The sequence below is a fragment of the Halomonas sp. hl-4 genome, assembly GCF_900215475.1.
In the GTDB taxonomy this organism is placed as follows: Bacteria; Pseudomonadota; Gammaproteobacteria; order Pseudomonadales; family Halomonadaceae; genus Vreelandella.
The window spans coordinates 3,611,618-3,842,303 of sequence record NZ_LT907845.1; the positions used below are offsets into that span (position 1 = coordinate 3,611,618).

Below are 230,686 nucleotides of genomic sequence, written 5' to 3' on the forward strand. Positions count from 1 at the left end.
GCGGTGCTTATATGTTCATCTTTTACGAGGGCTTGTCGGATCGCCCCGGATCACCGCTGCTGATCGACGTTGTTGTCGGTATCGCGGGAATTGTATTGCTGCTGGAGGCCACACGGCGTGCACTTGGGCCGCCGTTGATGATCGTGGCAAGTGTGTTTTTAGTGTATTCCTTGGCGGGACCATGGATGCCGGGCATATTAGCCCACGGCGGAGTAAGTTTTAACGGGCTGGTCAATCATCAGTGGCTAACCACCCAGGGCGTATTCGGTATTGCGCTAGGGGTTTCTACCAGCTTTGTGTTTCTGTTTGTTTTGTTTGGCGCGCTGTTGGATAAAGCAGGCGCGGGAAACTATTTCATTAAAGTCGCATTTTCGATGCTGGGACATTACCGCGGTGGCCCTGCCAAGGCAGCAGTGGTGGCGTCGGGCATGACCGGTTTGATTTCGGGTTCTTCGATTGCCAATACGGTGACCACGGGCACCTTTACTATCCCGATGATGAAGCGCGTCGGTTTTTCATCCGAAAAAGCCGGTGCGGTAGAGGTGGCGGCTTCGGTCAATGGGCAAATTATGCCGCCGGTGATGGGGGCCGCCGCGTTTTTGATGGTCGAGTACGTGGGTATTTCTTACGTCGAGGTTATCAAGCACGCGTTCCTACCGGCAGTGATTTCCTACATCGCACTGATATATATCGTTCACCTTGAGGCCATGAAGGCCAATATGCAGGGGCTTCAAAGCAGCAACCCGCCTAAGCCGTTAGTGCGCAAGCTGGTTGGCTTTTTAAGCGGTTTGTTGCTGATGATGGTCACCGCACTGGTGGTGTATTACGGCCTTGGCTGGATGCAGCCAGCGCTGGGCGTGGCTGCACCTTGGGTGATTGGTGCCGGGCTGGTGGCGGTTTATGTGGGGCTTCTGAAGGTGGCTTCTGGTTATCCCGAGCTTGAATTGGATGACCCCAACGAGCCGGTGGTGACACTGCCGCAAACCCGGCCCACAGTGATGGTCGGCCTGCAGTATATCCTTCCCGTTATCGTGCTGGTGTGGTGCCTGATGGTTGAGCGCTTATCGCCTGGGTTGTCAGCGTTTTGGGCGACAGTGTTCATGATCTTTATCATGCTCACCCAACGCCCGATCACGGCGCTCTTCCGCGGTCGAAGTAACCTATCGGCTGACCTACGCGAAGGTGCTATGGACCTGTGGGACGGGCTGGTCACCGGTGCCCGAAACATGATCGGCATCGGCATCGCGACGGCAACGGCGGGTATTATTGTGGGCGCGGTTTCCCAGACAGGTGTTGGCCTGGTATTGGCGGAAGTAGTGGAAACCCTGGCGATGGGAAATCTGCTACTAATTTTGCTGTTTACCGCCATTCTCAGCCTGATTCTGGGTATGGGGCTTCCGACCACTGCCAACTACATCGTGGTTTCTGCTCTGCTGGCGCCGGTGATCATTCAGCTCGGCGAGCAAAACGGGCTGCTGGTGCCGCTAATTGCCGTGCACCTGTTTGTGTTTTACTTCGGTATTATGGCTGACGTGACCCCACCTGTGGGGCTGGCTTCGTTTGCAGCGGCGGCGATTTCAGGGGGCGACCCTATCCGCACCGGTTTTCAGGCGTTTTATTACAGCCTGCGTACTGCCGCGCTGCCGTTTTTGTTCATCTTTAACACCGACCTGCTGCTGATTGACGTCACCCCGCTGCAGGGGGTGTTGATCTTTATCGTCGCTACCGTGGCAATGCTTATTTTTGCCGCCGCCACCCAAGGGTATATGCTCACCCGTAACCGCTGGTATGAGTCGATTCTGTTGCTGGTGGTAGCTTTTGCGCTGTTCCGCCCCGGCTTCTTTATGGACATGATTCACGATCCCTACCGTTCCACGCAGCCTGCGGAGTTCGCGGACACATTGGGCGAGATGGATGAAGACTCTTCACTACGGGTGCAAATCAGCGGCTTGGATGATTATGGTGACCCTATGACGACCTATATTCGAGTACCAGTACCCGAAGGCGATAGCGGTCAAGAGCGGTTGGATAATCTCGGTCTGATGCTGATGACCGAAGACGATGAAACCATTGTTGATACCGTGACCTACGGTAGTGACGCGGCAGATTTAGGCTTTGATTTTGACCAGGAAATCGTGGAAGTCCTGGCCCCTGTCGATCGCTGGACGAAGGAGTGGATTTGGATACCGGCACTTGGCGTATTCGGCCTTATTGTCATGCTGCAGCGCCGTCGACGGGACGCCGATGGGCGTAATATCAAGGCCAATACTGTTTAAAGGGGGCTGCCATGTACCACAAAATCTTATTGCCCGTTGATCTCAACGAAGAGAGTTCATGGACAAAAGCGCTACCCACGGCCATCACGCTGTGTCAGACGTTTGATGCCTCGCTGCATGTGGTGACGGTGCTGCCGGAATTTAAGATGCCCATGGTGGGTGCTTACTTTCCGAAAGACTTCTCTAAAAAGGCACACGAGGCTGTTAAGGAAGCCCAGCACACCTTTATTCAACAACACGTACCGGAGACAATTAACACCCAGAGCGTGATTGTCGACGGCTCGCCGTGGGAGGCGATCATCAAAGTCGGAAAACAGCTGGATATCGACCTGATCGTTATGGCCTCTCATACTAAGCGTAAGTTTGTTGATTACGTGTTGGGGCCTAATGCCGAGCATGTGGTACACCACGCCAAAATGTCGGTCATGATTGTTCGCTAACGCGATGACCGTGAAACGCAAAGCTCCAAGCCTGGCTTGGAGCTTTTTTATTTTTCAAGCGTTGGTTGGGTTTGCTGAGTAACCCAGCGGGTGGCCAGCGAAAAAACTCGTATATGAACTGACCTTACCTATGAGATGGCGTAACCTTATAGGGTCTATTAACGTTTACCCGCGGATAACGCGGCAAGAGGAAATCGCAGTGAAATCGTTGTTAATGGGGTGCATCATGCTGGCGTTCAGCATTCCCCTGGCGGGGCTGGCGGCTACTTCAGATGACGGCCGCGCACCGACAGGACCGGTGATTCTTAAAGTAGTGGGCGAGATTACCAACGCCAATGTCGCTGATGAGGCGCATTTTGATCGCCAGATGCTGCAGCAATTGCCGCAGCATGATTTCGACACGACCACGCCATGGACCGATAGCCGGAATCATTATGAAGGCCCCTTGATGCGAGACTTGCTGGCTCACTTGGGCGTAGAGGACGGCAGCATCAATGTATTGGCGCTCAACGGCTACGAAGCCGAAATTCCGGTGAGTGATTTTTATGACTACGATGTGATTCTCGCGCTCAAACGAGACGGTGAAGCGATTCCTATCCGAGAGTATGGTCCGCTTTGGGTACTCTATCCGTTTGATCAAGATGACGCCTTGCTGAGCGAAAAAATGCGCTTTCGCGCTGTCTGGCAGGTGATGCAAATTAATGTCCGTTAGCGCTCCTTTGACGCATTACCCCCGTTTGCTGCGCTATCCTCGGCGCTTCAAGCTGGTCGCCATGACGGCCGTGGTGCTATTTGCCGCGGCGTTGGTCGTGGCGACAATCGCCGCATGGCGCCAGGATAATCTTACCCAGTCCCTGCGGGAAGACACCTCCTGGGTGATTTACAAGCTGGATCGTGATGCGGTCCAACTGCTCAATCAGCTACTCAACGTGACTCGCGGGCCAATAGCGCCTGACGCCCAAGATGAGTTGGATCTAAGTTTTGAACTGCTTTATAGCCGAGTTACTTTGCTCAATGAAGGGGAGGTCAGCACGCTACTGGACCGTATTGAGCCAGCACGACAATTGCTAGAGGACATTCAGCAGCAGTTAGATGTCCTCGACCCGATGTTTGAGCCCCATGAAGACCTTGATCAGATGCCGATCACCGCGCTGGAAACCGAACTGCAAGCCTTAACACGCCTCACCGAACGGCTGGTTATCACGATCAATGGCTACTTGGCTGAATCCGCCACTGAGGAGCGCGCGCAGCTCAGTCTGCTATATAAGCTGTTGATGAGCCTTATAGTGGCGATGAGTTTGGCCGCGCTGCTAGTCGTCGTTTTCCTGGTACGGGAAATGCGCGAGAGCGCGGCTGCGCGGCGAGATCAAGAACAGCTTAGCCGTCAACTGGAAGTCACCGCCAAGCAGGCCCAGGCGGCTAATCTTGCGAAGTCCGACTTTCTCGCGATGGTCAGTCATGAGATCCGAACGCCTCTGAATGGCGTCATTGGCATGAGCGAATTGCTGCGCGAGCCTGCTAATCGAGTTCAAGTAGAAGATTACGCCAACACGATTTACGAAAGCGCCAACCAGCTATTAGCAATGATCAATGAGATTCTGGATTTTTCCAAAATTGAAGCAGGTCATTTAAGCCTGGAAACGGCCCCAACGGCGGTTAAACCACTGGTAGATAGCGTTGTTGCTTTGTTTAAGCCCCGGGCCGAGGCTAAAGGCCTGGCACTCACTCTGCAGGTGGATGAATTGGTACCCGCTTGGGTGATGGTCGATGCTGGTCGGCTAAGGCAGATTTTGCTTAATTTAATTGCCAATGCCATCAAGTTTACAGATGACGGTAGCGTTTCTGTGCGTGTTTCCAGCACGGTTGAGCGGTTACAGTTTGACGTGTCAGACACCGGCTGCGGCGTAAGCGACGCGCAACAGCAGCATTTGTTTGAGCCTTTCCAGCAGGCGGATGCATCGGTTGCCCGGCGTTTCGGCGGGACCGGCCTGGGGCTGGCCATTTCCAAACGGCTAAGTGAGGCGATGCATGGGCAGCTAAGCGTTGACAGCCAACTTGGCGAGGGCAGCACCTTCAGCTGTCAACTACCGCTAATAGAGGCAGAGCCTTACCATCGTTCACCGCTGCCCTCACTGCCCGCCCAGCAGCATTTCCCTAGGACCTCGTTACTACTGGTGGAAGACAATGCCATCAACCGTAAAGTCGCCATTGAATTGTTGTCGCGTTTAGGCTGTGACATCGTCTGCGCAGAAAATGGCCACGATGCGCTGGCGATGACCGCGGCTCAGCGCTTCCACCTGATTTTTATGGATATTCAACTGCCTGACATAGATGGGCTGGAGGTTACCCGAAAACTACGCGCTCAAGGCGGCTGGCTGGCCGAGGTGCCCATTGTCGCGATGACTGCAGGCGGTGTAGAAGATGACCGTCAGCGCTGCTTGCAGGCGGGGATGAATGATTATATTACCAAGCCGTTATCCACTGCCGCGTTGAGCAATGTTCTAGCGCTTCAACTAGGTGATGCCGAAACCGAGATGGTTTCTTGGCCCACTGGGCCTACAAACGGCGAAAATCTGCTGAATGACGACACGTTAAGCAGTCTTTACCAAACCCTCGGTGAGGATCACTTGCGTCAGCTCATAGCCCTGTATCACCGACAAGTTGAAGATTATCTTGCCCAATTGGCGACGTACCTCGGGCTTGAGGCGGAAATGACGGCTGAACAGACCCAACAAATCGTCCGTTTAGCCCACCAACTGCGTGGAGAAGCGCTGAGTATTGGCGCGCAGCAGGTGGCGCAGCATGCCAAGCAGTTAGAGGTCTTGGCAAGGCAGGAAACGCCTTGTATCAGCGAACTGAGCAACGCCTTTAGCGCGCTGCGCCAAACCTCCGCGCGCACCTACCCGGTGTTAGAGCGATGGCAACGTGATCACTTACCCCGCTAATCACGGCACCGTTGTGGTGGCCAGCCGGTCGGCAAACGCCAAGCAGGCAGTGCAAGCGCTGGCTGAGGGCCTCAGCCATGACCACCTTGGCGGTATTATTTTTTTCTGTAGCGCCGAGTATGATTTAGAGGGCCTAGCGGCCGCGCTGGTTAGCGCTTTCCCGACGGTACCTGTCAGTGGTTGTACCACAGCAGGCGAGATTACTCCCCAGGGGTATGATCGCGGCAGTATTGTGGCGATTGGCTTTGATCGGCGGGTATTCGCTCTGGAAACGGCGCTTGTCGATGACCTGGACCGGTTCGCGCTGAGCGATGCTCAGCCGTTAGTCGATGGTTTGATTGAGCGCTGCCGTCGTCAGGCGCTGGCCCCGGTTAACGAGCATAGCTTTGCACTGACGTTACTGGATGGGCTTTCAAGCCGCGAAGAGCAGGTACTGGCAACGCTGGACGCTGCCCTGGGGCGCATACCCAGCTTCGGCGGTTCCGCCGGGGACGACAATCACTTGGCTCACACCCACGTCTATGCCCGAGGGCGTTTTCATAGCCGTGCCGCCGTGGTGGTGATGATCAACACGTGCCTGCCGTTTGAAGTGTTTTCAACTCACCACCTCATGCCGCTTAGCCATAAACTGGTGGTCACCGAAGCGGATCGCGAGCGTCGCCGTGTGGTGGAATTAAACGGACTGCCTGCGGCCAGGGTTTACGCCGACTTGGTGGGGGTTGAGCCTTACACCTTAGGTCCTAGCGTATTTGCACGCCATCCGCTTGCGGTTCAACTGGGTGGGCAGCATTACGTGCGCTCCATTCAACGCGCCAATGCCGATGGTAGCCTAAGCTTTTACTGTGCGGTGGAAAACGGCATCGTGCTGACTGCCATGCAGCCTGCGCCCTTGCTGGACGATCTCAACAACATGCTGCAAGGCGTCACAGCGCGGTTGGGACAACCCTCGCTAATGATTGGCTGTGACTGTTTCTTACGCCGCATGGAGCTTGAGGCCGTCCAACATGTCGAGCAGGCGTCGACACTGCTGCGCCAGTCGCGGGTGGTGGGTTTTAACACCTACGGTGAGCAGCACCACGGCATGCATGTGAATCAAACGTTTACAGGGGTGGCCCTTGGCACTCTTCCAACTCTCGGCAAGTGACGACGCATCGCTTAGCAGCGCTGCCTTACGCGAAGAAAATCGCCGCCTACGCAAAGTGTGTCAGGCGCTGATGAGCCGTGTTGAATCAGGTAGCGGTGCGGATGGCGCACCTTATGCCGCTTTCGAGCGCTCTGTATTGCTAGCCGAACAGGTTAGGGAGCGCACTGATGCGCTGCACCGTGCCTTGGACGAGTTGGGTCAGGCCAACATCCATTTGCAGGCGGCGAAAGCCGAAGCCGAAGCAGCCAACCTGTCGAAAACCAAATTTCTCGCCGCCGTCAGCCACGATCTGCTTCAGCCACTCAACGCGGCTCGGTTGTTTGTCAGTGCCTTGGAAACGCATCCCTTACCCGAAGCCTCGCAAACACTGGTTGGCCATGTGGGACGCTCGCTAAAAGATGTCGAAGGGCTTTTAGGCACGTTGGTGGATATTTCGCGTCTGGATGCTGGAGTGCTGCATGCCGATAAAGCACCGTTCGCGGTGAGCACCTTATTGGACGCACTGGCGGAAGAATACCGCCAGGTTGCTGCTGTGCGCGGCTTGAGTCTGCATTACGTGCCGTCGCGTGTGGTGGTGGAATCTGATTTGGCGCTGCTGGCGCGGGTGATCCGTAATTTTTTGAGTAACGCGGTGCGTTATACCGAGCACGGCCACGTGCTACTGGGCTGTCGTCGTCGTGCCGAGGGCGTCGAAATTATGGTGGGTGATACCGGCCCAGGGATTGCCGAGCAGCAGCGTGAGGCGATTTTTCTAGAGTTTCAGCGCGCTCATGATACTCAGCGTCAGCATAGTCGCGGGTTAGGGCTTGGTCTGGCGATCGTTGATCGTATTAGTGCCATGCTCGAACAGCCTGTCATGCTGGCCTCAAAGCCTGGGCGCGGAGCGTTATTTTCTATCACCGTGCCCTATGCCTCTTCCCATGCTGCCGTAGCCCAGGGGAGTGTACCGGCGGCGACCGCCGTTCAGCCATATGATAACCCTGCGTCCCCACTTGCTGAATGCGTGGTGTGGGTGATTGATGACGACGCAGCGATTATCGACGGGATGCAAGCGCTTCTGGGTAGCTGGGGGTGTCGGGTGCGGGCTGCGGCGACAGCAAGTGCCCTAGAGGCGGCCAGTGATGGCGAGACGCCTGACGTGTTATTGGTTGACTATCATTTGGGTGAGCACCGCGAAACAGGGCTGGCACTGGCGGCGCGACTGCGCCGTCGCTATCCAGGGCTCGCGGCGGTGGTCATTACCGCCAATCATGATGCAACCCTCAGCCGTGCCGCCCGTGAAGCGGGCATGCACTGTTTATTGAAGCCATTAAAGCCGATGCGCTTGCGTATGCTGCTGGTCAGCCTTTTAACCCCGCATAGCGATAGAGATTAACGCACCGTTCGGCTGGCCATATAAAGCGGCAGGTTAGCTTCGCCCGCCACCACAATGGCATGTACGCGGCTGGTGGCCCCCAGCTTGCGCAAGATCGCCGAGACATGGGTTTTAACCGTGGTTTCGGCAATGCCTAGTTCGCGGGCAATTTGCTTATTCGACATGCCTTGGGTCATGCAATGCAATACCGACAGTTGTTTGTCGGTTAACTGAGCGAGCTGTTCTCCCGCTAAGCGCTCGGCGGCTTCAGGTGTATGGGCCTGAGGCGAAGGGGAGGTCGTCGGTGGACGACGCATGACCTCGGCGGGAAGGTATAGTTGCCCTTCAAGCATCTGGGTGAGCGCGTTGAGCAGTGCTTCTCTAGGCGTTGATTTGGGAATATAGCCTACGGCACCCAAGCTAATGGCATCCAACACTAACTGGCGCTCCTGATGCGCTGAAATAATGGCCACCGGCAGCCAGGGGTAGGTCTCGCGCACGCGGGTTAAACCGTCGAGGCCTTCCGCATCTGGCAGGCTCAAGTCCAGCAGCAATAAATCCAGGCCGTCGTGCTCGGTGATCAGGGGAATCGCGGCGGCGAGACTATCGGCTTCCAACAGCTGGCTGTTCGGCAAGCCGCTGCTGACCACGACCTGCAGCGCGTCGCGAAATAGCGGATGATCGTCTGCCACCAATAACGAATACATGGCGTCTCCTACCAAGGGATGAGGGCGCATCCTGCCAACGGGGTATATCGCGTTGCGCCCATCTGACCAACACTGCATGAGCACCTTTTAATAATCATAATACGCAGGAGCTCAATAATGATATACGCCAATCCTGGTGACACTGGTTCACTGGTGTCATTTGAAAAACGCTACGGCAATTACATCGGCGGCGAATTTGTTGCCCCGGTGAAGGGCCAATACTTCGATAACGTTAGCCCGGTGAACGGTCAGGTGTTTTGCGAAATCCCCCGCTCAAGCGCGGAAGATATCGACAAAGCGCTGGACGCGGCTCACGCTGCCGCCCCTGCCTGGGGCAAAACATCGGCGCAAGAGCGCAGCAATATTTTGCTGAAAATCGCCGACCGCATTGAACAAAACCTGGAAATGCTTGCCGTTGCCGAAACCTGGGACAACGGCAAAGCCGTGCGTGAAACGCTGAACGCCGATCTGCCGCTGGCGGTTGACCACTTCCGCTACTTTGCCGGCTGCATACGCTCGCAGGAAGGCACGGCGGCGGATATCGATGCCAACACGGTTTCTTATCACTTCCACGAGCCGCTGGGCGTAGTGGGCCAGATTATCCCCTGGAACTTCCCGATTCTAATGGCGGTTTGGAAGCTGGCGCCTGCACTGGCGGCGGGTAACTGCGTGGTGCTCAAGCCCGCCGAACAGACGCCGGCTTCGATTTTGAAAGTGGCTGAACTGGTCGGTGATTTGCTACCGCCAGGCGTGTTGAACATCGTCAACGGCTTTGGTGCCGAGGCGGGCCAGGCGCTGGCCAGCAGCAAACGCATCGCCAAAATCGCCTTCACAGGCTCAACCCCGGTGGGGTCGCATATTTTGAAATGTGCGGCGGAAAACATTATTCCTTCCACCGTGGAGCTTGGCGGAAAGTCGCCCAACATCTACTTCGCCGACATCATGAACGCCGAACCGACGTTTATTGATAAAGCGGTAGAGGGCTTGGTACTGGCGTTCTTTAACCAGGGCGAGGTGTGTACCTGCCCGTCTCGCGCGCTGATTCAAGAGAGCATGTACGACGAGTTCATGGCCAAGGTCATCGAGCGCACCAAAACCATCAAGCGCGGTAATCCGCTGGATACCGATGTGCAAGTAGGCGCGCAGGCTTCCCAGGAGCAGTTCGACAAGATCATGTCATACATGGATATTGCCCGCGACGAAGGTGCTGAATTCCTCACCGGTGGCAATAAAGAGACCATGGACGACAGCATCAATAGCGGGTACTACATTCAGCCCACGCTGCTGAAGGGTAATAACCAGATGCGCGTTTTCCAGGAGGAGATCTTTGGCCCGGTCGTGGCGGTGACTACCTTCAAAGACGAAGAGGAAGCGCTGGCAATCGCCAACGACACCGAGTTTGGCCTGGGCGCGGGCGTGTGGAGTCGCGATATCAACGTCGCCTTCCGTATGGGGCGCGGCATTCAAGCCGGGCGCGTATGGACCAACTGCTACCATCAGTACCCCGCCCACGCGGCCTTCGGTGGCTACAAGAAATCCGGCGTTGGCCGCGAAACCCATAAAGTCGCCCTTGAGCACTATCAGCAAACTAAAAACCTGCTGGTCAGCTACGACATCAACCCGCTGGGCTTCTTCTAAGCCGTCAGCTTTTTTCTACTATAGCAAGCCACACCGTCCGGCATTAGCCGGGCGGTCGTGTCAGTTCCCTGGACGCTGACTCTATCAATATGAGTCGTTGTTAAACGGCTATATCGGAAACTATTAGGAGTTGTATCATGGATAGCACAATGCGCGCGGCGGTCGTTCGTAAGTTTGGCCAGCCGCTGGTCATTGAAGAAGTTGACGTACCTCGCCCTAAGCAGGGCGAAGTGTTGATGCAAGTGGCGGCCTCTGGCGTTTGCCATACCGATTTACACGCTGCTCACGGCGATTGGCCGGTAAAACCCTCACCGCCGTTTATTCCAGGGCACGAAGGCGTTGGGCATATAGTGGCGGTGGGGGAAGGTGTCTCCCACGTCAAAGAGGGCGATCGTATCGGCGTACCCTGGCTCTATTCGGCCTGCGGCTACTGCGAGCACTGCTTGGGCGGTTGGGAGACACTTTGCGAGTCCCAGCAAAATACCGGTTACAGCGTTAACGGCGGGTTTGCCGACTACACCTTGGCGGATGCGGGCTATGTAGGGCGATTACCCGATGCCGTCGATTTTATCGAAATAGCTCCGGTACTGTGTGCGGGAGTGACGGTTTATAAAGGCTTGAAGATGACCGATACCCGCCCCGGCCAGTGGGTGGTGATTTCGGGCATTGGTGGCCTGGGCCATATGGCGGTGCAGTACGCCAAAGCCATGGGGTTGAATGTTGCTGCGGTGGATATCGATGACGGCAAGCTAGCCCTGGCCGAGCGGTTGGGCGCCACGGTAACCGTCAACGCCATGAAAACTGACCCAGCGGCCTACCTGAAGAAAACCATCGGTGGTGCTCACGGTGCCTTGGTGACAGCGGTGTCGCCGAAGGCGTTTGATCAAGCGCAAAACATGCTGCGCCGTGGCGGTACACTGGTGCTTAATGGCCTGCCACCCGGTGATTTCCCGCTGCCGATTTTCAGCACGGTGCTTAACGGTATTACCATTCGCGGCTCTATCGTCGGCACGCGCAGCGACCTGCAGGAAGCCCTGGATTTCGCCGCCGAAGGTAAGGTTAAGGCCACGGTGGCAACCGACACGCTGGATAATATCAACGACGTTTTCCAGCGCATGATCGACGGCAAAATAGAAGGCCGTATTGTGCTCGATATGGCGAGTTGATCGCTGTTTAGTGGGTGCGACACAAGGGGAAGGACACTTCCCCTTTTTATTTGCAAGCTTGCCATTTCCTATCTGCTACTCAGCACTCACAGTAGCTCTATCACCCAGCCAGCGACGTGTCATGCGCTCGGCGTGGGCTAGATTGCTGACGACCGCTAACTTACCTGCTTCGCGCTTAATGCCCGCGCGTTTAATTTTTAGCGCCATACGCGGCGGCAGCCCAGCAAAAATAACGCCTACGTCTTGCTCTCCTAGTTCCCGGCGCAGGCTGTCCAGCGCCACCATGGCGGTGGTATCCAGGCTTGGCACATCGCGCATATCCAAAATGACAACCCGAACGCCGTGATCAATTACCCGCAGCGTGGCAATGGCCTTTTCGGCCGCGCCAAAAAACAGCGGTCCGCTGATTTTGTAGAGCGCTACTTCCGGAGGGAAGTGCTGGTCAGAATCGGGCGGATCTAAACGCTGGGTATGGGTCAGCTGTGCCATACGGCGGATAAATAGTGCTGCCGCTAGGCCAATACCCACGGCCACCGCGATGACCATGTCGAAAACCACCGTCAGCGCAAAGCAGATTACCAGCACTGATACATCGCTGGCGGGGGCACTTTTTAGCGTATGCAAAAAGTGGCGCGCCTCGCTCATGTTCCAGGCAATAATAAATAGCAGGGCGGCGAGTGCAGCCATGGGTACATATCCCAACACCCCCGCCAGGGCGACTACAGCGAGTAATACCACCACTGAGTGCACCAAGGCGGCGATAGGTGAGAAAGCCCCGCTTTTGATATTAGTTGCCGTGCGGGCAAGTGCCGCCGTGGCGGTAATGCCGCCAAAAAAGGGCACGACTAAATTGCCCAGCCCCTGGCCAATTAGCTCAGCGTTAGGGTCATGGCGTGTGCGGGTTAGTCCATCCGCCACCACGGCACACAGCAGCGATTCAATCGCTGCCAGTAGTGCAATCGCCAGTGCCGGGCCAAGCAGTGCCTGAATCAGAGCAAAGTTGATCTCAAGTGGAGCACCATCTGCGCCTGGAAAATGCCAAGGTGCGTTAAAACTAGGCGCAAAGGGTGGAATGCCGCTGCCGGTTTGACCTTCGAACTCCCAGCTAAACCGCGAGGCGATAGTATCGACCTCAACGCCACCCATCAGCAGCAGCGCTGCGGCCAGGGTACCCAGCGCCAAGCCAACCAGTGGGGCAGGGATTGGCGTGTTCAGGCGGGGCCAGATCAGCAGCGTTGCTAAGGTAACAAGCCCGACGCTGACCTCTGCTAGCGACAGGCTGGGCAGCGCTTGACCAATCAGCATTAGGTTGTGCAGGGTGCTATCGCCTAGCTCCACGCCAGCTAAGCCAAGAAAGTCAGGCAGTTGCAGCAGCGCAATGACCACGCCGATGCCCGCAGTAAAGCCCAGGATAACCGGGTAGGGAACGTACTGAATCAGGCTGCCCAGCCGCGACAGCCCCAGCGCCACCAAAATGGCGCCTGCCATTAGTGTGGCAATCAGCAGTCCACCCAGACCGTGGTTGGCCACAATGGGAAATAGAATGACCACAAAGGCGGCCGTGGGACCGGAGATGTTAAACCGCGAACCACCGGTTAAGGCAATCACTGCCCCCGCGACGATGGCGGTGTAAAGCCCATGCTGGGGCGGCACGCCCGTGGCAATTGCCAGTGCCATCGATAGGGGGACCGCTACCACGCCAATCGTCAGCCCCGCCATTACATCGCGCTTTAATGTGGCCAGCGTATACCCTTCACGCCAGGCGCTGACGAGCGCGCTGCCGGGCATGGGAAAGACGTATTCCTTGGTGTGATGGCGGCGGGACATGGGTGCAGTCTCTTGGGCGTTACGGAAATCAGACCTTTACGCTACTCTTACCGTTTAGTTCGCACAACAGGATGTTGTTTACAGAACTTATGCCCTATCAGGAAGGCTGAGTAGTTTCCTCCGGCGGTTCGCCAGTAAAGTCGGTGCTGTGAAAAAAGAGTTAGGTAGGCTCTCTCCGGAAGATACCGAACTCGCCAGCCATTTCGGCCAGCTTGTTATGCATCGCTACCAGCAGTTCCGATTTGGCCGATCCAGCCCGGTGAATCACGCCAATCTGGCGAAAAACCTGAGGATCGCCGAATGGCAGTGTCAGCATGTCACGCCCGTTCTCACGCACGGCGATATCTGGCACGATCCCCGCACCAAGCCCAGCTGCTACGCACTCTACAATGGCCGGTATAGTATCAATTTCGGCTATTTCCTCTATTTCGACCCCCAAGCGGGCTAATTCGTTGTTGATCAGAGCGGCTAACGGCACGTCGCTTCCGAACCGGACGAAGGGAAGTTCCTCCAGCAGTTGTTTGACAGGCATTTCCGGGGTGCCGGGCGGTGCAATAACCACCAGTGGTTCTCGGATGAACGGCGACCAGAGCATGTTGCGCGATACACTGGAATGTTCCGCTACTACCGCGAGATCCAGCCTGTCGGCATTAACGTCGCTAATCAGCGACGAAGACATGCCAACGCGCAGATTTACATTGAGTTCTGGATATTCTTTACGTAGTGCGACGATGGCACGCGGCAGTAAGCCGATGGTACTGGTTCGTACTGAGCCGATGTTGAGCGTGCTGGTCATACGGCGTTCAGAAAGCACACCTCGTGTTTCATCCACCAAGCTCAGTACTTTCTTTGCGGTTTCTAGCATCTGCAACCCCCGCAGGTTCAAGCTTGGTGGGCGTGAAGCTCGATTGAAAAGAGGGGTGTCCAACTCCTGTTCTAGTGCATGAATCTGTTGACTGACGGCTGAGGGAGTTAGATTTACTGCCTGGGCTGCCCGCGCAAAGGTGCCGTGTTCAGAAATCGCGATGAAAGTACGTAGTTGGCGTGTATCCATGTATCCGCCCCTTTGTGAAGTAAATCTTAATATTATGGAAAGTTTTATTCGCTTTAATAAATAAAATCTTCCTGTATTTTGATGATAGCACTTAAGGCAATCTGTTTTGGGGACATCTTATGGCCCGCTGGTTGATTGCTTCTACTAACAAAGGAGGATTCAGGCTTGGCGACGCAAAAGTCGATTCTGGTGACAGGCCCTTACTTAGCCCATAAGGCTCGGCAAATGGCCGAGTCTGCAGGTTACACCGTCATACACACTCCAGCTTATCCTTCTGAGGGGACGCTGGAAGAGTATATCGAACGTCACGATCCTGTAGGCGTCGTTTCCCGGATGGGGCAGTTTACTGCCAAGGCAGCGGCAGCGGGGAAATCATTGAGGGTGATCTCCAAGCACGGTGCGGGGGTTGACAATATTGATGTCAGCGCTGCAACGGCCCAGGGCGTACAGGTGTTGCGTGCTGCCGGGGCGAATGCCGTCTCGGTTGCCGAGCATACCGCTGCGCTGATTTTTGCCACCGTCAAGCAGATCGTTCCGCTTGATAAGGGCATGCGTGCCGGTCGCTGGGAGAAGCCTGATTTCGAGGGGCGGGAACTGGCGGGTATGCGGCTGGGGCTGATCGGGGCTGGTGCCATAGCCCAAGCCACCGCTCGGGTCGTTGATGGACTGGGATTCGAGTTAACGGTTTTCGATCCCTTTGCCTCGTCCGATTGCATTGCCGCCATGGGAGGCCGGCGGGCGGAGCATCTGGAAGATCTGCTGCGAGAGTCGGATATTGTCAGCCTGCATTGCCCTTTGACCGAACAGACTCATCATTTATTGAACGCCGAAACTTTGCGTCTCATACCCCGTGGCGGCTATGTCATTAACACGGCGCGTGGTGGCCTGATCGATGAGGAGGTGTTGCTTGAAGCGCTGGAGAATGGCCATCTCGCGGGGGCGGGCCTGGATACCTTTGCAGAAGAGCCACCCAGTAAAGTCAGTCCGCTGATGTGCTCCGAGCGCGTGGTGCTGAGCCCGCACATTGGCGGTGTTACCGAGGAAGCCGGTGCCCGCGTCGGTATGCTCGCCGTTGGCGGAATCATCGAACTGCTCGCAGGCCGCTCGCTGCCACCAGACCGTTTGGTCAATGACGTTTCCGGATTGCGCAACCTGTCGACCACTGCAGAGCAGTGACGGCCGCAAACGCTGCCGCAGTGTGGCCGCGCATACTCGCTGCAACCCATAACAAGACTTTAGGAGAGCCAGATGACCACCGGTAACAGAATCTTCAAACGTGTGCGTCGAGTCAATGCGCCGACCGTCCTCGACTATTCGGCACTGCCGGTCGCCAATGTCAGCGACTGCATGTCGCGCATCTTCGCCGGAGGGCCAGCGTTGCGGCCGATGCATCGCGAAGGTGTGCTAGCCGGGCCGGCGCTGACCGTGCGTACGCGGCCTGGCGATAACCTGATGCTGCACAAGGCAATCGATATGGCAGAGCCGGGTGACGTGATCGTCTGCGATGCCGGTGGGGATATGACCAATGCGCTGATGGGTGAACTGATGCTGGCCCAGGCCATCAAGCGGGGCGTGGCCGGTTTTGTGCTGAATGGTGCATTACGTGATCTTGACGCCTTCCGCGAGCTCAATCTGCCGACTTATGCAGTGGGTGTGACGCATCGCGGTCCCTACAAGAACGGACCGGGGGAGATCAATACCCCGATCAACCTCGGCGGCATGGTGATCGAACCCGGCGACCTAATCCTTGGAGACTCCGATGGCGTGTTGTCAGTTCCCTTCGTCGACCTCGAGGCGGTATTGGCGGCGGCCAAGGCCAAAGGCGCGGCGGAGGAGAAACAAATGGCCGCAATTGAGGCGGGTACCATTGACCGCACCTGGGTGAATCGGGCGCTGGAAGCCTCGGGTTGTGCATTTGTTGGAGACTGAATACCTTGCGCCTGCCTCGGGCTGCCTCTCCGTTGGCCCATGCTCCACTCCGTGCTTACCTCGCCGGCAATTTTGCGTCGGTAGTGGGCACGTGGGGGCAGCGCGTGGTATTGCTCTGGCTCGCGTGGGACATCACGCAGTCGACTTTCATGCTGGGACTGATGGCAATGGCCGACCTTTTGCCCTCGGTGATCGTGGCGCCCTTTGCTGGTTCTCTGGTGGATCGAAAGGACCGCCTGCGCTTGGCCAGGCAGTTGCAGGTCATGTCATTGGCACCGCCCTGCATGATGTTAGTAGCGACCCTGACCGGACTGCTCAATCCGGCGATGCTGCTGGCTGTGGCGACTCTCACCGGGGTAGTGAATGGCTTTGATCATCCCGTGCGTATGGTGGTTGTAGGCGGTATTGTGCCTCAGCCCGACGTTCCGGGTGCTGTGGCAATGAACTCGGTTGTCTTCAATCTGGCACGGATGCTGGGGCCCGCAGTGGGTGGCGTCACGATCGCACTGCATGCTATGTGGGCAATCTTTATTTTTAATGCAGTCAGCTACTTGATCTTTGCGTTGATCCTTTCGCGGTTGTCCAGGCGTAGGGCGGACTCAAGAAGCCTCTCTCCTGAGGAAACTGGCGTTGCCTCTGCAAGGCCGGAGACGGCCAGGACAAGAGCCCCATCAAGGGGCGAGGGCGAGGAAGACGGCTGGTCGACGGTATGGCGAGGTCTGACCAGACGGCACAAAGTTCTCCTGGTGCTTTTCGCGTTTCTGGCGCTGTGCTTTCGGCCTATCTTCGAGTTGTTGCCTACCTTTGCTGAGAGTTTGGCCCTGAGCGACGCCATGGCGGCACGAGCCTTCTCGCTGATGACCTCGGCGCAGGGAGCGGGGGCCATGATCGGGGCAGTGGTGGCCTCGGTGCTGCTCTCTCGTGGCCGTCACTTGACGCTCGCACTTGGCTTCGCGGTGGCCGGAGTGCTGGGTTGCGGGGGCTTTCTGCTCAGTAACTTTCTGTGGGTGGCCTTGGTGGCGCTGACATTTCTATCGGGGGTGATCCTTGCGAATGGAATCTGCACCCAGGTTGTCTTGCAGACGGAGGTGCCCGATCAAATTCGGGGTAAGGTGCTGTCGCTCTATACGATGATCTTCCGTGGCTTGCCTGCCCTCGGCGCGATGTCGATCGGCATGATTGCCGATACGGTATCCGAGCGTAAGGTCTTCGCAATTGCCTGCCTGCTTGTATTGGCGATCGTGCTAGTGCTGAGTCCGGTCTTGCGTCATGAGGCGAGTAAGTAATCAGCAGATAGCAATGTGGCGCCGACTCCATGATCTACCAACCCGCGTATTCGTTCGGCACCGTGCGAGTAGGTGACTTCCGTGGCAGTGGCATTATCCTTTGGTCGTATCTCAGGGACGCTGACTTATGAGCGTATATAAGAGCGGGTTGCCGCAACCCCAGAACTGACGGGCTTCGAGACGATCTGTGGCATCGATAATAATAGATTTAAAAATTTTAAATCTTCCGTGAAGAAGTATTCGCTTTAATTTAGCAGGGCTGTATTTTTTACTGGGTGCTTGAGGCTATAGCTTCCTCGAAATCACTTTCAACGTTAATGGGAGTAATAAAAATATGACAATCAAGATTCCGAGTATCGCCGCCGCTCTCCTAGTAGCTGCTGCAACCTCGACACAGGCATTTGCCGAATACCCCGAGGATAGAATCGAGGTGATCGTCGGTTTTGCGGCCGGTGGTGGTACCGATGTAATGGCCCGTACTATTGGGCCGTTCCTGGAAGAGTATCTGGGTAATGATGCTTCTGTTGTGGTCAAGAATAAGCCGGGGGCCAGTGGTCAGATTGGTATTACCGCTGTGGCCGAGGCCGATCCGGATGGCTATACGATCGGCACCTACAACCTGCCTGGTGTGATGGCTCGCACGCAGGATCGCGATGCTGATTACGACACGGAAAGCTTCACGTACTTGGCCAATATCGTGAACGATCCTAATGTGATCGTGACTCCCAAGGATAGCGACATCGATACCATGGATAAGCTCGTCGAAGCCGCACAGGAAAAGCCTGGCGCGGTCACTGTGGGCATGTCTAGCCTCGGTGGTGATGATCACTTCTTCCTGATCCGACTCACCGAGGAGACCGATGCCGAATATACCATCGTACCCTTTGAAGGCTCAGCTCCGGCACGAAGTGCCTTGATGGGCGGGCATGTCACCATGGGTATTATTAATCTTTCCGAGGTGGTCAATTTCCGTGATGAACTGAACGTAGTTGGCATTGCTACTAAAGAGCGTAATGAGCTGGCGGAAGATGTTCCGACCTTTTCCGAGCAGGGATATGACCTCTTTCATGGTGCTTTAAGGGGGTTTGTGGCCCCTGATGGTCTTCCTGCCGATGTCGAGGAAAAGCTGCTCTCCGCTTTTGAAAAGACCTTCGAAGACCCCGAGTTCAAGGAGGCTATGGAGAAGTCAGGCAATCCAGTGGAACTGACCCTGGGAGAGGATTTCCGTGAACTCAATGCCGAGCAGTTCGAGCTGGCAAAACGCGTCTGGGAAGACTCTCCCTGGAAGTGATGAGACTTTACATAAAACGCAATCAACCCGCGAGTTTAGGTCTATTACCCATCTCTTAGCGGAGATGTCGGCCGATAAGTTGTTCCAAGCGTGGTCTGTGGCGCCTTTGGTGGCGCTGCAGCCTAAGTCTCATGCCAGCAAGAATAGAGGAGACGTCATGAGCAGACCAGATAATGCCAACAGTGAAGACGTGAGAGATACTGATTATCGTGACGCTGACTCAAAAGATCAGGGTTCGTTATCGGGAGCAAATTTGAATGAATATTCAGGCGAAAAGAGCGTGCGCGGCCTACATCATGACTTGATTGTCGGGCTTGTTGTCATTGTAGGGGCATCCTACTTGCTGACTTTTGCCTTGGATATGCCGCCGATGAGCTCTGTGTTGCCGATCGCCATGCTGGGAGCGCTGATTGTGCTTTCGTTACTCATGGTGCTTCGTACGCTCATTAATATCAGGAATGGGCGCTCTATGGCGCATCGCTATCAAGTCTTTGTGAATAAGCGGCGATTTTTCGGCATTACTTTTGCCATCCTTGCTTATTCTCTAGGCGTGTCGCTAATAGGCTTTTATACGACCACGGCAATGATGATTCCGGCGGTTGCTTGGTGCTTTGGCTATCGACATATCAAGCGATTGCTATTGGCCGACCTGATTTTTACAGGCGGATTGGCAATCATCTTTGTGCTTCTCATGGGGCAAGACTTGCCCCCCGAATTCTTTATCCGCTAAGGGGGCTATATGTACGGAAGTCTTATCGATGCGCTCCCGGCGGTATTGTCCTTTGGGAATATAGCCGCTGTCGTAATCGGCGTGATTGCTGGCATCTGCGTTGGTGCCCTTCCGGGACTCAGTGCCACCATGGCGATCTCTGTCCTGATTCCCTTCACTTTTGGAATGGATCCGCTGGTGGCACTCGGAATGATGGCCGGGATCTATAACGGTGCCATGTATGGCGGCTCGATCCCTGCTGTGCTGCTTCGTATACCGGGTACACCTGCCGCCGTGGCGACGACTTTCGATGGTTATCCCATGGCGCAGAAGGGCGAGGGGGGGTATGCACTTCAAGTTGCGGTGGTGTCTTCAGCAATTGGAGGTATCGCTTCGGCACTGGTTTTGATGCTGTTGGCTCCCCCCTTGGCAAAGGTCACCTTGCTGTTCGGCCCTGCGGAAGTCTTCTGGGTGGCAGTCTTTGGCATGTCGGCGATAGTTTTCCTACTCGGAGGAGATGTTCTTAAGGGCCTGATAAGCGCTTGTTTCGGTATCTTTGTTTCCTTGATTGGTTCTGATTCCATAACGGGATATGACCGATATACCTTCGGTCATCTGGAATTGCTAGATGGTATCAATATCGTTGTGTTGTTAGTGGGGCTTTATGCCTTACCTCCGGCAATTGGTTTGTTGGAAGAGATTAAGGATATCGATGCTTCCAATGCCGGCCGTCTCAATACGATCAGCATATGGAAAGCGATTCCTGGCATGCTCAAATACTGGAAAACCTGGGTGAGGTCTTCGGTGATCGGTGTCTTCATCGGTATCCTGCCGGGTGCGGGAGGCTCGATGGCGGCCTTTCTGAGCTACAACGAGGCGCGTCGTGCCTCCCATAATCCCGATGAGTGGGGCTCGGGAGAGCCCGAAGGTGTCGCGGCATCAGAGACGTCCAATAATGCGGATACCGCCTCGGCCCTCATCCCTGCTCTGACGCTCGGGATACCGGGGACGGCCGTTGCGGCGGTAATGCTTGGTGGACTACTGATTCATGGCATGCAGCCTGGACCGATGCTATTCCGTGAAAACCCGGAAATCGTATTTGGTTTTATGTGGCAGTTCCTGTTCGCTGCCATCCTGTTGATTTTCCTTGGTGGTGCACTTGCCACGAACAGTTTCGCACAGGTGTTGCGTCTGCCTCGGCCACTGCTCGGCGCCATCATCATCGCCTTGGTCGTGGTAGGGGTCTATTCGATTAATGGGCGAATGTTCGATGTCTACCTTATGCTGGGCTTTGGTTTAATCGGATATTTCATGGAGAAGCTAAAGTTCCCGCTGCCACCGGTAGTACTGGGCTTAATTCTGGGAGGCTTCGCCGAACAGAATCTCCGACTGGCCCTTCGCATCGGAGGAGGCGATCTCTCGGTGCTGGCGATGAGTCCTACCTCCAAGGTTATCATCGCGATGACGCTGTTCGTCGTCCTGGTCCCGCTGATCATGCGGCTTATCCGGGGCAAGCAACAGATGAAGGTTGTTTGAATAAGTCCACTGATCTTTCCACTCAGGACGAGTCACTTCCATCCGGCTGAGGATAAAGTGGCGGCTAGACTGGTAGAAATAGCACGACGGGGGCGCTTCTTGGCTCCCCCGTCGTTGCATCCTGAGTATCTAGCTCAGCCCAAGTTAGCTGCTTCCGGCGGTTCGCCGATGGTGCCGGGCATTGCCTGCTGATGACCGGCCAGCGTCAAGAAGTGCAGATGGCGTTCGTACTCGCTTACCAAGTCACCAATTACCTGACCTCGGGTATAGCCGTTAAGGTCCTTGTCCTGCCCACCTTCAGCAAGATAGACATCCAATCGCACGTAGAAATCGTCATCTGCCGGAATAAAGCTAGGCGTACGCATGCGGTGGGGACATACCTGATAGACAAAGCTGGTGGCGGCGCCAAAGTCGACTTGCAGCGTCAGGTTGGGCAGTGATTCACCCTCAATGTTCTCTTCGGTGACGTTAGCGGTTTGTCCGCGGCTTTCAAGCTCCTGGGCAAACTGCGTCATTGCCGGGCGAATGGAGTGTTCAATTGTCGCGGCGGCACCCGCACGGTTAGACGTATCCAGGGCGCGATCCAAGCGCTCCTTCCAGTCGCCACCTGGGGCGCCACCGGCAATCATACGCCGCGCATCGGCTTTGCTGCCTTCAAGTTTGAGGGCTTTGACCATGCCGACCATGATGGCGAAAATCACCAGCGAGAAGGGCAGGGCGGTAATCACCACGGCACTTTGCAGGGCTTCCAAGCCGCCCGCCATCAGCAGGGCAATGGTGATAAGGCCGATAATCGCCGACCAGAAAATACGCAGTTTGACCGGCGCATCGTGGTTAACGTCACTGAGAATAGACGTAAAGTTGGCCAGTACCAGCGCGCCGGAGTCCGCTGACGTGATAAAGAACACAATCCCCAGCACCGTGACAACAGCAGCGCTGATGCCCACGTACGGGTAGTGCTCAAGTAGCGTGTAAAGGGTGGTTTGTGGTGTGTTAAGTGCCTGTTCACCAAGTTCGGCAACGCCCTGGTTGGCGACTAATTCAATGCCGCTGTTACCGAACACCGACATCCACACCATCATAAAGGCCAGGGGAATAAACAGCGCCCCGGCAACAAATTCACGAATCGTGCGGCCGCGCGAGATACGCGCTAGGAAAAGGCCAACGAAGGGTGTCCAGGCGATCCACCAGCCCCAGAAGAAGATTGTCCACCACATTTTCCACTCTTGGGCGTCGTCACCGGCAAAGGCGTAGGTGTCGAAGCTGGCCGCCACAAAGCCCGAGAAGTAGTCGCCTGCGTTGTTGACCACTTTATCGAGTAGCACCAAGGTGTCGCCGGAAAACAGTACAAACAGCATCAGGCCAAGGGCCAGCAGCATGTTGAACTCGGACAGGCGGCGGATACCTTTTTCCACCCCGGTGACCACCGAAATGGTGGCGAGGATTACTACCAGCACAATCAGCAACACCTGCACGGTCAGGTTTTCCGGCACGTCGAACATATAGTTCAGGCCGTAGTTGAGCTGCATCACGCCGATGCCCAAGCTGGTCGCAATGCCAAATACCGTTGATATCACGGCGGTAATATCCACTGCGTTGCCAATCGGGCCGTGGATCCGTTTACCCAGCAGCGGATAAAGGGCACTACGAATGGCCAGTGGTAAGCGGTGACGGTAGCTAAAGTAAGCCAGCGCCATACCCATCAACACGTACAGCCCCCAACCGGAGAGCCCCCAGTGCAGATAGGTTTGAACGACGGCGTTACGCATCGCGGCTTGGCTTTCGGGTTCCAGGTCGGGCGGTGCCAGGTAGTGGGCCACCGGTTCGGCGACGCTGAAGAATAAAAGGTCAATCCCGATACCCGCGGCAAACAGCATGGCCGACCAGGAGAGCAGCGAAAACTCTGGTCGTGAGTGGTCAGGCCCCAGCCGAATACTGCCGTAGCGCGACATGCCAATCAGCGCGACAAATACCAAATACGCGACGATCGCCAGCATGTAGTACCAGCCAAAAGTGGTGCTCACCCAGGCAAGGCCAGCATCAAAAAAGGCGCCTGCCTGCTCGGTGAAGAGCATGGTAAGTACCAGAAAGATCACGATACCCGCCACACTGCCGTGGAATACCACGGGGTTAAGGCGGTCCCGGGAGGGAAGGGTTGGGTTGTCTTTCGCCATGTAGGCGGACTCCTATTGTTAGACAAAATGAAGCGAGCGATTCAGGCAATTTTTTATTTTGAATGAACGTTCAAATAAAATACGCGCTTTAACACCCGTCTTCAAGTCTGTGTGTCAGCCCTATGTCGACTCTATGCTAGATATACGCACGATATTGAGGGTGTAAATCGAGTTATTTACCCAGTTTAGAAACAAAAAATGCCCGGCAGAGCCGGGCATTAGCAGTGTGGTAAACGCTAAATAAACATGTTTATTCGGCGTCTTGTTCCTCCCCATGATGATGCTTACCGTGACCTTCACGGTATTCTTTACGGGCTTCGTGCATGGCGTTGCGTAGCGCTTCCTGCTCTTCTTCGGTGAGAATTTCGGCCATCCGGTCTTGGTGGGCTTCGCGGACGTCTTTCATTTCATCACGAAAGGTTGCGTGAGCCTCGTCCAGCGCTTGCTGCTTATCGTCACTAAGTTCCGCGCGCTGGTAGATGTCCTGACGGTGTTCTTGCATGCGTTCTCGTTCTGGCCCATGTTTCTCGCCGCCGTGTTGGTTCGCCTGAGCGGTCATGGCTAAGGGCAGCATGGCAGTGGCGAACAGTGCCGATGCAACAAATTGACGAAGTGACAACGTCATAGCGTATCTCCTGGTGAGTTGACGATGTCAGTATTGCCCGAGCGGGTGCAAACCCTTTGCAGGGAGTGTGCAACAATCATGATCTTAGTAAGCTTGCTGGGGGGCGGGGGCTCATCAGAGGAGAAAGCCCATGAGGCGAATGGCTATGCGGAATAAATCGCTGTTGAAGTACTTGCAGTGCTTCGGTGGGGTTAGTGTCTTGACGTTGCTGCTGAGCGGTTGTGGGGTTACTCATCTTGCCAGCCAGGGTGAGGCCGCCAACGAGGTTGACGCTGCTGCCCAGCAGGCGACGCCTTATACGCGTCTCCCGCCCATGCCGTATACCCCCGATGCGTGGCCCGAGACCCTCAACGCCGAGGTCTATCTGCCCGATACGCCAACCCAGGCGCGTCGCCCGGCAGCGTTGATTGTTCACGGTGGCGGCTGGCGTAATCGCAGCCCCGAGGATATGCAGGGCATTGCCGAGGAATTGGCGGCGCAGGGCTATGTGGCGGTGAATATCGAGCACCGCTTTGTGCCGACCTATCGCTTTCCTGCCCAGTTACACGATCTACAGCAGGCGATGGCCTGGATTCATGCCAACGCTGATGCCTGGGCAGTCGATACTCAGCGCATCGTGGGCGTGGGCTTTTCGTCGGGGGCTCACTTGGTCAGCCTGCTGGCGTTGGCCGGGGTGGAAGGACCGCTGGCAAGCCCCCATGGCGGTGAACACGCTCGCTTGGCCGCAGTGTTGGTCGGTGGTCTACCCAGCGATTTGCTCAAATTTGATGACGGGCGCTTGGTGGTCGATTTTATCGGTGGTACCCGCGCTGAGAAAAATGAGGCTTACCGACTCGCTTCCCCCGAGCGTCAGGTAACGTCCAATGCGCCACCGTTTTTTATCTTTCATGGCACCTGGGACAGGTTAGTACCCGTCGACCATGGCGAGGACTTTTATCAAACGCTGATCGACAACGGTATTGAGAGCGAGCTTTATCTGCTGCACGGACGCGGTCACTTCGCGAGCTTTCTACTACGCGGCGGCGCGATAGAGGCGGGGATTGCGTTTCTCAACCAGCAGGTCGCGCCCTGACCTGAATCGCCGTGGGGCCTAGCCTTCGGGCTGGTACTTATAGCCGACCCCATAAACTGAGCGAATAATTTCCTGCTCGGGGAGTGCTTCGTGGATTTTTTTGCGCAGCTTTTTGATGTGGCTGTCCACGGTGCGCTCCGAGACGATGCGGTTGTCGCGATACATGTGGTCCATCAGCTGCTCGCGGCTGAAAATTCGCCCAGGGGCCTGCATCATCACCCGCAGCAGCTGGAATTCGACGGCGGTCAGTCCCAGATCCTGTCCTTGGGCGAGGGCTTGCCAGCCGTCTTCGTCTAGCGTTACCAGCGCGTTGCTCACCGCTTGTGGGGCGTTCTCCGCCGCGGCTTGGCTACGTCGCAGTACTGCCTTGACGCGGGCGACAACCTCGCGGGGGCTAAAAGGTTTGCAGATGTAGTCATCGGCCCCTAACTCAAGCCCTAGCAGGCGATCCACTTCTTCAACCTTGGCAGTCACCATAATAACGGCGATATGCGGCCATTGCTGTCGAATCTCGCGGCATAGCGTCAAGCCGTCTTTGCCGGGCAGCATAAGGTCTAACAGAATTAGGCTTGGGGTCTGCTTGGTAAGCCACGGGAGGACATGGTCACCGTGGTCGAGTGTTGTGACTTCGAAGCCGTGGGTGGTCAGGTAATCCGCCATTAGGCGGGCAATTTTGGGTTCATCTTCCACGACCAGTAAAGAGGTGTTATCCATTATGGCAAGCTCGCTTGAAGAAAGTGACCGGCGTTATTGATCGTTTAGCAGTGGAAAACGTAGTGTCCAGCATAACCCGCCCAGCGTCGAGTGGGAGGCGATTAGGCTACCGTCATGAGCATGCATCAGCGCGCTGGCAATCGATAGCCCTAAGCCGCTACCGCCGCTGGCGCGGTTGCGCGAGCCTTCCACCCGGTACAGCCGTTCGGTGAGGCGCACAAGCTCGCTGTCGGGCACCCCAGGGGCGCTATCCTGCCAGGTAACCACGACCTCGTCGCCCTCGCGGGTCAAAGTGATCGCAAGCCTTCCCGGGGCGTCGGTGTAGGCGCAGCTGTTGTCCAGCAGGTTATCCCATAGCTGGCGCAAACGTTGAGCGTCGCCGCGGATCATCACATCCGGGGCGATCTGCTGGGTCAGGCTCAGGTCGCTGTCGTTAAGCCATCGTTCAGCGTCTTCCAGGCGACCGGCGAGGCTGTCGCTGAGGTTCAGCGGCGCCAGTTGAATATCCAGTGCCCCGGCATCGCTTTGCGAGAGCAGGCGCAGGTCGGTGACCAGGCGTTCCAGTTGATCGACTTCCTGGCCAAGGGACGTCAGGCTTTCGTGGTTCAGCGGTCGAATACCGTCCTGCATGGCTTCGATTTCACCACGCAGTACCGCCAGTGGGGTGCGCAGTTCGTGAGCGGTGTCGGATACCCAACGAGCGCGGGCGTTACGGCTGGCTTCCAAGGTGGCGGCCAGCACGTTGAAGTCCCGGGCTAGCCGCGAAAGCTCGTCGCGGCCGCGCTCAGAGAGGCGGCTATGATAATCGCCCTCGGTTAAGCGCCGTGTTGCCATGGCTAAAGCGCGGGTACGCCGACCCAGCCACCACGAAAGGCCTCCGGCCAATAGCAACGAGGCGATACCCAATGAAACGACGATAATCAGCAAGTTACGCTGCTGACGTTCGAGAAAGCGGTTCTCCATGCGCTCCATAACTTGCACGGGTGGGCGAAACCCCAGTTCACCGATGATCTCGTCGTCGCTACGCAGCGTGAGCCAGTGCCAATTACTCTCACCTTCATTATGCGGCGGCACTACAAAACGTTCATCGCGATCGCGCAGCACGAAGTCCTGAGCTTCGCCTAACGGGCTTGGGCGGTCGCGGTGCTCTCGACCCAAGGCGTGGCGCACCACCATCGGCCAGCGTTCTGGTGAGCGCTCAAGCCATTCCCAGCTCTCCCTGGGCTGCCAGCGAGTGACCAGACTGTCTGCGAGCAGGGTGGCTCGACGCTCCTGGGCCTGGTTGAGGTATTCAAGAAACCCCCGGTCGATACTGAACGAGACCGCCAGAAAGACCCCGGCGGAAATGGCCACGTTGACGCTCAGGATGATCATGAACAGCTTCAGCCCCAGCCGCGAGAAGCGCCAGTTGAAACGGCCCAGTGTCGAGCGTGACAGGGGAGGCGGCATTAGCGAACTCCTGGTGAATAGGGCTGGGGCGGGGTGCGAAACCGCTCGCGCAGATGCTCGAGGATTAGGTAGAGGCAAGGTACCAGAATCAGTAGGATCAGCGTTGCGAAGAGCATGCCAAAGCCCAGCGAGATGGCCATGGGGATCATGAAGCGTGCCTGACGGGAGGTCTCTAGAATCATCGGTGCGAGCCCCAGAAAGGTGGTCAAGGTGGTCATCATGATCGGCCGCAGACGACGGGTGGCCGCCGCCACAATCGCTTCGCGGGCGGCCATGCCCTCACGGCGCTTGCGGTTGGCGTAATCGATCAGTACCAGCGCATCGTTGATCACCACCCCCGAAAGCGCCAGCATGCCCAGCAGGCTGATAATCGACAGGCCAAAGCCCATCAGCATATGCCCGCCAATTGCCCCGACGATACCAAAGGGGATGGCGGCCATCACCAGCAAGGGTTGCAAGTAGCTTCTAAACGGAATCGCCAGCAGGGCATAAAGTGCGGCGATCATTAGCCACATGGCCGTGCGCAGCGTGGCGAGATTGTCGGCGGTATCCTGCTGACGCCCGCCCATGGTGACATCGAGCCCTGACCAGTTGCTTTCCAGGTCGGGAAAAACGTCAGTTTGTAAGGTGGCAAGCACCTGGTTGATCGGCAGGTCATCTTCAGCATCGGCAGTGACGGTGATCACCCGCCGGCCGTTAATCCGCTCAATGCCGCTGGAAGCCTGGCTAAGCGATATGTCCGCGACTCTGGAAAGCGGCACGCTGAGCCCGTCGGGCGTGCGCACCGGCAGCCGGTAGAGCTCGTTCAAGCTATTGCGGCTATCGCTGGGCAGTTTTACTTCGACGCTGACTTCGCTGCGGCCGACAAACTGCTCCAGCGCGGTGGCGCCTTGAAGAGGCCCACGTAAGGCTTGGGCCAGGTCGCTGCCGGTGAGGCCCAATGAGCGCCCTTCAGATGAAAGGCGCATTTCCAACTGGGGTTTGCCATCGCCAAGCCCACTGTCGATGTCGGTTAATCCGTAGTTGCCTAACGAGTCAGCTAGCTCACTGGCCGCCCCTTCAAGGACTTGGGTGTCGGGGTGTGAGAGGCGCAGGCTCAGTGCCGCTCCACTGCCTGGACCGCCCACATCTGATTCAAAGCGAACCGACTGCGCGCCCAGCAGGTCACCGGAGAGCGTGCGCCACTCTCGAGCGATACGCGACGGCGGCCACTCAGCCAAGCTGTCGCGGGCGATATCCAGTCGAACCTCAAGGCTCTCGCCGTCAAGGCGGCTGCGTGAGCTGGAAAATTCAAGCGACGGTTCCCGCTCGCTTAAGGCCTCGGCTGCTTCAAGCAACTGATCGCTCAGTTCGCGGCTGACGCTGACATGGGTGCCAATCGGCAGCGTGACCGTGGCCTGGACTTGGTCGGACTCGACCCGTGGCATCAGCGAGAAGCCAAGACGTCCGCTCATGCTCCAGGAAAGCGTCACCAGCAATATGACGATACCCAGCGCGACGGTCAGCCAGCGTACGTTGAGCGCCCGCTGCAAAAAGGGTTCGAACTGGTGATAGGTAAAATGATGCAGCCCGCCCTGCATGCGTTGGCGTAGGGCTTCCAGCGGGCGTTGCCAAAGGGGAGTCTTGCGGGGTTTACGGCTGTGGGACAGGTGCGCAGGCAGAATAAATAGTGCTTCGGCCCAGGAAATTAAAAATACCGTAATCACGACAACGGGCACGGTGGCAAAAATCAGTCCTAGAAAGCCGGGTAAAAACAACAGCGGTAAAAAGGCGACGATGTTGGAAAGTATTGCAAACGTCAGCGGCGTGGCGATTTCTCGGGCACCTTTGACGGCCGCATCGCGTAGTGAATAGCCTTCTTCGCGATAGCTGTAGATATTTTCACCAACGATAATCGCATCGTCGACGACAATGCCCAGTGCGATAATAAACGCGAACATCGACATCATATTCAGCGACACGCCGATCCAGGGCAGAAACAGCATCGCGCCTAAAAATGCCGTGGGAATGCCCAATGTGACCCAGAAGGCCAGTCGGGCTTCCAGAAACAGCGCCATCAGCACCAGCACCAGAGCCAGTCCCATCCAGGCATTTTTCAGCAGCAGGCTCAGCCGGTCTTCGTAAACTTCTGAGCTGTCGCGGGAAATATCCAGACTAACGCCTTCCGGCAAGCCAGCGCGCAGGCGTTCAAGCTCGCCGTTAACCGCCTCTGAAATACTGGTCGGTGTTTGATCGCCGATCTGGTAAACGTCCACCGACAGGCCAGGCTGACCATTATAGAATTCCTCACGGTCGGTTTCGGCAAAGCCCTCGCGCACGTTGGCGATATCGCCCAGTTTAATCGGGGCGCCCTGGGTGCTGGTAAGAACAGGCAATTCGGCGAAGGCATCGGCGCTGTTGCGGCGCCCCTGGTAGCGGATCAGCCATTCGCCTTCGTCGGTGGTCAACTGGCCGCTGGCTAAGTCTAAGGCTTCCTCGCCAATGATGCTGGCAAGTGCCTGATGATCCAGGCCGTAACGTTCAATGGCTTCATCATCCAGTAGCACTTGGATTTCCCGGTCGCGGTTACCGGAAAGCTCCGCACGGGAAAGGCCATCGGTGGCCTGTAGCTCCGCCCGGACATTTTCTGCGACATCGTGCAGCGTCCCCAGGTCGGTCTGGCCGTAAACCTGCAGGCTCAACACGCTGCGTGTACGCCCAGCCAGAGTGAAGCGGGGTGGGTCAGCAGCGCTGGGCAAGGTGGTGATCGCGTTAACCGACTGTTGGATATCCTGGTACGCGCGCATTACGTCGATGCCATCCACCAGCGTGGCGCTCAGGTTGGCGCTGCCTTCGCTGGCGCTGGCTGTCAGTTCATCAATGCCCTCGACGTCGGAAATAGTCGCTTCAACGGGCAGCAGCAGGCTTTGCTCAATATCTTCCGGTGTGGCGCCCGGGTAGTTAATGGTGACCTGGACAACTTCGGTTTCAAATTCCGGGAATATTTCTTTTTTGATGGCAAGCGAAGCCATGAGTCCGCCAACAATAAACAGGATCATCAACAGATTCGGGGCAACGCCGTGGTCGACCATCCACGCCAGGGGGCCTCTACGCAGCATCAGGTGTCACCTTCGCTGTCGCTTGAGGGTGTGTCGTCGCGTTGCCGTATGCGTACTTGCTGGCCTTCGCTTGGCTGTGCCAACCCCGCCGTCACGACGCGTCGGCCATCGGCCAGGCCGCTGCTGACCAGCGCATGTTCCTGGCCTCGATAGGCTAGCGTGACCTGGCTGCGCTGCAGGCGGTTATCGTCGTCGACCCACCACACCTGCTCGCCAGGCCGTAGCGCGGCGGAGGGCAGGGCGATGAGATTAGGCTTAGAGGTGGTTTCATATGAGGCACGTACAACATCGCCCAGGCGCAGGGCGGGCCCTTCTGTGTTCAGCGCGAGTGGGTCATCAACGGCAATCAAAAGCTGCGCCTGCAGGCCGTTTTCTTCAAGCGCAGGAAGCATGGACACCAGCGCGCCTTCGCGCTGTTCATCATCAGGCCAGCCACTACTGGTCAAGGTTACACGGCTGCCTTCTTTCAACCAGTAAAGCCATTCTCCAGGCAGCGATGCGCGCACCCAAAACTGCTCGACGCCTACTAAATGCAACACCTCAGTCCCCAGGCTCAACAGGCTGCCAGCGCCCACCAGACGCTCCTGCACCATGGCTCGCCAGGGCGCGCGCAGGGTGGCCCGCTCCAGATTCAGTGCGGCTTGGTCGCGGGCGACGCGTGCCTGGGACACCAGCGCTTGGGCCTGACGCAGCTGTGGCTCACGCAGCACCAAGGCCCTGCGTTCCGCCGAGAGTTGACGCCCAAACGACTCGTACTCACTGCGAGCGCGTTGCTGCTCGGCCTGCTCTAAGGCGAGCTGCGCCTCGGCATCCGCTAACTGCGCCTCAGCGTCTTCAAGGGCTAACTGTAAGTCGGCTTGGTCGATATAGGCGACGGGGGCATCTTGTTCCACCACTTGGCCGGGCAGCACACCGTCGGCGAATCGTTCTAGCTGGCCGGCGACCCGGCTGGCGAGCATGGCTTCCTGCTCCGCTTCAACGCGTCCATAGCCTTGCAAATCGGGTGACCGAGCGGATGATGATACGCTGACCACATCGACCAGCGGTGGCGTCGGCTCAGGTGGCGATTGCCGCTCTATACGTGGGGGTCGGGTCACGATCCACCATGCTAACGTAACCCCTGCAATCAGAACGAGCAGCGCGGCCACGGCGCTCAGCCGGATGCGACCATGCTGCGAAGTTGAGAAAGAGCGGCGGTATGTCATGGTCGCGGGTCATCCATTGGCGGAAAGCGAAACTTAGAGCGATAGGGGCGTATCATGCTAGCATCACCTATCGTCACGCAGCGATTAGGTAAGCAATGTGTAAATTGCGTGCAACTCGCTTTGCAAAGCGTCGATATTGTTGCAACGTGGCGTGAGGGGCTTTTGGGCTGACGCTTCACTTGATAATAATAGACTGACTGGTCTACTTTTAATGTTATGAAAAACACCGCTACGCGCGACAAACTTATTGAGACCGGTGCCGAATTGTTCGGCCAGCACGGTTATAATGCCACAGGTATCAATGCCGTATTGAAAACCTGCGGCGTACCGAAAGGCTCGTTTTACCACTACTTCTCTAGCAAAGAGGAGTTTGGCCTGGCGGTGATTGACCAATTTGCGGCTGCCTACGACGCACAGCTTGCCGAGCTTCTGGAAGATTCCACGACGCCACCGCTTGAGCGGCTTAGGCGCTATTTTGCTGCCGGACGTGAGCACATGTGCAACTGTGATCACGCCACCGGCTGCTTGATCGGTAACCTTGGCCAGGAACTTTCCGGGCAAAGCGATACCTTTCGCGATGCCTTGGACCGCGTTTTTCAGCACTGGGAGCAGCATTTGGTAGGCTGCTTGCAGGGCGCTCAGGGAGCTGGCGAACTAAGCGCAGCTGTGCCTGCTGACGCTCTCGCCAGCTTTATTCTCTCCGGCTGGGAAGGGGCGATTCTGCGAGCCAAGACGCTTAAGTCGGTGGTGCCGATGGAGCAATTTGAAGCGATTTTATTCCAGCAGGTGCTGGTGCCTCCCGCTTAGCGCTTGTCAGTCCACTTGCGCTTTTAGTTAGTGGCGAGCACGAAAGTGATGCTCATGAGTGGCTACATCGTTTTGAACTGCGGCTATCAGGGCGTCATCAAGTGAAGGGTCATCCAGCGTTATTAAACCGCACTGTGCCAGCGCTTCACGTAGGCTGATCTGCTCATCCAAGCGTTGATACACTACCCGAACACAGCAGGGCATGCGCTCGCTGTTATCCGCTACGCCTATTTTTAAGCCGGTTAAACGCGTCACTTGGCTCTGAAAGCTCGGAAATAGAATCGTCTGGGTGATTTCGTGGCCGTTAAGGGTTTCGTGGTCGACCAAAAACAGCCGATCCGCAAGCTTAACCGCGGTGCCCACATAGCGATTGTGGCACGGGCGGGCGTCGGGGGCGGTCTGCATCCGCTCGGTGCGCTGATAAACGACGCCACCCTCCCGCTTTTCCAGGCAAACCAGGGTACGCATTAACTGCCCCGGTCGGGACATCGAATGATACAGCTCAAAGTAGCGGCCTATATAGCGCTCCATCCCTTCACTGCCGCGCTGCACCAGCGCGTTAGGCCAAGGCAGTGTTGCTGGGGATGCTTCTGACTTTAGTTGGCCGGTTTGTACCAGGGCACGAAAATCGTGATGGGCAAGAACAATGTCCTCAGTGGTCACACCAAAAAAGTGACAAATGCGCTGAAGTGCCGCGTGGCTGGGACGATAGCGCCCACTCAGGTAGCGGTTAAACTGAGCGCGGTTGATCGTTAAACGCCGACAAACCTCAGCAATGGACGGGTAGTAGCTGCATAGCAGGCGCAGGTTGGCCACAAAATCGTCATGCATGGGGTGACTCGATTCTCTTAGTATCGTGGCTGCCTAATGTGATGGTTCACGCCCCAGAGTGCAACGCTTTCCCGTTTGCCGGGCAACCCTTGCCATCGAGGCTCAAAGCGTAAAAAGCTATGCTATAAGGGAGCCTGTTATATCACCAACAAGCACAGCAAAAGGCTTTTGCAGTAAGCCAGGAGCACGCCATGTTTCAAGGGTTTGAAAAAAATAAACGCCAGGTTAACGGCGTCGAGATCGCGTTTCGACAGGGCGGCAATGGCCCTGCGCTACTGCTGCTCCACGGCCACCCGCAAACCCATGTGATTTGGCATAAAATTGCGGAAACGCTTGCCCAGCACTTCACGGTAATCACCGCGGATCTGCGCGGCTATGGCGACAGCAGTAAACCCGACGACGACCCCGAGCACGTTAATTATTCCAAACGCACCATGGCGGCCGATATGGCCGAGCTTATGAGCGCGCTCGGTTTTGAGCATTTCAAAGTGCTTGCCCATGACCGAGGCGCGCGGGTCGCCCACCGATTAGGGATTGACCACGCTGGGCGTGTCGAGCGTATGGTGCTGTTGGATATTGCCCCTACGCTTGCCATGTATCGGGGCACCACCGAGGCCTTTGCGCGTAGCTACTGGCACTGGTTTTTCCTGATTCGCCCTCAGCCACTGCCGGAAATGTTGATTCAGAGTGACCCCGCTCAATACCTGAAAAGCGTGATGGGCGCCCGCAGCGCGGGCATGGCGCCTTTCTCATCTGAAGCGCTAGCGGAATACGAGCGCTGCCTATCACTCCCTGGTACCGCCACCGGTATTTGCGGCGACTATCGCGCCAGCGCCACGATTGATTTGGAACATGATCAGGCAGATATCGACGCGGGTGTAAAACTCACCTGCCCGCTAAAAGTGATGTGGGGCGCCGAAGGGGCCATTGAAGCCTGCTTTGATGCCTTAGCAGAGTGGCGCAAGGTAGCCACTCAAGTCGACGGCAAAGCGCTCCCTTGCGGCCACTATATCGCCGAGGAGATCCCCGAACTATTGCTTGAGGAAGCGCTGCCGTTTTTGTCAGGAAATAATATATAGATGAATATTCGTCCTGAGTGCAAAGAAGTGAAACAAAATAAAGCGCAACCCCGTGCATTTATTAAAGCACTGATTTTAACACCGTTGGTTACTACATTGCCGCTGCTTCCGATCGTGCCTTTCGGTACCATGGTGGCCGTTGGTGCTTGGGTTTTAGGGCTTCCTCCTTTCATTATTTTAGCTTTGCCAATACTTATACGTATAGTTAGGAAACCGAATTTTAGTATCTGGATAGGCATTCCAATAGGTTTTGGTTTGCATCTTGTTGCTGCATGCGTTGGAGCTCTAGGGATGTATTTCTTAGATTTTATGCAGGCCATTGATGGTTTTGTAATGATGGCGATGATCTTTGGTTTTATCTTCGCGCCGTTGTGGTGCGTGCTCTTTTTGCTGTTCTACCATACAAATTTACGGACATGATGCTGTAAAGCCAACCAGCGAGCGATAAGCATAGTTCTCTATGCTTTCTGAGTTTCCCGTGTCAGAAGCCAAGACGAACCGGGTAAAAAACTGGATAATGGCCGCCATCAGCCTATGGCCCCAAGGCCCTTAGCACATTTATCTATCCGGACGCCCGCTCATGGAAATCAAAGTCAACTATCTCGACAACCTCCGCCTGGAGGCCAAGTTCGACGATTTTACGGTCACCTCCGACCAGCCAATTCGCTATAAGGGCGATGGCTCGGCGCCCGGGCCGTTTGACTACTTCCTGGCCTCATCGGCCATGTGCGCGGCCTACTTCGTCAAGGTGTACTGCAACGCGCGCAATATTCCTACCGAGAACATCCGCCTGTCGCAGAACAACATCGTCGATCCGGAAAACCGCTACAAGCAGATTTTCAAGATCCAGGTCGAGCTGCCCGAGGATATCTCCGAGAAGGATCGAGAAGGCATGCTGCGCTCCATCGATCGCTGCACGGTGAAGAAGGTCGTCCAGACCGGCCCTGAGTTCCAGATCGAAGTGGTCGAGAATATCGACGAAGACGCCCAGGCTTTGCTGATGGGCGCGCCGGAAGGCAGCCATACCTATATCGAGGGTAAAGACCTGCCGCTGGAGCAGACCATTGCCAACATGAGCGGGATTCTGGCCGACCTCGGCATGAAAATCGAGATCGCCTCCTGGCGCAATATCGTGCCCCACGTCTGGTCGCTGCATATTCGCGACGCGGCCTCGCCGATGTGCTTTACCAACGGCAAAGGCGCCACCAAAGAGAGCGCACTCTGTTCAGCCCTGGGCGAGTTTATCGAACGTCTGAGCTGCAACTTCTTCTATAACGACCAGTACTTCGGTGAAGAGATCGCGGGTAGCGACTTTGTTCACTACCCCAATGAGAAGTGGTTCAAGCCGGGCCCGAATGATGAACTGCCTGCGGAGATTCTCGACGAGCACTGTCTGGCGATCTACAACCCGGAAGGCGAGCTGTGCGGTTCAAACCTAATCGATACCAACTCGGGCCGTGAAGATCGGGGCATTGTTTCGCTGCCCTTTGTGCGCCAATCCGATGGTGAAACGATCTACTTCCCCTCCAACCTGATCGAAAACCTGTTCCTCAGTAACGGCATGAGCGCGGGCAATACCCTGGTGGAAGCCCAGGTACAGTGCCTCTCAGAAATCTTCGAGCGGGCGGTAAAACGAGAAATCCTCGAGCAGGAGCTCGCCCTTCCGGACGTGCCGCAGGAAGTGTTAGCCAAGTACCCAAGCATAGTTGAGGGCATTAACGCCCTGGAAGCCCAGGGCTTCCCGGTGCTGGTCAAAGATGCCTCTATGGGCGGGCAGTTCCCGGTCATGTGCGTGACCTTGATGAACCCGCGCACCGGCGGCGTGTTTGCTTCCTTTGGCGCCCACCCAAGCTTTGAAGTAGCGCTGGAGCGCAGCTTGACCGAGCTGCTCCAGGGCCGCAGCTTCGAGGGCTTGAATGATCTGCCGCTGCCCACCTTTAATTCGCAAACGGTTGCCGAGCCGAACAACTTTGTTGAGCACTTTATCGACTCGGTGGGCGTAGTCTCCTGGCGCTTCTTTAGCGCCAAGCCTGACTTTGAGTTCAGCGAGTGGGATTTCTCCGGCAGCAACGAAGAAGAGGCTGAAACGCTATTTGGTATCTTTGAGGAACTGGGCGCCGAAGTGTATATGGCGGTGCACGAGGATTTGGGTGCGCCGGTGTGCCGTATTCTGGTGCCGGGTTACTCGGAGGTGTATCCCATCGAAGACTTGATCTGGGATAATACCAATAAAGCGCTGGATTACCGCGAAGATATTCTCAACCTGCACCGCCTGGATGACGATCAACTCACCGATCTGGTCGAGCGCCTGGAAGACAGCCAGATGGACGACCACACCGATATCATCACGCTGATCGGTATCGAGTTTGATGAAAACACCGAGTGGGGCCAGTTGACCATTCTGGAGCTGAAACTGCTGGTCTACATGGCGTTGCAGCGTCATGAAGAGGCGCTGGACTGCGTGCAGATGTTCCTGCAGTACAACGACAATACCGTCGAGCGTGGCCTGTTCTATCAGGCCGTGAATGCAGTGCTGGAAATTGTCCTGGATGATGAACTGGAATTGAGTGATTACCTGCATAACTTCCAGCGCATGTTCGGGGAAGCCACCATGGCGGCGGTAGTGGGTTCGGTAAGCGGTGAGGTGCGTTTCCATGGTCTAACGCCGACCAACATGCAGCTCGAAGGCCTTGAGCGCCACCAGCGCTTGATCGAAAGCTATAAGAAGCTCCACGCGGCACGGGCGGCAACTGCCGATATGTAAACTACCCAGCTATTAACAGATCGCGAATCAAACGGCGCGCCTCTTTAACGGAGGCGCGCCGTTTTTTTATGGGTGATGCACTTTGATGCACCCGGTGATGCAGTGAGTGCACACAACTGCACCGCTGCGCCAAATTCAATCCTGCCCCAGGCTTGTTAAAACACTCCCCGCGGCGCGAATTCATAACGCGCGATAGCAAACGACGCCAATTCCAACATAACGCTAATACAAAAACGCGGAGAGAATCACATGCTTGATATGCTCAATGACCTCCTATGGGGGAAGGTTCTGCTAGTGCTGCTGGTGGGGGTTGGCATCGGTTTTACCGTTGCGTCCCGCTTTGTGCAGTTTCGCTATTTCGGTGAGATGTTTCGCATCCTGGGTTCCGGTCAAGCCTTTAAGCGCAACAAGCATGGCCATCTAAGCTCGTTCCAGGCACTGGTGCTGTCGGTGGCCGGTCGCGTAGGCGGCGGCAACATCGCAGGCGTGGCGGTGGCGATTACGCTGGGCGGCCCAGGGGCGATTTTCTGGATGTGGCTGGTGGGTTTGATGGGTATGGCCACCAGCTTTTTGGAGTGCACCCTGGCGCAGACCTATAAAGAGGCCGTCGGTGACGGCACCTATCGCGGCGGGCCTGCTTACTACATCGTTAAAGGGCTGGGTAAACAGTGGCGCTGGCTGGCAGCGTTCTACTCGGTACTGCTGCTGTTGACCTTCGGTTTTGCCTTTACCGCGCTGCAATCCTACGCGGTGGCAACCTCCTTCGGTGACGCCTTCGGCGTGCCGGTGCTGTATAGCGGTATTGCCCTGGCGATGCTGGTCGGGCTGATTATCTTCGGTGGTATCAAGCGTATTGCGCGTATTTCCGAGATTTTAGTGCCCTTTATGGCCATCGGTTATATTGCTGTCGCACTGCTGGTCATCGCCATGAATATTACCGAAATACCTGGCGTGATTGCGCTGATTGTGAAAAGTGCCTTCGGCCTTGAACCACTGATTGGCGGCGGTATTGGCGCGGCGATCATGATGGGTCTGAAGCGCGGCCTTTTCTCCAACGAAGCGGGCCTGGGCAGTGCGCCCAATGTGGCGGCGGTTGCTTACGTGCCGCACCCTGCCAACCAGGGCATCGTGCAGGCGTTTTCGGTATTTATCGATACGGTGATTATCTGTTCCGCTACGGCGTTTTTGATCCTGCTCAGCGGTGCGTATGACCCCGCTGCGGGCGCAGGTGTTGAGGGCATTGCGCTAACTCAAGCCGCATTGGCCGACCATGTGGGCGAATGGGGTCGCACCTTTGTCAGCCTGGCGCTGCTGCTGTTTGCTTTCAGCACCATTCTGTACAACTACTATCTGGGCGAGAACAGCCTCAACTTCTTCAGCCGCGATAACCAGAACCTGTTTAACGCCTTCCGCGTGGCCATCGTGCTGCTGGTGTGCTGGGGCGCAACCACCGATTTGGGCACCGTGTTCGGCTTTGCCGATGTCACCATGGGGCTTCTGGCCGTGGTTAACCTGATTGCGCTGATCATGCTGTTCATGCACGGCCTGCGCATTTTGAAAGACTTCGATGGGCAGCGTCGTCAGGGGATCAAGCAGCCGATTTTTGATGCCAACCAGCACCCGGATCTCGACCTGGATCCCAAAGCCTGGGAGCTGGACCCTGAAGAGGCTGATGCATTAAAGAAGCGCCTGGAAGGCGCGCCTGCGAAGTAAGCAATCATCCAGGTTGTAACGATAAGGCAAGGAGAGTCCATGCCCCGCGTACTGATGCTGTATACCGGCGGGACGGTGGGTATGCAGCCATCGCCACAAGGCTACGTGCCCTGCGCGGGGCTGGCCGAACGCCTGGCCGCGCACTTGGCCCTGGGCGATCCTTATCGGCTGCCGGCGTTTGATGTGATTGAAATGCAGCCGCTGATGGATAGCGCTGAGCTAATGCCCGAGGCCTGGAACCGCCTAGTGGCGCTACTGGAAAGCCATTGGCAGCACTACGATGCGTTTGTGGTGCTCCACGGCACCGATACCATGGTGTACAGCGCCGCGGCGCTGTCGTTTATGCTCGGTGCGCTGAACAAGCCGGTGATCTTCACCGGCTCCCAAATTCCACTGGGTGAGCCCCGCAGTGACGCGCTGAATAATGTCGTCAGCGCGCTGCAGCTGGCGGCGCATGCCGCGACACCTTGCGAAGTAAGCCTGGCCTTTCACGACCGGCTGCTGCGCGGTAACCGAGCGCGCAAGGTGCGCACTCAAGGCCTGGATGCCTTCGACTCACCCAACTTCCCTTGGCTAGCGGAGCTAGGCATCAGCGTAAGGTTTCCCCAGCCCTCAGCGTTGCTGAGCGGTATACCGAACTTCGCCCCTATCACGGTGGACGACGAGGCGGTCGCGGTACTGCCGCTGCATCCGGGGATGTCGCTGCGCCGTGCCAAGGCGTTGCTGGCTGATGAGAGTCTTAAAGGCCTGGTGCTTTACAGCTACGGCGTTGGCAACCCGCCCAGCTTTGCAGGCGAGCTGCTTGACGCCCTGAAAGCGGCCAACGAGCGTGGCGTCGCGCTGCTAAACGTGACGCAGTGTGCCCAGGGTGAGGTGGTGCAGGGCGCCTACGCCACCGGTGCCGCGCTCAATCAGGCCGGTGTTATCGCGGGCGGCGATATTACGCTGGAAGCCGCCCTGGCAAAGCTCACCGTTCTACTTGGCCGCGGGCTATCGGGTCTTGCACTGCGACATTGTCTGAAAAGCGCGGTAAGGGGGGAGTGCTGTCATACTGATCAATGATTGTCGGGTATGGCTAACCCGACAGCGACAGAAAAAACAGAATCAACGGCGGGGATAGTAACGAGAGAATAAACCCGCTGACCACGGCGATGGGCACGCAGGCCACGCCGCCGTGCTGTTGAATCACGGGCAGGGTGAAGTCCATTGAAGTGGCACCGCCATAGCCAATCGCCAATGCCGTGTGGCGATGAATGACCAGCGGTATCAGGATGAATGCCAGCAGCTCGCGGGTCAGGTCGTTGAAAAACGCCACACCGCCCATTAGCGGGCCTAGCTGGTCGCCGATCAGAATGGCCGAAAGCGAGTACCAGCCAAAGCCTGCGGCCATGGCGAGGCCTTCATTCCAGCTTAGCGAGAGTAGCGGGGCGGCCAGTAGACCTGCCAGCAGGGAGCTGAGCGCCAGCGTGACGGCAATCGCCAGCCCCAGGCGGTTGAGCAGAATCTGCTTGAGCGGCATGCCCGAGTTGCGCAGCTGGCAGCCGATCAGCGCCAAGAGGCAATACAGTACCCATTCAGCCAACAAGTCCGCCGTCGTGAACAGCGCTTCACCCAGGTGAGGGCCAGCCAGCAGTCCGAACATAACGCCGCCGGCTACCACGGCGACCAACAGCAGCGAGCCTTGCATCGCGGCGAGCTTGCTAGTAGGGGCATCTTTTACCACCGGTGAATTACCCGCCTTAAGAGCCACGCGGCGCGATAGCCACCACAGCGCTGTTAAGTTAAACAGCGTGGTAATGCTAAATAGCAGCAGGGCGTTGCCGCCCAACTTGGAAAGTTGGCTAGTAAGATTCTCAAGTCCAGCAAGGCTGATGCCCATCAGCAGTAGGATGATGTAAACGGCACTATTAACGGCATGGTTGATACGTTGCTGCCAGCGTAACGAGGGAACCCGCACCAAGTAACCCACCAGCAGCGGGAGCAGGACAATCAGTAATCCAGAAAGCATTTAAGGCGTTGCGCCCCCGTCTGGGTTGAATTCGGTCAAGGCAATCTGCGTTTCACGCTCGCCATTTTTGATGTATTGAGCCGATAGCACAAGCCCAGGCCAGTCTGGATGAAAGCTTAAGTGAAGCTCGCGATTACTTTTTTCTGTATTCAGCATGACCACATTCAGTGCGTCAAACTCACCGGCAGGAACACTGATCGGTGCTTGGCTATCCACATAATACTGGTAGTGTTCCTCTTCCCCTTCGTGGTCGAGGAAGCGAAGATCGCAAGGCGCCTCTTCGCTGCAGTTTTCCTTGCCCGCGCGGCGGGAAAGATCGAATAGGGCGGTTTGCCGGTCAAGTGTTGTAAGCTCGCTTTCCCTTAGCTGGTAGTCGTTGCCGATGCCAAACAACGAGTAGCGGCTGTTATAGAGCAGCGCGCGGGTGCTGTCGTCCGCGACGCTGAAACGGCTGCGCTCCTCGCCACTAACGACCGCAATTGAGAAGCGCATATCGCTACGCCAGTGGCTATCCGCCTTACTTAAGTGGTGGGTAATAGTGGCACTTGGCCAACCACTCACGCTCAAGCGGTACTTGGCCTCGAAGGGTTGCGGCGCGGTGAGTGCCGTACTGGACGCACTGGCATCGGATACGATGAGTCCTGTAAGGCAAAGTGTTGTCGCAGCGACAACGCATCGCGGGTAGTGACGATATTGAGATAGGGCGCATCGCATAGTGAGTCTCCCTGACAAGCGGTGGTCCAGCCAATTGAATAGCGTAGCGCTATCATACCGTGGACGATAGGTGTTTCAGGGCGTCACTCAGCTTCACTGGATAATCGCTTTCGCCTTTCTCTATTGCTGTCACTGAGGCAGGGAAGCGAGGTAATGCATCCGCAACGCGAGAAGTCGCCTGTTGTGTTTGCGCCATCGCATCGGGGACGACGACACCGTGTTGAACCACCGGACGTAGCAGGGCTTCTCCGGGGATGCCGGTTTCATCGCGCTGAGCAATCGTGTCGCCGATATACTGCCCAGCAGCATCCTGGTGACGGTATACCTGCTTGCGTGTCGGCAGGTTAAGCTTGCCGGGAGAGTGTTTAGCCCGCGGCTTTCCAGCGTATTCGACCAGTTTATACGAGAGGTCGATCACCGGCGCATCTGCCGACACGCCCATTTGGGTGCCGACACCAAAGGCATCGATCGGCGCGTCCTGGGCAATAAGCTCGGCAATGCCATGTTCATCCAAGCCGCTACTGGCAATAATCTTGATGGTGGTGAAACCGGCGTCGTCAAGTAACGCGCGGGCACTCTTGGCAAGAGTACCGAGATCGCCGGAATCGAGGCGAACGGCGCCAACCGATAAGTTTGGTGTTTCGCGCAGCATATCAATCACATGCCTGACGCCCTGTAGCGTATCGTAGGTGTCGACCAGTAACGTGGTGTTGGGATAGTGACCAGCGAATGCACGAAATGCCGATGGCTCATCGTCATGGGCAAGAATATAGCTGTGCGCCATGGTGCCATTTAGAGGTAAGTCATGACGCAGCCCGCCGAGCACATTACTGGTGCCGCTTAGTCCGGCGGTTTTGTAGGCACGGACGCCACGCACGGCGGCGTCAATACCGTGTACGCGCCGCATACCAAAATCCACTACCGGCCGACCTCCTGCCGCCCACACGATACGAGCGGCCTTGGAAGCGAGCACCGTTTCCACTTGCACCAGGTTCATGACCAGACTCTCAAGCAGCTGTGCCTCGGCGATGGGGGCGTCTACTTCAAGCAGCGGCTGATGCGGGAAAAGCGGCGTTCCTTCGGGTACGGCCCAGATGTCCCCCGAAAAGCGCCAGTTCGACAGCCAGCTCAGAAAATCGTCCTCAAAGCGCCCGGTCGAGGCGAGTTTTTTAATCGCCGTATCGTTAAAGCGCAGTTGGCTAAGCGTAGCCGCCGCGTGCTGCTGGCCGCAGGCGAGGATAAACCGACGCGATGAGGGGAGCTTGCGGAAAAACAGGCTGAAGGTGGCGGGCGTCTCATGCACCCCTTCTTTCCAGTACGCCTGAGTCATGGTTAGTTGATAAAGGTCGGTTAATAGCGCCAACTCGTCGTCTGCAACGCTCAACGATAACGGTTCATTCATGCGCGTACCCCGGCCCCAGCGTCCTGCATCTCATTGCAACAACGCTCGATCGCGTCAGGGTCGACTGCGGCGGATAACGTTGCTAATAGCAGGGTGGTAAAGCCTTCTCTGCAGGCTTCAAGTACTGTGGCGTGGACACATACATCCAGCGCCAGGCCGCAAACCACAACACGCTTGATGCCTTTTTCGCGTAAATAATCGCCAAGCCCAGTGCCATCGAACGCCGAGTAGGCATCGGCATTAAACGCCGTGGCTTTGCTGACGCGAATGACCTCGTCAGGCAGCGTGAGGTCGGGGTGAAATGCAGCCCCCGGGGTATCCTGAACGCAGTGGACCGGCCAGGGCCCGCCTCGGTGGGTAAAGCTGATATGGTCCACTGGATGCCAGTCGCGGGAAGCTACTACGCTGGCACCAGCGTTTAGGGCTGTGGCGATTTCGGCGTTGATGCCGGGCACCAGGGCGCTACCGCCGTTAATCGCAAGGGCGCCCCCTTCGCAAAAATCGCGTTGCATATCGACCACCAACAGCGCGTCATGGCGTTGATAATGGAGGGAGGACGTCATGAAGCGTTTCTCCTTCGTTTCCAATAGGTTAATAATCCCTTATCGGTATGAACAAGATGCCAATCCGAGTGTTTCAGCGCTCAGTACCCCGCCTCGGGGTCGATGGTCGTCACGGAATCCCCTGCTTCAAAGGCATGCACGTAAGCAATGACTTGGTCGATGGCGGCGCCGAGTGGCGTGGGGGCTGCCATATGCGGCGTGATAATAACTTTGGGGTGCTGCCACAACGGATGATCACCGGGTAGCGGCTCTTCTTCGAAGACGTCAAGCAATGCACCGCGGATATGGCTCAATTGGTTGCCTTTACCTAGCGCTTCTAGCAGTGCCTGCTCATCAATTAAGCTTCCCCGGCCAGGGTTAATAACGCTGGCACCCGGCGGTAATTGGGCAAGTCGTTCGGCGTTTAAAATATGCTGGGTTTCTGAAGTATCGGGCAGAATCGTCACGATCGTTTGCACTTGGCCAAGTAACTCGCTAAGCCCGTCATCACCATGGTAACACTGCACACCAGCGATATGTTTAGGCGAACGGCTCCAGCCGAGGACCGGGAATCCTGCCTGGTTAAGTGCATTGGCCACATAGCGGCCAATCGAACCCAAACCGAGTATCCCCACCGGCCACTGGGATTTTTCGACCACCGCCTGGGGTTGCCAAGTGGCGCTTTGCTGCTGTTGCGCATAGCGGTCCATGCTGCGGTAAAAATGCAGTACCCCGTACAGCACATAATCCGCCATTAGCTCGCCCATCCCTGCATCGCGCAGCTTTACGATGGGCACGTCAGTTGGCAGGCCAGGGGTTTTAAGCAGGTAGTCGACCCCCGCACCGAGGTTGATAATGCCTTTTAGCTGAGTTTGTTCCTTGATCAAGTGCGCAGGGGCTTTCCAGACGGCGAGGTAATCGGCGTTCTGTCGCTCCTCGGCTGGCGCGCTACTGGTCAGCACCTGGGCCTCGGGGAAGGCATCAGCCAACGCCTTTTGCCACTGCTCGGCTTCATCAATATGCACAACAATCTTCATGACGGCTTCTCTCGCTAGCGGATCTTTCTCTCAGGCTATCATGATAAGCGATGAACGCCGTGGTCGACTTGCTTAGTGCAAATTATGCTGCCGTATGCACATTTTGTCATAAAGGCTTTGACCGGCAACCAAGGGTGAGTGCTAGTATCGGCTCAAGACGACATTGGCGGGCCTACTGTGGCGGTGGCCAGGTCGATCCTGCGGCCCAGCGCCGCTTAATGATAAAAGCAGCGCTGGTTCTTAGTGATCTTTAATGGCGAATTGCCCGATGACTCAGGTTTCCCTGCCCTTCACCCGTGAAGAGTATGCTAACCGCCTCTGGAAGGTGCGTGCTGAAATGGCCGGTCGGGGCATTGACGTATTGATCGTCAGTGATCCCTCAAATATGGCGTGGCTTACCGGTTACGACGGTTGGTCGTTTTATGTGCACCAGTGCGTTTTGGTGGGCTTAGAGGGTGAGCCGGTGTGGTTTGGCCGCCGTATGGACGCCAATGGCGCGCTGCGCACCTGCTGGATCGACCCTGATAACATCACCTACTATCCGGATTATTATGTGCAGAATCCGGACATGCACCCGATGGAGTATCTGGCCCAGTCGATCATGCCCGACCGCGGCTGGCATACAGGCGTTGTCGGCATGGAAATGGATAACTATTATTTTTCCGCCAAAGCCTACCAGAGTCTGCTGCACGAGCTGCCCCATGCGCGTTTTATGGATGCCAACGCTCTGGTGAACTGGTGCCGGTCGATTAAATCACCGCAAGAAATCAGCTATATGCGCACGGCCGCCAAAATTGTGGAAGGCATGCATACACGTATTCTGGAAGTCATTGAGCCCGGCCTACCCAAAAGCAAGCTGGTGTCAGAGATATACCGCGTGGGCATTGAAGGCTTTGTCGATGAAAACGGCAAAGTGTTTGGGGGGGATTACCCTGCCATTGTGCCCATGTTGCCCACCGGCAAAGACGCCGCTGCGCCGCACTTAACCTGGGACGATACCCCGTTTCGTGAAGGCGAAGGCACGTTTTTTGAGATTGCCGGGGTATTTAAGCGCTATCACGCGCCAATGTCGCGTACGGTATTTCTGGGTAAGCCGCCAATGGATTTTATCCGTGCAGAGTCGGCGCTGCTCGAAGGCATTGATAACGGGTTGGCGGTGGCCAAGCCGGGCAACCGCACGGCGGATATTGCCATGGCGCTGGGTGCTGCCATGGATAAATATGGTTTTGACCGTGGTGGCGCCCGTTGTGGCTATTCGATCGGGCTTTCCTATCCCCCCGATTGGGGTGAGCGCACCATGAGCCTGCGCCCCTCGGATGACACCGTTCTGCGGCCCGGCATGACATTTCATTTTATGCCCGGCTTATGGGTGGAGGACTGGGGCCTGGAAATTACCGAAAGCATCTTAATCACCGAGAGCGGCTGCGAAACGCTGGCCAACTTTCCACGCCAGCTGTTTGTTAAGTAAAAGGAAGACACCATGACGATTCCCTCCAGCCAACAAAGGCCCAGTCCGATTTCGGCCACCGTGGACTTAGACGCTGATGGCGTGCAGCACGGCTTTTTAAAGTTACCTATCTCCACTGATGAATCCGCCTGGGGTGCGGTGATGATCCCGGTCACCGTGGTCAAAAACGGTGAAGGCCCCACGGCACTGCTCACGGGTGGCAACCATGGCGACGAGTACGAGGGCATTACCTCACTGTTGAAGCTATCTTCGACGCTTAAAGCGCAAGACGTCACAGGACGGGTGATTATTGTGCCCTGTATGAATACGCCAGCGGTGATGGCCGGTAAACGCACCTCGCCATTGGATAAAGGCAACCTCAATCGGAGCTTCCCCGGCGACCCTAACGGCAGCGTTACCTCGCAAATTGCCGACTACTTTACCCGCGTGTTGGTGCCGATGAGCGATGTGGTGCTCGACCTGCACTCCGGTGGCCGCACGTTGGATATTCTGCCGTTTGGTGCGTCCCACGTGCTGGATGACAAAGCCCAGCAGCAAGCCGCTTTGGAAGGCGCGAAAGCCTTTGGCGCCCCCTACGCCATGGTGATGTTTGAATTGGATGCCGAAAAACTCTTCGATACCGCCTGCGAACGGCAGGGTAAGGTGTTTGTGGCCACTGAGCTTGGCGGAGGTGGCACCTCCACGCCCCAAAGCATCGCCATCACAGAGCGAGGCGTGCGCAACTTTTTAGTCCATTACGGCCTAGTGGAAGGCGAGGTGGAAATGCCCGCAGGCGGTCAGGTATACCTCGATATGCCCGACGCCAGCTGTTACGTACAGAGCCAGCATTCTGGCGTGCTCGAACTGCTGGTGGCGCTGGGTGACGAAGTCAAGAAAGGCCAGACCATTGCCTATGTATACGACATGACCCGCAGCGGTACGGCGCCTGTGGCCTATAAAGCGGAGCGAGATGGCGTCTTGATGGCTCGCCGCGCGCCCTCGTTAATCAATATGGGGGACACCCTGGCGGTGGTTGCCGATGTTGTTGAACGCCTGGAGGCGTGACATTTGGCATGATGAAACTTGACCGTTATGACCTGAAAATCCTCGACATTCTCTCCCGCGATGGGCGGATCACCAAGTCGAAACTGGCTGAGGCAATTAACCTCTCGGTCAGCCCTTGCTGGGAGCGGGTAAAACGGCTGGAAAAAGCCGGGGTCATCCAGGGTTACAGTGCACGCATCGACGCCGAGGTGCTGGTGCCACGCAACCCCGTCTGGGTGCAGATTGAGCTTAAACAGCACAACGCCTACAGCTTCACCCGCTTTGAAGCGCTGGTCATGCAAACCCCAGAAGTTACTGAGTGTGTTGCGGTAGGCGGCGGTGTGGATTACCTGGTGAAGTTCGAAACCCGCACCATCGATAGCTACCAGCGACTGATGGATAAATGGCTGGTCTCTGATGCGGGTATCGAACGCTACTTTACCTATATTGTCACCAAAACCGTTAAGCGTGTGTCCATTGGCATTGATACTGACGATTTTGCGTAAATTTAGCGATTGATCTTGCCTAACGTTTTTTTGTCTTCCAGGTATCAAGCCATGCTTGAAAGCGGTTACGTTTCCTGGAAAAGGCATCGCCTGCGGCATTTAAATTATCGCCAACCTCTTCAAAAACGGGCGATAGACGTTCGCGACGAAAGCGTCGCCAGCGGTAATAACCGTACCCTGAGGCGGTCCCAAGTGTAATCAGAAATAATGTTGTGAACCAGTTGAAGGGCTTTTCCTCAGGTCCGTCGACGGGCGTAATTGAAATGGCGTTGGGGAAAATGGAAAAGAAGATACTCCTCCAACCAAAATACTTGATGGCGACCCACTGAGGGTCTGCTTTTGTGGAGACCAGGTCGCTGGCCTCGGTATAAAGATTGGCGGTATCGAATTTGAAATAGGGGGGCCAGCCCCAGCCGGTATCCTCATTGCGATAAACAATGGTGCGACCATTGCCACGGATACCCTGGATGAATTGCACGTCACGGTTCATCAATCGCTTCGATTGGGCGGTTGGGTCAGACCAGAAGATACGTGTCCAGTCATCCAGATCGATACGTTCCTCGTGAGTATTAACAATACGCACGACATCGTACTTGGGTAAGCTGTAGTGTAAAAACGCCCCGAACAGCGTCCAGAAAAAAATCAATAAAAACCATTTCACATAGACCATTGGGGTCGCCTCACATGTAATTGGTGACGTAGAGGATAAGCAAGACGGCACTCGGCGGCGTAACGTAGACCAAGTGAATCAACTTGCGCCGCAGTGAGCGGTCATATTGCTGCAAACCTTGTCGTATAAAAGCGTTTCGGCTAAGCAGCGGAGCTTCACGCTTCCAGCGCTTTTGTAACGCCAAGCGTTGACTGCAACGCATATAGGCTGCGAGCGAGTTGTATAGAATGAAAAGCGTCACAACGAACGTCAGAACGAGTCGCATGAAGGGAAGCAATGGGGGCTCCTCCGCTGAGCTTTTGGGTGGTGTTATTGGCTGCCAATCACACAACGGCTCACACCGATTCTGCGCCGAACAGGTAAGCGCGTGCGCCTGCTTTATCAGTCGCATACTCGCGTGAAAGAAAGTCACTGCAGTAGGCTTTTTTCGCCTCTGGCCACGTACGGTATCGGCGATAGAATTCGTTTTTATGGCAGATAAATAACTGGCGGGTATCGAGAGGCGATAGCTCCGCCAATAGCATATTGACTAGATCTCGGTTAGCCGTATTTGTGGCACGCAGCAGGTAGAAATAGCTGGGATGCTCCATCTCGATTCTGGGTTTGGCGCCGCGTGTCTCTGCCCATCGCAGCATGGCCGCTAGTCCGTCGTACTCATCGGGCAGTTCGTTTGCATACCGTGAGGCGCGACGTCGCATGTCGCTATAGGAGAGGCCGGTTACGTCCACCCCTTTATCCGTCAAGGTATCAGCCAGTATGAACGTCGTTTTCTGACGAAGAATATCGACTTCTTGATCGCTCCGCCCTTTGATAATCGGTTCGGCGAGTTTATTTTCTTGTAAAAACAGGCCTATCTTTTTACGTTCATCTAGGCTGAGTGTCTGTTTGACAGGGAACTTTCCTAGCGGCTTTTCGTTGCTGGCGATCAATGCCGAGCTGCCTATATCCTGAAAGAGGTAGAGGCCACCAAAATGCGACGTCCAGAAGTTCTTTTGCTCAAATACCTCATGTGCCAGGCGTACTGGATTGCGCGAAATATCGCCGGTGCGTTTGACGGTCTCGACCATGTCATCGATTAAATGACTATCAAACCAGCTATCTTCTTCCTCCATGAAGCGCTCGATAAGCGTCTCTAAGCGTGCCGCTTCTGCGATGGTCCCCGTAGTCGTGTCGGCTTCGACAATAATGCGGCGAATATCAAACAGCTGCTCAGGCACATCGACGCCCAATACCGAGTTTTCCAGCTCTCCCGCCACAGCATCGGTGGCCGTGAGAGCAAAAAGTTGCTGTTCATTGGCATCAATAAACCGCCGCAAGATGTCCCGGTTAGTGGAAAATTGGGCGTTTAGCAAAGGGCAATACTTTTGTTCAACCGTGAGAAGAATGAACTGTCGATTAACGCCGCCATGGTTCAAGTAGTAGTGATCCTCAAGCTCATCACCAATCTCCGGTGAGTAGCCGGAGATGTCGATATGAAACTCGCGCAGGGAGGTGGATTTCCCCGTTAGGTGCAGCAACGCACGGCCATAGCGCTCGACCAGTGCCTGAGAGCCGACATGAAAGAGGTTGCCAAACATCAGCCCCTTTTCAATCAAGCGTTTCATGTTTTCTGCCCCTCCAGGTAACGCTTACGCGCGGCTTCCTGAAGGCCTAAATCGCGAACCATGCTTTCGATGGCGGCGGCATCGGATTTACCCGCATAGCGGAACTCACTGTCGGCGTAGCGGTTAATCTCCTGTAGCACCATATCTGTGGTGATGGGCACTTTCAGTTCGTCAATCATGTTGGATTTAGTAACGTAATCCTTAAACAGAAATAGCTCTGGGTTTTCCATCCACTCATCTGGTAGCTCGAAGTCCATCGAGCGCACCTTGACTGCATCGGTGATGTTTTTAATAGCACGCCCGGTGAACCGTTCGTCGGCCTGCTGAATTGCTTTCAAGTAAGTGCCGAGCTTGGCGACGGTATCAAGTTCACCTATTTGAGAGTGGACGCGATCAAACACCGCCAGTAAGGTCTCCTCCTGGGGACGGCTATGTGATTGAAAAGATTGAGCTACCGCCTTCTGGATTTCCTGAGCGGCGTAAAGGTCATGCTCGCCCAAAGGAATCTGGTGGTTTTTACCTAGCAGCAGGTGGAGAACGTCAATGTAATCTTCTCGTGTTTGCGGCCCATCGACCAAAAAACGTGCGCCCGAACGCTGCCGCAAGGCATCATCGACGTTTTCGGGATAGTTGGAGAACATACCGAAAGTACAGTTGCCGCGGACAACCGTATTGGCACCCGCGAAGGCATCCATCAGCACGGCGGTAACCTCCTGCTGCCCCGCCGAAGACTGGCGGTCCCCCCGCTTGCCTGCAATCTGATCGATATCATCAACGGTGCCGAAGCCGATAACGCCTGGGTCCATCAGGTTGCTGATAAACGCTTTGGCGTTTTGACCAGACTTGCCCTGGTAGCTATCTATGTTGTCGATGCCGAAGTTCTGATAACGAAATGGATAGCCGGCCACTTGGCAGTAGTCGTGCAGGAGGCCCGCCATCATTTGAATCAAGGTGGTTTTACCCGTTCCTGGCTTGCCGTCGCCCATAAACGTGAAGATGAAACCGCCCATTTCCGCGAAAGGATTTAAGCGTCGCTCGAAATCGTAAGCCATCAGCATTTTGGCGAGCCGCAGAGACTGATACTTGGCTATGTGGTTGCCCACTACCTCATGCGGTTTTTTGAAGGCCATGGTCAGCGTTGGGGACTTTGCTTTGGTGGCCGGCTCGAATCCCCGCAGTGTCAGATCGTCAGCCTCTATGCGCCAAACGGCGTCGCTAAAGGGTGAAAGCCTTGGAGCGCTTTGCGCGCGCAGCGCGACTTTTTCCATGCATTGTTCGGCGAAGGCGCTAAGCGTTGCTGTTAATTGGCTCTCATTGCTGGCATGGCACGCAAGCTTTTGGTCGATTTCCCATAGCACGCCATTCAGAGCAAGCGACGCATTATCGGTCAATAGCTCGGCTACCTCGCCAATTTCGACGGTGGCGTCGCTAGTATGAGGCGCTATCAGGAAAGCGGTAGCATTGGCAAAGACATGCACGACGGTGAGCGCTTCACCTGCCAGTAGCTGGGTGAATTCAGCTTTGCGCTCCGTATTCAACGTACCTGCTAAATTAGCCCGTTTCAGCTCGGCAAGCCCGGATGAGGTTGCATAAACTTCGCCAACCGCCAATGCAATGGCCAATGCCCGTCGGAGTTGGTGAAGCGCTGTGGCTTGGAGTGGCGAGACAAGCGGGTCGTCTGTTTCAAACGCTTCAATACGGGCGCGCAAATGGACGCCTTCAGGTCGAGCGGTTGAACGGGTCACCAAACCCGGAGTGGTAGAGCGTAAACGGCGTGTCTGACTGATGCCGGGTGAGCGCTCTGGCGCGGTTGGTTGTCCTGAAGCTTCAGGTTTGGCTAGCCGTGGCGTATGGTCAATGCCTTCCAGCATGGCGGTGGCAGTGCCGTAATGCTTGCGAATATCCTCTTCGCGCAGTTCCATCTGGTCGCTAGTAAAACTCATGACATCCTCGTATGTAGGGCTATCCAGCCCCAATGACATTGCTCCGCTACCTTTGGTGCTCATTGATGCTGCTTAAGCGGTGAGCATTTATCAGGTAAATTTGGTGTACTGAACTGGACCTTAGAAACTCAATACTTGGCCCTTGGGGCTGACCACAAATTTGCGCACATCCAAAAAGCCGGGGGGATCAAGTTCAGTAAGCACTTGAAAGGGGTGCTGTGGCAGTATGATGGCGCGTTGTGTGTGCGAGGCGCCGGTATCTGCCCCGCGGCTGCCAAAAGGATCCAGCGCGAAGACCTCTCGTTCCACTTTGCTGAACCATCCAGCGCGCTCTTCACGTACTTGTTCGCTGGTTAATTGCTCGCATGTCCAGGCGAGCGCCCAATCCTGACCCTCTTGGCTTGCTGCTTGCTCAAGCACTTGGCGTAGCGGACCCGACTGCTCGGTATAAGCCGATGAGTACATTGGGCCAATGTGGTAGCGAGACAGCTGTTTGGGGTGTAGGTCGCGAAAATCCTTATCGAAGCCTTGTGCAATGGTCAGTAGCTTCAACCCCACAAGTGATTGCGACATTAGGTGTGCCTGTACCTGTGGCCAGCGGCTCTGATCCTCAAGCAAAGGGGTTCTGCCACTATCTTCTAATTCTACCAAGTAGATGACGGGCAGGTTGATTTGAGAGTCGTAAACCGCCCAGTGGATCAGAAACTGGCGGCGTCCGGTCTCGCTCGTGCCCTGCTCGATGAGAGTTGGATCGTTTTGTGCCCAAAACAAGTCGCCTTTTATCAGCGCCTCGTAATATAAGCGTTGCGATAGCGCAAACTGTAGTTTGCTTGGTGTTTGTCGCTCAGTGAGGATGGTGTGAAGCATCTGCTTCTTTAAAGCCTTCGCGGAAGGTGAGTTGGCAAGATGCAGGGCTGCTTGATGAACGTCGTTGCTCATGGTTAACAGCTCTGAGGCTACAGGAAATCCACTATCCCGTTTGTCCATAGTTAAACTGCCCAGCAGAGGGCTTTGCTCGTTGCCGACGAGCAGGTATTTCATGCTCAATGCTTTAAAGGTATGGTTCAGTCGAACAAGATACTCTGTCAGGACCTTGGCACTGGATTTGGTAAGTTTGCCTTCTGAGTGCAGTGTGACTGCCGTTCTAGACAGATAATGGATAATATCTTCGAACTTACGAAAATAGCGGCGTGAGGCAAAGGGGTCTGCCAAGTCAGTATGGTCGCGGCTAAGCTCAGTCATTGGGTGTCCCTGCCGAGAGCTGGGCTGCTCTCGATCGTCCTTTTATTGACCACGAGCGCCAATCAACACAGTGGATGAGTAAAGCATCTGATGTGTTAATTGATCGCTATTTAGCAACCGGAAAAGGGGTAGCGAGGTCAGCCGCCATAAAGGTTTTTATCGTGTTTTTCTACGATGGTTGAGAAACGCCGAGCAAAGCGCTCATCAGCCTTGGCTTTTTTCTCAATAATGTCGCGCGCAAATACCATGCTGTCTTCATGTGCTTCCATCATGTCGGCCATGCGTTTGTTCGTAGCCGCACCAATGCCTGCCATCGCGGTTTGGGCTTCCTTATCAGTTTCGACCCCGATTTCGTTGATGCGGTGAGCAACTTCCTGCTGCTGGGCGGTTTTGAGTGACTTTGTCAAAGCATCGTAAAGCACGACGCGCTGCTGGGTATCTGTCTGCAGCTTGTTGATCAATACCATTTGGGTAGCAGCCTGATTCTGCAAGCTATCAACCCAGGTTTTGCCCTTTTCAACATACCGTTCAAGGGTCTGAGATTTTGCGATCTTGACCTGCTCTAATTGCACCAGCGAATTGTATTTTTCATTCATGGCCGCCAATTCAGTTTCGAGGCGCGTCCTGGCAGTCGCATCCTGTTCCACGGAGATTTTATTCTCCAGCTCAACAATACCTGGATCGAGTTCCAGTAGTTCAGCGCGTACCGCTTCCAGCTCTTGTACCGTTGCTTCTCGATCATCCAGCGTTGCCGATAGGTTTTGTTGAACCTTGTCTTGCTGCTCTTTCAGTGTTTCCAACTGGTCCTGAAGAAGTGTAACGATAATGTCTGATTTTGAAATCAGATCTTGGAGTTTATCGTCGATATTAGCGCTACGAATTCGCTCTTGACGTAGCGACTCAGATTTTCCTTTGCTGAAAAAACCAACGAAGCTCTCCCAGCCCGACTTAGAGCGCATTTCATCGAAGTCTTTTGAGAAAGTCGCCGTCGTATCGTCCAAGCCCATGATAAGCTCGGCAATATTCGCGTTCATTAGCTCTGAATGGGCTTGAACGTCGTCAAGGGTGGCATTCTCGATGTCGAAACCTAGCTCATCGCCTGTCTCGATTTTTTCTCGCGCTGCTTCCATCGTCGAAGTAATCGAAGATATCTTCTCTTTAGAAGCGTTAACTTTTTCTTGCGAGTCTTGGATCATCTTATCGAACTGGGCAGTGCTCATAACTTTATCCTTAATGAATTATGATGAAGACCCTTAAAGAGTTAGCTTTATAGGTGATTTTTATTTCGATTTCAAATTTATAAGCACACCGTTTTTAATAGGCAAGTTATTGCTCGGGAGGGGCAATAACTTGCTTGCACTAGGCAATAGTTTGCCCGCTGGCGTAGGTGTTATTGTTTTTTAATGATGGTTAAATCATAAGAAAAAAATGGCCTTTTAAGCCTGCTTTCCCAAAAAAAATGCACGTTATGACCTCGCTTTCAAAAACACTTCGTGAGCGATCTCCCCTAGGCTAGACACATCGAATCACGAAGGCCGAGGCCGTCGTTTTCAATGTTAAACGAACAACGGTTTGTCACCCTCAGTGGGCGTCAGCCAGGGGAGGTTCCTATGACCACACTATCGACCACGCTCGCCAAACGCCTGGAAGACCCGCGCCTGTTCCGCCAGTACGCCTACGTGAACGGCAAATGGACCCACGGTGAAGGTGGCCGTGAAGAGGCAGTGCATGATCCCGCGACCAACGAAGCCATTGGTCATATTCCGCTGCTGGAAGCCGAACAGATTACCGCTGCGGTGGATGCCGCTGAAGCCGCTTTCGTAAACTGGCGGGCGCTGCGCGCTGACGAACGCTGCGAGCGACTGTTGGCTTGGTATGATCTGATTCAAGCCAACCGGGAAGATCTCGCTACCATCATGACGCTGGAGCAGGGCAAGCCGCTTCCCGACGCCCGTGGTGAGGTAGAGTACGGCGCCAGCTTCGTGCGCTGGTTTGCCGAAGAGGGCAAGCGCACCTACGGCGAAACTATTCCCAGCCATATCCCCAACGCGTCGCTTGGCACGATCAAAGAGCCGGTGGGGATTGCAGCGATGATTACCCCGTGGAACTTTCCGCTGGCAATGATTACCCGCAAAGCCGCTGCGGCATTGGCGGCGGGCTGTCCGGTGATTGTTAAACCGGCCAATGAAACGCCGTTCTCGGCGCTGGCACTGGCGGAACTTGCCGAGCGGGCGGGTATTCCTGAAGGCATTTTTAACGTGGTGCTGGGTGACCCGGCAGAGGTCTCCAAGATCCTGTGTGCTGAGCCGCGTATTCGGGCGCTGTCGTTCACCGGTTCTACCCGCGTGGGCCGGATTTTAATCGAGCAAAGCGCCAACACGGTCAAGCGGCTCTCTCTGGAACTGGGTGGCAATGCGCCGTTTATCGTTGGGCCGGATATGGATCCCAAAGAAGCCGCCTATGCAGCAGTGGCCGCCAAGTTCCAAACCGCCGGGCAGGACTGCCTGGCCGCCAATCGCATTCTGGTGCACGAATCCATTCACGATGAATTCGTCGAACAGTTCACTGAGCGCATGGCCGCACTCACTGTGGGTAACGGCCTGCATGGCGAAATTGATCTTGGCCCGCTGATCCATCGCCAGGCGGTGGAAAAAGCCGCCGCGATTGTCGATGACGCGGTGTCACGTGGTGCCACCATGATCGCAGGTGATCAAAGCCAGGCGCCCGGCGAGAACTTCTTTATGCCGGTGCTGCTGACCGGTGTGACGCCGCAAATGAAAGTGTGGCGAGAAGAAAACTTCGCCCCTGTGGCCGGTATTACGGCCTACAGCACCGATGATGAAGTAATCGAAATGGCCAACGATACCGAGTACGGCCTGGCTGCATATATCTACACCCACGATATCCGCCGCATCTGGAAGCTGATGCGCGCACTGGAATACGGCATGGTCAGTGTCAACTCAGTAAAAATGACCGGTCCGCCGGTGCCGTTTGGTGGCGTGAAACAGTCTGGCCTTGGCCGCGAAGGCGGCGCCACGGGTATCGATGAATACCTGGAAACGAAGTATTACTGCCTGGGTGCCTTGGGTTCGGTGTCCGGAAGCTAACCTCGACGTTATCACCCAGTGTACAAGGTGATAAACAGCATCGAACACGTCAATTGCCCAATGAGTTGGGCTCCTACAATGGCTTTGAAGCATGGGGGTTGTAGGAGTCCGACTTGTCGGGCGATATGTCCTTAATTGATAAGAGAGAACGCTATGAGCTTGCATCAGGATTTGATCGAACGCGACCGTAAAGTCACTTTCCACGCCTCTACCCACCTGCGTGACTTCGCCCACGGCGATTCGCCGGGCCGGGTGATCACCGGCGGTAAAGGCATTAACATCGTGGATAAGGACGGGCGCGAATTTATCGATGGCTTCGCCGGGCTTTACTGCGTCAACATCGGCTACGGTCGCACCGAAGTCGCAGAAGCGATCTACAAGCAAGCGCTAGAGCTCTCTTACTACCATACCTACGTGGGCCATTCTAACGAGCCGCAAATTGCGCTATCCGAGCGTATTCTGAAAATCGCCGGTATGAACATGTCCAAGGTGTACTACGGCATGTCCGGCTCGGACGCCAACGAAACCCAGCTCAAGATTGTGCGTTATTACAACAACGTGCTGGGCCGCCCGCAGAAGAAAAAAGTCATCTCGCGCATGCGCGGCTACCACGGTTCCGGCATCGCCTCTGGCTCGTTAACTGGCTTGAAAGCGTTTCACGACCACTTCGATCTGCCGATTGATACCATTCGCCATACCGAAGCGCCGCACTATTACCTGCGGGCGGCCGAGCAGCACGGTATGACCGAGCTTGAGTTCTCCGCTTTTTGTGCCGACAAGCTGGAAGCGATGATTCTGGAAGAAGGTCCAGATACCGTGGCCGCCTTTATCGGCGAGCCGGTGCTCGGCACTGGCGGTATCGTCCCGCCGCCGGAAGGCTACTGGGAGGCTATCCAAGCGGTGTTGGCCAAATACGATGTGTTGCTGATTGCCGATGAAGTGGTGTGTGGCTTTGGCCGTACTGGCTCCGAATTTGGCAGCCACCACTACAATATGAAGCCTGATCTGGTCACCATCGCCAAGGGCCTCACCAGCGCCTATCAGCCGCTGTCCGGCGTGATCGTTGGTGAGAAGGTCTGGCAGGTGCTCGAGCAGGGCACCGGCGAATACGGCCCCATCGGCCACGGCTGGACCTACTCCGGCCACGCGCTTGGCTGTGCCGCCGGGCTTGCCAACCTGGCGATCATCGAGCGTGAAAACCTGGTGGGCAACGCGGCGGAAACTGGCGGCTACTTCCAGCAGCAGCTCAAGGCCACCTTTGAAGGCCACCCGCTGCTGGGCGACGTGCGCGGCGTTGGCCTGATGGCGGCACTCGAGTTCTCGCCAGACGCCAAGCAGCGCCTGCACTTCGACCCGGCGCTCAAGGTCGGCCCACGAGTCGCCGCGGCGGCCATGGAAGAAAACCTGATTGCCCGCGCCATGCCCCAGGGCGATATTCTTGGCTTCGCGCCGCCGCTGACCATCAATCGTCGCGAAGTAGATGACATGATTGGCCGTGCCAAGCGCGCCATCGACCGCGTGACCGATGAACTTACTCGCTCGGGTGATCTGAAAACCGGCCAGCAAGAAGCCGCGTTTACGGTTTAAGTCGTACTTTCCTGCTTGAACGGCAGCGCCCGCCATTTTTAGGCGGGCGCTGTGCGTTTCACGGTAGGCTTAAAACCGAAGACTCACGCCCAGGCGAATATCACGACCGGGTTCGGCAAGTCCGACAATGCCTTCATAGCCCGGGATATGTTGGTAATCGGCATTGCTGGCATGGTCAAGATACTGCTTATCAAACAGGTTGTTGGCGGTAAGCGTAATGGCCAAATCCTCATCGCGTGTGGGAAGCCAGCGAACATAGGCATCGTGTACGCCGTAGCCGGGTTTGTCGATAGTGCCCACCGATGTTTCAAGATCGTCAATGCCTTCCACAAACTGGCTCCGCCAGCCTACTTGCCAATGGGGATTCACCTGGTAGTCCACGTTAGCGGTCCAGGTATCGCCCATGGTATTGCCCAGCCCGTTATATTCATAAACGGTAAGTGGCTGCCCATTGAGGTCGACATCATTGCGGTGGAAGCTGAGCCCTGCTGATAACGCCTGCCATTGATAATTGGCGCTTAGGATGAAGCCGTCAGAGGCCAGGTCGCCGACGTTTTCGTAGCGTATGGGCCCGCCGAGCGGGTCGGAAATCACGTCGTCAATCGTGGAACGGTAAACTTCGGCGTTGAGCTCCCATGGGCCTTGGGTAAACTGCACGCCCACTTCGCTATTGCGCGCCTGCTCGCCTCGCAGATCCATGGCATTGCTTGCGCCTTCCAGCTTGAAGGCATCGTGGGCTTTGGGGCCACGGAAGGCGCGGGCGTGGGAGGCGTTGACCATCACGTTATCGGTGATATCCCACTCTACCCCCAGGTTGGGGCTTATATCATCTTCGCGATAGGACAGGCCGCTGTTATCGGTTAGCCGGTAGCGGTCGTAACGCGCCCCCGCGCTCAAGCGTAAACGGTCGGTCAGCGTGATGTCATCCTGGACAAATACGCCCGCCACTTCGCCGCTTTCGTGCTCCTGCTCAGGATTGTCCGCGTAGCCGGCGGTGACGTCGTCGTCGCGGTAATCAACGCCGTAAGTCACCTGATGCCTGCCCACCCGCGAGGTGTTGGCAACACTGGCACCGGTGGACTCGGACTCTCCTAAATAGCGCCCCCAGCGGTCGGCAACATTCTGTTCGACATCAGCCGTGGTGTGGTAGAGCGAGGCTTCCAGGTCGAGCCACGCCTGGCCCTCGGGGCGAAGCTGGTAATTCAGCGTGCTGGTCTGGCGTTCCCCATCCAAGGCGTAAAGCGGGTTGAAGCCGCTTACTACCCACTGGGGGCGCTGGGTACGTTCGCCTTCGTCCTGGCGGATTTCGTGACTCAGCGTAAAGCGCTGGGCAGCGAAGTCACCGAGTAATTTAAACTGTCCCAGTTGCTGTTGGGCGTCGGTCCCGGCTTGTTTATTTCCATCGCCGTCTTCAAAACGCTGATGGTCGCGGTCTACAAGTGTCCCCATGGCGCTCCACTGGTCGTTGAAACGGCCAAACAGTGTGGTGCTGACCCGGTGACCTTCCGGATTGGTGCCGGTTCCCGCCGAGATTAGCCCGCCAAAACGCTCGCCGTCGCGCAGCAGGTCATCCGGGTCTTTGGTGACAAAGCGCACGCTGCCGCCCAATGCACCCGGCCCATCGGTGGCGCGGCCAGCCCCCGCGCTGACCTCAACGCGCTTTAGCAAAGCGGGGTCGACACCGATCCGCCCAGTGTGATGGAACAGGCTGCCACTTTGCGAGGCACCGTCGATGGTCACGTTAAGCAAGGGGTCTTCAATACCGCGCAGATACAGCTTCTGGGCAATGCCTAGCGCACCGCCGACATTAACCTGCGGATCCTGATCAAAAATGTCGCCCAAGTCGTCGGCTTGATAACGCTCCAGGGTGCCCTCTTCAACGACGCTATCACTGCTGTTGAGGGACTCAGCGACTACCTGGAGAGGATCAAGCGATGTATCCGGTTGAGCCAGTGCGGTGCCACTCATAAGGGCCGCAATACTCAAGCTAAGCGGGTGGCGCAAAAATCGGGCGGAGTGGTGCATAGTGACAAAGTGCTCCCAAAGACATTTTTATAGATGATTATTATTCTCGTTTGAGTCGCAATCGCTGGCTAGCATTTTTACAACTGTTACAAATGACGCTATTCAGCGCCGTTGATGGGTAGCGAGATGGTGTGCTGAAGCCCGCCGTGGGGATGATTCTGGGTGGTGATATGGCCACCTACCGCATTGATTTGCCGACGGGCCAGTGCCAACCCCAGCCCCGTGCCTTCGGGGCGGGCCTGGCGGGCTTCTGCGGTACGGAAAAAGGGCGTAAACAAATGCGCGAGTTGCTCTTCCGCGACCCCGGGTCCGCTATCGCGCAGGGTGAGCGCGTAGCGAGGGCCGCATTGGCAAAGCGAAAGCGTTAGCGTGCCGTGTTCGCCGCAATAGTGACAGGCATTGCGTAGCAGGTTTTCAAGCGCCTGGCCCAGCGCCCGCTGGCTTGAGTGGTGAAGGGGTGCGCTGTCGGGCAGGTCGACATGCCATTGATGATGGGGATACTCAAAGCGCACATCGTCGATCAGCGCATCGAGTAAATCGACCAGGTCAAAATGATCATGTTGCAGCCTGGGCGCTTCATGGCTTAGCCACGCCAGTGTCAGTGCATCATTGACCAGTTCGCGCATCTGCCGACTGTCTTGTTCCAGGCGTTTGATGTGCGCAACTGGGATGGGCAGCGCTTGCATTTGATCAATGGTCAGGCTTAGCCGCGTGAGCGGGGCGCGGATCTCATGGGAAAGATCGGCCAACAGCTGGCGTTGCTGGGTAATGGTCCCCTGGGTTTTCTGCGCCATGCCGTCAAAGCGCTTCACCAGCTCGCCTAGCTCATCGTCCCGTTGGGTAGCGTGGGTGGTGGGGTGGGGGTTGCCATCGGTTAGCGCCTGGGTGGCGTCTCGCAGGTAGTGCAAAGGACCCATGATATGCCGGTATAGCAGCCAGCCAATCGCCACCAGCGTCAATAGTGGAATGAGCCCGTTGACGCACCAGATGACGAGGCCAAGGTGGCTCCCCGGGCGCATGCGCTGGGGTAGGGTGATTAAAAAGTGGCGATGGCCCCCCTCAAAAGTGATATCCATGATCGGATTGTCGGGAAAATACAGGTGAATAGGCCATTCAATCAGCCGCCCCAGGCGGTAGCCTTCCTTAAACTGTGCGGACAGCGTTCCCCCTGCGACCGGTGTGACATCGGAGGTGACCACCGCGGCCCAGGTGTCCTCCTGCGCTTGTAGGGCATCTAGCCACTCGCCCAGTGCCTGCATATCGCCTGCGGTGTACAACGCCTCTGCCTTTGTTCCCCAGTCGGCAAGGGTGCGTTGATGATGGGGGGCTATGACGCTCATTTGACGCTCGGCCCACTTTTCCAGCAGCGATGTACTAAGCACCAGCGCGATACCGCCCAGTGCTACGACACCGCACAGCTTCCACAGCAGGCGCTGTTTCATTGCAGGCAATAGCCTTTGCCGTGCTGGGTTTGCAGGCGCCGAGCGTCAAAACCGGCGCTATTCAGCTTGCGACGGATACGGCTAATGTGCATATCCAGGCTGCGATCATAGGGGCTGTGCTCGCGTTGGAATAGACGCTGGTATAGATAGGATTTACTCAGTGTTTGTCCTTTATGGTCGGCCAGTAACCAAAGCAGGCGAAATTGGAGTGGCGTTAGTTCAACGCTATGCCCTGCAACGTGAAGGGACGCTGCGTTGCCATCTAGCCAAAGCGAGTCGATGGCCAGGTGCCTGGCGTTAGACGCAGGTGGCATATGGGTGATGCGTCGCAGCAGGGCCTCAATGCGTAGCGTCAACTCCAGCGGGTGGAAGGGCTTCGCCAGATAATCGTCGGCACCATTCTGTAATCCTTGAATACGTTCTTCTTCGGCACCGCAGGCACTTAGCATGAGGACCGGCATGGAAGCGTGCTGGCGAAGCTCGGCCAACAGTTCGTGGCCGCTCATACCGGGTAAACGTACGTCCAGTAGCAGCAGGTGTATATCACCCACTTGAACACGCATTAAGCCTTCCTCTGCGTTCAGGCACTGCGTGACCCGATAACCTCTTTGGCTAAGCAGGCTCCTCAGTTGTTCGCCTAATACGGGATCGTCATCAATGAGTAATAAATGTGTGCTGGGCGTCGTCATGTATCAAGAGAGTATTTTATTCGTTAATGATAATCATGATTGTTTGTTTTGTGGTTGGCAAGTTTAACCCACCGAAAGCCGTTGATAAGGGGGTGTGGAGGTTTCTCGCGAGCCCGCTACGCTTAGTCTCAGACAATGCAATCGCAGCAAGTGGAGGCGCTAACGATGACACCGGTATTGGCTTTTGATGTATACGGCACGCTAATTGATACCCAAGGGGTCAAGATGGAACTGGAAAAGCGCCTGGCAACGCCGGATAAAGCGGCCGAATTTGCGCGTCGCTGGCGCGACAAGCAACTGGAATACAGCTTCCGGCACGGCTTGATGGGTGCCTATGTTGCGTTTTCAGAGTGTACCCGCGAAGCCCTGGTATTCACCGACCGCGCACTACAAACCGGGCTTTCAGAGAATGACTATGATCATCTGATGGCGGTGTATGCAGAATTGCCCGCGTTTCCAGATGTGGCACCCGCTCTCGACCAGCTTCGCGATGCCGGTATGCGCTGCGTGGCGTTTTCCAATGGCACGGCCGACGCCGTATCGGCGCTATTGAAACGCGCAGGCGTGGACCAGCACATGGATGACGTCATTAGCGTCGATGAGGTGAAGCGCTTTAAACCCGACCCGGCGGTTTACGCGTTTTTACGTACGCGCTTGGAAACACGCCCGGAACAAACGTGGCTGATTTCCAGCAATCCCTTCGATGTCATCGGGGCAACCCATGCAGGCCTGCGCAGCGCCTGGGTGCGGCGCAGCTCTGATGCCCCCTTCGATCCCTGGGGGATCGAACCCGATATGACGGTTACCGACCTGGAAACATTGGCGGAACGCTTGAACAAATAAATCACCCGCCCAATTAAACAAGGATAAGGAGAGGTTATGCGTATTTCAGCTTTGATCGGCATGGCAGCAGTAGGTGGTGTGTTGAGCCAGCCGCTATTCGCGGCAGGTGATAAGGGAATCGAGCATTTAATGAGCGATACTGACTTCGACACAGTGATTGAGCAGCTCAATGACGCCTTGGATGATAAAGGACTTAACGTCATGGCCACGGTGGACCATGCTGAAAACGCTGCCAATAATGACCTCGAACTGCCTCCAACCACGACCTTTATTTTTGGTAATCCCCAAGCCGGTACGCCGATGATGCAATGCCAGGGCAGTGTTGCGTTGGATCTTCCGCAAAAAATGGTAGTGCGTGAAACCGACGATGGTGTGCGTCTGGAGTGGAACGATCCTCATTACTTGGCTGAACGTCACGGCTTGACGGAGTGCGACCTGCCTCTTGACAACGTGGCGGGCGTGCTACGCGAGGTGGCGGAAAGCGCCGCTCAGTAAAATGGCTAAACATTGTCCAGGAAGCGTGACCAAGCGCATAATAGCCAAGCGTTCAATGACCTAGGATAAAAGCATGTCAGAAAAAATCTACTGTGTTGCTGGTTTTAAACCCAAACCGGGCAAAGAAGAAGCGGTATTCAAAGCGCTTCAGTCGTTAGAGCCGAATGCTCATCGGGAAGATGCCTGCATCCACTACACTGTGACGCGGCAGATTGATAACCCCTTCGCCCAAGGCACCAGTTACCCAATTGTTTTTCATGAGATATGGGCCAGTCGTGAAGAGTTCGAAGCCCACTGTCAGCGCAAGGAAATCCAAGACTTCTTTGCTCTGCACGTTGAATCGCCCGATGGCGATATCGAAGATGCCAACGTATGTGTTTACACGGACGAGCCTTGGAATTTCGACGCACCCAAGGTGTAGCGTAAAGGTGTACAATAAGCCGTAGTGAACATGCAAAACGGAGAGGTGCCAACATGGCCGAGCAAAAAATGAACGTCGAAAGCTTTAACCTGGACCATACCAAGGTAAAAGCGCCCTACATCCGTTTAGCTGATGTCAAAGAAGGCCAGAACGGTGATCGTATTCATAAGTACGACCTGCGTATTTGCCAGCCTAATAAAGGCCATATGGACATGCCAGCGCTGCATTCGTTGGAGCACCTGTTGGCCGAGAAGTCGCGCAACCACTCCGACAAAGTGGTGGACATCAGCCCGATGGGCTGCCAGACAGGCTTCTACATCGCGATGATCAACCACGATGACTACGATGATGTGGTTTCCATTGTTGAGAAAACGCTCAACGATGTGTTGGAAGCCACCGAAGTACCCGCCTGCAACGAAATGCAGTGCGGCTGGGCGGCAAGCCACAGCCTAGAAGGCGCGCAGGAACTTGCGAAAGGCCTGCTGGCCAAACGCAGTGAGTGGACTCAAGTGTTTGCATAATACTTTTCAAGTAAAGCATTAAAGAACGCCGAGCCTTTTTAATAGGCTCGGCGTTTTTATTTAAGTGTAATTTTTCATTAATTAATATGTAGGATAGTTGTGTTAATGGCTTTTTTTGGTGTTTTTTAATTTTTATATAAATGTAATTTTAGGGAAATGCTTCGTTCATTTTTAACCTTCAATATGTTCCTCGAACTCGCTGGGTTCAATACCTTTAAATGAAGAAGTTTTGACTTCTGCGGTCGATATTCTGGGGAACTTATGAAATATCTTTTTTCCAAGCTCGCACTTGTAGCGGCTGTTGCGGCTGCCACCACCACTGCCCAAGCGGAAACCTTTGAAGTGAGTGATAAGACAACACTCTCACTCTTTGGTGCCATCGAATTAAAGTACAACACCGCCGATGAAATATCCGATACCGATGGTTCTACTGAAAGCTCATCGGGCTATGAAGATAATGGCTCCAGTATCGGTTTTGGTGCCGTGCATCGTTTTGACAATGGAATGTCGGGTTACGCAGAAATTGAATTCGAACATGATGCCAATGAATCCGGTGGCGAAGTATTAACCGATAAAGCCTTTGCTGGGCTAATTGGCGACTTCGGTGAAGTACGCGCCGGGCGCTTCGACAGTATTTACACTAACGCCTTCTACGATTTGGTCGACCCCTTTGAAACGGCCAGCTTGAGTGAAGAGTCGGTGATGGAGGAGGACAACCTGATTGCCTACTTCAGTCCCGATTTTAACGGCTTCACGTTCGAGTTACAGGCACGTGTACGCGGCGACCGTGAAAGTGACTCAGGCGAAGATGAAACGGGGTTGGCAGGCGTCGTCAAATACAGTGCTGATAACTGGGCGGTACATGCCGGTGTTGATGATCGTGGTGCCGAGGAGCAGGAAGTTAACGGTGAGTGGGTCACTGAAGAGCCGGTATATGGCCTTGGGGCTTCCGTTGCGCTAACCGAAACCCTGGATGCCGCCGCGCGCATGAGCGTTCAAGAGAACCTGGAAGGCTCTTCTGAGGGTGACGACACCACCTTCTACGGCGCTTCGCTTAACTATAACTACGGTCAGGGTAGTGTCTACGGTGCCATGCAGCAGGTCGATCCGGACGAAGGTGATGATCGTACCGAGTTTGCCGCCGGTGTTAATTACGACGTGGTTGAGAACCTGGTCGTCTACAGCGAATACGGTAGCTACGATCCGGCTGACGATGCCGTTGGCGATATCGACACGCAGTTTGAAGTCGGCGCGATCTACGAATTTTAATTGCCTATCAACCAGGAGATAGTTCCATGCGACAAACGTTAATTGCCCTGGCAACCACTGCTGCGGCCTCGATGCTGGCAACGACGTCGGTTCAAGCCAATGACGATCTCAGCAACGTATGCCCCAATCCTATTCGCATGGCGGATACCGGGATTGAAGGCATGGGACCTTTGGAAGAGGCATTCGGCCCCTTTGCAGAAACATTTGAAGAAACCACTGGGCTTGAGTTGGAAATGTTTAGTCTCAGTAACCGCACGGCAGCAGGCAACGCGCTGCAGTATGACGACGTAGATCTCGTTTTTGGCGGCCCGTCCGAGTTCGTGCTGTTCGAGCGTGAAGGCGACATCGAAATTCTTTTTGCCATTGAGCGCCCTCACTACGGCAGCAGCTTTTTTGTACCCGCTGATAGCGACATCAAGTCGCTTGAAGATCTGGAAGGCAAGCGGGTTGCGCTTAAAGATACCGGCTCAACCAGCGGCCACATCTTCCCCAGCAAAATGTTGGTGGATGCTGGACTAGACCTTGAGCGTGATATGGAAATCATCATGGCAGGCGATGCCCGCATTGCCGCGTTGGTAAATGGTGATGTTGATGCCATGGGTGGCGGCAACCGTGATATTGAAGAAATCGAGGCCATGGACCCGGAAGGTGAATACCGCGTTATTGCCGAAAGTGATGTGTTGCCCGGTGACCCGGTCATCATGCGCGGCTCCCTTGCAGAGGAATGCAAAACGGCGCTTCGCGACACGCTCGAAGCTAACGCCGACGAGCTCTGGGACGCACTGATTTCTACCGAGCGTAATGAAGATAAGTTCCTTAATCGTGATTCTTCAATGGGTTTTGGACGCACTTCTGAAGACTACGAAGTGATTCGCGAAGCTTATGAAGCGGCGGGTATTGACCTCTAATCGGTATTGATCCGTATCTGTAAAAGTAGTTTCTCGCTTACTGTTTCTTTATGGCACATGGAAGTGCCATTTTTAATTTTAGGTGGTAGAGAAGCGATCGCTTAATAGTATTGTAGTATGCAAAGAGGTACCGCAATGAGCGTCATCAATGTGAGTGGATTGCAAAAGCACTATGGCACTACCCATGTATTAAGGGGTGTTGATTTTTCAATAGAGGAAGGCGAATGCGTTATTTTATTAGGTGCTAACGGCTGCGGTAAGTCAACATTGATACGCTGTTTGAATGGCTTGACTAAACCCGATGAAGGTGAGATTAAAGTTAATGAAACGTCACTTGAGGGTTTGTCTAAAAAAGAGTTGCGAAATGTGCGCCGTCGTGTGGGTGTTGTGTTTCAACAGTTTAATTTGGTTCAAAACGTGAGTGTTTTTCAAAATGTATTAAACGGCGCGATGGGCGAAAAGCGGTTTGGATTACTGCAAACGTTATCACCCCTGGCCAGTGATGATATGCGCACTCGAGCAATGAGCTGTTTAGCCCGTGTTGGGCTTGAAGATAAAGCGGGCTCAAACTGTCGGCAGCTTTCCGGTGGGCAGCAACAGCGAGTCGCCATTGCCCGTACCCTCATGCAAAACGCCGACATTGTTATTGCCGACGAACCGGTTGCCAGCTTGGATCCAAAAGCCGGCGGCGAAATCATGGATCTTTTAATAGAAGTCGTTCAAGAGCACAAGCTCACCGTTCTGTGCTCTCTTCACCAGCTAGAGCTTGCCAGTGCTTATGGTGACAGAATCTTAGGGATGAAGGCTGGCCGCATTGAGCTTGACGAGCCGCGCACCTCCATCAATATCGAAACCATGCGGCAACTTTACCAAGGCGACGTAAGAGTCGACAGCCAGACACAACAATCGTCCGTTGAGCAAGCTGTCACAGCGGCCTGAGAGGAATTTTTCCATGCAATCTAAGCGTTTTATGGCAAATATGCCGCCACGTTTTCGAGCGCCTTCCCCCTTTGCGTGGGGATTGGCGATTATTTTCATCGCGTTATTCGTTCAGGGAGTAATGGCGACAGAGATCACCCTGGAAAGGCTATTGAAGGGGGCAGTGAACCTCGCTCACTTTATTGGCCGTGCGTTCCCGCCTAACCCTAAAGACTTGGATACCATTGCTTGGGCGATGTTTGAAACGCTCAATATTGCGATCGTGGGAGTGGTTGTAGGCGTCATTCTGAGCTTACCGTTTGCCCTGTTGGCGGCGCGCAATACCACGCCATCGCCATGGGTACGTAATGTGGTCAAGCTAATGATTGCCACCATGAGGACTATTCCAGACCTTATCTGGGCGCTGATTTTTGTTGTTGCCGTAGGTCTGGGGCCAATGGCTGGGGTATTGGCGATTATGATCGATACCATTGGTTTTGCCGCTCGTTTTTTCTCTGAGCGGATCGAGGAAGTTCACCCAGGCCCCTCAGATGCGCTAACCGCCACGGGGGCAGGGCGTCTTTCTGTTATTGGTGGCGCGATTTTGCCCGAAACCTTTGCTTCGATGACGGCGACAAGTCTTTATAGCGTTGAAAAAGCGCTGCGTTCTGCCGTGACGCTGGGGTTGGTAGGGGCGGGTGGCATCGGCGTGGAACTTGCTGCTGCCATGCGGTTGTTCAATTATGATGAGGCGCTCACCATTATCCTGGTGATTTTGGTGATGGTAATAGCCTTTGAACAGCTTTCAGCGATGATACGTAAGCGGGTGATCTAATGAGCAGCGACGCTAAACGCTTCCAGCACCGGTAAAGCCCAAAGCAGAGCGTTGGAACGGTTAATTTTCCTTGATCACAATGCGATTGCGCCCGGTCTCTTTGGCTTCGTAAAGGCCGGTATCGGCACGTTTAAGTGCCGCCTTAAGCGTGGTTTCCTGAGGCGAGATATGGGTCACCCCGAAAGAAGCAGTAATGTGCAGCGTCTGCTTACCGCCTTCATGCTCGATCGGCACGTGCGTGTTCTCAATAGTGGCTCGTATGCGTTCCGCGATTTGCGATGCTTGGGCAATCGCGGTGTTGGGCAACAGAATGGCGAATTCTTCGCCGCCTACTCGGCATAGCAAATCTTCCTGGCGTAATAGCCCCATCATCACGTGGGTAAAGTGCTTTAGTACTTCATCGCCGGCATCGTGTCCGTATTCGTCATTGATAAGTTTGAAGTGGTCGATATCAATGGCGATAAGGGAGAGTGGTGTGTTGTGTCTAAGCCCGCGAGACATTTCAATCGCAGCTTGGGCCTGCAAGTAGCGGCGGTTGAAAACCCCGGTCAACGGGTCAGTCATCGCTTGGGCACGCAACTTTTCTTCCAGTTGCTTGCGCTCGGTAAGATCGAACACGGTAGCCCTTGAGTGGATAAAGCGCCCCTTGTGCCGATAACCCGACGCATGGATCACCACGTGGCGGCAGCCTCCGTCGCGGGTGGTGAGGGTGCATTCTGCTTCGTCTTGTTTGCCGTTTTTGACGTTAGCAAAGGCCGTATCAAAAGCGTCACGCGTATCAGGGGAGATTACCTCCCGATAGTGAAGCCGGTCGATGACGTCATTAGCTGAGTAACCGAGCCAGTTCAGCTCGGTCTGGTTCATTTTGATGACGATGCAGTCTTCATTAAGCGAATGGTAGCCACAGGGTGCGTTTTCGTATAAATCGCGCACTTCAGCGGCCTGTCGTTGGGTATTATTACGAAGCTTGCGTTGTTGATGGCTGCTAAACGCCCAATAAACGCCGAAGGCCACAGCCGTGGCGTAAATAAGCCCCAAAAACCACAGCACGGTGGTTTCTTGCTTGAATAATGATTTCCAACTGGGCGTCGGAAGGCTCACGCCAAGCACCCAAGGCAAGTTATCGCTGTCGCTAAATATACGCCCGGCCAAGCCCGAGTAGCGTTGTGTGCGTATATCTTCTGTTTGAAAGCCCAGCAAGTGGTTATCGAAGGTCACATAGCCTTCATCTTGGCGTCTGATTAACGGCCATGACTCGCCGGCAGCGCTTGCGAAATTATCACCAAACGAAATATGTGGGAATTGCTGGGTGTCCTGGGTCAGTAACCATCGTCCCTGGGCGTCTGCCAGTAGCACGCTAGCCTTGGGATCAATCTGCATGGACTGATAGAGCGAGCGGGTAAGGTGCTGCCAATTAAGGCTGAGCAGCACGACCCCTTGACGTTCACCCGCTGCATCGAAAATGGGGGTGGCGACATTAACCACGGGGATCATTTCCCCGCTTAACAGCTCATACTGCAGGTTGCGCCCTGGTGGCGATATATATATGTCTCGTTGAAATAGTTCATTGGCTCCTTTGAAGTAATCGGTGTGGGCGTGGTTGTGGTAGCCAAAGCGCGGGTCGGTTTTAGCTCCTTGGGGGGCGCGCAATACTTCGTTGCCCTGGTTATCGATCAGTACAAGCTTGCTGTAGCGGGGGGAATGGCTGATTAATGTGCTTAAAAACGTGGCCAACTGAGATGGGTCTCTATGCGACAACAAGTGATCAATACTTGGTGGTTGAGAGGATAACTGTTGCTGGAGGGTCGGCATTTCTGAGATGGCCAGCGCGTAGTTAAGTGTTTCATTGATGTCGCGGACTAAGGCATCTTCTCCAACCCTTAAAACAGCCTTTGCCTCCGCCTGAATACCGTTCAGGCGCGTCTCCATGTGCATATGCAGCACAGGTAATAAAGTGGACGTTACCAGGATAAGTGGAAGGGTCACGGCCAATAACAAGCGAAGGTAGAGGCGAGGCAAAGTCAATCGCAAGTTGTCCTGTGTCTGGGGAGGCCCTACGTACGATGGCAAGGCTGCTAGTATAGGCGTCAAAGGTCAGGGGAAATATAGATGTGGCATCGTCTTTGAGGGGTTGAACCAACGCAGCGTCAACTGTCCTTACGCCGATGCGCTAGATCGCCATTGACATTGATATACCGTGCCCCTATAAACTCCTGACCACCCATTATCTTAGGCTCTCATGGCTCTTCTCATTACAATTGCCGTACTTTCTATCGGGATTTCTTTTCTGTGTTCTATTTTGGAGGCGGCGTTACTGTCTGTTACGCCTAGCTTCATTGCCAAGCAGAAAGAAGAACAGCCCAAGCTGCACGCATCGTTAACCAAACTGAAAGACAACATCGACCGTCCGTTGGCGGCCATTCTGACGCTTAATACCATTGCGCATACCGTGGGCGCGACCGCTGTGGGTGCCCAGGCAGCCGTTGTATTTGGCGAGTCTTCCATCGGCGTTGTGTCAGCGGTTATGACCATGCTGATTTTGGTACTCTCCGAGATTATTCCCAAAACGCTGGGCGCCACCTACTGGCGAGGCATCTCTCCGATGTTGCCGCGCTTGTTGAATATTATGATCATTATATTGCTGCCGTTTATCTGGATGTCAGAAATGATCACGCGCCGGTTGGGTAAGTCGGAACACGACGTGGATCTGCGCGACGAAATTAAGGTGCTTGCGCGGGTGGGGCTGGAAGAAAAGGTGCTGGACGCCGATGAGGCGCGCACCATCACCAATATGCTTAACCTGCACGATATTCCCGTTAATGATGCAATGACACCACGTACCGTCTGCCAAACGGTATTGCCGCACCTCACCGTGGCAGAATTTGATGAAACCTACGGCGATGCGCCCTTTACCCGCTTCCCGGTGATGGATAACGGCGAACAAGCCTTTGGCTATGTGCATAAGGCGGATATGTACCATGCAGACGAAACCAAAACGATGAAGGAGCTGATGCATCCCATCGCCAGCGTGGATGTTTCACACAATGTTGAGCAAGTGTTTGCCTCAATGCTGCACGACCGGCTGCACATGCGTGTAATTTACGATGAACATGGCACCTTTGTTGGGTTGATCACCCTGGAAGATATTATCGAAACGATACTCGGTCAGGATATTGTTGATGAAACCGATAATGTCGATAACCTGCGAAGCTACGCCAAGCAGGTGTGGTTGAAACGGGTCAAACGAGAAAGAAAGGAAGAGGCCAAGCCGAATACGCCCGATAACGCTTAAGCATAACGGTACTTACCACCATCGACGGCCCTTGGTTTGATAGCCGGGCGTTTTGGTATGATGTTAGTGAGAGCGATTTCCCTGTTGGCTTGCTTAGTACTTTATGTTCTATAGTGAAGGGTCTGAAAGACACATAAAGCATTAGGGCTTTGGCCCAACAGGAGGAAAGCATGTCACTACGTATCAATGCAGTGGTTCCCGATTTCGAAGCCGAGACCAGCCAGGGACCGATTCGCTTCCATGAGTGGATTGGCGATAGCTGGGCGATCCTGTTTTCTCATCCCAAAGACTTTACTCCCGTTTGCACCACCGAGTTTGGTGCCGTTGCCACGCTAAGCGATGAGTGGAAGAAGCGCGATACCAAGGTGCTCGGGGTGTCAGTGGATGGCGTGGAAGACCACAAACGCTGGGGCGACGACATTAAAACCGTCAGCGGCAGCGATGTGGATTTCCCGATCATTGCCGACGACGGGCTGGCCGTCTCTAAGCTTTACGACATGTTGCCGGAAGACGCCTACCTGCCGGATGGCCGAACCCCCGCCGACAGCGCCACAGTGCGTTCAGTATTTATCATCGGGCCGGATAAGCAACTCAAACTGTCGATGACCTATCCGATGACCGTCGGGCGTAACTTTGCTGAAATTCTGCGTGCCTTGGACGCATTACAAGCCACGGCCAAGCACGGCGTCGCAACACCGGCTGACTGGACCGTCGGTCAGGACGTGATTATTCCGCCCAGCGTGTCCGATGAAGACGCCAAGCAAAAATTTGGCGAATACGAGACGATTCTGCCGTATTTGCGCAAAACCACTTTGCGCTAAATGCTGCCAAGAGGTAAATCAAGCCCGCTTTTACGCGGGCTTTTTGCGCTTAGGCTGAGCGGCTAACTTGAGGTCTCAAGGGCAAGCTGCTCAATGGACTGGGAGACATTGCGCGAGCCGCTGAGTATCTCGTTAACAATCTTTTCTATTTCGGTAACGCTGGTTTGGCTGGACTTGCCCTGTTCGATCACCCGCTGCATGGTTTGCGTGGTACGGGCTACCAGATCGGTATTGTCTTTCAGCACGCGGGTAATTTCCTCCACCGCATTGCTGGAACCCTTGGCCAAAAGGCGGACTTCATTGGCCACTACCGCAAACCCCTTGCCCTGTTCACCCGCTCTGGCGGCTTCCACGGCGGCGTTGAGTGAAAGCAAGTTGGTTTGGTTGGCGATATTGGCAATGGCCTCGGTAATGGTGTTGATACTCTTGCCTGTTCGGTAAGCGCAGATACCAACTGCTGAGCCTCAGCAAGCGCCTGAGCGGACTGTTGGGCGTCGTCTATCACTTTTTGCAAATGATTGAGTCCGCTTTGGGCAATCTGTTCGGTTTGAGTGGACGTGCTTTGCGCCGAGACCACGGCGCGTTTGGCACCTTCTGCCTCTGCCACTGAGCGGGTAATGTCGGTGGCAAACTTCACCACTGTTACTACGCGGCCATTGGCGTCTTGAATCGGATTATAGGTGGCCTCTAGCCAAACGCGTTGGCCCTGGGCGTTGCGACGTTCAAATTTGCCTTGCTTATAATCGCCTGCTGCCAGCTCGTCCCAGAAATGTGGGTGAGCCTGATAAAACGTGGGCGGACAAAACATTTCATGATGCGCGCCCACAATCTCCGCTTCACGGTACCCCATGGCCGCCTCAAAGTTAGCGTTCGCCCGGCGTATAACGCCTTCAGGGGAAAATTCGATAACCGCCATAGAGCTGTTAAGTGCCTGAAGTACAGCGTCTTTATGCGCGGCTTGTTGGTGTTTGGCGGTGATGTCATTGGCTACTTTGAACACGCCGATCACACGACCTCGGCGGTTATGAATGGGAAAGTAAGTGGCTTCCAGCCAGATTTCCTCGCCCTGGGAATTGATTCGCTTGAACGTCCCTTGACGGCTTTCTCCCTCGCCCAGCGCCTGCCAAAAAGCGCTGTACGCCCTGGTATTGGCGTCTTCTTCAGCGCAAAAAATGCGATGGTGCTGGCCTTTGATGTCATCAAATGTGTAGCCCACCGCCGCCAAGAAACGCTCGCTAGCGTCGGTAATCGTGCCGTTAGGGGTAAAAGCAATGCAGGCAGTGTGGTGCATCAAGGCACGTCGATGAGCGTTATTACTGTTATTGAATATCATCATTGTCAATCCCGGTATGTGCTGATTCGCCTGGAGGAAGTGGGCGTTATAAGTTTATTTCTTGTATAGATCCTATACAAGAAATAATCAACAGGTATTTTTTGTATGCTTATTTTCTGTTGATGCGACCAATAGCGCATACCTGCCAATAGGCAGACGTTACGAAAGCGAGATTGGGGGGAGACTCAATAGACAGTTTCTAGGGGCAGTGGGGTGTTTTGTTATCTGCTGAGAACCCCATCTGGCTGAACCAGGCTGTGGCGTTGCTGCCTGAGTTGTCGCCGTCGCTCATCAAGGCGACGCCGTCGATGGTTGTCACCGACGCATCAAACAGGGCGGCAAAATCGGCACGGACATCGCGTACCTCGGCGACCCATTCGCCCACCTTCGAGGTCCCGCCTTGCAGGGCCATCAGTTCGGCGCGGTCGGTAAATGCATTGGTCCAGGTGCTGCCTGCGTCCTGCGTCGATGACCAGACATAGTTGACGGATTGAACTTGCCAGGGCAACAGGCCTGTCTTGCGCGCCACATAGACGCGAGCAGGGTAGTCGTCGCCCGCCTTGGTGGTCTCGTTGAGCCCTTGATAGGTGGTGTCAACCTGCCAGCACCAATGCAGGTAGGGTGTTTCATCGAGGTTGATTTCGCGCTCCAGATAGCGGGCAGATGCCTGGCCCTGCGACTGGGCTTCAAGCACCTCGGTGCCGTCTTTCTCGACAATCCTGTAGCGCGTCTCACCGTCAAAGCTGCGGGTGGGCCAGGACATGATTTGATTGGGTGTTAACGAGATATCCGCCATTGCCAAACTGCTGAAGATCAGTGAGCCAACGATAACCACAGCGCCTTTAAGTGGACGCATAGCGTGACTCCTAGTCATCGGTTGTCGGTGGCGTTTTCAACGCAGCAGGATGGTGTTCACCAATGGTGTGCAGCAGATCGAACTGACGCGCGCAAGCCCGGCAGGGACCACACATGGAAAGATGAAAACGTAGCGCTGTTCTTTCCCGAAAGGTGAGCGCTCTGTCTTGCTTTAGTGACATCAAGCGTGTGGCTTCACGGCACATCATCATGGCAGACTCCTCAACGGCTTAACCAGTCGCGTCCCAGACACTCCCGCAAGCGTAACCGTGCACGGTGTAAGATAACCCAACAATTTGTTTCCGTAATGCCGATTTCCTTACAGATGTCATCAGTCGAAAGCCCCATTAATTCACGCAATGCAAATACCCGCGCGATGGTATCCGGTAAGGCGAGTAAACAGGCATCAAATACCTGCCAGAAGCGTTCATTTTCTAATACATGTTCTGGCTCACCCCAGGCGCTAGGCCGAGCGGCGGGCTGCCAATGGCCATTGTGCTGAAATAATCGATCAAGCGTGTCGTCGTCCATATCCTGATCGATAGGATGCCAAGTTCCCTGGCGACGCTGCTGACGAAGTTGATCAAGAAGCTTGAATTTTAAAATGCCAAACACCCAGGTTTCGAATTCAGAGCGACCCTCAAAAGAGGCGCGCTTTTCAAACGCTGTCAGCATGGCGTCTTGAACGATGTCTTCCGCAAGAGAAGCGTCGCGCAGTTGCAAACGCGCAAAGGCAACGAGTCGGGGGCGTAGTGCCGTGAAGTGCGTGGCCGCTTGATCAGCAGTGAAAGACACATTCTTCCCTTACGTTTTGCGATCTCCCCAAGTGGGGCCTGGGGAGACTGGTTGGTTAAACGGACGCTTCCCACGGGCTTAGGCGGGTTTTGGCATAAATGCTATCCAGTGTCAGATAGGCTTCGAGTAGGATGGGTGGCTCCGCCATTATGGCAAATATATTGGGTAGAAAACCCATCTTCTTTTCTGCTGCTTGAAGTTTTTCCTGTGCGGCTTTCGGCGCGCTATTGACGGTATGTAACTGAAAATCGGTCATTCCAACTTCCTTCGGGTTGAGCAAAGTGTGATACGCCTTTGGCTGCATTGCGACTCAATAATTATGGAACAAATAGTTCAAAAATAACACTATCGATTTTCCAACGCCGGTACCAACAAGCTGGAGTGGCTTTTAGTCGACTGATGGCATCTGCTCCACAATGCCCCTCGCAGCATGTTAAATTATCCACATATAGTGATTCCCCCCATCCGCGGGTGGGATATATGGCCCAAGAGTGGTGTAAATGACCATCGGCAGACCCTTACAGCATCAGCCAGAGGTAGCGCTAAAGGCCGCCATTCAAACGTTTTGGCGCTCTGGCTACTATCACACCTCAATGCGGGATTTGCTTGACGCCATGGCGTTGTCCCGCAGCAGTTTGTATCAAGCGTTCGGTAATAAAGAGGCGCTATTTTTGCTGGCGCTTAAAAATTATCGTGAAGAACTGCTGGCGAACCTGACCGAACAGTTGAATGCCTCGCCAGATGCGTGGTCATTTGTTGAACAGCTGTTGACGTCAGCCGCCGATACTCAGAGCGAACAGGCATCGCTTGGCTGTTTGTTATTCAATTCCGCCACCGAGCTTGGCGGTGAGGATTCACTGCCCGCGCAAACCGCTCGCGATAGCGTGGCGAGCATTACGGCTTTCTTTCATGACGTGATCAAGCGTGCTCAGCGTGAGGGTAGTATTGCTGAGGCACGTGATACACAAAGCGCTGCACAGTTTTTGACATTGTCCATGTCGGGGTTGCGACTCTTAATGAAGAGCGGGGCCTCAACACAGCAAGCGCAAGACACCGTCGACTATATCCTGCGGGGGTTACGCTAGCGTTGACCCTGCAAGCGTATGACGTCTTTTCTGATACAAGGCCATCTTGACGCATGGAAAATACATTTTTATTAGGCTTCTTGGGTAGCCTGATTGCGGGGTCATTGACCGCTGTTGGCGCGCTGCCGGTATTGCTGGGCAAAACCCCTGACCGCGGGTTTCGTGACCTCGCGCTGGGTTTTGCCGCCGGTGTAATGCTGGCGGCGTCGTTCTTCTCGCTGATCATTCCAGCGCTGGACGCCGCCGAAATCTATTACGCGGGTGGGCCGGTGCCTGCCGCCATCGTATGCGCGGCGATTCTGTTGGGCATGGGCGCGATTGCGCTGCTTAATGAACGCCTGCCCCACGAGCATTTCCAGCAGGGCCGCGAAGGCCCCGAAGCCGCTTCGCTGCGTCGGGTATGGCTGTTCGTGTTTGCCATTGCCATTCACAACCTGCCCGAAGGCATGGCGGTGGGCGTGGGGTTCGGCGCCAACGGCCTGGAGGGCGGCATGCCGCTGGCCATGGGGATTGGGCTGCAAAACATGCCGGAAGGGCTGGCCGTGGCGATTGCGTTAATGGGCGAGGGGTATTCGCGGGTTCGCTCGTGGACGATCGCCGCGCTCACCGGGTTGATCGAGCCCATCGGTGGCCTGTTCGGTGCCAGCATCATCAGCGTATCGCAGATATTGCTGCCCTGGGGCATGGCCTTTGCCGCCGGGGCGATGCTCTATGTGATCAGCCATGAAATCATTCCCGAGACGCACCGCTGCGGGCACCAGAAGAAGGCTACGTTTGGTCTGGCCATTGGCCTTGTGATCATGCTGTTCCTCGACGTGTGGCTGGGGGCGTAACGCGCCGCCGCCTTAACGTAGCGCCTCCGCGCCGCCATGGGCGGCATCGTGGCTGCACAGCCGGTGGTCGCTCAACACCTCGATAATCCGGCACTGGGCGACACTGTCGCCGTCGCACTGGGCAACCGTGCGCTTCAGTTCGTCGCGCAGAACCATCAACCGCTGAATGCGCGACTCCACCTCCGCCAGGTGTCGGCGTGCCAGTTGATCGACCTGGTCGCACGGCTGGCTGGGGTGGTCGGCCATGTCGAGTAACTCCCGCACGGCCTCCACCGAGAAGCCGAAATCCCGCGCGTGGCGAATAAACATCAGCCGCTGCACCGTTGCCTCGCTGTAACGCCGCTGGTTGCCTTCATTGCGCAAGGCGTCGGGCAGCAATCCAATTTGCTCGTAATAGCGCACGGTTTCAGGCTTGCAGTGGGTTCGGCTGGCGAGTTCACCGATGCCAATCGTGTCGGTCTTGGGCGTGTGGGTCATGGCTTGAACCTCTAGTGACTACAGGTATTACGCTAAACACACGATAGCCGACCGGGAAGGACGATGCCATGACCACTCGCCAGCAAAACACCCGCGATACCGCCCGTCTCAACGTTCAGGGAATGGACTGTGGCGGCTGCGAGCGCAAGGTGGAATCTGCACTTGAAGGGCTGTCCCAGGTCGAGCAGGTCAGCGCCTCGAGCATGAGCGGCACGGTAAGTGTGACCGGTTATGTCGGTCAAGCGCTGGACCACGACGCCCTGTCGCGAACGCTTGCAAAAATCGGCTACCCCGTGGTGGACACCTCGCCCACAGCGTCATCGACGCCGCCCTGGTGGGGCTCGGCAAAAGGGCGGCTGGTATTGGTCAGCGGCGCTTTGCTGGTGATTGCGTGGCTGTTGGCCTGGCGCTTGCCAGAAGTAGGTGCCTGGCCATTCATATTGGCCACGCTGGTCGGTTGGGTGCCGATCGGGCAAGCCGCCTGGCGCTCGCTGCGAATGGGCAATCCGCTGACCATTGAAATGCTGATGACCATCGCGGCACTGGGAGCATTAGCCATTGGGGCCGCAGCAGAGGCCGCGGTGGTGGTGTTTTTGTTTGCCGTTGGTGAGCTGCTTGAAGGCGTAGCCGCCGGGCAGGCGCGTCGTCGCATTGCGGCCCTTGCCAACCTCGCCCCCTCAACGGCTCGCTTACTTGAGGGCGACGCCATCCGCGATGTACCGGCGGACGCGTTAACGCCTGGTCAGCGGGTCCTGGTGCGGCCGGGGGACCGCGTGCCCTGCGACGGGCGAATTGTAACGGGGGCGTCGCACCTCGACGAATCGCCCATCAACGGCGAGTCTGTTCCCCGGCAACGGGCAGTCGGCGAGGATATCTGGGCGGGCACGGTCAACCTCGACGCGGCGTTAGAGGTAGAGGTAACCCGTGGCGCCGCCGACAATACCATTGCCCGGATTATTCATCTGGTAGAAGAGGCGCAGGCCGCTAAAGCGCCCGTGGCCCGCTTTATCGACCGGTTTGCCCGTTGGTACATGCCGTTGGTGGTGGGGGTGGCACTACTTGTGGCAGTGGTGCCGCCCTGGCTGACCGGGCTTGCCTGGTCAGAGTCGGTCTATCGGGCATTGGCGCTGTTGTTAATCGCCTGCCCGTGCGCGCTAGTGATCTCGACGCCGGCGGCCATTGCTGCGGGGCTTTCAACCGCAGCACGACGTGGGTTGTTGATCAAAGGCGGCGCCGTACTTGAACAGCTGGGTAAGCTCCAGCGCGTGGCGGTGGATAAAACCGGCACCCTGACCGCAGGTGCCCCCAGCGTGACCGACGTGGAAGGCTGGGACGAGCCGAGTGAGCAAGAAATTGTACGATTGGCCGCCGCGCTGGAGCAGGACTCCAATCACCCGGTGGCGAAGGCCATTGTGCAGCATGCCCAAAAGCTGGGCTTGTCGCTGGGTAGGGCGTCTGAAAGCCAAGCCCAGGCCGGGCAGGGCGTCAGCGGTCGGTTTGAAGGTCGCGCGTTAACCCTGGTGAGTCCGCGCCACTGGCGAGGCACTCAATCCCAGCAGGCATGCATTGCTGCGCTTGAGGCGCAGGGCAAAACGGTGGTCCTGCTGCTGGATGGCGAGTGTGCTTTGGGCGTTGTGGCGTTGCGCGACGAGCCTCGTGAGGATACGCCCGCGGCAATTGCAGCACTTAACCGCTTGGGGGTTAGCGTGGTGATGCTCAGTGGTGATAACGCGCGTACGGTGGCAGCGATGGGTGAGCAGCTTGGTATTGACGCCGAGGGCGAACTGATGCCCGAGGGCAAAGCCCAGCGCGTACGCGACTGGCAGGCGCAAGGGCTTGGCCCAGTGGGTAAAGTCGGTGACGGCATCAATGATGCTCCCGCCTTGGCCGCAGCGGATGTGGGGATTGCCATGGGCGGCGGTACTGACGTGGCCCTGGAAACCGCGGATGCAGCATTGCTGAAAAATCGCGTGATGGGGGTTGCCGAACTAATAGCGCTGTCGCGGGCGACGTTGCGTAACGTCAAGACCAACGTAGCGTTGGCGCTGGGTTTCAAGGCGTTGTTTTTGGTGTCTACCGTGCTGGGCATCACCGGCATGTGGGTCGCGGTAATGGCCGATACTGGTGCTACCGTGCTGGTGACGCTTAACGCGATGCGTCTGTTGGGCTATCGATTCCGCTCACCGGCCGTTACCGAGGACCGGTGAGCGGAAGCTGACTTACCGGCCGACGTAATCTACCAGTGCTTCAGCAAATGTATCGGTGGTGCCGGTGCCGCCCATATCGGGGGTGACCATATCGCGACGATTTTCCAGCACGTCACGAATCCCCTTGCGGATGGCGGTGGCTTTCTCGTCCATGTTCAGGTGGTCGAGCATTTGCGCAGCGGCTAACAGCAGCGCGCAGGGGTTGGCAATCTTTTTGCCTTCGATATCCGGTGCTGAGCCGTGCACGGCTTCGAAAATGGCCGCTTTTTCGCCAATGTTGGCGCCCGGTGCCAGACCTAACCCGCCGACCAGACCCGCACACAGGTCAGACATGATGTCGCCAAACAGGTTGGTGGTCACTACCACATCGAACTGGTGTGGGTTCATGACCAGTTGCATGCAAGCGTTATCGACGATCATTTCCTGGAATTCGATATCGGGATATTCCTCGGCGATTTCCCGGGCAACATCCAGGAAGAGCCCTGAACTGGTCTTAATAATGTTGGCTTTGTGCACCGCCGTGACTTTCTTGCGGCCATTGTTTTTGGCCAATTCGAAGGCGTAACGCACAATGCGCTCGGAGCCTTTGCGGGTCACCTTGATGACCGACAGCGCGGTGTCGCCATCATCGGTATATTCCTGACCATCGGCGAGGTAAGCACCTTCGGTGTTTTCCCGAACGGTGATCATGTCGATATCGTCGTAGCGCGAACGCGTGCCGGGAAAACTGATGGCGGGGCGCACATTGGCGTAAAGGTCAAAATGACGGCGAAGCTGAACGTTGATGGAAGAGAAGCCTTTGCCAATCGGCGTGGTCAGCGGACCTTTGAGCGCAATGCCATGTTTCTCAATGGTATCCAGTGATTCCTGGGGAATCAGCGTGCCGTGTTTTTCCAATGCGCCCAGCCCAGCGTCGATAAATTCGTACTCCAAGCCACAATCCAGGGCGTCTAGCACGCGTAGCGTGGCGTCCATGATTTCGGGGCCGATACCGTCGCCTTTGATCACTGCTATGGAATGGCTCATTTACTGCTCCTCTGCTCGGCGGATTGCCGCTTCAACGTGGAAAGTTGGGACTCGATCAGTCGATATTCTCGCTGTAATGGTACGCCAAAGCGGTCAGGTTGGGCACCCTGCGGTGGTCGAACATGCTGCTTTACTGATGGTTGTCAAAGCTCGCTGTGAGTGAACGACGGGTGCAGCGTCGTAAAATTACTGTTAGAATCCTGCGCCTTCTGCCATGGCCTTTGACGTGCCGATGGCGAGCCTATTGATTAATATGCGTGTCAACACAGTGACTCTTATTATGATGTTACCGGCATTTGCCACCTCAGGGCTGATGACTCCACCCTAGGTTTCCCTTCCTATCTCTTACGTATGGCACCTTCACTCGGCTGTCATCGCCCGACGGTATCCTTGCATACCGCCTTTGCTATGTCCTGGCGTCAGCGTACGTCGATCTCTCAAGCAGTATCTTGTATGACCCAAGCGCTTCACGTGCCGCTGTCGGGCGTTTTACGCCCAACGCGTGCGGCCTGTCGTTAACCTTCAACTATGGACCCCCGCATGTACGAAAAATTTAAACAGTCTTGGCTCTCGAACCTGAAGGGCGACACCCTGGCGGGTATCGTGGTGGCGCTCGCCCTGATTCCCGAGGCGATCGCCTTCTCCATCATTGCGGGGGTCGACCCCAAGGTCGGCCTTTACGCCTCCTTTGCGATCTGTGTGATTATCGCCTTCACCGGCGGGCGCTCGGGCATGATCTCGGCCGCCACGGGGGCCATGGCGCTTTTGATGATTACGCTGGTCAAAGAGCATGGCCTTGAATACTTGCTGGCCGCCACGCTGTTGACCGGCGTACTACAGATTATTGCGGGATATCTAAAACTTGCCGACCTGATGCGCTTTGTTTCGCGCTCGGTGGTCACGGGGTTCGTGAACGCCCTGGCGATTCTCATCTTCATGGCCCAGCTGCCGGAACTGACCGATGTGACCTGGCACGTTTACGCCATGACGGCGGCGGGTCTGGCGATTATCTACGGCTTCCCCTATGTGCCGGTAATCGGTAAAACGATTCCTTCGCCGTTGGTATGTATCGTGGTACTTACCGTTGTGTATCTCATCACTGGTATGGAAATCCGCAGCGTCGGCGATATGGGTGAACTGCCCGATAGCCTGCCTGTGTTCCTATGGCCGCAGGTGCCGCTGAACGTCGAAACGCTCATGATTATTCTACCTTATTCATTAATGCTGACGATCGTTGGGCTATTAGAGTCAATGATGACCGCGACGATCATTGATGATTTGACCGATACCAAGAGCGATAAAAACCGTGAGTGCAAAGGCCAGGGCATTGCCAATATCGGCTCTGGTTTGATCGGTGGCATGGCGGGCTGTGCGATGATCGGCCAGTCGGTGATCAACGTTAAATCCGGCGGCCGTCGGCGTACCTCGACCCTGATTGCCGGTGTGGCGCTATTGCTGATGGTCGTGTTCCTTGCCGACTGGGTCTCGCAGATCCCTATGGCAGCGCTGGTCGCGGTGATGATCATGGTGTCGGTGGGTACCTTTAGCTGGGAGTCGATTCGCGACCTCAAGAAACATCCGATGAGCACCAATATTGTGATGGTGGCGACCGTGGCGGTCACCGTGGGCACCCACAACCTGGCCATTGGCGTCTTCGTAGGCGTGCTGCTGGCGGCGATGTTCTTCGCCAACAAGGTCGGCAACATCATGTACATCGGCTCGACGGAAGTCACCCCGGGTAGTGAGCGCGAATACCAGGTCGTGGGTCAGGTGTTCTTTGCGTCCTCCGAGCGCTTTATCGAAGCGTTTGATTTCAAGGAAAGCATCGACAAGGTCACCATCAATCTCTCCCGGGCACACTTCTGGGATATTACCGCTGTTCAGGCGCTGGACCGCGTGGTGATCAAGTTCCGGCGTGAGGGTGCCGAGGTTGAATTGATTGGCCTCAACGAAGCCAGTGCCACTGTGGTCGACCGCTACGCCGTGCATGACGACCCCGTCGCGGTGGAAAAACTCATGGGCGGCCACTAACCAGCAAGGAGTGCACAATGTCTGATCAATTTTCAATGTCCGGTCAAGTGCTAGCCGCTATCGACGGCTCTCAGTTTTCAGAAAGTGTCTGCGATTACGCGGCCTGGGCCAGCCAAGCACTGGGTGCACCGCTGGTGTTTGTTCACGTGGTGGACAACCATTCGCAACCCCCCGAAGACGCCAATTTATCCGGTAGCTTGCGCCTTGGCGCGCGGGAAAAGCTCATGGAAGAGCTTTCTGACCTTGACGAGCAGCGCGCAAAGATAAATCGCGAGCAAGGTAAGTTGATGCTCGAAGCGGCCAAGGCGCGCGCCATTGAAGACGGCACCGACGAACCCACGACGCGTCAACGTAATGGCACCTTGGTTGAAACCTTGGTAGAGCTTGAAAGCGACGTGCGGTTGCTGGTGATGGGCAAGCGCGGCGAAACTGCCGACCAGGCCAGCGGCCATCTGGGTTCAAACCTTGAGCGCGTGGTGCGCGAAATGCACCGGCCGATTCTAATGGTGCCGCGCGGCGGCTTTAAAACCCCGGAAAAGGTCATGATGGCGTTCGACGGCAGCAAGACAGCGCGGAAGGGTATTGAAATGCTCGCCAAGAGCCCGCTGTTCAGCGGCATTGCCTGTCATGTGGTCATCGTCGGTGCCGATACCGCCGAGAACAGCTCGCAACTCGAGTGGGCGTTATCCACGCTGCGCGAGGCCGGCCACGAGGCCGAAGGGGCGATTCGCGCCGGCGAAGTGGAAGCCACGCTGCATGCCTACGCCAAAGACAATGACATCGACATGATGATCATGGGGGCCTACGGCCATTCGCGCATACGCCACTTGCTGGTTGGCAGTACAACCACTGACATGCTGCGCAAGAGCACTATTCCGGTGCTCATATTGCGCTAAGCGCCGCTCAGGCCGGCCCGTTTCTCGACGGGCCGGCTTTTTTTTGTCCGGCTATAAAGAAGGTCATCGATTTCACCAAACGGCGAAGTTGGTTCTATGCTTAGTGGACGGGTGTTACCAATTCACTCACGGGCATAGGCGGGGTGTTACCTTGAATTTATCAACGCTCGACACGCAACGTACCGTCTTTGACGAACGCTTATCGTCCCATCGCTTCGTCGCGGATTTACTGAAACAGGCGGATATTGCGATCAACGGCCACCGGCCGTGGGATATTCAACTGAAGGCGCCAGGCGTTATCGATAGCGCCCTTTCGCGAGGCAACCTGGGGCTTGGCGAAAGTTATATGAATGGCGACTGGGACGCCAAGGCGCTGGACCAGTTCTTTTATCGTCTGATGCGCGCCCAGCTCCACCAGCGGATCCGGCCGACGCAGCTTGTCTATCATTCATTGCGCTCCCGGCTGCTCAACCGGCAAAACGCAAAACGCGCCTGGGAAGTGGGCGAAAAACACTACGATCTGGGCAATGAATTCTACGCGGCCATGCTCGACAAGCGTATGACCTATACTTGCGGCTACTGGAAAGACGCTGCCAGTCTTGATGATGCCCAGGAAGCCAAGCTCGACCTCATCTGTCGTAAATTGGGCTTGCAGCCCGGCATGCAGGTGCTCGATATCGGCTGTGGCTGGGGCAGCTTTATGGCCTATGCCGCTGAGCATTACGGGGTGGAATGCGTGGGGTTAACCATCTCCAAAGAGCAGGCGGACTTTGGCAAACGGCTAATGAAAAGTGGCTTACCGGTCGAGTTTCGCCTGCAAGATTACCGCGACGAAATCGAGCAGTTTGACCGCATCGTCAGTATTGGCATGTTCGAACACGTGGGGCATAAAAACTATCGCGAGTACATGGAAGTAGCGAGCCGTTGTTTGAAAGATGGTGGCCTTTTTCTACTCCACACCATCGGTAAAAACCTATCCATTACGCCTTCTGACCCCTGGATTGATAAGTACATCTTCCCTAATGGGGAATTGCCGACGCTGGGACAAATTATTAACGCCTCAGAATCGCTGTTCGTCGTTGAAGATATGCATAACTTCGGTAGTGACTACGATAAAACGCTAATGGCCTGGCATGCTAACTTCGAAGCCAACTGGCCGGCGTTTCTAGACCGTTTCGACGAGACCTTCTTCCGCATGTGGCGTTACTACCTGCTTAGCTGCGCCGGGGCCTTCCGTGCCCGCGAGCTTCAGCTTTGGCAATTCGTGCTCAGCAAACAAGGGGTGGTAGGGGGTTACGAGCGCATTAGCTAGCGGTAAATGTAAAAAGCATAAAGGTTTCCGTGTTACCGTCACCCGCATTTATGCTGACAGTGAGATATACGACGTGTTGATGCGTGAAACACTGGAAAAGTATCAAGTTTGGCTATATCTCATAGCGATTTCTGCCGGTATTGGCATAGGGGGGCGTTGGCAGGCGCTTCAGGCGTGGGAGGTGGCACTTTGGCCGCTTCTTGGTTTGCTGCTTTATGCCACTTTTACTCAAATCCCACTTTTGCATATCTCCATGGCGTTTCGAGACCGGCGCTTTATGAGTGCGCTGGCGCTGGGCAACTTTATTATCATGCCGCTGGTCGTCTGGGGGCTGGCTACCCTGTTTGAGTTAGAGGGTGCGGTGCTGCTCGGCGTACTGCTGGTGTTGTTGGTGCCCTGCACCGATTGGTTTATCAGTTTTACGCATCTTGGGCGAGGAGACAGTGCCAGGGCGATCGCTGCCACCCCCGTATTGCTGTTGCTTCAGATCGTATTGTTACCGCTTTATGTTACCGCCGTAATGGGCGAACAGGTCGTCGGTGCTCATCTGCTGCGCGAATTACTGCCAGCCTTTGCCGGCCTCATTCTCACCCCGCTTTTGCTAGCCTGGCTGACCGAAAAGGGGGCCGAGCGCTCCGTCTTGCTCCAACGAAGCGTCAATGTGATGGGCTGGCTACCCGTGCCCTTGCTGGCAGCGGTGGTATTTTTAATTGCTGCTTCGCAGGTTCATCTGATTGTCGAGACACGCGAAACGCTGTGGCAGGTGGCAGCGATTTTTGTGCTGTATCTACTCGCAGCGGCCCTTGTCGGCAAGATACTCCACACGCTGTTTCGACTTCCCATTGCCTCCGGCCGAACGCTGGTGTTTAGTTTCGGCACGCGTAATTCCTTTGTGGTGCTGCCGCTGGCGATTGCGCTGCCTGATATCTGGGCAGCAGCAGTTGTAGTCATCGTTATGCAGTCGCTTATTGAGCTGTTGGGTATGGTGGCGTACCTAACGTGGGTGCCGCGGCTAATAAAGCAGACACGGCCCTAAACGGGTGACCGTTAAGTAAGGATCAGGATAGGTTTGCTTAACGTCTGGAGGCGAAGCGTTGCCCAAGCCAAACCGCTCCAAGCCATAGCGGTAAGCTGCCGACGGTATACACCAAAGCGACGGTTAAGTGGGTTTGGGCGAGGGTGACAACTTCTAAGCTAAACAGAGAAAAAGTGGTGAACCCACCGCAAAAGCCGGCCACCCAGAAAGGCTGCCAACGTGCCATGCGTGTATGAGGGGCACGGGCAAAACGGGCGGCGAGCCAGCCAATCAGCCAAGCGCCTACAAGGTTGACCAATAGCGTGCCCCAAGGGAAGGCGCTGCCGAATGCGCCCATTGTCGATACAGAGATGACATAGCGCAATGCACTGCCCAGGCCGCTGCCGAGGCCTACCGCGGCATAGGTGGTAAGCGTCTTCATAGGCCTCCACCCGCCAACCACGCCCCTAATCCGAACGCCGCAACGCCGAGGGTCAGCGTGCCGATGATATTGGCGATAGCCTTGCCACCCATGCCGTTTTCCCATAAACCCAGGGTTTGCAGGCTAAAGGACGATACCGTGGTAAAACCGCCCAGTAGCCCGATGGCGATAATTAGCCAGGGAGCGCTTGGCGTCGTAGTGCTACCTTCATTAAGTGATACCGCCAGCCAACCAAGGGCAAATGTACCTAACAGGTTAACGGCCAGAGTACCCCACGGGAATGTGCTGCCTACCCATTTGGCGAATAGGTTGGAGACGCAAACGCGGGCCATACCGCCAATTGCCCCGCCCACCGCCACCAGCGCAATGCTGCCCAAGCCAATACCCACGAACGCTCCCCTTCCAACAATGCAATCGAATGGTCGACAAGCTTACCATGCGGGCTAGCGGGTGCGATGGCGTTAAACATTGCTGCGAACGGATAGTCGCTGTCACCGGTCAATGACTTCGTGTAGAAAGGCATTTGAATAACAACAACCACCCCGACCCGCCGTACAAGGAGACGCACGCCATGACTGACCAAGTATTAGCGGCCATTGATAGCTCACAGTTTTCCGCAGGTGTTTGTGACTATGCGGTATGGGCTGCCAAGCGACTCGAAGCCCCGCTGGCGTTTATGCATGTCATTGATAACCACCCGCAAACGTCGGAGCCTGATCTGACTGGCAATCTTGGGCTAGGTACGCGAGAGCACTTGCTGGAAAAGCTATCTGATATCGAAGAGCAGCGCGCCAAGTTGGCCCGTGAGCAAGGCAGACTTCTGCTGGATGACGCCAAACAGCGTGCCCTTAGTGGGGGGATTGGAGCGCCCGAAACCATGCAGCGCAACGGCACGCTGGTAGAAACCCTGGTCGAGCAGGAAAATAACGTACGCCTGCTTGTGGTGGGTAAACGTGGCGAAACGGCTCATCAAGCCAGCGGGCATTTAGGCTCCAACCTGGAGCGCGTGGTGCGTGAAATGCATCGGCCCATCCTGATGGTACCTAAAGCATTTACCCATCCTGAGAAGGTCATGATGGCCTTTGATGGCAGTAAAACGGCGCGCAAAGGCATCGAACTGCTGGCCAAGAGCCCGTTGTTTAATGGTGTGACCTGCCATGTGGTGATTGTCGGTGCAGAAACTGCCGAACATCGTTCGCAGTTGGATTGGGCCCTGACCACGTTAGATAGCGCGGGGCATGTTGCCGAGGGCGCGATTCGGGCGGGATACGTTGAAGAAACGCTGCGCGCTTATAAAGAAGAGCATGGCATCGATATGCTGGTGATGGGGGCCTACGGCCATTCGCGCATTCGCCACCTGCTGGTGGGAAGCACCACGACCTCGATGTTGAGGAAAGCCCAGATGCCGGTGCTGATCTTGCGCTAGACGCGCGCCGTTTGGCTAGCTATCTGCAGTACGCGCTGTGCAAGGCACCAAGCGGCGACAATAAACGCAAGCATCGTACTCAAAATAACGGTAAACGACAGACCAGCACTGAGTGCTAACCCAATGGCAGCCGGGGCGATGCCGGTGGAAAAAACCATGGCGGCGCTCAGTGCTGAGCGCACGCGGCCCAAGTGTTCAATACCCCAAAGCTTGATAAGCAAGCCTGAGGCAATCAGCTCTTGGGCACCCATGGCCAAGCCGCCGCCTACCATCAACGCCCAAACGCTTGCATTCCCGCCAGCCAAAACGGCAAACAGCATTGCTGCTGCATAGGGGAGCAAGTAAACGCGGGCTAAACGCACCGGGCCAATCTTATCGATCCAGCGGCCCCCCAACAGCGCGCCGGGCAACTTGGCGACGCCCATGCCGGTGAGGGCCAGTGCATAGATGCTCAGCGAGCTATCCAGCGCATCGGTCAGCTGCGCTTGGTATATAAACAGCCCCGTCATGGTGATTGGAAGCGACATGAGCAACGGCAACAATGCCCAGAAGCGAGGTTCGCGAAATGGTCTCGGCCCGGTGGCGTCGCGTTTTTGGGGTTTTTTGCCCGGCGCGTTGGACCAGGGCACACGCTGCAGTAACCATAGCCACGGCAAGGCCAGTAGGGCACACAGCAACCACCAGAAGGACTGCCAGCTTAGCCACAGTAATGTCGCCGCTACGAGTGGTGGAAGCAGTGCTTCACCGAGTGGAATCCCCAAGCTTGCCAGGCCCATGGCGCGGCCCCGCTGGGTGGTGAACTCACGGGCGGCGAGGGTGTTGCCGAGATGCGTGAGCATGCCCTGCCCACATAATCGCACCAGGCCCAAGCCCAGAACGCCCAGCCACCACCAGGGCGAAAGCGTCAGCAGCGCGACTCCCCCTAATAGAACGAGCAGCACGGTGATCGCAAACCGGCGGGGGGATATCCAGTCGATGGAGGGGCCGTAATACAGCATCACAAACCCCGCGACGAGCGTCACGGCGGTATAGGCCGTGCCAAACTGGCCAGCGCTGAGTTGCCAATGTTCGGCCAGCGGTGCCTGAAAGAGCCCAACAAAAAAGCTTTGTCCCAGGCTTGAGCTGAACATCGCCAAAAAGGCGATACTCAACACGCTACGGTGGTCACGCAGCAGGGTACGATAGCCCATGATGCAGTATCCTTTGCGAAAAAAGCTGCGGAGGGGAGCGCTCGTAAGGTATTAATCCCCTTAGTGTAACAGCAGATTATAAGGAGACGGTGATGAACCATCCCGGCATAGATGTGGAAGCCATGAAAAGGCGTTTAATCACCCTGCGCGAAACGCTGATCGACGAAAGCGCAAGCAGCGCCGGAGCCCGGGATACGGTAACGTTGGACCAAACCTCGGTCGGGCGCCTATCACGCATGGATGCACTGCAAGGCCAAGCGATGGCCAAAGCTGAAGAGCAGCGTCGCCAGCTAAACGTGACCCGTATTGCCGGGGCATTACAGCGCCTTGAGCGAGGCACCTTCGGCGAATGTATCGAGTGTGGCGAGTGGATTAACATCAAGCGCCTGGAAAGCGATCCGCTAGCGCTCAAGTGCATCGACTGTGCCGAATAGTGCTTATCCAGCGGGCATGGTACTTTTGCCGCCTGATGACGAGTTGATTCAACGATAACGAGGAAGCCAATGACGATTAAACGCCACGATACCAAAGCACGCATGAGCCGTGCGGTCATACATCAGGGCGTGGCCCATCTGTGTGGTCAGGTCGCCGGGCCAGAGGCGCGTTACGCCGATATCACGGCGCAAACTGAAAGCATGCTGGCGCGGGTAGACGCTTTATTGAACGATATAGGTGCGTCGCGTGAACAGCTGCTCACCGCCACGATTTACCTCAAAGACGGCAGCGATTTCGCGGCAATGAACGCTGTTTGGGACGCATGGGTACCCGAAGGTCACGCCCCAGCACGTACCTGTGTATGCGCACCGATGCCGGCCGACGAACTAAAGGTCGAGATTACCGTCTCCGTCGCTATGAACGATTAAACGCCCCTGTTATCTTTAGCTTAATTGCCTTTGTTAACGGGGAAGCGCGTGTCCCTTAGGCTATCTTTGATTTTTTTAAGGTGTGGCAGAAAGTCTTCGCCGCGTCTTAGCGTCACACCGGTGGCCAGGGCGTCAATCAGCGTCAGTTGAATGACGCGTGAGGTCATCGGCATGTAATGGTCGGTGTCTTCCGGGGTGGCGACTTCAAGGGTCGCAGTACATTCCTGGGCCAGCGGCGATTGAGGCGCGGTAATCCCGAGCACGACGGCGCCTGATTCGCGGGCGACGCGGGCAATGTCGACCAGTTCACGGGTGCGCCCGGTGTAGGAAATAATTACCACCACATCACCGGTGTGGCAGGCAGCGGCAATCATGCGCTGCATCAACACATCGATGTGCACCATTACCGGCAGATTAAAACGAAAGAACTTGTGCTGGGCATCCTGCGCCACGGCGCCGGACGCGCCCAGGCCAAAAAAGTGGATCTGTTTGGCCTGGGTCAGGTAGTCCACCATGCGTTCAACGGCGCCCATGTCGACTTCACGCTGGGCTTCATCCAGCGCCGCAATGGTGGCTCCAAAGATTTTTTGGGTGTATTGGGTGGCGGAATCGCCAGGCTCAACCGCGCGGGTCACGTAGGGCGTACCGCCGGCTAAGCTCTGAGCTAGTTTGATTTTGAAATCAGGATAGCCTTTGGCGCCAAAGTTACGGCAAAAACGGTTCACCGTGGGCTCGCTGACGCTCGCCGCTTGGGCTAGGCTTGCGATGCTAAGGCTGGTTGCCGCCGCCGGGTCGTCGATAATCACATTGGCGACTTTACGCTCCGAGCGGTTAAGGTCTTCCAAGCGTTCGCGTATCCGGTTAAGCAAGTCGTGAGCCATTAAACGGTCTCCGTGGCAGTAGGTGGCAAGTGCGACTGCCAATGATCGCACCAATCAATAAAGTCGTCGGCCGGTAGCGGGCGTGAGTAATAGTAGCCCTGGGCGATTTCACAGCCAATACGGCGTAAGTACTGGGCCTGGGCCCAGGTTTCAATGCCTTCCGCCACTACATCACAGCCTACACTATGCGCAAGCTGAGTAATGGTACGTGCCAGTTGGCGGTCCACATCGCTTTCTTCCAGGTCCATCACGAAGGCGCGATCGATCTTCAGCGTCGAAAACGGCAGCGTCTTAATATACGCCAACGAGGAATGGCCGGTGCCAAAATCGTCGATGGCGACGGCGATATTCGCCTGGCTGAGCCGCGCCAGCTGCTGGCGGGCGTTCTGCATGTCGCCCATCAGGCCGGATTCGGTGATTTCAATAGCGAAAAAGTGGGTGGGAATCTGCCGCGCTGCCAACTGGCGTAACAGACCGTCGGCGAAATCCCGACGTGCCAGCTGGCGAGCCGCCACGTTGACCGCCACGTGGAAGTTGTTGCCCAGCACCTGCTGTTCGCGCCACTGGGTGATGGTGCGCATGGCTTCTTCCATCACCCACTCGCCAATCGCGAAAATATCCCCACTGGCTTCGGCCAGCGGAATAAACATGCCCGGCGAGATCTGCCCAAGCTCGGGGTGATGCCAGCGCAGCAGTGCTTCAGCGCCGACGATGCGCTGATCCATCAGCGATAGTTTGGGCTGGAAGGCGAGAGACATTTCACCCCGCTCGGTCGCGCCGCGCAGGGCCTGCTGGACGTGCAGCCGATGGCGTTGCTGGGCCTCGAGATTTTCACTGTAGCACTGCACCGCAAAGCTTTGAGGGGCTGGCAGCGCCAGGGCGGCCATGTGGACCAGGCGTTCGGTATCAAACGCGCCCTGCGAACGGCTGATGCCGATCCGTGCCGCCAGCGGTAGCAGCAGGTCATCCAGTTGCTGGTCGTGTTCGAATACGGCCATCAGCTGGTGGGCCAGCGCCAGTAACTCATCGTCGTCATTGCTCTCGCTGATCACCAGCAGTTCGCTGCCGCCCCAAAGGCCCAGAGTTTCGGCGTCACTCAGGCATTCGTCCAGGCGCTGCGCAATGTGCCCGAGGAGTCGCTCGGCGATCCGGTAGCCATGCAGCCGAATGACATCGTCCAGCCGGTCCAGGGCGATAAACAGCAGCCCTGTGGGCCTGCGCAATGCGGCCGCCTCGCTGAGGGTCTGGCTGAGTCCGCGACGGTTGGGCAGTTGGGTGATCGGGTCGGTACGCGATTGACGATTGAGTTCCCGGGTGCGCTTGTTCACCATGCGCTCGAGGGAATCGGCCTGCTGGTCGCGAATGCGGAAGCGGTGCTCGACGCTCAGCACGTTGTGAATGCGCTGTAATACCTCGGCGTGCTGAAACGGCTTGGTGATAAAATCGCGTACGCCCAGGGCCAGCGAACGTTGCTTGGTATCGTTGTCGATTTGCGCGGTCAGCACGATAATCGGTGGTGTCTGGCGCCCAAAGGCGTGATTGAGCTGCTCGATGACTGCGTAGCCATCCAGGTGGGGCATGCGAATATCTAGCAGCAACAGGTCGGGTAACTGCTGCTGGCAGTATCCCAACACGTCGCGAGGGTCGCTAATGCCGTGGCTGTTTTCAAAGCCTTGGTCATCGAGCAGGTCGAGCATCAGCTCGATGTTGACCGGATTGTCGTCAACAACCAATACATGTTTGTAGTGGAATTTCATGGCTCCTGCCTGGTGGGTGCTCCCAGCAAATGGTGAAGGGTGTCGGAAAGCTGTGCAATGTCGATCGGTTTGGTCAGATAGCCATCGAAGCCGGCGTTGAGGCCCTTTCTGATGTCGCGGGGCAGGGCATTAGCCGAGAGGGCGATCACTTTAAGCGTCTGATAGCGAGGGTCCCGGCGCAGACGGGTCAGCGCCTCAAAGCCGCTCATGCCCGGCAGGTGCAGGTCCATCAGCACCACGGCGGGTATCTCGGCCTGCAGCATGTCCAGGCCAAGCTCGGCGCTCGGCGCGATACGCAGGGTCATGCCCTCCATCGCGTCGACGATGTCTTCCATCAGACGCTGATTGGCGGGGTTGTCCTCAATATACAGCAGCGTGCGCGATGACGCCGTCGCTGCCGGGGTGTCGGGCTGAAGTTCGCGTGGCGATGGCGCGGCGGCCGGCGTCGCCACCGGCAGCGTGAACCAGAAGGTGGCGCCCTGGCCCGGCTGGCTGTCGACCCCGATCTGGCCGTGCATCTGTGTGACCAGCTCGCGGGTGATGGACAGGCCGATACCCGTCCCTTCCACGCGGCTGTGCTCGGCGTCGAGCCGATTAAACGGCTCGAACAGCTCCTCCAGGCGGGCGGGATCGATGCCGGGCCCCGTATCCCGCACACGAATTAAGATATGTTCCTGCTGGTGCTCGGCGCTGACCTCGATACGGCCATGGGCGACGTTATATTTGATAGCGTTGGACAGCAGGTTAAGCAGGACCTGCTTGGTCCGCGTGTAGTCGGCATGCACCTGCCAGCGGGCATCGGGGGGTGTACAGGTCAGGGTAATGCCCGCGGCATCGGCGTTGGCTTCCAGGGTGCTGCAGGCATCGTCGAACACGCCGGCAAGCGAAATGGATTCAATGGAAAGCGACAGCTGACGGGCCTCGATCCTGGCCAGATCCAGCACGTCGTTGATCAGGCTGAGCAAGTGCTGGCCGCCTTTTTCGATCTGGCTGACCTGTCGCTGCTGCTTGGCGTTGAGCGGCGTGCGAGTGTTGCTGGCAAGCAGCTGGGCAAAGCCCAGGATGGCATTCAGCGGGGTGCGCAGCTCGTGGCTCATCGACGACAGGAAGTCGCTTTTCGCCTGGTTGGCGTGTTCCGCCTGATCACGCGCCGCCGACAGGTCCTTGAGGACCTGCTCGCGCTCGGCCATCTGGCGGTACAGGTTGATCAGCAGCACGCAGGTGTCGGTGAACGGCTGTAGCCAGTCCAGCAGCGCCTGATTCAGCGGCTGGCGGCTGTTGGCGATGGCGAACATGCCAATAAGTTGACCGCTACTGAAAATGGGCACGCCCATATAGTTATCAAACTGTACCTGTCCCAGCGGGAACTCGCTGCGCTGGGTATGCTCATTAACATCGTTGTCGATCACCACCTCACCGCGGGCAAAGACCCGCCCTAACAGCGAGTTTGGGTTTTTGAGCACTATTTCGCCGCTGAGCAGTTGCTCGATGTGATAACGCGATTCGGGACTCCACAAAGGGCCTTTAACGGCATTAAGCTTCAGCGCATTGCTGGTGTCGCCGGGAAGCACTTCGCCAATCAAGGAATATTCGCTGTCGGTGAGCTCGCTCAGGGCTTCCGTCAAAAATATCCACAGCTGCTTGCCCGACATCAGTGCTGGATAGTCGGTAATCCCCTGGTGCAATACCTTGAGCAGGCTCTGTTCTTTTTGGATGCGCTGGTTGGCGGCGTGCACATGGCTCAGGTCGGTCAGGATGCCGATAAACTCCGCCACCTGGTGATGCTCATCGTCGATGGCGTTAACCGCGAGGTGGACGGGCACGCGGTGGCCGGCCTTGTGTTGCGCCTCGACTTCGCGGCCGCGACCGATCACCTGGGGGCGCCCGCCGGCTAAAAACCGGGCAATAAAGGTATCGTGCTGGTCGTGCAGGTCAGAGGGTGTCAGCATCCCTACGTTACGGCCGAGTACTTCTTCCTGGGTGTAGCCCAGGAGGGCCAGTGCGAAAGGGTTGATGCCGAGCACCGTGCCGTCGCGATTGATCCGCACGATACCGGTGGCGCTTTCGTTGAACAGCGCTTCGTAGCGGCGGGTGGTTTGCGCCAGGGTATAGCGCATCCTGTGCTGGCGAAGCAGCTCTTCCACCTGGCCTGCGAGGCTTTCCAAAAGCCTCAGGTCGCGCTCGCTGAACGCGCGGGGCTGGTGGCCGAGCAGGCACAGGGTGCCCACGGCCAACTGGTCATGGGGGCGCAGCGGATAGCCCGCATAAAAGCGGATATGCGGCACTTCATCGACCAGCGGATTGTCCTTGAAGCGTTCGTCAAGACGCGTGTCGGGAACCACCAGCGGCCCGTCGGCGGCAATTGTATGGCCGCAGAACGCGATGTCGCGCTGGGTTTGACGGGCGCTGAAGCCAAGGTTCGACTTGAACCATTGGCGCTTTTCATCAAGCAGGGTAATCAGCGCAATGGGCACGTCAAACAGCTCCCGGGCGAGCTGCGCCAGCCGGTCAAAGGCTTCCTCGGCAGGCGTGTCCAGCACATACAAGGCATGCACCGCGGCAAGTCGCTGCGGCTCGTTATTGGGGGGTACTGGCGCTGGCATGGCCGCTCCGCGATAAAACATCTGATTTATCTATATCGGCCAAACGCAGGATTGCTTAACCCAGACGCAGCAGTTTCAACAGCCAGCGCCGATAAGGCGGGTAGAGCTGAGTGGCTGGCGAATGCGTTGGCTGATAAAACACGCCACGTAAATGGCTGAAACGGTTAAAGCCGTGCCGACCATGGTAGGCGCCGTGGCCGCTGGCGCCAACGCCGCCAAACGGTAGTCCCGGCACAGCGTGGTGCAAAAGTGTGGTGTTGAATACCAGCGCACCGGACTGGCTGGCATTCAGCCATTGCCGCTGTTGCTCGCGCTGGTGGGTAAATACATAGATCGCCAGGGGATGCGGCCGCTCGGCGACATACCCAATGGCATGGTCGCTATCTTTGACGCTGATAACCGGCAGGCAACGGCCGAAGATTTCCTCGCGCATCACCGCAAGCCCCTGGTTAGGGTCGATGATCAGCGCGGGCGCGTGGCTGCCATGATCAATAATTCGACATCCGTGGTTGCGTGCCTCGGCGAGCATCGCTTCACTGCGTTCGTGGTGGGCCTCGTTGAGTGGGTGGGTGGCATCCCTGGTCGACGGGCGCTGTTTCAAAATGGCCCGGCTCAGGGCGCTGGTGAAGGCATCGATATGGCGGCTTTCCACCAGCACATAGTCGGGCGCAATGCAGGTTTGCCCGCCGTTCATGCCCTTGCCGAAGATGATCGCCTCGGCGGCGCGGGCGAAGTCGGCGTCGCCGGCCACGAACGCCGGGCTCTTGCCGCCCAGCTCCAGGGTGGTGGGCGTCAGATTCTGGGCGGCGGCCAGCGCGACCTGTCGGCCCACGGCGGTGGAGCCGGTAAACAGCAAATGATCGAAGGGCAGAGCGCTGAAGGCCTGGCCCGTGGCAGCGTCCCCCTCAATCACGCAAAGCGTCCGCAGGCTAAAATATTGGGTTACCAATCGGCTAAGCAAGGCGCTGGTGTTCGGTGTCAGCTCGCTGGGTTTGAGCATCACGCGGTTGCCGGCTGCGAGGGCGTCGATAACCGGCATCAAGGCCAGGCTCCATGGATAGTTCCAGGGGGCAATAACACCCACCACGCCAAGTGGCTGGGGAGCTATGCGCGCTCGTGCAGGCAACAGACGCCAAGGCATACTGACCCGCCAGGGGCGCATCCAATGCCAGAGATGCCGTCGCGCGTATCGCACGGCATCCAGCACTGGCTGGATATCGGCCAATTGAATCTCAATGTCACTGCGCTTGCCAAAATCGGTTTGGATGGCCTGAATGATGGCGTGTCGGTGACGTTTGGTCATTAGCGCGAGCCGAGCCAACTGATCGCGACGCTCCGTCAAGGAGGGGGAAGGCGACAGGCGACAAGCGCGACGCTGGGTCTCCAGGCAGGCGTTCAAGTGGCGGGTCATGGCGTCTCCTTGGTGGGCCTGGCGTTGGGCGCGAGGCCGATCATGGCGTTAAATAACGCGCCTTTATCCTAGCAGGGTAACGGGTCAGCATAGTGTAGAGTAGCTTAATTAATGCCAACCCTATGTTTGGGAGATGCCATGCCAGCGTCGTTATCAGTGGCGGTGTTATCCGCCATGGAGGCCGTGTCGGCCCGCGAGTGGGATGCGCTGGTGGATGCCGACCAGCCGTTTTTACGTCATGCATTTTTACATGCGCTGGAGGCCAGCGGTTCGGTTTGTCCGGCGACCGGCTGGCAGCCTTGCCATTTAACGGTGTGGCAGGGCGCGCAGCTGGTAGGTGCCATGCCGCTCTATGAGAAACATCATTCCTATGGCGAGTATGTATTTGACTGGGGCTGGGCCGATGCCTTTGAGCGGGCCGGCGGCCACTATTATCCCAAAGCGCTGAGTGCGGTGCCGTTTACGCCGGTGCCTGGGTCGCGCGCGTTGATCGCGCAGGATAGCAATCCTCAGGCGGTTTATGCCGCGCTGGCTCAGGGCTGGCAAGCGCAGTGCCAGCGCCAGGCATTGTCGAGCTGGCATTTATTGTTTGCCGATACCCAGGAAGTCGAGGCGTGGCAGGCACAGTGCCCGGAACTGATTAGCCGCGAGGGTGTGCAGTTTCAGTGGCGTGATCGAGATTTCGGGGACTTCGATGGGTTTCTCACCTCGCTGACCTCCAAACGCCGCAAGATGATCAAGCGCGAGCGCCGCCTGGTCGCCGAACAGGGCCTAGAGATGGTGCGTTTGTCCGGCGAACAGATCACCCCTGCTGCACTGAAACATTTCTACCGTTGTTACGCGATCACCTATCAGGAGCGCGGTCGGCCGCCTTATCTGACACAAGAGTTCTTCAACCGCGTTTATCGTGATATGCCTGAGTCGCTGCTGCTCGTACAGGCGCACCTTGACGGGCGAGCCGTGGCGGCGGCGCTTTACTTCCAGGGCACCCAGACGCTTTATGGGCGCTACTGGGGTAGCGAGGTGATGGCCGACTGCCTGCATTTCGAAGCCTGCTACTACCAGGGCATCGAATACTGCCTTGAGCAAGGGCTTATGCTGTTTGATCCGGGAACGCAGGGCGAGCATAAGCTACTGCGTGGATTTGCACCGCAGCGTGTTCGTTCGTTGCATTACCTTGCCCATCCTGGCCTAGCTAACGCGGTGGCAACCTTTTGCCGTGATGAAGGGCGGCAGGTGGCGGCCTACCGTGACGCGGCATTCACCGCGCTACCGTATAAATGAAAGCAACTCGCTGGCGGGTCGGCTTAATGGCATAATGCGCGCCAATTTATCCGCATAACGTACCTGCATAACTTATTTAAATAACCCTGGGTAATCGTCACACAAAGGAGAGCGGTCATGCGCAGATGGCTATTATTCGCGCTGCTGCTGGTGTTGGGGGTGCTGCAATATCAGCTGTGGCTCGGCGATGGTGGCTGGCGCGACTTACAGCAGCTTGAGCAGCGCGTCGCCGTGCAAGAGGCAGAAAATGTGCCCCTTCGCGAGCGCAACGCCAGGATGGCAGCAGAAGTCACCGATCTTAAAAATGGCCTGGATGCGGTGGAAGAACGCGCGCGTAGTGATATGGGCATGGTGCGTACTGACGAGCAGTTCTTTTGGGTGCCGGGCGTTGCCATTGAGGAAGAGTTGATTGGCATTAACGCCAGTACAGTGGTTAGCCCGGAGCAGCCCGATGAGTAGCCCTTTGTGGTTGGTGGTACCTGCTGCCGGGCAAGGACGTCGTATGGCGGCGGATCGACCCAAACAATATCTCCCACTGCTGGGCCGCCCGATTCTCGCGCATACGTTAGAGCGTCTACACAGCGCGTTTCCTGAGGCCAGGTTGGTGCTTTGCCTGGACGACGATGACCGCTGGTTTGCAGAACAGTGGGTGCCGTTTGCCGATTGGCAGCGTGTCACCGGCGGCGCAGAGCGCATGGATAGCGTGCTCAATGCGCTCAATGCCATCGGCGCGGGGGATGATGATCTGGTGCTTATCCATGATGTTGCCCGCCCCTGTGTGACCCGCGACGACCTGCTAGCGCTCCATCAAGCCGTGCAAAGCCACGCGGCAGGCGCGCTGCTGGCGATGCCGGTAGCAGATACCATGAAACGCGCCAGCTCAACCGGGACCAGCCTGCGTAGCGAGCCCCGGGACGCATTGTGGCACGCGCTCACACCGCAAGGGTTTCGCTATCGTCAGCTTTGCCGAGCACTAGGCGAGGCCCGTAAGCGCAATACGCTGGTCACCGATGAAGCCTCCGCCGTGGAGGCGTTGGGCGATGCCCCGCAGTTAGTGCCCGGACGCCGGGATAACCTTAAAGTGACGCACCCTGACGACCTGGCCCTGGCGGCCGCGATTCTTACTTCACAACGCGAGACGTCCCAGAGGAGTCTTTAATGCGAATTGGTCACGGATTTGATGTCCATCGGTTCGGCCCTGGCGATCACCTGATGCTGGGTGGTGTGAAGGTGGCGTTTGATCACGGCTTTATTGCCCACTCCGACGGCGATGTGCTGCTGCACGCGGTAAGCGATGCGCTGCTGGGTGCCTGTGCGCTGGGCGATATTGGTCATCACTTTCCAGATACCGACCCAGCATGGGAAGGCGCGGATAGCCGTGACCTCTTGCGTCAGGTTATGGCGCTGGTGCGTGCCAAGGGGTATAACGTCGTCAATATTGATGCCACGGTGATGGCCCAGGCACCCAAATTGGCGCCCTTTGTGGGTGACATGCGCGAGGCAATCGCGGCAGACCTTGGTGTGGCCATGGGCCAAGTGAACGTTAAGGCAACCACCACCGAGCGGCTGGGGTTTACCGGTCGCGGAGAGGGTATTGCCGCCGAGGCGGTGGTGTTGCTTAGCCCGCTTGAGACGCCTCATGCTTGAACTACCCCGCTGGCAGCGCAGCCTGGATGCGACGTTAGGCCCGCCAAAACCGGGCCGGTTTCGCCTGGCGCCCGACGACTTCTTGGTCGACGAGGTGCTGGATTTCGCCCCGGAAGGCCACGGCGAACACCTTTGGCTAAATATTGAAAAGCGCAATCAGACGACCCTGGAGGTCGTCAAGTTGCTCAGTCAGCGCTGCGGTGTTGGGACCCGTGACGTTGGCTATTCGGGAATGAAAGACCGCGTTGCCGTCACCCGTCAATGGTTGAGCGTGCATTTGCCAGGTAAAGAGGCTCCGCCAGATTTAGTCCAGGCCCTCACCGATAGCGGTGTGAGCGTTTTGCAGTGCGTCCGCCATCCGCGCAAGTTAAAGCGCGGTGTGCATCGCTATAACCGCTTTCAGCTGCGGCTTAGCGGTGAGGCGGTGGAGGCGGATGACTTTAGCCAGCGTTGGCAGACACTGTGCCAGCAGGGCGCGCCCAACTATTTTGGTGCGCAGCGTTTCGGGCCAGCGGGTCGCAATCTGCAACGCGCGGAAGCCTTGTTAGCGCGCGGGTGGCGTAAGCGCGATGACCGACATGGCATCTTGCTATCCACCGCGCGCAGCTTTTTATTTAATGAATTGCTTAGCGATAGGGTAGATAAAAATCAATGGCAACAGCCAGTTAACGGCGATACCCTAATGCTTGAGGGCACCCAAAGCGTGTTCAATGTTGACCAGGTGGACGCCACACTATGCTCGCGTGCCGACGCGCTTGATCTGCATCCCACAGGGCCCTTATGGGGGGTGGGCAATATCAGCCAGCAGGCGGCGGGCGAGTATGAGGCCGCGTTACTCGAACGATATCCAACACTGTGCGATGGCTTGCTGCGCAGCGGCGTCAAGCGCGGGCAGCGGGCGCTGCGAATGTGTTTGAGCGAGCCGCGTCTAAACCGAGAAGCGCAGAGCGTGGTACTCTCATTCGGGCTGCCCCGCGGCAGTTTCGCCACTGCGGTGGTCAGCGAACTGATCGCGTCGCCTGATTAAAGAGGCGGGCAGGGCAGGTGTCATCAATTAAGGAGATTCCCATGCGGCGCTTGCTGCTATCCAACGACGATGGTGTTCATGCGCCTGGGCTTAAGGCGCTTTACGATGCGCTGACCAAACACGCTAATTTGCGTGTGGTTGCCCCGGATCGTGACCGTAGCGGGGCAAGCAATTCGTTAACGCTGTCGCGCCCGTTGGCGATGACCGCCTTGGACAGCGGGTTCTATAGCGTCGATGGTACTCCCGCTGACTGTGTTTACCTGGGGGTTAACGGCATCTGGGATGAAAAACCTGATCTGGTGATTTCCGGGATAAACCACGGCGGCAACCTGGGTGACGATGTGCTGTATTCAGGCACTGTCGCCGCCGCGATGGAAGGGCGTAATTTGGGGATGTCGGCAATTGCCATGTCACTGTGCGGTCAAACGCACTTTGCCACGGCCGGCCATTTGGCTGCGAGCCTCGTAGGGGCGGTTGATCAGTTGTCGCTGCCGCCGCGTACGTTGCTCAATGTCAACGTGCCCGATGTGCCTTGGAGCGAGGTGAAAGGCGTCAAAGTGACGCGGCTCGGCTATCGCGGCCCGGCGGAACAGCCGTTGGCCGTTCAAGACCCGCGTGGACGCACGCGTTACTGGATTGCCCCGGTGGCGGCCAATGCCGACGACGGTGAAGATACTGACTTTGCAGCCGTAGAGGCGGGTTTTGTGTCGATCACACCGCTACAAACGGATTTAACGCGCCATCAGGCGCTCAACGACGTTCGAGACTGGCTGGATGCATTCGCCTAAACTGTCACCGGAAGAGCTGCGCGGTACGGGAATGACCTCGCAGCGCACCCGTGACCGCATGGTTCAACGCCTGATGCGCCAAGGGATTGGTGATGCACGGGTGCTGGAGGTCATGGCCAACGAGCCGCGCCACCTGTTTGTGGATGAGGCGCTGGCCCACCGCGCGTATGAGGATACCGCGCTGCCGATCGGGTTTGGCCAGACTTTGTCTCAGCCGCTCATTGTCGCCCGGATGACCGAACTGGTCTTGCGTGCCGAGCCGAGTCGCGTATTGGAACTAGGCACTGGTTCTGGCTATCAGACACTTATTCTGGCTCGGCTGGTCGATAAGCTGTTTTCCATTGAGCGCATTGAAGCGTTGCACCGGCGTGCCGCCTTTCGGCTCAGCCGATTGGGGGCCCGGGCGTCACTTGCAGTTGCTGACGGTGGCGAAGGATGGCCCGCCGCCGCGCCGTTTGACGTTATTTTGTTGACCGCCTGTGCGCAGACGTTGCCCGAGCCGCTTCTGGAGCAACTAAGTCCAGACGGTGTATTGATTGCGCCTCTAGAGGCGTCCGACGGCAGCCAATGGCTGACCCAGATAAAACGCGTCGGCAGCGCGTTTGAAAAACGCCGCCTTGAGCCGGTACGTTTTGTTCCATTATTGCAAGGAGTGGTCGATTGAAGCGTCAACCCGTAAGATTGTTATTAACCGGCGCCGGAATGGGCGCCGCGGATGCGGTACCGGGCGTGTCGGGCGGGACTATTGCGTTTATTAGCGGCATTTATGAAGAATTGTTATTAACCATCAAACAGTTTGGCCCAAGCGCCTTTGGCGCCTTGCGTCGAGGCGGTTTGCGTGGGCTTGGACAGCACTTGAATTTAGCCTTTTTACTGCCGCTGCTCACCGGCATTGCGGTAAGTTTGTTAAGCGTAGCGCATTTGGCGTTATGGCTGATGGAGGTGTATCCACTGTTATTGGATGGCTTCTTTTTTGGCCTGGTCGCCGCGTCGGCCATCGTTGTAGGTGACACGGGTACACGTTTCAAGCTGCGCTACATGGTGCCCCTGGGCGCCGGGCTATTGCTGGCGCAATGGTTGCCAAGCCTGATGCCGTTGGTGTCAACGTTAGGTAACGAATCGTTGGTATTAGTGGTAGCCGGGAGTATCGCCATAAGCGCGATGCTGCTGCCGGGGGTGTCAGGCAGTTTTTTGCTGCTGACGATGGGGCTTTACAGCACGGTGATGGAAGCGATACGCAGCTTTGATATGGCCATCATTTTGCTGTTCGGTAGCGGCTGCCTGATTGGCCTTGGGCTTTTTTCACGGGTGCTTACCTGGCTGCTAAGCCGTTATCGTGGTTCAACGCTTCAGTTATTGTTAGGTTTTATTGTCGGTTCGCTCCCCGTGCTCTGGCCGTGGCGTGAACTGGTGCGTTATCAACTGGGTGGTGATGGTGAGATGATCCCGTTGGAACATCGCTACTTATTGCCTGGCGATTATGCGCAGCTAACAGGTGAATCCGCGCAATTAGTCGGTGTAATAGCGTTGATGGCGTTTGGTGCACTACTCGTTGTACTGTTGCATCGGCGTGCCCTTAGGCGCACGCCGCCCATGTCTCCCCAGACCGCCTCCGCTGCTGAAAAGGAGTAGGCTTTGCATGCGTAAGATAGTAATGATGTCCGCACTGGCGTTAGCTGTTGCCGGCTGTGCCAATCAGCAGGGAGGCGGGCCGCAGGTGCGCGATTTGAGCGATGCCCGCGAAGCGGTGGAGCGCACCCCTGAATACCAGGTAAAAGAAGGCGATACGCTTTACGGCATCGCCTGGCAGCATAACCTTGATTATCGTGAAGTTGCCGCGCTAAACAACATTGAGCCTCCTTACCGTATTCAACCTGGTCAGACGCTGGCGCTACGAGAGGGTGCCGAGTCATCACCATCGTCTTCGAGTGACACAGCGTCATCTTCGGATGGGTCTTCAGGCGGTGCAGTCGCCCGTGGGCTGGCACCCGATGCGTCATCTTCAGGTGGCGGCGATCAGGAGATGGACTGGTTGCTGCCCGATGAAACGGCCATTGAGCGAAATCAGCGCACCGCTGAGCGTGACGCCGTGGAAGCGTCGCAGGAAGTGGCCGAGGCTGCACCTGATGATAGCCGTGAAAAAGTTGCTACGGCCGAAACCGCCTCGGACGTGGAATCGGCGCCCGAAGCTGACCCAGAGCCAAGCCAAACCGAGCAGACCGAAGCGGAGCCGACACCCGAATCGGAACCCGAGCAGGAACCTGAAGAAGCCCCCGAACAGGATACGGCCGAAAGCGATGAATCGGCACCTGACCGCGACGGACGCACTTACACACCGGCCGAAACCATTGATTGGCAGTGGCCGAGTGAGGGCAAGGTCGTGGGTGAATTCGGTCAAGGCGATAGCGTTACCGCCGGGATTGATATCGCAGGAGAAAAGGGGCAACCTGTGAGAGCCGCTGGACCTGGCATTGTGGTATATGCAGGCAGTGGTGTGCGCGGTTACGGTAACCTCATTCTGCTCAAGCACAACGATGAATTTCTCAGCGCTTATGCGCACAACGACAGCCTAAATGTCAGCGAGAATGATGTTGTGGAAGCCGGCGAGGTCATTGCCTCCATGGGCGATAGTGACGCGGAAGATGCGAGGCTGCATTTCGAGGTTCGCCGCGAAGGCCAGCCTCAAGATCCCCTGGAGTTTCTGCCGTCACGCTAACCGATATCAGCTATGAACACGTGTGTTGCCAAGACCATCACGACAGGTAACGACGTTAACGCTTTATATAACAATAACGATGGGAGTCGCAGCATTGACCCCATTTGGTTTTTTTAAGGGCGGATAGGCGATATAACGGGGGTAAGACGGATGAGTATGCTGGAAAAAGATCTACAGGAAGTAGACCTGAACGCTGTGGAAGAAGCACTTGACGATGGTGATGAAGTAGCCGCCGCCGAAGATGCCTTTGAAAAAGCGTTAGGGCGCGAGGACCGTCAGCAGCATCAAAGCCTTGATGCCACGCAGATCTACCTCAATGAAATTGGCTTTTCGCCACTATTAACGCCCGAAGAGGAAGTGTACTACGGGCGTCTGGCACGCAAGGGTGACCCGTTGGGTCGCTCGCGGATGATTGAGTCCAACTTGCGGTTGGTGGTGAAAATAGCCCGCCGCTATCTGAATCGTGGGCTAACCCTGCTGGACTTAATTGAAGAAGGTAATTTAGGTCTCATCCGGGCCGTCGAGAAATTCGACCCCGAGCGCGGTTTCCGCTTCTCAACGTATGCCACTTGGTGGATCCGGCAAACCATTGAGCGGGCGCTGATGAATCAAACCCGCACCATTCGGTTGCCGATCCACGTGGTTAAAGAGCTTAATATCTATTTGCGTGCTGCCCGCGAATTGACGCAAAAGCTTGACCACGAGGCCACGGCGGAGGAAATCGCTGAGCATCTCGACAAGCCGGTGGGGACGGTCAAAAAAATGCTGGGGCTTAACGAGCGTGTCTCCTCGGTTGATTACCCCATGGGTGGCGAAAGCGACAAACCGCTAATTGATACGCTGACCGACGAGGAAGACCACGGGCCCGAGGCCTCTCTGGTTGACGGCGATGTTAAAGAGCACGTTGATCATTGGCTCGACGAGCTCAATGAGAAGCAGCGCGAAGTGGTCGTGCGGCGTTTTGGTTTGCGCGGCCACGAAGCGGCCACCCTGGAAGAAGTTGGCGCTGAAATTGGCTTAACCCGCGAGCGTGTTCGCCAAATCCAGGTCGAAGCGCTTAAAAAGCTGCGCCGGTCACTGGAGAAACAGGGCCTGTCGTTATCGTCGATTTTTGAAAGCTAGCGATCTTGTGTTTTGGCATCGCTAATTCCCCAGCACCGGGCCATGTGCCCGGTGACTTTATTTAGCAATAATGATTAACCCCGATTGGTAAGCAACAAGCGAGAAATGACATGCGCCCGCTGGTGGCTCATATTGATTTAGACGCACTGCGTCACAACTATCAGTTGGCGTGTCAATGCGCGCCTCACAGTCGCTCGGTGGCGGTCATCAAAGCCAACGCCTACGGCCATGGGGCACTTGACTGCGCGCGCGCTCTGGCGGCCGATGCACCGGCGTTTGCCGTGGCATGTTTGGAAGAGGCGCTGGCGCTGCGCGAAGGCGGTATCACCACGCCGATTATCCTGTTGGAAGGCATCTTTAGCGCCGACGAATTGGCGTTGGTAGATCGCCACCGGCTGTGGATGGCGGTGCACAGCGCCTGGCAGGTGGAAGCATTGCTAACCTTTTCGCCCCGCGAGCCGATTCCGGTCTGGGTCAAGGTAGATTCGGGCATGCACCGGCTGGGGTTTTCGCCACACGAAGTTAGCGCTATCTGGCAGCGTCTTCACGAAGCACCCCAGACAGGAACGCTGCATTTGATGAGCCACTTTGCCACCGCCGATGCCGCCGATAGCCGCTATTTCGAGCAGCAGATGGCGGTATTAAAAACACTTTCCACTACCTTGAATGCACCGCTTTGTCTGGCTAACTCGCCTGCCACGCTTGCCTGGCCGGTGGCCCACGGCGCCTGGAACCGGCCGGGCATCATGCTGTACGGCAGCAATCCGCTGGAAACCACGACCCCAACGACCGAGTCGCTTCGCCCGGTGATGACGCTGCGTTCCGAAATCATTGCCCTGCGCGATGTCGAGGCAGGCGAGCCGGTAGGCTACGGCGGTCGTTGGCGGGCACCATGTCGCTCGCGTATCGCGGTGGTGGCCGGGGGCTATGGCGATGGCTATGACCGCCACGCCCAGGACGGCACACCTGTGCTGGTGAATGGCCAGCGCTGCCCGCTGGTGGGTAAGGTGTCCATGGATATGTTCACGGTGGATGTTAGCGGCGTGGCCGATGCGGCCATTGGTAGCGAAGTCGTGTTGTGGGGGCGTGCAGGCAACGGCGCGGTGCTGTCAGTCGACGAGGTCGCCCGTAGCTGCGATACCATCAGCTATACCCTACTCACAGGGGTGTTGCCCCGCGTGCCACGCCGCTATCATGGCGCTTTTGTATAAATGGCTAACCGCATGTCGAGATCATCTGCAGATTCATCTTCTTCACGCTCGTTTGCGCATCCGCGCTTTTGGTTAACTTGGTTGGCGATAGCGGGGATGTACGTTACAGCATGGCTTCCCTGGCGGCTGAATATTGCTATCGGTTCGGGTATTGGTCGCTTGGCATGGCGATTTGCCAAACGCCGTCGACATATCACCGACGTCAATATCAAGCTTTGTTTTCCGGAAAAAAGCCCGGCGGAACAGCGGGAACTGGTTAAACAAACGTTTATCGCCAATGGCATTGGCTTGGTGGAAACCGCCGTGGCGTGGTGCCGAAGCCCTGAGGATTTTCGCCATCGGGTGGCGTGTATCGGTGAGGAGAATCTTGCCAGGGCCCAGGCACAAGGTGACGGCGTGTTGATTATCGGCGTGCATTTTTCGCCGCTGGATTTGGGCGGTGCGCTACACTCGCTGTTTTTCACGTCGGATGCGGTTTACCGCCCGCATAATAACCCGCTGTTCGACCGCTTTATGACTCGCGCCCGCCTGCGGGTGTTTGACCAGATGATTCATCGCCACGATCTTCGTAGCGTGGTCAGGCGGCTAAAAGCCGGGTATTCGGTATGGTATTCACCCGACCAGGATTTTGGCCGCGATGCCAGCGTGTTCGCGCCGTTTTTTGGCCAGCAGGCGGCAACGGTGCGGCTGACCGCTAAAATCGCCCGGATGACCGGGGCGCAAGTGGTACCGTTGATTTTCTACCGTAACCCGGATAACCGCACCTACACCTACGAGTGGCTGCCTGCGCTGGAAAACTATCCGAGCAACGATGAGGTCGCCGATGCCACGCGGGTGAATGCGTTTATCGAGCAGGCCATTCGTCAGCATCCCGAACAGTATTTATGGCTGCACCGGCGTTTTAAAACGCGGCCGGAAGGCGAGCCAGGGGTTTATTAGCCTTGGTTTTGGTTATTCAGACATAAAAAAAGGCCGGCAATTAAAGCCGGCCTTTTTGCGTTTCGTGCCTCGGTCAGTCGAGGTTGCGCGAGTAGAAAATCTCCAGCATTTCTTTGCGCAGGCGGCTTTCAATATCGCGCGCCTCCTCGAAGGTGATATCTCGCTGCGAGGTCCCGAACAGGTAGTTATCCAGCTCAAAGTTCTTGAGCAGCATCTTGGTGTGAAACATGTTTTCCTGGTACACGTTCACATCAATCATTTGATAGGCGTGCTTGGTATCTTCGGCCAGGTAGTCCTGGATCGAGGTGATATCGTGGTCGATAAACAGTTTTTTGCCGTCCACATCGCGGGTAAAACCGCGTACCCGGTAGTCCATCGTCACAATGTCAGAGTCAAAGCTGTGGATCAGATAATTCAGCGCCTTGAGCGGGCTGATATGGCCACAGGTGGACACATCAATATCCAGGCGGAAGGTGCTGATACCGTTGTCCGGATGAGATTCTGGATAACTATGTACTGTGACATGGCTTTTATCCAGATGAGCCACCACGGTTTCAGGCAGCGGCCCTGGTCCCGGCTCTGTTTGCTCGGGGTCTGTCTCATCCAGCTCATGTTCGGCAATCAGAATGGTGACGCTGGCGCCGTGGGGTTCGTAATCCTGGCGCGAAATATTCAGTACATGCGCGCCGATGATGTTGGTCACGTCTTTAAGAATCTGCGTTAAACGTTCGGCATTGTAGAGCTCATCGATGTAGTCGATATAAGCCGCACGCTGCTCTTCGGTTTTAGCGTAACAGATGTCGTAAATGTTAAAGCTTAGCGAGCTGGTCAGGTTGTTAAACCCGTGGAGTCGGAGATTATCTGACACGTCCGAGCCTCCCTATGGCAGATGAAAACACCCCGACGAGCCAACGCCGGAACCGATCATGCGTTAACAACGCATGGTGATGAGCACTCAATCCAACACCTGTTAATCGTAGGCGCTCAATAAGCGGGCGTATTATGCCCGCACTAGGCCTGTGATGCATCCGGCTGAGTAAGTTTTTTACGTGGTTTTTCCTAGCGTGAACGCTTTTCGATGATGGGTTGGTTACGCCTCGACCATCTCGAACGAATGGGTAATCTCAACGCCACCGTTGGTCAACATAATCGAGGCGCTGCAGTATTTCTCCGCTGACAGCTCCACGGCGCGTTGAACCTGCTTTTCTTTTAGTGCGCGGCCGGTGACCACAAAGTGCACATGAATGCGGGTGAAGACCGAGGGCACGCTATCGGCGCGTTCAGCGTCGAGTTCTGCCACGCAGTCGGTGACGTCGGCGCGGGCCTTGTCGAGAATGTTCAGAATATCAAACGCCGTGCAACTGCCCATGCCCATCAGCAGCATTTCCATTGGCCGTGGCCCGGTGTTGCGTCCGCCATGATCCGGCGGGCCATCAATCACCACGCTGTGCCCGCTGCCTGATTCGGCGACAAACTGGCGACCATCTGTCCATTTTACCCGTGCTTTCACGTTGCTCTCCTCATCCAAGCGACTAACTCTAGGCGACTAAGGTAAGTCGCGCAGCATAACATCTCTTGCCTGGGGCGCACTGCCTCATTAGGTTGGCCAGCCGCCTTCAGCGATCATTAAACAACCGTCAACGCCTGGATTGTAAATATATACCCAGGCGGTGCCGAAACGAGTGGCTAGCAGTTGACGTTGGTACTCGCCCCGTTCGGGGGCAGTCTGGCGATGATCTTCCAGGGCATCAAGCTGGGCAAGCTGGGTAGCCGTCACGCGATATACTTCCAGCAAAATACCCAGCGAGGGTTGCCATTTTGCGCCGGGGTAAGGCCCAATGTCGTAAAGGGTCAAGTCTGTGCTGGTGTCGCCCCCAAGCCAGACTGCCTTGGACAGGCAGTGGGCGTTATTTAAACCACGCTTGAGGGTGCCGTACACCGCGACTAGCGGCGTGGTAGCAACGGCAGTCTCCAGGTATTCGGCAGTCATCATGTCCCTATCCGGTGTTGCAGATAAGTGCCCAGCTCGGCGAGCCGCTCGGGTGTGCCGACATCGACCCAATGCTGTGCGGTATGTTCGCCGCTGACGCGCTGGCTGTCGATGGCGTGTTTAAGCAGCGGTGCCAGGGCAAAGGCGCCCGCGGGTTGATCCGCTACCAGCGCAGGACGTATCAGGCTGATCCCGGCGAAGGTTAAGCGCGGGGCAGGGGCTTGATACACCCGCCCGTCGCGCAAGGCAAAATCCCCGTCGGGATGATGCTCAGGGTTATCCACTAGCACCAAGTGCGCAAGGTCCTTCTCCGACAGTGCCTCTGCATGGGGCAGGTGATCGCACCAGACATCGCCATTGATGAGTAAAAAGGGGGCCTCACCGAGTAATGGCAACGCTTGATGAATGCCGCCGCCGGTTTCTAATGGAGTGGTTTCACGGCTCCACTGAATGGACACGCCGTATGAGTGGCCATCGCCTAATGCGGCTATGATCTGTTCGGCTCGGTAGCTTACGTTGATCACGATTTGGTCAATGCCAGCGTGCTTAAGCCTTTCTAAATGATGCACGATGAGCGGTTTTCCGGCGACGGGTAACAAGGGTTTTGGACAGTGGTCGGTCAGCGGTCGCATCCGCTTACCGAGGCCGGCGGCCAGAATCATTGCTTTCATACGTCTGTCTCGTTCAAGCGCGCGATAATCGCCGGGCGCAGCGTATCTTGGGCCCAGTGGACAAAATCGTCGTGGCCCGGTATTCCGGCCAGGCTATCGTCCAGATGATCAAGAAAGTGGGGTAGGCGCGCAAGGTAACCCGTTTTGTGGTCGCGCAGGGTAAGGCGGCAGAAAATGCCTAGCACCTTCAGGGTACGTTGGGCGGCCATCGCCTGGCACTGATGGAGGAAAGTGGCGGCGTCATAGCGTTGCGAGAGACGACCATCGCGCTGGGCTTGGCTATGAAACGCATCAACGAAGGCCGTAAACTGTTTTTCGCTAAAACGCTGGTAGCGTCCCCGCAGCAGCGAAATAACATCGTAGCTGATCGGCCCTGCAACGGCGTCCTGGAAGTCGATTATGAAAAGTCGTTGGTCGTGGACCATTAAATTCATGGCATCAAAATCGCGGTGCACGCAGACAACGGGCTGAGCAAGCGCCTGGTCAATTAGCTCAGAACGCAGTGCCATCCAGCTGTCGGGCACCGCCAGGCCGAGCCATGCGGTCAGACACCACTCGGAAAATAAATCAAGTTCCCGGCCCAATAATGCGGTGTCGTAAACGGGCAGCGTCTCTGGGGAAACACGATTTTGTAAATCGGCAATCAGCGATAGCGCCTGATTGTGATAGCCTCGGATACGCGCATCATCGGTAAATAATTGCTGCAATGGGGTACTACCCAGGTCGTCCAGTAGTAAAAAACCCTGCTCTAGGTCAGCAGCATGCACCTGGGGCACCGGTAGTCCTGCGCAATGCCAGCGGCGTGCGATGGTCACAAAAGGCTGGCTATCTTCCTGCTGGGGCGGGGCATCCATAACCACCTGGGTGGTGTCATCAGGCAGCGAGAGCCGGAAATAGCGCCGAAAACTGGCGTCGCCTCCGGCCGGGGCGAGAGAAATAGCGTCTACGGGAAGGCCGTTTTGATGCGCGGCCCATGCAATAAGGGCGTTAATCCGCGATGAAGACATGCAAGCTCCTGGCTGGTCGGGCATGATGCGGACTGTATAATACCGATTCTCGATGCCAAGGATAACGAACATGGGCAAGCGATTTTCGCGCGCGGTGCCAGTGGCGCAAACATTGATGGGGAGTTTGCTGGCCAGCGCCTCCTTTTCCGCGGTGGCACAGAGCGAGCCGCTCTCGGCGGAGGCGTTGGACTGGAAGCCTTGGGGGAAGGAAGAAGCGGCCACCCAGCTTTGCCGTGGACGTTACGTAATGCCCGGCTACCGCTTGGCAGAACAAGACAACCCCGAAACGCTCGCAGCAGAGGCTAGCGAAGCGGATTACGCGTCCGATGGCCAAACTATTTTGCGTGGCGACGTGGTGCTGCGGCGAGCGAACGAAGAAGTGGAAGCGGAGCGGGCCTCCATGCCCGCTAATCGCGAGCGGGTGAACGCCGAGGGCAATATTGCGCTGCGTGATGGCACCGCATTAGTGCGTGGCGATACCGCCGAGCTAATGCTCAATGAAGACCGCACTCGGTTAGATAACAGTCACTTTGTACTGTATGACCAGCACCTGCGTGGTCAGGCTCTTCAGCTTGAGCAGCTGGAAAAAGACCAATACCGCCTTCAGGATGCCCGCTTTACGACCTGCGACCCTGGGGAAAATACCTGGAATCTCGTCAGTAGCGATATTCGCTTGGACCAAGCCAAAGGCTTTGGTACTGCACGCAATGCGCGTCTGGAAATTAAAGACGTGCCCGTTCTTTACGTTCCCTGGGTGCGCTTCCCGATTGATGACCGCCGCCATACCGGGCTGCTAACCCCCACGCTAGGTTTTTCGAGCGACGGCGTCGACTATACCCAGCCGTTTTACTGGAATATTGCGCCCAACCGCGATGCGACGATCACGCCGCGCTGGATGAGTGACCATGGCCTGCTGCTGAACGGCGAGTTCCGCTACCTGTTTGAAGAAAGCGCAGGCACGTTGGAGGCAGGCTACTTAAACAGCGATAAAGGCGGTTCGGGCGGCTCAGAAGGGCGATACGAAGGTGAGGACCGCTGGTATGTTGAAGCACAGCATGCCGGGCGAATTAATCCGCGTAGCCGCTATCAACTACGTTACGGTGCCGCCAGTGACGGGCGCTACTTCGATGACTTTGGCGGCGAATTTGGCAGCAATGACCGCACCAATATGGAGCGCTTGGCCCAGGTCGATTATCGTGGTGAGCGTTGGCAGCTCGATGCCCGAGCGCAAGGGTTTCAGCGTTTAGACGACCCGCTTAACGACCGCGATAAGCCGTTCTATCGCCTGCCGAGCTTAAGCGCCAACGCCAACTGGCAATTGGGCAGCGGGTTTTATAGCCAGTGGCGCTCCAACGCGACCTATTTCTGGCGCAACGTGGACGAGCAACAAGTGATTGAACGCGAGGCGGCCACGGGTAGTCGGTTGCACTTAACTCCGGCATTTGGCTGGCGATTTGATCGCCCCTGGGGGTATATCGAACCGCGTACGGAGCTTTGGCATACCGACTACCAGCTGGATTACGGTAACCGGACGACCGAGAACAGTGAATCGCCAAGCCGCAGTATTGCGGTGACCTCGGTGGATAGCGGTTTAGTATTTGAACGCGAACTGGAACTGGGGGGAGACGAATACCGCCAAACCTTGGAACCGCGCTTGAACTATGCCTATGTGCCGCGTACTGATCAAAGCGAGCTGCCCGACTTCGATAGCCGCGAGCAGCCTTTTTCCTGGAATCAGCTATGGTCTGCTCAACGCTTCTCCGGGGCTGATCGGGTGGGTGATTTGAACCGGCTGTCGCTGGGGATTGAGTCGCGGCTGCTTGAAGACGAAACCGGCCGTGACCGGCTGTCTGTTGGCGTTGGGCAAAGCGTCTACTTCGACGAGCGCCGGATTGATATTGAAGGTGATGCTGATACGCTACCGCCCCGCACGAATGATGAGCGTTATTACCAAGCTACCCGCGATCGTTCACCGTTGGTTACCCGGGTCGATTGGCAGATTAACGATCGTTGGAGCACCGGCTACGAATGGCTTTATGACGACAACCTTGATCGTACCGAAAGCTCCACCGTGGATGTGCGCTATCGTCATCCAGAAGGCCACGTATTGAACCTTGGGTACCGTTGGGAAATCCAAGACTTTGACCCTGGCGTAGAGCCGAGTGATGACAGCTTTCGCAACTACAATCGTGAAGAATGGGACCTTTCCTTTGCGTGGAAAGCCAGCCCGCAGATTGATCTGATTGGCCGTTACATTCACGATCAAACCAATGAGCGCGCGCTGGAACAGCTGGCGGGTGTACAGTGGAGTGACTGCTGTTATGGTCTGCAGGTGGTGTGGCGCGAATGGATCGACGACAACGACAGCGCGCGAATCGACGATGACTTTAACGATCGCGGCATTTTCCTGCGCTTCGTATTCCGCGGTTTAGGCGGCGTTGGCCAAAACGCCGATGGATACATTGAGCAATCTATTCCGGGTTTCCGCCCGACGCCTTTATAAATGAGCCTTTTGAATGGCGACTGACAGAGACGACGTTATGAAGATGAGAAAGACCTTGCTTGCCCGCGCCAACATGCTTGCGTTGGGAAGCGCCTTGGCCCTGGGCATGGCGGCGACCGTTCCGTTAAGTGTTCAGGCCCAAACTTCGGCGCCTGCCGAGCGCCAGACACTTGACCGGGTGGTCGCCGTGGTCAACGACGGCGTTATCATGCGCAGCGAGCTGGATGACCGTGTGACCCAGGTTGAGCGTCAGTCAGAGTCGCGTGGTGAGTCGCTCCCCGCGCGTGACCAGCTCGAGTCGCAGGTGTTGGAGCGCATGATCGTTGAGGAAATTCAACTGCAAATGGCCCGTGACGCCAATATCAGCATCGATGACACAGAACTCAATCAGCAAGTTCGTTCGATTGCCGAGTCGAATAACATGACCCTTGAGGAGTTTGCCGATGCGGTAGAAGCCGACGGTATGACGCTGGAAAGCGTACGCGATAACGTGCGCCGTGAAATGCTCATGCGACAGGTTCAGCAACGCCAGGTCAGCAGTCGCGTCAATGTCAGCGAGAGCGAGGTTGATCGTATGATCGGCCCGCAGGTGGGCCAATTGGGTGGGCAGGGCGCGAACCAAGAAGCCCAGCGTGAGGAGGCGCGTCAAGCCATTTTTCAGCGCCGCGCCAATGAAGAGCTGGAAACCTGGGAGCAACAAATCCGCTCGCAGGCCTTTGTTGATATCCGCCTTTAATGAAACCTGCCCATGCACCACCGGTGGTGATTACCACCGGTGAGCCCGCTGGTATCGGGCCCGAGCTTGTGCTGATGCTGGCCGCGCGGGGTGCTTTGCCGAGTGGCATCGTGGCGATTGGCGACCCGCGTATGCTGCGTCAGCGCGCCGAGGCCCTATCGCTCAAGGTGGCGATCGTCGAAGCGACGCCTGGGCAAGTGCTGTCGGAACCGGAGGCGCCCACGCTGCGGGTCTGGCCGGTTGCGCTGAAGGCACCCGCGGTGCCCGGTACGCTCAACTCAGCGAACAGTCATTATGTGCTCGAGACCCTGGCGCTCGCGGTGGATGCCTGCCGATCGGGGCAGGCGGCAGCCATGGTCACCGCGCCGCTGCACAAAGGGGTGATCATTGAGGCTGGCGTCGCCGGGTTTACCGGACATACCGAGTGGCTGCGCGATGCTTGCGGCGTTGACGAGGTGGTCATGATGCTGGCAACCGACAATGCCCTGCATGCGCAGGCCCCAGGCTGGCAGGGCAGCGGCGACCTGCGTGTTGCCCTGGTGACCACTCATTTGCCGTTGCGCGAGGTGGCTGACGCCATCACATTTGAGCGCGTGGTGCGTATCAGCCGTTTACTGGAAACCGATTTACGCAATCAGTTTGGGTTGGTGACGCCGCGTATTGCGGTATGTGGCTTGAATCCCCATGCCGGTGAAGACGGGCACCTCGGGCGCGAAGAGCTGAATATCATTATTCCCGCCCTCGACGCGCTGCGCCAGGAAGGCATGGCCATCACGGGGCCTTTTCCTGCCGATACGCTGTTCACGCCACGTCATTTAGCCAATGTCGATGCCGTACTGGCCATGTATCATGATCAAGGCTTGGCAGTGTTAAAATACGCGGGCTTTGGCAAGGCCGCTAATATTACGCTGGGCCTGCCCCTGGTGCGTACCTCAGTAGATCATGGCACAGCGCTTACCCTCGCGGGCAAAGGCGTTGCCGATCCCGGCAGCCTACAGGTGGCCCTATCATTGGCGCGACGGCTCGCCGATCAGCGTACCACCTCGCTTCGTTAAACCTGCGCGTGCCAACGATGGATTAGTTCAGGCCTTTTGCCCAACGACCGACCCCCAAGGAATCGTGTTAGATGTCTCACGCGCCCCAGCAACATCGCGCTCGCAAACGTTTTGGTCAGAATTTTCTCCGTGACCTCGGGATTATTTCGCGCATCGTGCGTGCCATTGGCCCGCGTGAAGGCGACCGCCTGATTGAAATTGGCCCTGGCCAAGGTGCGCTCACCGAGCCGCTGTTAGAAGCCGCCGGTGCGCTGGAGGTTGTCGAGCTTGACCGGGACTTGATTCCCGGCCTGCGCGTGCAGTTTTTTAACTATCCCGATTTTGTTATCCATGAAGGCGACGCGCTTAAATTTGATTTTACCAAGCTGAGGGGCGAGGGGCCTGCGCTACGCGTAGTGGGCAATCTGCCCTACAATATCTCAACGCCGCTGATTGTACATTTGCTGACCATGGGCGATGCCATCGCCGATATGCATTTTATGCTGCAAAAAGAAGTCGTGGAGCGGTTGGCGGCCGAGCCAGGCGGCCCTGACTGGGGGCGCTTATCGGTGATGGCGCAGTATTACTGCCAAGTTGAGCAGCTGTTTATTGTCCCGCCTGAGGCCTTTGTACCACGTCCTAATGTGGATTCGGCCATCGTGCGCCTCACGCCCCACGCAGTATTGCCGCATACCGCGGATGACCCTGCGCTGCTTTTTGATCTGGTTAAGCTAGCCTTTGGTCAGCGACGCAAAACCCTGCGCAATAACCTAAAAGGGCGAGTCAGTGCTGAGATTTTACAAGATCTGGGCATTGACCCGGTGCGTCGTCCACAAACGCTGACGGTGGCCGAGTTCGTGACGATTGCCAACCGTGTGGCGGCAGATGAAGGGAGCAAAACACTGTGAGCGAGCTTGCGATTGACGTCACGGTGACACCCGAGTATCGCACCGAGGAATCCAGCGAGGCAGAGTCGCGTTATGTGTTCAGTTATACCATCAACGTGCGCAATAACAGCCCGCATAGCGTTCAACTGATGGCTCGCTACTGGAAAATCACTCAGGGCGGGGGTGAGTATCAGGAAGTGCGCGGCAAGGGTGTGGTGGGGCAACAGCCGTTGATCGGCCCAGGCCAGCAGTTTCGCTACACCAGTCGTGCCATGTTGCAAACGCCGGTAGGTGTCATGGAGGGGGTTTATACCTTGCTCGATACGTCGACCCAGCGGGTCTTTGAAGTGGCGATCCCGCCGTTCAGATTGGCAGTACCGCATCAGCTCCACTAGGCCGGTTGCCTTAGACGCCCTTCGTCAGTTTGCTTTCTAAATGGTCGCAGAGGCGCAGCGCCAATTGCACCAGTGTTAACGTCGGGTTGGCGTGACCAGCACTCGCGAAAACACTGGAGCCCGCCACGTAAACGTTTTCCTGGGCAAAGAGTCGACAGTCGGGGTTAACGATACCTTCCTCGGCTTCAAGGCTCATCCGCGTGCCGCCCATATGATGACGTCCGGCGAGTTCGCCCTCGGTGGGCAGTTGCACCGGCGTCTCAGCTAGCCATTCAGCCATCTGTAGCCTTCCCACATCGTGATCGCGTAGATACTCTCCCAACAGTTGCAGGCTTTCACGAATAGTGCGGCGATCCAGATCTGACTGCCGCCATACCAGCCGACTGCGTGGAACGCCAAGCTCGTCCAGTTCATCGCTCAGCTCAATGCGGTTTTCATGGCGCGGTTCCTGCTCCCAGGCGGCCCTTAGCATGGCGCCATGCATCACGCGCCCCTGGGCTTGCCAGGTGCGCATTCTACCCGCTAGCGTCGGTGCTTGGCCCGCGAGTTCGTCAATCAGCTGTTGGGTAACCTCGGTGTTCATGCGGTGTAGCCGCAGGCCGCAGTTAAGTATTTTCCTTGAGCTAATGGAAGGCGCCGTGGGCGAGAGAAAAACAGTATGGTCTTTGTCTAAGCCCAGCGCGGCGGGTTCAAAGAGCAGCGCCTTGCCCACCGTGGCGTGGGGATGTTCCATCCAATAGCGCCCCAGTGTGTCAGCTTGAGGAATCAGTTGCCCTTGCGTCTGTTGGTTGCACCACAGCAGCAAGCGTGAGTTTTCGATGCCGCCACAGGCGACTACAAAGTAGCGTGCGCGAACTTGACGAGAGTCGCCTTGGTAGTTTTTGAAAGTAGCGGTAGTCACTTTGCCATCTTGCGTTTCTAGCCCGACCAAGTTGGCCGTCAGGCAGCATTCAAGGCTAGTCGACTCGCTGAGCGTGGCGGCGTATTTCTCCTTCAAGCGCGTAGGAGGGCCAAGTGAAAAATGGGTGCGCTTGAGTCCTGCCCCCTCAATTCGTTGGTCTGGCGGCACAGGCTCCAGGCTAAGCAGGCGCATGGCAGCGTTTAGATAAGGGCTGAGAACGGCGTGACTTATGGGCCAGCCTGTCTCGCTGGCCGCTTGCTTGGCGGTGAAGTCATAATCATCCAGGGGACGACAGATGCCGCCCCAATGGTTGGTCGATCCGCCGAGGTGACGCAGCCGGGTGGTCTCCAGCGGATGGTACGCATCGCCGACAATGTCCCCCCGGTAGTTCTCCTGGGAGCGTTCGCTGTAGCTGGCGTCGCCTCCCTCGCAGAGCAGAATGTGATGCCCCCGCTTGGCCAGAGTAACCGCCATGGCGATGCCGGCGGCGCCGCCACCGATAATGCAGACATCCACCGCATCGCTGATGGTCTCGAAAGCGCTATACATTAGCGATCACTGGCGCGTAGCAGCCAGCCGTCAACCTTTACATTAGTCAATGGTGGGGAAACCCGGTTGGCAGCGGCCTGGCTGGCAGGGATCAGCGTTGCGCCAGGCAGCAGCGCGCCGATGCCAGCGAGGCCCGCGACTCGCATTAGCTCGCGTCGGGTGTGATCAATGGGCATGTCGGTAGCGTTGTCCTTAACGGTAGCATGAGACGATAGGTAACTCTGGCGGCTAGGCGACGATTAAACCGCGTTACCTACTGTCTTTATAGTGGTTCAGGTTGGTCGTGAGCACCAGTTATATTGCGATGTCACGATCTGGCGGGAATGTTTAACGGCAGGCGCAGGCAGGCGTTGAGATGCTAGTATCAGCCACACGTATTTTTTTATAAGGCCCCCGCATGAGTATCTATGCGATCGGTGATTTGCACGGCTGTCATGCCGAATTTGTGGCACTGTTGGAGAAGCTCAGTTTCGACCCCAAGCGCGATACGCTTTGGCTGGTCGGCGATTTGGTCAACCGCGGGCCTGATTCGCTCGCTTGCCTGCGCGAAGTCGAACGCCTGGGCAGTGCCGTTCGCTGCGTATTGGGTAACCACGATTTTCATTTGCTGGTGGCCGCGCGGGGCGGGGGTAAGCTCAAAAGAAACGACAGCCTGCAGACGGTGCTTGAGGCTGCCGATCGCGAACGGCTGCTCGACTGGCTGCAGGGCCAGCCGTTGGCGGTGAGAGACGGCAATCAGTTGATGACCCATGCGGGGCTGCTGCCCCAGTGGGGGCTTGATCAGGTGGAGGCGCTGGCGAGAGAGGTGCAGGTCGCATTAACCGGGGAGCATTCGGGCCACTTTTTGAGCCAGCTGTATGGTAATCATCCCGACCGCTGGGACAATACGCTTGACGGTTTAGAGCGCCTACGCTGCGTGGTCAACGTACTAACCCGCATGCGCTTTATCGACGCCGAAGGACGTCTGGATTTTACCGCCAATCAGGGCCTGGATAGCGCGCCCGTGGGGTTTGCGCCCTGGTTCCAGTTCCCGCGTGACGATGACCCTCATCTGCTATTCGGCCACTGGGCGGCCCTCGCGGGGGATACACCCGATGCCCGCGTACGTGTCGATGCCCTGGATACCGGTTGTGCTTGGGGAGGCGAGCTGACCGCACTTAATCTGGCGACCGGCGAGCGGACTCGCGTGCCCAGCCGCGCGTCAGCAGGAGTGGCGTCATGACATCACCGTGTAACGACCCACGTCTTGTCGGGCTCAACGTTTACCGGGTAGGTGGCGCCGTCCGCGACCGGCTTTTGGGGTGGCCGGTTTACGATAACGACTGGGTGGTCGTGGGCGCTACCCCCGATGCTATGCTTGAGCGAGGATTCAAGCCGGTCGGGCGCGACTTTCCCGTGTTTCTCCATCCCGACAGCGCCGAAGAGTACGCCCTGGCGCGTACCGAGCGAAAAGCGGGGCATGGCTATGCTGGCTTTCAGGTGGTCGCCAGCGCCGATGTGACGCTAGAAGAGGACCTGCTGCGTCGCGATCTGACCATTAATGCCATTGCGGAAGCGGCTGACGGTACGCTGGTTGATCCTTTTAACGGCCAGCAGGATATTGAACAGCGCAAACTGCGCCATGTATCGCAAGCGTTTAGCGAAGATCCACTCCGAGTATTACGCACGGCCCGCTTTCTGGCGCGTTACAAGACGCTAGGTTTTACTATCGCCCCGGAAACGTTGGCGCTGATGGGCGATGTCAGCCGCAGCGGCGAGTTAGCCTATTTGGCTGCTGAGCGAGTGTGGTTAGAAACCGAAAAAGCCTTGGGCGAAGCGCAGCCGGCAAGCTATTTCATTACGCTTGACCAGTGCGATGCGCTTTCCACCTGGTGGCCAGAGCTTGTCGACGGTGTCTTCAGTGACTGCCTCGACGCCATGACGCTTGGGGGGAATAGCGATGCGTTATCCAGCGCTGATTGGCGCTATGGACTTTTGGTCTCGCCATTAAGTGAGACCCAGCGTGAGTCATTGGCCCAGCGGCTACGTTTGCCAAATGCGGTGGCGCGGCTAGCGCGCCATGTGGCACTGACCCGCCATTTGTTGGGGGAGGGGCTGAGTGCATCAGCGGTATCGCACTGGCTGGAGCGCTTGGATGCTTGGCGTAAGCCCGCCCAGGTAAACGACCAATTGGTGCTGGTGGCGGTGTTGGCCCCGCCGTATGTTAGGGTCTTGAAGGCGGCATGGCAGGCCGCGCAGCAGGTAAGCCCCAAGGCGCTTATGGAAGAAGGCTACCAGGGAGCCGCACTAGGTACCGCACTTAAAGAGCGCCGCTACCAAGCCATCGTAGAGACGCTTAACTAAACAGTGACCAGTTATCGGGCGAGCGCTTTGCGTGGCAGCGGGTCTGCCTGGGATATCCACACACCGCGCCATTCAAAGTCAATGGCCCATAGGCGCTGACTACCCAGAGAGAACTCCGCCCAAAGCGTTGCGTAGGGTGTGAGACAGTGCGGATGGCAGCTGGCCGGCAATAGTTCGGCCAGCGGCTGTAAAACAAAAGCGTTGTGGGAAATTTCGGCGCGTGGCAGAGCGATACCGTCAACGTTGCCGCACATGTCACCTACGGTCAGTAGGTCAATATCCAGCGCGCGTGCGCTGTATTTTGCCATGTCTGGCGTTCGGCCATGTTCGACCTCCAGCTGTTTGGCCCAGGCCTGAAGTTCACCGGGTGTCCAGTCGCTCTGAAAGGCCACCACTAAGTTGAAAAAATTACGCCGGTCTTTGAAGCCAACGGGTTCGCTCTCAAACACCCGGGAAATTTTAAGCGAGCCGAAGGTGTCGGCCAGCGCATCAAGGCATAAGCGTATATGCCGGGCAGGCTCAATATTGCTGCCCAGGCTAACGGTTACTAAGCTCATGGCAGTGGCTCTCCAGTTGCCTCTAGGGTGCCCCGGGTGATTTCAAGGCCAACGCTGGCCGCCTTTGGCACGGCGCCCGGCTTGCGCACGATAAGGCGCAGCCAACTGATGGGAAAGTCATTGCGCAGACAGGTAGCAAGCCGCTCGGCGAAGGTTTCTACTAGAGCAAACTGGTGAGTGTCGGCAAACTGCTGAATACGCTGACAAATGGCGGCGTAGTCTAGCGTCAGGCGAAGTTCGTCTGTGGCCGCCGCCGAGCGAATATCCGTGGCCAGCGTTAGGTCTAAACGCAGTGACTGCTGAATAGTGCGCTCCCAGTCGTAGACACCTATAACAGTGTCGACCTCAAGCGCTTCGATGAAAATGCGGTCCATGGGCCTTCCCCAATACAACGAGCGAGCGATTGTACGTGAGCAAAACGCTTAGCAACAGTCGGTTGGGTAGCCAAAATGAGCATAATGGCATGATATGGATAGTGATGGGGTATGTCAGTGGTAGCTGGTTAGCGGCACTTAGCGTCTGCCGCTTGGCGGGGGTGCCCGACCCCCGCCAGCACGGCTCACACAACCCCGGGTTTTCCAACGTGCTGCGCTTGTATGGCGCACGCCTAGCGGCGGCAACGCTGCTGCTGGATGCATTGAAAGGCATGCCAGCGGTGCTCGCCGTAAAGCTATTGGGCTTACCCGTATGGCTTCAGGGGCTGGTTGGACTGGCCGTGCTATTGGGTCACAGCTTTCCGCTATGGCATGGGTTTCGGGGAGGTAAGGCGGTGGCCAGCGCGTTCGGTGTGCTGTTGGTGTTGGTACCTGAGGTGGCGCTTATCAGCGCTCTGATCTGGGCGCTGCTCGCATGGCGGCTGAGGACGGCAGCCCTAGCCTCGCTTTGGAGTGCGCTGGCGGCCCCGCTGGTATGTGGCTGGTTAGCACCATCATATGTATGGGTGGTAGGCGGGTTCAGCCTGTTGGTGCTGGCCCGCCATGCCCTCAATATTGGTCGCCTTAAGCGCGGTGAAGAGCCGCCTTTTTAACAGACTAGGCGGCAGGCGGTGCGAGGTTGGCCAGCGGCCAGCGGGGCGTCGCTTGCATGATGCCGCTCGTGTCTTGTTCGCCCGCTGCCAGCCGCTGTGCGCCCACGTAAGCAATCATCGCACCGTTATCGGTGCAAAAGCGTCCGCGGGGATAATAGGCCTTTGCCTGACGCTTGTCGCAGGCAAGGGTTAGGCGCTCGCGCAACCGATGATTGGCGCTTACGCCGCCCGCTACGATTAGCCGCTTAAGTCCGGTTTGATCCAGCGCCCGGCGACACTTAATAACTAGCGTATCTACCACGGCATCCTCGAACGCGCGGGCGACGTCGGCACGGGCTTGCTCATCCAACTCGCCTGCTGTTTCCAGCTGTCGAATCGCGGTGAGGGTATGGGTTTTTAAGCCAGAAAAGCTGAAATCCAACCCTGGGCGGTCGGTCATCGGGCGGGGGAAGCGAAAACGATCTGTATTACCTTGCTCGGCCAGCGCGGCGACATGGGGACCGCCGGGATAGGCCAGGCCCAGCATCTTGGCCGCTTTATCAAAGGCCTCCCCGGCGGCGTCGTCCACTGATTCACCGAGTAGTTGGTAGTCACCCAGGCCATTTACTTCTACTAACTGGGTGTGCCCCCCAGAGACCAGCAGCGCGACAAACGGAAAATCAGGTGCCTCGTCTTCAAGCATGGGGGCCAATAAATGGCCTTCCATGTGATGAACGCCAAGCACCGGAATGCCGAGGGCCCGTGCCATTCCGTGGGCAGTGCTCGCGCCGACCATGAGCGCGCCGACCAGCCCAGGCCCAGCGGTGTAGGCGATACCATCAAGGTCGAGGCGCGTCAGGTTGGCCTCACTCAAAACCTGCTCAATGAGCGGCAGCAGCTTGCGTGTATGATCTCTTGAAGCCAATTCAGGCACTACGCCGCCATAGTCGGTGTGCATGGCAATTTGGCTGTAAAGTGCATCGGCCAGCAGCCCTTGGCCGCCGCTTAGTGACGTATCGTAAATCGCCACGCCGGTTTCATCGCAGGACGTTTCAATGCCCAGTACGCGCATAGGACAATAACTCTGTCAAAAAATAGTCGTCGTAGTTTAGCATTCTCGTCGCAGGGTGGGCGCAAGCATTTGCAAAGCGTGCCAAGCAAGACTAGACTACTGTGCGCTGTAAACTGGGTCGTGCACCTTATAGGCAATCATGCATTAACGGTGCGCGTACTATCCGAACTCAAGACTCCTTAAGGTAGGTGAGTGCTTAATGCCTTCTGTAAAAGTACGTGATAACGAGCCGTTTGACGTCGCCCTGCGTCGCTTCAAGCGTTCTTGCGAAAAAGCCGGCGTTCTCTCTGAAGTACGTCGTCGCGAGCATTACGAGAAGCCGACTGCTGAGCGTAAACGCAAAGCGGCAGCTGCTGTAAAACGTCACGCCAAGAAGATTCAGCGTGAGCAAAAGCGTTTCGAACGGCTCTATTGATCCGTACCGGAATACGCTAGCTAACGCCTAGCGTGTTCCAAGAGGGATGCCAAGCGGCCGCCACTTAGGTGGCCGTTTGTTTTGCGTTTTACCCAAGCGTGTCTAAGGTGATCGGGTGTGTGCCTGATGACATTAGATTCGCCAATTAGTCCCTTTGGGCGAGGATGCCTGCTTCCATGGCTGGCCAAATTCCACAGCGTTTTATCGACGACCTGCTCGGCCGCGTTGATGTGGTGGAAGTGGTTGGTGAGCGCGTGCAGCTAAAAAAAGCTGGCCGTAACTTTTCAGGGCTTTGCCCTTTCCATCAAGAGAAAACGCCGTCGTTTACGGTGAGCGCCGACAAGCAGTTCTATCACTGTTTTGGCTGTGGGGCGCACGGCAACGCGCTGCGTTTTTTGATGGAGTACGACAAGCTGCCGTTTCCCGAGGCGGTCGAGCAGTTGGCCGGTAGGCTAGGGATTGAAGTGCCCCGGGAAGGTGCCGACGACCCCCGCGCTCAGCAGCGTGAGAAGAAGCGCAAAGAGGGTGTCAACCTGCTTGAACTGGCCGCCAGCTTTTATCGCGAACGGCTGAAAATGCAGGAAGGGCGCGGTGCCCAGCAGTATTTGCACGAACGTGGCCTTTCAAGTGATGTCATCAATGCCTACGGCATTGGTTACGCGCCAGGGGGCTGGGAGGCGCTCAAGCAGCATCTGAGCGAGCGTGGCATTAGCGAACCCGTTCAGGTTGAGTACGGGCTGCTGATCCACCGTGAGGACACAGGGCGTACTTACGATCGCTTCCGCGACCGGGTGATGTTCCCCATTCGCGATCTGCGCGGACGCACGATTGCTTTCGGCGGGCGGGTAATGGGTGACGATCAGCCCAAATACCTTAACTCCCCCGAAACGCCGGTGTTTCATAAAGGGCGCGAGCTTTACGGCCTTTATGAAGCTCGCCAGGCGTCCAGTCGGCTTGAGCAGTTGGTAATGGTCGAGGGGTATATGGATGTCGTGGCGCTAGCGCAATACGGTATTCATAATGCCGTGGCCACCCTGGGTACCGCGACCACAGAAGATCACTTGAGTCGTCTGTTTCGTCTGGTGAGTCGTGTGGTTTTCTGTTTTGACGGTGACCGTGCAGGTAGACAGGCGGCAAGCCGAGCGCTTGAAACCGCGCTGCCGATGATGATTGATGGCCGAGAGGCGCGCTTTTTGTTTCTGCCGGAAGGCGATGACCCGGATACCCTGGTGCGCCGTGAAGGGGCTGAGGCGTTCCAGGACCGCGTCACCTGTGCGATGCCGTTGTCTGAGTTTCTTTTCGAACAGGCGGCGCAAGGGCGCGATTTGAATACCGTCGAAGGCCGCGAACGGTTTGCCAGCCAAGTGCTTGAAGCATTGAACAAAGTGCCCGAAGGCATGCTCAAATCGTTAATGCTTGAGGCGTTAGCCAAGCGTAGCGGTTTGGCTCAAGAACAGTTGAAAGGACTGCTTGAAAAGCGAGTCGCGGCGACCGCACGTCAGCATCAGTCGAACGTAGCGCCTGCTGAGTCGTCTAGCGCTGCTGGTCGGCCCAAGGAGGAGCGGGCAACTGCTAGGCGGCCAGCACGTGAACAAGCACTGACGCCGGTAGGGCGGATTATACAGCTGCTAATTCACGAGCCTGGCTTAGTAGCGAGCCTGCCTGAGAGCGATGCGTGGTTGCCGGGTGGCGATGTGCCTGAAAGCGATGAAGTACGGCTGTGCCGTGAGTTGCTGGCGCTCTTACGGGCCGGTCGTTATCGTAGTCCCCAGGTGATTTTGGCGCACTTTCAAGGCAGTGCCGAAGGCGCTCAGCTTGCTGCTTTTGCCCAGCGGGAATTGTTGATTCCAAAGTCGGCGCGGGAAACGGAGCTATCAGGATTGGTGGCGCACCTGAGCCACGTTCAGCGTCAGCAATCGCCGCGTGAGGAATATAACGCCTTGCTGGCGCAAGAGCGTGATGGGCAAAAACTTGATAAGGAACAGCGCCAGCGCCTGGCGAGTTTGGTAATGGAACTATCGCAGCGGCAGCACTAACGTAATAGGTGGCGGGTTGAAAAAACGCCGTGCCGCCTCAAGGTAAGAGCCATAAGCTAAAAAGTGGCTAACCAATCAACCTAACACACCTGAATGACAGCGCAAATACACAAACTGGAAAAACTCGGGCCGATCGCGCTATACTGTTCGGCTTGTTAGGTTTGTACATCAGCGCTTAAGGTGCTTCATTCTTCTTCGTCGAGATAGGGTTTCTATGGCTGGAAATGCGCAGCAGCAGTCACGTCTGAAGGAGTTGATCGCGCGCGGCAAGGAACAGGGCTACCTGACCTATGCCGAGGTCAACGACCATCTACCCGAGGATATCGCCGACCCGGATCAAGTGGAAGACATCATTGGCATGATCAACGACATGGGTATCAGTGTCGTTGAGGAAGCGCCAGATGAAGACACTTTGATGATGTCGGATCACTCCACGGACGAGTCCGCTGCGGAAGAGGCCGTTGCGGCCCTTGCCGCCGTGGAAAGCGACGTCGGTCGCACTACCGACCCCGTGCGCATGTACATGCGTGAGATGGGCACGGTCGAACTCTTGACCCGTGAAGGCGAAATTGAAATCGCCAAGCGGATCGAAGAGGGCACACGCGAAGTCATGTCGGCGCTGGCCTATTTGCCCGGTGCCGTGGCCTCTATTTTGGACGCCTACGACGCGACCCAGGACGAGGAAGCCCCAGGCCGACTGTCCGACCTCTTCTCTGGGTTTATTGACCCTGATGAGGGCATTCCTGGCGTGGCTGAAGCTGAAGTGCCTGAACCAGAGCCTGAATCTGAGGCGGATGACGACGTTGAAGGCGACGACGACGAGGACGATGATTCCACCGCCAGCGAAGGTGGTCCGGATCCTGAAGAGGCGCGTGCGCGTTTTGAGCAGATCCGTGAGCAGAATGCGTCTGTAGAAGCTGCCTTTGCCAAGCATGGTCGTGGCAGTGCAGAGGTGAAAGCAGAGCAAGCGCGTTTGGCAGTGCTGTTTTCGCCCATCAAGCTGGTACCCAAGCATTTTGAGCGTCTAGTCGGTCAAGTGCGCATCAGCGTTGAGCAGGTGCGTGCCCAAGAAAAAGCGGTCATGCAGCTGTGCGTGAAAAAAGCCAAGGTGCCGCGCAAAACGTTCATTAAGTCGTTTCCGGGCAGCGAATCAAACCCCAAGTGGCTTGATGCGTTCCAGTCCGAGCAGCCTAAGTACGCGGATCGTTTAGAGCCGTTGCGCGCCGACATCGCCCGCTCTCAGCGCAAGATTGCGTTTGAAGAAGACATGGTGCAGCTCAGGGTTGCCGACCTCAAAGAAGTCAATCGCAAGCTGTCGATCGGTGAAGCGAAAGCCCGCCGCGCTAAGAAAGAAATGGTGGAAGCTAACCTGCGCTTGGTGATTTCGATTGCCAAGAAGTACACCAATCGCGGCCTGCAGTTCCTGGATCTGATTCAGGAAGGCAACATTGGCTTGATGAAAGCAGTCGACAAGTTCGAGTATCGCCGTGGCTATAAATTCTCCACCTACGCCACTTGGTGGATTCGTCAGGCGATCACCCGGTCGATTGCCGACCAGGCGCGCACCATTCGTATCCCGGTACACATGATCGAGACGATCAATAAGCTCAACCGTGTATCCCGCCAGATGCTTCAGGAAATGGGTCGCGAGCCGACGCCTGAAGAGCTGGGTGAGCGACTGGAAATGCCGGAAGATAAAGTTCGCAAAGTGCTCAAAATCGCCAAAGAGCCGATCTCCATGGAGACACCAATCGGTGACGATGATGACTCGCACCTGGGCGACTTTATTGAAGACGGCACCATGTTGCTGCCAATCGATATGGCCACCGGTGAAGGGCTTATCGAAGCGACGCGTAACGTGTTAGGCGGCTTGACGGCGCGTGAAGCCAAAGTGCTACGTATGCGATTTGGTATCGATATGAATACCGACCATACGTTGGAAGAGGTGGGTAAGCAGTTTGACGTAACGCGCGAGCGAATCCGTCAGATTGAAGCCAAAGCGCTGCGTAAGCTGCGCCACCCCAGCCGCTCCGAACCGCTGCGTTCGTTCCTCGACGAGTAACGACAGGCGTTTTCAGCGTCAGCAAAAAGCCCGCCGTTCATAGAACGGCGGGCTTTTTTTATGGAGATTAACCAAGCGCGCTAAGGTCGTTCGAGGCGCGCCTTATGAACGCGGCGGGCGAATAGCATGAGCTCAATCATGGCGATAAGTATCAGGGAATAGCCCAGCAGTTCGACCACCTCCTCGGCGACGTCTTTGAACTCCCTCACGAAATTATCCTGCAGTACCGCTCTCCAGAAGTCCTGACGACCATACAGACGCGAAAAGATGTAAGTGGTCAATACCCCGGCGGTAAACAAACCAAAAGAAAACGAGTTGCTGTAATGTACGAACTCGTCCAGAAAGCGGCGCCGATGCATGACGACCCAGATCAACGAGGGCACCACGATGAGCGAGACAATGATTTGCCAGGTACCGTCAGCGATGTATTCGTCAAGAAAGGCATCCTGCTCGCGAACCAGTGACGAGCCGATAAACGCCAGCAGCAGTAGCGTCACCGTGGGCCACACCTTGAGGACATGGCGTACGTACAGCAGCAGGCCGCAGCTTACGGCAAGCGTGAGGGTTTGGGTCAGCTCGGTAAAACCAAGCTCACTGAAGCGCACCTCGGGAAGGTAGAGCGCTTCGAGGTAGGCTCCCTGGGCAATCGCACCAATCCCCAGCACGTATAGAATGGCCTTGATCAATGTAGTGCGGAACCCAAGCGGCCAAGCACGGGGGGCATCAGACATATAGCATCCTTGTATCGTATAGCGTCAGGTAAGGCGCGCGTTAGCAAACATTCGATTATGAACGTTCATTGTATCGCCACCTTTCTATGATCGCACGCCGATAGTGTTTGCGTGCAAGCGATCAAGTCAGCGCAGATGGCCGGTTAGCGCCATTGAGTGTCAGGTAGCACCTTGCCAATATGTGCGACAAGATGATCTACCAACTGGCGTATCTTGGGCGATAAGTGGCGGTGGCGAGGGTAGACGGCCCAGACGCCGGTATCGTGGTGCTGGAAGGGCTCCAGCACGGCCACCAGCTCGCCGCTGGCAAGATAGGGCGCTACATAATAGTCGGGCAGCTGGGCGATCCCCAGGCCCTTGAGCGTTGCGTCAAGCAGCGCGGGGCCGGAGTTGGACTGCCAGCAGCCGGCGATTTTCACTTCGCGCTGCTGCCCGTTCACTTCAAATAGCCAGTTGGGTCGTGATCCCACCAGACAGCGATGCTGGCTCAGTTCGCTCAGGGTATGCGGGCGCGTCGCCTGGCGAAAGTAGGCCTGTGAGCCGACAATGTATTCGCGGCGATCGCACAGCCGTCGCGCGATCAGGCTCGAATCTCTGAGAACGCCCATGCGAATGGCAATATCAAAGCCCTCGTCAATCAGCTCGACTGGACGGTTGGTGAAATGCATGTGCACCTCGAGCTGCGGGTGCAGGCAATGAAAATCGTTGACCAGCGGGGCGATGTAGCGCTCGCCGAAGGTCGTCGCTGAGGTAAGCTTCAAGACGCCATGGGGTTTCGCCTGCTGCTCACTGAGTGCCTGCTCGGCATCGCGCAGGCCGTCAAACAGGTGTCGGCAGTGGTCGACATAAATAGCCCCGGCATCGGTCAGGCGGATTTGTCGAGTGGTACGATATAGCAATTGTACGCCCAACTGGTTTTCCAGCTGGCTGATCAGTCGGCTAATGTGGGAGGTCGAGACCTTGAGGTGGCGCGCCGCCGCCGAGAAGCTCTCAAGGCGTACTACTTCAATGAAGGCTTCGATACGGTCCCAACGCTGCATGTCACCACCCTGATTGAATGGATTGTTGCTCAGTAGCAATAATCTTGTGAGTGTATCCCGCTTTATCCCTGTCGCCTAGCTGACCTACACTGTGAACGCAAATATTTACGTCAGAACAGGTACCTGGTTGCCTGCTGACAGCGTCGAGGAGAGTAATAATGAAGTCACGTGCTGCGGTAGCACTGGAAGCAGGCAAGCCCTTAGAGCTGGTCGAGATTGATGTGGAAGGCCCCAAGGCCGGCGAGGTGCTGGTTAAAATGGCGGCGACCAGCGTCTGCCATACGGATGCCTATACACTCTCCGGCGCGGACCCGGAAGGAAATTTTCCCGCCGTGCTGGGTCATGAAGGGGCCGGGGTGGTTCAAGAAATTGGTGAGGGTGTTACCAGCCTGAAACCCGGCGACCATGTGATTCCGCTTTATACCGCCGAATGTGGTCAGTGCAAATTTTGCCTATCGGGTAAAACCAACCTGTGCGGCAGCGTTCGCGCTACCCAGGGAAAAGGCGTGATGCCGGATGGTACGTCGCGCTTTTCACTTGACGGTAAGATGCTCCATCACTACATGGGCACCTCCACGTTTAGCGAATATACTGTACTGCCGGAAGTCTCCCTGGCGGTGGTTTCCAAGGAAGCGCCGATGGACAAGATCTGCCTGCTGGGCTGTGGGGTGACCACCGGTATTGGCGCAGTGCTCAATACCGCCAAGGTGGAACCCGGCTCGACGATCGCCGTCTTCGGTCTGGGCGCGATTGGCCTGGCGGTTATTCAGGGGGCGGCCATGGCCAAGGCGTCGAAGATCATCGCGATCGACGTCAACCCCGACAAATTCGAGCTGGCCAAGCAGTTCGGCGCCACGGATTTCGTCAACCCCAAAGACTACAGCGATCCGATTCAGCAAGTGATCGTCGATATGACCGACGGCGGGGTGGATTACTCGTTTGAGTGTATCGGCAACGTCAATGTCATGCGTTCCGCCCTGGAGTGCTGCCACAAAGGCTGGGGTGAGTCGATCATCATTGGTGTCGCCGGTGCCGGTGAAGAAATCTCCACGCGGCCGTTCCAGCTGGTCACCGGCCGGGTCTGGAAAGGGTCGGCGTTTGGTGGCGTAAAAGGTCGTACTGAACTGCCGGGTTACGTTGAGCGTTATATGAACGGTGAGCTCAATATCGACGACTTTATTACCCACGATATGCCGTTTGAGAAGATCAACGAGGCCTTCGACCTGCTGCACGCAGGCAAGAGTATTCGTACCGTACTGCATTACTGAGTATGATAGTGCGCACAATAAAGGGCGCGGCGGGGGTTCCCGCCGCGCTTGCTGCTTTAAAGGAGCTTGCCCATGAGCATGAGTGAAACCCTCGAGCTCGTCTCGGCCAACCGTAGTTTCGGCGGCTGGCATAAACGCTACCGGCACTACTCCCGTGCGCTGGACTGCGACATGGTGTTTGCGGTTTATTTACCGCCCCAGGCCGAAGAGGAACGCGTGCCGCTATTATGGTGGCTGTCGGGGCTTACCTGCACCGATGAAAACTTTATGCAGAAAGCCGGTGCGCATCGTTTGGCTGCGGAGTTGGGTATCGCCATTGTGTGCCCTGACACCAGTCCACGAGGTACTGATCTGCCCGGCGAGCATGACAGCTATGACCTTGGCTCTGGCGCGGGCTTTTACGTCAACGCCACCCAGGACTCATGGAAGCCGCACTACCGTATGTATGACTATGTGATCGAGGAGCTGCCGTCGGTGGTCCGCCAGCATTTCCCGGTGAACGGTCGCGAATCGATCAGCGGTCACTCGATGGGCGGTCACGGCGCACTGATTTTGGCGCTGCGCCATCCGGGGCGCTTTAGCTCCGTATCGGCTTTTGCCCCGATTGTTAACCCCATGAATTGTCCGTGGGGACAGAAGGCGTTTTCCAGCTATTTAGGTGACGACCCAGCAAAATGGCGTCAATACGATGCCTGTGAGCTGGTGGCCAACGGCGCTTCGCGCCAACGGTTGTTTATCGACCAGGGGGAAGCCGACCAATTCCTTGAGGAGCAGCTTAAGCCTGAGCGATTGGAGGAGGTGTGTGAAGAGCACGATCACCCGCTCACCCTTAGGCGGCAACCAGGCTATGACCATAGCTACTTCTTTATTGCGTCCTTTATCGATGATCACCTGCGTTACCACGCTGATCACTTGTTAAAGCGATAAGGTGGCGTCCATGTTGAAGCGCACGCTGCGTCGTTCGGCAGGCCTGCTATGGTGGTGGGTCTGGCGTGGTGTGTTTCTGTTTGTGGTGGTGTCGGTGAGCCTGGTGATGCTATTTCGCGTGGTGCCGCCACCAGGTTCTATGGTCATGGTGGAGCGTAAAATCCAGAGTTGGGTGAACAGTGAACCGATACAGCTGCAGCGGGAGTGGCGGAGTTGGTCACAACTTTCCGATTCGGCGAAGGTGGCGGTCATGGCCGCTGAAGACCAACGCTTTCCTCACCACCACGGCTTTGATATCGCCGAGCTACGCCGTGCCTTGCAAGCCAGCCGTGAAGGAGGGCGCTTGCGGGGGGCCAGTACTATCAGCCAACAAACGGCCAAAAATGTTTTCCTATGGACGGGCAGAAGCTGGGTGCGCAAAGGGCTTGAAGCGTGGTTTACGGTGCTTATCGAGCTGATTTGGGGTAAGCAGAGAATACTAGAGGTCTATCTGAACGTGGCCGAGTGGGATACCGGCGTGTTTGGGCTAGAGGCGGCCGCTCAGCACTATTTTGGCGTGTCAGCCAGTGGACTCACTGAGCGTCAGGCCAGTTTGCTTGCAGCGATTTTACCCAGTCCGTTAACGCGTAGCGCCGCGCTGCCTGACCCTCAGGTAGAGCAGCGTAGCCAATGGGTGCGCCAGCAGATGCGAAACTTAGGCGGGCCTGAGTATTTGCAGCACGTCGCCCCCGATCCTTAACGGTGGCGTTCAACGGGAGACAGAGGCATCGCCGCCATTCAGATTAATCAAAGCATGCAGCGTCGATAGCCGGTAGTGCTTCAAGCTGGGGGCGGGCAAAGTAGTAGCCTTGCTGAACCGGTATGCCCAGCGTCAGCAAGCAGCGTGATTCCTCACGAGTCTCCACGCCTTCAGCAACCAGCTGAGTGCCCAGCGTCTGTGCCAGGGCGACTAAACTGCGTAGGATCGCCTGGCGCCGTTTATCGCTATCGCACTCCATAACGATTTCTCGATCAATCTTCAGGGTATCCGGGCGCAGATCGGTGAGCAGATCCAGATTGGCATAGCCGTTACCGAAGTCGTCAAGCGATGTGGTAAAGCCCATCGCCCGATAACTTTCGATAATGTTACGCATGTGCTGCCGATCATTGACCCGCTCTGTCTCAGTGATCTCAAAATTCAGCCGCTCGGTAGGCCAACCAACCCGTTGTGAGGCTTCCAGCGTGGCTTGAATACACGCTTCCGGTTCGTAGACCGCGTTAGGCAAAAAGTTGATCGACAGGCGTGCTTGCATGTCGAGTGCGCTGGCCAGTTCAATGGCCTTTATTCGGCACTCTTGATCAAACCGATAGAGTAAATCATCGGTAACCTGGCCCAGTATCGACCCTGCCGACTCTCCGTTGGGACCACGAACCAGCGCTTCGTAATAAATGACCTGCCGAGCTGTGACATCGACAATGGGTTGAAAGGCCATGGTAAAGGCAAAGGGGACCGGGTTATCGCAACGGTTACAGCGGCCATTCACGCGGGCGCAATGTTGTTCAGACGTTTCCATACAAAGCCCTAGGGAATTCAATTTAATTATGTGGGTGACGCTTTAGCAGCGGGTTTGCGTACCGTTAACACTACACCAACAATGGCAATAAGCATCCCTCCAAGCCCTATCCAGGAAAGTCGCTCATCGAATAGCCACCATGCCTGTAGCGCAGTGACGGGGGGCACCAAGTAAAAAAGGCTCGCAACCCGCGATGCTTCACCTCGTTTGATTAACGCCATCAATAGCAAAATAGCGGCTATCGACAGAATCAGCACTAACCAGCTGAGCGTCAAGACAAACGTGAGCGACCAAGTAACCTCACGGGTTTCAAACAGCAATGCTCCGATGCCTAAGATCCCGCCCGCTGCAAGGTATTGAATAACGGCTCCCGAAAGCAGTGGCATACGCGTGCAAAAGCGTTTTTGGTAAAGCGTGCCCAGCGAAATGCCCATTAAAGCGGCCAGCACGCTCAACAAAGCGCCCAGGCCGAAGCCACTGAATAACGACTGCCCCAGCTCCAACTGGCTGCCCAGCACGGCACTAATGCCGAGCAAACCCAGGCCTAATCCTAGCCATTGCTGCTTAGCCAGGCGCTCGCCCAGCAGTGGGCCAGCACAGGCTGCCGTGAGCAGGGGTTGTAAGCCCACTAGTAATGAGGCCAGGCCCGCGGGCATACCGAGGGCGATGCCATAAAAGACGCCACCTAAGTAGGTGCCATGTACAAGCAAGCCTGAAATAGCGATGTGCGTCCATAACGCAGGTGATGAAGGCCAGGAAATTTTTAGCATCCATACCAGTGGCGTTAACAGCATCACCGTCAGCGCAAAGCGGATAAATAAAAAGGTGAAGGGTTCCGCGTAGGGAAGGCCAAATTTGGCGCCAATAAACCCCGTGCTCCAAAGCAATACAAATAGTACTGGCATAGCCATTAATCCGAGTGATGCGGCGTCTCGTTGACGCATAAATGGCGGGACTATATTCATAGATCTCTCAATAGGGCTCGAAGGCTGTTTACGTAATGTTCATTTTGTTACAAACTTTTACGCGAAAAATTGAACCTCGTAGATTCACCCGCGTCACAGTAAGCACATTCATAACGCGTTAATGAGGTTTCTTTCTATGCAACGTATGACTGCTCTGTTCTCTGCCGCACTGCTCGCTACTGGCCTAATGACGGCCACTGCACACGCCCAGCAAGATCAAGAATCCACTGAGGATTCTATGTCTACGCAGCAAGAATCGGCGCCAGCTCAAGACTTCTCTGATGAAGAACTCGAGCAATTCGCTGAAGCTTCACAGGAAATCGCGACTATCTCGCAAGATTATACCGAGCGTCTTCAAGAAGCTGACGACGAGTCAGCCCAAGAGGAAGTTCGCACTGAAGCCAACGACCGCATGATCGAAGTGGTTGAAGATAGCGGCCTAGATGTTGATACCTTCAACGAGATTGGTCAAACCATTCAGCAAGATCCTGAAATGATGGAGCGTGTTCAGGAAATGGCTGAATCGTAAGCAGTCATTAAACGTTGCACTTGTTTGTAACGTCGCTGTATGACACCGCTTCGTAGCGGTTCCCAAAGCCCGGCGCAACAGCGCTGGGCTTTTTTTTCGCTAGACTTTACGCCTCCTAGGCTTCGCGCCACAATCTAACCATTATGTCCGCAACAGGGACAGGCGTTGGACGGTCGATTATTGCGGCGTGAGGAGAGAGCATGGACATCGAGCTATTAGAAATACGCCAGCATATGGGGCAGTTTCCGCCCTTCGATGGGCTGTCAGACGAATTGCTGGACGAAATCGCCAGTCGGGTCGAAGTCAGCTACTTCAAAACCGGTACGGAAATTCTCACGCTCAACGACACAATGACCGACCTGTGCTATATCCGCAGCGGTGCGGTCGAGGTGTACCGGCGTCAGGGGGAGCTCTACAACCGGTTGGGTGAGGGCGATATCTTTGGCCACTTCAACCTGTTGCGCAACCAGAAAGTGCGTTTCCCTGCCCGGGCCATCGAAGACACTCTGCTTTATTTCATTCCCTTGGATGTCTTCCAAAAGCTGTGCGAAGAAGACGACCACTTTGCCGATTTCGTCGAGCTGGAACGACCGCGCCTGGAAACCGCCGCCGAGCAGCAAAAGAAAGCCAACGACATGATGGTCACCCGGATTCGCAAGCTGGTGACGCGCTATCCGGTGATGGTGGAAGAGTCCACTACGGTGCAGCAAGCGGCGCAGCAGGTCAGCCAGTCGCAGGCGTCGGCGGTATTGGTGCTCAAGGAGGGCAGCACCCATCCCCGCTACAGCTTTCAGGACAGCGAAGGGCACACCTGGCAGGTATGCGGCATCTTAACCGACAGCGATTTTCGTACCCGGATAGTGGCGGAAGGGCTCTCGCCGCAAACCCCGGTGGGAGACGTCGTATCGCCACGGCTGATCACAATCCAGTCGGACGCCTCCATTTATGAGGCGATGCTCACCATGCTGCGCAACAATGTTCACCATCTACCGGTGCTTTACCGTCAGCGGCCGATGGGAGTGGTGCACCTCTCCGATATTATCCGCTACGAAACCCACAGCGGACTTTACCTGGTGAGCAACATTTTTCACCAGTCGAACGTCGAGGGCCTGGCGCGTCTGGCACCGGATGTGAGCGCCGCCTTTGTCCGCATGGTTCAGGAAGGCGCCAACTCGCACATGGTGGGCAGTGCGCTGTCGACCATTGGGCGCAGCTTTACCCGTCGCCTGCTGGAGCTCGCCGAGGAATCGCTTGGCCCGCCGCCGGTTGATTATTGTTTCATGGTCAACGGGTCGATGGCGCGCAACGAGCAGAGCATCGTCACTGACCAGGACAACGCGCTGATACTCTCGGATGACTTTATTCCCGAGGAACACGACGCTTACTTCAAGGCGCTGGCAACCTTTGTCAGCGATGGCCTGGATGCCTGCGGCTATACCTATTGCAAAGGCGACGTCATGGCCACCAACACCCAGTGGCGGCAGCCGCTGAGCGTGTGGAAAAGCTATTTTACCGACTGGATTGCCAACCCGACTCCGGAAAGACTGCTGCATAGCTCGATCTTCTTTGATCTGGATAGTCTCTACGGCGAAGACCTGTTTGTGGAAGCGCTTCAGGACCTGATTGCCGAACAGGCACCCAAGTCGCCGCTCTTCCTGGCGGCCATGGCCCGTAATGCCCTGAATCGTACGCCGCCGCTGGGGTTTTTCCGCACCTTCGTGATGGAAAAGGATGGCAAGCATAATAATTCTATCAACCTGAAGCGTCGCGGCACGGCGCCTATGGTCGATTTGGTCCGGGTACATGCGTTGGCCTGCGGTTCCAAGGCGCAGAACACCTTTCAGCGGCTGGACGCGATTGCCAATACCCAGCTATTGGCGACCGGTATGAGCGACAAGCTGAGCTATGCTTTCGAGTTCATGTGCATGTCGCGGTTGCGCCACCAAATGATTGACCTTCAGGAAGAGCGCCAGCCTGACAATAATATCGAACCGGAGAACGTCGCTGATAGTGAAAGACACACACTCAAGGATGCTTTTCAGGTGCTTAACAATGCGCAAAAATTCCTGAAGTTCCGCTATCCGGTGCCGGCTAACCGAGCGGGACGCTAATATGACGTTTATTCGCCCGCGTCGAAAAATCAGCCAGGCCGACTGGGTGGCGTACATGCATAAGCGTGAGCCGTTGGCCAAGGACCCGGCCATTCAGCGCTTCTTTGCCACGCCGATGCCCAGCCTTGATACGCCAATTAGCGACGTGCCTATGGTCGCTCTGGATATGGAAACCACCGGGCTCGATGAGCGTCGCCATGCCATTGTTAGTATCGGATTGGTGCCGTTTTCGTTAGATCGCATTAAGCTGGCTGAGCGGCGCTATTGGGTAGTGAAGCCGCCGCGCCCTCTGGATGAAGCTTCCATTACCTTCCATCACATCACCCACTCTGAGATTGCCCACGCTCCGGATATCGAAGACATTCTCGACCCCTTGTTAGCGGCATTGGCAGGGCGGATTGTGGTCGTCCACTTCCGCCATATTGAGCGTCCTTTTTTGGATGCGGCTATTAAAGCGCGCCGCGGAGAGGGGGTTATGTTTCCGATGATCGACACAATGTCGCTTGAGGCGCGCCTGCACCGTCAGAAACTTTGGGCACGGTTTCGCCGCTGGTTAGGGCGCCCGCCGGTGTCCATCCGGCTTGATGCCAGCCGGCGTCGCTATGGACTGCCGAGCTATCAAGGCCACCACGCGCTGGTCGACGCCCTGGCAACGGCCGAGTTGCTCCAGGCGCAGATCGCCACCCACTACGAGCCCACGACGCCATTGGGGGCGCTGTGGAGCTGATCTGATCAACGTCCAGGCATAAAAAAACGGGCAGCCAGGTGGCTGCCCGTTTTTACTGCCATCAACGATGGTTAGACCGCTTTTGGCTCGCTCATCAAGCCCTTGATGATGGCATAGCAGGCCACCAACAGGATGAACGTGAACGGGAAGCCGGTCGAGACGGCCATGGTTTGCAGGGCAGTAAGGCCACCCCCCAACAGCAGCGCAATGGCGAGAGCGCCTTCGATAATCGCCCAGAACAAACGCTGTGGCTTCGGCGCGTCGACTTTACCGCCAGCGGTAATTGAATCGATCACCAGCGAACCCGAGTCAGAAGACGTCACGAAGAACACGATGACCAGCACAATGGCAAGGAATGAGGTGATCTGCGATAGCGGCAACTGTTCGAGCATCATGAACAACTGCAGGTCGAGACCCGCATCGCGGACGGACTCAATACCCTGGCTAACGTACTGATCAATTGCCGTGCCACCAAAGGTGGTCATCCACAGTACCGATACCGTCGAGGGCACCAGCATGACAGAGATGAGAAATTCGCGTACGGTGCGGCCGCGCGAAACGCGGGCGATAAACATGCCGACGTACGGCGACCAGGAAATCCACCAGGCCCAGTAGAAGGCCGTCCAGCCTTGGCTGAAGTTGGCGTCTTCGCGGCCAAATGGGTTGGAAAGTGCCGGTAAATGCGTGGCGTAGTTGACCAGATTCTCGAAGAAGCCGGTCGCGATCAACATGGTCGGGCCCACGGCAATGACAAAGAACAACAGTAATGCCGCAAGGGCAATGTTGATTTTGGACAGTAGCTGAACGCCTTTATCGACACCTGCCATGACGGAGCAAATCGCAATCATCGTGATGCCAATGATCAGTAGAATCATGGTCACGTCGGTTTCCGGCGCGCCGAAAAGGTAGCTCAAACCGGCGGCCGCCTGCGTCGCGCCCAGACCCAGCGACGTGGTCAGGCCAAACAGCGTGGCAAACACGGCCAGGATATCGATCACGTGGCCGGGCCAACCCCACACACGCTCACCCAGGATGGGATAAAACACCGAGCGCATGGAAAGGGGGAGTCCCTTGTTAAAGGCGAATAGCGCCAATGACAATGCCACTACGGAATAAATGGCCCAAGGGTGCAAGCCCCAGTGAAAGATGGTTGCGGCCATGCCAAGCGTTGCTGCCCCGGCCTCGTCGCCTTCAGCACCGGCCAGCGGCGCCCAACTGTCGCCGTCCAGGGAAGTGCCAAAATGGGTCAGCGGTTCATTCACGCCATAGAACATCAGGCCAATGCCCATGCCTGCCGCGAACAGCATCGAGAACCAGCCCATATACGTAAAGTCGGGTTTGGCGTCAGCCCCACCGATACGGATTTTACCCAATGGAGAGAAAATCAGGCCGATACACAGAATGACGAAAATGTTGGCTGCCAGAATAAAAAACCAGGCAAGATTGCCGGTTAGAAAGCCAAAGACGGCGTCATAAACTGGCGCAATGGTGTCTTGCAGGGCCAGCGTGAGGATCACGAAGAGCAGTATGACGACGGAGGAAATCGTGAAAACCTTGCCATGCAGGTCGAGGTTCACGCCCATCGTTGTGGTGGTGATGTTGTCCTGGCCGATAACGTAATCGGTATCGATCAGGTTGGCAGGCCCCTCTGGGGCGGGAATACCTTCCGAGGGGGCCTTGTCATCTGGCGATTGGTCTTGCGGTTTGTTATCCACAAAGTTGCTCCCTTAACAATTAGAACGGTATGCCGATTTACTGGGTCACACGAAGGAGGAAGACAGACGCGTCAGTGTGCGTGGCTACCTTGCCACCATGAGAGGGCATCACAATGTCCAGGTGGCGTGGTAAATGCGTCGCCATTATGACCAGGTCTGCACCAATTTCATCGATAGCCTTGACTAGCAAGTCGTCAACATTGGCAATCGGGTCGGTCGAGCTATAGACCTTTATGCTGACCGGCTGACCATGCACCTGATGGCGCTCCTGGGCAAAAGCGTCGAGCTTTTGCTCATATTCCTGCGGGGTGCGAGCGACGCTGGTGGGGGTATTGGCCGTAACGCTGACATAGGTGATCTGTGCGTCATATTGTTTGGCCATGTCCGCCACAATGCTTAACGCAGGTTCAAGCGTATCCAGATGGGCAAGGTCTACGGGTACCATAATGTTATTAAACACGGCAGACTCCTTACTGTACTTTTGAAATGATCAACATTATCAAAATATATGCCGGTCATCGCTATGGTTCAGACGAGATAGATACAAGTGAGCTGGCGCGTCAATACGCACCAGCTCATGACGATCTCCAGGAATGATAATCAGCCCTCGAGCCACTCCTCGACCACGTCCTGGTTATCTTCGACCCACTGTTTAGCATTTTCATAAGGGTCGCTGTCTTCTTCCTGGTTCATGAGCATGACTTCGCCCATTTGCTCAGGCGTCCACTCAAACGCATCAAGAATGGCATAGGCTTCTGCCATGTCATCTTCCAGGCCATCACGGACGACGGTGTGAATTTGCTCCGCGCCACCGTATACGTTCTCGGGGTCTTCCAAATACTTCAGATCCCAACGCGAGAACATCCAATGGGGGGTCCAGCCAGTAACGACGACATCCTCATCGTTTTCCATAGCGTTGCTAAGTGCCGCGACCATGGTAGCGTCGCTACCGCTGCGTAGCTGTAGTTCAAGATCATAGGTATCCATGACCTCTTCAGTGAGGGACATCAGGCCCGCACCAGGATCAATACCGATAATCTCGTCGTTAAAGTCGTCGGCGTTGTCGTTAAGATCGGCGATGGAATCAATATCGCTATCTTCAGGAACCACGAGGCCCAGCTTGGTGCCGTCAAGGTTGGGGCCAAGGTCTTCAACGTTGTCGCCGACACTTTCCATGTAATCTTCATGGGTGGTTGGTAGCCAAGCGGCTACGATGGCGTCGGTATCGCCGGTGGAAAGGGCCTGAAACATGGCGGCGGCAGACAGTGAGGTCATGTCGACCTCGTAGCCCGCTTGCTCAAGCACAGCGCGAACGACGTTAGTGGATGCGACTTCAGACGACCACTCGACATAAGCCAAGTTAACGGTGCCTTTGTCGTCGGCCTGAACCATGCCGCCAGCGGCAAGGCCAGCGCTGGAAGCGAGTGCCAACGAGGCGAGACGGATGCGGTGATTCAACATACTAGTTTTCATTCACTTGCTCCCTTGGGTAGAGAGGCAGCAATGGCTACCTCAAACAATATCGTGCTTTCTTTGTGTCACTCACAGCATGGGCATGTATCCCATGCTGTGCAAGTGTTAACCACCTTGTGACGCCATGTTGTATAAGGTCGGTAAAGGCTTTTAACGGCGTGATTTGCTTAGCGATTGAGTCAAGCGGTCAAGCACCATGGCCAGGATAACAACCGCAATACCGGCTTCAAAGCCGTCGCCCGGACGCAGGCGTTGAATGGCACGCCAAACTTCGCTGCCCAGCCCATCGGCACCGATCATGGCGGCAATAACGACCATGGAAAGCGCCAGCATAATCGTTTGGTTAATCCCTGCCATAACGGTGGGAAGCGATAGCGGTAACTGCACTTTGATAAGTTTCTGGCCGCGGGTCGCCCCGTAGGCGTCGGCCGCTTCAATCAGCTCAACGGGTACTTGACGTATCCCTAGCGTGGTAAAGCGAATTGCCGGCGGCATAGAGAAAATCACCGTAGCAAAAATTGCCGATACCGAGCCAATACCGAAGAACGGGATAGCTGGAATCAAGTACACAAACGCGGGCATGGTCTGCATAAAGTCCAGTACCGGCATAATGACACGGTACAAACGCTCGGACAGCGCGGCCGCAATGCCCACCGGAATGGCAATGACCACGGCCACCAGAGTGGCAATCACCACCAGCGTGAGGGTTTCGATCATGGGGTCCCAGAGCCCCAGGTTCCAAATCACTGCGAAACCTGCCGCGGCGCCGATGGCCAATCGCGGAGACGCCGCCTTCCAGCACAGTAATGCGACAAGCGCCAACAGCGCCCATTCAGGAAGCCATAAAAGCCCAGTGTTGAGGCCTTCGATACCCGTTTGGGTAACTCGCGAAATGGCACGTGTGATTAATGAATATTCGCTGGTTAGCCAGGTAAGGCTGCTTTCAATCCAATAACCTAACGGAATGCTTGGAATGTCCATTATTTATCTCCTGCCCGCGCTAGTTCGTCGAGTACCGCCCCTTTTACCACTACGCCGAGCAACCGCTGCTGATCATCGACCACGGCGATAGGAAAGCTTTTTTCGCTAAACATGGAGAACAGACTCTGTAGCGGTTCCTCAGGAGAGACTTTGCGGAAGTCTTGGGTTAAGTAATCGGTAATGGTATCGGCGCCCGCTGCGACGGCGCGGCTCGCTTCCTCTGCTTCCAGAAGCCCTAGAAGGTTACGGTCACGGTCGGTCACGTAAATGGAGTCAACGCTGTTGTCACGCATGCGGTGGAGCGCGGTGCGCGGACCATCACTTTCGCGAGCAGTGGTGCGCACTGGGCGCATGGCGCTCTCAGCGGTCAAAATACGCGAGCGATCAACCCCTTCGATAAAGCGACGCACATAGTCATCGGCGGGCTGGGTCAAGATCTGTTCGGGGGTGCCAATTTGCACCACCTCACCGTCTTTTAACAGCACAATGCGATCACCGATGTTAAGCGCTTCGTCCAAATCGTGGGTGATAAAGACGGTGGTTTTTTGCATTCTGGACTGCAATTGCAAGAGTTCTTGCTGCATGTCTTTACGAATCAAAGGATCCAGCGCCGAGAAAGCCTCATCCATTAATAGCACGCTTGAATCGTTAGCCAGTGCCCGGGCTAAGCCAACCCGCTGCTGCATACCGCCGGAAAGCTGATTGGGGTAGGCATCTTCCCAGCCATCCAGCCCAACCTGGGTCAGTGATTCCCGTGCCGTTTTGTCCCGCTCGGCTGGGTCGATACCGCGGATTTCCAAACCGAACTGAGCGTTTTGCAGCACCGTTTTATGTGGGAAAAGGGCAAAATTCTGGAATACCATCGAAAAATGCCGACGACGACACTCGAGTAGTTCTTTAGTGCTCAACGTTGGGATGTGTTCGTCATCAATGACGATATCCCCTTCGCTAGTGTCGATTAACCGGTTCAGGCAGCGAATCAAGGTGGATTTACCCGACCCCGATAACCCCATAATGACCAGCAATTCGCCTTCGTAGACATCAAAGGAGACGTTGGAAAGCCCTAGCGTTTGGCCTGTTTTTTCAAGAATTTCAGAGCGATTCAAGCCCTGGTCACGAAGCTCAAGCGCGTTTTTGGGCTGTTTGCCAAAGACCTTGCTTACGCCTCGCACCTGAATTTTGACGTTGCGTGTCTCGTCCATCGGCGATGCCTTTTGTTAGCTGAGCGGTAAGGGTGCTGCCTGTTCGGGCACAAAAAAGCTGCCCGTAAGGCCAGCGAACACCGTCACTCATAAGAAGAAAGAGGAGATGAGGTGCTAAAAGGATTATAAATTATTATACATAAGTGGCCTAGGTGTGTCACAACGCCTCGCTTACGGCGGCAGCATAGCGCCTCATGTGTCATTTTTTACCCACTGCTCGACAGCAGCAATGCTCTTTTAATCGCTTTATTTTATTTTTAAGTTTTTGATTAAAAAGATATTTTATATTTATGAAAAGTGTTGGCATGTTGTATGTATGCTTATTGCCGATAACCTTTGCAATTTGCGCCCATTTTGCAGTAGCAAGCTGATCATAGATGTTGGATAGCAAATTAAACGCAGTGCCAACGGCTTAGCGCCAAGGGTTGTCTAAAAATCAGCTAGTAAGGTTGCGATGTGTGAACTTGTTGCCCAATGGCACGTCACAGGGTGGCAAAGACTTAAATGGAAAATGGAGTGAGCGTGTGAAGTCATCACATCGTTTGAGCAGTCACACAAGCACTTGGGCGGCTTTGTTATTGAGTGGTTTGTTGTTAGTAGGCTGTGGTCAGGAAGAAGAAGCTGATGGTACGGCAGTGCCAGAGGAAAGCAGTCAAGAACAGCAAGATGGTGAAGTTGCTGAAGAAGCGACACAAGATGATCAATATGTATCTGAGCAAGAATCGGCCAGCGATGAGCCAGGTATGGAAGGTGATTCAACGTCTGACGAGTCAGCTCAGGAAGAGGAGCCATTGGCAGGTGATACCACTGAAGACCCTGGTTTTGGTGACGGTACGGATCCCATGCCAGGTGATGGTGAAGATGCAAGCGATCTAGCAAACAGCGGCAATGATGACGAGTCGCAAGATGCTGAAAGCGATGAAGATGAAGAGGAAAATTCCGGCGAGTAAGACATGCAAGTAATGGTGTAGTAGAGATTTCCAGTGTCCCTACGATGGTAAACCGCTTCAGCTGTTTGTTCCCTGCGGCTGCTCCCACGGTTTATCATCCCTTCAGCCCCCGCGCCCGCGGGGGCTTTTTTTTGTGATTGGAGTCGCCCTGCGCCTAGGGTTCTTCGTTATCCTCCAGACGACGGTAAAGGGTACGTCGGGCAATGCCCAACACTTCGGCAGTGCGGCGTTTGTTGCCACCTGTGGCTTCCAAGACTTTGCGGATATAGCGCTTTTCAACTTCTTCCAAGCTCGGCCAGGGAGTGGCTGCGGCGGCCGGCATCTGAGTGGTAGGCAGCACTTCGCCGGTAAGTGTTGCGGTCGTTTGGGCCGACTCCTGGGTGAGTTGTTCGCGCAGCCGTTCAGGCAAGTGCTGATGGCGTAACGTGCCATCCTCGCTGAGTGTGACGGCTCGCATAATGGCGTTTTCAAGCTCGCGTACGTTGCCTGGGTAGGGGTAGTGCATCAGGCAGTGAAGCGCATCAGGTTCAATTTGCTCGATTTGTTTGTGTTGCGCGTCAGCGTGCTTGTCGATCAGGCTGAACACCAGATGCTCGATGTCGGGCCCGCGGTCGCGCAACGGGGGGATACGCAGCGAAAAGGTTTCCAGGCGGTAGAACAAGTCGCTCCTGAAGTTGGCCTGCTCGATTTCCTTTTCCAGATGACGGTGCGTGGCTGCGATAATCCGCACATCGACGGGTTCCTCGCGTTCACCGCCCACCGGGCGCACGGTTTTTTCCTGCAGCGCGCGCAGCAACTTGGCCTGGAGATTGATCGGCATCTCACCAATCTCGTCGAGAAACAGGCTCCCGCCCTGGGCGCTGTGAAAGAGGCCCTGTCGGGCGTCGTTAGCACCGGTGAAGGCCCCTTTAACATGCCCGAAAAACTCACTTTCCATTAGATCGGCGGGAATGCTGGCGCAGTTCACCGCGACAAAAGGGGCATCGTGACGCAAGCTTTCCTGGTGAATCGCCCGCGCCAGGAGTTCTTTACCGGTACCGCTTTCGCCCAGTAGTAATATCGGCGCATCACTTTTCGCCAGCCGTGAGGCATCATGAAAAAGTGCCTGCATCGCGTCGCTTTTACCGACAATACCGTGAAAATGACCGGCCTCTACGGCGTGCGAAACCGCCAAGCGTTGGCGCTCCAACACTCGAAATACCGACTCGCGGACGGCGTCAAGATCCAGTGGCTTGGTTAAGAAATCGTCTGCCCCGAGCTTCAGTGCCTCAACGGCTTGGTCAATGGTGCCGAAGGCGGTAATCACAATAATGCCCAGCTCACTCCCTTCATGGCGTAGCTGTTGGAGTAGCTGGATGCCGCTGATGCCGGGTAAGCGCACATCGGTAATAATGAGAGAGACCGCCGTATGGCTGAGTAGGGCGATCGCATCCTCTGCGCTGGAAACCCCGTGGGTAGTGTATCCAGCGTCTTGCAATTCCTCTTCTAACAACTCACGTATCGCGTGGTCGTCTTCCACTACCAACAAAGGTAAAAAATGCTCCGGGTGCTTCACAAACATGGTCCTCATGCAGGTGTGGTGTCATAAAGCGGCAGCGTAATTTCAAAACCTGCACCGCCTAAGGGACTGTCGAAAACGCCGATTGTGCCGCCGTGATCATTGATAATTCGATGTACCATAGAGAGTCCTAACCCGCTGCCCTGGCCGACAGGTTTGGTGGTGAAGAAAGGGTCAAATACCTGCTGGTGATGTGATGCTGGTATGCCAGGGCCGTCATCCTCAACCCAGACATGGAGTTCGTGTTGCATCTGTTCAGCTCGAACGCGAATAAGGCGAACGCCGTCCGCCTGAGCTGCATTACGTAGTAAATTGGTCAACACTTGAACAATTTGTTGCCCGTTGGCGAGTAGTGTTGGCGTGGGGCTGGGTAGGGTGGTTTCTAGATGTACCCCACGTGGCTCAAGCTCCTCTTCTACTAGAGCGCTGGCACTGTGTATCAGTTCGTCAAAGGGTTGCTGGTCTTTTTCCACGTTATGTTGGCGGCCCAGTTCCATCAACTGGCGAACAATCTCGACGATGCGTTCAACCTCACCACGAATGCGGCCTAGCCTAGATCGCTCGTCGTCGCCAATCACGTCGCGACGCGCCAGCCGCTGGGCCTGGCCGTTGATCACGGTCAGCGGCGCACCGATTTCATGAGCGACCCCAGCGGCCAGTACGCCAAGCTCGGCAAGTTTTTTAGATTTGCGCAGGCGCTTTTCAAGCTCGATTTCACGCTGTTGACGATCTTCTATATCGTGGTCTTTCTCGGCCATGGCATCCAGCATGCCGTTAAGGCCTGAGGCCAGTCGCCGGTATTCTGCAGGCCCTTCAATATTGGCCCGCTGACCGCGGTCCCCTTCCTCTACGCGCTGCATTACCAATAACAAGCGATTCAATGGCCGTTCGATATAGTACCGAAACCCCCACCAAATACTCAAAACAATCCCGGCCGCGCCTACGACAAACACCAGTACGGCGACAATGCTGAGAAAGCCGGTATAGTTTTCGATGCCGGTGTTTAAGCGGTTAACTTGTAGTATACCGCTTACCTCGCCATCTGGTGTGCGCAACGGTTTGAGGGCGGAATAGTAAGTCCAGCCTTCAAATTGCCGGTAGTCGCTGTGCAGCTCGTCACCCTCAATCGCCTGTTGAATCTCCTCACGACTGAACAACTCGCGGCCCAGTCCGAGGCCATAAATTTCACGGCCGTTGGTGTCGAAAACATAGGCACCATAAATGCGGTGAAAGGAAAACGCCGCTTCAAGCGCTTCCTCAAGTGAGGCGTCGTTTTCCCGAGAAACGGCGTAGCCAAGCGTGGTGCTCAGCGCATGCGTAATCATGTCGACTTCGTTTTGCAGCTTGGAGCGAACGTTATCCTCCAGCGACTTAATGGCCACCAAACTAAACACCACCAAAATAACGAATAGCGGGACGATGACCGTCAGAATAATTAAATTTCGTAAACGCATGCGTTAACCGGGGTTATGAAACATCAATAAGCGAACTGCCCGCTACTCGGCGGGACGTAAGCGATAAAGGGCACCATCGGCGGCGTCGGTCAGCAAGTATATGGCCTCGTCAGGCCCCTGACGCACATCGCGCAAGCGGCCGAGTTCGCCGTCGAGAATGACTTCTTGGGCGGCCACTTGGTTATCTTCAAGCGCTAGCCTGACCAGCTGCTCGCTGCCCAGTCCGCCGGCCAGCAGTTGGCCCTGCCACTCGCCAAAAGCGCTGCTGGTGACTTCCGCAAGCCCCGAGGGCGCAAAGCGCCCCTCAAAGACGTGCACCGGGTCGACCATGCCGGACTTGGACGTCTCGCCAATCGGCTCGTTGGTCGCGTAGTCGTTCCCCCGGCTGACCTCGGGCCAGCCGTAATTATCGCCCGCCGTCAGCCGGTTCAGTTCATCGCCTGTGCGCGGGCCATGCTCGGTCGCCCACGGGTCACCGTTTTGTCTAACCACCAAGCCTTGGATATTGCGATTGCCCTGGGTGTAAATTTCATCCAGCGTGTCGGGTTCGTCAACAAAAGGGTTGTCGTCAGGCACGCCACCGGTGTCGGTCAGGCGCAGGGTAGACCCCGCGTGATCATCATCGGCTTGGGCGCGGGGGGGCTCGTTGCCACGATCGCCAATGCTCATCAGCAGGGTGTCGTCGGGCAGCCAGGCAATCCGTGAGCCGTAGTGACGACCGGGTGATGAGGCGCGATCCTGTTCAAATAGGTGTTCGACGTCACCCAGTTCGTCGCCCTGCCATTTCACCCGCGATAGCGCTGAGCGGCTGTTATCGCCATCGGGCTTGCTCCAGGTGAAGTAGATCCAGTCGTGTTCGCCGTCGCCAAACTCAGGGTGCAGGGCGATATCCAGCAGCCCGCCCTGGCCACGTTGGCTTACTTCGGGTAATCCGTCCAGTGCGCGAGGTTCGCCGCCATCAGCCTCTATGATACTCAGTTGTCCTGGCCGTTCACTGACCAAAAAGCGACCGTCAGGTAGAAACGTCACCGACCAGGGATGCTCCAGGCCGCCGGCAATTTTCTCGATAGAAAAGGCCACTTGATCGCTCTCGATACGTTCCTCTACGATCTCTGCGGCGCTGACAGAGGCACTACTGCTCAGTAAACCGAAGAGGGCGGCGGTCAACCAGCGCTGACGCAACGCAGGGGTAGATAAGCGACGCATGGGGGCTCTCCCAAGAAAGTGACGATCGTTAGGCACGTCAAGCAGAGACGCTTTCTGACGCGAGAGGTTCCTTATTTTATGTTATCAACTCATGGCATCAGCCAAGCGAGCAGTATCGGCAAATAAATCAGCGCCAGCAGCGTCGAGCAAAACACCAGGCTGGCCACATAGGCCGGTTCGCGCTGGGCCCGCTGGGCAAACAAGTAGTTAAACACTGCTACCGGCATGCTCATCTGCAATACTAAAATCCCCTGGGCCAGCGGGGGGAGCCCTATTAAATCGGCAATCAGCCAGGCCGCACCTGCCGCAAGCGGAATACGCACCAAGCTAAAGCCAAGGCCCGAGCGCAGGCTTTTGACCTGAATGCTAGCCAAGGATACTCCCAAGGTGATCAACATGAGCGGTACGGTAAAGCCGGACATCAAATCCACGCTGTTGGCCAACCAAAGCGGCAGCTCGGTCTCGGTGAGCAACAGTGCCATGGCAATGGCGATCGCGTAGACCGTTGGCGTTTTGGCCAGTGACTTGAGCGGATTCCCCCTACTGGCCAGCATGGTGCCGACCGTAAATTGAAACAGCGATACCGTGACCATCACGGTAATGCCGTACACAAAACCGGCACTACCAAAGGCGTAAAGCACGACCGGCAACCCCATGTTGCCGGTGTTGGGGTACATCATCGGAGATAACAACACGCGCCAGTCGCGGCGTAACAGCTTGGCGACAAAAAACGTTGCTCCGGCCATGCAGGTAATCACCAGCGCGGTTGCTAGCATAGTGCGGCCAAAGGTACTGGCGTCGATTTCCGCCCCGGCGAGTGAGGCAAGCACCAGTGAGGGTGTGCCGATATTGAAGACCAGCCGGGTCACAAAATCGACCGGATAGGGATGGCCCAATCGCACCCAGGTAAATCCCAAGCCAGCGCCCGCCAATACGGGCGCCATTACCGCAAAGAGTTCAGCCAACATGGGCGCGTCCTTGGCAATGAGTGGCCGACTATTGTGAATAGGTAGCGGACTAACTGGCAAGTCGCGGAAAGAAAACCTAAGCCGCGACACCGTTATGCTGCCACTGGTGGGGCATTTGCTGGCGTAAAAATGCCAGCAGCGCCTTCACGCGCCGTGGCTGGTAACCGTAAGCATAGAGCAACGTGATGGGTAACGGCGCTGGCTGCCAGTTGGGTAGACAGGGAGTAAGTTCGCCGGGGTGATGCGCTTCGCGTTTGTCGGCAAGCCAATGAGGCAGCAAGCCGATACCTTTGCCACGGGCGATAGCATCCAGGTGAAGCGCAGTTAGATCCACCCGTAAACGCGAGCGTGGGGGGTAAAAGTGGTAAGGACCCTGGCTTTCGTGGTGCAGCAGCAAACCATTCTGGGTCGTGCCCAACAGGTCGATCCAAGGGTGGCCGGCAAGATCACGAGGATGCTCAAGCAGCGGTTGCTTGCTGAGATAAGTCGGGCTGGCATAGAGGCCTCGGGTCAGCATGCCGAGCGGCTCCTGATGAAGGCCGCTTTCCGGTATCTGCCCCAGGCACACATGAACACAGTGACTATTGAGCGAGCTGGGCGGCGTTTCCCGCGTGCGCAACGTTAGCTCGACCTTGGGGTAACGTGCCATGAAGGTATCCATAATCTGGCCCATCCACCCCCTGGCAAGGGCACAGTGAACTTCGAGCGTTACCGTCCCGCTTATATCTTCACGCAGCTCTGCCAGCGCCTCATGGCTGCGTTCCGCCAGCGCCAGGATATCCTGGCAGTAGCGATGGAATAAAAGCCCCGCCTCGGTAGGCAACAGGCGGTTGGCTTGGCGCCGCAGCAGCGGCTGTTCCAGGCGCGCTTCCAAATGGCTGATACGCCTACTTAGGGTTGATTTGGCTAACCCCAGCTTGCGCGCACTGAGCGTGAGGCTGCCGGTCTCCATCACCTCCGCAAAGGCTTTGAGTTCGTCGAAATCATGCATGGTGGATACCGCAATGCTGGAAACAGCGGCATTATGCCAGGGATTTGTTTGAATGAAAATTATTGTTATTTACTGTTGCAAGGAGTTGAACGCGCCGTCCCACCCCTTTGAGGCTAAATTGTATGAGAATTTAGATGCTAATGGTTCTTAAATGTGACTGCCCCGCAAGGTGGCCGAGTCCTGGCACGGCAACGTCCAGCCTGACACGGTGGCACCGTCCTACACCTTTGTGGACGCGGGCGTTGGCTACCAGTTGACCGACAACACCAAGGTAAACGCTGGTATCTATAACCTGTTCGATGCAGACATTGATTACGATGAATATGGCTACGTAAAAGATGGCCGCCAGGTTTGGTTGGGGTTGAACGTGGCTTCCTAACAGTCCAGAGCACTATGGCAGCCATTGCGCCATCACTTAGTGGGGAGCCACGTTAACCAAGCGGCTTCCCGTTTTTATGGTGCGCCAGACATGGCGCACCACAAAAAAGCGGCCTTTATAAGGCCGCAACAAACGATCAAAAAGACACCAAGCATCTAGAACTTTATGCGTGATCCGAACATAGCGACATTAACATTGCTGTATTCGGCACTAACGCCAGATAAAGAATGACGCCTATAGCCCGCATAAATATCAAGCCATTGAGATGGCTTATAAACATACCCAACACCGACAGTCTCAGCATTATCCCCTTTTAATCTTAGATCCTCGGTCTCCGCATAGTGGGCATCAACCGCATGGGCTTCATTAAACCTATAGCCCACTTTTGCCCAATAAAACTCTGAGTCTGGTGACATGCCGTTGTCATCAGCCCGATTTGAATAAGCCCCCGTCAAGTTGAAGCCGCTTGTGTGCAGCCACGAAATTGACCCGCCAATAGTTTCCACATCACCAGATGTTTCGCCCACATCCTTTGTTGAATAACCTAATCTGGCAACAACCCGACCAGCCAAAGGAAGCGAGATACGTCCACCAAGTTCAGTGACATCTGAGTTGCTCTTACTTCCCTGGCTCACAGACAATTTAACGGGACCTAATGCAGGCGTGTCGTATCTAAATCTAGAATATCTGCTCTCAAAGTCTTGATTGTTGACTGAGTTTTTAAGAGCGATTTCTTCCATGGATTCTTTGTTAACAAATGGCAACCCCCCACCAACTAGAGGAAGATTAGCGGAAGAAACCACATTAGTTCCAGACAGGTCTGCTTCAATGTTACCATTTGCCGCACCATTACCCTGACCAAGTGAGAAATTGCCTGCCGCCCCTTCCAAAAAAACATTAAAGTGACGATCCTTGAATTCCTGAATTCAACTAATAAGTGCAGCACCCGCGGTTTCTAGCGCTCCTGAATATTCTCCTAAGAACACCTGGGCTGGGGTTCGGTATCCCAGCCGCTTTCTGGGTCTATCGTTCAGCTTGTGAACAACGCGTCGCAGCTCTACATTAGTCACCTTCCGGAAGTCTGTACCTTTCGGAAAATACTGCCTGATCAGGCCGTTGGTGTTCTCGTTTGTCCCACGTTGGCCTGAGCAGTAAGGATCACAGAAATACACGGAGGCGCTAACCGCTTTTGCGACCGTCTCGTGGTCTGCAAACTCCGAGCCATTGTCTAGCGTGATCGTCTTCACCGCGCCCCGACGAGGCTTAAGTAACCGAACCATGGCTTTCTGCGTTAGTTCTGCCGTTACCTTTGGAAGACGTGCCGCCAACAAGTAGCCACTTCGTCGCTCTACCAACGTCACTATCCCCGCTTGCTTGTGCCCATAAAGCACCGTGTCGCCTTCCCAGTGACCGATGGTGAGGCGTCTTTCGATAGCAGGCGGCCGATGCTCTATCCCCACACGCTTAGGAATCTTGCCTAGTCCTGCGCTTTTGGCATTGGCACGATGTTTACTGCGACGCTTGGGCTGGCGGAGGTGTCGCCACAAATCGCCACCCTTGGCCTTATCGTCCCAGATCAACGAATAGACCCATTGATGACTCACCCCTATACCCGTCAACGGCGCCATAAAACCGCTAATCTGCTCTGGACTCCATTCTTCCCTAAGCCTGTCAGCTACGGCATTGATCAGGCTAGGGAGTCGCTTTGTCCACTTCCAAGCAGAGCGGCGTCTCTGATCGCTGTAACGCTGCGCTTTTGCGGGTTCATATCCCTTGGCACCTGAATTACGTCTCAGCTCACGGCTCACGGTACTGCTGTGAATGCCAAGCTGTTGAGCAATCTGACGTTGGCTCACCCCTACATCCCTGTGGGCAAAAATTTGATATCGTTGTGCCTGGGTCAGTTGTCGGTATCCCATACTCTGCTTCACTTTGGTCGGTAAGGCGGAGAGGGTACCGCTGCTGGCCCTCCTGCCTCTACCGTATGATCCAAAGTGCTGCAGTTATTCTATGAATTCAGGATTCTCCACTGATATTTTTATTTTCAGGGTTCACTGAACTTGAAGGATTTTGCACATAGCCAAGTTCAACATGTGCACCAACCGCAATGTTGTGACTTTCTAGATCGCCCCTTAACCTAGCACCCACCCTACTTGAGCTATTATTGTTGTTTACAATGTAGCCATCTGAGCCGAGCCCGGTATCACTATGCATATACCCCAAATTAATTTGCCCATAGGGGTTAAAGTCTATGTTTTCAATCGGGTCTGCATTAACTGCGCCTGTCCCCGCAAAACTTGCAGAAATAATGAAAATTGTTTTTCTAAAAGATTTAGTCATATCTGGATCCTCGATTATTTATATAAGTTGTATGTTTGTAGCTGGTTTCATCTATCCTTATAAATTATTTTTTGTGCGTCACCTCCAAAGTTTTAACAGTTATAATTTAGGCGCAAGTGTCTCTCCCAAGATCACCTTGTCTGGTTCTTGGTCTCTTGGGTTATAAAGCTAAATTAAGCGCAGTCGTTGTTAATTTTTAAAAGTCAGAATGTATATAGGATAATTGTTATTCCTTAATTAAAGTGGGGTGAGTTTTGACTAATTTTAACGAGCTATCTTGGAGTAACTCTTATTCCACAACTTCTATCATCTTGCGCAGAACGTAATGGAGGATGCCGCCATGACGGAAGTACGCCAGTTCATTCTCGGTATCGATGCGGCACTTGGCATCAACGGTTTTTTCGCCATCGGCATTTTTAATGGTCACTTTGACGTTGCCGCCCGGCGTTAAATCGCTCAGCCCGGCAATGGATACCTCTTCATCACCCGTGAGTCCCAGTGTCTTACGGCTCTCACCTTCGGGGAACTGCAACGGCACCACCCCCATGCCGATCAGGTTGGAACGGTGGATGCGCTCGAAGGACTCGGCGATTACCGCGCGCACGCCCAGCAAACGCGTGCCTTTGGCGGCCCAGTCCCGCGAGGAGCCGGTGCCGTACTCTTTGCCGGCGATCACCACCAGCGGCTTGCCTTCTTCCTTGTACTTCATCGCCGCGTCGTAGATGGCCATCTGCTCGCCGCTGGGGACGTGGCGGGTTTCGCCGCCGACCACGCCGTCGAGCATTTCGTTTTTGATCCGCACGTTGGCAAAGGTGCCGCGCATCATCACTTCGTGGTTACCACGACGCGAGCCGTAGGAGTTGAAGTCGACCGGTTTAACGCCGTGCTCTTGAAGGTAACGTCCAGCGGGGCTATCGGGTTTGATGGCACCGGCCGGTGAAATGTGGTCGGTGGTTACCGAGTCGCCCAGCATGGCCAGCACGCGGGCGTTGTGCACATCCTCAATGGCGTCCGGCTCGCGGCCCATGCCCTCGAAAAACGGCGGATGCTGGATGTAGGTCGATTCGGGCCATTGGTAAACCTTGCTTTCCGGCACCTTGATGGCCTTCCAGATATCGTCGCCTTCAAAGACAGCCCCGTACTCCTTGTGGAACATCGCGGTATTGACCTGCTCAACGGCGGTGGCAATCTCCGCTTGGCTTGGCCAGATATCCTTGAGGTAGACCGGGTTGCCGTTGTCGTCCTCACCGAGCGGGTCGTTGCTCAGGTCGCACTGAACATTGCCGGCCAGGGCGTAGGCCACCACCAGCGGGGGGGACGCCAGCCAGTTGGTTTTCACCAGCGGATGCACGCGCCCTTCAAAGTTACGGTTACCCGACAGCACCGAGGCGACGGCCATGTCGCCGTCGGCGATGGCCTTTTCGATCTCGTCGGGGAGCGGGCCGGAGTTGCCGATACAGGTGGTGCAGCCATAACCGACCAGGTTGAAGCCCAAGGCGTCCAGGTCGTTGTTCAACTCGGCGGCCTCCAGGTAATCGGTGACTACCTTGGAACCCGGCGCAAGGGAGGTTTTTACCCAGGGTTTGGTGGTGAGGCCTTTTTCGCGTGCTTTACGGGCGAGCAGGCCGGCCGCCATCATCACGCTGGGGTTAGACGTGTTGGTACACGAGGTAATAGCCGCAATCACCACCGCGCCTGGGTCGAGACTGAAGTCGTGGTCATCAAGCTTCACGGCCTGGCTGGTGTCATGTTGAAAGCTGCGCGCAATCCCCACAGCGGTTTGGCCGCCCTCAGAAGACAGTTTTCCCTTGGCGGTCGGGTCCGCGTTGGTATCTTCCTGCAGGAACTTATCAAAGGCAGCGGCCATATCCTTGAGGGCAACACGATCCTGGGGACGTTTGGGCCCTGCGAGGCTGGCTTCCACCTCGGTCATGTCGAGGTGCAGCATGTCGGTGAAGACTGGCTCGTCGCCCGGCTCGCGCCACAGGCCCTGAGTCTTCGAATACGCCTCGACGAGGTCGATTTGCTCGTCGTCCCGGCCGGTCAGGCGCATGTAGGTAAGTGTTTCGTCATCAACCGGGAAGAAGCCGCAGGTGGCGCCGTATTCGGGGGCCATGTTGGCGATGGTCGCGCGGTCGGCCAGCGGCAGGTCCTTCAGGCCGTCGCCGTAGAACTCGACAAACTTGCCGACCACGCCTTTCTTGCGCAGCATTTCGGTGACGGTCAGCACCAGGTCGGTGGCCGTGATGCCTTCGCGCAGCTTGCCGGTCAGCTTGAAGCCGATGACCTCGGGAATTAGCATGGAAACCGGCTGGCCCAGCATGGCCGCTTCGGCTTCGATGCCGCCGACGCCCCAGCCGAGGACGCCCAGGCCGTTGATCATGGTGGTGTGGGAGTCGGTGCCCACCAGGGTGTCCGGATAGGCCAGGGTGCGCCCGTTTTCTTCCTTGGTCCACACGGCTTTGCCCAGGTATTCCAGGTTGACCTGGTGGCAAATGCCGGTGCCCGGCGGCACCACACGGAAGTTGTCGAACGCCTGCTGGCCCCAGCGCAGGAACTCATAGCGCTCGCGGTTGCGCTGCATTTCAATGTCGACGTTTTCCTGAAATGCGGCGGCGTTGCCGAACTTGTCGACCATCACCGAGTGGTCGATGACCAAGTCCACCGGCGATAGCGGGTTGATTTTGGCGGGGTCCTCGCCGAGTTTTTCAACGGCGGCGCGCATGGAGGCAAGATCGACCACGCCGGGTACGCCAGTGAAATCCTGCATCAGTACGCGGGCAGGGCGGTAGCCAATCTCACGGCTGGATTTGCCTTCTTTTTGCCAGTCGACCAGCGCTTGCATGTCATCCTGTGAAACGCTTTCATCGTCGGCAAAACGTAACTGGTTTTCGAGCAGAATTTTGAGCGTCTTGGGCAGCCGGTCGATGGTGCCCAGTGCTTCAGCGGCCTTCGCCAGGCTGTGATAGTGGTAAGTGCGGCCACCGGCCACGAGGGTCTGCAGCGTCTCTAGTAGGGGCGAGGTGTTCATGTTGTCTCCTTTCGTTGCGCGGGCCGATGTCGTTAGTGGTCGTCGGCCCGCGGTGGACTTTCATGACAGGACTGATTTAGCCGAACAGCCAGGGATCGATCAATCCGCTCGGGTAGGTCAGGGTCAGGAACTCGGCCATGCCAACCAGAAAAGCGATGACCCCAAGTGCCATGGCAGTTGCCACCCAAGGTTTGAGTCGCGCAATGGTCAGCAGGAAAACGAAGCAGAACAGTGTTGCAACAGTAATAAAGCCCAGTAGCAAAATGGCGCCTACCAAGGTGAAGAAGCCCAATAGCCAGAGGCCCTGTAGACCGGTCGCCTGATGCTCCCAACGGGGCCGGAAAATCACGCAGCGGGCAATCTCCGCCAGACAGGAAAGGGCCAAGATTGCGATGGCTAGTCGTGGCATGATGCCGCCAATCAAGGACAGGTCGGCGACATTCATCCAGGCGACGACCGCGGTGCCCATTAGTGCGGCGAAGAGCACCGTATCGATGACGCCCAGGGTGGGAGCGGCCTTTTGGGGGACCGCTGCGCCCACGGAGACGGCTTCCCGGCGCTTGCGCCATGCGGCAGTGATCATGGGAATGAACATGGCGCTAAGGATCAGAGCACCAATGATCATCACGCCGGGGCGCATGAAGGCGTCTGTACCCTGGAACTGCACCGCCTGATAGAAGTACCCCTCCGCTCCTGGAGCCAACACGAAACCGATCAGAAAGGCGGGGCGCGACCAGTTCGCCTGCTTGAACAAGACCCCCAGGATGCCGACCGCCCCCAGTGCGAGCAGGTCACCCGCAGAACGCGTGGCCTGAAAGGCAGCGAACATGATCAGTACCGTGATCAAAGGTGCCAGCGTGGCGAAGGGGACCCGTGTGAGGCTGGCCACCGGACGAGCCAGCACCAAACAGAGCGCGGCGCCCAGGATATTGGCCAGGGCCAGCGACCAGATAATGGTGTAGGTCAGGTCAAGGTGAGTCTCAATCATGCCCACACCGGGCTGCAACCCAAGCAATAACAGTCCACCCAGGAACACCGCAGCTGTACCCGAGCCGGGCACCCCGAACAACAGGGTCGGGACCATGGCGCCGCATGCGCAGGCATTGTTGGCGGATTCAGGGGCGATCACCCCGCGGATGTCCCCCTTGCCGAATTCGGACTTGTCATTGGCGCTTTGCACCGCATGGCCATAGGTGAGCCAGTCGACCACCGAGCCGGCCAGGCCAGGGATAGTGCCGATCAGGCTGCCGATAGCCGCACAGCGTGCGACGAGACCACGTTGTTCACGTACATCGCTGATGCCTTTTCGCCAGCCTTCACCCAGATTGCAAGGCTCTTCGGCGATGCTTCCTCGTTTGACCAGCAGGTCGATAATCTCCGGGAGTGCGAAGATCCCGAGCCCCACCACCACCAGGGGCAAGCCATCGTAGAGGTAGTCGAGCCCGAAGTTCATGCGGAATTCACCGGTGGCCGGCGCCATACCGATAGCGCCCACCAGCAGGCCCAGGCCGCAGGCGGCCAGCCCCTTGAAGAGGTCGCGCCCGGAGAGCACGGCCACCATCGACAGGCCGAGCAGGGTCAGCATGAATAGTTCGGAGGAAGAGAACGACAGCACCAGCGGGCGGGCGATCAGGATAAAACCTGTCAACACGCCGGCACCGATGAGGCCCCCGATCATCGAGGATAGGAAGGCGCTAGACAGTGCACGTGCGGCCTGACCTTTCTTGGCCAGGGAGAAGCCGTCAATGACGGTGGCTTGGGAAGCGCTGGAACCAGGAATACCCAGCAATACCGAGGCAAAGGTATCACCAGTGGGAATCACGGCGACCAGGCCCATCAGCATACCGAGTGCCACGGTCGGCTCCATGCCGTAGAGGAAAGGTAGCAACAAGGACATGCCAGCGATGCCCCCGAGTCCGGGTATGATGCCGACCACGAGGCCGACCAGCACGCCCAGCACCATGAAGAGCAGATGGGACAAGGTAAATAGCTGTCCCAGACTGGAGAGAAAAATATCAAGCATGGCGTCTGGCTCTTATATTGTGTGATCAGGAGGAGACAGGGCTGCCGGCCCTATGGGCCGACATATCTCTTTGCGCGTTAGATCTCGGCGCCGTGCTCGGACTGCAGCCAGTCGGCCAGCCAGTCGCGAGTGGCGTCATCGATGGACATGGCATCGTCCAGGTGACGTTGCACGGTGTCGCCAATGACCGGGGTATAGGGCCCTAACTGTGCAGCAGCCTCTTCTTTGAATGCGTCGGTATCGACGAATTCTTGGGCTGCCTCGCGGTAGGTCTCGAGCAAGGACTGGGGTGTGTCCTTGGGCACCATGATCAGCTTCTGCAGGGCATAGCCGGAGGCGAAGAACTTGCGGAAGGCCTCATAGGCAGTGCCCGACGGCGCCTCGTCATGGACCTTTCGATAGACCTCGTTGAAGGTGGGCAGCTCGGGGAAGGCTGGGTCGCGCACGATCTTGCCCTCGTCGTTCAGGACGCCAAGCGAAAACAGCGGCACGGCCTTGCCTGACTCAACCAACGGCTCGACGTTACTCAGATAGGCAGAAGTAGTCTGAAAGTCGATATCGGCCTCGCCCCGTTCGAAGGCCAGTCGACCCTCACCGCGACTACGCATGCCGAACACGGCTTCCACGTCCGCGCCCAGCATGTCCAGGGCGATCAGGACGGGGAGCTCGACCCCCGTAGGGTTTTGCGCTGCCAGCTTGACCGGCTGCTCCAGCAATGCGTCGATAATCTCATCCGCTGACGCACCGAGATTTGGTTGTCCATACACTACACCGCCTGTGGGGGTGGCCAGAATGGGGGTCCATTCGCTGTAGTCGTAGCGCACGCGCTGGTCATCAAGCATGGCGGGGTATTGGGTAGAGGCCGAGGTGCCCAACCAGTTGCTGCCATCCGACTCGGCACGTACGGCGAACAGGTTGGCACCGTTGATCGAACCGCCGCCGGGTACGTTATCGATCATGATGGACGGCTCTCCCGGCAGAGACTCGCTGAACCAGGGGGAGAAGAACCGCGCCCAGACATCCGTACCGCCGCCGACTCCAAATGGGATAGTCCATTTGATGTTACCCGGTACCTCGACGTTTTGAGCCTGCACTGAAGTCGTCAGGCTCAGCCCAGAGATCGCAATCCCAAGCAATACGGCTTTATTGAGCCGTCCGAGGGAAAAGGGGGAAGTTGAAGTCTTGTTGATTAGCATGGCGTTACTCCTGGTGTGTTGTAGTTGTCATGGTTGATGAATGTTACCCCAGCGGATATGCGAGATTAGCTAGCTCTTGATGTCAGCATATCCTGACTGGGAGGAGAGGGAAGCGAGTAAAAAATGGTCCCGCTCATGATTTTTCTGGCAGTACGAACGAGGGACACGCGTGCAATGTCGAGGGAATTTCCGTTGCGGTGCTCGACATCCAGATCGATGAGTCCAGAGGGATGTTCCAAACTTACCTGTGACAGCTGACCATCAGCTTCCAGCTTCCCCGCTCCAACTGCGATTCGGTTAGCTACGGTGCCAGGAACACTGACCGCCGCTGCCACCGCGATGGCGCCCGTAACGGCAATTGCCTTATGACAACGGTGAGGCACGAAGTAACGGGTGCACAAAGTGCTGGTATTGTCGGATGGTGCTGACACCAGCACGGGCTTGGGCAGGACACTCTGGCTAACATCCCCCAGTCCCATTCTTAGTCCAGCCTGGCGACGAATCATCTCCAATCGCTCAAGCATGTCGGGATGAGCGTCTAACTCCGACGCGGACTCCCGGCCGCTGAGGCCCAGGTCGACCGCATTGATCATCATGATGGGAGTGGCGGCATCGAGGCAGGAAACTTCGATACCATCTATCGTGTCGATGGCATTCCCGGTCGGCAGTAGCGCGCCTGTCTTGGTGCCAATAATATCCAGGAAGCTGAGCTGAATGCCGGCGGCATGCCCCGGCACGCCGCTGATGGTCGTATCACCCTCGTATGAAACTTGGCGGCCTGGCGTCGGCACGCGACATTCGATCAGGCGCTGAGTGTTAAGGTTGCGAACGCGCACGACGGTGGTGCCTTCCTGAGGCTCCACCAGCCCTGTCTCAAGTGCATAAGGCCCAACGGCAGAAAGCATGTTGCCGCAATTCGGGTTGAAATCGACGCGTCGGTTGAGCACATCGACCTGCGCGAATAGGTAGTCGACATCCGCCTCGGGATGGGATGAGTGCTCCACGATGGCTACCTTGCTAGTCAGCGGATCCCCTCCTCCGATGCCATCTATCTGGAGAGCGTGGCCCGATCCCATGAGATTCAGCAGGATCTCGGTTTGTGCTTCCTGGCTGTCGGGAAGGTCTTTCATGCGTAAGACAGGGCCTCGGGAGGTGCCGCCGCGCATGATCATGCAGGGAATGCTGTTCATCATTGTCATGCCATATCGCGTTTCAAAGTGGTGATATGAGCATGTCAGGGAGTTTTTGATGCTTCAAATGCAAATAAATGAGTGGTTCAATGTGTAATTCACATTAATTCGCTATAATTATTAATCGCTACTACTTCATGCAAGAGTGAGGATATGCAACATCGACTAGAGTTTCTTGATCTGCAAGCCTTTATTCAGGTCGCAGAGCTTGGTTCCTTCCACGAGGCTGCGCAACGCCTGCACCTCTCTCAGCCAGCGCTTTCTCGCCGCATTCAGAAGCTTGAGGAACTCTTAGAGATCGAGCTGCTGGAACGCACCACTCGGCGGACGCGGCTAACCCCCATTGGCGCGGACTTCCTTCCTCGAGCGAGGCGAATGATAGAGGAGTACGAATCGTCGATCCTAGGGATACGTGAATTGGCCACGCACCAGAAGGGCACAGTCACCATTGCCTGTATCCCCACCGCAGCCTTCTATTTCCTACCTAGTGTGATTCGCGGGTTCAGCGAGGCATGGCCAGGGATCCGGATCAGGATCCTTGATGTGAGCGCCAAGGAAGGTTTGGAAAAGGTGACCAATGGCGAGGCTGACTTCGGCATCAACATGTTCAGTGCGCAGAGTCCGGAAGTCTCCTTCACGCCACTATTGCGGGACCCTTTTGTCCTGGCGCTACGTTACGACCATCCTCTGGCGGATAAAGGCCTTATCGAATGGTCGGACCTCGAACAGGTCCGGTTGATCACCGTGAGTCGAGACAGTGGCAATCGGATGCTGTTGGACAACACCCTCTCGGCAGAGGGCATTCGGCTGAATAGCTTCTATGAAGTCCAGCACCTTTCCACTTCGCTTGGTCTTGTTGAATCTGGTCTTGGAGTGGCGATTCTTCCCAAAATGACAATGCCTGGCCCTGACCATGACACTCTTTGCTCACGGGAACTCCCCGAGCCTTGCATACAGCGCACTATCGGTCTGGTGAGAAGTAATTCGCACAGTTTATCCAGCACAGCCCAGCTTTTTATCGACATGCTCCTGGAGCACTGGGGAAGCTCCATAGGCACTTGAAAGATTGACAGTCTTTACTGTACTGGCTGCTATACATCGCAATATTAAATAACGATAGTCGTGCATCTTCCAGGTAAGACAAGGATATCCCTATAAGCTGACTAAATATAAAAAGGAGATAAGCCATTAAGTAAGTTTTCCAGCGAATTAACTCCTTGTCATTACCAGCACGCGCCCGTTGCCAAGGCACAATAACCTAGCAGACATTGCCTTGTGGTCGCCACGGTGGCTATCTCAAGATCAAAAAAGCCCCGGCAATCGCCAGGGCTGAAGAAGAACATCAAAACAGTAGCGAGCTTAAACCGATTAGAACTCGTAGCGTGCCGAGAGCCACAGGCGACGGCCTTCTTCGCTATTAGCATAAACGTTGCCATAGCCGGCCCCATCGCCGTAGGAGCGATAGTCGACGAAGTCCTTGTCGAACAGGTTGTAGATGGTGGCGCTCAGGTTCAGGTTATCCGAGACGGCGTAATTACCGCCCAGGTTGAACAGCGAGTAGGCTTTAAAATCGCCCAGGTCATCGAAAAGCGGTACGGGCGGACCGGGAGGCGCGGTGCGCGAGCGGTAACGCTCGCTACGGTATTCTGCCGAGAGCCAGGCATCCAGCTTGTCGGTGGCCTGCCAGCGCAGCGTGGCATTTACCGAGTGTTCGGGCGTATCGGTGAGCGGTTCGCCTTTATTGTCGCCGCTTTTTTGTTCGCTATCCGTGTAGGTGTAGTTGGCGTTTAAGCGCCAGTCCGGGTTGAACTGGTAGGCGGTGGAAAGCTCGACGCCTTGGGTGATCGCCTCGTCGACGTTGACCTGCTGGCTGTAAACGCCGTCAGGAATCAAGGGGTCATTGGACACCTGCCTGTCGTTACCGCTGGCGATTTTATCGTCAAACTGGTTATGGAATAGCGTCGCGCTGGCGGTAAAGCCCTGCTGATTATCGTAATGCGCACCGATTTCACTACTGGTGCTGGTTTCCGGCTCGAGGTCCGGGTTGCCGATGGTAAGGATGGTGCCCTGGCCCGTCACGCCGTTGATGCCGTCATGCAAGTCGTTAAGCGACGGTGTTTTGTAGCCGCGGCTCACGCCACCTTTTAGCGTCCAGTTGGGGGTGGTGTTCCAGACTAGATAGCCACGTGGGCTGAACTGGCTGCCAAAGGCATCGTGGTGGTCGTAACGCCCGCCGAGCGTAAGCGCCAGATCGTCGCGCAGCATCCATTCGTCTTCGGCAAACAGGGCGGTAGTGGTTTGCTCGAATGTCTCGCCCGCTAAACCGTCGTCCAACTCCGAATCCATCCATTGGCCACCTATGGTGGTCATATGATCGCCCAGCGGCATGGTGAATTTGCTATCGAGCACCGTGTTGGTGGTTTCCAATTCGCGCGGGTCACCGCCAACGATTCCAGGAAAACCTGCGTATGCTTCACCCGCCGTACCGGGGATGGTGCGGCCGGTGGTTTCGGTGGTGTTGCGCATCAGGCTGGACTCCAGGGTGCCTGAGGCAAAGCGTCCGGTATGGCCAGTAGCAACTTGCTCACGCTCAAAACGTAGCTCGTCGGCATAACCGTTAGCGACACCGGGGTCAGGCTCACAGCTGCGCGTGCGACCATCCAAGGTGCCTAACTGGCATTCGTCGTTGTTGTAGCGCTGGCGGTTGACTTCTCCGTCGAGCCACAGGTCGTGATCATCAGTCGGCGTCCAGGTCAGCTTGCCGCCCAGGTTATAGGTATCGCCTTCCACCGGGCTGGGGCCGCGCTGGCTGACCTCGATCGGGTCGCCATTTTCATCGCTGTATTCTAAATTAGATGCGTCGCGCTCATAGAAGCGTCCGCGTAATTGCAGGCCTAGGGTGTCTTCTATCAAGGGGCCGCTGGTGTAGAGATTAATTTCACGCCGGTCGCCGAAGTCGCGGTCTTGGTTGAAGGTATTCTCAACGCCAACCGAGCCGGTCCATTCGCGGTCGACCTTGCGGGTAATGATGTTAATTACCCCGCCCATGGCGTCAGAGCCATAAAGTGTCGACATTGGCCCACGAATCACCTCAATGCGCTCAATGCTGGAGGTGGGTGGAAAAAAGCTGGTGGAGGTTTCGCCAAAGCCATTGGGCGTTACGCTACCGGCGGTATTTTGGCGGCGGCCATCAATCAAAATCAGCGTGTAGTCGCTGGGCATGCCGCGCATGCTGATGTTCCGACCGCCGGTTTTACCCACCTGGCCGCCCACGTCAACTCCTTCAACGTCGCGCAGGGCATCGGCAACACTGGTGATGCGTTTGCGCTCCAGTTCCTCGCGAGACACCACCGAAATACTGGCCGGCGCATCGACCATCGTCTGTTCAAACCCGCTGGCCGACACCACGATGTTATCCAGTTGGTCGCTTTGTTGTGCGTAAACCGCCGTGGACGATACGGCGAGCGCGATGGCGCTGACCAAAACGGTGCGAGTAAAGCGTGGCATGGGCATCCCCTGGTAAAGCAATTAGATTATTAATGATATTCATTGTCAAATGAGATGGGGAGTCTAAAAACAAAAGTTCCCAAATGCGAGGCAATTGATTGGAACATGACGTTGCGTAAGCTGGAACGATGCGGGTAGAGCGAGCGATGCAGTTGAGCGTTGCGTTGCGTCGAACGCAGTATTCGCCGTAATATTGATGCAAGTGCTTTTGATAATCGTTATTATTCCTGCGCCACTTCAACAGCGAGGACACCTTATGCGGGCCGCATCATTGTGCAATGGCATTGTGGGACTACTACTGAGTGTCTGTTTGGTCAGTGCCGTTCAGGCGCGTACGCTCGATACTGCCTTCGGCGAAGTAGATGTAACGGGTACGCCGGAGCGAGTGGTCACGCTGTACGAGGGGGCGCTGGATGCCTCATTGGCCGCGGGCATCACGCCGCTAGGAGCGGTCACCACGCGCGGTGGCGACAACGTTGCCGAGTACGTGGAAGCGCATTTGGGCGATGAGCGGCCCGCTATCATGGGAGTGGTACGCGAAATCAACACCGAAGCGGTGCTTGAGCAGCGCCCGGACTTGATCCTCGCGCCTGTTCAGCTTGCTGAAGAGCAATATCAGCTGTTATCGCGCATTGCGCCCACGGTGGTGCCGCCGAGTCAGCCGCTGGCGCCGGATAACTGGAAGGATGAAGCACGGCTTTACGGTAAAGCATTGAACCGTGAGGAGGCCATTGACGACGCCATCAACGCCGTTGAGGAGCGTGCCGCGGCGCTGGCAAGCGACCTGGAAAAAGCCGGTGTGGGCGGAAATGCGTTTGTGGTGCGCTGGATGCCGGGCGGGCCGATGGTGATGTCGAAAAACCTGTTTACCGCCGGTCTGCTGGCCGACGTCGGCCTGACCGTCGAAGACGCGGGGCTGGTGGGCGAGCGCGGCGTGCATAGCGATGTGCTAAGCCTTGAAAACCTTGCCCAAGTGGATGGTGACTGGCTGTTTCTAGCCACGCTCAATGAAGACGGCCAGGAAGCGCTTGAGTCCGCCAAGCAAAGCAGCGCCTTTACCCGGCTGGAGGTGGTCCAGCGCGAGCAGGTGGTGCCGGTGAACGGTCAGCTGTGGACCAGCGCCAACGGCCCGCTGGCGGCGCAGGCGATTCTTGACGATGTAGAAGCCGCTTTGTTGCCGTGATGTCGTTAAACGTTGGTCGTCAACGAACGCAGATGACGCTACTTCTCACCGCCCTCGTGGCGGTGAGTCTCGTTAGCCTGCTGATTGGCGCAGGCGACGTCGGCCCGCTGCGTGCGCTGGCGGTGCTTGCCAGCAGTCAGGATAACGATGCGAGTTTCGTGGTATGGGAACTGCGCGCGCCGCGTACCTTGATTGGCATTATCGTGGGCATGGCCCTGGGAGTGGCGGGGGCGCTGCTCCAGGCCGTCTCGCGTAACCCGCTCGCCGAACCCGGCTTATTGGGGGTCAGCGCTGGCGCGGCCTTTGCCGTGGCATTAACCTTGGTCATGGGGGCCAGCGCGGCCACGCTGCGTATTTCGGTGGCCCAGTTGGGAGCGCTGGTCGGCTGCCTATGTGTGCTTAGCGTCACCCGCGTGCGCGGTGTAGGCAGCGATCCGGTGCGGCTGGTATTGGCCGGAGCGGCGTTTTCCGGGCTGCTTGGCTCGCTGACGTCCCTCATGCTGCTGTTTGATCAGCGCGCGGCGGATGAAATCCGTTTCTGGGTCATCGGCAGTCTCGCCGGACGACGCCTTGATGATGTGGTCGCCATGCTGCCCAGCATGCTGGTGGCCTCCGTGTTGGTGGTTGTTACGGCCCGCCCGCTGGCGGCGCTGGCGCTAGGCGAACGGGCCGCGTCAGGGCTGGGACATCATCCAGGGCTGATCCGTTGGTTGGTCGTCGCCTGCGTGGCGGTACTGGTGGGCGCTGCCACCGCGATTGCCGGTCCTATTGCGTTTGTCGGCCTGGTCGTGCCGTTTGCCGCTCGAGCGATCGCCGGGCCGGACATTCGCCGCACGCTGTGGTTCTGCCTGCCGATCGGCCCCTTGATGGTGCTCGCCGCAGATATCATTGCGCGTGTGTTAGTGGCGCCTTCAGAGCTGCCAATTGGCGTGTTGACCGCCCTATGCGGTGCCCCGGTACTGGTCGCGGTGGTGCGCGCCCGGCGGCTACCCTCCTTATAATCTCTGGCGTTGCATGCCCATGAAATCGAACGCAACTGATCTTTCTTCGCCGGCCTTGTTAACCCAGCACCCTGCGGCTGAGGTAGCGGCACCGTCAGGCTATTGGCGGGTGGCGTGGCGCTCTCCGCGTGGCAATGCCTGCAGTGTGCTGATTGAGCGCCGCGGACTGACCGTCAATACGGGTTTGTGCGTCGCACTGCTCATCGCCTGCGTGCTTTACCTGGGGCTTGGGAGTATGACGCTGGCGCCGAGCACGGTTGTCCCGGCGCTCTTTGGCCGGGGCGAGATGATCAACGTGTTTACCGTACAGGAGCTGCGCCTGCCAAGGCTGACGGCCGCCTGCTTGACGGGGGCTGCCTTTGCTCTCGCCGGGGTGCTGATGCAAACCCTGGCACGCAACCGGCTGGCCACCCCAGGGATTATCGGTATTGATAACGGCGCCACGGCGTTTGCCGTGGCCTCGGTGGTAGGAATGGGCATTTCCCTGGCCCCGTCGGCCATGGCGCTGGCGGGGGCTGCTACCGCAGCCGCATTGACCTTTGGCCTCGTGGCGGGTGGTGGCATGCAGGGCTATCGCTTTATCGTTGCGGGGATTGGTGTCGGTGCGGTATTCGGTGCCGTCACCCAATTGATGTTGGCACGGGTGGCGATTGATACCGCCAATGCGGCCTACCCCTGGACCGTCGGGTCGCTCAACGCCCGCCCGGGCGACGCCGTCTTTTGGCTAGCGGGCGGTCTTATCGTCGGCGTGGTCGCTGCTGGGGTCGTCGCGCGTCCGCTATCGCTGATGCGCTTTAAAGATGCAACGGCCTGTGGGCTGGGCATTAACGTTAAAGCGCGACGCTTCCAGGTGTTGTTGCTCTCGGTGGTGTTGACGGCGCTGGCGGTTGCGGTGGCAGGGCCAGTGGGTATGGTCGGGCTGATCGGCCCCGAAATCGCCCGCTCCCTTGCAAGCTCGCGCCAGGTGCCGTTAGTGGCGTCGCTATTGTCAGGCGCGCTGGTGATGGTGCTGGCGGACCTCGCCGGGCGCACTTTGCTGGCCCCGATTGAAATTCCCGTCGGTATTGTCACCGCCGTCATCGGCGGCCCCTGGTTATTATGGATACTAATGCGCCCGCAACGGAGTTACGCATGACGCATGCTGAACCATCCCCCACGCTTGCCACCGAATCGCTTGCTCTGAGTTATGGCTCCCGGCGCGTCATTGAGTCGCTGGACCTCAGCCTGCCGAGCGGCCAAGTCACCGCGATTGTGGGCCCCAACGGCTGTGGCAAGTCCACGCTACTCTCGGGCCTGGCGCGTCTGCACAAACCGGAAAGTGGGGCAGTACTGTTGAATGGTGCGGATATCCAACGCCTGCCCGCCCGTAAGCTCGCCACTCAACTGGCGCTGTTGCCGCAAGAGGCCGTTGCGCCGGAAGGGCTGACGGTCAGCGAGCTGATTCGCTTTGGCCGCCAGCCTCACCAGGGCTGGCTGCGCCAGTGGTCGGCTGAAGACCAGCGCGTGGTGGAACATGCGCTCTCTGCGGCGGGGCTTGATGCGTTGGCCGAGCGCCCGCTGGAAGCGCTTTCCGGCGGGCAGCGCCAGCGGGCGTGGATCGCCATGACCATCGCCCAACAAACGCCGCTTTTGCTACTCGATGAGCCAACTTCGGCATTGGACCTAGGGCATCAGATTGAGGTGTTCGAACTGGTGCGTGACCTGGCCTGTCATGGTCGCACCGTGGTGATGGTGCTGCATGATTTAGCCAGCGCCTGCCGCTACGCGGATCATCTCATCGCCCTGTGCGAAGGGCAGGTTGTCGCCCAAGGGGCGCCTGCAAAGGTCGTTACCCCAGCGCTGGTGCGCGAGCTGTATCAGGTAGATTGCACGCTGATTATCGACCCAGATACCGGCAGTCCCTTATTGGCCAACGTGCGCCGTGCCGGTTCTTAAGCCTTGTGCCCAAACCAAGCCCCTAAGCCGACGTTTGGTAAATAGGAAAGTGGTACGATAGGCCACATCATTCGACCCATAACCACTCAGTAAGGAATGCTCGTGGCTTCTTTTACGCCCCGTTCTCAGGCCCGCTCTCAGAATCAGAGCTTTCAGGCCTTGATGCGCCTTCTGCGCTATGCCAAAGGCTATCGGCGGCGGATTATCGCCGCGACCGTTTGCTCGATCATCAACAAGCTGTTCGATATCGCCCCCGAAATTCTCATCGGCGTGGCGATCGACGTGGTGGTCAATCAGGAACAAAGCTTTGTGGCGCGGTTGGGCTTCGACGCCCCTCAAGAGCAGATCACCATCCTCGCCGTGTTGACGTTCTTTATCTGGGCGGGGGAGTCGCTGTTTGAGTACCTGTTCCAGATTTTATGGCGCAACCTGGCCCAACGGCTTCAGGCCGATATGCGTCAGGACACCTACGAACACGCCCAGCGCCTGGATATGGCGTTTTTTGAGTCGAAAAGCTCCGGCCAGCTTGTTGCCACGATGAATGATGACGTTAACCAGCTTGAGCGTTTCCTCGACGGTGGTGCTAACTCGCTGATTCAGGTGGGGGTGACGGTAGTTGCCGTGGGCGCGGTGTTCTTCGTGCTCTCGCCGCTGATCGCGCTGCTGGCGTTTACCCCCATTCCGCTGATTATATGGGGGGCGTTTTACTTCCAGCGCAAAGCCGGGCCGCTTTACAGCGACGTGCGCGACAAGGTTGGCGATTTGGCGAGCCGGCTTTCCAACAACCTGAGCGGCATTGCCACCATCAAAAGCTTTACTAGTGAAGCGCGCGAGGCCGAGCGCCTGCGCGATGCCAGCGAAGCTTACGTTAACGCCAACCGCCGGGCGATTCAGGTGAGTTCGGCGTTTATCCCGGTTATTCGCATGGCCATTCTGGCCGGCTTTTTGGCTACCTTTACCGTCGGCGGCATGATGGCGCTTAACGGCTCACTCAACGTAGGCGCCTACGGCGTGCTGGTGTTTTTGACCCAGCGCCTACTGTGGCCGCTGACCGGCCTGGCCCAGGTGATCGATCTGTTCGAACGCGCCATGGCCAGCACCAAGCGGATTCTCGATCTGCTGGAAGAGCCCATTACGGTTAAAGACGACAGCACCACGCCGCTGGCTCAGCCCGTTAAAGGTGAGGTGCGTTTCGAGTCGGTAAGCTTCCACTACACCGCCAGTGAAGTGGGCGTTGATGGGGTGGATTTACACGCGCCAGCCGGGCACACCCTGGCGCTGGTAGGTGCGACCGGTTCGGGTAAATCGACGCTGATCAAATTACTGCTGCGTTTTTACGACCCTGAAAGCGGGCGGGTACTGATTGACGGGCAGCCGGTAACGGACGTGAGCATGCACTCGCTGCGCCAGGCGATTGGCCTGGTCAGCCAGGATGTGTATCTGTTTGAAGGCAGTATTCGCGACAATATTGCCTACGGCAGGCCGGATGCGGACGACGCCGCGATTATCGATGCCGCCAAAACCGCCGAGGCGTGGAGCTTTATTGAAACGCTGCCCCAAGGGCTGGAAACGCCGGTAGGGGAGCGGGGCGTGCGCCTTTCCGGCGGCCAGCGGCAACGCCTTTCACTGGCCCGGGCGCTGCTTAAAGACCCGCCGGTTTTGGTGCTGGATGAAGCCACCAGCGCGGTGGACAACGAAACCGAAGCCGCCATTCAGCGCTCGCTCAAGCGCATCGCCCACGGCCGCACGGTGATCATGATTGCTCACCGGCTTTCGACCATCGTGCACGCCGATGAGATCGTGGTGATCGAAAAAGGCCAAGTGGCCGAACGCGGCACTCACTCAAGCTTGCTCGCCGCTAATGGCCATTACGCGGCCCAATGGCGCGTGCAAACCGGCGAGGCGCTGGCGGGTGATGCTGAAGCCGTTAGCGGTTAACGAGCCGGGCATCCAGCGTGATCGGCACGTGCTCGTCTATCTCGTTATAACCTAGCATCGAGAGCACGCTGCGCAGCGTGGCGTTGGCCATCAACGCGCGGCCATCCAGCGCCATGGGCTCGGCGTGGGTCACGCGCACTTCGTTCAAGCCCTCACGGGTGAAGCGAAGCGGGACAGTCTCTTCCTGGTTGACTATATCGCTTTGTAGCCGGAAGGTCAGCGTCTCGACCAGCGATTCGCCAATGTCCAACTCGTCCAACCGCTCGGGTGGCATTTGCGCCACCAGCGTGACCAGCGTGGTGTTGGCCAGCATCTCGGCCCAGGTGGGCAGTTCGCCCATCCGGGTTAGCATATCCGTTTGACTGAGTTTGAGTGGCAGACGCAGCGTGCCATCGGCGGAAATATCGCCCTGCAGGTCGCGAACCTGATGGTGATGGGTTTGCGGCTCATCGCCATCCAACTGGGTAATCGATGCTTTAACGTTCGAGCGGTCAGGGTCCAACTGCCAATCTGCCTGCGCCGGTAGCGCCAACAGCAGCGAAAAAAGCGCCATCAATGCTTTCAAAGCGTATCTCCTTATAAGGGCCTTTCTCAAAAGGGCTTCCCTCAAGACCCGCTAACCCTTAAAAAGTGCCGCGGTAATGGCAAGATAGCCTAACTAGGGGCTGGCCTCGCTCCACCACATTCGCTATGATATGCACGCTTTTCGGGCCTATAGCTCAGTTGGTTAGAGCAGGGGACTCATAATCCCTTGGTCGTAGGTTCAAGTCCTACTGGGCCCACCATTCTATGTGCTAATTCTTAAAGCAGGGGATTATGAGTCCCTTGGTCTGTATTTCCCTGCTGCTCGTTTGATCCCCATCTTACTTCCTTTATTTTCGCTTGCGCTTCCTTGCTGTTACCGCACAGGTTGGCGTGTATGATATTCGCCAATTAACGAATATTTACTTAGCGTGGGGAAGTACCTTGAACACGGAAAGTCACTCCCAGTTAGCGGCCTTTATCTGGTCGGTCGCTGACCTTCTGCGCGGCGATTTCAAGCAATCGCAGTATGGGCGCATCATTCTGCCGTTTACCCTGCTGCGCCGCTTGGAGTGTGTTCTCGCGCCCACCAAAGCCGAGGTATTGCAGGCTGCCGAGCAGCACCAAAACAAGCCGGAAGCGGTGCGTGAGAAGCTGTTGTTGCGCGCGGCGGACCAGCCGTTCTTCAATGCCTCGCCGCTATCCCTGGGCACGCTCTCCGATACCCAAACAAGCGACGACCTGATGAGCTATGTGCAGTCGTTCAGCCAGAGCGCGCGGGAGATTTTCGAGCATTTCGAGTTCGAAAGCTTCGTTCAGCAGCTCAGCGCCAATGATCTGCTCTACAAAGTAGTGCTGCAGTTCGCGGCGATAGATCTAAGCCCACAGCGCGTTAGCAATCACGGTATGGGCGGAATTTTCGAGGAGTTGATCCGCAAGTTTGCCGAAAGCTCCAACGAAACCGCCGGGGAGCACTTTACGCCCCGCGATATCGTTCATCTAACGACGTCTCTGGTGCTTACCGGGCAAGAAGCCAAGCTCAAGCCCAACAGCATCGTCACCGTGTATGATCCGACAGCCGGCACCGGCGGGTTTCTTTCTGAGAGCGACGAGTACATTCAGCAGGTCAGCCAGAACGTGACAGTCTCGCTGCACGGCCAGGAGCTTAATCCTGAGTCTTACGCCATCTGTAAGGGCGACATGCTGGTAAAAGGGCAGGAGGTTGAACGGATCAAGCTGGGCAACACGCTATCTGGCGACCAGCTGGCGGGCGAGCGCTTTGACTATATGCTCTCCAATCCACCGTTTGGCGTTGAGTGGAAAAAAGTACAAAAGCAGGTGACTGACGAACATAGGCATCGCGGCTACGATGGCCGCTTTGGCCCCGGTTTGCCAAGAGTTTCTGATGGCTCGCTCCTTTTTCTGATGCATCTGGTGGCCAAGATGCGCACCCGGCAAGACGGGGGCTCGCGCATTGGCATCATCCTCAACGGCTCGCCGCTGTTTACCGGCGGCGCAGGCAGTGGAGAGTCCGAAATTCGCCGCTACCTGCTGCAGCATGACCTGGTAGAAGCCATCGTCGGCCTGCCCACGGATATGTTCTACAACACCGGTATTGCCACCTATATATGGGTGCTCTCCAACAACAAGCCTGCCGAGCGCAAGGGCAAGGTGCAGCTGATTAACTCCACCGGCTGTGCCAGCAAGATGCGCAAGTCGCTGGGCAGCAAGCGCCAGTACATCACCGATCGAGATATTGACGCTATCGTGCGGCTCTACGGCGCCTTTGAAGATAGCGACAATAGTAAAATTTTCCCTATTGAAACCTTTGGATACCGGCGGATTACCGTCGAGCGGCCGCTGCGCCTGAACTTCGAAGCCAGCGAAGAACGCCTAGTAAAGCTGGACGACGAAAAAGCCATTCAGAAGCTACATGACGGCGAGCAAGCTGCCCTTAAAGCTGCCTGCGAGCAATTAGGTGAGCAGCGCTACACCAACCGCAAAGCGTTTACCAAAGCGCTGAATGCGGCGCTCAAGGCTGAAGGCTTAAAAGTTGGTGCACCAGTTCAGAAGGCCATTCTCAACTCGCTTTCCGAGCGTGACCCGGAAGCAGATATTTGCCTGGATAAACACGGCAGCCCCGAGCCGGATACCAGCCTGCGCGATAACGAGAACGTGCCCTATAACGAATCGGTGTTTGACTACTTCGAGCGTGAGGTTAAACCCCATGTGCCAGATGCCTGGATAGACGAAGACAAACGCGACGAGTTAGATGGCCGCATCGGTATTGTTGGCTTCGAAATCCCCTTTAACCGCCATTTCTATACGTTTACGCCGCCGCGCCCGCTGGAAGAAATCGACGCCGACCTCAAAGCCTGCACTGACCGGATCAAGCAGATGATCGAGGAACTGTCGGCATGAGTTTTTTGCGTTACCCAGAATATAAAAACTCACATACGGATTTTCTCGGTAATGTGCCGGCCCACTGGAATATAGAGCGCTTGAAGCATTGCGCTGAGGTTTTTCCAAGCAATGTCGATAAAAAATCCGTAGATGGGCAGATACCTGTACGACTCTGTAATTATACGGATGTTTATTACAACGAAGTGATTCAGCATGACTCAGTCTTTATGAAAGCCACCGCGACTAAGGACCAAGTGAAGCGGTTTGAGTTGCAAAAAGATGATGTGGTATTCACGAAAGATTCAGAAAGCGTTGATGACATAGCTATTGCTGCCTATGTGCCTAAAAGCATACCAGGTGTGATCTATGGGTATCATCTGTCAATAGCACGCCCAAAAGGCTCAGTTGTGGGAAAATTCTTGAAGAGATTTTTCGACTCTCAGGAAACAAAGTCATATTTTGCCGTATCTGCTAATGGATTAACTCGAGTTGGATTAGGTCAACACGCAGTTGATAATGCACCTGTGGCTCTCCCTCCATTAGAGGAGCAAAGGGCAATCGCTACCTTCCTCGACCACGAAACCGCCTGCATCGACGCCTTGGTGGAAGAGCAGCAGCGCCTAATCGAGATACTCAAAGAAAAGCGCCGGGCGGTGATTTCCCATGCCGTCACCAAAGGACTCGACCCCGATGTGCCGATGAAAGACTCCGGGGTGGAGTGGCTGGGGGAAGTGCCGGCGCATTGGGAGGTTAAGCCTCTGCGATATCTCGGAGAATGTCAGAATGGAATCAATATAGGCGCAGAGGCATTCGGGTCTGGGTTTCCTTTCGTAAGCTATGGTGATGTTTACAAGAATGAGGTCTTGCCGACCAGCCCAAAGGGGCTTGTACAGTCATCCGGCCAAGACCGTGAAAAATATTCGATTAAGAAAGGTGATGTTCTCTTTACAAGAACATCGGAGACTGTAGAAGAAATTGGGTTCAGCTCAACTTGCTTTAAGGATATTCCCTCTGCAACATTTGCTGGATTTTTAATAAGATTTAGGCCTGCCGAAGGGAGGGTATCTCCCAGTTTCTCCAGGTACTTTTTTGGGAACCAAAGGCTCAGAGAGTTTTTCGTTAAAGAGATGGAGATTGTGACTCGTGCCTCGCTTGGGCAGGACTTGCTAAAAAGAATGAGCGTGCCAACGCCACCTGTTGAAGAGCAAATTAGAATAGCGCAGTACTTGGACGCCCAAACGCAAAAAAATGATTCATTGCTAGATCGAGCACATGCTTCAATTAAATTCCTCGCGGAACGCCGCTCTGCCCTTATCTCTGCTGCCGTTACCGGCAAGATCGATGTGCGTGGATGGCAGCCGCCAGCGGATTCTGTGGTGACTACTGGTGATGTCACTCAGTTGGAGGCGGTATGACTCAGACACATAAACCTCAAGCCCCCGTTTGCTGGATAGTGGCGGGACCCAACGGGGCGGGCAAAACGACTTTTGCTTTTAATTACCTCCCACAAGTGGCTCAGTGTACGCGCTTTATCAATGCTGACTTGATTGCCGCTGGCCTCTCCCCGTTTGCACCCGAACGGGATCTTGTCGCGGCCAGCCGTATCTTCCTGCGCGAGATCAAAGAAGCGATTGATGAGAGAGAAGACTTTGCCTTTGAAACTACGCTCTCGGGGCGTGGCTACTCGCGTCTGGTAAAGAGCCTGTTGGCTGAGGGCTGGAAAGTTGAGCTAGTGTATTTGGCGCTACCCTCTGTTGAGATGTCACGCCTGCGCGTTGCCGAGCGTGTATCTCACGGCGGCCACAATATTGCGCTCAAAGATATTCAGCGACGTTTCCCGCGCAGCCTGAATAATTTGCTGACGCTTTACGCGCCATTGGTCAGCCGTGCGCGTTGCTTTATGAATGACCAAGACCAGCCAGAGCCGGTTTTCGAGCAGCATGGCAATCACCGTCAGGTGTTTAATACTTCACTGTTTGACGCGCTTTTCCAGGAGGCAAAATCATGACCCAACTTTCACCCGATACCCAGGAAATGCTCAACAGCCTTCGCACAGCCGTGGCCGAAACCTTAGAGCGCAAGCGCCGCCTGGGCCAATACGCGGTGTTTTGGCAGGAAGGTAAGCCCGTTCTCATTGGTGAGGACGCGCCGCACAATCCTGACGACACAGCCTCCGAGGATAATCAGCAGGCCAAGACTCGTCATTGATCAATGCTGAGATTCCAAGCAGTGTGTGTAGCCAATTCGCAAAATGGCGAAAGCGGCTAGCACTAACGGAGTTGATATGACACAGGGACGCAGCATTCGGCTGTTTCTAGTGGATGGCACGCCTACTGGCCTGCTTACCGCTGAAATTATGAACTGGACAGGGCATGTGCTTACAGGTCCGCGCAGCAGGCTCAGCGAGTTAGTTCAGCGCCCCGAATGTGGGAGAACCGGAATATACTTCTTAGTCGGCACGGATCCAGAGGGAGATTTACGCCCTTTGGTATATATCGGTGAAAGCGATGATGTTGCTACGCGGCTTAAACAGCACAATCGACCGGAGGATAAGGGAGGCAAGGATTTTTGGGAGAAGGTGTGTCTTATAACGAGTAAAGACCAGAACCTGACCAAGGCTCATGTGAAATACCTGGAGAGCTTGCTGATACAGAAAGCTGGTGCTGTTGGGCGCTGTAAGCTAGCCAACGGTACGTCACATGAGTACGTGGGACTTCCAGAATCTGATCGTGCTGATATGGCCTTTTTTGTCGAGCAGGTTCGCACGGTACTTCCCGTTCTTGGCCTGGATTTTTTACGCAGCACTACAAAAATCTCATCAAGTCCTGGCCTTGAGCGTCAAGCACCCACAGAGCGAGAGTCAAACCAAAGCGTTTCAGTAAGCCCTAGGCTGAAGATGGAAGTTAAAAGACAAAATATTGTCGCCTACGCTCAAGAGGTTGAAGGTGAGTTTGTCGTTCTAGAGGGTTCTCTCGCCAGGGGAGAATGGATAGACCTTAAGCACAACTACCGGCATCTCTACAAGCAGCTTTGCGATGAAGGTGTGCTGATGGACGATGGTAATGGATTCAAGACGTTCACGCGTGACTATGGCTTCACGAGCCCCAGCTCGGCCGCCGCCGCTGTCGCAGGGCGGGCCGCTAACGGTCGTGTTGATTGGAAGGTTGAGGCCACGGGGCAGACCTATGCTGATTGGCAAGATCAGCAGGTCAATGCTGCGGCATCAATGCCAAATGAGGGCGATGATGGATAAGCCCCAGCAGCACCGCGATGCCGAGATTCAGCGAGCGATTGACCATTACCTCCAGGCGCGCCAAGCCATTTTGGCATTAGGGAGCGCAGTACCTGAGCGTATTGGCGGTAACGACAACATTATTGGCCGTATAGGTGAGTTTATTGGGCTCCGCTTTTTAGAAGCGCTTGGCCAACAGCCCTCAATGATGTCAGGTAGCTAAAACCCCGGTTTTGATCTGGAAGAGGACGGCCAACGAACCCAGGTTAAAGCCATTACCCAAGAAAACCGTCGCGGCCGAAGTGTGCGTCTCACCCCCGGTTGGACTCAGTTTTTGCTCATGGAACTAGGCGAGCATTATACGCCGGAACGGATTGGTGTACTTACATTGGCACAGCAGGAGCAAGCATGGGAGGATAGCTTTGCTAAAACCGCCACACCGATTGTTAGTTTAACGATGCTAGGACCTAAGGGACTCATCAGCCGCTATGGGCGGGTTTATAGCCGTGATGAGCTTAATGCGCTAGGTGTCTGAAACCAAATAAGAAACCCCGCTATATAGCGGGGTTCCGAGTCGTCACGATGATTAGCGATTGATCATCGTGCCGGGGCTGGTCTCTTTAACAAAATACTCACCTTCCATCGCTTCCAGCAATGACAATGAGTTGCGCGCCATGACAAGTCCCATCTTCGCGTGTTGGCGAATAAAAACCGTTTCGCCCGGCGATACGTCTACGTCAACGGATGCCCAGTTCTCTGCTTTAGAATAAATGGTGTGTTGACCGGGCTCTACGGGAAAGTAAATGTGCTCACTGCCGCGTGTATGACCGACTTCGGATGAGTCTTCTTGGTCATTCAAGAAAACATTAAAGCGAACCAACGTGCCTGTCATCTCTGGGCGAACCACATAGACCATGCCTTCATCAGCATGAGGCTGTTGCGGTAACTTAAAGCCCTGAAGTTCATTCTGTAAATTCTCTGAAGAGGGCGCTTTGGCAGCACAGCCAGTGATAAGCGCCAGCGCAACAAACGCCAATAGCAGTTTCCCGATCCCTTTAAACGTCATGTTCCCTACCATTTTTTACTCCATAAGCGAGTTTCCACCCGCTGTCATATTTCAATCAATTGCCATAAGGGCGTTACGATGACTGCCGTTTCTTGTTATCCGAAGCGAAGCCAAGCGTATATTAACCAAAATTTAGATATTGTCACTGACGAAAAGGTGGCAGATGATCATAAAATTAAAAATCAACGCCTTAGGGGAAAGGGTAGTAGAACCCGTTTTTCCATTCTGTTCGGCTTCGTTGTAGTCTGTGCACATTGATTAAACTTCGGGTGCTTATCGTGGCGGACAGCAGGGAAGGCCGGTTCCAGCAGGACATCATTGACGCCATGGCCGCTGATGGCTGGCGGGTGGGCACGGCCACTGGCTACGACCGCACATCAGCGCTCTACACTGAAGATCTGTTGGGCTATGTGCAGGATGCCTGGCCCGAGCGCTGGGAGAAGTTCTGCAAGGCCAACCCGCAAGCGTCCGAACAAGTTTTCGTCCAGAAGGTGGTCCGCGAGCTTGAACGGGCGGGCACGCTTGAAGTGCTGCGCCATGGCTTCAAAGTGCCGGGAGTAACGTTTGACCTGTGCAGTTTCAAACCTGACCATGCCATGAACCCCGAAGCACTTGCCCGCTACCACGCCAATCGCCTGCGCGTGGTGCCGGAGGTGTCTTATTCGCCGCATGCGCGAGAAAAAGGCCAGGGCATCCAAAGCTATAACCCACGTTTGGATCTGGTGCTGTTTGTCAACGGCATCCCGACAGCTACCTTGGAGCTGAAAAGCGAGTTCAAGCAGTCGGTAGAAAACGCCAAGCGTCAGTATCGTAATGACCGCCCGCTGAAAGACCCGATCACCCGCAAGATCGAGCCGCTGCTGGCGTTCAAGCGCGGCGCGCTGGTGCATTTTGCCGTCAGCCAGGCCGAGGTGGCGATGGCTACCAAGCTGGCGGGTAAAGACACCTTCTTTCTGCCCTTTAACCAAGGCACTGAGGGTGGCGGTTCGGGCAACCCACTGCCGGAAGACGAGAACCGCTATGCGACCACCTATTTGTGGGAGCGCATGTTTTCACCGGATGCCTGGCTCAAGATTTTGGGGCGCTTCCTGCACCTTGAAAAGAAAACCAGTGAAGACTTTTACGGGCGTCGAAAAACCAAAGAAACGCTTATTTTTCCGCGTTATCACCAGTGGGAAGTGGTCAATCAACTGGTGGCCACAACTCACCAGGAACCTCCGGGCCAGCGTTACCTGGTACAGCACAGCGCAGGCTCGGGTAAGTCCAACTCCATCGCCTGGCTGGCCCATCAGCTTGCCAACCTGTACGACGAAAGCGGGCAGCAAAAGCGCTTCAACTCAGTGATTGTGGTTACCGACCGCACGGTGCTTGATAGCCAGCTGCAAGACACTATCTACCAGTTCGAGCATGCCCATGGTGTGGTGTGTCCCATTACCCGGGATGTGGGTAACCAGAGCAAATCAGAGCAGTTGTCGGACGCGCTTGCCAATAATACGCGTATCATTATTGTCACGATCCAGACCTTTCCAGCGCTGTTTGATGCGCTGGACAAGCGCCCTCAGCTTGCCGAGGGCCACTACGCGGTGATAGCGGATGAAGCCCATTCTTCGCAGACCGGTAGTTCGGCCACCAAGCTCAAAGCGCTGCTGGCCGCCGCAGGTGAAATGGCGGGTGATGATGAAGACATCAGCGCAGAGATGATGCTGGATGCGGCAGTGGCCTCGCGCCGACCAAGCGAAAGCATTAGTTACTATGCCTTTACGGCCACACCCAAAGCCAAAACGCTGGAGCTGTTTGGTCGCGTGGCCGACCCAGCTTTGCCGCCGAGCGCGGAAAACAAGCCCGAGCCCTTCCACCTCTATTCCATGCGCCAGGCAATCGAAGAAGGTTTCATCCTTGATGTGCTGCGCAATTACATTACCTACGGTACTGCCTGGAAGCTCGCACATCCGGATGGCGAAGCGCAGGAGGTGGATGCCAAAAAGGCCTCGCGCACCTTGGCCAAGTGGGTGCGGTTACACCCTTACAACATTGCCCAGCGTGTAGAAGTCATTGTGGAGCATTACCGCGCTAACGTGCGTCATCTGCTGGATGGCCAAGCGAAAGCCATGGTGGTCACCGCTAGTCGCCAGGAAGCGGTGCGATACCAGCTCGCTATGCGGCAGTACGTGGAATCAAAAGGCTATACCGATGTGCACCCGCTGGTCGCCTTTTCGGGTACGGTGCTGCCTGATGAAGTGATCGTTGAAGAGGTGAGTGAATCAAGCAAGCTACTCAACCCTGGTTTGCGAGGGCGAGATTTGGCGGATGCTTTCGACACCGACGATTTCAATGTGATGATTGCCGCCAACAAGTACCAGACCGGTTTTGATCAGCCCAAGCTGTGTGCAATGTATGTAGATAAAAAGCTACAGGGCGTGGATTGCGTGCAAACCCTCTCGCGGCTCAATCGGCTGTTCCCTGGCAAGCAGACGTTTATTCTCGACTTCTTCAACGAGCCGAAGGACATACTCGAGGCCTTTGCGCCGTATTACCGCAAGGCAACGCTGGCCGATGTATCAGATCCGCAGGTGGTATATGACATCAAGCGCACCCTGGACGCCAGTGGCATCTATCACTGGCCCGAGGTGGAGGCGTTCGCTACCGCTTTTTTCGATCCCAAAGCACCCTCGTCACGCCTGAGTTACCACTGCAAGCCTGCGCAAGAGCGCTTCAAAAAACGTTATGAAGTGATCCTAGAACAGCAGGAAATATGGAAAGAGGAACGCCGCCAGGCCGAGCAGAAGGGCGATGAAACAGGAGGCAAGCGTGCCGATCAGGAGTTGGAGGATGCAGGCAAAACCCGCGACGAGCTCGACCTCTTCCGCAAGAACCTGCAAAGCTTCGTGCGGACTTATGAGTTTCTCAGTCAAATCATTTCCTTTGATGACGCCGAGCTGGAGCAGCTGTGTGTGTTTGCCAAGCATCTCCATCCGCTGCTTCGCATTGATAGGTTGTTGGAAGGTGATCCTCTCGACGTAAGTGAGCTATCGCTGGATAGCTACCGGTTAACCAAGCGCGCCGAGCAGCAGCTAAATCTAGGCGAAAAAGAAGGCGACTATGGGCTGAAGCCGATTACAGAGGTTGGCTCTGGCAAGCCTCACGATCCGGAAACCCAGCAGCTCAATGAGATTATCGAACGGCTTAACGACCTGTATGGCGCGGATATCAGCGATGAAGACAAGCTGCACTTCGCCAACGGCATTGCTGATCGCATCGAACGTGATGACGCCGTAATGGCCCAGATTAACCATCACGATGATCACCAGGTAATGCACGGCCTGTTTCCAAAACGCGTAACGGACGCCGTAATGGATGCCATGAACGACCATGAAAAGCTCACCATGCCGCTACTGGAGGATGAGGAAACCGGTAGGCAGTTCGCGCTGTTGATTCTTAAGTTGCTGGCAGGAAGGGCAGGGAATAATGAGTATCCAAACAACTGAGTTGTCGACTCTTGTGGCAGCAATAGTAATAGATAAGTGACGGATACCGCGTGACAGACTTTTCGGTCATGAACGCTGCAGAACAAATAACGTCTATTCGATGCTATTGAAGGCAGGTTTATATGATCAATGCCTGGAAAAATCTGGTGCAGAACGACACCTGAGCAGGTGATCCATATGTCATCCGGCAGGCGGGCGAACGAGACTCAGAGAGTCAGGACTACGCAGGCGGGAGCGTCATCATCTTCGCATACAACGCACGGTCTTCGTTATAGCACTCGCAGGCGGCGGCAATCAGGCCTGCGCGGTCGAGCACCTTGATTTCGCCGCGGTGGTACCCGATCAGCCCGCGCGTATGCAGGGCGATCGCCGCCATGGTGATGCCGGCGCGTCTGACGCCGAGCATCATGGCGAGAAACTCATGGGTTAGTTTCAGCTGGTCCGTGCGCGCGCGGTCCTGGGTCATCAGCAGCCAGCGGGCGAGGCGGGCCTCTATCTGATGAAAATGGATGCAGGCGGTGGATTGGGCCAGTTGCTTCATGACGACGTAGAGGTAGTGCTTCAGACGCTGATGCAAGACGGGGCTGTCGAGTAGCAGCCGTTGGAAGCTGGCGGCGCTCATGCGAAGTGCCGAGCCCGCGCCTTGCACTAGGGCGAGCAACGGTGCCTCGTCGATGCCTAGCACCAGGGAACTTCCCAGCATGCCTTCTCGCCCCGTCATGGCGACTTCCAGGCGATTGTCAGGGTCGAGGATGACGATCAGTGAAATAAAGCTATCGAGTGGAAAATAAACGTGGCTGACGGCTTCTGTGGGCTGGACCAGTACTTCGCCAAACGTTAGCACCACGGTTTCGCAGGCGCTCATAAAGGCATCCCGCTCGACCGTGGGCAGTTTAGCTAGCAGTTGATTGGCATCGGAAACGTGCAAAATAGACGTCATGTGCCTCTCCGGTTATATAACCTGGCAAGCGGCACAATGACGGTACTAATCATTTTGATGTCGGCTGCAGATCGAGACGCCGTCATCGATCTTCTGACGGTCCATCTTCATATTAACATTGGGTGAACCAAGCGTCGGCACGCTAGCGTACACAACTCGGTAATCGTTACTTCTTGTCAGTTGGCCCCTTTCAGCCCTTTATATCACGGCATGTTGATTGAGCAGGCGGTCGTATTCGCGCTTAACTACCGAGTAGCACTCGCAAACACGTGCCTCAAGTCCGGGCCTGTTAGTGACAGTAATCCGCCCACGATGATAAGAGATCAGGCCAGCCTTCTGGAGTTTGCCGGCGGATTCGGTTACCCCTTCGCGACGAACGCCCAGCATATTGGCGATCAACTCCTGAGTCATGACCAGTTCATCGCCCGATAGTCGGTCGAGGCTGAGCAGCAGCCAGCGACATAGCTGCTGGTCAACACTGTGATGGCGATTACATACTGCGGTCTGCGCCATTTGTGTTAGTAACGCCTGGGTATAGCGCAGCAGCAGCCGCTGCATCGGCCCGGCGCGGTAGAACTCATTTTTTAGTACCTGTCCCTTAAGACGATACGCTTTCCCAGCGCTTTGCACGATCGCTCGGCTGGGTGTGGTCTCACCGCCCATGAACAGCGAGACACCCACTACGCCTTCATGGCCCACCACAGCGATTTCCGTCGAGGCGCCGTTTTCCATCACACAGAGTAGGGAGACAATGGCATCAAGTGGGAAGTAGACATGGCTCATTTGCTGACCGGATTCACACAGCGATTGCCCCAGCACCAATGGCACCTTTTCAAGATGGGGCAACAAACGTCCTAGTTCTTCTTTTGGCAGTAACCTAAGCAACGCATTTTGGTGAAAATCCTGCGGTTCAGACATCGACACCTCTCCTAATCCCCAGCGGTTGAGCAGAGCATGACGCGAATTGCCTGCATAGGTAGCCGTGATAGGCACCTGGGAGTATCGCCCCCAGTCGGGAGATACATTTAGTTTCAGTATAGGTTACTTAGGGGGGCTCTCTGTACGCTACCGCACATAGCTGGGAGTGAGCGGGTTTACAAATCGTTCTTATATTAGACAAATGTAGCCTTGTGAATATTTCATCATCCATGTTCGCCAGCGCACGGTCAGCTGCCGCTGTATTTCCTAGTATGCATCCTAAGTGCGGCAACGGACATGCCTAAACAGGATGTTGCACTTTGCGCTGCAGGGAACGCAGCGCCTCCTTTCTAATATCGTCAATACCGAATACCGCTCTAGTGTCATTCACCCATTCGGGCTATCTGTTGTGCATTTAATGAGCAATAGTGCCTATTGAGAGGGATAGCGACGCTTTGGGCATGACCGCATTGAAAAATGCGCCATGCGTTCGCTTGCGCACAGAGCAAGGGCTTGTAACCCCCTTATGGTTGAAAAAAAGCATCGATAATCACCAGCGGAAAACGCCATTCAGAAGATTAAAAAGTAAGAGGCCTAGTTTTAAAACAGAGGCCCTGCGCATGAAGGGGAGCGACTATGCAGAACGGCAGCTATCAAAAAGATGACGTTCAGACGTTTGAAGGTATTACCGAGCAAAAACATGCCGACATTCGGTTGCGTGATGCTGAAGCTGCCCTGCAGGCCGCCACCGAATGGGCCCAAGTGACGTTAAACTCGATCGGCGATGCCGTCGTGACGACCGACCTTGAGTGTCGGGTTACCTATATGAACCGAGTCGCTGAAGCACTGACCGGGTGGTCGAGCATTAAGGCGCTCGGCAAACCCTTGGCTGAGGTCTTTACGTTAATTGATGGGCAGACGCTTAAGACGGCCACCAACCCGGCGCTGCGCGCTATGGAAGAGAACCGTACCGTTGGGCTCGCCATGAATTGCGTGTTGATTCGCCAGGATGGAAGTCAGTTGGAGATAGAGGATTCGGCTGCGCCTATTCATGACCGCAACGGCTGTGTCACAGGTGCCGTGATCGTATTTCATGATGCCTGCCAGTCACCTACCCAGTCGGCGAAGCTGGCCTATCAGGCCCAACACGATGGCCTGACTGGGTTAGCCAATCGTGTTCTGCTCTCGGAGCGTCTCTCGCGGGCTATTGGGCTGGCAAAACGGCATAACCATCAGGTCGCCTTGATATACTTGGATCTTGATGCGTTTAAAGCCATCAACGACTCTCTCGGCCATGCCATAGGCGACTGCCTGTTACAGTCGGTTGCGGGGCGACTCAGTGAATGTATTCGCGACACGGACACAGTTTGCCGCCAGGGGGGTGATGAGTTCGTGGTATTGCTGAGCGAAATTGAAAAGCCACAGGATGCCGCTAGGATTGCCGAGAAAATTCTTGCTGCGTTAGCCAAGCCGTACCATATCGGCAACCATGTGCTAAACGTTACCACCAGTATCGGAATCAGCCTCTACCCTGACCACGGCATCGATGGCCATACGCTGCTGAATAATGCCGATACAGCCATGTATCATGCAAAGAATAGCGGTGTTAATCACTACCAGATGTTCAGGGCTGATATGACCGCCTTGATGGTGCAGTACACTCATATTGAGTCCCAATTGCAGTTGGCTCTGCAGGGAAATAGCCTGTTTCTCGACTTTCAGCCCAAGATAGATATCGCTACCGGGTACCTGTGTAGTGCCGAGGCACTGGTTCGCTGGCGCAATCCGACACTGGGGCTCATGCAGCCCTCGGTATTTCTTCCTGTCGCAGCAGCCTGCGGGCTCATCATACCGATCGGCCAATGGGTGTTGCTCGAAACCTGTCGTCAGTTACAAGCTTGGCGCGAGGAGGGCGTGGAGATTGTGCCCATAGCGGTGAATATGTCGGCCATTGAATTAAGCGACAAAACACTGCCCGCCCGTATTACCCAAATCCTCGCTGAGACAGGGATAGAAGCACGTTACCTGGAACTGGAAGTGGCCGAGATCAGCTTAATGCATCATCATGTTGACGTTGCGATATCAACGTTAGCCGAGTTGAGTCGCTTGGGAATACGTATCGCCATTGATGATTTCGGCGCTGGGAGTGCCAGTCTGAAGCACTTAAAGTGCTTTCCAATTGATACGCTTAATATTGACGCCTGTTTCATTAATGACATGCTCGACAATCCAGGAAATGCCAGTTTCACCAAGGCGCTCATCAACCTAGGCCAGAATTTGGCATTGCGGGTTATTGCGAAAGGCGTCGAGACTCAAGCACAGCACGACCAGCTCAAATCCCAAGGCTGCAACGGTGCCCAGGGCTTTTTGTTTAGTCGGCCGCTGTCATCAACCGAATTCCGGGCATTACTCCTTCCTGATCAGCACGGTTGGGGGCAGCGTCATCGAGCGCTTGCTTTCTCTCCAGGTGCCAAGCTTTGAAAGCGATGCGATTTGAGTAATGCGAGGGATGTTCTAAGCTACCGATAAAGCTAGTGGGCCTTTAAGATTTAGTTCTCATTGTTAAGCGTAATAAAAATTCGTATCATTCGCTTTACAATAAAATTATATCTTCCTTCTCATCCTCGAGGCCCTCTTCATGCTCCGGAACGCTATTCCCTTCGCGCGCGTACCACTCGCTGCCGCAGTGCGACGTTCATTGACCTTATCGCTGGGTGGTATGCTCTGCATAGCTCCGCTCGCCGTGCTTGCCCAAGAAGAAGAGAACGTTGATAACGGCACCACGGTGGTTACCGCCACGGCGCTGAAGGTAGATACGCCCGAGGTTGAAACACCGCGGGCTATCTCAACAGTCGATGCTGAAGAACTAGAAACCCGTGCTGTCAATAAGTACGACGAAACCTTCCAGTATCGCTCTGGTGTGGTTTCTCAACCTTATGGTGACGACAACAATACCGATTGGTTCTTCCTACGCGGCTTCAGCGCAGAGAATTCGACCTATCAAGATGGCTTGCGGCTTTTCCGCTCTGGTGGCTACTTTTGGTGGATGAATGAGCCTTTTGGCATTGAACGTGTTGACCTGCTGAAAGGACCTGCGTCAATCCTATATGGCGAGGCACCTCCTGGTGGCGTTATCAATGCCATCAGCAAACGTCCTACCGATGAAGCGCAGGGCACGCTCGAGATTGAAGCGGGTAACCAGGATCATCGCCAAGTTGGTATTGATGTGTCAGGGCCGGTTGGTGAGCGTGATGACATGCGCTATCGCATGGTCGGCCTTTACCGTGATGGTGAAGGCGAGTTGGAAGGCAGCGAGAAGGAACGCTACTACTTTGCACCTAGCCTGGAAGTGGATCTCTCCGAGGATACGTCGGTAACCTTCCTCGCCAGCGTCCAAAAAGACGAAGGGGTGCCGACGACCGGCTTTTTCCCCGCCTATGGCACGTTGAACAGTACGCCCTTTGGTGAAATCGACCGCGATACCAATTTAGGCCAGCCGGATTACGATAAAGTTGAACAGCAACAGACCTCATTTGGCTACGAGCTAGAGCATCAGCTTAATGATACATGGGAGTTTCAGCAGAACGCCCGCTATAGCCGTCTGGATCTGGAATTGCGAACCGTCTATCCAGATTCCTATATAACGCCTCCACGCGATATCACTCGCGGTGTGGTAGATCGTGATGGCGACTATGATGCCTTTAATATCGATAATCGCTTTATCGCACGAACTTACACCGATAACACTGAGAACACGCTATTGCTGGGTGCGGGTTATCAAGAGTTGAATCTTGATTACGCTAATGCCGACAGTTTCCGTACGTTGGGCGATGGGTCGTCTTATTTCACAAGTATTGATACGGTCGATTTATTCAACCCTGATTATAGTGCGTTTACGGCACCTGATACTGGTGATCCTACTCGTCATGAGGTAGAGCGCAACCAGTTGGGTGTTTACGCGCAGAACCAACTACGCATAGCCGATAAATGGATATTCCTAGCGGGCGCTCGTTATGACACAGTTGAAAGTAGCGACGATTTCAGCGACAGCAGCGGTCGCTCAAGCGAAGGCTACGATGACGAGCAGCTCTCGCTTACCGCGGGGGCAATGTACTTAGGCGACAATGGCGTATCGCCGTACTTAAGTTACAGCGAGTCTTTTACACCGGTCGCAGGGATTGGACCTGATGGGGAGAGCTATGAGCCACTGGAAGGTCGTCAAATGGAAGCGGGTCTTAAAGTCGCACCGCTAAACTTTGATGGCTACCTGACTTTAGCGGCTTTTGATGTTGAAGAAGAAAATACGTTGATCTCCACCGGTGCACCTGTACAGGAGCAAGTAGGCGAGCGGCGCTCGCAAGGTGTGGAGGTCGAGGGTGTGAGCTATCTCACCGATAACCTGAAACTGACAGCCTCTTACACCTATACCGATACCCGATACGATGTGAACGATGCACAGCGAGATGAACGCGCGCCGTTTGTGCCTTACCACATGGCGTCAGCTTGGTTGGATTACGACTTCGCCGGAGATCTATCCGGTTTGTCGGTCGGCGGCGGCGTGCGTTATATGGGGGAGACAGTGCCCAGTGCGGATAGCGGCATTGACCGAGAAGTGTCGTCTGCAACCCTATACGACGCTATGGCCAGTTACGATATCAACGATAACTGGACAGCCCAAATGAACGTCAACAATCTGACTGACGAAAAGTACGTTAGCGGTTGTGACTATTACTGCTACTACGGTGCCTCCCGCAGCGTCGTGGGCAGCCTGAAATATAATTGGTAACCCATTGATTCACGATCAAAACCCGGCTTAATCGCCGGGTTTTTTTATGATGACTGTGGGTGCGAGGGCACAGAGAGTGGGCCGCTAAGCGATTCGCCACACGTCACCTCAACCGTCTGCCACACAACGCTTTCGGTGGGGCCTTGCTCAAGGTCGGCGCAGGTATCCACGCGCATGATGGTAGTAGCTTGGCAGCGTATGCTGAGCTCGCCTTGATTGTCACTGCGTTGCCACTGCCAGTGTAGCCAGCGTTCCTGCTCGTCGCCTGTTTCTTTCCGCAGCGTGAGGTGGGGCTGCTCGTCATCGCTGCTTAAATGGGTAAGCGCCGCCAGTTGGCTACACTGCTGGACGGGCGTGAGGCGGGAGTCACCGCGGTAGCCGGGCAGGTAACGCTGACCTTTTGCTTCGGCGTGTAAGAAGGGCAGCGTCTGGTCGGGGCTAATACGCCCGTATTTACGCACCTGTGGGAGCAGGATAAGGCTGGCGGCGAGACGGCAGCCTCCCAGGTGGCTGCTTTCCCATACCTCGAACGGCAGGTGATGCTCGGTAACGGCTTTTACCAGCGCCTTGTACGTCTGATAGCCGTATTTCGCGCAGCATTTGTCCTTTTTGCCGTGAGTACAACAGAGCACTAGATCGTTTTTGAGCGGAAATTGCTCCCAGCGAGCCAGGCGATTGCCCGCTTGTAGCGCGGTTAAGAAGCTTCCTAACTGATGCCGTGCCACCCGAAAGCGCCGTCGTTCGGGCATCAGAAACACCTGATGCTGGTGCGTATCCATGCCCGATTGCTGGATAAGGTTGATGCGCAGACCGTTATCCGCAATAGCATCCAGCGTTTGTTTGAGCGTATCGTCCATATCGCTGGCGTGACGCAGCTTGCGCTGCCATTTCGAGCGGGGCCAACTAATCAACAGGTGGCGTTCAGCATGGGCGGCACTGCCCGCAAGTGGGTCTCCCTGCTCGCGACTCAGGTCGGCACAAAAGTGATGATTCATAAGCGATGGCTCATAAAGCCCCCCGGCTCTGGCTGGCTTTCTTGGTGTTGGAAGCAGGTCGGGCACGCGGGATACATAGCGGACGGCCGTTTTCCGGGTCGTACATAACGTGGGCGTCCAGATCAAAAACGTGCTTGAGGTTTGCAGCGGTAAATACCTCACTGGGCGTACCGCTTGTCACGATGCGGCCATCGCGCATCATCACTAGGTGATCGGCGTAGGCGGCGGCCAGATTCAGGTCGTGGAGGACCAATAACAAGGTGCGACCGTGCTCGTGCGCGAGGCGGGAAAGCAGTTCCAATAGATCGACCTGTACCTTGAGATCTAGGAACGTAGTGGGCTCATCAAGCAGGATCAAATCGGTCTGTTGGGCCAGCACCATCGCGATCCAGCAGCGTTGGCGTTGTCCGCCGGAAAGTGTATCAACACTATGTTCAGCGAAATCCGTCACATTGGTATACGCCATGGCTTCGCTAATGGCATTGGCATCCTTGCGCGCGTCACGCTGCCATAGTCGCTGGTGAGGAAAACGCCCCATGGCCACCAATTGATTCACGGTGAGTCCCTCTGGCGCGATGGGGCCCTGAGGAAGGATGCCTAACTGCGTTGCCACCTCGCGGGTGTTGCGACGGTGAATATCTTTGCCATCCAGATACACATGCCCAGCGCTGGGTGTGAGCGTTCGGGCCAGCGTTTTTAACAGCGTTGATTTACCACTGCCATTAGGGCCCAGCAGTACCGTCAATTTTCCCTCTGCCACCGCCAGGTTCACGCCATTGAGCACGTGACGTGATTCGTAGCCAGCATAAAGGTTGGCCCCCGTTAAACGGGCATGGGGGGCTAAAGAAAAGGGCATGGATAGGGCTCACCAGTCATCAACGCAGGTCGCACCGTAAGACAAAATATTCTCATTTTCAATATTTACTACCAGCCACTATGTCATTGCTTGTGGAGCGTATCAAACAGCCAGTCAAGGCACATTAATAGATATGGAGAGGATTTCGTCATACCGAACGATTCGTTCCATTTGGTAGATCTTTTTCTTTTAATATGCATAATATAATCATTATCATTTAGATGCGCGTTATGTTTTGTGGGGAACCTTCACTCATCCAAGGGGGATAAGAAAAACATGCAAGCCAGCAAACGCCAAGTATTTTGGCCGACAGTAACGCTAGCAGGATTAATAGCGGCCACTCATGGGCATGCTCAGGAAACAACGTCCACTGACTCCCAAAGCGGGCGGGGGGACTCGAATCAGGCAATGGTGATAACCGCTTCACGTACCGATGCATCCAAAGAAGACTCGCCTCAAACAGTGCGTACCATAAGCGAGGAAGAGATTAATAAGCAGCTGCAAATCACCAGCGACTCTTCACAAATTTTGAGCAACCTGTTGCCGTCCTACTCACCCAGCCGCCAAAAAATGAGTGGCAGCGGTGAGACACTGCGTGGCAGACGGCCACTCATCCTAATTGACGGCATTCCACAGTCCAATCCATTGCGTCCCACCGGGCGTGAAGCCCATGTCATCGATTTTTCCATGGTGGAGCAGATCGAAGTGATTCAAGGTGCCAACGCCACCAATGGGGTTGGGGCGGCAGGTGGCGTTATCAACTTGATCACTAAACGTCCAGAGCCAGGGTCGTTTAATCAGCACGTTGAAGCTCAGGTAACTACGCCCACCAGTAAGCTTGACAGCGACACGATTGGCTACAAAACCAGCTATGGGGTGAGCGGTAATAGTGGCGATGTAGATTATCTGTTTTCGGCCAGCCTTGAAGATCAGGGACTGTTCTTAGATGGCAATGGAGATCCTGTCGGGGTGGACAACACACAGGGCGACCTGATGGATGCTCGCTCACTCGATATTTTAGGCAAGTTGGCTTATTGGTTTGATGATAACCAGCGCCTGCAATTCACGCTGAACCACTACAATATCGAAAACCACAATAACTACGTCAGCGTTACCGGCGACCGAGCTAATGGCGTGGTGACGACATCAGAGCGGGGCACCCCAGAAGGGGATGCGCCCTACAACCGAGTGTGGACGACCGGGCTAAGTTACGACAACTATGATTTAGCCGGTATGCGTTTGAGTGCTCAGGCGTTTTATCAAGATTACGAGTCGCTGTTCGGGGCGACCAACTCTCCGACGTTCCAAGATCCGGCGATAGCGCCCGAGGGGACTTTTTATGACCAAACCATGGCAGCCACCAGCAAGTTTGGTACCAAGGTCTCGCTGACGAAAGATGACCTCTGGGATGAGCGCCTGAAGATGACGGTTGGTTTTGATACCTTGTTCGATGAAACCGAGCAGTATCTATACCAATCCGATCGCACCTACGTGCCGCCCAGCGAATACACTGACCTGTCTCCATTCTTACAAGTTGATCTTCGGCCGATTGATTCTCTGCAGCTTTCCGCTGGTGCTCGCTACGAATACGCTAAGCTGGATATCAATAGCTATCAAACGGTTGCCGCTAATAATGGCGTTACTGTCGAAGGTGGCGCCCCCAGTTTTAATGAAACGCTTTATAACTTCGGTGCGGTGTGGAAGCCTGTTGACCACTGGAGCCTGTTCGCTAATTACGCCGAAGGGTTTTCTATCCCTGATGTTGGCCGTGCATTGAGAGGAATCAGTGCCCCTAATCAAACGGTCAACAATATTGAAAACCTGAGCCCAATAGTCACCGATAACATTGAAACCGGGGTGCGTTTCGAGAATGGACGCTTAGCGGCTGAACTTAACTATTACGAGTCGGCTTCAGACTTCGGTAGCCGTCTCACAGAAGTGGATGATGTCTTCTTTATGCAGCGCCAGGAGACTGAGATTAAAGGCATTGAGGCATCGGTAGATTATCAGTTTAACGATCAGCACGCTGGCCGCTTAGCCTACTCACGTATGGAAGGGCGCTATGACAGCAACGACGACGGCAATTTAGATGCCAAATTATCAGGGTTGGACGTCTCACCCGATCGCCTGACCGCCAGTTGGTCGGCCAACTGGACCGATGACCTTTCCACCTTTGTGCAGGCTAACTACGCCTTTGATGAAACCTTCGATGAAGCCAACCGTGAGTTTGATGGCTATCTGCTGATGGATGCCGCCGTGGGCTATCAACTTCCCGTTGGTCAAGTCAATGTAGGCGTATCTAACCTGCTTGATGAGCAGTATGTGACCTACTATTCGCAAAGCGCGCTGGTGAACGATGAGCGCTATTTCGCCGGTCAGGGACGCACCTTGACGCTGGGCTATAAACTGGATTTCTAAGCGCGAAAGTGTTCTTAGCTAGTAGCTGATTGGCGGCACCTAATTGGGTGCCGTTTTTTATTCACTGATGATCATCTTAATAACGGCGTTGGCGTGTTCTATATAACAAGTAAACGAAAAAGGGAGCACCGATACCGGAAACGAAAATACCGGCGGGTAGATCACTCGGTAAAAAGGCTACCCGGCCAATCAGATCCGCATTAAGCACGATCAAGGCGCCGATTAAGCCGGACGCCGGTACCAGTCTTACAAAGTGACGACCCACCAGTTTGGCGGCTATATGGGGTGCCATCAAACCTACAAAGCTTAAACCGCCTGCAAAGGCGACCGCGGCGCCTGCCAGTGCCACGCTACATGCCATCAATACCAACCGGCTTCTTAATAGGCTTACCCCGAGCCCTTGTGCCACTAAATCGCCAAGTGCCAGGGTATCGAGATGCCGCGCATAGCCAAGGCATAGCGGAACGGCGACCAGTAACCAGGGCAGTATGCCCCATACATCCTGCCACTGGGCGGCGTAGAGGCTGCCGGTGAGCCACACGTAGGCCACCATGGCGGCAGAATCATCGCTTATTACAATCAATAGCGTCGTTGCCGCACCCATGGCGGCGGAAAGCCCGATGCCTACCAGCACCATTCGCGACGGGCTAACGCCGCCTTTCCAGGCTAAAGAGAACACCAGCAGTGCGGCCAAAAGCGCGCCGCTAAAGGCTGCAGCCGGAAGCCATTGGCTACTTAGGTGAGTGCTTAATAGGGCAAGGAACGCCACCGCCGCCATTGAGGCACCGCTCGTGATGCCGATAACATCAGGCGAGGCGAGCGGGTTACGTACTATCCCCTGAAGAATCGCGCCAGCAATCGCCAGCGCAGCGCCCACCAATACGGCCAGCACGATACGCGGTAAACGCAATTCCCAGACAATAAACGTAATGTCGCTTTTTTGCGGTGAAACGAGCGCGTGCAGCACGTTTGCAAACGGTGTCGGAAAACTGCCCAGGCTGAGCGACAATCCCATATTGGCAACTAGAAGCAGCGAAAGCAGCCCAATAATGGCTCTGTAGCGCATCGGTTGCGCCTTATCGGTCAGGTAGTCGTGGCGCTTCACAAGCGATGAGGTGTTCATCATTAAGCCTGCTGCCGACGCGCCAGATAGATAAAGAACGGCGTGCCAATCAGCGCGGTCATAATGCCCACGGGCACCTCTTGAGGCGGCATTAACAAGCGCGAGGCAATATCGGCTAACAGCAACAGGCTTGCCCCGAGCAGTGCGCAGGCTGGCAGTAGCCATCGATGGTCGACCCCAAACAGGCTGCGCGCCATATGTGGCACGATCAAACCGACAAAGCCGATCATACCCGCCAGTGCGACCGAACTTCCTGCCAGTAAAATTACGACCAAGCCCAGTAATAGCTTGATGGTGGCCGCGCGCATGCCCAGTCCGGCGACCATATCGTCGCCCAGCATGAGGGCATTGGCGTGCCTTACAAGCAAGGCGCACAGCAGCAGGGCAACACCGAAAAGCGGTAGCAGGGGCGTTACCAATGAAAGTTCGCGGCCCGAAACGGAGCCAGCAAGCCAGTACAAAACGCTTTCGAAGCTTTGCTGGTCGATAACTAGTAGCCCTTGACTAAACGAGACAAACATCGCGGTGACGGCCACGCCTGCGAGCAATACGCGCAGCGGTGGGAATTCACCCTGACGCCCGCGGCTGAGTATAATCACCAGCGCTGCAGCAACCAAAGCGCCTAATAGCGCCGCCCAGACATAGCTTGCTGGCGTATGCAGCGGCAGTAACGACACGGCAACGACAACAAAAAACATCGCCCCAGCATTAATGCCCAAAATACCTGGGGAGGCCAAAGGGTTGCGCGTCATGGTTTGCATCAGCGCCCCGGCAATGGCCAGGCTTGCCCCGACCAAAACAGCGACGAGTGCACGGGGCAAGCGTTCAGTGCGCAAGATAATGTGGGCCACCTGTGTTGGGTCATAGCGGGTCATAGAGGCCAACAAGCTGGCAGGCGTTATATCAGTAGGGCCCAGCATGACACTTGTCATAAAAGCCGCCAGCATGACCAGTATGCCCATGGATAGCCCCACGCTTTTGGCGATGTGACCGCTCAGCATTCAGCACGCTCCTTACTGCCTCTTTTGCGTGCGCGGCATGTAACCGCTGACGGAGCGGGCGCCAGGTCGTAATGGACATAGAGGTCATCTAACATGGCATTCGCCGCCAGAATGCCGCCCCCCATGATCCAATTTACCGTATCGACTTCAAATACTCGTTCGTTTTGTACCGCGTCCAGCCGCTGCCATAGAGGATGCGATGTCCAGTGTTGGTAGTTTTCCAGAATGGCCGGGTCGTCGGGCTCCAGAATCACAAAAATGACGTCGGCGTTGATGACCGGAATGTTTTCCTCACTTGTCAGCTTCATTCCCCAGCCTTGATCGTGTAGCGCGTCAGGCTGTTCATACCCCAGCTCTCTCAGAATTGAACCGGCAAACCCCGAAGAATAAATACGTAGGTGGTCACTTTTGAAGCGCACCACGGCGGCTTCATGAGGCCAAGTAATGCCCGAGCGCCGCATTCTATGGCGAAAATCCGCCACGCGTTGATCCCATTCCTCCAGCAGTCTTTGGGCACGATCTTCCCGCCCGGTGGCCTCGGCGATGAGTGAAAGGCTCGCTTTGAAATCAAATACAGGGCCTGCCATGACGGTTGGCGCCGTTTTTTCCAGCAACGGACTAACCCGCTCATGTCGAAAGCGCGTGCCGACGATCAGATCAGGGTTAAGCCAAGCGATTTTCTCCAGATTAGGCTGGGTTTCCAGGCCCACATACTCCACATCGGACAGGGTATTACGCAAGTAACGGTACATAGGCTTTTCCAGCCAGGATTCGACGACCCCGATAGGCGTGATGCCTAGCGCCACGGCACTGTCCGTAGCACCTTGGTAAAGGGTGACAATACGATGTGGCGCAGGGGGAAGAAGAGCATCGCCTGTATCATTAACTATGAGATGGTTATCCGGAACGTCGCGAGCGGCACATACATTAGCGCTGAGCGATATGCTGCCTAGCAGCATTATGAGCAGCACATAGCGGTGTATTGGATGGGGCGTCATTCCAGCTTCCTGGCGGGCGCGGCTTTCAAGGAGTGCGCGGGGAAATGATGAAGTCGTGTCTAAGCCCAACGGGCAATACAGGTTGTAAATGATGGCATGATGCTGGATTTAATACAAATCGTTATCAATTGAGAAGTGTCTACTTAACCAACCGCTATCTTTTTTGCGAGTGTGGGTTACCATGCCGGGCACCTCGGCACTTCTCTTATATAGGCACTATCGGCATGAGTATTTCTCCTTTCCAGGCGCTGGCCTGCCCGTTAGATGGCGAACCGCTAACGCCGTCGGGCAGTGCATGGCGATGCTCAGCGGGGCATAGCTTCGACATTGCCAAGCAAGGCTATGTAAACCTGCTGCCCGTTCAGCACAAGCGCTCCAGTGACCCTGGCGATAGCAAAACAATGGTGGCCGCGCGACGTCGCTTTCTTAATGCCGGGTGCTACCAACCTATCGCCGACGCGGTGAGTCTCGCGGTTTTTGAACATGCCAAGCATGAAACGAGCCATGACGCGGGGCTTAGTTGCCTGGATGCCGGCTGTGGTGACGGCTATTACCTTAGGGCATTGGCCAATGCGGTTTCGCGCGAGAAGCCGTTGGCGCTGATGGGGCTGGATATTTCCAAATGGGCGGTGCAGGCGGCGGCTAAGCAGGATAACAAGCAGACACCGCAAAGCAGTTGGGTGGTGGGCAGTAACGCCAACTTGCCCGTGCAGAGCTCGTCGCTCGACTGCGTGCTATGCATGTTCGGTTTCCCGGTATATCGGGAATTTGCTCGTGTGCTCAAACCGGGCGGTGTGTTAATTCAGGTTGAGGCGGGGCCGGATCATTTGCGCGAATTGCGCGATATTATCTATCCGACGTTAAAGGCAGAGCGTTTTAGTGAGCCTGAGTGGCCAGAGGGTTTCACGCAGTTGGACGCACAGGCCTTGCGCTATGCGCTGACGTTCAGCGATGCGGAAGCCATTGCTGATTTGTTGGTGATGACGCCACATTTTTATCGCGCCACGACAGAAGGTCGTGAGAAAGCGGCTGTGCTTAGGTCAATCATATTAACGGTAGACGTGCGTATCGTGCGGTGGGAGTGCGTTTAGCGGGCGTTAAACGCGATGTTTGTATGTTCCAAACACAACAAGGCCCGCATAAGCGGGCCTTGGAGTCGAATCCGAAGATTCGGACAAACTGCTAACGGATGTTAGGAAGTTTGCTTGATGTTAGAGGCTTGTAGGCCTTTCTTGCCCTGGGTAACGTCAAAAGAAACGTTAGCGCCTTCTTGAAGAGATTTGAAGCCGTCGGCTTGAATCTCAGAGAAGTGAGCAAAGAGGTCGTCGCCGCCGTCAGAAGGAGCGATGAAACCGAAGCCTTTAGTGTCGTTAAACCATTTAACTGTGCCAGTTGCCATGATGTAGATCCTTTCGCGCAATAGCGCCTTAATAAAGTTCCTGGTATTACCCAGATTGAAGTAGCGGGTGAAACAAGGAATACAATGTCAGGCTGCCGAATAAAGATCGTACACTTCTGAAACCATGCTGCTTGCTAACCACTGACGACACAGTGTCATGGATTGGATGTTAGGTCAAAGGGTTTCGCAATTATTTTTATAGGCGCTGAGCTTTTGACTGGTGCTGGGTTAACGACTCGCGGTAGGGCGTACGACAATATCGCTGGTATCGATGTCATCGGGCTGGTTGATGGCATGCGCAATGGCGGAGGCGATGGCCTCGGGCTTTAGGGCAATCTGACGATACGTCACCATGGCTTCGGCGGCCTCTGGGTCAGTAATGGTATTAGCCAGTTCTGATTCCACCACGCCGGGATAAACACAGCTAACACGGATATTGTCGGTTTCCTGGCGTAATCCATCCGAAATGGCGCGCACGGCATATTTGGTGGCGCAATACACGGCAGCGGTTGGGACGACGGTGAACCCGCCGATAGAGGATACGTTGATCACTTGTCCGCTTTCCTGAGCTTGCAGGATGGGTAGAGTGGCAGCGATACCGTTGAGTACGCCACGAATGTTGACGTCGATCATGCGGTTCCACTCATCGACTTTAAGCGATGCCAACGGTGAGAGCGGCATAATGCCCGCGTTGTTGATAATGACATCAATGCGGCCATACAGATTGATAGCGAAATCCGCGAATGCCTGCATATCCTCGAGGTTAGTCACATCCAGCGCCCGATAATCCACCGTGCCGCCTTCTGCGCGCAGAGTTTCGGTCAGTGCTTCCAGCCTGTCGGTACGACGTGCGCCGATGATGAGGCGGTGCCCTTGGCCTGCAAGCCAGCGAGTCGTCGCTTCACCGATACCGCTGCTGGCACCGGTTAATAAGATAACTTTTGATGGATAGGGTGTAGATGAAGGGGTAGTTGAAATCGCCATTTGATCATCCTCTTATCGATAAGTACTGGAAATAAGCACTGGTGGGGATAAGTACCTGGAGAAGATTAGCGAGCGGCAGCAAGTAGCAATAGCGGCGATCCTATCGCAGTTTTGCCTAATCCTATTGCTTGAAGGAGTAGGTTTGGGAGGTTGGGCCGTAAAGTATATATATTACTCTCGTGGTGATAACGGCTGCCTTTGTTTGGCCACGATGCCGGTAACCGTAGGCGAGGTAATTTATATGTCATTGAAGAGCGATGCTGTGGTTTACAGCAAGACCGTCGAGCGCTACTGATATAATAATGAGCGTGCTTATAATGTTAAAATCAATAACATATTCAATCCTGTTAAAGGACACGCAATGAAACGCATATGGAAAGCCTATTTTGAGGCGTCATTGATTTTACGCGTCACCATTGCGCTGGTGTTTGGGGTTGTCGTCGGGCTTGTCGGTGGCGAGACAGTGGCGGCCTGGCTGGCGCCACTGGGTGACCTGCTGCTGCGGCTGCTGACGTTCCTGATCGTGCCCATTGTGTTGTTTACCCTGATGGTGGGCGTTAACCAATCCCGAGAGGGCAGTGCAGGTCGCATCGGCGGAAAAGTGCTCGGCTATTACCTGGCGTCCTCGGCGCTGGCGATTATGGTGGGCTTAACCGTTGCGGCGCTGTTTAGCCCAGGCAGCGGGATGACGCTGGATGATGATGCCAGCTTCTCGGTGCCGGAAAACCCAGGCGTTGTCGATACACTGCTGAACATCGTGCCGAACAATATTATCGGTGCCTTCTCCGAACTCAATATGCTGGGGATTATTTTTACTGCGCTGGTGTTTGGGATTGCGCTGCTCAAAATGCGCCAGTCAGAGCGCCAGCATGCCATGGGCGAGCGGCTGTATGAGGTAATTGAGTCTCTCAACGAGGTCACGCTCAAAGTAATGGCTGGGGTGTTGCACTACGTGCCCATAGGCGTGTTTGCGATTGTCGCCGAAACGGTGAGTCAGCAGGGATTGGAAACGCTGCTATCGTTGGGAGATATGGTGGTTGTGCTGTACATCGCGCTGGGTGCTCAACTGCTGATTTACTGCGGTGTCATGCGTCTGTTTGGAGTGAAGCTACGCAATTTCTTCCGCGAGGCGCGCACGCCCATGTTAACTGCATTTGCCACCCAAAGTAGTTCTGGCACCTTACCCATCACGGTCAATGCGGCTCGTCGTTTGGGGATTTCCAAAAGTATTTATGGCTTCAGTCTGCCGCTTGGGGCCACCTTAAACATGGATGGTGCGGCGATTCGTATCGCGATATCAGCGGTATTTGCGGCTAACGTGATTGGCGCACCGCTGGATTTCATCAGCATGGTGCAGATTGTGCTGATCGGGACGTTGGTCTCGGTGGGCACGGCAGGGGTGCCCGGCGCAGGCATTATCATGATTGCCACGGTATTTGCCCAGGTGGGGCTGCCGATTGAAACCGTCGCGCTGTTAACCGCCATTGATGCTCTGGTCGGCATGGGGTGCACGGCACTGAACGTCACGGGAGATTTGGTCGGCACGTCGGTTATCGCCCGCAGCGAAGGCGAACAGTTGAGCGAGCAATCTGTTGACGAAGCGTCGGCGGCAGCGAACAGTTAGTTGAGAGAAGGCTCGTAAATGAAAGGCCCGTAAATAGACAGGAACTGCCAAGATGGATGATCGAGAAATACCCTTCATTGAACGGGCCGTGGCGCTCGCTGAAGAGGCGCTAAACGCCGGGGATGAGCCTTTTGGTAGCGTGCTGGTTAGTGGCGATGGCGAGGTGCTGGCTGAGGATCGCAACCGCATTGCCGGCGGCGATTCCACCCAGCACCCTGAATTCGCCCTGGCGCGTTGGGCCGCTCAGCACATGACGCCAGAGGCGCGGACGCAGGCCACGGTGTTCACCTCCGGGGAGCATTGCCCGATGTGTGCCGCGGCCCATGGCTGGGTAGGGCTTGGGCGTATTGTGTACGCCAGTTCCTCAAAGCAACTGAGCAACTGGCTCGCTGAGCTAGGCGTGGCACCGCCACCGGTGGCGACCTTACCCATTCAACAGGTAGTGCCAGGCCTTACGGTAGAAGGGCCGGTAGCCGGGTGGGATGAAAAGGTTCATGCACTGCACCAGCGTCGGCATGCGGGTCTCAGCTGAATATAAAAAAACCGCCTGAGCGCAGGCTCAGGCGGTTTTTTAATCGTTACCAAGGGAAAAGCTAGTGCTTCAATATCACGTAAAACGCGTGGATGATGCCGGGCACAAAGCCAAACAACGTCAAGATGATGTTGAGCCAGAAATGTCCTTTAAGACCCACCTCAAAGAATACACCGAGGGGCGGTAAAATGACCGCAAAAATCATTTTGATCGGGTCAGTCGCGGTAAACGCCATGAAGCCTCCTTTGCTTTCAGGGTATTAGTGCTTATGTCCATTTTCGTCATTGCGCACATGAGCACTTTAATAAGTACTTGAATGGTACTTATACAAGAACGATAACAAGCGCTTTTGCAATAGCGGTAGCAAAAGCCATTACAAGTGTAGACACAGTCAGCGCTTCTATCGAGGCCAACGTAGTGATGTGACGCATGCTGCGCAAAATCGTTCCGTCTGGTTGTACATCATTGTTATACACATGTTTATCAATACCCCGGGAGGGACCCCTGTGAAAAGACTCACCATCACTACGGTTTGTGTGGCGGGCGGCTTAATGGCCGGCCCAAGTTGGGCGCAGACGAATGAGTCGGAAATGGCCACGCTTGAGGTGACGGCTCCCCGTCTTGCCCGCGAGCTTTACGCGACGCCTGCCGCTGTTTCCACGTTGGAGAGCGACGCCATCGCCCAGGGCCAACAGCGCGTTAGGCTGGATGAGTCGCTGGTGCGGGTGCCCGGCGTGTTTTTACAAAACCGCGATAATTTCGCCCAAGGCCAACGGATTGCCATTCGTGGCTTTGGGGCCCGCGCGCCTTTTGGCGTGCGCGGTATTACGATCATGGTTGACGGTATTCCCTATACGCTGCCGGATGGGCAGGCGCAGTTGGATGCGATTGATTTAGACAGCGCCGAGCGTATCGAAGTGATTCGAGGCCCGTCGTCGGTGCTCTACGGCAACGCAGCGGGTGGCGTGATTGATGTGACCACTGGTGACGGCCGCGATAAGCCCGGTACAAGCCTGCGCGCCGAAGTAGGCAGCGATGGTTATCGCAAAACAGCGTTGCAAACCGGCGGGCGTCAAGGGGACTGGTCTCACCACGTTAGCCTTTCAGCGCTGAATGTAGATGGTTATCGAGAGCAAAGCTCTTCCGAAAAGTACCTATTAAATGCCAAGTTGCGCCGTGAACTGGGCAGCGAACGCGCATTAACCGCCATCATCAATCTATTAGATAACCCACGTTCGGAAGATCCCGGTGCACTGAACGCGGGCGAAGTGGCAGAAGGCCGCGACCAGGCAGCGCCCAATTCGCTCGCCCTAGACGCCGGGCAGAACGTGGACCAGCAACTACTGGGATTACAGTACGAAGATCTGGCCGCAGGCCCTGGCGAACTTTACCTTAAAGGGTTTATCTCCCAGCGTGATTTTGAGCAGCAACTGCCCTATGTCGGCGACAGCCGCCTGGGCTATCAGCGGGATTACCTGGGCGCGAGCGCTGAGTACCACCACGAGGTGACGTTGGGCGACTTGCCGCTGAGCTATATCGCAGGTTTAGAGGTGGCCCAACAGGATGACGAGCGTTTCCGCAACGACGTGAACCCTCAGGGCGTCGTCGGTGAGCAGGCGGCCGAAGAAACCCAATCGGCAACCTCGACCGGCGCTTTCGCTCAGGGCGACTTGGCGTTGAGCGATCAGCTAACGTTGTCTCTGGGCGCGCGCTTTGACCGGGTGGAATTAGAAATAGATGACCGCTATCTGGACGATGAAGGTGGCGATCAAAGTGGAGAAAAAACCTTTAACGAGTGGAGTGGCTCGGCAGGGCTGAGTTATCGCTACCGCCCGCAGCATCAAGTCTATGTGAACACCGGTACCGCCTTTGAAACACCCACGTTTTCAGAGTTTGCCAACCCGGCGGGTGGTGGTTTTAACGCGGCCATTGAGCCGCAAAAAGCCTGGAACCGTGAAGTCGGTGCACGTGGTTACGTTGCGCCTTTGGCAATGGATTATGACCTCACGCTGTTTTCGGTGCGCGTGGACGATGAACTGGTGCCTTACGAAGAAGAGAGCGGAGGGCGTACTTTCTACCAAAACGCTGGCGATACCGACCGTGACGGGATTGAGCTGGCGCTGGGCTGGCAGTTAGCCGATCAGTGGCGGCTGGATAGCGCCTTAACGCTGGCACGCTACGAGTTTGACCAGTTTGCTACGCCTTCGGAGCGCTTTGATGGCAATCGCATCCCTGGCTTGCCCGAGCAAACCTGGGTGAACCAGCTAACCTGGGAAGGCTTTGATGAGCGCTTTGCCACGCTGGAAACCCAGTACACGGGCGGTATGGTGGCGGACAATGCCAACGCAACTGAGGTCGATAGCTACTGGCTGGTGAACTTGCGCGTGGGAGATGGCTGGCAGTTGGGAAGCGATACCCGTCTAAATGCGTATGTTGGCGTGCGCAATCTATTCGATGAAGAGCATTATGCCAACGTGCGCCTAAACGGCACCTTTGGCCGTTTCTACGAACCCGCGTCGGGGCGCAGTGTTTATGGCGGGGTAGAAATCAGTTTTTAAAAACGTCATAAGCAAAAAAACGGGCGGCCCCAGTGTTAACAATGAGGGGCCGCCCGTTTATTGAGTCACCTATAAGAGGTTGTCTGGCTACTCAGGGAGCGCGTAGCCAATTACGTAGTCACCCATTTTGGTACCAAAGGTGCCGTGGCCACCCGCCGTGACGACCACGTACTGGCGGCCGTCTTCACCGGTGTAGGTCATCGGGGTCGCTTGGCCACCGGCCGGTAGCCGAGCTTTAAACAGCTCTTCGCCGGTGGTGATATCGTAGCCGCGCAGGTACTGGTCCAGCGTGCCGCTCAGGAACGAAACGCCGCCACCGGTGGTCAGCGGGCCGCCCAGTGCTGGCACACCTACCTCAAAGCCAATCGGCAAATCGAAGGGCATGCTGTCACGAGTGGTGCCGTTGCGGTGCTTCCAGACAACGTCGCTTTCCTGCAGGTCGATACCCGCCACATCACCCCATGAGGGCGCTTGGCAGGGCAAGCCGAGCACTGAGAGCAGTGGGCCAAGTTTCACCGCGTAGGGCGCCCCTGCATTGACTTGCAGCCCCTGTTCGCTAGCCGAGCCCTGACCTTCCTCGACCTCTTCTCGGGGGACCAGCGTTGAGACAAAGGCCAGGTACTTGGCGCCGGTAAACAACGCTTGGCGCTCAGGGTCCACCGCGACGCCGCCCCAGTTCATCACGCCAACGTTACCCGGGTAGACGATGCTACCTTCGAGCGAGGGCGGTGTGTACTGGCCTTCATAGCGCAGCGAGCGGAACTGGATACGGCACATCATCTGGTCGAAGGGTGAGGCGCCCCACATATCATGCTCGGTGAGCGGTGGGGGGAGCAGGTTAAGCGCCGAGCGTGGCTGCGTTTCAGACGTCCAGTCTCCTTCAACGGCGCCCAACGGTGCCGGAATTTCCTCGATGGGCACAATCGGCTCGCCGGTTTCGCGGTTTAACACGTAAAGGCTGCCCTGCTTGGTCGGCTGAATGACCGCAGGCTGGGTGCCTTCCTCGGTGGCAAGATCAATCAGCACCGGCTGGGCGGGCGTGTCCATGTCCCAGAGATCATGGTGCACAAACTGGTACACCCATTCCACCTGGCCAGATTCCAGGTCGAGAGCCACCAGCCCTGCGCTGTACGTCTCGTCGTTGGCGCTGCGGTTGGCACCGTATTGGTCGGGCGTGGCGTTACCCATGGGCAGATAGACCATGCCCAGGTCTTCATCGACGCTGATAGGCGCCCAGACGTTGGGTGAGTTGCGCGTGTAGGTTTCACCGTCGTCAAGCGGCTGGGTGTTGTGGGGGTTGCCGCTGTCCCAGTTCCAGACAAGTTCGCCGGTGTGTACGTCAAAGGCACGAATCACGCCGGACGGTTCATCGGTAGAGCTGTTATCGGTGACGTGACCGCCGAGGATAATCAGGTCTTCAGTCACCGTGGCGGGCGAGGTGGAATAGTAGCCGCCGGGGTCAAAGTCGCCGATATTGCGTGTTAGGTCGACTTCACCCGCGTCGCCGAAGGCGTCGCAGCGTTCGCCGGTATCGGCGTCAAGAGCAATCAGGCGTGCATCGGCGGTGGGCAGATAGAGCCTGCGCGGGCACATGACGTCGGCAGCGCTAGGCATGCTGGGTGTGCTATTTTCTTCAGCGGTATTGCCAGCGCTCAAAAACAGCAGAAATGCCAGATCGATATCGAAGTTATCGCGGTCGTTAAATAGCTCGGGCGCGTTGCTGGTGTCAGCGTCGTTGTCGGTGTCGCTATCTGAATAGCTGGCGGCATCGTAATAGGCGAGGCCACGGCAGGTCATATGTGCCCAGCCGGAGAAATCATCCGCCCCCATGGTGCTGATCTCCGGGTCGAAGGACCAGTTGGTCTCGCCGGTTTCCGGGTCCAGCGACATCGCGCGACTGTGTGAAGTGCAAAGGTAAAGGCTGTCGTTTACCTTTAACGGCGTGTTCTGGTTGGTGATTTCCGGCGGTGCGTTAGGGCCGGCTTCGTCGCCGGTCTCGATACGCCAAACTTCTTCCAGTTCACCAATGTTATCCGGCGTAATCTGGTCAAGGCTGGAATAATGCGTGCCTGCGTTGGTGCCGCCGTAAGCGGGCCAGTCGTCACCGGCGATTTGGGCCGGGTTAACGGTTTCCTGGTGCTCGCCGCGCTGGGTGTCGATGGTGCCTTCGACGCTAGCCGGGTCATTTAACTGACTAGCCACTGCCACCCCAATCGCGACTAAGATACTTAGCGCCAATGCCAAACTGCCGCCACGCGAGTTAAGAGGTTTGCGCCACCATGGAAGTAGCAGCACAATGCCAATCAAGCACGGAATAGCCACCCTGGGGACAAGTTGCCACCAGTCTAAGCCGACTTCCCACAGGGCCCACCCCAAGGTGGCAAATAAAATCAGCGCGTAGAGCCATAAGGCAGCACCTTTGCGCAGTATCAGTAATACGCCGCTGGCAATGATGGCGACGCCTGCTATCAAGTAATAAGCGCTGCCCCCCAGACTAAGTAGCTGCCCGCCACCAATCGCCAAGGCCAGGCCTGCGATGACGAGTAATAAACCAAGTACTATGGCGGGCCATTTGGCCCGCTTGCGTTCTTCCATGAAGGATCTCCTTACTTAATTTTTGATCGTCGCCGACCTGCGGGCGCTTTATTACTAGCGTGACAAAACGCTTAACGTGCTAACTATTTTAAGAGTCAATGCACCGATGGTCTAATGATTTTAATACTTTTAAGTATAGTGACCTGGCGAGCAAATAGAAAAGCCGCGCTTGCAGGCCAAGCGCGGCTTAAAAGACACAACATAAGCGTTAAGAGTGGGGTCAATCCAGCTTGACCAGCATTTTGCCGGTATTGCCGCCATCAAACAGTGCCAGGAAGGCGTCGGGGGTGTTTTCAAGCCCTTCTTTGACGGTTTCTTTATAGTCGAGTTTACCTGCGACTACCTGGGGGGCCACTTCCTTGAGGAAATCCGGATAGTACTTCCAGTGGTCCGTCACGATAAAGCCCTGCATTTTTGCTTTGCGTACTACGAGTTGGGCAAGGTTGCTAGGGCCAGGCATTGGCGTTTTGGCGTTGTAGCTATCAATCATGCCGCAAACTGCAATGCGAGCGCCTTCGTTTAACTGGCTTAGGGCGGCTTCCAGGCAAGTACCGCCAACGTTTTCAAATACCACATCGATGCCTTTGGGGCTGGCCAGTTGAATGGCATCGCTAAGTTCTTGAGCATTTCGGTCGCGATAGCTCACCGGTTCTATGCCAAGCGATTCTAGCCAGGCCAGTTTATTGGCCGCGCCAGCAATGCCCACCACGTGGCAGCCTTTTGCTTTTGCCAATTGAACCGCCAGTGAACCGACGGCACCGCTCGCGGCACTGACTAAAACGTTATCGCCGGGCTGGCATTGAGCAATGCGATTAAGCCCCGTCCAGGCGGTCATGCCTGGCATTCCCAGTACGCCGAGATAGGCCTGTTCGGCAACCCCAAAATCGGGCAGTGCTTGAACGCTTTCAGAGGAAATCTGGGCAATATCACGCCAGCCGCCCATATGGCCAACCAAATCGCCTTCTTTTAGGCGTTCATCGCGGGAGGCAATCACTTCACCAACCGCGCCACCTTCCATGGGTTTACCCAATTCAAACGGTGCCACGTAGGTATGTAAGCCTGTCATCCGGCCACGCATATAAGGGTCTACCGAGAGCCAGCGGTTGCGTATGCGGACCTCTCCCGGGGCCAGCTCAGGCAGCGTTTGGGTTTCCAACTGAAAAAGCTCGCGTTCGGGGCGTCCTTCCGGGTAGCGGCTTAAAGTGAAAAAGCGAGATTGCATGTGGCCTCCTGCGACTGCATTGAGAATAACGTTCCGTGCTCAATAAAGACCGTTAGCGTGCTTGATAGTTCGTCGCAAATCGTGCCAAAGGAATTAGAAAAGCACAACGGGCGCTGAGCGCCCGTTGTCTGTAAAAAAGTAGCTTGAAAAAACCGGTAAAACTAATGGCGGATAAACAAGCATGCGTGCTTAATCAAGCCGCGTCACCATGACAGGGGCAACCCCACGGCTCAGCATGCCAAGCTCACGCGCCGCACTTTTGGATAGATCAATGATACGTCCTTGAACATAAGGGCCGCGGTCGTTGATCAGCACTTCGACTTCTTGGCCTGTATCAGGACGCTTTACAAGGACCTTGCTACCGAAAGGTAGGCTGGGGTGTGCGGCGGTAAGCGACTGCTGGTCAAAAGCGTCGCCGCTAGCGGTCGTCGCCCCTTGAAAACGGTCACTGTAGAAAGATGCAACGCCTTCTTGCGTATCTGCCGCTGAGTCGTGGGCCAGAGCGCTATTCACTGCCGTGGTGAATATGGCTATGGCGAAACAAAAAGCCATTGATGTTCGTTTGATAGCTCCCATAGGAGTACCTCAGTGTGTCGTGTCGCGGGTGTCGCATTCATCGATGAGGTGCCAAATTGGCTATATGATAGTAACGTCGTCTGCCATGTTGGGCAAGCTTTCAGACGATCGGTGCCGTTAGCTTCACGTTTGCCTAAATTGACCAGGAGATGCAGCGCCTTTTAATTCAGCGGCTTATCCGTATTGCTAACGACAGGGTCGTGAATAAAGAACACAAAGTCAGGTTAGACAAACCCCCATTCGAGGCCAGGTTGGGCTTATACTATCGGATTCAACCCAATGATTGTTTTGCCACTGGATCAAGGATGCGCTCATGGCTAAATCTTCTCCCATTAGTTATCTGTTAATTGCCCTCGGCGGCGGTGCAATTGGCTTTCTGGCCGCTCAGGCTATTACGCCCGGCGACTCGCCTGAGTCGGCACCCACATCAGAAAGCAGCGATGAGGGTGCTGAACCGACCGCACTGGAAGGCCTTGAGCGCGCTACTTTGGGGGAGCGCTTAAGAGGCGAAGTGACCTCTGAAAGCGAGCTTAACGGCAATGATGGCAGCCGCTTTGAGCGCTATATGATCACTCTCGATGAAGACGATCTAGTTGAGGTCTCGCTGGATGGCGCACTTCAGGGCGTGGTGGCACTTTATGATGACCAACTGCAACTGCTAAGTGCCAGCGAGACGTTGCGCCAGCGCATTGATCAAAGCGGTGATTATATGTTGGTGGTTAGTGGGGCAGACGCCCAAAGCTATGGCCCCTTCGCCCTGGAAAGCCGTCGTATTGAACTCAGCGATACGCACACCTTGACACTGGATTCGCCTCTGGATAGCTGGCTGCAAAGCGATGAACGCGAGTATACGTTCACGGTTGAAGAGGCGGGTATGTACGACATTGATATGCGCTCCGACGAGTTCGACGCCTACCTGGTGTTGGAGGGCCCAGATGGCTACTATCGCGAGGATGACGATAGCGCGGGCAACCTGGATGCACGGATTGCTGATTTTCTCGCCCCAGGCGAGTATCAATTAACCGCACGTTCTGCTTACGGTGAAGGCGAAGGTGTATTTACCCTAGCGCTGACACCCCGCGAGCTTTCTAGTGATATTGAACTGCGTAACGCGGGCGAGCTTACGCCCGATGAGCCACTCAATGGATGGTATAGCGGTGAAGAGTTAACCTACGAGCTCACCCTCGAAGAAACGTCTAATGTCACCCTGGAAATGCGCTCCACCGATTTTGATACCTACCTCGATGTCAACGGTAACGGCGTTTCATTAAGCGATGATGACAGCGCAGGTGGTACGGATGCGCGAATTGCTGAGCAACTATTGCCTGGCACCTACACGGTGACAGCGAGGGGCTTTAGCAATACCGCGAGTGGTCTGTTTGAACTCACCGCCCGCACCGAGCCAAGTGAAGGCGAGCCAGAGCTGTAATGATTGAAAAAGCCGCCTCTGCTCGGCGGCTTTGATCAAATACGTCCTGGTGTCGTGAGACTAACGGCTGGCTTTTAGGCAGCCGATGACAACCAGTGCGCCCGCGACGGGTAGCCGCCAATCCAGCGTGCTCATTCCGGCCACTACCAACAGCAGCGCTGCTAAAATGGGCACGCCGTAAGCGAGGCTGCCGACCAAGCTGGTATGTCCCCAGCGCAGCGCTTTATCCCACGCGACCATCGCGATCCCGTAAGGCCCCAGACCTAATGCCATGCCGGTCAACACCGCTTCGCTGCTGGGCAATGCAATGTGGCCTTCCAGTAACGCACTCGCAGCTGCGGCGATGACACAAGCAATCAGCAGCAAGCGTGGCAACAACGGCGTCAGCGGTACCGGAGCCACTTGGCTAAGCCATGAATAAAGCGCCCAGCAGCATGCCGCCAAGAGGGCGAGTGCATAACCGGTTAGCGCGGTATCTCCGCCGCCACCAGACGCCTGAGGTATCAACAGCAGGGCGGCACCGGAAAACGCGATCAATGCGCCCACCAATCCGCCAATCCGCAAACGACCAAACCGGCTCCACTGGCTGAGCAGAACAAACAGCACCGGCCAGGTATAGGTGATCAATGCCGCTTCAGCAGCGGGAGCCAGCCGCATGCCGATAAAATAGGTGCTGACGGCACCGATGATCAATAACGGAATACCCAGCCAGATACTTAGTTGCCAAACGCGGCCGCAGGTCGCGACATTCACCCGCCGACTCAATGGAAGCGTGGCTAACGCGCCCGCTAATAGTGTCAGCGCCGTGAGCTGTAACGGCGGCGTTGCGCGGGCGTAATCCGCCAGAAGGGGGGCGACGCTCCAAAGCATCACGGCTACCAACGCCGCGCCAACACTATAGCTACGTGGAAACACAACGAGTGGATTTACGGGATGCATAAACGATCTCCTGACTTGCCTTGAAGTGACCTGCACAGCATACTCATCCAAAACACATCACAATATCGATCTTTTTTGATCGTTTTAATCAAGGATCATGATGTATGCGAGCGCCTACGTTGGATCTGACGTTGCTACGCACGCTCGTGGCGATTGCCGACACCGGTAGCGTGACGGCTGCTGCTAAGCGCTTGGCCTACACTCAGTCAACCGTGAGCATGCAGCTACAGCGTTTAGAAACCCAGTTAGCGCTAACGCTGCACGAGCGTGAGGGGCGTCGGCTACGCTTTACACCGGACGGAGAGCGGTTGCTCAACCACGCGCGCCGGTTGTTGATTCTCAATGACGAAGCCTGGAGCGACATGCAGGCGCGGCAGGTGGGGGGTGAGCTGACGCTGGGTATACCCGAAGATTACGCATCGCTGCTGCCATCGGTATTTGCCTACTTTCACCAGCTATACCCTGGAGTGGGGTTGCAGGTTCGGTGTGGTACCAGCGGGGACTTGGTCGAGCGGGTAAAACGTGCCGAGCTGGACTTGGCGCTGGTGACCCGGCAGCGCAATTCGCCCGGAGGCGAGGTCATTCGACGAGAGCCTTTGATATGGGCGGTGGGTGTCAACCAGCAGCCATCGCTAACCGACCCGTTGCCATTAGCGCTCTACTCACCCGGCGCGGATGTGTTTCGTGAGATAGCCGAGGAGGCGTTGAAAAATGCCGGGCGAGACTGGCGCGTCGCCTACACCAGCCAATCCATGGCGGGGTTAGCGCCTATTGTCACAGCAGGGTTGGCCGTCGTGGTGGTCACACGGAGCATGCTGACGCCGCTGTTAAGGCCACTCGACGAGGCCAGCGGGTTGCCGTCCTTACCGATGATTGAGTTGGCGTTACATCGTGCACCGCATCGCCCATCGGAACCCGCTCGGCGGCTGGGCGAACTGATACGCGAACAGTTGGCAGCCCCAATAGATGCTTGGGTGCCATAAACGGTAAGCGTTGACGATAGAGGGCGGCTTTATCAGCGAAGCCGCTTAGAACTGGCTAAACTAAGCCCACATATGATTTTTTGAGCGGGTGCAGAGGAGTAAAGCATGCATGAGTTGGACCACTATATTTACCCGCACCGGGTGCTCCACTGGCTGGTGGCAGGTGCGGCGCTGCTCTCGCTGGCAAGCGGGTTGACGCTGGGCTTTCTGGGCTTTGAGCGAACAGTCTCGCTGATCGGGACGGGGCTCACCAATGTGCTGTATACCAGCCACAAAACCCTAGGAGTGACGATATTGCTGCTGATGACGCTGCGTATTATCACTCGGATTGCGTTCGTGGTACCCGACCACGATCCGCCCCTGAATGCTTTCGAGCGCATCGTTAGCACCAGCGTGCATCATTTGCTGTATGCGGCGCTGGTGGTGATGCCGCTGTTGGGCTGGGCGGCAACGGCCAGCGGTGGCTTCCCCGTGGAGTTCTTCCAGTGGCATTTGCCTGGCCTCATTGGCGAACATCCGGCGCTGTCGGAGCAACTCTTCGTCTGGCATGGCTGGCTTGGCTGGGCGATTGTCGTATTGATCACGCTGCATGTGCTGGGGGCGCTTTATCACTGGCGCATCAAGCGCGATAGCGTGATGACGCGCATGAGTCTATTTGATTAAGACTGAGCCGAACCATAGCGAATGCCGCTGTCGGTTCGGCGGGCTTTAACGTCGTACATTTGGCCGTCGGCTTCCCGCAGCAGGCTCTCTAAACTTTTGTTGTCGCCCTGGCAAACACTCATGCCAATACTCACGCCGACACTGACCAGCTCGCCACAGGGTAGTTTAATGGGCGCGCGAATTGCCGAATTTAAGCGATGGCGTATCTCATTGAGCGTATTATGATCGGCGATGCCTTCGAGCAGTATAATGAATTCATCGCCACCAAAGCGGGCACAATGGTCGTGGGCACGTGCCAAATGCTCAATACGCCTGGCCACTTGCTGCAGCACAAAATCCCCCGCTTCATGCCCATACTGGTCATTAATCGGCTTGAAAAGATCCAGGTCAAGCATAAACAGTGCCACCGGTTGCCCCGTGTGCTCGCTGCGTTTGAGCGCTTTTGCGGCACAGTCGGCCAAGCCTTTTCGATTCAGCAGTCCGGTTAACACGTCTCGCGTGGCAAGAAGCTCAAGCGCTTTCGTACGGTCGGCGACTTTCTGTTCCAGCACGGCTTCCTGGCGTTTGAGCGTCATCAGCATATCCGCCTGGGCACGTTCTTTTTGCCGTTTTAGCTTATTAAAGCGAGCAGCGAGAGCAAATGACAGCAGCAACATTTCTATGGCGGAACCAATTTGAATGCCGTGCAAGGTAATAAAATTTGCGGGCAAAATACCTAGGTTGCGCAGCGCGAACACGCAGGCCCCGACTAAAAACAGTGACCAGGCCAGGACAAATATCCGCGCGCTGGGCACACGTTGCGATATACAGTAAATCCCGCAGATCAGCATCAGTAGAGCGGCCATAAAACCGGTGACGTCCATCAGGCGCAGGGCAGGCTGAATAGGCAGCACCAGGGTTGCTAAGAGCGCGAGCGAGCAGTAGCCGCGAAAATAATTCAGTGCGCGGTGCCAGCGGGGAGTGAAGCCTTTAGTGTTAAGAAAGCTCTGAGCAAACAGCGTGCCCATGGTGGACGCAAACGTAAACCCAATAGCAACCAGCCGAGATGTGTTTTCGCTAAGTGCGCTCCAGAACATCAGCGTGCCAATACCGTTAAAGGTGAGAATAGCGACGGTAAAGCCCAACGCAAACAGTGAGTAATACAGAAATACGCGCTCTTTTAGGCCGAAGAATAACAGCAAATTGTAGAGGCCAAGAGCCAGCAACATGCCGAAATAGGTGGCCAACCAAAAATTATGCCGGTCGTTTTGTTGGAAGAACGTCTGCTCGGATAGCAGGTTGTAGTTCAGCATTTTGCTACCCGCCGCGTTCACCAGGGCATACAGCGTGACGGTTTCGCCAGGCGCCAAGTTTAATGGAAACACCGGTTGGCGATGGGCAAGTGCACGCTGCTCTCTGGGCACAGCGCTGCCGCTTATCATGCTTTCGCTAAAATGCTCGCGCAGAACATTCAGTGTGACACGATCCAAAAAGGGGTATTCAAACTCAACAATCCAATGTTGGGAATGCGCCGTTGGGTTCTCGATCTGGGTACGCAGCCATATGTCGTTGGGCGTGTAACCAAAATTCAAGTCACTTTTGTGAGTAGCTCTAGTAAACGGAGGGTCGCGCTCAAGCAACTCGTTAAGCGTAAGCGACTCATCGCTGTGCCAGAGCTGGGTGTGGCTGGTTAATGAATAGCGAGACTGATCGTGAGAGGTGGAAAGCGAGGCGAAAGCAGGCTGCCAGCAGGCGACCCAACCGACGAACAGCACAAATAAGCCCACACAAACCTTTAAAGGTAAAACCCGTGTATGCATAAGGGGTCGCTTTGGTTATGTTCTTCTGACCCCGTGCTGATGTCCCTTTAAGCTGCTACTGATGCCGGGGTATTTCTTTATTATCGCCAAACCTCTGTGTATGGCGTCATCACGATGCTGTTCATACAATGGCTTAAAAACAAAGGAAGCTTAAGATACTTTGGCATCAGCGACGTTTTAATGACATGGCTTGCGTCAACGATAATTCAGCCTTTCGCTGTTGGGATACCCATCCTCCAAGGCTAACGCAATTGTAGAAGGGTTTTGCGACGGCATGGGGAAAAATGGATGATCTAGCTCAAGGCGACACTCGAAAGCCGGTCGGTGAGCCGCTGCACCAAGGTGCCGCTATGCCGCCAATAATGCCAATAAAGCGGGACGCTCAGGGTTTGCCCAGGCGCAATGCTGACCAGTTGGCCGCTTTGCATCAGCGCATGGGTCTGTAACTGCGGCATCATGCCGTAGCCAATGCCCGCCGCTGCCAGGCGAAGAAAGCCCTCCGATGAGGGGCATAAGTGATAGGGGAAGCGGCCATGGTAGCCACACTGGGCAAGAAACTGGTGCTGCAGCTGGTCGTGTGGGCCATAGACAATGGCGGGTGCTTGAAGGAAAGCGTCTGCGCTGGGGCCATGGGGAAAGTGACGCGACACGTAGTCGGGCGAAGCAAGCGGGTGGTAATGCATGTCGCCCAATGCCAGGCAACGCGCGCCGGCGATGGGATGAGGTGTCGCGCACAGGCATGCGGCGACATCGCCATCGCGCAGGCGTTTGAGACCGACGTCCTGGTCTTCGATCACCAGGTCAAGCAACAGCCCTTCGGCCTGACAGATATCGGCGATGGCATCGGCCCACCAGGTCACGAGGCTATCGGCATTGATCGCAATCCGCAGGCGGGGTGCCGAGTCGTCCAGGGTGGGAAGCGAGCCGCGCAAGTCGCGTTCAAGGAGTTGAACTTGCTGGTAGTGCGTCAATAGCCGCTGTCCCGCCGGCGTGGGCGCCAAATGAGGATGGCGGATCAGCACGGGCTGCCCCAGACGGACTTCGAGGGCTTTGACCCGTTGCGACACGGCCGACTGCGACAGTCCCAGCACGTCACCAGCGCGTTCGAACCCCCCGCATTCCACCACGGTTGCCAGCGCTTTGAGTAATTTATAATCCAGCATGAGGGTGTTTCCAGGGTATGAAGCCGTGACGTTAAGCAAAAAGGCAAGATTAAACAAATAGGCGTCCGTGATCAGGCATTAAATAAGATTGAATGTCAAAAGTTAATGGATTACATTTCAGTTAAAGGTACGGCAGACCTCTTTGCATAAGTACCTTTTGCGGACCTTCCGTCACGTTATCGCCTAAAGGACACTGCCATGCCCGCCATTATGCTTCGTCGCCCCCTTGTCGGCATCGTTGCGCTTAGCGCCCTGATGCCTTTCGCCGTGAATGCCAGCGACTCGGTCAACGCCGATGCTGTCGTGCACCACTACGCCGATCTGGCCCATGCCAATTACGCCGATGCGCTCAACGCTGCCGAGGTGTTGAACGAGCGTATCGACGAATTGCTCGCCAACCCCAGCGCCGACACGCTGCAAGCCGCCAGGCAGGCCTGGCTGCAGGCGCGGGTGCCTTATCAGCAGAGCGAAGTATTCCGCTTTGGCAATGCCGTGGTCGACGACTGGGAAGGGCAGTTGAACGCCTGGCCTCTCGATGAGGGCATGATCGATTATGTGGAAGGTGATGACTACCAGCATGAGCTGGGTAACGAAGGCGCTACCGCCAATATCATCGCCAATGAGCAAATCACAGTTGGGGGCGAGAGCCTGGACGTCAGCGAGATCACCCCAGAACTCCTCGCCGACCTGAATGAAATTGGCGGCTCGGAAGCTAACGTCGCCAGCGGTTATCATGCCATCGAGTTCCTGCTCTGGGGGCAGGATCTGAACGGCTTCGAGGCGGGCAACGGCGAACGCCCGGCAAGTGACTTTCAGACCGGCGACGACTGCACCCATGGTCACTGCGACCGCCGCCGTACTTACCTGGATGCAGTATCCGATCTGTTAGTTGACGATCTTGAGTGGATGGTGGCCCAGTGGGAACCGGAAGCCGAAGGCAACTATCGCCAGGAACTGCTGGCGGAGAGCGACCAGGAAGGCCTGCGGCGCATGCTGTTTGGCATGGGGTCGCTGTCCCTGGGGGAACTGGCGGGTGAGCGCTTGAAGGTAGCGCTGGAAGCCAACTCATTCGAGGATGAGCACGACTGCTTCAGCGACAATACCCACAACTCCCATTACTACAACGGTCAGGGTATTCAGAACATCTTCACCGGCACCTACCAGCGCCTTGACGGCAGCGTGGTCGAGGGGCCTTCGCTGCAAGACCTATTGGCTCAGGAAGATAGTGAGCTTGCCGATACCCTTGCTCAGCAGCTCGACGCCACCATGGCGCGCCTGGATGCGATCAAGCAGGCGGCCGAGGCGGAAAGCTCGCCGATGGCGTTTGACATGATGATCGCGCCGGGCAATGAGCAGGGCAGCGAATTGATCAACGACGCGATACTCACCCTGGTGGCACAAACGGGCTCCATCGAGCAGGCCGCCGGCGAGCTGGGTGTGACGTCGCTGCAGCCGGATGACGCAGACCATCAATTTTAACGCAACCTATTGATGCCCACGAGCCGCCGGTTGTCTCGTCACCGTGCGGCTTTTGTGCTTCGTGTCACATGCCATCCGTCTCAAGGTATCACCATGTACCGCTTATCCCGTGTCTCGTTAAGCCGGTGTTCGCTAAACGGTCTTTTGCTGGCTCTGATGTCAATGCCTGGGCAGGCTGCCGAGTCACCTGCACAGAATTATCCGATCCAAACGACGCCCATGAGCGGCGGCGATGGGTCGGTGGAGCAGTTCGACCACAACGCTTATTCGCTGCCGCTGGGTAATATGTCGATGACCAAGCGGCTGGATTTCAGCGTCGGCAACAGCTTCTTCCGTAACCCCTGGGTGGCGGCCCCTGCCAGCACTGAGGCGCGCGATGGCCTGGGGCCGCTGCTCAATACCAATAGCTGCCAGGGCTGCCATATAAAAGATGGTCGGGGGCATCCACCGGCAGGGGACGAGAGTCCCATTGCGCTTTTTCTGCGCCTTTCGCTGCCTGCTCAGCAAGCAGAGCCCGAGGTTCTGGAACAGCGCGGCGCGCTCCCCGTGCCCAACTACGGCCTGCAGCTACAAACCGCGGCGATTAGCGGTGCCGATCCTGAGGGTAAGCTGGTGATCGCGTATCGTCCACGGGAGGTGACGTTTGCCGATGGCACCAGCGTGACGCTCAAGGAGCCGCTCTACTCGATTGCCGAGCCCGCCTACGGCGAGCTGCCCGAGGATCTGCAGACCTCGCCCCGGCTGGCGCCGCCGATGATTGGTCTGGGGCTGCTGGCGGCGATTCCCGAAGCCGATCTGCTGGCCGCCGCCGACCCTGACGACGCCGATGGCGACGGTATTTCCGGGCGTGCCAATCAGGTCTGGGATCTGCGTACGGGCAGCACCGTTATGGGGCGCTTCGGCTGGAAAGCCGGCGAGCCCAGCATCGAACAGCAGGGCATGCACGCCTTTGCTGGCGATATGGGGCTGACGTCCAGCCTGGTGCCGCAAACCGACTGCATGGCGAGCCAGGGCTGCGATGACTTTCCTGATGGCGGTACACCGGAGGTGAGCGACGACGTGGCCGACTTCGTGACCTTCTATGCCTCCAGCCTGGCGGTGCCGATGCGCCGCGACATGGACGACCCGGCGGTAAAGCAGGGAGCCGAACGGTTCAATGCCCTGGGCTGCGCCAGCTGCCATACGCCGCGCCATCGCACCGCCGCGGATGCTGAACGCCCGGCGCTGGCGGATCAGATCATATGGCCTTATAGCGACCTGTTGCTGCATGATATGGGCGACGCTCTGGCGGATCATCGCAGTGAGTTCCAGGCCGACGGCCGCGAATGGCGCACCCCGCCGCTGTGGGGTATCGGCCTGGCGCAAACGGTTAATCCCCGGGCGGGGTTCCTTCACGACGGCCGTGCTCGCACGCTGGAAGAGGCGATTCTCTGGCACGGCGGCGAGGCGGAAGCGGCCGCACAAAGCTATCGTGACTTGCCCGAGGATCAGCGTGCTGAGCTCATTCGTTTTCTTGAATCCCTGTAAGGGTCGTTGAATGGTTGAAAGGTTTGATTGCCAAGGAGTTTAGATGATGGCTGCGTTTCGACGGTTGGGGGTGCTGGCCTGTACGCTATTGGCCGCGCCGTTCTCTTTTGCTTCGGACGCTCCCACGCCGCGGGATATGTGGCACGGCGCGGTGGAGCTGCAGTACGCCGAGCTGAGTGCCGCCTCCGAGCGCCTGGAGGCTAGCGCCACGCGCTTTTGCCAAGCCCCCGATGAGTCGCACAGGCAGCGGCTGGAAAACGACTGGCTGAGTGCCTATCAGGCCTGGCAGGCAGTGCGCTTTATCCAGTTTGGCCCGGTGGAGCAGAACAGCCGGGGCTGGCAGCTGCAGTTCTGGCCGGATCGTAAAAACCTGGTGGGCCGCAAAGTGGGCGGATGGTTGCAAGCAGCCGACGCGCCGAATGCCCAGGATATCGCCGCTGACAGCGTGGCGATCCAGGGCTTCCCCGCCCTTGAGTACTTGCTTTATGACGACGCCATGGGCGAACAGGCCCTTGGCGACCCTGACGCCTGCGACTTGATGCAGGCCATCACGACGCATCTTGCGGATACCACAAACGCGCTGCATCGTGACTGGCAGGCCTTTGGCGAGCACTATATTGAAACCTCTGACTACACCGAAGCCACCCTGGCCAGCGCCATCCAGACCCTTGAGCAGCTCGAAGACAAACGCCTCGGTGAGCCCATGGGCCTCAAAGGCGCTTCTGCTAATGGCTACCTGGCCGAAGCGTGGCGCAGTGAACAATCGGTGCGTTTGGTAGCGAGTAGCCTTGAGGGTTTGCGTACCGGCTTCCTGCCGGGCCTCACCGCGCTGCTACGCGAGGCCGACGCGCTGCCCCTCGCCGAGGCGTTCCGCGATCAGCTCGACAAGACGCTCGCCCAGGCCCGCGAGCTGCCGCCGGGCTTGGTGCCTTCCCTTGAAGACGATGAGGCATTTCGCGGCCTGCAGTCGCTCTACCTCGACATCAGTCAGCTACGCCACCTGCTGGGTAACGAGATCGCTGGTGAACTGGGGTTGGTGCGCGGCTTCAATTCCAGCGACGGGGATTGAGCCGTGCACCGACGCCAGGTACTCAAGGCAGGGCTGGGCAGTGTGGCCATGGCGCTGACCCCGCTGAGCTGGGCGCTGCCCGCTCGTGAGGAAGTGGATTGGCTGTTTAGCGCGGTGGATGACGCCAGTGGCGGGCATTTCATTGCCGGGGTGGCGCTGGATGGCCAGGCCCGCTTTATGATCGAAGTGCCCGAACGCTGCCACGGCGGTTGCTTGCGGCCGGATTCCCGCCAGGCGGTGCTGTTCGCCCGCCGCCCCGGTACGCGGATGCATGTAATCGATGGCGACAGCCGTCAATTAGCCCACACCATTGCCGCGGGAGAGGGCTACCATTTCTACGGTCACGGGGTGTTCGATCTGAGTGGACGCTACCTATATGTCACCGCCAATCGCCTGGCGGATAGCGCCGGGCTGGTGCGGGTTTACGATGCGGTCAATGACTACATCCATGTGCGCGATATGTCACTGGAGGGCATTGGCCCTCACGAGCTGCGGCTGATGCCGGACGGCGACACCTTGGTGATTGGCTTGGGCGGCATTCAGACCCACCCCGACTACGGCCGGGTAAAGCTTAACCTGGACACCATGGCGCCGGCGCTGGTGTTGATGGATCGCCATAGCGGCGAGATTCTGGCCCGCCACGCACCTTCGCACCACCAGCTCAGCTGCCGCCATCTGGATGTGGCGGCAGATGGCACGGTGATTGCCGGGTACCAGTTCGAAGGCCCCGAATGGGAGGCCCATCCGCTGATCTGCCGTCTGGATGCTAAAGGGCGTTTCTCCGAGCTGGCGCTGTCGGCGGACGTCACCACCAGTCTGAACCAGTATATCGCTAGCGTCGCGTTTAGCCGTGTTTCGGCAAATGTTCTGGTGACCGCACCCCGCGGCAACCGGGTACTGCTGCTGGATGCCGCCCAAGGCAAGCTTGTTGCCAACCTGGCACTGCCCGACGCCGCCGGCGCCCGCTGCGACGGCAACGGCGGCTTTCTAGTCTCCTCCGGCCAGGGCGGGCTTTATCGGGTAACGCCTGACTTGGCAGCGCCTGAACTGCTTGCCAGTCTGGCACTCCGCTGGGATAACCATCTGACCTGATCAGCGATGTGACAAATAACGAACCCCTTGCATGGTCATCGTCGAGAGCAAGAAAAATCCAGCGGCCAGGGTGACAATGGTTGGGCCGGTCGGGGTATCGAAGAGGTAAGCCGCTTTAAGCCCCGAGGTGACCGCCAATGCCGCAATGCCCGCCGCCACCAGCGCCATCATTTCAGGGGTTCGGCAGAAGGGCCGCGCCGTTGCGGCGGGAATGATCAACAACGCGGCAATCAGCAACACGCCGACGACCTTGAGGGCGACCGCCACCACCACCGCCAGGGACAGCGTGAGCACCAGCTGCTCCCGGCGGGGCTGAATGCCGCTGGCATGGGCGAGCTCATCGCTGAGCGTGGCGGTCAGCAGCGCCGACCAGCGCCAGCCGAGTAACGCCAGCACCATCAGCGTGCCGCCCCCGATGACCCATAGATCGTCTTTGCCAACGGCCAGAATATCGCCGAACAAGTAGGCGCTGAGGTCGATACGCACACCTGAGATAAACGAAACGGCAACCAATCCAATTGCCAAAGCCGAGTGGGCCATGACCCCCAGCAGGGTATCCATGGCGTAGCCGCGCCCGCTTAGAAAGGTGACGCAGCTCGCCATGGTGAGGGCGACCATTAATACCCCGGCAAACATGGAGATGTTAAACACCAACGCCAGCGCAACGCCAAGAATGGCGGCGTGAGCCGTTGCATCGCCGAAGTACGCCATGCGCCGCCAGACCACAAAGCAGCCGAGGGGCGCGGCGGCAAGCGCGATGAAAAGGCCCGCCAAGGTCGCGCGCCACATGAAATCATCCAGCATGGACGGCCTCCTCATGATGGTGGCGATACAGGGCTAACATTTGCGCTGTCTGCTCACCGAAGAGCGCCTGGTAATCGGGGGAAGAGGCAACCCGCTCGGGTTTGCCCTCGCAGCAAATGCGGCCGTTCAAGCACAGCACATGATCGGCGGTACGCATCACCACATGCAGGTCATGGCTAACCATCAATATCCCGCAGCGATAGGACTGGCGTACCTCTTCTATCTTTTGATAGAAATCGGCGATGCCTCGGTGGTCGAGCCCCTGCGTGGCTTCGTCGAGAATCAGGATATCGGGCCTGTTGATGAGGGCGCGGGCCAGCAACACGCGTTGCAACTGCCCGCCGGACAGCTGGCTCATCGCCGCATTGAGCAACGCCTCAACCCCCGCATTCGATAACGCTTGATGCACATCCTCACGGCGATGGCGGCGGGGCAGGTTCATGAAGCGCGAGACGGTGATGGGTAGCGTTGGATCCAGATGCAGCCGCTGGGGCACGTAACCGATACGTAGCTTCGCGCCGATCTCCACACGACCCGATGTTGGCTTGATGGCGCCCACCAAGGTTTTGACCAGCGTGGATTTGCCTGATCCGTTGGGGCCAATCAGGCTGACGATCTCGTCTCGATGCAGCGCCAGGTGAATATCTTCAAGTATAGGTCTTTTCCCGATGCGCACGTTGAGCTGGCATGTACGTAAAAGGGGATCGCTAGCGGTAATCGGTTGAGGCATCGGCAGGCTAACTCTGGCTTACGTATTAATTGTTATGTTATAACATATTTTGTGAGAGGCGCCTAGGGGTCAGCGTGACCCAAGTGCCTGGCCAGAAGACGATTATTTACCTGCTGTTGACCATTAGGAGAGAGCAATGACGCATCGCTTTGCACATTACGCCTTGCCGCTATTGGTGTGCCTTCCCTTGACGGCCGTGGCCGATGTTCCCCGTGTGGCGGTGGATATCCCCCCGGTGCATTCGTTGGTCGCCAAGGTCATGGGGGATCGTGGATCGCCCGAGCTGTTTATTCAGCCCGGTGCATCGCCCCACGGTTATTCACTGCGCCCCTCGGAAGCAGAAACGCTGGATAATGCTGACCTGGTGGTGTGGGTAAGCACTGACCTGACGCCTTGGCTGTCAGGCCCTATTACCAATTTGGCAGACGATGCCGAGCACCTGGAGTTGATGCGCGTATCCGACATCAACACCTTTGCCTATCGGGAAGGGGCAACGTTTGATGTGGTTGACGACCACGACCACGACCACGACCACGACCACGACCACGACCACGACCACGAGCACGACCACGAGCACGACCACGAGCACGAGCACGAGCACGAGCACGAGCACGAGCACGAGCACGACCACGAGCACGAGCACGAGCACGAGCACGAGCACGAGCACGACCATGACCATGACCACGATCACGACCATGGTCATGACCATCATCACGAGGGGCAAGACCCGCATGGCTGGATGGACCCCGACAATGCACGGCGTTGGCTCGACGCCATTGCCCGGCAGCTTGGCGAGCTGGACCCTGAAAACGCGGATTATTACCGTGACAACGCGGCAAGGAGTCAACAAGAACTCGAAGCGCTTGAGCAGTCAATAAATGAGCGTTTAGACAACAGTGAAAACACGCGCTTTATCGTGTTCCACGACGCCTACCAGTACTTTGAGAAGGCGTTTGATGTAACAGCAGCGGGCGCGATTTCCATCGGCGATGCCTCCTCACCCAGCCCTGCCCGCATTGAGGCAATTCAAGTACTGGTCAACGAAGAGGGCATTCAGTGCGTCTTCAGCGAGCCCCAGTTTAATCCGCAAATTGTCGATTCGGTCTTTGGCGATACCGATACCTATATCGGCGTTATGGACCCCCTGGGCGTTGACCTAACGCCTGGCCCCGAGCTTTACGACGCGCTGCTCAACCAGATGGCGGATGAAATTCAGCGGTGCACAGACGCCACCTAAGTCATACAAGAATGTTTTGATTTACTGTGCCACGGCGATATTGTGCTCCCCGTTCGGGTGCTTCATGACCTGCATGGGGAGCCCGTAAATCGCTTCCAGGGTGCTGTCGCACATCATGTCATTGGGGGAACCGCAGGCCAGCAGGCGGCCGCTGTGCAACGCCATCAGCTCATCGCAGTAGCGCGAGGCCATGTTGATATCGTGCAGCACGATAATCACCCCGAGGTTTAGCTCATCGCACAGCTTGCGAATCAGCGCCAGGACTTCGATCTGGTGGGCGATATCCAGCGCTGCAAGTGGCTCATCGAGGAGTAGAAAACGGCTGCCTTGCGCCAGTAGCATGGCCAGCCAGACCCGCTGGCGCTCGCCGCCGGAAAGTGTATCGACCAGGCGGTCGGCGAAGTCTTCGGTATGGGTCAGGGCGATGGCGCGGTCAATGGCGTCTTTGTCTTTCTGGGTGTGGCGCCCGAGCAGGCCATGCCAGGGGTAGCGCCCAAAGGACACCAGTTCGCGCCCGGTCAGGCTCTCAGCGCTGGGCAGGTGTTGAGGCAGGTAGGCGACTTGGCGCGCGAACTCACGGTTGCCCCAGTCGCTCAACGGGCGCTGGTCAAAGTAGATTTCTCCCTGGCTGGTGGGCTGCTGCTGGGCCATGAGTTTTATCAAGGTCGACTTGCCCGAGCCATTGTGGCCAATCAGGCCGTATACCTTGCCTTCATGGAAGTTGTGCTCAATAGGCTGAAGCAGCGGCTTGCCATTGATTTCAAAGGTGGCGCCTTTGACCTCGAACATGAATGACTCCTGGCGATTGGTTAAATGACAATGGTTCCATTCTAGTGCTAATAGTTCTCATTTTTAACAAAAAAATGAAAAGATTCACATCCAGCATTAAGAGCACACTTATCATGAAGCGACTCGCCACCCGCTCTATACGAGTTAACTGTCTGACAGGAGAGTATCGCCAGTACCGTCATGGTTATCGTCTTCGATGAGATGGCTGACAAGGCTATCGGCAAAGCGCCGGGCGGCAGGTAGTCCTCCCCAGGACCAATAGTTGACGGGGATAATCGTATAGTTTCCCTGTTTCACGGCTGGCAAGTGTCGCCATTGACCATCGGAGAGAAGTTGTCTCACACCGCCGTCCGGACTGTAGGGGCTGTCGAGAAACACCAGTTTCGCATCGATATCAAACAGAGGCGTTGCGCTGACGGTTGTCATTCCCCATTGGCCTAAATCACCTTGCCAAGCATTCTCGAGGCCAAGGCGATTTAACATCATGCCTTCAACGCTTCCTTCGCCGTACACGCGGGCATGGCGCTCATCCATCAGGCTTGCCACTAATAAAGGCGAGTCGATATCCGTAAGCGCTTGCTTGAGAGATGTGAAGTGGCGGCTGGCTTGTTCGATATAATGTTCTGCAGCGTCAGGATCTTCCACCAAATCGCCAAGCTGACGCGTCAGTTCCTCGATTGTTTCCCAGTCGTTATGGTTGCCATTGCTATCGGCATACCTATAAAGCCGGTACTCCTTAACCTCCGCAATTTTTCTGAGCCTGGGGAGTAAACTGACATGAGCAGGCGGTGAAATCAGAATATGTTGTGGTGGGTCGCTTGCAAGCAACTCAAGGTTGGGGAGGTGGCGGTAGCCGAGGTTGGTGGCATAGGGTAGAACCCCCCTCTTGCCGTGAATATGTTTCGTACCCCTCAAGGCCAGACAGAAATCTAGGTGGATGACCTATTGCATTGAGGGTCTCCGCGATGGCGAAATCAAACGTCGCTAATGGCGCTACGCGGTCTTCCTCGCTGGCCATGGATGCGTTGCTCATCCATAGGATGAGCAACGCGATCGATAAGGCCATGCTTTTATGACGTACCGGTCGATCAAACGTCTCGTTTTGATATGTCACAATCATGCCTGTGTTTTGCGGATAAAAAAGCGCCATCATCACCACTGATAAGACGCCGTGCCGACAAGACTTCGCGGTTCGCCGTAGAAACACGCATAGGTGCAGGACTCGATATAGGTTTCATCGGTCAGGTTGGTCGCATTTAACGAGAGTAACCACGGGCCCGTCTCGTAGCTGACCATGGCATCAACCAGAGTAAAATCAGGTACCTCTCCCTCTAGGTAGGCGTTAGGACGCGTTGCGCCCACATAGCGTACACCGGCACCCAGTTTCAGCCCCGGCAGGCCGAAATCGCTGAAGCGATAGTCACCCCATAGCGAGAATTGGTTGTAGGGAGCTTGACCGGTTCGTTCCCCGACTTTTTCGGGCGTCGCTGGGCTGCTTTTGGTGGTGCGGGCGTCGGTGTAGGCATACGCTGCAACCAGGTTGGCGTTGTGGCCGACCTCCGTCTTGGCCTCCAATTCGACGCCTCTAGAGCGCACCTCGCCTATTTGTGTCTGGTAAGTGGTGTCGACTGAGTCTGCGACCAGCATGTTTTCCTGGGTCAGTTCGTAAGCGGTAGCGGTTAACATGGTGTCCCGGCCTTCTGGCTGAAAACGAAGCCCCAGCTCATACTGCTCGCCGCGGGTGGGCTCGAACTGATTGCCGTTGCGATCGGTGCCAGTTTCGACCTCGAAGGATTGACTGAAGCTGGCGAAGGGCGCCAAGCCGTTATCGGCCAGGTACACGAATCCAACACGACCAGTGAAGGCATCATCGTCCTGTTGTTGTTCTTGGGAAGGGTCGAAATACCGAGAAGACTCGGTATCCGTCCAATCCTGACGCCCGCCCAGCATGACCACCCATTTATCAGCAATCTTCATCTGGTTCTGAAGGTACAGACCCACCTGCTCCTTACGGCTCACATTGGAATAGTCATTGGGGACGCTTTCACCCCACTGGCCGCTGCCATAGTCGGGATCATAAAGATCCAAGGCAGGGATGCTCTGCTGGTAACGTTCTGTTTCGTGGCGCTGGCGGACGTAGTCAAGGCCGACCAGGGAGGTGTGGGTCGTTGCGCCGGCCTCCCAGTCATACTGCAAGGAGGTGTCAGAGGAAATTGCCCTGGAAGCATCGCGCCGGTCATGGGCGGTTCTGGAAAAAAGTCGCCCAGCAGAGCTCTGAGGTTGCTGAACAATACCGACGTTGTCGAAGTTTCTATCAGAGTAGAAACGGCGAAAGTTATGACGAAGCTTCAATTGATTGGAAAAATCGTGCTCGAACAAATAGCCAAGGGAGTAGCTTTCGTTATCGTAGTCATCGAAGCCGGGTTCGCCAACGAACCGCTCCTGAGGAATCTTGCCGTTCGGATTGGGGAGAATGGTGCCGCTGGCCGGTAGCCCGTAGATATACGTCGTCTCGTCCCGCTGATACTCGCTGAGCAGGGTCAGCGAGGTATCTTCGTTCGGCTGCCATTTAAAGGCTGGCGCGATGTAGGTGCGATCATCCGGCACATGGTCGACAAAGGTGTTGCTTTCGCGGCGGAGCATGGTTAGACGGTAGGAAAACTCGCCGTCTTCATCCAGGGCGTCTGAAAAGTCCGCAGAGACCTGGCGCCGATCAAAACTGCCTACCTGGAGATTGACCTCGCGCAAAGGCTTGCTGGTGGGGCGCTTACTGACCGCATTGATCAAGCCCCCGGGAGACGCCACGCCATACAGAATTGATGAGGGCCCCTTGAGCACCTCCAGCCGTTCCAGGCCATAGAGCTCCTGCTGGGCGTCGAACACATTGGCTTGATATTTGCTGCCATCCCGGTAGCTGTTATACACACTGAAGCCGCGGATCATCATGCTGTCGTGGGTTGTATCAGACCCGCCTCCGCCATAGGCACTCGATACGCCCGCTGTATAGCCTAGCGCCTGATTGACGTTACGCGCGCCGTAGTTGCGAAACTCCTGGCTGCCAACGACGGAGATGGATTGCGGTGTTTCAATGATCGGCGTATCGGTTTTGGTGCCTGTTGCGCTGCGGGTGGCCGCAATACCCAGGACGGGACCGGTGGCTTCTTCATAAAGACGACTTTCCGTGACCTGCAGTGTCGGTAATGAGGTTGAAGATTCGCTGCCTGACGATGCGCTCTGGTCAGTGTTTTGGGCAAGCACCGCTGTTGAAGCGCTGCAGGCCGCCATAGCAATAGCCACCGCTTGCGGAAAATGGGGTGGTTCATGAATGATCTCCAAGCATTAATTTTTTGATTTATGCGAATGTTAATTATTATTGTTTATATTATGTTTATATAAGCCGCGAAGTCAATGGCGTGTGAGCCTGGAGAGGGAAAAGCGGTGGCGCGGTGACTTCTTGGTTACTGGGAGAGAGAAGTGGAAAACGTCGGCTGTCGTCGTCCTATCCATTAAAAAGCCCCGCATGAGAGCGGGGCGAAAGCGAGCGTCTGTACGCTGAATCAGTAGGACATCGACCAGTTCAGCGTGTAGGTGCGTCCACGTCCCTGGTAGTCGTAGAGGTATTCGGGGCCGTAGGTGGGAGAGTAGAAGCCGGTGGCACGTTGCCCCCAGGGTGTCGAATACTGCTCATCGGTCAGGTTCTCGATACCCAGACTGACCTTGCCGAAGTCGGTCTGGTGGCTGCCGATGAGATCCAGGGTGGTATTCCCCTCGATTTCGTCGCCCTGATAGTCTTCGTAGTCCCACGAGCGGTTGGCTTGCAGGCGCAGTGTGCGGTCGAGATCCGACCACTGTGCATGCAATGTGGCGGTATGTTGCGAGGGGTAAGGAGACACGGTGATACCCCGTTTTTCCCATTCGCCGTCGATTTGCTGTTCGGACTTCAAGGCATGGAGCGTGCCGCCCACTTGCCAGTGGTCGCCCAGGTAGCGCGTGGCGGAAGCTTCAAGCCCGAAGTCGCGGCGCTTGTCGTCGACCTGTGCGATATTGAGACCGTCGACAAGTTCGATAGCCGAATTGGACCAGGAGTAGTAGGTGGCCGCCTGTGCCTTCCAGTCACCACTTTCATAACGCCAACCCAGTTCGAACTGCCGCGTCTTGATGCCATCGAGTGGGTTATCGCTGACGGTTTGACCGGGCACACCATAATACCTGGAGGGATCAGGCAGTTCGAACCCTTCGCTATAGCTGGCCCAGGTCTGGTGGCCGTTCTGGAAGTCATAGAGTGCACTGGCGTTATAGAGTGAGACGTCGTAATCGCTCTCTCCGCCCTCGGCAAGGTCTTGGCCTGGCGCCTGGAAATCATCGACCTTGACGTCCATATACTGCTGACGGACACCTGCCCCCAAGGTCCAGTGCTCGGTGGGTTGCCATTCACCTTGCGCAAACGCTGATAGCCCATCGACCTGGAAGTCGGGATAGAGCGGCTCTATGCGGCTCTCGTCATGAATCAGCCCCCCGGAAGCATCCGTTAGAGCATCATTGGATCTGGAACTGTTGGAATCAAATTTCTCGCGGTCGATATCCAGACCATAATCCAGGCTGACGGTATCGCTGATGTCCGATGACATCAGCGTCTTGAGGCCACTGAGGGTGGTATTCTGCTTGGAGGTGGTGAAGTAATAGCTGCCATCATCATCCGGGTAGGGGAAGGGGTGGAAGCTTGATTCCTCTTCACGATGATAGGCTTGAAGGTACAAGTCCTGCCCTAAGAAATCCGCATGGTGGTAGTTGGCGTTCAACATATTGCGATCGGTTTCCGGCTCCCGGTCGGCCGAGAAACCATCACGGATGTCTGCATCGTTCAGGTTAGGCGTTGATGAGGACAGGTTAGGAAAATAGACCCCTTTATCGTCTTCATAGCCGGATTCATACAGTTGGGCTTTCAGGTCCAACGTCTGGTCTTCGGTCAGTTGGAAGTTCAGGTTGCCGAGAATATCGAGTGAGCGGTTACCCTGAAGATCCGATTGGGCCAGGTCAGGGAAAATTTCATCGCCCCCGGCGTCGTATTGCCGACCGTTATCCTCATAGGCGACGCCAATACGTCCTTTGACGAATTCGTTACCCCCACTGGCGGATTGGGCGACACGATAATCGAGATCATCGCTATGGTTGAAGCCCGTGGTCGCGCCGACCTCGCTCTCCCAATTCGGCCCGCCTTCATCACCTGTCTTGGTGATGATATTGATGATACCGCCGGTAGCGCCGCCGCCATAGAGGCTGCTGGCGCCGGAAAGGACCTCGACGCGTTCGATGTTGAAAGGATCGATGGAATCGAATTGCCGTGACAGGCTACGCGAATTGTTCATCGAGACACCGTCGATGAGGACCTGGACGGTACGCCCGCGCATGTTCTGACCGGCGTTGGTGCGTCCCTGCGGGCCGAAATCGAGACCGGGAACCAGTTTGCCCAGGGCGGTCTTGAGATCGGCGCCGGTACTGGTTTGTTCCCGTAGTTGCTCGCCCTCGACCACTTGGGCAGCACTGGGTACCTGATCGATCTGGGTCGGGGTACGGGAGCCAACCACCACCATGGTGTCCTGGTTTTCCTGGGCGTATAGGGTGGTTGCCATCGACCCGGCGGTTACCATCAGGCCGAATGTCAGCGGTTTTTTCATTGCGATTACCCTTGCTGGGGATGCTTGGTATTGGAATGCGCGACACAGGGTAGGGAAGATGACAATGAAACTCAATAAGAGTGATTTGCGTTTCTTGGGGTGGGGTGCCGTCTGCCTTGGACAGTATTAGGCCATGGAGGTGGAGCCGAAATCTGCGTTGATGTGGCTGGGATTGGCGCGCTCCATTTGCCCGAGCTGAAGCGCATGGGTCAAGCGGTGCTGGTGATTACCCAAGATGACCGCTATTTCCACCTTGCGGGTCGATTGAAGAGGCTGGAGAGCGGCAAGCTGTTGACTGCTGCGTCTGAGACTGCCGAAGAATCGCTAGCGGAACCCTCACCCGCTTCTTGATCCAATCATGCGGGCCAGTACCTTGTCCTTGAGCCAAAAACGGTGAACTAGCGCCATCGCGATATGGCCGATGACTAATCCACACAGCAGCCACGAGAGCGGGCCGTGAAGCAGATCTGTGGGGGCGATCATCCAGGTGATGTTGCGCTCGGCTTCGGGTCGCAGCTCCATGCCATAAAAGCGCAGCGCGCCGCCGCGGCCGTATTGACGCAAAATGGCGAAAGCGGGCAGCCACAATAGCAGCGCATAAAAGGTGATATGTACAAGGCGCGCCAAGCGACCACCCAGCCCAGGCGGGTGAGGCGGGCGTTGCTTGCGGTTGACCCATGCCCAGCCAAGGCGCACCAGAGTCACTATCAGGAGCATAAAGCCCAATGAACCATGAGGCCCAATGCTCGCCAACAACAGTGTGATAGCGTTTTCACCCATTCCCCGCCAAGCCAGCAACACAGTAAACTGAAGTGTGACCAGCGCGGCGGTCAGCCAGTGCAGCGCACGGCTTATGCGACCATAGTGGCTGGGGCTGTCTCGCCAACCAATAGAAGTTTGAGCTGGCTTGCTTAGGAGATCACTGTTGAGCGCTGTGCTGTTTGCTGCGCTTTTACCCATTGGCCTTGTCCTTGCGCCAGTAGCCCATGCTAGTGACGTACTGCTTGGGTAGCCCGCACTCGTTAACCAAGTAGCGGCGCAGCTTCATGGCGACCTTGGTTTCAGCGGCGATCCAGGCGTAGAAGGGCGCGCTGTCATCCAGAGTGGCGGGTTCCCAGAGCGGGCCGTCCTCATCGTCGCTTTCGTCGTTGGTAGTGGATGTCGTAGGCGTGCCGCCAAGCGCTTGAATTTCCTTATGCAAATCAATATCACGCAGTGCTCTCATCAACAGCTCCCCGTGCTGGCAGCTGGGCTCAGCATCTCGGGCCAGCCAGCGCAGCTTGGCGGCTTGGGGCAGCGGCTGAACGTCGTCACTGCGGGGTACTTCGAACAGCGCTTCGACCCTGGGCTTGAGCGGCAGGTCATCGAGGGTTTCCAGAATGCCCGCCGCAGCGGGTAGGGCGGTTTCATCGGCGATGATCAGAATACGACGCACGCCTTGGGGTGGCTTCCACTCGTAACCCAGCTTGGGACCTTCCACGTTGGCGTCGGGGGCCGTCATGGTCAGGCGGTCGCCAGGGCGAGCGCGCATTGCCCAGCGCGAGGCGGGACCATTGTCGCCATGGAGCACGAACTCTACATCCACCTCGGCTTTTTCCGGGCGCAGGGCGCGGATAGTGTAAGTGCGCGCAGAGGGACGCTGGGCGTCAGGCAGGGCGCGATAGGCGCTGTACCAATCGTGCTCTTCCAGCTTGGCGATCTCGAACAGTGGGTCAAGACTGCCACCACCTTCGGGGAAGAACAGCTTGACGCGCTGATCCGGGGCGTAGGTCGCCATGTGGCCAACGTCTGGGCCGGTAAAGGTAAACCTGACGAGCGAGGCGCTGACCTGGGTACGCCTCGCAAGGGTGATATCAAAAAGCTGATAGCTCGGCTTGGCTGCCATGGTGCGGGTCTCCTTTATATCAGGAGTCAATTGTAGTGCTAATTATTATCATTTAGAATCGCTATCTATAATTCAGCTATTAACCTCCAGAACATAGTAAGGCTAAGACAATGATTCTGCTGCCTATCACGTCCCGCTGGGTGAGCGCCCCGGTCACCACAAAAGGGTGCCCACTATGCTAGGTGCTGCGCAAGTTGCCCAGCGAGTGGGGGGCATGTCGCCCGCAAAAGCTTGCCTATTGCTTAGCCTGCCGATGGTGGTGCTGTTTTGGCTGGGCCTGCAGGGCCAAGGCGGTGTTGCGCTGGGCCTGCAGGCATTGGTGGCCCCCTCTTTTGAGAACGTGGATGAGCTGTTGCTGCATTACGCCTGGTGGCCGCGCCTCTCAATCGCGCTGCTAGCCGGGGGCGGTCTAGGGCTTGCGGGGGTGCTCATGCAGCAGGTGCTGCGTAACCCGTTGGCATCGCCGACGACGCTTGGGGTGGCATCGGGTGCCAATCTGGCACTGATGACCGCCACGTTAATGGCCCCTGGCTTATTAGTGGTGGGACGCGAATGGGTCGCCTTGCTGGGGGGCGCGCTGGCGGTAGGATTAGTTTTCTTGCTCTCCTGGCGGCGCGGGTTAGCGCCTATCGTGGTGGTGCTGGCGGGCTTGGTGGTCAATTTGTACCTGGGAGCGCTTTCCACGGCGCTTTTGCTGTTTAACCACGAGGCGCTCTCGGGGTTGCTGATCTGGGGGGCAGGTTCGCTGGCACAAAACGGCTGGGACGGTGCTGCAGTGCTCTGGCCTCGGCTGGCAGTCAGTTGCGTGGCGGCGTGGTTTCTGCTGCGCCCTCTGGCGGTGCTGGAGCTGGACGACGCCAGCGCCAAGAGTCTTGGCGTGTCGCTTACCTATCTGCGCTTTGCGGGCATGGGGCTGGCGGTGTTTATTACCGGCAGCATCGTCAGCGTGGTGGGGATCATTGGTTTTATCGGCTTGGCCGCGCCCAATATAGTGCGCATGGCCGGAGCGCGCCGGCTAGCGCCTAGGCTGCTTTGGTCGACGCTGCTGGGGGCCGTGTTGTTGGCCACCACGGACCTATTGCTGCAGCAGTTCTCGGGCATGGCGGCGGCCTTTATTCCTACCGGGGCGATTACCGGTGCCCTGGGGGCGCCGCTTCTGATGTGGTTAATTCCTCGCTTGAAGCTGCAGGGTGACAGGCCGCCTCAAGGGACGAGCGTGTTTGCCCATCGCCATCCTGCACCTTCACGCTTGGCCACCGGTTTAATCCTCGCGTTACTAGGCGCCACGCTGCTTGGCTTATTTTTTGGCCAGGGCGTTGATGGCTGGTATTGGCTGCCGCCAAACGATTGGAGTGTGATGCAGTGGCGCCTGCCCCGCGTGATGGCGGCGGCGGCCAGCGGATTGATGCTGGCGGTTGCGGGTACGATTCTTCAGCGCCTGTCGGCCAACCCCATGGCCAGCCCTGAAGTATTAGGTATCAGCGGTGGCTGTGCTATTGCGTTGATTTTGGGGATTTTTCTGTTACCCGCGCCGACCAACATGATGCTGATCGGGGTAGGCACCCTGGGCGCTTTCGCGACGTTGTTGGTGTTGGTGGGCATCAACCGTAAAAGTGG

General features: G+C 56.3%; 204 protein-coding genes, 1 tRNA gene and 2 pseudogenes (2 of these 207 cut by a window edge). 109 read left to right on the top strand and 98 right to left on the bottom strand.

From position 1 onward, the window contains the following. The 6 genes from CPH17_RS16975 to CPH17_RS17000 all read left to right on the top strand — a co-directional run. On the top strand, window positions 1-2,276 hold the 3' portion of the coding sequence (locus CPH17_RS16975; RefSeq protein ID WP_074395396.1) for a TRAP transporter permease. The gene continues 328 nt to the left of window position 1, outside the view; the window shows 2,276 of its 2,604 coding nt (coding positions 329-2,604); its start codon lies beyond the left edge, outside the window; it ends in the stop codon at window positions 2,274-2,276. Between the two features lie 11 nt (window positions 2,277-2,287). Beyond that, complete coding sequence (locus tag CPH17_RS16980) at window positions 2,288-2,716, top strand: universal stress protein (RefSeq protein ID WP_074395397.1); 429 nt, start codon at window positions 2,288-2,290, stop codon at window positions 2,714-2,716. Window positions 2,717-2,915: 199 nt separating this feature from the next. After that, window positions 2,916-3,428, top strand: coding sequence for a molybdopterin-dependent oxidoreductase (locus CPH17_RS16985; RefSeq protein ID WP_331710469.1), 513 nt, complete (start codon window positions 2,916-2,918; stop codon window positions 3,426-3,428). Next, a complete protein-coding gene (locus CPH17_RS16990; RefSeq protein WP_096300467.1) occupies window positions 3,418-5,661 on the top strand; it encodes an ATP-binding protein in 2,244 nt (747 codons plus the stop codon). The genes CPH17_RS16985 and CPH17_RS16990 overlap by 11 nt, the downstream gene beginning before the upstream one ends. Continuing rightward, window positions 5,642-6,805, top strand: a complete 1,164-nt coding sequence (gene nosP, locus CPH17_RS16995; RefSeq protein WP_197703497.1) for a nitric oxide-sensing protein NosP — start codon at window positions 5,642-5,644, stop codon at window positions 6,803-6,805. Before CPH17_RS16990 ends, nosP begins: the two co-directional genes overlap by 20 nt. Continuing rightward, window positions 6,777-8,180 carry an ATP-binding response regulator gene (locus CPH17_RS17000; RefSeq protein ID WP_096300469.1) on the top strand — a complete coding sequence of 468 codons (1,404 nt, stop codon included), beginning with the start codon at window positions 6,777-6,779 and terminating at the stop codon, window positions 8,178-8,180. Before nosP ends, CPH17_RS17000 begins: the two co-directional genes overlap by 29 nt. On the opposite strand, the gene CPH17_RS17005 is transcribed toward CPH17_RS17000, so the two are convergent. Continuing rightward, window positions 8,177-8,866: a LuxR C-terminal-related transcriptional regulator gene (locus CPH17_RS17005; RefSeq protein WP_096300471.1), complete on the bottom strand. Its 690-nt coding sequence runs from the start codon at window positions 8,864-8,866 to the stop codon at window positions 8,177-8,179. The two genes, CPH17_RS17000 and CPH17_RS17005, sit on opposite strands and share 4 nt — an antisense overlap. A gap of 117 nt (window positions 8,867-8,983) precedes the next feature. On the opposite strand from CPH17_RS17005, the gene exaC reads away from it, so the two are divergent. Both exaC and adhP read left to right on the top strand, forming a co-directional pair. Beyond that, window positions 8,984-10,504 carry an acetaldehyde dehydrogenase ExaC gene (gene exaC, locus CPH17_RS17010; protein ID WP_074395402.1) on the top strand — a complete coding sequence of 507 codons (1,521 nt, stop codon included), beginning with the start codon at window positions 8,984-8,986 and terminating at the stop codon, window positions 10,502-10,504. Window positions 10,505-10,641: 137 nt separating this feature from the next. Then, complete coding sequence (adhP, locus tag CPH17_RS17015) at window positions 10,642-11,670, top strand: alcohol dehydrogenase AdhP (RefSeq protein WP_172822083.1); 1,029 nt, start codon at window positions 10,642-10,644, stop codon at window positions 11,668-11,670. A gap of 75 nt (window positions 11,671-11,745) precedes the next feature. Here adhP and dauA read toward each other — a convergent pair whose 3' ends face one another. From dauA to CPH17_RS20310, 3 genes and pseudogenes are all read right to left on the bottom strand, one after another. Continuing rightward, complete coding sequence (dauA, locus tag CPH17_RS17020) at window positions 11,746-13,497, bottom strand: C4-dicarboxylic acid transporter DauA (protein WP_074395403.1); 1,752 nt, start codon at window positions 13,495-13,497, stop codon at window positions 11,746-11,748. Window positions 13,498-13,657: 160 nt separating this feature from the next. Then, window positions 13,658-14,362 carry a LysR substrate-binding domain-containing protein gene (locus CPH17_RS17025; protein WP_231898119.1) on the bottom strand — a complete coding sequence of 235 codons (705 nt, stop codon included), beginning with the start codon at window positions 14,360-14,362 and terminating at the stop codon, window positions 13,658-13,660. Between the two features lie 72 nt (window positions 14,363-14,434). Further along, window positions 14,435-14,551, bottom strand: a pseudogene (locus tag CPH17_RS20310) (LysR family transcriptional regulator); the annotation flags it as partial. Window positions 14,552-14,716: 165 nt separating this feature from the next. Between CPH17_RS20310 and CPH17_RS17030 the strand changes: the two are divergent. The 6 genes from CPH17_RS17030 (at window position 14,717) to CPH17_RS17055 (ending at window position 21,302) form a co-directional block, all read left to right on the top strand. Further along, complete coding sequence (locus CPH17_RS17030; protein WP_231898045.1) at window positions 14,717-15,727, top strand: hydroxyacid dehydrogenase; 1,011 nt, start codon at window positions 14,717-14,719, stop codon at window positions 15,725-15,727. A gap of 72 nt (window positions 15,728-15,799) precedes the next feature. After that, complete coding sequence (locus CPH17_RS17035) at window positions 15,800-16,480, top strand: RraA family protein (protein ID WP_074395405.1); 681 nt, start codon at window positions 15,800-15,802, stop codon at window positions 16,478-16,480. A 5-nt stretch (window positions 16,481-16,485) separates the two neighbouring features. After that, window positions 16,486-17,766, top strand: a complete 1,281-nt coding sequence (locus CPH17_RS17040) for an MFS transporter (RefSeq protein WP_074395406.1) — start codon at window positions 16,486-16,488, stop codon at window positions 17,764-17,766. A 334-nt stretch (window positions 17,767-18,100) separates the two neighbouring features. After that, window positions 18,101-19,057: a Bug family tripartite tricarboxylate transporter substrate binding protein gene (locus CPH17_RS17045; RefSeq protein ID WP_074395407.1), complete on the top strand. Its 957-nt coding sequence runs from the start codon at window positions 18,101-18,103 to the stop codon at window positions 19,055-19,057. Between the two features lie 157 nt (window positions 19,058-19,214). Next, a complete protein-coding gene (locus CPH17_RS17050) occupies window positions 19,215-19,787 on the top strand; it encodes a tripartite tricarboxylate transporter TctB family protein (RefSeq protein ID WP_074395408.1) in 573 nt (190 codons plus the stop codon). Window positions 19,788-19,796: 9 nt separating this feature from the next. Next, complete coding sequence (locus CPH17_RS17055; RefSeq protein ID WP_074395409.1) at window positions 19,797-21,302, top strand: tripartite tricarboxylate transporter permease; 1,506 nt, start codon at window positions 19,797-19,799, stop codon at window positions 21,300-21,302. Between the two features lie 134 nt (window positions 21,303-21,436). Here the strand turns inward: CPH17_RS17055 and betT are convergent, their stop codons facing one another. Continuing rightward, on the bottom strand, window positions 21,437-23,476 hold the full coding sequence (gene betT / locus CPH17_RS17060; RefSeq protein ID WP_074395410.1) for a choline BCCT transporter BetT: 2,040 nt from the start codon (window positions 23,474-23,476) through the stop codon (window positions 21,437-21,439). Window positions 23,477-23,726: 250 nt separating this feature from the next. Beyond that, entirely contained in the window at window positions 23,727-24,101 is a 375-nt protein-coding gene (locus CPH17_RS17065) for a hypothetical protein (RefSeq protein WP_074395411.1), read from the bottom strand. A gap of 139 nt (window positions 24,102-24,240) precedes the next feature. On the opposite strand from CPH17_RS17065, the gene CPH17_RS17070 reads away from it, so the two are divergent. Further along, entirely contained in the window at window positions 24,241-25,173 is a 933-nt protein-coding gene (locus CPH17_RS17070) for an alpha/beta hydrolase (protein WP_074395412.1), read from the top strand. Between the two features lie 18 nt (window positions 25,174-25,191). Here CPH17_RS17070 and CPH17_RS17075 read toward each other — a convergent pair whose 3' ends face one another. Genes CPH17_RS17075 through CPH17_RS17090 form a run of 4 tightly spaced genes read right to left on the bottom strand, consistent with a single transcriptional unit; the run spans window position 25,192 to window position 31,639 of the window. Beyond that, complete coding sequence (locus tag CPH17_RS17075; protein WP_096300476.1) at window positions 25,192-25,887, bottom strand: response regulator; 696 nt, start codon at window positions 25,885-25,887, stop codon at window positions 25,192-25,194. 33 nt (window positions 25,888-25,920) lie between these two features. Continuing rightward, window positions 25,921-27,336 carry an ATP-binding protein gene (locus CPH17_RS17080; RefSeq protein WP_096300478.1) on the bottom strand — a complete coding sequence of 472 codons (1,416 nt, stop codon included), beginning with the start codon at window positions 27,334-27,336 and terminating at the stop codon, window positions 25,921-25,923. After that, window positions 27,336-30,434, bottom strand: a complete 3,099-nt coding sequence (locus CPH17_RS17085) for an efflux RND transporter permease subunit (RefSeq protein ID WP_096300480.1) — start codon at window positions 30,432-30,434, stop codon at window positions 27,336-27,338. The genes CPH17_RS17080 and CPH17_RS17085 overlap by 1 nt, the downstream gene beginning before the upstream one ends. Continuing rightward, on the bottom strand, window positions 30,434-31,639 hold the full coding sequence (locus CPH17_RS17090; RefSeq protein WP_096300482.1) for an efflux RND transporter periplasmic adaptor subunit: 1,206 nt from the start codon (window positions 31,637-31,639) through the stop codon (window positions 30,434-30,436). Before CPH17_RS17090 ends, CPH17_RS17085 begins: the two co-directional genes overlap by 1 nt. Window positions 31,640-31,855: 216 nt before the next feature. On the opposite strand from CPH17_RS17090, the gene CPH17_RS17095 reads away from it, so the two are divergent. Beyond that, complete coding sequence (locus tag CPH17_RS17095; protein ID WP_096300484.1) at window positions 31,856-32,446, top strand: TetR/AcrR family transcriptional regulator; 591 nt, start codon at window positions 31,856-31,858, stop codon at window positions 32,444-32,446. Between the two features lie 27 nt (window positions 32,447-32,473). Here CPH17_RS17095 and CPH17_RS17100 read toward each other — a convergent pair whose 3' ends face one another. Then, window positions 32,474-33,277: a helix-turn-helix domain-containing protein gene (locus CPH17_RS17100; protein ID WP_096300486.1), complete on the bottom strand. Its 804-nt coding sequence runs from the start codon at window positions 33,275-33,277 to the stop codon at window positions 32,474-32,476. A gap of 191 nt (window positions 33,278-33,468) precedes the next feature. Here CPH17_RS17100 and CPH17_RS17105 point away from each other — a divergent pair, with 191 nt between their 5' ends. From CPH17_RS17105 to CPH17_RS17125, 5 genes are all read left to right on the top strand, one after another. Further along, window positions 33,469-34,356 (top strand): alpha/beta fold hydrolase, encoded by an 888-nt coding sequence (locus tag CPH17_RS17105; protein WP_096300488.1) that lies wholly within the window; start codon window positions 33,469-33,471, stop codon window positions 34,354-34,356. After that, complete coding sequence (locus CPH17_RS17110) at window positions 34,357-34,776, top strand: hypothetical protein (RefSeq protein WP_096300490.1); 420 nt, start codon at window positions 34,357-34,359, stop codon at window positions 34,774-34,776. A gap of 160 nt (window positions 34,777-34,936) precedes the next feature. Next, window positions 34,937-37,120, top strand: a complete 2,184-nt coding sequence (locus tag CPH17_RS17115; RefSeq protein WP_096300492.1) for an OsmC domain/YcaO domain-containing protein — start codon at window positions 34,937-34,939, stop codon at window positions 37,118-37,120. Window positions 37,121-37,369: 249 nt separating this feature from the next. Continuing rightward, a complete protein-coding gene (locus tag CPH17_RS17120) occupies window positions 37,370-38,833 on the top strand; it encodes an alanine/glycine:cation symporter family protein (RefSeq protein ID WP_074395422.1) in 1,464 nt (487 codons plus the stop codon). A gap of 39 nt (window positions 38,834-38,872) precedes the next feature. Next, entirely contained in the window at window positions 38,873-39,895 is a 1,023-nt protein-coding gene (locus CPH17_RS17125) for an asparaginase domain-containing protein (protein ID WP_074395423.1), read from the top strand. A 13-nt stretch (window positions 39,896-39,908) separates the two neighbouring features. On the opposite strand, the gene CPH17_RS17130 is transcribed toward CPH17_RS17125, so the two are convergent. From CPH17_RS17130 to CPH17_RS17150, 5 genes are all read right to left on the bottom strand, one after another. Then, entirely contained in the window at window positions 39,909-40,841 is a 933-nt protein-coding gene (locus CPH17_RS17130; RefSeq protein ID WP_074395424.1) for a lysine exporter LysO family protein, read from the bottom strand. Beyond that, on the bottom strand, window positions 40,842-41,555 hold the full coding sequence (locus CPH17_RS17135) for a hypothetical protein (protein ID WP_074395425.1): 714 nt from the start codon (window positions 41,553-41,555) through the stop codon (window positions 40,842-40,844). It lies immediately after the preceding gene. A gap of 52 nt (window positions 41,556-41,607) precedes the next feature. After that, window positions 41,608-42,957, bottom strand: coding sequence for a nicotinate phosphoribosyltransferase (locus CPH17_RS17140; protein WP_074395426.1), 1,350 nt, complete (start codon window positions 42,955-42,957; stop codon window positions 41,608-41,610). Beyond that, window positions 42,954-43,520: a nicotinamidase gene (locus CPH17_RS17145; RefSeq protein ID WP_074395427.1), complete on the bottom strand. Its 567-nt coding sequence runs from the start codon at window positions 43,518-43,520 to the stop codon at window positions 42,954-42,956. The genes CPH17_RS17140 and CPH17_RS17145 overlap by 4 nt, the downstream gene beginning before the upstream one ends. Before the next feature lie 80 nt (window positions 43,521-43,600). Then, window positions 43,601-44,536 carry a 2-hydroxyacid dehydrogenase gene (locus CPH17_RS17150; RefSeq protein ID WP_074395428.1) on the bottom strand — a complete coding sequence of 312 codons (936 nt, stop codon included), beginning with the start codon at window positions 44,534-44,536 and terminating at the stop codon, window positions 43,601-43,603. A gap of 268 nt (window positions 44,537-44,804) precedes the next feature. On the opposite strand from CPH17_RS17150, the gene doeA reads away from it, so the two are divergent. Genes doeA through CPH17_RS17165 form a run of 3 tightly spaced genes read left to right on the top strand, consistent with a single transcriptional unit; the run spans window position 44,805 to window position 47,533 of the window. Continuing rightward, window positions 44,805-46,004, top strand: coding sequence for an ectoine hydrolase DoeA (gene doeA, locus CPH17_RS17155; protein ID WP_074395429.1), 1,200 nt, complete (start codon window positions 44,805-44,807; stop codon window positions 46,002-46,004). A gap of 12 nt (window positions 46,005-46,016) precedes the next feature. Further along, the gene (doeB, locus tag CPH17_RS17160) at window positions 46,017-47,048 is read left to right on the top strand and encodes a N(2)-acetyl-L-2,4-diaminobutanoate deacetylase DoeB (RefSeq protein ID WP_074395430.1); all 1,032 of its coding nucleotides are present in this window, start codon (window positions 46,017-46,019) and stop codon (window positions 47,046-47,048) included. 8 nt (window positions 47,049-47,056) lie between these two features. Further along, the gene (locus tag CPH17_RS17165; RefSeq protein ID WP_074395431.1) at window positions 47,057-47,533 is read left to right on the top strand and encodes an Lrp/AsnC family transcriptional regulator; all 477 of its coding nucleotides are present in this window, start codon (window positions 47,057-47,059) and stop codon (window positions 47,531-47,533) included. Between the two features lie 19 nt (window positions 47,534-47,552). Here the strand turns inward: CPH17_RS17165 and CPH17_RS17170 are convergent, their stop codons facing one another. The 5 genes from CPH17_RS17170 to CPH17_RS17195 form a co-directional block, all read right to left on the bottom strand. Continuing rightward, entirely contained in the window at window positions 47,553-48,203 is a 651-nt protein-coding gene (locus tag CPH17_RS17170) for a DUF1523 family protein (protein WP_074395432.1), read from the bottom strand. Between the two features lie 335 nt (window positions 48,204-48,538). After that, window positions 48,539-49,807 (bottom strand): DUF6638 family protein, encoded by a 1,269-nt coding sequence (locus CPH17_RS17180; protein ID WP_074395434.1) that lies wholly within the window; start codon window positions 49,805-49,807, stop codon window positions 48,539-48,541. After that, window positions 49,804-51,750, bottom strand: a complete 1,947-nt coding sequence (locus tag CPH17_RS17185; protein WP_074395435.1) for an AAA family ATPase — start codon at window positions 51,748-51,750, stop codon at window positions 49,804-49,806. Before CPH17_RS17185 ends, CPH17_RS17180 begins: the two co-directional genes overlap by 4 nt. Before the next feature lie 120 nt (window positions 51,751-51,870). After that, a complete protein-coding gene (locus tag CPH17_RS17190; RefSeq protein WP_197668825.1) occupies window positions 51,871-52,962 on the bottom strand; it encodes a hypothetical protein in 1,092 nt (363 codons plus the stop codon). A 167-nt stretch (window positions 52,963-53,129) separates the two neighbouring features. Beyond that, entirely contained in the window at window positions 53,130-54,212 is a 1,083-nt protein-coding gene (locus CPH17_RS17195) for a hypothetical protein (protein WP_074395437.1), read from the bottom strand. Between the two features lie 390 nt (window positions 54,213-54,602). Between CPH17_RS17195 and CPH17_RS17200 the strand changes: the two genes are divergently transcribed. Together CPH17_RS17200 and CPH17_RS17205 are read left to right on the top strand one after the other, a co-directional pair. Beyond that, a complete protein-coding gene (locus CPH17_RS17200; RefSeq protein ID WP_096300497.1) occupies window positions 54,603-56,099 on the top strand; it encodes an NAD-dependent succinate-semialdehyde dehydrogenase in 1,497 nt (498 codons plus the stop codon). Between the two features lie 153 nt (window positions 56,100-56,252). Then, on the top strand, window positions 56,253-57,686 hold the full coding sequence (locus tag CPH17_RS17205) for an aminotransferase (protein ID WP_074395439.1): 1,434 nt from the start codon (window positions 56,253-56,255) through the stop codon (window positions 57,684-57,686). Window positions 57,687-57,755: 69 nt separating this feature from the next. Here the strand turns inward: CPH17_RS17205 and CPH17_RS17210 are convergent, their stop codons facing one another. From CPH17_RS17210 to CPH17_RS17220, 3 genes are all read right to left on the bottom strand, one after another. Next, complete coding sequence (locus CPH17_RS17210) at window positions 57,756-59,654, bottom strand: TonB-dependent receptor domain-containing protein (protein WP_197668826.1); 1,899 nt, start codon at window positions 59,652-59,654, stop codon at window positions 57,756-57,758. Window positions 59,655-59,809: 155 nt separating this feature from the next. Continuing rightward, window positions 59,810-61,153 (bottom strand): sensor histidine kinase, encoded by a 1,344-nt coding sequence (locus CPH17_RS17215; protein ID WP_074395441.1) that lies wholly within the window; start codon window positions 61,151-61,153, stop codon window positions 59,810-59,812. Next, window positions 61,150-61,842 (bottom strand): response regulator transcription factor, encoded by a 693-nt coding sequence (locus CPH17_RS17220; RefSeq protein ID WP_074395442.1) that lies wholly within the window; start codon window positions 61,840-61,842, stop codon window positions 61,150-61,152. The genes CPH17_RS17215 and CPH17_RS17220 overlap by 4 nt, the downstream gene beginning before the upstream one ends. A 165-nt stretch (window positions 61,843-62,007) precedes the next feature. On the opposite strand from CPH17_RS17220, the gene CPH17_RS17225 reads away from it, so the two are divergent. From CPH17_RS17225 to phnE, 8 genes are all read left to right on the top strand, one after another. Beyond that, window positions 62,008-62,685: a haloacid dehalogenase type II gene (locus CPH17_RS17225; protein WP_074395443.1), complete on the top strand. Its 678-nt coding sequence runs from the start codon at window positions 62,008-62,010 to the stop codon at window positions 62,683-62,685. 36 nt (window positions 62,686-62,721) lie between these two features. Further along, entirely contained in the window at window positions 62,722-63,180 is a 459-nt protein-coding gene (locus CPH17_RS17230; protein ID WP_074395444.1) for a DUF302 domain-containing protein, read from the top strand. A 73-nt stretch (window positions 63,181-63,253) separates the two neighbouring features. Beyond that, window positions 63,254-63,601, top strand: a complete 348-nt coding sequence (locus CPH17_RS17235) for a putative quinol monooxygenase (protein ID WP_074395445.1) — start codon at window positions 63,254-63,256, stop codon at window positions 63,599-63,601. Between the two features lie 53 nt (window positions 63,602-63,654). Further along, on the top strand, window positions 63,655-64,122 hold the full coding sequence (locus tag CPH17_RS17240) for an S-ribosylhomocysteine lyase (RefSeq protein WP_074395446.1): 468 nt from the start codon (window positions 63,655-63,657) through the stop codon (window positions 64,120-64,122). Window positions 64,123-64,383: 261 nt separating this feature from the next. Continuing rightward, the gene (locus CPH17_RS17245) at window positions 64,384-65,391 is read left to right on the top strand and encodes a porin (protein WP_096300499.1); all 1,008 of its coding nucleotides are present in this window, start codon (window positions 64,384-64,386) and stop codon (window positions 65,389-65,391) included. A gap of 26 nt (window positions 65,392-65,417) precedes the next feature. After that, window positions 65,418-66,299 (top strand): phosphate/phosphite/phosphonate ABC transporter substrate-binding protein, encoded by an 882-nt coding sequence (gene phnD, locus CPH17_RS17250; protein WP_074395448.1) that lies wholly within the window; start codon window positions 65,418-65,420, stop codon window positions 66,297-66,299. A 135-nt stretch (window positions 66,300-66,434) separates the two neighbouring features. After that, window positions 66,435-67,238 (top strand): phosphonate ABC transporter ATP-binding protein, encoded by an 804-nt coding sequence (gene phnC / locus CPH17_RS17255; RefSeq protein ID WP_096300501.1) that lies wholly within the window; start codon window positions 66,435-66,437, stop codon window positions 67,236-67,238. Window positions 67,239-67,251: 13 nt separating this feature from the next. After that, on the top strand, window positions 67,252-68,052 hold the full coding sequence (gene phnE / locus CPH17_RS17260; protein WP_074395450.1) for a phosphonate ABC transporter, permease protein PhnE: 801 nt from the start codon (window positions 67,252-67,254) through the stop codon (window positions 68,050-68,052). Window positions 68,053-68,112: 60 nt separating this feature from the next. Here the strand turns inward: phnE and CPH17_RS17265 are convergent, their stop codons facing one another. Next, entirely contained in the window at window positions 68,113-70,077 is a 1,965-nt protein-coding gene (locus CPH17_RS17265; RefSeq protein ID WP_096300503.1) for a diguanylate cyclase, read from the bottom strand. Between the two features lie 214 nt (window positions 70,078-70,291). Between CPH17_RS17265 and CPH17_RS17270 the strand changes: the two genes are divergently transcribed. Both CPH17_RS17270 and CPH17_RS17275 read left to right on the top strand, forming a co-directional pair. Next, window positions 70,292-71,344: a CNNM domain-containing protein gene (locus CPH17_RS17270; RefSeq protein ID WP_074395452.1), complete on the top strand. Its 1,053-nt coding sequence runs from the start codon at window positions 70,292-70,294 to the stop codon at window positions 71,342-71,344. Between the two features lie 170 nt (window positions 71,345-71,514). Continuing rightward, window positions 71,515-72,165, top strand: a complete 651-nt coding sequence (locus tag CPH17_RS17275; RefSeq protein ID WP_074395453.1) for a peroxiredoxin — start codon at window positions 71,515-71,517, stop codon at window positions 72,163-72,165. Between the two features lie 62 nt (window positions 72,166-72,227). On the opposite strand, the pseudogene CPH17_RS20440 reads toward CPH17_RS17275, so the two are convergent. The 6 genes and pseudogenes from CPH17_RS20440 to CPH17_RS17300 all read right to left on the bottom strand — a co-directional run. Then, a pseudogene (locus CPH17_RS20440) lies at window positions 72,228-72,566 on the bottom strand (methyl-accepting chemotaxis protein); the annotation flags it as partial. Beyond that, entirely contained in the window at window positions 72,473-73,501 is a 1,029-nt protein-coding gene (locus tag CPH17_RS20315; protein ID WP_157742967.1) for a PAS domain-containing protein, read from the bottom strand. The pseudogene CPH17_RS20440 and the gene CPH17_RS20315, both read right to left, overlap by 94 nt. A gap of 196 nt (window positions 73,502-73,697) precedes the next feature. Then, on the bottom strand, window positions 73,698-74,354 hold the full coding sequence (locus CPH17_RS17285; RefSeq protein WP_231896509.1) for a DUF3047 domain-containing protein: 657 nt from the start codon (window positions 74,352-74,354) through the stop codon (window positions 73,698-73,700). A gap of 10 nt (window positions 74,355-74,364) precedes the next feature. Further along, entirely contained in the window at window positions 74,365-74,565 is a 201-nt protein-coding gene (locus tag CPH17_RS17290) for a zf-HC2 domain-containing protein (RefSeq protein ID WP_074395455.1), read from the bottom strand. Between the two features lie 10 nt (window positions 74,566-74,575). Continuing rightward, window positions 74,576-75,148 carry a sigma-70 family RNA polymerase sigma factor gene (locus CPH17_RS17295; protein ID WP_074395456.1) on the bottom strand — a complete coding sequence of 191 codons (573 nt, stop codon included), beginning with the start codon at window positions 75,146-75,148 and terminating at the stop codon, window positions 74,576-74,578. Window positions 75,149-75,203: 55 nt separating this feature from the next. Next, window positions 75,204-75,404 (bottom strand): hypothetical protein, encoded by a 201-nt coding sequence (locus tag CPH17_RS17300; protein ID WP_197668827.1) that lies wholly within the window; start codon window positions 75,402-75,404, stop codon window positions 75,204-75,206. A gap of 244 nt (window positions 75,405-75,648) precedes the next feature. On the opposite strand from CPH17_RS17300, the gene CPH17_RS17305 reads away from it, so the two are divergent. Together CPH17_RS17305 and CPH17_RS17310 are read left to right on the top strand one after the other, a co-directional pair. Beyond that, window positions 75,649-76,233: a TetR/AcrR family transcriptional regulator gene (locus tag CPH17_RS17305; protein WP_096300505.1), complete on the top strand. Its 585-nt coding sequence runs from the start codon at window positions 75,649-75,651 to the stop codon at window positions 76,231-76,233. Between the two features lie 53 nt (window positions 76,234-76,286). Continuing rightward, window positions 76,287-77,066 carry a ZIP family metal transporter gene (locus tag CPH17_RS17310; RefSeq protein WP_096300507.1) on the top strand — a complete coding sequence of 260 codons (780 nt, stop codon included), beginning with the start codon at window positions 76,287-76,289 and terminating at the stop codon, window positions 77,064-77,066. 12 nt (window positions 77,067-77,078) lie between these two features. Here the strand turns inward: CPH17_RS17310 and CPH17_RS17315 are convergent, their stop codons facing one another. Continuing rightward, complete coding sequence (locus CPH17_RS17315) at window positions 77,079-77,543, bottom strand: MerR family transcriptional regulator (RefSeq protein ID WP_096300509.1); 465 nt, start codon at window positions 77,541-77,543, stop codon at window positions 77,079-77,081. 68 nt (window positions 77,544-77,611) lie between these two features. On the opposite strand from CPH17_RS17315, the gene CPH17_RS17320 reads away from it, so the two are divergent. Then, window positions 77,612-79,750: a heavy metal translocating P-type ATPase gene (locus CPH17_RS17320; RefSeq protein WP_096300511.1), complete on the top strand. Its 2,139-nt coding sequence runs from the start codon at window positions 77,612-77,614 to the stop codon at window positions 79,748-79,750. Between the two features lie 12 nt (window positions 79,751-79,762). On the opposite strand, the gene CPH17_RS17325 is transcribed toward CPH17_RS17320, so the two are convergent. Next, window positions 79,763-80,776, bottom strand: coding sequence for an isocitrate dehydrogenase (locus CPH17_RS17325; RefSeq protein ID WP_096300513.1), 1,014 nt, complete (start codon window positions 80,774-80,776; stop codon window positions 79,763-79,765). Between the two features lie 540 nt (window positions 80,777-81,316). Between CPH17_RS17325 and CPH17_RS17330 the strand changes: the two genes are divergently transcribed. From CPH17_RS17330 to CPH17_RS17345, 4 genes are all read left to right on the top strand, one after another. After that, window positions 81,317-82,807 carry a SulP family inorganic anion transporter gene (locus CPH17_RS17330; protein WP_074395462.1) on the top strand — a complete coding sequence of 497 codons (1,491 nt, stop codon included), beginning with the start codon at window positions 81,317-81,319 and terminating at the stop codon, window positions 82,805-82,807. 35 nt (window positions 82,808-82,842) lie between these two features. Continuing rightward, window positions 82,843-83,703 (top strand): universal stress protein, encoded by an 861-nt coding sequence (locus CPH17_RS17335; RefSeq protein ID WP_096300980.1) that lies wholly within the window; start codon window positions 82,843-82,845, stop codon window positions 83,701-83,703. Between the two features lie 151 nt (window positions 83,704-83,854). After that, window positions 83,855-85,015: a cyclopropane fatty acyl phospholipid synthase gene (gene cfa / locus CPH17_RS17340; RefSeq protein WP_096300515.1), complete on the top strand. Its 1,161-nt coding sequence runs from the start codon at window positions 83,855-83,857 to the stop codon at window positions 85,013-85,015. A gap of 79 nt (window positions 85,016-85,094) precedes the next feature. Continuing rightward, window positions 85,095-86,051: an arsenic resistance protein gene (locus CPH17_RS17345; protein ID WP_096300981.1), complete on the top strand. Its 957-nt coding sequence runs from the start codon at window positions 85,095-85,097 to the stop codon at window positions 86,049-86,051. Window positions 86,052-86,088: 37 nt separating this feature from the next. On the opposite strand, the gene CPH17_RS17350 is transcribed toward CPH17_RS17345, so the two are convergent. Next, window positions 86,089-86,472 (bottom strand): fluoride efflux transporter FluC, encoded by a 384-nt coding sequence (locus tag CPH17_RS17350; RefSeq protein WP_074395464.1) that lies wholly within the window; start codon window positions 86,470-86,472, stop codon window positions 86,089-86,091. Further along, the gene (gene crcB / locus CPH17_RS17355) at window positions 86,469-86,861 is read right to left on the bottom strand and encodes a fluoride efflux transporter CrcB (protein ID WP_074395465.1); all 393 of its coding nucleotides are present in this window, start codon (window positions 86,859-86,861) and stop codon (window positions 86,469-86,471) included. Before crcB ends, CPH17_RS17350 begins: the two co-directional genes overlap by 4 nt. Before the next feature lie 182 nt (window positions 86,862-87,043). On the opposite strand from crcB, the gene CPH17_RS17360 reads away from it, so the two are divergent. Continuing rightward, on the top strand, window positions 87,044-87,898 hold the full coding sequence (locus tag CPH17_RS17360; protein WP_096300518.1) for a universal stress protein: 855 nt from the start codon (window positions 87,044-87,046) through the stop codon (window positions 87,896-87,898). On the opposite strand, the gene CPH17_RS17365 is transcribed toward CPH17_RS17360, so the two are convergent. Continuing rightward, window positions 87,895-89,088, bottom strand: a complete 1,194-nt coding sequence (locus CPH17_RS17365) for an MFS transporter (RefSeq protein WP_096300520.1) — start codon at window positions 89,086-89,088, stop codon at window positions 87,895-87,897. The two genes, CPH17_RS17360 and CPH17_RS17365, sit on opposite strands and share 4 nt — an antisense overlap. A 92-nt stretch (window positions 89,089-89,180) precedes the next feature. Between CPH17_RS17365 and CPH17_RS17370 the strand changes: the two genes are divergently transcribed. Both CPH17_RS17370 and CPH17_RS17375 read left to right on the top strand, forming a co-directional pair. Beyond that, entirely contained in the window at window positions 89,181-89,522 is a 342-nt protein-coding gene (locus CPH17_RS17370) for a TraR/DksA family transcriptional regulator (RefSeq protein WP_074395468.1), read from the top strand. 69 nt (window positions 89,523-89,591) lie between these two features. Beyond that, on the top strand, window positions 89,592-89,951 hold the full coding sequence (locus CPH17_RS17375) for a RidA family protein (protein ID WP_074395469.1): 360 nt from the start codon (window positions 89,592-89,594) through the stop codon (window positions 89,949-89,951). Window positions 89,952-89,971: 20 nt separating this feature from the next. Here CPH17_RS17375 and CPH17_RS17380 read toward each other — a convergent pair whose 3' ends face one another. From CPH17_RS17380 to CPH17_RS17395, 4 genes are read right to left on the bottom strand one after another with little or no spacing between them, the layout of a single operon-like run. Next, window positions 89,972-90,832, bottom strand: a complete 861-nt coding sequence (locus CPH17_RS17380) for a MurR/RpiR family transcriptional regulator (RefSeq protein ID WP_074395470.1) — start codon at window positions 90,830-90,832, stop codon at window positions 89,972-89,974. Next, the gene (locus tag CPH17_RS17385) at window positions 90,832-92,589 is read right to left on the bottom strand and encodes a putative bifunctional diguanylate cyclase/phosphodiesterase (protein ID WP_096300522.1); all 1,758 of its coding nucleotides are present in this window, start codon (window positions 92,587-92,589) and stop codon (window positions 90,832-90,834) included. Before CPH17_RS17385 ends, CPH17_RS17380 begins: the two co-directional genes overlap by 1 nt. Further along, a complete protein-coding gene (locus CPH17_RS17390) occupies window positions 92,586-95,192 on the bottom strand; it encodes an ATP-binding protein (protein ID WP_096300982.1) in 2,607 nt (868 codons plus the stop codon). The genes CPH17_RS17385 and CPH17_RS17390 overlap by 4 nt, the downstream gene beginning before the upstream one ends. A 55-nt stretch (window positions 95,193-95,247) precedes the next feature. Next, window positions 95,248-96,603: an aldehyde dehydrogenase family protein gene (locus CPH17_RS17395; protein ID WP_096300524.1), complete on the bottom strand. Its 1,356-nt coding sequence runs from the start codon at window positions 96,601-96,603 to the stop codon at window positions 95,248-95,250. 138 nt (window positions 96,604-96,741) lie between these two features. Here CPH17_RS17395 and CPH17_RS17400 point away from each other — a divergent pair, with 138 nt between their 5' ends. The 12 genes from CPH17_RS17400 (at window position 96,742) to lpxL (ending at window position 107,337) form a co-directional block, all read left to right on the top strand. Then, window positions 96,742-97,887 carry a GNAT family N-acetyltransferase gene (locus tag CPH17_RS17400; RefSeq protein ID WP_096300526.1) on the top strand — a complete coding sequence of 382 codons (1,146 nt, stop codon included), beginning with the start codon at window positions 96,742-96,744 and terminating at the stop codon, window positions 97,885-97,887. A 117-nt stretch (window positions 97,888-98,004) separates the two neighbouring features. Beyond that, entirely contained in the window at window positions 98,005-98,346 is a 342-nt protein-coding gene (gene ftsB, locus CPH17_RS17405; RefSeq protein WP_074395474.1) for a cell division protein FtsB, read from the top strand. Continuing rightward, on the top strand, window positions 98,339-99,046 hold the full coding sequence (gene ispD / locus CPH17_RS17410) for a 2-C-methyl-D-erythritol 4-phosphate cytidylyltransferase (RefSeq protein ID WP_074395475.1): 708 nt from the start codon (window positions 98,339-98,341) through the stop codon (window positions 99,044-99,046). The genes ftsB and ispD overlap by 8 nt, the downstream gene beginning before the upstream one ends. Then, on the top strand, window positions 99,046-99,534 hold the full coding sequence (ispF, locus tag CPH17_RS17415; protein ID WP_074395476.1) for a 2-C-methyl-D-erythritol 2,4-cyclodiphosphate synthase: 489 nt from the start codon (window positions 99,046-99,048) through the stop codon (window positions 99,532-99,534). The genes ispD and ispF overlap by 1 nt, the downstream gene beginning before the upstream one ends. Then, complete coding sequence (gene truD / locus CPH17_RS17420; protein WP_096300528.1) at window positions 99,527-100,561, top strand: tRNA pseudouridine(13) synthase TruD; 1,035 nt, start codon at window positions 99,527-99,529, stop codon at window positions 100,559-100,561. Before ispF ends, truD begins: the two co-directional genes overlap by 8 nt. Before the next feature lie 41 nt (window positions 100,562-100,602). Further along, window positions 100,603-101,349, top strand: a complete 747-nt coding sequence (surE, locus tag CPH17_RS17425; protein WP_074395478.1) for a 5'/3'-nucleotidase SurE — start codon at window positions 100,603-100,605, stop codon at window positions 101,347-101,349. After that, on the top strand, window positions 101,336-102,013 hold the full coding sequence (locus tag CPH17_RS17430) for a protein-L-isoaspartate(D-aspartate) O-methyltransferase (RefSeq protein ID WP_074395479.1): 678 nt from the start codon (window positions 101,336-101,338) through the stop codon (window positions 102,011-102,013). The genes surE and CPH17_RS17430 overlap by 14 nt, the downstream gene beginning before the upstream one ends. Next, entirely contained in the window at window positions 102,010-102,981 is a 972-nt protein-coding gene (locus tag CPH17_RS17435) for a DUF368 domain-containing protein (protein ID WP_074395480.1), read from the top strand. Before CPH17_RS17430 ends, CPH17_RS17435 begins: the two co-directional genes overlap by 4 nt. Window positions 102,982-102,988: 7 nt before the next feature. Continuing rightward, window positions 102,989-104,065: a peptidoglycan DD-metalloendopeptidase family protein gene (locus tag CPH17_RS17440; RefSeq protein ID WP_096300530.1), complete on the top strand. Its 1,077-nt coding sequence runs from the start codon at window positions 102,989-102,991 to the stop codon at window positions 104,063-104,065. 150 nt (window positions 104,066-104,215) lie between these two features. Then, a complete protein-coding gene (gene rpoS / locus CPH17_RS17445; RefSeq protein WP_074395482.1) occupies window positions 104,216-105,187 on the top strand; it encodes an RNA polymerase sigma factor RpoS in 972 nt (323 codons plus the stop codon). Window positions 105,188-105,297: 110 nt separating this feature from the next. Next, window positions 105,298-106,398 (top strand): alanine racemase, encoded by a 1,101-nt coding sequence (alr, locus tag CPH17_RS17450; protein WP_074395483.1) that lies wholly within the window; start codon window positions 105,298-105,300, stop codon window positions 106,396-106,398. A gap of 12 nt (window positions 106,399-106,410) precedes the next feature. Further along, entirely contained in the window at window positions 106,411-107,337 is a 927-nt protein-coding gene (gene lpxL, locus CPH17_RS17455) for an LpxL/LpxP family Kdo(2)-lipid IV(A) lauroyl/palmitoleoyl acyltransferase (RefSeq protein ID WP_074398424.1), read from the top strand. Between the two features lie 73 nt (window positions 107,338-107,410). Here lpxL and speD read toward each other — a convergent pair whose 3' ends face one another. From speD to CPH17_RS17480, 5 genes are all read right to left on the bottom strand, one after another. After that, the gene (gene speD / locus CPH17_RS17460) at window positions 107,411-108,205 is read right to left on the bottom strand and encodes an adenosylmethionine decarboxylase (protein WP_074395484.1); all 795 of its coding nucleotides are present in this window, start codon (window positions 108,203-108,205) and stop codon (window positions 107,411-107,413) included. Between the two features lie 222 nt (window positions 108,206-108,427). Further along, the gene (locus CPH17_RS17465; RefSeq protein WP_074395485.1) at window positions 108,428-108,847 is read right to left on the bottom strand and encodes an OsmC family protein; all 420 of its coding nucleotides are present in this window, start codon (window positions 108,845-108,847) and stop codon (window positions 108,428-108,430) included. Between the two features lie 87 nt (window positions 108,848-108,934). After that, the gene (locus CPH17_RS17470; RefSeq protein ID WP_331712944.1) at window positions 108,935-109,330 is read right to left on the bottom strand and encodes a gamma-glutamylcyclotransferase family protein; all 396 of its coding nucleotides are present in this window, start codon (window positions 109,328-109,330) and stop codon (window positions 108,935-108,937) included. Continuing rightward, window positions 109,327-109,998 (bottom strand): N-acetylmuramate alpha-1-phosphate uridylyltransferase MurU, encoded by a 672-nt coding sequence (murU, locus tag CPH17_RS17475; protein WP_096300532.1) that lies wholly within the window; start codon window positions 109,996-109,998, stop codon window positions 109,327-109,329. The genes CPH17_RS17470 and murU overlap by 4 nt, the downstream gene beginning before the upstream one ends. Further along, window positions 109,995-111,005 (bottom strand): aminoglycoside phosphotransferase family protein, encoded by a 1,011-nt coding sequence (locus CPH17_RS17480; protein WP_096300534.1) that lies wholly within the window; start codon window positions 111,003-111,005, stop codon window positions 109,995-109,997. Before CPH17_RS17480 ends, murU begins: the two co-directional genes overlap by 4 nt. Window positions 111,006-111,075: 70 nt before the next feature. On the opposite strand from CPH17_RS17480, the gene CPH17_RS17485 reads away from it, so the two are divergent. From CPH17_RS17485 to apaG, 5 genes are all read left to right on the top strand, one after another. Further along, window positions 111,076-113,508: an LPS-assembly protein LptD gene (locus tag CPH17_RS17485; RefSeq protein ID WP_096300536.1), complete on the top strand. Its 2,433-nt coding sequence runs from the start codon at window positions 111,076-111,078 to the stop codon at window positions 113,506-113,508. Window positions 113,509-113,521: 13 nt separating this feature from the next. Continuing rightward, window positions 113,522-114,244: a SurA N-terminal domain-containing protein gene (locus tag CPH17_RS17490; protein WP_441316754.1), complete on the top strand. Its 723-nt coding sequence runs from the start codon at window positions 113,522-113,524 to the stop codon at window positions 114,242-114,244. After that, window positions 114,244-115,299 carry a 4-hydroxythreonine-4-phosphate dehydrogenase PdxA gene (gene pdxA, locus CPH17_RS17495; protein ID WP_096300538.1) on the top strand — a complete coding sequence of 352 codons (1,056 nt, stop codon included), beginning with the start codon at window positions 114,244-114,246 and terminating at the stop codon, window positions 115,297-115,299. The genes CPH17_RS17490 and pdxA overlap by 1 nt, the downstream gene beginning before the upstream one ends. Before the next feature lie 71 nt (window positions 115,300-115,370). After that, a complete protein-coding gene (rsmA, locus tag CPH17_RS17500; RefSeq protein ID WP_074395490.1) occupies window positions 115,371-116,186 on the top strand; it encodes a 16S rRNA (adenine(1518)-N(6)/adenine(1519)-N(6))-dimethyltransferase RsmA in 816 nt (271 codons plus the stop codon). Continuing rightward, window positions 116,183-116,560, top strand: coding sequence for a Co2+/Mg2+ efflux protein ApaG (apaG, locus tag CPH17_RS17505; RefSeq protein WP_074395491.1), 378 nt, complete (start codon window positions 116,183-116,185; stop codon window positions 116,558-116,560). Before rsmA ends, apaG begins: the two co-directional genes overlap by 4 nt. A 10-nt stretch (window positions 116,561-116,570) precedes the next feature. Here the strand turns inward: apaG and CPH17_RS17510 are convergent, their stop codons facing one another. After that, entirely contained in the window at window positions 116,571-118,010 is a 1,440-nt protein-coding gene (locus CPH17_RS17510; RefSeq protein WP_096300540.1) for an FAD-dependent oxidoreductase, read from the bottom strand. After that, a complete protein-coding gene (locus tag CPH17_RS20065) occupies window positions 118,010-118,186 on the bottom strand; it encodes a hypothetical protein (RefSeq protein WP_172898704.1) in 177 nt (58 codons plus the stop codon). Before CPH17_RS20065 ends, CPH17_RS17510 begins: the two co-directional genes overlap by 1 nt. A 221-nt stretch (window positions 118,187-118,407) precedes the next feature. Between CPH17_RS20065 and CPH17_RS17515 the strand changes: the two genes are divergently transcribed. Next, on the top strand, window positions 118,408-119,232 hold the full coding sequence (locus tag CPH17_RS17515) for a symmetrical bis(5'-nucleosyl)-tetraphosphatase (protein ID WP_096300542.1): 825 nt from the start codon (window positions 118,408-118,410) through the stop codon (window positions 119,230-119,232). Then, window positions 119,229-120,353: a polynucleotide adenylyltransferase gene (locus tag CPH17_RS17520; protein WP_096300544.1), complete on the top strand. Its 1,125-nt coding sequence runs from the start codon at window positions 119,229-119,231 to the stop codon at window positions 120,351-120,353. Before CPH17_RS17515 ends, CPH17_RS17520 begins: the two co-directional genes overlap by 4 nt. A gap of 11 nt (window positions 120,354-120,364) precedes the next feature. Here CPH17_RS17520 and folK read toward each other — a convergent pair whose 3' ends face one another. Further along, window positions 120,365-120,910 carry a 2-amino-4-hydroxy-6-hydroxymethyldihydropteridine diphosphokinase gene (gene folK, locus CPH17_RS17525; RefSeq protein WP_096300546.1) on the bottom strand — a complete coding sequence of 182 codons (546 nt, stop codon included), beginning with the start codon at window positions 120,908-120,910 and terminating at the stop codon, window positions 120,365-120,367. Continuing rightward, a complete protein-coding gene (gene folB / locus CPH17_RS17530; protein ID WP_074395496.1) occupies window positions 120,907-121,284 on the bottom strand; it encodes a dihydroneopterin aldolase in 378 nt (125 codons plus the stop codon). Before folB ends, folK begins: the two co-directional genes overlap by 4 nt. 89 nt (window positions 121,285-121,373) lie before the next feature. On the opposite strand from folB, the gene plsY reads away from it, so the two are divergent. Further along, window positions 121,374-121,937: a glycerol-3-phosphate 1-O-acyltransferase PlsY gene (gene plsY / locus CPH17_RS17535; RefSeq protein ID WP_096300984.1), complete on the top strand. Its 564-nt coding sequence runs from the start codon at window positions 121,374-121,376 to the stop codon at window positions 121,935-121,937. 4 nt (window positions 121,938-121,941) lie between these two features. On the opposite strand, the gene tsaD is transcribed toward plsY, so the two are convergent. Continuing rightward, window positions 121,942-122,988: a tRNA (adenosine(37)-N6)-threonylcarbamoyltransferase complex transferase subunit TsaD gene (gene tsaD, locus CPH17_RS17540; protein WP_074395497.1), complete on the bottom strand. Its 1,047-nt coding sequence runs from the start codon at window positions 122,986-122,988 to the stop codon at window positions 121,942-121,944. 199 nt (window positions 122,989-123,187) lie between these two features. Between tsaD and rpsU the strand changes: the two genes are divergently transcribed. The 3 genes from rpsU to rpoD all read left to right on the top strand — a co-directional run bounded on the left by rpsU (window position 123,188) and on the right by rpoD (window position 127,501). Beyond that, window positions 123,188-123,403: a 30S ribosomal protein S21 gene (gene rpsU / locus CPH17_RS17545; RefSeq protein ID WP_007113641.1), complete on the top strand. Its 216-nt coding sequence runs from the start codon at window positions 123,188-123,190 to the stop codon at window positions 123,401-123,403. A 176-nt stretch (window positions 123,404-123,579) separates the two neighbouring features. Further along, window positions 123,580-125,439: a DNA primase gene (gene dnaG, locus CPH17_RS17550; RefSeq protein WP_096300548.1), complete on the top strand. Its 1,860-nt coding sequence runs from the start codon at window positions 123,580-123,582 to the stop codon at window positions 125,437-125,439. Between the two features lie 214 nt (window positions 125,440-125,653). Beyond that, window positions 125,654-127,501, top strand: a complete 1,848-nt coding sequence (gene rpoD, locus CPH17_RS17555) for an RNA polymerase sigma factor RpoD (RefSeq protein WP_074395499.1) — start codon at window positions 125,654-125,656, stop codon at window positions 127,499-127,501. 80 nt (window positions 127,502-127,581) lie between these two features. On the opposite strand, the gene CPH17_RS17560 is transcribed toward rpoD, so the two are convergent. Beyond that, on the bottom strand, window positions 127,582-128,232 hold the full coding sequence (locus CPH17_RS17560; RefSeq protein WP_096300551.1) for a hypothetical protein: 651 nt from the start codon (window positions 128,230-128,232) through the stop codon (window positions 127,582-127,584). Between the two features lie 143 nt (window positions 128,233-128,375). Next, the gene (locus CPH17_RS17565) at window positions 128,376-129,272 is read right to left on the bottom strand and encodes a LysR family transcriptional regulator (protein WP_096300553.1); all 897 of its coding nucleotides are present in this window, start codon (window positions 129,270-129,272) and stop codon (window positions 128,376-128,378) included. Between the two features lie 158 nt (window positions 129,273-129,430). On the opposite strand from CPH17_RS17565, the gene CPH17_RS17570 reads away from it, so the two are divergent. The 3 genes from CPH17_RS17570 (at window position 129,431) to mtgA (ending at window position 132,206) form a co-directional block, all read left to right on the top strand. Next, a complete protein-coding gene (locus tag CPH17_RS17570; RefSeq protein WP_074395503.1) occupies window positions 129,431-130,540 on the top strand; it encodes an S-(hydroxymethyl)glutathione dehydrogenase/class III alcohol dehydrogenase in 1,110 nt (369 codons plus the stop codon). Between the two features lie 72 nt (window positions 130,541-130,612). After that, a complete protein-coding gene (gene fghA / locus CPH17_RS17575; protein WP_074395504.1) occupies window positions 130,613-131,467 on the top strand; it encodes an S-formylglutathione hydrolase in 855 nt (284 codons plus the stop codon). 10 nt (window positions 131,468-131,477) lie between these two features. Next, on the top strand, window positions 131,478-132,206 hold the full coding sequence (mtgA, locus tag CPH17_RS17580) for a monofunctional biosynthetic peptidoglycan transglycosylase (RefSeq protein ID WP_074395505.1): 729 nt from the start codon (window positions 131,478-131,480) through the stop codon (window positions 132,204-132,206). A 43-nt stretch (window positions 132,207-132,249) separates the two neighbouring features. On the opposite strand, the gene CPH17_RS17585 is transcribed toward mtgA, so the two are convergent. Continuing rightward, window positions 132,250-133,020 (bottom strand): EAL domain-containing protein, encoded by a 771-nt coding sequence (locus CPH17_RS17585; RefSeq protein ID WP_441316755.1) that lies wholly within the window; start codon window positions 133,018-133,020, stop codon window positions 132,250-132,252. A gap of 26 nt (window positions 133,021-133,046) precedes the next feature. Beyond that, window positions 133,047-133,925 (bottom strand): DMT family transporter, encoded by an 879-nt coding sequence (locus CPH17_RS17590; RefSeq protein ID WP_231896510.1) that lies wholly within the window; start codon window positions 133,923-133,925, stop codon window positions 133,047-133,049. A gap of 196 nt (window positions 133,926-134,121) precedes the next feature. Here CPH17_RS17590 and CPH17_RS17595 point away from each other — a divergent pair, with 196 nt between their 5' ends. The 3 genes from CPH17_RS17595 (at window position 134,122) to CPH17_RS17605 (ending at window position 137,352) form a co-directional block, all read left to right on the top strand. Continuing rightward, the gene (locus CPH17_RS17595) at window positions 134,122-134,514 is read left to right on the top strand and encodes a DUF4168 domain-containing protein (RefSeq protein WP_074395506.1); all 393 of its coding nucleotides are present in this window, start codon (window positions 134,122-134,124) and stop codon (window positions 134,512-134,514) included. A 200-nt stretch (window positions 134,515-134,714) separates the two neighbouring features. Beyond that, the gene (locus tag CPH17_RS17600; protein WP_074395507.1) at window positions 134,715-136,625 is read left to right on the top strand and encodes a DUF294 nucleotidyltransferase-like domain-containing protein; all 1,911 of its coding nucleotides are present in this window, start codon (window positions 134,715-134,717) and stop codon (window positions 136,623-136,625) included. Between the two features lies 1 nt (window position 136,626). Continuing rightward, entirely contained in the window at window positions 136,627-137,352 is a 726-nt protein-coding gene (locus tag CPH17_RS17605) for a 3'-5' exonuclease (RefSeq protein WP_074395508.1), read from the top strand. 71 nt (window positions 137,353-137,423) lie between these two features. Here the strand turns inward: CPH17_RS17605 and CPH17_RS17610 are convergent, their stop codons facing one another. From CPH17_RS17610 to CPH17_RS17630, 5 genes are all read right to left on the bottom strand, one after another. After that, window positions 137,424-139,067 (bottom strand): BCCT family transporter, encoded by a 1,644-nt coding sequence (locus CPH17_RS17610; RefSeq protein ID WP_074395509.1) that lies wholly within the window; start codon window positions 139,065-139,067, stop codon window positions 137,424-137,426. A gap of 37 nt (window positions 139,068-139,104) precedes the next feature. Next, window positions 139,105-139,527, bottom strand: coding sequence for a universal stress protein (locus CPH17_RS17615; RefSeq protein WP_074395510.1), 423 nt, complete (start codon window positions 139,525-139,527; stop codon window positions 139,105-139,107). Window positions 139,528-139,667: 140 nt separating this feature from the next. Continuing rightward, window positions 139,668-140,540, bottom strand: coding sequence for a glycine betaine ABC transporter substrate-binding protein (locus CPH17_RS17620; RefSeq protein ID WP_074395511.1), 873 nt, complete (start codon window positions 140,538-140,540; stop codon window positions 139,668-139,670). A 150-nt stretch (window positions 140,541-140,690) separates the two neighbouring features. Beyond that, on the bottom strand, window positions 140,691-141,521 hold the full coding sequence (locus CPH17_RS17625) for an ABC transporter permease (protein ID WP_074395512.1): 831 nt from the start codon (window positions 141,519-141,521) through the stop codon (window positions 140,691-140,693). Continuing rightward, entirely contained in the window at window positions 141,521-142,723 is a 1,203-nt protein-coding gene (locus tag CPH17_RS17630) for a quaternary amine ABC transporter ATP-binding protein (RefSeq protein WP_074395513.1), read from the bottom strand. Before CPH17_RS17630 ends, CPH17_RS17625 begins: the two co-directional genes overlap by 1 nt. 458 nt (window positions 142,724-143,181) lie before the next feature. Here CPH17_RS17630 and CPH17_RS17635 point away from each other — a divergent pair, with 458 nt between their 5' ends. Next, window positions 143,182-143,673, top strand: coding sequence for a hypothetical protein (locus CPH17_RS17635; protein ID WP_156524092.1), 492 nt, complete (start codon window positions 143,182-143,184; stop codon window positions 143,671-143,673). A 154-nt stretch (window positions 143,674-143,827) separates the two neighbouring features. On the opposite strand, the gene CPH17_RS17640 is transcribed toward CPH17_RS17635, so the two are convergent. The 5 genes from CPH17_RS17640 to CPH17_RS17660 all read right to left on the bottom strand — a co-directional run bounded on the left by CPH17_RS17640 (window position 143,828) and on the right by CPH17_RS17660 (window position 149,850). After that, window positions 143,828-145,243: a sigma-54-dependent transcriptional regulator gene (locus CPH17_RS17640; protein WP_096300558.1), complete on the bottom strand. Its 1,416-nt coding sequence runs from the start codon at window positions 145,241-145,243 to the stop codon at window positions 143,828-143,830. Further along, on the bottom strand, window positions 145,240-146,685 hold the full coding sequence (locus CPH17_RS17645; protein ID WP_074395515.1) for a sensor histidine kinase: 1,446 nt from the start codon (window positions 146,683-146,685) through the stop codon (window positions 145,240-145,242). The genes CPH17_RS17640 and CPH17_RS17645 overlap by 4 nt, the downstream gene beginning before the upstream one ends. Window positions 146,686-146,727: 42 nt before the next feature. Next, window positions 146,728-147,891: a PQQ-dependent sugar dehydrogenase gene (locus CPH17_RS17650; protein WP_096300560.1), complete on the bottom strand. Its 1,164-nt coding sequence runs from the start codon at window positions 147,889-147,891 to the stop codon at window positions 146,728-146,730. An 89-nt stretch (window positions 147,892-147,980) separates the two neighbouring features. Continuing rightward, entirely contained in the window at window positions 147,981-148,859 is an 879-nt protein-coding gene (locus CPH17_RS17655) for an AEC family transporter (protein ID WP_096300562.1), read from the bottom strand. A 76-nt stretch (window positions 148,860-148,935) separates the two neighbouring features. Then, window positions 148,936-149,850, bottom strand: coding sequence for a LysR family transcriptional regulator (locus tag CPH17_RS17660; protein ID WP_096300564.1), 915 nt, complete (start codon window positions 149,848-149,850; stop codon window positions 148,936-148,938). Between the two features lie 169 nt (window positions 149,851-150,019). Here CPH17_RS17660 and CPH17_RS17665 point away from each other — a divergent pair, with 169 nt between their 5' ends. Then, the gene (locus tag CPH17_RS17665; protein ID WP_331712956.1) at window positions 150,020-150,229 is read left to right on the top strand and encodes a hypothetical protein; all 210 of its coding nucleotides are present in this window, start codon (window positions 150,020-150,022) and stop codon (window positions 150,227-150,229) included. Window positions 150,230-150,384: 155 nt separating this feature from the next. On the opposite strand, the gene CPH17_RS17670 is transcribed toward CPH17_RS17665, so the two are convergent. From CPH17_RS17670 to CPH17_RS17695, 7 genes are all read right to left on the bottom strand, one after another. Further along, window positions 150,385-151,119 carry a porin gene (locus tag CPH17_RS17670; RefSeq protein ID WP_157742968.1) on the bottom strand — a complete coding sequence of 245 codons (735 nt, stop codon included), beginning with the start codon at window positions 151,117-151,119 and terminating at the stop codon, window positions 150,385-150,387. Between the two features lie 36 nt (window positions 151,120-151,155). Further along, window positions 151,156-152,148, bottom strand: a complete 993-nt coding sequence (locus CPH17_RS17675) for an IS30 family transposase (protein ID WP_074394883.1) — start codon at window positions 152,146-152,148, stop codon at window positions 151,156-151,158. A 97-nt stretch (window positions 152,149-152,245) separates the two neighbouring features. After that, the gene (locus CPH17_RS20000) at window positions 152,246-152,569 is read right to left on the bottom strand and encodes a hypothetical protein (protein ID WP_157742969.1); all 324 of its coding nucleotides are present in this window, start codon (window positions 152,567-152,569) and stop codon (window positions 152,246-152,248) included. 289 nt (window positions 152,570-152,858) lie between these two features. Beyond that, window positions 152,859-155,600 (bottom strand): aconitate hydratase AcnA, encoded by a 2,742-nt coding sequence (gene acnA / locus CPH17_RS17680; RefSeq protein WP_096300568.1) that lies wholly within the window; start codon window positions 155,598-155,600, stop codon window positions 152,859-152,861. 76 nt (window positions 155,601-155,676) lie between these two features. Continuing rightward, window positions 155,677-157,623 (bottom strand): tripartite tricarboxylate transporter permease, encoded by a 1,947-nt coding sequence (locus CPH17_RS17685; protein ID WP_096300570.1) that lies wholly within the window; start codon window positions 157,621-157,623, stop codon window positions 155,677-155,679. Between the two features lie 77 nt (window positions 157,624-157,700). Next, on the bottom strand, window positions 157,701-158,819 hold the full coding sequence (locus CPH17_RS17690; RefSeq protein ID WP_096300572.1) for a Bug family tripartite tricarboxylate transporter substrate binding protein: 1,119 nt from the start codon (window positions 158,817-158,819) through the stop codon (window positions 157,701-157,703). A 65-nt stretch (window positions 158,820-158,884) separates the two neighbouring features. Further along, window positions 158,885-160,018 carry a 4-oxalomesaconate tautomerase gene (locus CPH17_RS17695; protein ID WP_197703498.1) on the bottom strand — a complete coding sequence of 378 codons (1,134 nt, stop codon included), beginning with the start codon at window positions 160,016-160,018 and terminating at the stop codon, window positions 158,885-158,887. A 144-nt stretch (window positions 160,019-160,162) separates the two neighbouring features. On the opposite strand from CPH17_RS17695, the gene CPH17_RS17700 reads away from it, so the two are divergent. Next, the gene (locus CPH17_RS17700; protein WP_096300574.1) at window positions 160,163-161,071 is read left to right on the top strand and encodes a LysR family transcriptional regulator; all 909 of its coding nucleotides are present in this window, start codon (window positions 160,163-160,165) and stop codon (window positions 161,069-161,071) included. Between the two features lie 306 nt (window positions 161,072-161,377). Here CPH17_RS17700 and CPH17_RS17705 read toward each other — a convergent pair whose 3' ends face one another. Beyond that, complete coding sequence (locus tag CPH17_RS17705) at window positions 161,378-163,516, bottom strand: TonB-dependent receptor domain-containing protein (protein ID WP_096300576.1); 2,139 nt, start codon at window positions 163,514-163,516, stop codon at window positions 161,378-161,380. A gap of 256 nt (window positions 163,517-163,772) precedes the next feature. On the opposite strand from CPH17_RS17705, the gene CPH17_RS17710 reads away from it, so the two are divergent. From CPH17_RS17710 to CPH17_RS17730, 5 genes are all read left to right on the top strand, one after another. Beyond that, complete coding sequence (locus CPH17_RS17710; protein WP_096300578.1) at window positions 163,773-164,699, top strand: ABC transporter substrate-binding protein; 927 nt, start codon at window positions 163,773-163,775, stop codon at window positions 164,697-164,699. A gap of 32 nt (window positions 164,700-164,731) precedes the next feature. Continuing rightward, window positions 164,732-165,700 (top strand): FecCD family ABC transporter permease, encoded by a 969-nt coding sequence (locus CPH17_RS17715; protein WP_096300580.1) that lies wholly within the window; start codon window positions 164,732-164,734, stop codon window positions 165,698-165,700. A gap of 19 nt (window positions 165,701-165,719) precedes the next feature. Beyond that, a complete protein-coding gene (locus tag CPH17_RS17720) occupies window positions 165,720-166,835 on the top strand; it encodes a FecCD family ABC transporter permease (RefSeq protein ID WP_231898046.1) in 1,116 nt (371 codons plus the stop codon). Beyond that, window positions 166,832-167,635 (top strand): ABC transporter ATP-binding protein, encoded by an 804-nt coding sequence (locus CPH17_RS17725; protein WP_096300584.1) that lies wholly within the window; start codon window positions 166,832-166,834, stop codon window positions 167,633-167,635. Before CPH17_RS17720 ends, CPH17_RS17725 begins: the two co-directional genes overlap by 4 nt. A 162-nt stretch (window positions 167,636-167,797) precedes the next feature. After that, a complete protein-coding gene (locus tag CPH17_RS17730) occupies window positions 167,798-169,573 on the top strand; it encodes an ABC transporter ATP-binding protein (RefSeq protein ID WP_197703538.1) in 1,776 nt (591 codons plus the stop codon). On the opposite strand, the gene CPH17_RS17735 is transcribed toward CPH17_RS17730, so the two are convergent. Further along, window positions 169,563-170,138: a hypothetical protein gene (locus tag CPH17_RS17735; RefSeq protein ID WP_096300588.1), complete on the bottom strand. Its 576-nt coding sequence runs from the start codon at window positions 170,136-170,138 to the stop codon at window positions 169,563-169,565. The genes CPH17_RS17730 and CPH17_RS17735 overlap by 11 nt on opposite strands. A 143-nt stretch (window positions 170,139-170,281) precedes the next feature. On the opposite strand from CPH17_RS17735, the gene CPH17_RS17740 reads away from it, so the two are divergent. The 8 genes from CPH17_RS17740 (at window position 170,282) to CPH17_RS17775 (ending at window position 176,265) form a co-directional block, all read left to right on the top strand. Continuing rightward, window positions 170,282-170,358: transfer RNA gene (locus CPH17_RS17740), tRNA-Ile, on the top strand. A 181-nt stretch (window positions 170,359-170,539) separates the two neighbouring features. Then, window positions 170,540-172,516 (top strand): type I restriction-modification system subunit M, encoded by a 1,977-nt coding sequence (locus tag CPH17_RS17745; protein WP_096300590.1) that lies wholly within the window; start codon window positions 170,540-170,542, stop codon window positions 172,514-172,516. Then, window positions 172,513-173,913, top strand: a complete 1,401-nt coding sequence (locus tag CPH17_RS17750; RefSeq protein ID WP_096300592.1) for a restriction endonuclease subunit S — start codon at window positions 172,513-172,515, stop codon at window positions 173,911-173,913. The genes CPH17_RS17745 and CPH17_RS17750 overlap by 4 nt, the downstream gene beginning before the upstream one ends. After that, window positions 173,910-174,506, top strand: a complete 597-nt coding sequence (locus CPH17_RS17755) for a zeta toxin family protein (protein WP_096300594.1) — start codon at window positions 173,910-173,912, stop codon at window positions 174,504-174,506. The genes CPH17_RS17750 and CPH17_RS17755 overlap by 4 nt, the downstream gene beginning before the upstream one ends. Further along, the gene (locus tag CPH17_RS17760) at window positions 174,503-174,706 is read left to right on the top strand and encodes a hypothetical protein (protein WP_074395527.1); all 204 of its coding nucleotides are present in this window, start codon (window positions 174,503-174,505) and stop codon (window positions 174,704-174,706) included. Before CPH17_RS17755 ends, CPH17_RS17760 begins: the two co-directional genes overlap by 4 nt. Window positions 174,707-174,782: 76 nt before the next feature. Beyond that, window positions 174,783-175,751: a GIY-YIG nuclease family protein gene (locus tag CPH17_RS17765; protein WP_096300596.1), complete on the top strand. Its 969-nt coding sequence runs from the start codon at window positions 174,783-174,785 to the stop codon at window positions 175,749-175,751. Next, window positions 175,741-175,953, top strand: coding sequence for a hypothetical protein (locus tag CPH17_RS17770; RefSeq protein ID WP_156524094.1), 213 nt, complete (start codon window positions 175,741-175,743; stop codon window positions 175,951-175,953). The genes CPH17_RS17765 and CPH17_RS17770 overlap by 11 nt, the downstream gene beginning before the upstream one ends. A 111-nt stretch (window positions 175,954-176,064) precedes the next feature. Further along, complete coding sequence (locus tag CPH17_RS17775) at window positions 176,065-176,265, top strand: hypothetical protein (RefSeq protein ID WP_157742970.1); 201 nt, start codon at window positions 176,065-176,067, stop codon at window positions 176,263-176,265. Between the two features lie 51 nt (window positions 176,266-176,316). On the opposite strand, the gene CPH17_RS17780 is transcribed toward CPH17_RS17775, so the two are convergent. Further along, complete coding sequence (locus tag CPH17_RS17780) at window positions 176,317-176,796, bottom strand: DUF2846 domain-containing protein (RefSeq protein ID WP_096300986.1); 480 nt, start codon at window positions 176,794-176,796, stop codon at window positions 176,317-176,319. A 278-nt stretch (window positions 176,797-177,074) separates the two neighbouring features. Here CPH17_RS17780 and CPH17_RS17785 point away from each other — a divergent pair, with 278 nt between their 5' ends. After that, window positions 177,075-180,281: a type I restriction endonuclease subunit R gene (locus CPH17_RS17785; protein ID WP_172898705.1), complete on the top strand. Its 3,207-nt coding sequence runs from the start codon at window positions 177,075-177,077 to the stop codon at window positions 180,279-180,281. A gap of 220 nt (window positions 180,282-180,501) precedes the next feature. Here the strand turns inward: CPH17_RS17785 and CPH17_RS17790 are convergent, their stop codons facing one another. Both CPH17_RS17790 and CPH17_RS17795 read right to left on the bottom strand, forming a co-directional pair. Continuing rightward, window positions 180,502-181,221 carry a Crp/Fnr family transcriptional regulator gene (locus CPH17_RS17790; RefSeq protein WP_096300600.1) on the bottom strand — a complete coding sequence of 240 codons (720 nt, stop codon included), beginning with the start codon at window positions 181,219-181,221 and terminating at the stop codon, window positions 180,502-180,504. A 198-nt stretch (window positions 181,222-181,419) separates the two neighbouring features. Next, window positions 181,420-182,139 carry a Crp/Fnr family transcriptional regulator gene (locus CPH17_RS17795; RefSeq protein WP_074395532.1) on the bottom strand — a complete coding sequence of 240 codons (720 nt, stop codon included), beginning with the start codon at window positions 182,137-182,139 and terminating at the stop codon, window positions 181,420-181,422. Between the two features lie 636 nt (window positions 182,140-182,775). Between CPH17_RS17795 and CPH17_RS17800 the strand changes: the two genes are divergently transcribed. Next, window positions 182,776-184,620 (top strand): putative bifunctional diguanylate cyclase/phosphodiesterase, encoded by a 1,845-nt coding sequence (locus tag CPH17_RS17800; protein ID WP_096300602.1) that lies wholly within the window; start codon window positions 182,776-182,778, stop codon window positions 184,618-184,620. Between the two features lie 157 nt (window positions 184,621-184,777). Continuing rightward, the gene (locus CPH17_RS17805) at window positions 184,778-186,925 is read left to right on the top strand and encodes a TonB-dependent siderophore receptor (RefSeq protein ID WP_096300604.1); all 2,148 of its coding nucleotides are present in this window, start codon (window positions 184,778-184,780) and stop codon (window positions 186,923-186,925) included. A gap of 44 nt (window positions 186,926-186,969) precedes the next feature. On the opposite strand, the gene CPH17_RS17810 is transcribed toward CPH17_RS17805, so the two are convergent. Both CPH17_RS17810 and CPH17_RS17815 read right to left on the bottom strand, forming a co-directional pair. After that, complete coding sequence (locus tag CPH17_RS17810) at window positions 186,970-187,920, bottom strand: sucrase ferredoxin (RefSeq protein ID WP_096300606.1); 951 nt, start codon at window positions 187,918-187,920, stop codon at window positions 186,970-186,972. A 10-nt stretch (window positions 187,921-187,930) separates the two neighbouring features. Beyond that, window positions 187,931-188,776 carry an ABC transporter ATP-binding protein gene (locus CPH17_RS17815; RefSeq protein WP_096300608.1) on the bottom strand — a complete coding sequence of 282 codons (846 nt, stop codon included), beginning with the start codon at window positions 188,774-188,776 and terminating at the stop codon, window positions 187,931-187,933. A 276-nt stretch (window positions 188,777-189,052) separates the two neighbouring features. Between CPH17_RS17815 and CPH17_RS17820 the strand changes: the two genes are divergently transcribed. Further along, window positions 189,053-191,194 carry a TonB-dependent receptor gene (locus CPH17_RS17820; protein ID WP_096300610.1) on the top strand — a complete coding sequence of 714 codons (2,142 nt, stop codon included), beginning with the start codon at window positions 189,053-189,055 and terminating at the stop codon, window positions 191,192-191,194. A gap of 76 nt (window positions 191,195-191,270) precedes the next feature. Here CPH17_RS17820 and CPH17_RS17825 read toward each other — a convergent pair whose 3' ends face one another. The 3 genes from CPH17_RS17825 to CPH17_RS17835 are packed head-to-tail and all read right to left on the bottom strand — an operon-like array spanning window position 191,271 to window position 194,316. Next, entirely contained in the window at window positions 191,271-192,260 is a 990-nt protein-coding gene (locus CPH17_RS17825; RefSeq protein WP_441316776.1) for a FecCD family ABC transporter permease, read from the bottom strand. A 59-nt stretch (window positions 192,261-192,319) separates the two neighbouring features. Next, complete coding sequence (locus CPH17_RS17830; protein ID WP_096300614.1) at window positions 192,320-193,318, bottom strand: FecCD family ABC transporter permease; 999 nt, start codon at window positions 193,316-193,318, stop codon at window positions 192,320-192,322. Continuing rightward, window positions 193,312-194,316, bottom strand: a complete 1,005-nt coding sequence (locus tag CPH17_RS17835; RefSeq protein WP_231898047.1) for an ABC transporter substrate-binding protein — start codon at window positions 194,314-194,316, stop codon at window positions 193,312-193,314. The genes CPH17_RS17830 and CPH17_RS17835 overlap by 7 nt, the downstream gene beginning before the upstream one ends. A 224-nt stretch (window positions 194,317-194,540) precedes the next feature. Here CPH17_RS17835 and CPH17_RS17840 point away from each other — a divergent pair, with 224 nt between their 5' ends. Then, a complete protein-coding gene (locus CPH17_RS17840) occupies window positions 194,541-195,407 on the top strand; it encodes a putative RNA methyltransferase (RefSeq protein ID WP_096300616.1) in 867 nt (288 codons plus the stop codon). A 101-nt stretch (window positions 195,408-195,508) separates the two neighbouring features. Here CPH17_RS17840 and CPH17_RS17845 read toward each other — a convergent pair whose 3' ends face one another. Continuing rightward, window positions 195,509-195,715 (bottom strand): cold-shock protein, encoded by a 207-nt coding sequence (locus tag CPH17_RS17845; RefSeq protein WP_074395547.1) that lies wholly within the window; start codon window positions 195,713-195,715, stop codon window positions 195,509-195,511. 228 nt (window positions 195,716-195,943) lie between these two features. Next, window positions 195,944-196,699: an SDR family oxidoreductase gene (locus CPH17_RS17850; protein ID WP_096300618.1), complete on the bottom strand. Its 756-nt coding sequence runs from the start codon at window positions 196,697-196,699 to the stop codon at window positions 195,944-195,946. Between the two features lie 361 nt (window positions 196,700-197,060). Between CPH17_RS17850 and CPH17_RS17855 the strand changes: the two genes are divergently transcribed. Further along, a complete protein-coding gene (locus tag CPH17_RS17855) occupies window positions 197,061-198,323 on the top strand; it encodes a dicarboxylate/amino acid:cation symporter (RefSeq protein ID WP_096300620.1) in 1,263 nt (420 codons plus the stop codon). A 52-nt stretch (window positions 198,324-198,375) separates the two neighbouring features. Further along, window positions 198,376-198,855, top strand: coding sequence for a nucleoside deaminase (locus CPH17_RS17860; RefSeq protein ID WP_096300622.1), 480 nt, complete (start codon window positions 198,376-198,378; stop codon window positions 198,853-198,855). A 61-nt stretch (window positions 198,856-198,916) separates the two neighbouring features. Here the strand turns inward: CPH17_RS17860 and CPH17_RS17865 are convergent, their stop codons facing one another. After that, window positions 198,917-199,090 (bottom strand): YqaE/Pmp3 family membrane protein, encoded by a 174-nt coding sequence (locus CPH17_RS17865; protein WP_074395551.1) that lies wholly within the window; start codon window positions 199,088-199,090, stop codon window positions 198,917-198,919. 316 nt (window positions 199,091-199,406) lie between these two features. Between CPH17_RS17865 and CPH17_RS17870 the strand changes: the two genes are divergently transcribed. Then, window positions 199,407-201,413, top strand: coding sequence for a TonB-dependent receptor family protein (locus CPH17_RS17870; RefSeq protein WP_231898121.1), 2,007 nt, complete (start codon window positions 199,407-199,409; stop codon window positions 201,411-201,413). Between the two features lie 87 nt (window positions 201,414-201,500). On the opposite strand, the gene CPH17_RS17875 is transcribed toward CPH17_RS17870, so the two are convergent. From CPH17_RS17875 to CPH17_RS17885, 3 genes are all read right to left on the bottom strand, one after another. Next, entirely contained in the window at window positions 201,501-204,008 is a 2,508-nt protein-coding gene (locus tag CPH17_RS17875; protein ID WP_096300626.1) for a glucose/quinate/shikimate family membrane-bound PQQ-dependent dehydrogenase, read from the bottom strand. Window positions 204,009-204,228: 220 nt separating this feature from the next. Next, entirely contained in the window at window positions 204,229-205,230 is a 1,002-nt protein-coding gene (locus CPH17_RS17880) for an NADP-dependent oxidoreductase (protein WP_096300628.1), read from the bottom strand. A 189-nt stretch (window positions 205,231-205,419) separates the two neighbouring features. Then, on the bottom strand, window positions 205,420-205,782 hold the full coding sequence (locus tag CPH17_RS17885; RefSeq protein WP_231896512.1) for a septal ring lytic transglycosylase RlpA family protein: 363 nt from the start codon (window positions 205,780-205,782) through the stop codon (window positions 205,420-205,422). A 337-nt stretch (window positions 205,783-206,119) separates the two neighbouring features. On the opposite strand from CPH17_RS17885, the gene CPH17_RS17890 reads away from it, so the two are divergent. Continuing rightward, window positions 206,120-207,235: a hypothetical protein gene (locus tag CPH17_RS17890; RefSeq protein ID WP_096300630.1), complete on the top strand. Its 1,116-nt coding sequence runs from the start codon at window positions 206,120-206,122 to the stop codon at window positions 207,233-207,235. A gap of 60 nt (window positions 207,236-207,295) precedes the next feature. On the opposite strand, the gene CPH17_RS17895 is transcribed toward CPH17_RS17890, so the two are convergent. Then, window positions 207,296-208,174 carry a DMT family transporter gene (locus CPH17_RS17895; RefSeq protein ID WP_096300632.1) on the bottom strand — a complete coding sequence of 293 codons (879 nt, stop codon included), beginning with the start codon at window positions 208,172-208,174 and terminating at the stop codon, window positions 207,296-207,298. Window positions 208,175-208,278: 104 nt separating this feature from the next. On the opposite strand from CPH17_RS17895, the gene CPH17_RS17900 reads away from it, so the two are divergent. Next, entirely contained in the window at window positions 208,279-209,157 is an 879-nt protein-coding gene (locus CPH17_RS17900; protein WP_074395558.1) for a LysR substrate-binding domain-containing protein, read from the top strand. Between the two features lie 105 nt (window positions 209,158-209,262). Further along, on the top strand, window positions 209,263-209,820 hold the full coding sequence (locus CPH17_RS17905) for a cytochrome b (RefSeq protein WP_096300634.1): 558 nt from the start codon (window positions 209,263-209,265) through the stop codon (window positions 209,818-209,820). On the opposite strand, the gene CPH17_RS17910 is transcribed toward CPH17_RS17905, so the two are convergent. Next, window positions 209,817-211,619, bottom strand: coding sequence for a diguanylate cyclase (locus CPH17_RS17910; protein ID WP_074395560.1), 1,803 nt, complete (start codon window positions 211,617-211,619; stop codon window positions 209,817-209,819). The two genes, CPH17_RS17905 and CPH17_RS17910, sit on opposite strands and share 4 nt — an antisense overlap. A 293-nt stretch (window positions 211,620-211,912) precedes the next feature. Beyond that, the gene (locus CPH17_RS17915; RefSeq protein WP_096300636.1) at window positions 211,913-212,782 is read right to left on the bottom strand and encodes a LysR family transcriptional regulator ArgP; all 870 of its coding nucleotides are present in this window, start codon (window positions 212,780-212,782) and stop codon (window positions 211,913-211,915) included. Between the two features lie 198 nt (window positions 212,783-212,980). On the opposite strand from CPH17_RS17915, the gene CPH17_RS17920 reads away from it, so the two are divergent. The 4 genes from CPH17_RS17920 to CPH17_RS17935 all read left to right on the top strand — a co-directional run bounded on the left by CPH17_RS17920 (window position 212,981) and on the right by CPH17_RS17935 (window position 217,949). Continuing rightward, window positions 212,981-214,261, top strand: a complete 1,281-nt coding sequence (locus CPH17_RS17920; RefSeq protein ID WP_096300638.1) for an imelysin family protein — start codon at window positions 212,981-212,983, stop codon at window positions 214,259-214,261. Between the two features lie 93 nt (window positions 214,262-214,354). After that, on the top strand, window positions 214,355-215,788 hold the full coding sequence (locus tag CPH17_RS17925) for a di-heme oxidoreductase family protein (protein ID WP_172898706.1): 1,434 nt from the start codon (window positions 214,355-214,357) through the stop codon (window positions 215,786-215,788). Window positions 215,789-215,831: 43 nt separating this feature from the next. Then, on the top strand, window positions 215,832-216,857 hold the full coding sequence (locus tag CPH17_RS17930; RefSeq protein WP_096300640.1) for an imelysin family protein: 1,026 nt from the start codon (window positions 215,832-215,834) through the stop codon (window positions 216,855-216,857). Between the two features lie 3 nt (window positions 216,858-216,860). After that, window positions 216,861-217,949, top strand: a complete 1,089-nt coding sequence (locus tag CPH17_RS17935) for a DUF1513 domain-containing protein (RefSeq protein ID WP_096300642.1) — start codon at window positions 216,861-216,863, stop codon at window positions 217,947-217,949. Here the strand turns inward: CPH17_RS17935 and CPH17_RS17940 are convergent, their stop codons facing one another. After that, complete coding sequence (locus tag CPH17_RS17940) at window positions 217,950-218,753, bottom strand: metal ABC transporter permease (RefSeq protein ID WP_096300644.1); 804 nt, start codon at window positions 218,751-218,753, stop codon at window positions 217,950-217,952. After that, a complete protein-coding gene (locus CPH17_RS17945; RefSeq protein WP_096300646.1) occupies window positions 218,743-219,483 on the bottom strand; it encodes a metal ABC transporter ATP-binding protein in 741 nt (246 codons plus the stop codon). The genes CPH17_RS17940 and CPH17_RS17945 overlap by 11 nt, the downstream gene beginning before the upstream one ends. Before the next feature lie 136 nt (window positions 219,484-219,619). On the opposite strand from CPH17_RS17945, the gene CPH17_RS17950 reads away from it, so the two are divergent. Continuing rightward, the gene (locus tag CPH17_RS17950) at window positions 219,620-220,720 is read left to right on the top strand and encodes a zinc ABC transporter substrate-binding protein (RefSeq protein ID WP_096300648.1); all 1,101 of its coding nucleotides are present in this window, start codon (window positions 219,620-219,622) and stop codon (window positions 220,718-220,720) included. Window positions 220,721-220,741: 21 nt separating this feature from the next. Here the strand turns inward: CPH17_RS17950 and CPH17_RS17955 are convergent, their stop codons facing one another. The 4 genes from CPH17_RS17955 to CPH17_RS17970 form a co-directional block, all read right to left on the bottom strand. Continuing rightward, a complete protein-coding gene (locus CPH17_RS17955) occupies window positions 220,742-221,509 on the bottom strand; it encodes an ABC transporter ATP-binding protein (protein WP_074395568.1) in 768 nt (255 codons plus the stop codon). A gap of 144 nt (window positions 221,510-221,653) precedes the next feature. Then, window positions 221,654-222,424 carry an ABC transporter substrate-binding protein gene (locus tag CPH17_RS17960; RefSeq protein WP_157742971.1) on the bottom strand — a complete coding sequence of 257 codons (771 nt, stop codon included), beginning with the start codon at window positions 222,422-222,424 and terminating at the stop codon, window positions 221,654-221,656. Window positions 222,425-222,661: 237 nt separating this feature from the next. Next, window positions 222,662-224,794, bottom strand: a complete 2,133-nt coding sequence (locus CPH17_RS17965) for a TonB-dependent siderophore receptor (protein WP_096300990.1) — start codon at window positions 224,792-224,794, stop codon at window positions 222,662-222,664. 272 nt (window positions 224,795-225,066) lie between these two features. Then, entirely contained in the window at window positions 225,067-227,184 is a 2,118-nt protein-coding gene (locus CPH17_RS17970; RefSeq protein ID WP_096300652.1) for a TonB-dependent receptor, read from the bottom strand. A gap of 186 nt (window positions 227,185-227,370) precedes the next feature. Here CPH17_RS17970 and CPH17_RS20070 point away from each other — a divergent pair, with 186 nt between their 5' ends. After that, window positions 227,371-227,535 (top strand): hypothetical protein, encoded by a 165-nt coding sequence (locus tag CPH17_RS20070; RefSeq protein ID WP_231898048.1) that lies wholly within the window; start codon window positions 227,371-227,373, stop codon window positions 227,533-227,535. Here the strand turns inward: CPH17_RS20070 and CPH17_RS17980 are convergent. Together CPH17_RS17980 and CPH17_RS17985 are read right to left on the bottom strand one after the other, a co-directional pair. Further along, window positions 227,521-228,144, bottom strand: a complete 624-nt coding sequence (locus tag CPH17_RS17980) for a cytochrome b (protein ID WP_096300656.1) — start codon at window positions 228,142-228,144, stop codon at window positions 227,521-227,523. The two genes, CPH17_RS20070 and CPH17_RS17980, sit on opposite strands and share 15 nt — an antisense overlap. Continuing rightward, on the bottom strand, window positions 228,137-229,069 hold the full coding sequence (locus tag CPH17_RS17985; protein WP_096300658.1) for a siderophore-interacting protein: 933 nt from the start codon (window positions 229,067-229,069) through the stop codon (window positions 228,137-228,139). Before CPH17_RS17985 ends, CPH17_RS17980 begins: the two co-directional genes overlap by 8 nt. A gap of 175 nt (window positions 229,070-229,244) precedes the next feature. On the opposite strand from CPH17_RS17985, the gene fhuB reads away from it, so the two are divergent. Beyond that, window positions 229,245-230,686, top strand: partial view of a Fe(3+)-hydroxamate ABC transporter permease FhuB gene (gene fhuB, locus CPH17_RS17990; RefSeq protein WP_096300660.1) — the 5' portion only. 559 nt of this gene lie beyond the right edge of the window; 1,442 of the gene's 2,001 nt are visible here — the first part of the coding sequence; its start codon is at window positions 229,245-229,247; its stop codon lies off the right edge, out of view.

Excerpts from the sequence above, each read along its gene's own strand:
- CPH17_RS16980 (WP_074395397.1), top strand. The coding sequence starts at position 2,288 with ATGTACCACAAAATCTTATTGCCCGTTGATCTCAACGAAGAGAGTTCA.
- CPH17_RS16990 (WP_096300467.1), top strand. The coding sequence starts at position 3,418 with ATGTCCGTTAGCGCTCCTTTGACGCATTACCCCCGTTTGCTGCGCTAT.
- CPH17_RS17005 (WP_096300471.1), bottom strand. The coding sequence starts at position 8,866 with ATGTATTCGTTATTGGTGGCAGACGATCATCCGCTATTTCGCGACGCG.
- exaC (WP_074395402.1), top strand. The coding sequence starts at position 8,984 with ATGATATACGCCAATCCTGGTGACACTGGTTCACTGGTGTCATTTGAA.
- adhP (WP_172822083.1), top strand. The coding sequence starts at position 10,642 with ATGGATAGCACAATGCGCGCGGCGGTCGTTCGTAAGTTTGGCCAGCCG.
- dauA (WP_074395403.1), bottom strand. The coding sequence starts at position 13,497 with ATGTCCCGCCGCCATCACACCAAGGAATACGTCTTTCCCATGCCCGGC.
- CPH17_RS17025 (WP_231898119.1), bottom strand. The coding sequence starts at position 14,362 with ATGCTAGAAACCGCAAAGAAAGTACTGAGCTTGGTGGATGAAACACGA.
- CPH17_RS17035 (WP_074395405.1), top strand. The coding sequence starts at position 15,800 with ATGACCACCGGTAACAGAATCTTCAAACGTGTGCGTCGAGTCAATGCG.
- CPH17_RS17045 (WP_074395407.1), top strand. The coding sequence starts at position 18,101 with ATGACAATCAAGATTCCGAGTATCGCCGCCGCTCTCCTAGTAGCTGCT.
- CPH17_RS17050 (WP_074395408.1), top strand. The coding sequence starts at position 19,215 with ATGAGCAGACCAGATAATGCCAACAGTGAAGACGTGAGAGATACTGAT.
- CPH17_RS17055 (WP_074395409.1), top strand. The coding sequence starts at position 19,797 with ATGTACGGAAGTCTTATCGATGCGCTCCCGGCGGTATTGTCCTTTGGG.
- betT (WP_074395410.1), bottom strand. The coding sequence starts at position 23,476 with ATGGCGAAAGACAACCCAACCCTTCCCTCCCGGGACCGCCTTAACCCC.
- CPH17_RS17065 (WP_074395411.1), bottom strand. The coding sequence starts at position 24,101 with ATGACGTTGTCACTTCGTCAATTTGTTGCATCGGCACTGTTCGCCACT.
- CPH17_RS17070 (WP_074395412.1), top strand. The coding sequence starts at position 24,241 with ATGGCTATGCGGAATAAATCGCTGTTGAAGTACTTGCAGTGCTTCGGT.
- CPH17_RS17075 (WP_096300476.1), bottom strand. The coding sequence starts at position 25,887 with ATGGATAACACCTCTTTACTGGTCGTGGAAGATGAACCCAAAATTGCC.
- CPH17_RS17080 (WP_096300478.1), bottom strand. The coding sequence starts at position 27,336 with ATGCCGCCTCCCCTGTCACGCTCGACACTGGGCCGTTTCAACTGGCGC.
- CPH17_RS17085 (WP_096300480.1), bottom strand. The coding sequence starts at position 30,434 with ATGCTGCGTAGAGGCCCCCTGGCGTGGATGGTCGACCACGGCGTTGCC.
- CPH17_RS17090 (WP_096300482.1), bottom strand. The coding sequence starts at position 31,639 with ATGACATACCGCCGCTCTTTCTCAACTTCGCAGCATGGTCGCATCCGG.
- CPH17_RS17095 (WP_096300484.1), top strand. The coding sequence starts at position 31,856 with ATGAAAAACACCGCTACGCGCGACAAACTTATTGAGACCGGTGCCGAA.
- CPH17_RS17100 (WP_096300486.1), bottom strand. The coding sequence starts at position 33,277 with ATGCATGACGATTTTGTGGCCAACCTGCGCCTGCTATGCAGCTACTAC.
- CPH17_RS17105 (WP_096300488.1), top strand. The coding sequence starts at position 33,469 with ATGTTTCAAGGGTTTGAAAAAAATAAACGCCAGGTTAACGGCGTCGAG.
- CPH17_RS17110 (WP_096300490.1), top strand. The coding sequence starts at position 34,357 with ATGAATATTCGTCCTGAGTGCAAAGAAGTGAAACAAAATAAAGCGCAA.
- CPH17_RS17115 (WP_096300492.1), top strand. The coding sequence starts at position 34,937 with ATGGAAATCAAAGTCAACTATCTCGACAACCTCCGCCTGGAGGCCAAG.
- CPH17_RS17120 (WP_074395422.1), top strand. The coding sequence starts at position 37,370 with ATGCTTGATATGCTCAATGACCTCCTATGGGGGAAGGTTCTGCTAGTG.
- CPH17_RS17125 (WP_074395423.1), top strand. The coding sequence starts at position 38,873 with ATGCCCCGCGTACTGATGCTGTATACCGGCGGGACGGTGGGTATGCAG.
- CPH17_RS17130 (WP_074395424.1), bottom strand. The coding sequence starts at position 40,841 with ATGCTTTCTGGATTACTGATTGTCCTGCTCCCGCTGCTGGTGGGTTAC.
- CPH17_RS17135 (WP_074395425.1), bottom strand. The coding sequence starts at position 41,555 with ATGCGATGCGCCCTATCTCAATATCGTCACTACCCGCGATGCGTTGTC.
- CPH17_RS17140 (WP_074395426.1), bottom strand. The coding sequence starts at position 42,957 with ATGAATGAACCGTTATCGTTGAGCGTTGCAGACGACGAGTTGGCGCTA.
- CPH17_RS17145 (WP_074395427.1), bottom strand. The coding sequence starts at position 43,520 with ATGACGTCCTCCCTCCATTATCAACGCCATGACGCGCTGTTGGTGGTC.
- CPH17_RS17150 (WP_074395428.1), bottom strand. The coding sequence starts at position 44,536 with ATGAAGATTGTTGTGCATATTGATGAAGCCGAGCAGTGGCAAAAGGCG.
- doeA (WP_074395429.1), top strand. The coding sequence starts at position 44,805 with ATGACTCAGGTTTCCCTGCCCTTCACCCGTGAAGAGTATGCTAACCGC.
- doeB (WP_074395430.1), top strand. The coding sequence starts at position 46,017 with ATGACGATTCCCTCCAGCCAACAAAGGCCCAGTCCGATTTCGGCCACC.
- CPH17_RS17165 (WP_074395431.1), top strand. The coding sequence starts at position 47,057 with ATGATGAAACTTGACCGTTATGACCTGAAAATCCTCGACATTCTCTCC.
- CPH17_RS17170 (WP_074395432.1), bottom strand. The coding sequence starts at position 48,203 with ATGGTCTATGTGAAATGGTTTTTATTGATTTTTTTCTGGACGCTGTTC.
- CPH17_RS17180 (WP_074395434.1), bottom strand. The coding sequence starts at position 49,807 with ATGAAACGCTTGATTGAAAAGGGGCTGATGTTTGGCAACCTCTTTCAT.
- CPH17_RS17185 (WP_074395435.1), bottom strand. The coding sequence starts at position 51,750 with ATGAGTTTTACTAGCGACCAGATGGAACTGCGCGAAGAGGATATTCGC.
- CPH17_RS17195 (WP_074395437.1), bottom strand. The coding sequence starts at position 54,212 with ATGAGCACTGCCCAGTTCGATAAGATGATCCAAGACTCGCAAGAAAAA.
- CPH17_RS17200 (WP_096300497.1), top strand. The coding sequence starts at position 54,603 with ATGACCACACTATCGACCACGCTCGCCAAACGCCTGGAAGACCCGCGC.
- CPH17_RS17205 (WP_074395439.1), top strand. The coding sequence starts at position 56,253 with ATGAGCTTGCATCAGGATTTGATCGAACGCGACCGTAAAGTCACTTTC.
- CPH17_RS17210 (WP_197668826.1), bottom strand. The coding sequence starts at position 59,654 with ATGAGTGGCACCGCACTGGCTCAACCGGATACATCGCTTGATCCTCTC.
- CPH17_RS17215 (WP_074395441.1), bottom strand. The coding sequence starts at position 61,153 with ATGAAACAGCGCCTGCTGTGGAAGCTGTGCGGTGTCGTAGCACTGGGC.
- CPH17_RS17220 (WP_074395442.1), bottom strand. The coding sequence starts at position 61,842 with ATGACGACGCCCAGCACACATTTATTACTCATTGATGACGATCCCGTA.
- CPH17_RS17225 (WP_074395443.1), top strand. The coding sequence starts at position 62,008 with ATGACACCGGTATTGGCTTTTGATGTATACGGCACGCTAATTGATACC.
- CPH17_RS17230 (WP_074395444.1), top strand. The coding sequence starts at position 62,722 with ATGCGTATTTCAGCTTTGATCGGCATGGCAGCAGTAGGTGGTGTGTTG.
- CPH17_RS17235 (WP_074395445.1), top strand. The coding sequence starts at position 63,254 with ATGTCAGAAAAAATCTACTGTGTTGCTGGTTTTAAACCCAAACCGGGC.
- CPH17_RS17240 (WP_074395446.1), top strand. The coding sequence starts at position 63,655 with ATGGCCGAGCAAAAAATGAACGTCGAAAGCTTTAACCTGGACCATACC.
- CPH17_RS17245 (WP_096300499.1), top strand. The coding sequence starts at position 64,384 with ATGAAATATCTTTTTTCCAAGCTCGCACTTGTAGCGGCTGTTGCGGCT.
- phnD (WP_074395448.1), top strand. The coding sequence starts at position 65,418 with ATGCGACAAACGTTAATTGCCCTGGCAACCACTGCTGCGGCCTCGATG.
- phnC (WP_096300501.1), top strand. The coding sequence starts at position 66,435 with ATGAGCGTCATCAATGTGAGTGGATTGCAAAAGCACTATGGCACTACC.
- phnE (WP_074395450.1), top strand. The coding sequence starts at position 67,252 with ATGCAATCTAAGCGTTTTATGGCAAATATGCCGCCACGTTTTCGAGCG.
- CPH17_RS17270 (WP_074395452.1), top strand. The coding sequence starts at position 70,292 with ATGGCTCTTCTCATTACAATTGCCGTACTTTCTATCGGGATTTCTTTT.
- CPH17_RS17275 (WP_074395453.1), top strand. The coding sequence starts at position 71,515 with ATGTCACTACGTATCAATGCAGTGGTTCCCGATTTCGAAGCCGAGACC.
- CPH17_RS20315 (WP_157742967.1), bottom strand. The coding sequence starts at position 73,501 with ATGATGATATTCAATAACAGTAATAACGCTCATCGACGTGCCTTGATG.
- CPH17_RS17285 (WP_231896509.1), bottom strand. The coding sequence starts at position 74,354 with ATGCGTCCACTTAAAGGCGCTGTGGTTATCGTTGGCTCACTGATCTTC.
- CPH17_RS17290 (WP_074395455.1), bottom strand. The coding sequence starts at position 74,565 with ATGATGATGTGCCGTGAAGCCACACGCTTGATGTCACTAAAGCAAGAC.
- CPH17_RS17300 (WP_197668827.1), bottom strand. The coding sequence starts at position 75,404 with ATGACCGATTTTCAGTTACATACCGTCAATAGCGCGCCGAAAGCCGCA.
- CPH17_RS17305 (WP_096300505.1), top strand. The coding sequence starts at position 75,649 with ATGACCATCGGCAGACCCTTACAGCATCAGCCAGAGGTAGCGCTAAAG.
- CPH17_RS17310 (WP_096300507.1), top strand. The coding sequence starts at position 76,287 with ATGGAAAATACATTTTTATTAGGCTTCTTGGGTAGCCTGATTGCGGGG.
- CPH17_RS17315 (WP_096300509.1), bottom strand. The coding sequence starts at position 77,543 with ATGACCCACACGCCCAAGACCGACACGATTGGCATCGGTGAACTCGCC.
- CPH17_RS17320 (WP_096300511.1), top strand. The coding sequence starts at position 77,612 with ATGACCACTCGCCAGCAAAACACCCGCGATACCGCCCGTCTCAACGTT.
- CPH17_RS17325 (WP_096300513.1), bottom strand. The coding sequence starts at position 80,776 with ATGAGCCATTCCATAGCAGTGATCAAAGGCGACGGTATCGGCCCCGAA.
- CPH17_RS17330 (WP_074395462.1), top strand. The coding sequence starts at position 81,317 with ATGTACGAAAAATTTAAACAGTCTTGGCTCTCGAACCTGAAGGGCGAC.
- CPH17_RS17335 (WP_096300980.1), top strand. The coding sequence starts at position 82,843 with ATGTCCGGTCAAGTGCTAGCCGCTATCGACGGCTCTCAGTTTTCAGAA.
- CPH17_RS17345 (WP_096300981.1), top strand. The coding sequence starts at position 85,095 with ATGCGTGAAACACTGGAAAAGTATCAAGTTTGGCTATATCTCATAGCG.
- CPH17_RS17350 (WP_074395464.1), bottom strand. The coding sequence starts at position 86,472 with ATGAAGACGCTTACCACCTATGCCGCGGTAGGCCTCGGCAGCGGCCTG.
- CPH17_RS17360 (WP_096300518.1), top strand. The coding sequence starts at position 87,044 with ATGACTGACCAAGTATTAGCGGCCATTGATAGCTCACAGTTTTCCGCA.
- CPH17_RS17365 (WP_096300520.1), bottom strand. The coding sequence starts at position 89,088 with ATGGGCTATCGTACCCTGCTGCGTGACCACCGTAGCGTGTTGAGTATC.
- CPH17_RS17370 (WP_074395468.1), top strand. The coding sequence starts at position 89,181 with ATGAACCATCCCGGCATAGATGTGGAAGCCATGAAAAGGCGTTTAATC.
- CPH17_RS17375 (WP_074395469.1), top strand. The coding sequence starts at position 89,592 with ATGACGATTAAACGCCACGATACCAAAGCACGCATGAGCCGTGCGGTC.
- CPH17_RS17380 (WP_074395470.1), bottom strand. The coding sequence starts at position 90,832 with ATGGCTCACGACTTGCTTAACCGGATACGCGAACGCTTGGAAGACCTT.
- CPH17_RS17385 (WP_096300522.1), bottom strand. The coding sequence starts at position 92,589 with ATGAAATTCCACTACAAACATGTATTGGTTGTTGACGACAATCCGGTC.
- CPH17_RS17390 (WP_096300982.1), bottom strand. The coding sequence starts at position 95,192 with ATGCCAGCGCCAGTACCCCCCAATAACGAGCCGCAGCGACTTGCCGCG.
- CPH17_RS17395 (WP_096300524.1), bottom strand. The coding sequence starts at position 96,603 with ATGACCCGCCACTTGAACGCCTGCCTGGAGACCCAGCGTCGCGCTTGT.
- CPH17_RS17400 (WP_096300526.1), top strand. The coding sequence starts at position 96,742 with ATGCCAGCGTCGTTATCAGTGGCGGTGTTATCCGCCATGGAGGCCGTG.
- ftsB (WP_074395474.1), top strand. The coding sequence starts at position 98,005 with ATGCGCAGATGGCTATTATTCGCGCTGCTGCTGGTGTTGGGGGTGCTG.
- ispD (WP_074395475.1), top strand. The coding sequence starts at position 98,339 with ATGAGTAGCCCTTTGTGGTTGGTGGTACCTGCTGCCGGGCAAGGACGT.
- ispF (WP_074395476.1), top strand. The coding sequence starts at position 99,046 with ATGCGAATTGGTCACGGATTTGATGTCCATCGGTTCGGCCCTGGCGAT.
- truD (WP_096300528.1), top strand. The coding sequence starts at position 99,527 with ATGCTTGAACTACCCCGCTGGCAGCGCAGCCTGGATGCGACGTTAGGC.
- surE (WP_074395478.1), top strand. The coding sequence starts at position 100,603 with ATGCGGCGCTTGCTGCTATCCAACGACGATGGTGTTCATGCGCCTGGG.
- CPH17_RS17430 (WP_074395479.1), top strand. The coding sequence starts at position 101,336 with ATGCATTCGCCTAAACTGTCACCGGAAGAGCTGCGCGGTACGGGAATG.
- CPH17_RS17440 (WP_096300530.1), top strand. The coding sequence starts at position 102,989 with ATGCGTAAGATAGTAATGATGTCCGCACTGGCGTTAGCTGTTGCCGGC.
- rpoS (WP_074395482.1), top strand. The coding sequence starts at position 104,216 with ATGAGTATGCTGGAAAAAGATCTACAGGAAGTAGACCTGAACGCTGTG.
- alr (WP_074395483.1), top strand. The coding sequence starts at position 105,298 with ATGCGCCCGCTGGTGGCTCATATTGATTTAGACGCACTGCGTCACAAC.
- lpxL (WP_074398424.1), top strand. The coding sequence starts at position 106,411 with ATGTCGAGATCATCTGCAGATTCATCTTCTTCACGCTCGTTTGCGCAT.
- CPH17_RS17470 (WP_331712944.1), bottom strand. The coding sequence starts at position 109,330 with ATGATGACTGCCGAATACCTGGAGACTGCCGTTGCTACCACGCCGCTA.
- murU (WP_096300532.1), bottom strand. The coding sequence starts at position 109,998 with ATGAAAGCAATGATTCTGGCCGCCGGCCTCGGTAAGCGGATGCGACCG.
- CPH17_RS17480 (WP_096300534.1), bottom strand. The coding sequence starts at position 111,005 with ATGTCTTCATCGCGGATTAACGCCCTTATTGCATGGGCCGCGCATCAA.
- CPH17_RS17485 (WP_096300536.1), top strand. The coding sequence starts at position 111,076 with ATGGGCAAGCGATTTTCGCGCGCGGTGCCAGTGGCGCAAACATTGATG.
- CPH17_RS17490 (WP_441316754.1), top strand. The coding sequence starts at position 113,522 with ATGGCGACTGACAGAGACGACGTTATGAAGATGAGAAAGACCTTGCTT.
- pdxA (WP_096300538.1), top strand. The coding sequence starts at position 114,244 with ATGAAACCTGCCCATGCACCACCGGTGGTGATTACCACCGGTGAGCCC.
- rsmA (WP_074395490.1), top strand. The coding sequence starts at position 115,371 with ATGTCTCACGCGCCCCAGCAACATCGCGCTCGCAAACGTTTTGGTCAG.
- CPH17_RS17510 (WP_096300540.1), bottom strand. The coding sequence starts at position 118,010 with ATGTATAGCGCTTTCGAGACCATCAGCGATGCGGTGGATGTCTGCATT.
- CPH17_RS20065 (WP_172898704.1), bottom strand. The coding sequence starts at position 118,186 with ATGCCCATTGATCACACCCGACGCGAGCTAATGCGAGTCGCGGGCCTC.
- CPH17_RS17515 (WP_096300542.1), top strand. The coding sequence starts at position 118,408 with ATGAGTATCTATGCGATCGGTGATTTGCACGGCTGTCATGCCGAATTT.
- CPH17_RS17520 (WP_096300544.1), top strand. The coding sequence starts at position 119,229 with ATGACATCACCGTGTAACGACCCACGTCTTGTCGGGCTCAACGTTTAC.
- folK (WP_096300546.1), bottom strand. The coding sequence starts at position 120,910 with ATGAGCTTAGTAACCGTTAGCCTGGGCAGCAATATTGAGCCTGCCCGG.
- folB (WP_074395496.1), bottom strand. The coding sequence starts at position 121,284 with ATGGACCGCATTTTCATCGAAGCGCTTGAGGTCGACACTGTTATAGGT.
- plsY (WP_096300984.1), top strand. The coding sequence starts at position 121,374 with ATGATATGGATAGTGATGGGGTATGTCAGTGGTAGCTGGTTAGCGGCA.
- tsaD (WP_074395497.1), bottom strand. The coding sequence starts at position 122,988 with ATGCGCGTACTGGGCATTGAAACGTCCTGCGATGAAACCGGCGTGGCG.
- rpsU (WP_007113641.1), top strand. The coding sequence starts at position 123,188 with ATGCCTTCTGTAAAAGTACGTGATAACGAGCCGTTTGACGTCGCCCTG.
- dnaG (WP_096300548.1), top strand. The coding sequence starts at position 123,580 with ATGGCTGGCCAAATTCCACAGCGTTTTATCGACGACCTGCTCGGCCGC.
- rpoD (WP_074395499.1), top strand. The coding sequence starts at position 125,654 with ATGGCTGGAAATGCGCAGCAGCAGTCACGTCTGAAGGAGTTGATCGCG.
- CPH17_RS17560 (WP_096300551.1), bottom strand. The coding sequence starts at position 128,232 with ATGTCTGATGCCCCCCGTGCTTGGCCGCTTGGGTTCCGCACTACATTG.
- CPH17_RS17565 (WP_096300553.1), bottom strand. The coding sequence starts at position 129,272 with ATGCAGCGTTGGGACCGTATCGAAGCCTTCATTGAAGTAGTACGCCTT.
- CPH17_RS17570 (WP_074395503.1), top strand. The coding sequence starts at position 129,431 with ATGAAGTCACGTGCTGCGGTAGCACTGGAAGCAGGCAAGCCCTTAGAG.
- fghA (WP_074395504.1), top strand. The coding sequence starts at position 130,613 with ATGAGCATGAGTGAAACCCTCGAGCTCGTCTCGGCCAACCGTAGTTTC.
- mtgA (WP_074395505.1), top strand. The coding sequence starts at position 131,478 with ATGTTGAAGCGCACGCTGCGTCGTTCGGCAGGCCTGCTATGGTGGTGG.
- CPH17_RS17585 (WP_441316755.1), bottom strand. The coding sequence starts at position 133,020 with ATGGAAACGTCTGAACAACATTGCGCCCGCGTGAATGGCCGCTGTAAC.
- CPH17_RS17590 (WP_231896510.1), bottom strand. The coding sequence starts at position 133,925 with ATGCCAGTACTATTTGTATTGCTTTGGAGCACGGGGTTTATTGGCGCC.
- CPH17_RS17595 (WP_074395506.1), top strand. The coding sequence starts at position 134,122 with ATGCAACGTATGACTGCTCTGTTCTCTGCCGCACTGCTCGCTACTGGC.
- CPH17_RS17600 (WP_074395507.1), top strand. The coding sequence starts at position 134,715 with ATGGACATCGAGCTATTAGAAATACGCCAGCATATGGGGCAGTTTCCG.
- CPH17_RS17605 (WP_074395508.1), top strand. The coding sequence starts at position 136,627 with ATGACGTTTATTCGCCCGCGTCGAAAAATCAGCCAGGCCGACTGGGTG.
- CPH17_RS17620 (WP_074395511.1), bottom strand. The coding sequence starts at position 140,540 with ATGAAAACTAGTATGTTGAATCACCGCATCCGTCTCGCCTCGTTGGCA.
- CPH17_RS17625 (WP_074395512.1), bottom strand. The coding sequence starts at position 141,521 with ATGGACATTCCAAGCATTCCGTTAGGTTATTGGATTGAAAGCAGCCTT.
- CPH17_RS17630 (WP_074395513.1), bottom strand. The coding sequence starts at position 142,723 with ATGGACGAGACACGCAACGTCAAAATTCAGGTGCGAGGCGTAAGCAAG.
- CPH17_RS17640 (WP_096300558.1), bottom strand. The coding sequence starts at position 145,243 with ATGAGGACCATGTTTGTGAAGCACCCGGAGCATTTTTTACCTTTGTTG.
- CPH17_RS17645 (WP_074395515.1), bottom strand. The coding sequence starts at position 146,685 with ATGCGTTTACGAAATTTAATTATTCTGACGGTCATCGTCCCGCTATTC.
- CPH17_RS17650 (WP_096300560.1), bottom strand. The coding sequence starts at position 147,891 with ATGCGTCGCTTATCTACCCCTGCGTTGCGTCAGCGCTGGTTGACCGCC.
- CPH17_RS17655 (WP_096300562.1), bottom strand. The coding sequence starts at position 148,859 with ATGTTGGCTGAACTCTTTGCGGTAATGGCGCCCGTATTGGCGGGCGCT.
- CPH17_RS17660 (WP_096300564.1), bottom strand. The coding sequence starts at position 149,850 with ATGCATGATTTCGACGAACTCAAAGCCTTTGCGGAGGTGATGGAGACC.
- CPH17_RS17675 (WP_074394883.1), bottom strand. The coding sequence starts at position 152,148 with ATGGGATACCGACAACTGACCCAGGCACAACGATATCAAATTTTTGCC.
- CPH17_RS20000 (WP_157742969.1), bottom strand. The coding sequence starts at position 152,569 with ATGACTAAATCTTTTAGAAAAACAATTTTCATTATTTCTGCAAGTTTT.
- acnA (WP_096300568.1), bottom strand. The coding sequence starts at position 155,600 with ATGAACACCTCGCCCCTACTAGAGACGCTGCAGACCCTCGTGGCCGGT.
- CPH17_RS17685 (WP_096300570.1), bottom strand. The coding sequence starts at position 157,623 with ATGCTTGATATTTTTCTCTCCAGTCTGGGACAGCTATTTACCTTGTCC.
- CPH17_RS17690 (WP_096300572.1), bottom strand. The coding sequence starts at position 158,819 with ATGCTAATCAACAAGACTTCAACTTCCCCCTTTTCCCTCGGACGGCTC.
- CPH17_RS17695 (WP_197703498.1), bottom strand. The coding sequence starts at position 160,018 with ATGACAATGATGAACAGCATTCCCTGCATGATCATGCGCGGCGGCACC.
- CPH17_RS17700 (WP_096300574.1), top strand. The coding sequence starts at position 160,163 with ATGCAACATCGACTAGAGTTTCTTGATCTGCAAGCCTTTATTCAGGTC.
- CPH17_RS17705 (WP_096300576.1), bottom strand. The coding sequence starts at position 163,516 with ATGCCACGCTTTACTCGCACCGTTTTGGTCAGCGCCATCGCGCTCGCC.
- CPH17_RS17710 (WP_096300578.1), top strand. The coding sequence starts at position 163,773 with ATGCGGGCCGCATCATTGTGCAATGGCATTGTGGGACTACTACTGAGT.
- CPH17_RS17715 (WP_096300580.1), top strand. The coding sequence starts at position 164,732 with ATGACGCTACTTCTCACCGCCCTCGTGGCGGTGAGTCTCGTTAGCCTG.
- CPH17_RS17720 (WP_231898046.1), top strand. The coding sequence starts at position 165,720 with ATGAAATCGAACGCAACTGATCTTTCTTCGCCGGCCTTGTTAACCCAG.
- CPH17_RS17725 (WP_096300584.1), top strand. The coding sequence starts at position 166,832 with ATGACGCATGCTGAACCATCCCCCACGCTTGCCACCGAATCGCTTGCT.
- CPH17_RS17730 (WP_197703538.1), top strand. The coding sequence starts at position 167,798 with ATGCGCCTTCTGCGCTATGCCAAAGGCTATCGGCGGCGGATTATCGCC.
- CPH17_RS17750 (WP_096300592.1), top strand. The coding sequence starts at position 172,513 with ATGAGTTTTTTGCGTTACCCAGAATATAAAAACTCACATACGGATTTT.
- CPH17_RS17755 (WP_096300594.1), top strand. The coding sequence starts at position 173,910 with ATGACTCAGACACATAAACCTCAAGCCCCCGTTTGCTGGATAGTGGCG.
- CPH17_RS17760 (WP_074395527.1), top strand. The coding sequence starts at position 174,503 with ATGACCCAACTTTCACCCGATACCCAGGAAATGCTCAACAGCCTTCGC.
- CPH17_RS17765 (WP_096300596.1), top strand. The coding sequence starts at position 174,783 with ATGACACAGGGACGCAGCATTCGGCTGTTTCTAGTGGATGGCACGCCT.
- CPH17_RS17770 (WP_156524094.1), top strand. The coding sequence starts at position 175,741 with ATGATGGATAAGCCCCAGCAGCACCGCGATGCCGAGATTCAGCGAGCG.
- CPH17_RS17780 (WP_096300986.1), bottom strand. The coding sequence starts at position 176,796 with ATGACGTTTAAAGGGATCGGGAAACTGCTATTGGCGTTTGTTGCGCTG.
- CPH17_RS17790 (WP_096300600.1), bottom strand. The coding sequence starts at position 181,221 with ATGACGTCTATTTTGCACGTTTCCGATGCCAATCAACTGCTAGCTAAA.
- CPH17_RS17795 (WP_074395532.1), bottom strand. The coding sequence starts at position 182,139 with ATGTCTGAACCGCAGGATTTTCACCAAAATGCGTTGCTTAGGTTACTG.
- CPH17_RS17800 (WP_096300602.1), top strand. The coding sequence starts at position 182,776 with ATGCAGAACGGCAGCTATCAAAAAGATGACGTTCAGACGTTTGAAGGT.
- CPH17_RS17805 (WP_096300604.1), top strand. The coding sequence starts at position 184,778 with ATGCTCCGGAACGCTATTCCCTTCGCGCGCGTACCACTCGCTGCCGCA.
- CPH17_RS17810 (WP_096300606.1), bottom strand. The coding sequence starts at position 187,920 with ATGAATCATCACTTTTGTGCCGACCTGAGTCGCGAGCAGGGAGACCCA.
- CPH17_RS17815 (WP_096300608.1), bottom strand. The coding sequence starts at position 188,776 with ATGCCCTTTTCTTTAGCCCCCCATGCCCGTTTAACGGGGGCCAACCTT.
- CPH17_RS17820 (WP_096300610.1), top strand. The coding sequence starts at position 189,053 with ATGCAAGCCAGCAAACGCCAAGTATTTTGGCCGACAGTAACGCTAGCA.
- CPH17_RS17825 (WP_441316776.1), bottom strand. The coding sequence starts at position 192,260 with ATGCGCTACAGAGCCATTATTGGGCTGCTTTCGCTGCTTCTAGTTGCC.
- CPH17_RS17830 (WP_096300614.1), bottom strand. The coding sequence starts at position 193,318 with ATGCTGAGCGGTCACATCGCCAAAAGCGTGGGGCTATCCATGGGCATA.
- CPH17_RS17835 (WP_231898047.1), bottom strand. The coding sequence starts at position 194,316 with ATGACGCCCCATCCAATACACCGCTATGTGCTGCTCATAATGCTGCTA.
- CPH17_RS17840 (WP_096300616.1), top strand. The coding sequence starts at position 194,541 with ATGAGTATTTCTCCTTTCCAGGCGCTGGCCTGCCCGTTAGATGGCGAA.
- CPH17_RS17845 (WP_074395547.1), bottom strand. The coding sequence starts at position 195,715 with ATGGCAACTGGCACAGTTAAATGGTTTAACGACACTAAAGGCTTCGGT.
- CPH17_RS17850 (WP_096300618.1), bottom strand. The coding sequence starts at position 196,699 with ATGGCGATTTCAACTACCCCTTCATCTACACCCTATCCATCAAAAGTT.
- CPH17_RS17855 (WP_096300620.1), top strand. The coding sequence starts at position 197,061 with ATGAAACGCATATGGAAAGCCTATTTTGAGGCGTCATTGATTTTACGC.
- CPH17_RS17860 (WP_096300622.1), top strand. The coding sequence starts at position 198,376 with ATGGATGATCGAGAAATACCCTTCATTGAACGGGCCGTGGCGCTCGCT.
- CPH17_RS17865 (WP_074395551.1), bottom strand. The coding sequence starts at position 199,090 with ATGGCGTTTACCGCGACTGACCCGATCAAAATGATTTTTGCGGTCATT.
- CPH17_RS17870 (WP_231898121.1), top strand. The coding sequence starts at position 199,407 with ATGGCCGGCCCAAGTTGGGCGCAGACGAATGAGTCGGAAATGGCCACG.
- CPH17_RS17875 (WP_096300626.1), bottom strand. The coding sequence starts at position 204,008 with ATGGAAGAACGCAAGCGGGCCAAATGGCCCGCCATAGTACTTGGTTTA.
- CPH17_RS17880 (WP_096300628.1), bottom strand. The coding sequence starts at position 205,230 with ATGCAATCTCGCTTTTTCACTTTAAGCCGCTACCCGGAAGGACGCCCC.
- CPH17_RS17885 (WP_231896512.1), bottom strand. The coding sequence starts at position 205,782 with ATGGCTTTTTGTTTCGCCATAGCCATATTCACCACGGCAGTGAATAGC.
- CPH17_RS17890 (WP_096300630.1), top strand. The coding sequence starts at position 206,120 with ATGGCTAAATCTTCTCCCATTAGTTATCTGTTAATTGCCCTCGGCGGC.
- CPH17_RS17895 (WP_096300632.1), bottom strand. The coding sequence starts at position 208,174 with ATGCATCCCGTAAATCCACTCGTTGTGTTTCCACGTAGCTATAGTGTT.
- CPH17_RS17900 (WP_074395558.1), top strand. The coding sequence starts at position 208,279 with ATGCGAGCGCCTACGTTGGATCTGACGTTGCTACGCACGCTCGTGGCG.
- CPH17_RS17905 (WP_096300634.1), top strand. The coding sequence starts at position 209,263 with ATGCATGAGTTGGACCACTATATTTACCCGCACCGGGTGCTCCACTGG.
- CPH17_RS17910 (WP_074395560.1), bottom strand. The coding sequence starts at position 211,619 with ATGCATACACGGGTTTTACCTTTAAAGGTTTGTGTGGGCTTATTTGTG.
- CPH17_RS17915 (WP_096300636.1), bottom strand. The coding sequence starts at position 212,782 with ATGCTGGATTATAAATTACTCAAAGCGCTGGCAACCGTGGTGGAATGC.
- CPH17_RS17920 (WP_096300638.1), top strand. The coding sequence starts at position 212,981 with ATGCCCGCCATTATGCTTCGTCGCCCCCTTGTCGGCATCGTTGCGCTT.
- CPH17_RS17925 (WP_172898706.1), top strand. The coding sequence starts at position 214,355 with ATGTACCGCTTATCCCGTGTCTCGTTAAGCCGGTGTTCGCTAAACGGT.
- CPH17_RS17930 (WP_096300640.1), top strand. The coding sequence starts at position 215,832 with ATGATGGCTGCGTTTCGACGGTTGGGGGTGCTGGCCTGTACGCTATTG.
- CPH17_RS17940 (WP_096300644.1), bottom strand. The coding sequence starts at position 218,753 with ATGCTGGATGATTTCATGTGGCGCGCGACCTTGGCGGGCCTTTTCATC.
- CPH17_RS17945 (WP_096300646.1), bottom strand. The coding sequence starts at position 219,483 with ATGCCTCAACCGATTACCGCTAGCGATCCCCTTTTACGTACATGCCAG.
- CPH17_RS17950 (WP_096300648.1), top strand. The coding sequence starts at position 219,620 with ATGACGCATCGCTTTGCACATTACGCCTTGCCGCTATTGGTGTGCCTT.
- CPH17_RS17955 (WP_074395568.1), bottom strand. The coding sequence starts at position 221,509 with ATGTTCGAGGTCAAAGGCGCCACCTTTGAAATCAATGGCAAGCCGCTG.
- CPH17_RS17965 (WP_096300990.1), bottom strand. The coding sequence starts at position 224,794 with ATGGCGGCCTGCAGCGCTTCAACAGCGGTGCTTGCCCAAAACACTGAC.
- CPH17_RS17970 (WP_096300652.1), bottom strand. The coding sequence starts at position 227,184 with ATGAAAAAACCGCTGACATTCGGCCTGATGGTAACCGCCGGGTCGATG.
- CPH17_RS17980 (WP_096300656.1), bottom strand. The coding sequence starts at position 228,144 with ATGGGTAAAAGCGCAGCAAACAGCACAGCGCTCAACAGTGATCTCCTA.
- CPH17_RS17985 (WP_096300658.1), bottom strand. The coding sequence starts at position 229,069 with ATGGCAGCCAAGCCGAGCTATCAGCTTTTTGATATCACCCTTGCGAGG.